This is a genomic window from Fusibacter ferrireducens (assembly GCF_015352425.1).
Taxonomy (GTDB): Bacteria; Bacillota; Clostridia; order Peptostreptococcales; family Acidaminobacteraceae; genus Fusibacter_A; species Fusibacter_A ferrireducens.
Genome location: NZ_JADKNH010000010.1, coordinates 57,672 through 220,130, shown reverse-complemented (window position 1 = coordinate 220,130; position 162,459 = coordinate 57,672). Strand labels below are relative to the sequence as shown.

The 162,459-nt window shown below is 38.2% G+C and carries 130 protein-coding genes (1 of these 130 cut by a window edge); 97 read left to right on the top strand and 33 right to left on the bottom strand.

Features of this window, described 5'->3' with window-relative positions:
* Positions 1 to 653 precede the first annotated feature (653 nt).
* The 13 genes from ltrA to ISU02_RS16705 all read left to right on the top strand — a co-directional run bounded on the left by ltrA (position 654) and on the right by ISU02_RS16705 (position 16,950).
* Positions 654 to 2,072, top strand: coding sequence for a group II intron reverse transcriptase/maturase (gene ltrA, locus ISU02_RS16765; RefSeq protein WP_194703003.1), 1,419 nt, complete (start codon positions 654 to 656; stop codon positions 2,070 to 2,072).
* A 203-nt stretch (positions 2,073 to 2,275) separates the two neighbouring features.
* Positions 2,276 to 2,821, top strand: a complete 546-nt coding sequence (locus ISU02_RS16760) for a hypothetical protein (protein ID WP_207736365.1) — start codon at positions 2,276 to 2,278, stop codon at positions 2,819 to 2,821.
* A gap of 612 nt (positions 2,822 to 3,433) precedes the next feature.
* Positions 3,434 to 3,868 (top strand): sigma-70 family RNA polymerase sigma factor, encoded by a 435-nt coding sequence (locus ISU02_RS16755; RefSeq protein ID WP_194703001.1) that lies wholly within the window; start codon positions 3,434 to 3,436, stop codon positions 3,866 to 3,868.
* A gap of 507 nt (positions 3,869 to 4,375) precedes the next feature.
* Complete coding sequence (locus ISU02_RS16750; protein WP_194703000.1) at positions 4,376 to 6,622, top strand: ATP-dependent DNA helicase; 2,247 nt, start codon at positions 4,376 to 4,378, stop codon at positions 6,620 to 6,622.
* Between the two features lie 183 nt (positions 6,623 to 6,805).
* Positions 6,806 to 6,994, top strand: coding sequence for an ICEBs1 excisionase (locus ISU02_RS16745; RefSeq protein WP_194702999.1), 189 nt, complete (start codon positions 6,806 to 6,808; stop codon positions 6,992 to 6,994).
* Positions 6,995 to 7,007: 13 nt separating this feature from the next.
* The gene (locus ISU02_RS16740) at positions 7,008 to 8,075 is read left to right on the top strand and encodes a site-specific integrase (RefSeq protein WP_194702998.1); all 1,068 of its coding nucleotides are present in this window, start codon (positions 7,008 to 7,010) and stop codon (positions 8,073 to 8,075) included.
* A gap of 1 nt (position 8,076) precedes the next feature.
* Positions 8,077 to 8,421 carry a plasmid mobilization protein gene (locus tag ISU02_RS16735; RefSeq protein WP_194702997.1) on the top strand — a complete coding sequence of 115 codons (345 nt, stop codon included), beginning with the start codon at positions 8,077 to 8,079 and terminating at the stop codon, positions 8,419 to 8,421.
* A gap of 193 nt (positions 8,422 to 8,614) precedes the next feature.
* Positions 8,615 to 10,849 (top strand): hypothetical protein, encoded by a 2,235-nt coding sequence (locus tag ISU02_RS16730; protein WP_194702996.1) that lies wholly within the window; start codon positions 8,615 to 8,617, stop codon positions 10,847 to 10,849.
* Position 10,850: 1 nt separating this feature from the next.
* Positions 10,851 to 12,524 carry a LeoA/HP0731 family dynamin-like GTPase gene (locus ISU02_RS16725; protein ID WP_194702995.1) on the top strand — a complete coding sequence of 558 codons (1,674 nt, stop codon included), beginning with the start codon at positions 10,851 to 10,853 and terminating at the stop codon, positions 12,522 to 12,524.
* A 458-nt stretch (positions 12,525 to 12,982) separates the two neighbouring features.
* Positions 12,983 to 13,171, top strand: coding sequence for a hypothetical protein (locus ISU02_RS16720; protein WP_194702994.1), 189 nt, complete (start codon positions 12,983 to 12,985; stop codon positions 13,169 to 13,171).
* Positions 13,172 to 13,379: 208 nt separating this feature from the next.
* Entirely contained in the window at positions 13,380 to 14,348 is a 969-nt protein-coding gene (locus ISU02_RS16715; protein ID WP_207736364.1) for a helix-turn-helix domain-containing protein, read from the top strand.
* Positions 14,336 to 15,088, top strand: coding sequence for a hypothetical protein (locus tag ISU02_RS16710; RefSeq protein WP_194702992.1), 753 nt, complete (start codon positions 14,336 to 14,338; stop codon positions 15,086 to 15,088). The genes ISU02_RS16715 and ISU02_RS16710 overlap by 13 nt, the downstream gene beginning before the upstream one ends.
* A gap of 482 nt (positions 15,089 to 15,570) precedes the next feature.
* Positions 15,571 to 16,950: an ATP-binding protein gene (locus ISU02_RS16705; protein WP_194702991.1), complete on the top strand. Its 1,380-nt coding sequence runs from the start codon at positions 15,571 to 15,573 to the stop codon at positions 16,948 to 16,950.
* Between the two features lie 774 nt (positions 16,951 to 17,724).
* On the opposite strand, the gene ISU02_RS16700 is transcribed toward ISU02_RS16705, so the two are convergent.
* The 3 genes from ISU02_RS16700 to ISU02_RS16690 form a co-directional block, all read right to left on the bottom strand.
* Positions 17,725 to 18,360, bottom strand: a complete 636-nt coding sequence (locus tag ISU02_RS16700) for a biliverdin-producing heme oxygenase (protein ID WP_194702990.1) — start codon at positions 18,358 to 18,360, stop codon at positions 17,725 to 17,727.
* Positions 18,361 to 18,715: 355 nt separating this feature from the next.
* Positions 18,716 to 19,576: a beta-keto acid cleavage family enzyme gene (locus ISU02_RS16695; RefSeq protein ID WP_194702989.1), complete on the bottom strand. Its 861-nt coding sequence runs from the start codon at positions 19,574 to 19,576 to the stop codon at positions 18,716 to 18,718.
* A gap of 19 nt (positions 19,577 to 19,595) precedes the next feature.
* The gene (locus ISU02_RS16690) at positions 19,596 to 21,053 is read right to left on the bottom strand and encodes a sodium:solute symporter family protein (RefSeq protein WP_194702988.1); all 1,458 of its coding nucleotides are present in this window, start codon (positions 21,051 to 21,053) and stop codon (positions 19,596 to 19,598) included.
* Between the two features lie 449 nt (positions 21,054 to 21,502).
* Here ISU02_RS16690 and buk point away from each other — a divergent pair, with 449 nt between their 5' ends.
* The 4 genes from buk (at position 21,503) to ISU02_RS16670 (ending at position 26,454) form a co-directional block, all read left to right on the top strand.
* Positions 21,503 to 22,570 carry a butyrate kinase gene (gene buk / locus ISU02_RS16685; protein ID WP_194702987.1) on the top strand — a complete coding sequence of 356 codons (1,068 nt, stop codon included), beginning with the start codon at positions 21,503 to 21,505 and terminating at the stop codon, positions 22,568 to 22,570.
* Between the two features lie 36 nt (positions 22,571 to 22,606).
* Positions 22,607 to 23,503: a bifunctional enoyl-CoA hydratase/phosphate acetyltransferase gene (locus tag ISU02_RS16680; protein ID WP_194702986.1), complete on the top strand. Its 897-nt coding sequence runs from the start codon at positions 22,607 to 22,609 to the stop codon at positions 23,501 to 23,503.
* Positions 23,504 to 23,637: 134 nt separating this feature from the next.
* Positions 23,638 to 24,987 carry an SLC13 family permease gene (locus ISU02_RS16675; RefSeq protein ID WP_194702985.1) on the top strand — a complete coding sequence of 450 codons (1,350 nt, stop codon included), beginning with the start codon at positions 23,638 to 23,640 and terminating at the stop codon, positions 24,985 to 24,987.
* 33 nt (positions 24,988 to 25,020) lie between these two features.
* Complete coding sequence (locus ISU02_RS16670; protein WP_194702984.1) at positions 25,021 to 26,454, top strand: sigma-54 interaction domain-containing protein; 1,434 nt, start codon at positions 25,021 to 25,023, stop codon at positions 26,452 to 26,454.
* 233 nt (positions 26,455 to 26,687) lie between these two features.
* Here ISU02_RS16670 and ISU02_RS16665 read toward each other — a convergent pair whose 3' ends face one another.
* Together ISU02_RS16665 and ISU02_RS16660 are read right to left on the bottom strand one after the other, a co-directional pair.
* The gene (locus tag ISU02_RS16665; RefSeq protein ID WP_194702983.1) at positions 26,688 to 27,497 is read right to left on the bottom strand and encodes an HpcH/HpaI aldolase family protein; all 810 of its coding nucleotides are present in this window, start codon (positions 27,495 to 27,497) and stop codon (positions 26,688 to 26,690) included.
* A gap of 32 nt (positions 27,498 to 27,529) precedes the next feature.
* Positions 27,530 to 28,669, bottom strand: coding sequence for a hypothetical protein (locus ISU02_RS16660; RefSeq protein WP_194702982.1), 1,140 nt, complete (start codon positions 28,667 to 28,669; stop codon positions 27,530 to 27,532).
* 223 nt (positions 28,670 to 28,892) lie between these two features.
* On the opposite strand from ISU02_RS16660, the gene ISU02_RS16655 reads away from it, so the two are divergent.
* From ISU02_RS16655 to ISU02_RS16635, 5 genes are all read left to right on the top strand, one after another.
* On the top strand, positions 28,893 to 29,606 hold the full coding sequence (locus tag ISU02_RS16655) for a FadR/GntR family transcriptional regulator (RefSeq protein ID WP_194702981.1): 714 nt from the start codon (positions 28,893 to 28,895) through the stop codon (positions 29,604 to 29,606).
* 301 nt (positions 29,607 to 29,907) lie between these two features.
* Complete coding sequence (locus tag ISU02_RS16650) at positions 29,908 to 38,103, top strand: Ig-like domain-containing protein (RefSeq protein ID WP_194702980.1); 8,196 nt, start codon at positions 29,908 to 29,910, stop codon at positions 38,101 to 38,103.
* A gap of 307 nt (positions 38,104 to 38,410) precedes the next feature.
* Positions 38,411 to 43,027, top strand: a complete 4,617-nt coding sequence (locus tag ISU02_RS16645; RefSeq protein WP_194702979.1) for a cadherin-like beta sandwich domain-containing protein — start codon at positions 38,411 to 38,413, stop codon at positions 43,025 to 43,027.
* 205 nt (positions 43,028 to 43,232) lie between these two features.
* Positions 43,233 to 43,724, top strand: a complete 492-nt coding sequence (locus tag ISU02_RS16640) for an RNA polymerase sigma factor (protein ID WP_194702978.1) — start codon at positions 43,233 to 43,235, stop codon at positions 43,722 to 43,724.
* Positions 43,714 to 44,847 (top strand): anti sigma factor C-terminal domain-containing protein, encoded by a 1,134-nt coding sequence (locus ISU02_RS16635; protein WP_194702977.1) that lies wholly within the window; start codon positions 43,714 to 43,716, stop codon positions 44,845 to 44,847. Before ISU02_RS16640 ends, ISU02_RS16635 begins: the two co-directional genes overlap by 11 nt.
* A gap of 158 nt (positions 44,848 to 45,005) precedes the next feature.
* Here ISU02_RS16635 and ISU02_RS16630 read toward each other — a convergent pair whose 3' ends face one another.
* Together ISU02_RS16630 and ISU02_RS16625 are read right to left on the bottom strand one after the other, a co-directional pair.
* Complete coding sequence (locus ISU02_RS16630) at positions 45,006 to 45,557, bottom strand: helix-turn-helix domain-containing protein (protein WP_194702976.1); 552 nt, start codon at positions 45,555 to 45,557, stop codon at positions 45,006 to 45,008.
* A gap of 109 nt (positions 45,558 to 45,666) precedes the next feature.
* Positions 45,667 to 46,629 carry a PLP-dependent cysteine synthase family protein gene (locus tag ISU02_RS16625; protein ID WP_194702975.1) on the bottom strand — a complete coding sequence of 321 codons (963 nt, stop codon included), beginning with the start codon at positions 46,627 to 46,629 and terminating at the stop codon, positions 45,667 to 45,669.
* 348 nt (positions 46,630 to 46,977) lie between these two features.
* On the opposite strand from ISU02_RS16625, the gene ISU02_RS16620 reads away from it, so the two are divergent.
* The 12 genes from ISU02_RS16620 to ISU02_RS24490 all read left to right on the top strand — a co-directional run bounded on the left by ISU02_RS16620 (position 46,978) and on the right by ISU02_RS24490 (position 56,829).
* The gene (locus ISU02_RS16620; protein WP_194702974.1) at positions 46,978 to 47,244 is read left to right on the top strand and encodes an HPr family phosphocarrier protein; all 267 of its coding nucleotides are present in this window, start codon (positions 46,978 to 46,980) and stop codon (positions 47,242 to 47,244) included.
* 173 nt (positions 47,245 to 47,417) lie between these two features.
* Positions 47,418 to 49,277 (top strand): BglG family transcription antiterminator, encoded by a 1,860-nt coding sequence (locus ISU02_RS16615; protein ID WP_194702973.1) that lies wholly within the window; start codon positions 47,418 to 47,420, stop codon positions 49,275 to 49,277.
* 16 nt (positions 49,278 to 49,293) lie between these two features.
* A complete protein-coding gene (locus tag ISU02_RS16610) occupies positions 49,294 to 50,424 on the top strand; it encodes an amidohydrolase/deacetylase family metallohydrolase (RefSeq protein WP_194702972.1) in 1,131 nt (376 codons plus the stop codon).
* The gene (locus ISU02_RS16605) at positions 50,424 to 50,783 is read left to right on the top strand and encodes a PRD domain-containing protein (protein ID WP_194702971.1); all 360 of its coding nucleotides are present in this window, start codon (positions 50,424 to 50,426) and stop codon (positions 50,781 to 50,783) included. Before ISU02_RS16610 ends, ISU02_RS16605 begins: the two co-directional genes overlap by 1 nt.
* Before the next feature lie 4 nt (positions 50,784 to 50,787).
* Entirely contained in the window at positions 50,788 to 51,153 is a 366-nt protein-coding gene (locus ISU02_RS16600; protein WP_194702970.1) for an SFCGS family glycine-rich protein, read from the top strand.
* Positions 51,154 to 51,158: 5 nt separating this feature from the next.
* Complete coding sequence (locus ISU02_RS16595; RefSeq protein ID WP_194702969.1) at positions 51,159 to 51,452, top strand: DUF4312 family protein; 294 nt, start codon at positions 51,159 to 51,161, stop codon at positions 51,450 to 51,452.
* A gap of 18 nt (positions 51,453 to 51,470) precedes the next feature.
* On the top strand, positions 51,471 to 52,184 hold the full coding sequence (locus ISU02_RS16590) for a DUF4311 domain-containing protein (protein WP_194702968.1): 714 nt from the start codon (positions 51,471 to 51,473) through the stop codon (positions 52,182 to 52,184).
* Between the two features lie 19 nt (positions 52,185 to 52,203).
* Positions 52,204 to 52,866, top strand: a complete 663-nt coding sequence (locus ISU02_RS16585; protein WP_228727857.1) for a DUF4310 family protein — start codon at positions 52,204 to 52,206, stop codon at positions 52,864 to 52,866.
* Between the two features lie 156 nt (positions 52,867 to 53,022).
* Complete coding sequence (locus tag ISU02_RS16580) at positions 53,023 to 54,126, top strand: DgaE family pyridoxal phosphate-dependent ammonia lyase (protein WP_194702967.1); 1,104 nt, start codon at positions 53,023 to 53,025, stop codon at positions 54,124 to 54,126.
* Positions 54,127 to 54,151: 25 nt separating this feature from the next.
* Positions 54,152 to 54,898, top strand: a complete 747-nt coding sequence (gene dagF / locus ISU02_RS16575) for a 2-dehydro-3-deoxy-phosphogluconate aldolase (RefSeq protein ID WP_194702966.1) — start codon at positions 54,152 to 54,154, stop codon at positions 54,896 to 54,898.
* Positions 54,899 to 55,205: 307 nt separating this feature from the next.
* Complete coding sequence (locus tag ISU02_RS16570; RefSeq protein ID WP_194702965.1) at positions 55,206 to 56,450, top strand: type I glyceraldehyde-3-phosphate dehydrogenase; 1,245 nt, start codon at positions 55,206 to 55,208, stop codon at positions 56,448 to 56,450.
* A 49-nt stretch (positions 56,451 to 56,499) separates the two neighbouring features.
* On the top strand, positions 56,500 to 56,829 hold the full coding sequence (locus tag ISU02_RS24490) for a transposase (protein WP_407646448.1): 330 nt from the start codon (positions 56,500 to 56,502) through the stop codon (positions 56,827 to 56,829).
* 265 nt (positions 56,830 to 57,094) lie between these two features.
* Here ISU02_RS24490 and ISU02_RS16560 read toward each other — a convergent pair whose 3' ends face one another.
* The 3 genes from ISU02_RS16560 to ISU02_RS16550 form a co-directional block, all read right to left on the bottom strand.
* Entirely contained in the window at positions 57,095 to 58,273 is a 1,179-nt protein-coding gene (locus ISU02_RS16560; RefSeq protein WP_194702963.1) for a thiolase family protein, read from the bottom strand.
* Between the two features lie 69 nt (positions 58,274 to 58,342).
* Entirely contained in the window at positions 58,343 to 59,671 is a 1,329-nt protein-coding gene (locus tag ISU02_RS16555; protein ID WP_194702962.1) for an MFS transporter, read from the bottom strand.
* A gap of 234 nt (positions 59,672 to 59,905) precedes the next feature.
* Positions 59,906 to 61,171, bottom strand: coding sequence for a DUF362 domain-containing protein (locus tag ISU02_RS16550; RefSeq protein ID WP_194702961.1), 1,266 nt, complete (start codon positions 61,169 to 61,171; stop codon positions 59,906 to 59,908).
* Positions 61,172 to 61,469: 298 nt separating this feature from the next.
* On the opposite strand from ISU02_RS16550, the gene ISU02_RS16545 reads away from it, so the two are divergent.
* The 3 genes from ISU02_RS16545 to ISU02_RS16535 all read left to right on the top strand — a co-directional run bounded on the left by ISU02_RS16545 (position 61,470) and on the right by ISU02_RS16535 (position 63,910).
* On the top strand, positions 61,470 to 62,318 hold the full coding sequence (locus ISU02_RS16545; RefSeq protein ID WP_194702960.1) for a beta-keto acid cleavage family enzyme: 849 nt from the start codon (positions 61,470 to 61,472) through the stop codon (positions 62,316 to 62,318).
* Between the two features lie 44 nt (positions 62,319 to 62,362).
* Positions 62,363 to 63,523, top strand: coding sequence for an iron-containing alcohol dehydrogenase (locus tag ISU02_RS16540; protein ID WP_194702959.1), 1,161 nt, complete (start codon positions 62,363 to 62,365; stop codon positions 63,521 to 63,523).
* A gap of 138 nt (positions 63,524 to 63,661) precedes the next feature.
* Positions 63,662 to 63,910, top strand: coding sequence for a hypothetical protein (locus tag ISU02_RS16535; protein WP_194702958.1), 249 nt, complete (start codon positions 63,662 to 63,664; stop codon positions 63,908 to 63,910).
* On the opposite strand, the gene ISU02_RS16530 is transcribed toward ISU02_RS16535, so the two are convergent.
* A complete protein-coding gene (locus ISU02_RS16530) occupies positions 63,907 to 65,433 on the bottom strand; it encodes a sigma-54 interaction domain-containing protein (protein WP_194702957.1) in 1,527 nt (508 codons plus the stop codon). The two genes, ISU02_RS16535 and ISU02_RS16530, sit on opposite strands and share 4 nt — an antisense overlap.
* 291 nt (positions 65,434 to 65,724) lie before the next feature.
* Between ISU02_RS16530 and ISU02_RS16525 the strand changes: the two genes are divergently transcribed.
* The 6 genes from ISU02_RS16525 (at position 65,725) to ISU02_RS16495 (ending at position 70,301) form a co-directional block, all read left to right on the top strand.
* The gene (locus ISU02_RS16525; protein ID WP_194702956.1) at positions 65,725 to 66,534 is read left to right on the top strand and encodes a cyclase family protein; all 810 of its coding nucleotides are present in this window, start codon (positions 65,725 to 65,727) and stop codon (positions 66,532 to 66,534) included.
* Positions 66,535 to 66,555: 21 nt separating this feature from the next.
* Entirely contained in the window at positions 66,556 to 67,503 is a 948-nt protein-coding gene (locus ISU02_RS16520; RefSeq protein WP_194702955.1) for a 3-hydroxyacyl-CoA dehydrogenase family protein, read from the top strand.
* Between the two features lie 115 nt (positions 67,504 to 67,618).
* Positions 67,619 to 67,891 (top strand): hypothetical protein, encoded by a 273-nt coding sequence (locus ISU02_RS16515; protein WP_194702954.1) that lies wholly within the window; start codon positions 67,619 to 67,621, stop codon positions 67,889 to 67,891.
* A gap of 14 nt (positions 67,892 to 67,905) precedes the next feature.
* A complete protein-coding gene (gene larC / locus ISU02_RS16510) occupies positions 67,906 to 68,673 on the top strand; it encodes a nickel pincer cofactor biosynthesis protein LarC (protein WP_194702953.1) in 768 nt (255 codons plus the stop codon).
* Between the two features lie 51 nt (positions 68,674 to 68,724).
* Positions 68,725 to 69,471 (top strand): nickel pincer cofactor biosynthesis protein LarB, encoded by a 747-nt coding sequence (larB, locus tag ISU02_RS16505; protein ID WP_194702952.1) that lies wholly within the window; start codon positions 68,725 to 68,727, stop codon positions 69,469 to 69,471.
* 380 nt (positions 69,472 to 69,851) lie between these two features.
* The gene (locus tag ISU02_RS16495; RefSeq protein ID WP_194702950.1) at positions 69,852 to 70,301 is read left to right on the top strand and encodes a MarR family winged helix-turn-helix transcriptional regulator; all 450 of its coding nucleotides are present in this window, start codon (positions 69,852 to 69,854) and stop codon (positions 70,299 to 70,301) included.
* 351 nt (positions 70,302 to 70,652) lie between these two features.
* On the opposite strand, the gene ISU02_RS16490 is transcribed toward ISU02_RS16495, so the two are convergent.
* The 3 genes from ISU02_RS16490 to ISU02_RS16480 all read right to left on the bottom strand — a co-directional run bounded on the left by ISU02_RS16490 (position 70,653) and on the right by ISU02_RS16480 (position 73,999).
* Complete coding sequence (locus ISU02_RS16490; protein ID WP_194702949.1) at positions 70,653 to 71,945, bottom strand: acetyl-CoA hydrolase/transferase family protein; 1,293 nt, start codon at positions 71,943 to 71,945, stop codon at positions 70,653 to 70,655.
* A gap of 284 nt (positions 71,946 to 72,229) precedes the next feature.
* On the bottom strand, positions 72,230 to 72,523 hold the full coding sequence (locus ISU02_RS16485) for a NifU family protein (RefSeq protein ID WP_194702948.1): 294 nt from the start codon (positions 72,521 to 72,523) through the stop codon (positions 72,230 to 72,232).
* 21 nt (positions 72,524 to 72,544) lie between these two features.
* Complete coding sequence (locus tag ISU02_RS16480) at positions 72,545 to 73,999, bottom strand: 4-hydroxyphenylacetate 3-hydroxylase family protein (RefSeq protein ID WP_194702947.1); 1,455 nt, start codon at positions 73,997 to 73,999, stop codon at positions 72,545 to 72,547.
* Between the two features lie 734 nt (positions 74,000 to 74,733).
* Here ISU02_RS16480 and ISU02_RS16475 point away from each other — a divergent pair.
* From ISU02_RS16475 to ISU02_RS16450, 6 genes are all read left to right on the top strand, one after another.
* The gene (locus tag ISU02_RS16475; RefSeq protein WP_194702946.1) at positions 74,734 to 76,494 is read left to right on the top strand and encodes a sigma-54 interaction domain-containing protein; all 1,761 of its coding nucleotides are present in this window, start codon (positions 74,734 to 74,736) and stop codon (positions 76,492 to 76,494) included.
* A 263-nt stretch (positions 76,495 to 76,757) separates the two neighbouring features.
* Positions 76,758 to 78,224 carry an APC family permease gene (locus ISU02_RS16470; protein WP_194702945.1) on the top strand — a complete coding sequence of 489 codons (1,467 nt, stop codon included), beginning with the start codon at positions 76,758 to 76,760 and terminating at the stop codon, positions 78,222 to 78,224.
* 152 nt (positions 78,225 to 78,376) lie between these two features.
* Positions 78,377 to 79,759, top strand: coding sequence for a 4-aminobutyrate--2-oxoglutarate transaminase (gene gabT, locus ISU02_RS16465; protein ID WP_194702944.1), 1,383 nt, complete (start codon positions 78,377 to 78,379; stop codon positions 79,757 to 79,759).
* 150 nt (positions 79,760 to 79,909) lie between these two features.
* Positions 79,910 to 81,265, top strand: a complete 1,356-nt coding sequence (gene gdhA, locus ISU02_RS16460; RefSeq protein WP_194702943.1) for an NADP-specific glutamate dehydrogenase — start codon at positions 79,910 to 79,912, stop codon at positions 81,263 to 81,265.
* A 45-nt stretch (positions 81,266 to 81,310) separates the two neighbouring features.
* Positions 81,311 to 82,426, top strand: a complete 1,116-nt coding sequence (locus tag ISU02_RS16455) for a 4-hydroxybutyrate dehydrogenase (protein WP_194702942.1) — start codon at positions 81,311 to 81,313, stop codon at positions 82,424 to 82,426.
* A 36-nt stretch (positions 82,427 to 82,462) separates the two neighbouring features.
* Positions 82,463 to 83,086, top strand: coding sequence for an enoyl-CoA hydratase-related protein (locus ISU02_RS16450; protein WP_194702941.1), 624 nt, complete (start codon positions 82,463 to 82,465; stop codon positions 83,084 to 83,086).
* A gap of 130 nt (positions 83,087 to 83,216) precedes the next feature.
* Here the strand turns inward: ISU02_RS16450 and ISU02_RS16445 are convergent, their stop codons facing one another.
* On the bottom strand, positions 83,217 to 84,950 hold the full coding sequence (locus ISU02_RS16445; protein ID WP_194702940.1) for a sigma-54-dependent Fis family transcriptional regulator: 1,734 nt from the start codon (positions 84,948 to 84,950) through the stop codon (positions 83,217 to 83,219).
* A gap of 276 nt (positions 84,951 to 85,226) precedes the next feature.
* Between ISU02_RS16445 and ISU02_RS16440 the strand changes: the two genes are divergently transcribed.
* The 3 genes from ISU02_RS16440 to ISU02_RS16430 all read left to right on the top strand — a co-directional run bounded on the left by ISU02_RS16440 (position 85,227) and on the right by ISU02_RS16430 (position 88,106).
* On the top strand, positions 85,227 to 85,781 hold the full coding sequence (locus ISU02_RS16440) for a helix-turn-helix domain-containing protein (RefSeq protein WP_194702939.1): 555 nt from the start codon (positions 85,227 to 85,229) through the stop codon (positions 85,779 to 85,781).
* 84 nt (positions 85,782 to 85,865) lie between these two features.
* The gene (tdh, locus tag ISU02_RS16435; protein WP_228727856.1) at positions 85,866 to 86,903 is read left to right on the top strand and encodes an L-threonine 3-dehydrogenase; all 1,038 of its coding nucleotides are present in this window, start codon (positions 85,866 to 85,868) and stop codon (positions 86,901 to 86,903) included.
* A 15-nt stretch (positions 86,904 to 86,918) separates the two neighbouring features.
* Positions 86,919 to 88,106: a glycine C-acetyltransferase gene (locus tag ISU02_RS16430; protein WP_194702938.1), complete on the top strand. Its 1,188-nt coding sequence runs from the start codon at positions 86,919 to 86,921 to the stop codon at positions 88,104 to 88,106.
* Between the two features lie 122 nt (positions 88,107 to 88,228).
* Here ISU02_RS16430 and ISU02_RS16425 read toward each other — a convergent pair whose 3' ends face one another.
* A complete protein-coding gene (locus tag ISU02_RS16425) occupies positions 88,229 to 89,920 on the bottom strand; it encodes a LytS/YhcK type 5TM receptor domain-containing protein (protein ID WP_194702937.1) in 1,692 nt (563 codons plus the stop codon).
* A gap of 179 nt (positions 89,921 to 90,099) precedes the next feature.
* Here ISU02_RS16425 and ISU02_RS16420 point away from each other — a divergent pair, with 179 nt between their 5' ends.
* The 3 genes from ISU02_RS16420 to ISU02_RS16410 all read left to right on the top strand — a co-directional run bounded on the left by ISU02_RS16420 (position 90,100) and on the right by ISU02_RS16410 (position 94,225).
* Positions 90,100 to 91,113 (top strand): tripartite tricarboxylate transporter substrate binding protein, encoded by a 1,014-nt coding sequence (locus ISU02_RS16420; protein ID WP_194702936.1) that lies wholly within the window; start codon positions 90,100 to 90,102, stop codon positions 91,111 to 91,113.
* Positions 91,114 to 91,143: 30 nt separating this feature from the next.
* Entirely contained in the window at positions 91,144 to 92,364 is a 1,221-nt protein-coding gene (locus ISU02_RS16415) for a response regulator (RefSeq protein WP_194702935.1), read from the top strand.
* A gap of 193 nt (positions 92,365 to 92,557) precedes the next feature.
* Positions 92,558 to 94,225 (top strand): aminotransferase class V-fold PLP-dependent enzyme, encoded by a 1,668-nt coding sequence (locus ISU02_RS16410; RefSeq protein ID WP_194702934.1) that lies wholly within the window; start codon positions 92,558 to 92,560, stop codon positions 94,223 to 94,225.
* 52 nt (positions 94,226 to 94,277) lie between these two features.
* Here the strand turns inward: ISU02_RS16410 and ISU02_RS16405 are convergent, their stop codons facing one another.
* On the bottom strand, positions 94,278 to 95,906 hold the full coding sequence (locus ISU02_RS16405) for a sigma-54 interaction domain-containing protein (protein WP_194702933.1): 1,629 nt from the start codon (positions 95,904 to 95,906) through the stop codon (positions 94,278 to 94,280).
* A gap of 354 nt (positions 95,907 to 96,260) precedes the next feature.
* Here ISU02_RS16405 and ISU02_RS16400 point away from each other — a divergent pair, with 354 nt between their 5' ends.
* The 11 genes from ISU02_RS16400 to ISU02_RS16350 all read left to right on the top strand — a co-directional run bounded on the left by ISU02_RS16400 (position 96,261) and on the right by ISU02_RS16350 (position 108,708).
* A complete protein-coding gene (locus tag ISU02_RS16400) occupies positions 96,261 to 97,283 on the top strand; it encodes a uroporphyrinogen decarboxylase family protein (RefSeq protein ID WP_194702932.1) in 1,023 nt (340 codons plus the stop codon).
* 29 nt (positions 97,284 to 97,312) lie between these two features.
* Positions 97,313 to 98,335, top strand: a complete 1,023-nt coding sequence (locus tag ISU02_RS16395; RefSeq protein WP_194702931.1) for a tripartite tricarboxylate transporter substrate binding protein — start codon at positions 97,313 to 97,315, stop codon at positions 98,333 to 98,335.
* A gap of 27 nt (positions 98,336 to 98,362) precedes the next feature.
* Positions 98,363 to 98,800, top strand: coding sequence for a tripartite tricarboxylate transporter TctB family protein (locus tag ISU02_RS16390; RefSeq protein ID WP_194702930.1), 438 nt, complete (start codon positions 98,363 to 98,365; stop codon positions 98,798 to 98,800).
* Positions 98,801 to 98,811: 11 nt separating this feature from the next.
* Positions 98,812 to 100,332, top strand: a complete 1,521-nt coding sequence (locus tag ISU02_RS16385) for a tripartite tricarboxylate transporter permease (RefSeq protein WP_207736361.1) — start codon at positions 98,812 to 98,814, stop codon at positions 100,330 to 100,332.
* Positions 100,333 to 100,524: 192 nt separating this feature from the next.
* Positions 100,525 to 101,607: a hypothetical protein gene (locus ISU02_RS16380; RefSeq protein WP_194702929.1), complete on the top strand. Its 1,083-nt coding sequence runs from the start codon at positions 100,525 to 100,527 to the stop codon at positions 101,605 to 101,607.
* The gene (locus ISU02_RS16375; RefSeq protein ID WP_194702928.1) at positions 101,600 to 102,538 is read left to right on the top strand and encodes a hypothetical protein; all 939 of its coding nucleotides are present in this window, start codon (positions 101,600 to 101,602) and stop codon (positions 102,536 to 102,538) included. The genes ISU02_RS16380 and ISU02_RS16375 overlap by 8 nt, the downstream gene beginning before the upstream one ends.
* Positions 102,535 to 103,914, top strand: a complete 1,380-nt coding sequence (locus ISU02_RS16370; RefSeq protein WP_194702927.1) for a B12-binding domain-containing radical SAM protein — start codon at positions 102,535 to 102,537, stop codon at positions 103,912 to 103,914. The genes ISU02_RS16375 and ISU02_RS16370 overlap by 4 nt, the downstream gene beginning before the upstream one ends.
* A gap of 96 nt (positions 103,915 to 104,010) precedes the next feature.
* Positions 104,011 to 104,634 (top strand): class I SAM-dependent methyltransferase, encoded by a 624-nt coding sequence (locus tag ISU02_RS16365; RefSeq protein ID WP_194702926.1) that lies wholly within the window; start codon positions 104,011 to 104,013, stop codon positions 104,632 to 104,634.
* On the top strand, positions 104,627 to 105,988 hold the full coding sequence (locus tag ISU02_RS16360; protein ID WP_194702925.1) for a B12-binding domain-containing radical SAM protein: 1,362 nt from the start codon (positions 104,627 to 104,629) through the stop codon (positions 105,986 to 105,988). Before ISU02_RS16365 ends, ISU02_RS16360 begins: the two co-directional genes overlap by 8 nt.
* A 1-nt stretch (position 105,989) precedes the next feature.
* Complete coding sequence (locus tag ISU02_RS16355; RefSeq protein ID WP_228727855.1) at positions 105,990 to 107,318, top strand: B12-binding domain-containing radical SAM protein; 1,329 nt, start codon at positions 105,990 to 105,992, stop codon at positions 107,316 to 107,318.
* 19 nt (positions 107,319 to 107,337) lie between these two features.
* Entirely contained in the window at positions 107,338 to 108,708 is a 1,371-nt protein-coding gene (locus tag ISU02_RS16350) for a B12-binding domain-containing radical SAM protein (RefSeq protein ID WP_194702924.1), read from the top strand.
* Between the two features lie 164 nt (positions 108,709 to 108,872).
* Here ISU02_RS16350 and ISU02_RS16345 read toward each other — a convergent pair whose 3' ends face one another.
* Entirely contained in the window at positions 108,873 to 109,700 is an 828-nt protein-coding gene (locus ISU02_RS16345) for an alpha/beta fold hydrolase (RefSeq protein ID WP_194702923.1), read from the bottom strand.
* Between the two features lie 227 nt (positions 109,701 to 109,927).
* Here ISU02_RS16345 and ISU02_RS16340 point away from each other — a divergent pair, with 227 nt between their 5' ends.
* Entirely contained in the window at positions 109,928 to 110,848 is a 921-nt protein-coding gene (locus tag ISU02_RS16340; RefSeq protein ID WP_194702922.1) for a LysR family transcriptional regulator, read from the top strand.
* A gap of 79 nt (positions 110,849 to 110,927) precedes the next feature.
* On the opposite strand, the gene ISU02_RS16335 is transcribed toward ISU02_RS16340, so the two are convergent.
* Positions 110,928 to 112,163: an MFS transporter gene (locus ISU02_RS16335; RefSeq protein WP_194702921.1), complete on the bottom strand. Its 1,236-nt coding sequence runs from the start codon at positions 112,161 to 112,163 to the stop codon at positions 110,928 to 110,930.
* 146 nt (positions 112,164 to 112,309) lie between these two features.
* Positions 112,310 to 112,984 carry a helix-turn-helix transcriptional regulator gene (locus ISU02_RS16330; RefSeq protein ID WP_194702920.1) on the bottom strand — a complete coding sequence of 225 codons (675 nt, stop codon included), beginning with the start codon at positions 112,982 to 112,984 and terminating at the stop codon, positions 112,310 to 112,312.
* A 164-nt stretch (positions 112,985 to 113,148) separates the two neighbouring features.
* Between ISU02_RS16330 and ISU02_RS16325 the strand changes: the two genes are divergently transcribed.
* From ISU02_RS16325 to ISU02_RS16300, 6 genes are all read left to right on the top strand, one after another.
* The gene (locus tag ISU02_RS16325; protein ID WP_194702919.1) at positions 113,149 to 113,808 is read left to right on the top strand and encodes a hypothetical protein; all 660 of its coding nucleotides are present in this window, start codon (positions 113,149 to 113,151) and stop codon (positions 113,806 to 113,808) included.
* A 2-nt stretch (positions 113,809 to 113,810) separates the two neighbouring features.
* On the top strand, positions 113,811 to 114,509 hold the full coding sequence (locus ISU02_RS16320; protein ID WP_194702918.1) for a P-loop NTPase family protein: 699 nt from the start codon (positions 113,811 to 113,813) through the stop codon (positions 114,507 to 114,509).
* A 125-nt stretch (positions 114,510 to 114,634) separates the two neighbouring features.
* The gene (locus ISU02_RS16315) at positions 114,635 to 114,838 is read left to right on the top strand and encodes a 4Fe-4S dicluster domain-containing protein (RefSeq protein WP_194702917.1); all 204 of its coding nucleotides are present in this window, start codon (positions 114,635 to 114,637) and stop codon (positions 114,836 to 114,838) included.
* Between the two features lie 10 nt (positions 114,839 to 114,848).
* The gene (vorB, locus tag ISU02_RS16310) at positions 114,849 to 115,925 is read left to right on the top strand and encodes a 3-methyl-2-oxobutanoate dehydrogenase subunit VorB (protein WP_194702916.1); all 1,077 of its coding nucleotides are present in this window, start codon (positions 114,849 to 114,851) and stop codon (positions 115,923 to 115,925) included.
* Positions 115,926 to 115,930: 5 nt separating this feature from the next.
* Positions 115,931 to 116,668, top strand: coding sequence for a thiamine pyrophosphate-dependent enzyme (locus ISU02_RS16305; RefSeq protein WP_194702915.1), 738 nt, complete (start codon positions 115,931 to 115,933; stop codon positions 116,666 to 116,668).
* A 10-nt stretch (positions 116,669 to 116,678) separates the two neighbouring features.
* Positions 116,679 to 117,233 carry a 2-oxoacid:acceptor oxidoreductase family protein gene (locus ISU02_RS16300; RefSeq protein WP_194702914.1) on the top strand — a complete coding sequence of 185 codons (555 nt, stop codon included), beginning with the start codon at positions 116,679 to 116,681 and terminating at the stop codon, positions 117,231 to 117,233.
* A gap of 174 nt (positions 117,234 to 117,407) precedes the next feature.
* On the opposite strand, the gene ISU02_RS16295 is transcribed toward ISU02_RS16300, so the two are convergent.
* The 5 genes from ISU02_RS16295 to ISU02_RS16275 all read right to left on the bottom strand — a co-directional run bounded on the left by ISU02_RS16295 (position 117,408) and on the right by ISU02_RS16275 (position 123,616).
* The gene (locus ISU02_RS16295) at positions 117,408 to 118,979 is read right to left on the bottom strand and encodes a serine hydrolase domain-containing protein (RefSeq protein ID WP_194702913.1); all 1,572 of its coding nucleotides are present in this window, start codon (positions 118,977 to 118,979) and stop codon (positions 117,408 to 117,410) included.
* 343 nt (positions 118,980 to 119,322) lie between these two features.
* Positions 119,323 to 120,303, bottom strand: coding sequence for a DUF5692 family protein (locus tag ISU02_RS16290; RefSeq protein ID WP_194702912.1), 981 nt, complete (start codon positions 120,301 to 120,303; stop codon positions 119,323 to 119,325).
* A 234-nt stretch (positions 120,304 to 120,537) separates the two neighbouring features.
* The gene (locus ISU02_RS16285; protein WP_194702911.1) at positions 120,538 to 121,140 is read right to left on the bottom strand and encodes a TetR/AcrR family transcriptional regulator; all 603 of its coding nucleotides are present in this window, start codon (positions 121,138 to 121,140) and stop codon (positions 120,538 to 120,540) included.
* A gap of 96 nt (positions 121,141 to 121,236) precedes the next feature.
* Entirely contained in the window at positions 121,237 to 122,967 is a 1,731-nt protein-coding gene (locus ISU02_RS16280) for a HAMP domain-containing sensor histidine kinase (RefSeq protein ID WP_194702910.1), read from the bottom strand.
* Positions 122,957 to 123,616 (bottom strand): response regulator transcription factor, encoded by a 660-nt coding sequence (locus ISU02_RS16275; RefSeq protein WP_194702909.1) that lies wholly within the window; start codon positions 123,614 to 123,616, stop codon positions 122,957 to 122,959. The genes ISU02_RS16280 and ISU02_RS16275 overlap by 11 nt, the downstream gene beginning before the upstream one ends.
* A 148-nt stretch (positions 123,617 to 123,764) precedes the next feature.
* Between ISU02_RS16275 and ISU02_RS16270 the strand changes: the two genes are divergently transcribed.
* From ISU02_RS16270 to ISU02_RS16260, 3 genes are read left to right on the top strand one after another with little or no spacing between them, the layout of a single operon-like run.
* The gene (locus tag ISU02_RS16270; protein ID WP_194702908.1) at positions 123,765 to 124,991 is read left to right on the top strand and encodes an efflux RND transporter periplasmic adaptor subunit; all 1,227 of its coding nucleotides are present in this window, start codon (positions 123,765 to 123,767) and stop codon (positions 124,989 to 124,991) included.
* Between the two features lie 8 nt (positions 124,992 to 124,999).
* Positions 125,000 to 125,683, top strand: coding sequence for an ABC transporter ATP-binding protein (locus tag ISU02_RS16265; RefSeq protein ID WP_194702907.1), 684 nt, complete (start codon positions 125,000 to 125,002; stop codon positions 125,681 to 125,683).
* Positions 125,680 to 126,906, top strand: coding sequence for an ABC transporter permease (locus ISU02_RS16260; protein ID WP_194702906.1), 1,227 nt, complete (start codon positions 125,680 to 125,682; stop codon positions 126,904 to 126,906). Before ISU02_RS16265 ends, ISU02_RS16260 begins: the two co-directional genes overlap by 4 nt.
* A gap of 197 nt (positions 126,907 to 127,103) precedes the next feature.
* Here ISU02_RS16260 and ISU02_RS16255 read toward each other — a convergent pair whose 3' ends face one another.
* Positions 127,104 to 128,435 carry a uracil-xanthine permease family protein gene (locus tag ISU02_RS16255; protein WP_194702905.1) on the bottom strand — a complete coding sequence of 444 codons (1,332 nt, stop codon included), beginning with the start codon at positions 128,433 to 128,435 and terminating at the stop codon, positions 127,104 to 127,106.
* A 736-nt stretch (positions 128,436 to 129,171) separates the two neighbouring features.
* On the opposite strand from ISU02_RS16255, the gene rsgA reads away from it, so the two are divergent.
* The 3 genes from rsgA to ISU02_RS16240 all read left to right on the top strand — a co-directional run bounded on the left by rsgA (position 129,172) and on the right by ISU02_RS16240 (position 132,182).
* The gene (rsgA, locus tag ISU02_RS16250) at positions 129,172 to 130,296 is read left to right on the top strand and encodes a ribosome small subunit-dependent GTPase A (RefSeq protein ID WP_228727854.1); all 1,125 of its coding nucleotides are present in this window, start codon (positions 129,172 to 129,174) and stop codon (positions 130,294 to 130,296) included.
* 1 nt (position 130,297) lies between these two features.
* Positions 130,298 to 131,101 carry an N-acetyltransferase gene (locus tag ISU02_RS16245; RefSeq protein ID WP_194702904.1) on the top strand — a complete coding sequence of 268 codons (804 nt, stop codon included), beginning with the start codon at positions 130,298 to 130,300 and terminating at the stop codon, positions 131,099 to 131,101.
* A 211-nt stretch (positions 131,102 to 131,312) separates the two neighbouring features.
* A complete protein-coding gene (locus ISU02_RS16240; protein ID WP_194702903.1) occupies positions 131,313 to 132,182 on the top strand; it encodes a DMT family transporter in 870 nt (289 codons plus the stop codon).
* 83 nt (positions 132,183 to 132,265) lie between these two features.
* On the opposite strand, the gene ISU02_RS16235 is transcribed toward ISU02_RS16240, so the two are convergent.
* Together ISU02_RS16235 and ISU02_RS16230 are read right to left on the bottom strand one after the other, a co-directional pair.
* Positions 132,266 to 132,811, bottom strand: coding sequence for a cysteine hydrolase family protein (locus tag ISU02_RS16235; RefSeq protein ID WP_194702902.1), 546 nt, complete (start codon positions 132,809 to 132,811; stop codon positions 132,266 to 132,268).
* Positions 132,812 to 132,853: 42 nt separating this feature from the next.
* Complete coding sequence (locus ISU02_RS16230) at positions 132,854 to 134,023, bottom strand: threonine synthase (protein WP_194702901.1); 1,170 nt, start codon at positions 134,021 to 134,023, stop codon at positions 132,854 to 132,856.
* A gap of 472 nt (positions 134,024 to 134,495) precedes the next feature.
* Here ISU02_RS16230 and ISU02_RS16225 point away from each other — a divergent pair, with 472 nt between their 5' ends.
* The 10 genes from ISU02_RS16225 (at position 134,496) to ISU02_RS16180 (ending at position 146,068) form a co-directional block, all read left to right on the top strand.
* Entirely contained in the window at positions 134,496 to 135,359 is an 864-nt protein-coding gene (locus ISU02_RS16225) for a LysR family transcriptional regulator (protein WP_194702900.1), read from the top strand.
* Positions 135,360 to 135,591: 232 nt separating this feature from the next.
* Positions 135,592 to 138,243, top strand: a complete 2,652-nt coding sequence (locus ISU02_RS16220) for a DEAD/DEAH box helicase (protein WP_194702899.1) — start codon at positions 135,592 to 135,594, stop codon at positions 138,241 to 138,243.
* Complete coding sequence (locus ISU02_RS16215) at positions 138,243 to 138,959, top strand: SWIM zinc finger family protein (RefSeq protein WP_194702898.1); 717 nt, start codon at positions 138,243 to 138,245, stop codon at positions 138,957 to 138,959. The genes ISU02_RS16220 and ISU02_RS16215 overlap by 1 nt, the downstream gene beginning before the upstream one ends.
* 136 nt (positions 138,960 to 139,095) lie before the next feature.
* On the top strand, positions 139,096 to 140,625 hold the full coding sequence (locus ISU02_RS16210) for a DUF7309 domain-containing protein (protein ID WP_194702897.1): 1,530 nt from the start codon (positions 139,096 to 139,098) through the stop codon (positions 140,623 to 140,625).
* A gap of 44 nt (positions 140,626 to 140,669) precedes the next feature.
* Complete coding sequence (locus ISU02_RS16205; protein ID WP_194702896.1) at positions 140,670 to 141,785, top strand: YARHG domain-containing protein; 1,116 nt, start codon at positions 140,670 to 140,672, stop codon at positions 141,783 to 141,785.
* A gap of 183 nt (positions 141,786 to 141,968) precedes the next feature.
* Positions 141,969 to 142,553, top strand: coding sequence for a LysE family translocator (locus ISU02_RS16200; RefSeq protein WP_194702895.1), 585 nt, complete (start codon positions 141,969 to 141,971; stop codon positions 142,551 to 142,553).
* Between the two features lie 14 nt (positions 142,554 to 142,567).
* Positions 142,568 to 143,344, top strand: a complete 777-nt coding sequence (locus ISU02_RS16195; protein WP_194702894.1) for an AraC family transcriptional regulator — start codon at positions 142,568 to 142,570, stop codon at positions 143,342 to 143,344.
* A gap of 505 nt (positions 143,345 to 143,849) precedes the next feature.
* Entirely contained in the window at positions 143,850 to 144,257 is a 408-nt protein-coding gene (locus ISU02_RS16190; protein WP_194702893.1) for a DUF2000 domain-containing protein, read from the top strand.
* 170 nt (positions 144,258 to 144,427) lie between these two features.
* The gene (locus ISU02_RS16185; protein WP_194702892.1) at positions 144,428 to 145,315 is read left to right on the top strand and encodes an EFR1 family ferrodoxin; all 888 of its coding nucleotides are present in this window, start codon (positions 144,428 to 144,430) and stop codon (positions 145,313 to 145,315) included.
* 72 nt (positions 145,316 to 145,387) lie between these two features.
* Entirely contained in the window at positions 145,388 to 146,068 is a 681-nt protein-coding gene (locus ISU02_RS16180) for a TetR family transcriptional regulator (protein WP_194702891.1), read from the top strand.
* A gap of 223 nt (positions 146,069 to 146,291) precedes the next feature.
* Here ISU02_RS16180 and ISU02_RS16175 read toward each other — a convergent pair whose 3' ends face one another.
* Positions 146,292 to 146,687, bottom strand: coding sequence for a pyridoxamine 5'-phosphate oxidase family protein (locus ISU02_RS16175; RefSeq protein WP_194702890.1), 396 nt, complete (start codon positions 146,685 to 146,687; stop codon positions 146,292 to 146,294).
* Between the two features lie 257 nt (positions 146,688 to 146,944).
* Here ISU02_RS16175 and ISU02_RS16170 point away from each other — a divergent pair, with 257 nt between their 5' ends.
* From ISU02_RS16170 to ISU02_RS16155, 4 genes are all read left to right on the top strand, one after another.
* Complete coding sequence (locus tag ISU02_RS16170; RefSeq protein ID WP_194702889.1) at positions 146,945 to 148,342, top strand: sigma-54 interaction domain-containing protein; 1,398 nt, start codon at positions 146,945 to 146,947, stop codon at positions 148,340 to 148,342.
* A gap of 215 nt (positions 148,343 to 148,557) precedes the next feature.
* A complete protein-coding gene (locus ISU02_RS16165; RefSeq protein WP_194702888.1) occupies positions 148,558 to 149,850 on the top strand; it encodes a CitMHS family transporter in 1,293 nt (430 codons plus the stop codon).
* A gap of 65 nt (positions 149,851 to 149,915) precedes the next feature.
* The gene (locus ISU02_RS16160) at positions 149,916 to 151,262 is read left to right on the top strand and encodes an acyclic terpene utilization AtuA family protein (RefSeq protein ID WP_194702887.1); all 1,347 of its coding nucleotides are present in this window, start codon (positions 149,916 to 149,918) and stop codon (positions 151,260 to 151,262) included.
* A complete protein-coding gene (locus ISU02_RS16155) occupies positions 151,262 to 151,561 on the top strand; it encodes an AtuA-related protein (protein WP_194702886.1) in 300 nt (99 codons plus the stop codon). The genes ISU02_RS16160 and ISU02_RS16155 overlap by 1 nt, the downstream gene beginning before the upstream one ends.
* A gap of 322 nt (positions 151,562 to 151,883) precedes the next feature.
* On the opposite strand, the gene ISU02_RS24380 is transcribed toward ISU02_RS16155, so the two are convergent.
* Genes ISU02_RS24380 through ISU02_RS16140 form a run of 3 tightly spaced genes read right to left on the bottom strand, consistent with a single transcriptional unit; the run spans position 151,884 to position 156,106 of the window.
* A complete protein-coding gene (locus ISU02_RS24380) occupies positions 151,884 to 152,732 on the bottom strand; it encodes a PRD domain-containing protein (RefSeq protein WP_194702885.1) in 849 nt (282 codons plus the stop codon).
* Positions 152,733 to 152,764: 32 nt separating this feature from the next.
* The gene (locus ISU02_RS16145; RefSeq protein WP_194702884.1) at positions 152,765 to 154,225 is read right to left on the bottom strand and encodes a glycoside hydrolase family 1 protein; all 1,461 of its coding nucleotides are present in this window, start codon (positions 154,223 to 154,225) and stop codon (positions 152,765 to 152,767) included.
* 39 nt (positions 154,226 to 154,264) lie between these two features.
* Complete coding sequence (locus ISU02_RS16140; protein WP_194702883.1) at positions 154,265 to 156,106, bottom strand: beta-glucoside-specific PTS transporter subunit IIABC; 1,842 nt, start codon at positions 156,104 to 156,106, stop codon at positions 154,265 to 154,267.
* A gap of 424 nt (positions 156,107 to 156,530) precedes the next feature.
* Here ISU02_RS16140 and ISU02_RS16135 point away from each other — a divergent pair, with 424 nt between their 5' ends.
* The 3 genes from ISU02_RS16135 (at position 156,531) to ISU02_RS16125 (ending at position 159,098) form a co-directional block, all read left to right on the top strand.
* Positions 156,531 to 157,838, top strand: coding sequence for an HD domain-containing phosphohydrolase (locus ISU02_RS16135; protein WP_194702882.1), 1,308 nt, complete (start codon positions 156,531 to 156,533; stop codon positions 157,836 to 157,838).
* Positions 157,828 to 158,685: a substrate-binding periplasmic protein gene (locus ISU02_RS16130; RefSeq protein WP_194702881.1), complete on the top strand. Its 858-nt coding sequence runs from the start codon at positions 157,828 to 157,830 to the stop codon at positions 158,683 to 158,685. Before ISU02_RS16135 ends, ISU02_RS16130 begins: the two co-directional genes overlap by 11 nt.
* A gap of 101 nt (positions 158,686 to 158,786) precedes the next feature.
* The gene (locus ISU02_RS16125; protein ID WP_194702880.1) at positions 158,787 to 159,098 is read left to right on the top strand and encodes a Fe-S cluster assembly protein HesB; all 312 of its coding nucleotides are present in this window, start codon (positions 158,787 to 158,789) and stop codon (positions 159,096 to 159,098) included.
* Positions 159,099 to 159,837: 739 nt separating this feature from the next.
* Here the strand turns inward: ISU02_RS16125 and ISU02_RS16115 are convergent.
* Positions 159,838 to 161,841 (bottom strand): methyl-accepting chemotaxis protein, encoded by a 2,004-nt coding sequence (locus ISU02_RS16115; RefSeq protein WP_194702878.1) that lies wholly within the window; start codon positions 161,839 to 161,841, stop codon positions 159,838 to 159,840.
* Between the two features lie 213 nt (positions 161,842 to 162,054).
* Between ISU02_RS16115 and ISU02_RS16110 the strand changes: the two genes are divergently transcribed.
* Positions 162,055 to 162,459, top strand: partial view of a helix-turn-helix transcriptional regulator gene (locus ISU02_RS16110; protein WP_194702877.1) — the 5' portion only. The gene runs 393 nt beyond the window's last position; 405 of the gene's 798 nt are visible here — the first part of the coding sequence; its start codon is at positions 162,055 to 162,057; the stop codon falls past the right edge of the window.

Genomic DNA, 162,459 nt, shown 5'->3' with positions numbered 1-162,459 from the left:
AAAAAGCGATAAGAGAATATGTAAAAAATCAATTACAAGAAGATATCGCAAATGATCAAATAAGTATTCAAGAATACATTGACCCGTTTACGGGTAAGCAAGTCGAAGAGGGCAAAAAAAATAAGAAGCTGCTTTAGCAGCAGCCAGTAAGCGTAAGCAGTTGGCGAACTGATTCAATGAGCCTTAAGGCTCAAGCGAGTAACATGCCCTTATAGGGCTGAGCAAACTACCCGCTAAGCGGGTAGTTTTGATGTGCGCCCGGCATGGGCGCAATCTAACGGGTGCAAGTCCCGAACACGCCCTAGTAGTGGGAAGTGTATAGCTTAAGGCAAGGGTGTCCTTGGCGACGAGGAATCTGAAGGAAGCCGGCGGCAAATCTCTGGTCTGACGAATAGAAATCACATCAGGCGCAAGTTGATGGATAAAGTTGCATCACAAACTGAAGTCCAATAACTACTCGGAATCAACAGCGTAAATGTGGCAGATGGATGGAGAGAAAGATTGCGTTCTTACCCGGGGAGATCTCATGGACAAGTGGAACATCTTTGTGAAACTTGGTTGAAATAAGATTTATCATGAGAAGTCAGCTGATACCATAGTAGCGACCCATTCGACGGGGTCGTAAAGGGTTGAACCTAAGGAGGTGTTAGTCAATGAATGTTACTGAAAACGGGAAAAAGAAAAGCAGAAAACACTGTAGTGACAGTGGCTGCTGTCAGAGAGATAGTGCGGAACACGAAGGGCATGACAGAGCGCTCACCGACAAGATGATAACTGAAAACAACAACACCGATGCCGACAGTGGAGTAGATGGACTTCTGGAGCAAATCCTAGAACCTGAAAATCTTAACAGAGCCTATAAACAGGTGAAAAAGAAAAAAGGTTCACACGGAGTCGATGGAATGGAAGTAGAGCATCTTCTACAGTATTTTAAAGACAATGGTAAGGCGTTAAGGAATTCCATATTGGAAGGTAAATACCGACCAAAACCAGTCCGACGTGTAGAAATACCGAAGGACAATGGAAAGAAAAGACAACTGGGAATACCAACAGTAGTAGACAGGGTGGTTCAACAAGCTATACAGCAAGTGTTGTCGCCAATCTATGAACCAAAATTCAGTGACACGAGTTATGGGTTCAGACCAAAACGAAGTGCCCATGATGCTTTAAGGAAATGCAAGGAATATGCTGATGAAGGATACACTTATGTGGTGGATATGGATTTGGAGAAATTCTTTGATACAGTGAGTCAATCGAAGATGATAGAAATTCTGTCGAGAACCGTTAAAGACGGAAGGGTCATATCCTTGATTCATAAATACTTAAGAGCAGGAGCTATCGTTGACTGGAAATTCGAAGAAACATCCGAAGGACTAACTCAAGGAGGAAACTTGAGTCCTCTATGCAGCAACATCATGCTGAACGAGTTGGATAAGGAACTGGAGAAACGAGGGATTCGTTTTGTCAGATACGCAGATGATATGCAGTTGTTTGCCAAAACAAAACGGAGTGCAGAGAGGATTATGGATCATATTCTACCGTTTATTGAGTGGAAACTTAAACTTCGAGTGAATAGGGAGAAGACATCCGTTGCCTATATTGGTCACATCAAATTTCTCGGGTACGGATTTTATCCATCCAAAGGGGAATTAAAGCTACGAGTGCATGGTAAAAGTGTAACCAAAATGAAGAACAAAATAAGAGAAATCACATCAAGAAATAACGGCATTAGTTATGATGAGCTTAAGCTAAAGCTAAAACAGTATGTGATTGGTTGGGTGAATTATTTTAAAATGGCTAACATGAAATATCTCTTACAATGTACGGATGAATGGTTACGTAGAAGGCTTCGAACATTCATATGGAAAAGATGGAAGAAAACGAAGACAAGGTATAAAAGATTAATACAATTAGGCTTCAATCACCCCAATGCATTCAAATATGCTAATACAAGAAAAGGCTACTGGCATGTAGCCGGTAGCCAAATACTAAACTGCTCTATTACAAATAATCGGCTTAGAGAGTCGGGATACCTGTTCTTTTCTGATAGATACAAAACTGTAAATGTATAAACTTAGGAAGCGCCGTATACGGATCCGTATGTACGGTGCTGTGGGAGGTCGGGAAAGCTATTCAACTTTCCCTCCTACCCGATTACATTGACACTGAACATGCGTTCGATATAAAATGTAGATAAGCCCTTTCCCTGGCCCTAAAATCTACGAATTAGAAAGTTGGAAGTGTATGAATTAAATATGAGAGTGTGAAGGTGATAATGTTGGAGAAAGCGAAGGAAAAAGATGAAAAACAGAAATCTATCGAAGACTTAGGTAAGATTTATGATTTTGAAGCATTGTTTAGTGACAAAATGTATCATAATACAAAGCTCCTATTGAAGCTGTACTCAAAAGTCATGTGGCGAATGAGCAACTCAATTATGGAAATGGAGGCAGAGTGCTATCTGTCCAGCGGAAGCAGACTTTTCGATGTTGTTGATACATTAATTGATGTTGATCCAAGAGTGGATAAAGCAAGAATAGAAAGTAGACTACAAAGTATTGAGGACAGCAAGAGTATTTTAGAACTAATCGATAGAGCATTGGTCCTCTTGAAGAATTATCCCAATGACGGCGAGAAGTATTATGAGATATTGAGTAAATCTTACTTGGTGTTTGTGAAATATAGCGAAAGCGAAATACTTGAAAGCATGAATATATCAAGATCGACATTCTTTCGAGACAAGAAAAAAGCAATTACACTTTTAGGTGTAATCCTATGGGGATTTGTGATTCCTGATATCAAAAAATCACAAGTACAATGATGAAACTTTTTTGAGACTAATTTGGCACCTTTGTGATACATAAATGGAACTCAATTAGGACCAAATAGGCACTTGTCTGGTACTGACACGGTATTTAGTGACTGATATGCTAACCATACTGGGAATAGAATAACTTTTTGAATTACGTGGGAGTAAATTAGAAAAGATAGTAAATGGTATTGAATAATTAAGTGGCGATTGATATCCTTTAATTAATCCTTGTTATTATTTTTTCTAATGTGAAAGTCCACCGTTGGAGTGGCAGAGATATAAGAGATGATTGCTCATATTAATATTGAGCAAGATTCTAGGATTTTGCTGCTCTTGTGATGATTTTAGAAAAACTAAAAATAAAGTGTAGCCCTTGAAGATGAAATCCATCCTCAGGGGCTTTCTTTATGCCCAGAATTATGGTGATAAAAATTAAATAGTGACTCCGAACACTTTTGAGTTGGAGGCATTTAGTGAGCTGCACAGTTATGTGTGGCTTTTTTTATTGCCTTCAACAAGGAGGTGTAGGATATGGTCACAAAATATGTTTGGCCTATTCGTGGACCGTAACTTTTGAATTTGAACTTAACAATACATTAATTCAAATTTGGAGGTTACGACATGAATAAGAAAAATGAAAATAAAAAAGAAAGAAAAGCATTTTATATACCAATTGACGGGATACTGTATGAAACTTCTGAAGAAGTTTATACTGCCTATTATCGTATGGATCGCAGAGAACGCTATTTAGATGAACGAAGCAGAAAGCATGAGTTGTCTCTAGAAACTTTGTCTGGTTCAGAATATCCAGTAGAAAACAAGATGGTAGAACAACCTGTAAGTTTAGAAGATGAAGTTATTACAGGAGTAATGATTGAGAGTTTGCTAAAGGCATTGACAACTTTATCTGAAGAAGAAAAATGGCTTATCAATGAGCTGTTTTTTTGTGGGAAGAGTGAAAGGGAGTTGTCTGCTGAAACAGGTGTTCCTAGAAAGACAATTTCTTATAGAAAAGAGAAGGTACTCAATCGATTAAAAAAAGTGATCAAAAACTAAAAATATTTTCGCCCACCCCCCTGACTTTTTCGGCTTAAGAAGTGAGGGGGATTTATTTCCCCATGAACATTGAAAAATAGTAGACAGTCTATCTACTCATCACAAGTGTTTTAGATACGTTACCTTGTGTCCGAAAGGAAAGCGACGGAGCAGATGCGCGGTGAAGATCTGATTGATCTGAGCGATAACATCGGGCTGAAATTATCAAGTGGCTTTGATAACTCGCCATGACACATAAGGGAAAATTTAAAGATACTTCTGCCAAGTCCTAACTCATCGTATGGATGGCAGCTTCTGTAGAACCAGGAGAGAATGCAGCTTTAGTCTGGAAGCCAATGGCTTTAGCTGTTTCTATGTGGTCAGTGCCAGTGACCGTCTAAACATACTTAATTAAAATTATTTGAATGAATAAATGAAAGGCTTAACAGCAGAATTCTGAAGCAAAAGATATTGCTTTGGAATTGTGCTGTTAAGTAAAACGATACTAAAAGAAAGTTGAGGATATCAATGGACAGCATACCAATTAACACAAATACGATGAGTATTTTGAATATATTGAAGCAGAAAAAAATCATTACTGAAGAATCAAAAGGATTATTTATTTTAAAGGACTGCCTACTGTATGAGCAGTTTACAGGAAAGACCTATACTTACCGTCTGGTGAACTATATGAATGGAAAGCAAGAGTATTTATTTCATAGAAAGAAGCAAATAGATCGAAGCTCCTATCGAGAGATTGCGCTTAAAATAGCAGTTTCGGATTTATTTGGATCTGATTACTCAAGAACTGGACTGGCGATGATTGAGTATATTTTCAATAAAGTTTTTACAAATTTCGGTTATGTATTAAGACAGGAGCAAGTGAACCTATCAAAACATATGTACCAAGTAATGACTAATGGAAAAATCTCTATGAGCGATATACCAGTGGGACTCGGAAAGACACATGCCTATCTTGTTGCTGCTATTGTATTTAAGATGTTTCATGCCAAAAGTAAAATGAAGCCGATCATCATTTCAACATCGAGCATTGAGCTTCAAAAAGCGATAATAAAGGATTATATACCTGATATTTCAAAGATGTTATTGGCTTATGGGATCATTGAAAGGCCAGTTACATGTATTATGAGAAAAGGAAAAGACAATTACCTCTGTGAAAGACGTCTCAAGGACTATGTTGAATCTCTTGATCCAGACAAGAAAATAATGAGTGAATATGTTGCTCTTACTAAATTAATGAATAGCGATGGAATTGATCTTGATGAAATCGAGGGTATTTCTGGTTACGATAGAAGGAAAATCTGTGTGAACTTGAATAACTGCTTGACTTGTAGCATTCAAAGCAACTGCAGATACCAAAAACATATGAAGAAAGCCAAAAAGTCGGGGCATGACCTCCAAATTTGTAATCACAATTATTTCTTGGCGGATGTCATCAGAAAAAGACGAGGACTTTCAGGTTTGTTTCCGGACTATGATAAAGTCGTTATCGATGAAGCGCATAAACTTAGGGATGCAGCTAATCAAATGTATGGCACTTCAATCTCTCAAAGTGAAATCATTAAAATCTTAAAAAAGGCTATGCCAAAGAATGATGATTCGACAATGAAAAAAATACTGATGAACCTTTGCAACGAGGGAATTATCTACAGTAATAAGTTCTTTGATGAGTTGATTTGTCAAATTCCAAAAGAGCTCCAAGAAGAAGAAACTGAAAAGTATAAGACCTTCATCACTCAGAGAGCCAGGGTTCTCTTGAGTCAAGTCACGACTAATCTAGAAGAGATTCATCGTGCTATAAATGACAGAGATAGAAAGCTTGCATCAGATGTAAGAAGACTTCTAAGAAACATGAAGGTATTCAATAGATGTCATATCATCTATTGGCTGGAGATGCCATATTCAAAAGGTCAGACAATACTTGCATCAGTTCCGATAACCTTAAGTCAGGAACTTGGAGAAGATTTGTGGCTGAATGATAAGTCATATATTTTGACATCGGGAACAATCGCTGTAGAAGGCGATTTTAAGTACATTAAAAATGAACTTGGAATGAATAGAATTCCTATGACAAAACTTCAAGAAATCAGTAAAGACAGTCCTTTCAACTTCAAGGAGAACTGTCTTCTATATATCTCAGAAAACACAATCTATCCTGATTATGATAATCAGCAGTATATTGATGGTTTGATAGATGAAATTGAAAATTTGATTAGGATGTCAAATGGTCATGCATTAGTACTATTTACATCATATAAACCATTAAGACTTGTTTATCAGGGCCTAGCTAATAGAATTTCAGAAATTCCGCTATATCAGATGACCAGAGGGCGATCAGATATACTTGATGAATTCAAAGCTAGTGGCAACGGGGTGCTGTTTGCTACCGGAAGCATGTGGGAAGGTGTTAATATTCCAGGTGATATTCTCTCACACTTGATTATAGTAAAATTACCCTTTCCAATACCAGATCCTTTTAATGATTATGAAAGGACCTGTTATAAAACGGCTGATGATTATGTTAAAGAAGTTTTAGTTCCTCAAATGCTTATTAAGCTTAGGCAAGGTGCAGGTCGACTCATAAGAAATGAAACAGACTCAGGTGTTATTTCAATATTGGATTCAAGGGCAAGCACAAAAGGTAAATATCATAACGACGTTATAAAAGCTTTACCTAAATGCAGGCTTGGGAAAGAACATTGTGAAATCAATGCTTTCTTAAAACAAAAGAAACCTCATTCATTTTTCGAATGAGGTTAAAGCCTTTAACGGTATTAGTAATTTCGAATATCGGATTAAGGCTATTTTTATGGAAAAGGAAAAATAAACGAAACATTGCCTGGAATTATCAGAAGAGATAGTATGAGTTCAGAAGATAGCGCTATTACTCTGATATATGGGTGATTTTTATAACTGATATATAAGAGGTGAAATCATATGGTTGAAGTAAAGAAAATCTATTATTCAGCTGAAGACATTTCAGCGATGCTTGATATAAGCGTAAGCCATAGCTACAGGATTATTAGAAGATTAAATAAGGAACTTGAAGAAAAGGGTTTCTTAGTGATTTCTGGCAAGTTACCAATTAGGTATTTTGAGGAAAAATATTATGGCTTAAACTCATAAAGGAGACCGGATTATGAAAGCAACAAAAGATGCAAAAACAGGTAAATGGAAAATTCAATATTACTATAAAGACTGGCAGGGTAATGTAAAAAACTCAACAAAGCGAGGATTCCGAACGAAGAAGGAAGCGGAGGAATGGGTAAGAAGCTATTTGTCACAACATCAAGCCGATTTTACAATGAACTTTGCTGATTTTATCGAAGTATACTACGATGATATTGAGCCAAGGATAAAAGAGCATACAATGCGGACGAAGAAATATATCATTGACTTAAAGGTATTGCCATATTTCAAGAATATGCGCGTAAGTGACGTTAAAGCGGCAACAATTAGGAAATGGCAAAATGAACTGATGAGACAAGGCTATTCAGAGACTTATCTTAAGACAATCAATAACCAATTAAGTGCAATACTTAATCATGCAGTGAGATTTTATGATCTTAAGAGTAATCCCTGTAAAAAGGCTGGCAGCATGGGTAAAAGTAATGCAGAAGATATGCAGTTCTGGACAAAGGAAGAGTTTGATACCTTCATGGAAGCTGTTATGGATAAACAAGAATCATATGTAGCATTCACTACTTTGTATTGGACAGGAATGAGGATTGGTGAACTATTGGCGTTAACAAGAGCAGATATCAATACTGAGAAAAAGACGATTTCAATAAGTAAATCCTATCAGCGATTTGACAAGCGTGATGTCATTACAGAACCGAAAACTGCAAAGAGTAAGAGAATCGTTAGTATACCAGAGTTTCTAGCTGCAGACTTTGAAGATTACTTTTCAAAACTATATAAGTTGAAAAAAGGAGATAGGATTTTTAGATTTACTAAGGGTTATCTCACATGTGAAATGAAACGCGGTGTAAAAGAGAGCGGTGTTAAGAAAATCAGGCTACATGATCTTCGTCATAGCCACAGTAGCCATTTGATAGAATTAGGATTTACACCAGTAGCAATTGCTGAAAGGCTTGGACATGAGAAAGTAGAAACCACATTGAATACTTATGTACACCTATATCCCAATAAACAAGTTGAGATTGCTAATAAACTAGATGAAGAATACAGAAAGGAACTGAGATGATATGGCTTGTCCAAATAGAAATCGACATAGACCTAGAACCTTGGCTTTTAGATGTACCGATGAAGAGTTTGAAACAATTGACAAGAGAATAAAAGTAACGGGTGAGATTAAAGGTGATTACTTAAGAGATGCTGTTTTGAATGCCGAGGTTCATATCAGTGTAGGTAAGTTTAAAAGTGATAAGTTGGCATTGGAGATAAGGAATATCACAAGAGAACTGCAGAATGCTTTACAATCAAACATCACTGAAGAAATTGCTGTTGTAATCGATAAAAATCAGATTATGTTTAAAGAGTTGTATGAATTAGTTACCAAAGAAACTGGAAGAATCAATCATTTTGATTAGATAAGTTTTGAATGTATTTTAAGAAAAGAGTCAAATTGAGAGTACGCATTAAAGTACTTTTGATTTGGCTCTTTTTTTAGTGTATATTTGAAGTATCATATGTAAATAAATACCTTTATTTAATGAACAATAATAAACCGACATATAGTAGATTATTCAATTACACTGATGAAGATGATATGGAGATGATAATTTGAAAATTGGGACTCCTAGCGAAATATATAAGAAAGTTACACATGAAATAGAAAGTATTATTGATGCATTTAAATCAAAAAAATATGCTGATGTTGATCATAATGCGCTAGAACAGGCAATAACTCGGTTAGAAGAAATGAAATCAAAGTTAAGTTTAGAACTAGAATCATTAAATGAAAATGCTGAGTGGGATGTTTTCAATATAGCTTTCTATGGAGAAACAAATGCAGGTAAATCAACTTTGATTGAAACTTTGAGAATTCTCTTGGATGAACCCACTAAAGTAAGTGAAAGAGAAGCTTTTGACTTAAAAAAACATGAAATAATTGATATTGAAGAGAACTTTGCCACGCATTGTAAGTTGATGGAAGGAATTAATGAGGGGTACAGTCTTGAGGTTAAGAACTTAAATGAAAAAGTTGATTTACTTAAGATAGACATTTGTGAAATTGAAAAGAATATTCAGTGTTTTGAAGAAGAAATGACAGAAGTAGAAAATCTCATAAATGAAAAGAAAAAATCATCAGTGTTAAACTTCTTTCGTTATATTATTGGAATTCTTAAAGAACAACAAATGTTATGGGATTTAAAGAACAGTATCCAAAATAGTTCGTTCACTTTAAATAATTTAATTTCACAATGTGATGAACTTGAAATAGAGATTGATTTAAGAAGTAAAGAAATGAATTTAGAACTTGAGAAAATGGAAAAAATTAGTCTTAAGTTTAAAGAAACACTAGATCAACTAAATGAAGAAATATTACTCCTCTCTGATGGTGCGATTATTGGAGATGGACAATCGGATTATACTAGAGATGTGATATCATATAATTTTTCGCGAAAAAATCAAAGTTTTGCATTATTAGATTTACCAGGAATTGAAGGTAAAGAAGATTTGGTTATGCATGAGATTAATTCGGCTGTTCAAAAGGCTCATATTGTGTTCTACATTACTAATAAGGCAGCACCTCCCCAAAATGGAAACGATAATAATGGCACCCTCCAGAAAATTAAGAAACATTTAGGGCAACATACAGAGGTTTATTCCATATACAATAAGAGAGTGAAGAATCATCAGCAACTTAGACCTAGATTAATCAATGAAGATGAGGAAAACAGTCTGGTAGAATTAGAAACGATAATGAAGGAAAATTTAGGCAATCATTATTCCAAAAATAAGGTGCTCACTGCTTATCCAGCTTTTCTATCGGTTGGGAAAAACACTCAGGAGGCTTTTCTAAAGGCACAAGAAAAATTTCTTGAAAAGTATCATCGTCACGATGAACTACTTTCAGTAACTCAAGTAGAGCAATTTGCTAACTGGCTTGTAGATGATATTATTTCTGAATGTAAATCTAAAATCATTAAGTCAAACTATAATAAGGTAAGTGTACGATTAAGCGATACTATAACATCAATAACTGCTGTGTATGGTGAACTGAGGGATTTGAAGAAACTACTAGATAAAACTAGACGAGGTACAGTAAATCAATTAGATGAAGCTATTATAGGATTAAAAACAAATTTGCAAAATGCAATTAATAAAGAAATAGATAATTTCAAGAGACAACTTAGAGAAAAAATATATTTGGAAATTGAAAAAGAAATCAGTGGAAAGGTTTTTAAAGAAATATATGAAGAGATATTAGAACACTCTCTAGTTGAGTTAGATGGGAAAATGAATAAATCCATAGATAATGTTTTAAATGATTACAAAGAAAATATAAAGTCTGTTATTGAAAAGCATAATCGGTATGAGAATGAATTGCTAGACGTTTATAGTAAACGTACTTCTCTCAATCGTGAAAGCTTTGCTGACCTTAAGTTGAAAGGTGTTGATAATTGGCAAGGCGTTATAGAAGTAGTTGTAGCAATAGGTGGAGTTATCGCAGCTATTTTGGCGGGTGGACCTTTAGTAATTGGACTAGCTGTGCTTGCAGCATTTATAAATGTTTCAAAAAACCTTATTAATTTATTTGATAAGAAAAAGAGGATTGCACATCAAAAAAGTGTGGCGAATAAAAGTATTGATAAAACTAGTTCAGACATATTAAAATCCAAATTAAAATCTGTTGAAAATTCAATAGATGAACTAAGTAAAAGTATGGAAAAATTCAAACATGATATTAGAAAACCTACAAAGAATCTAGATTCAATGATCTATATTTTAAAAGAAGCTGAAGATAAAATGGCAATAATCCAATCAACAATTATTAGAGAAGGGGTTAGATGAAATGGATACGATAAAAGTATTTAAAGCTGGACAGAAGAAGGTAGTAGATTTACTAGAGAAAACATTAGAATTTTTAGAAGAAGGAAAAAAATTTGGTGTCAAAATTGAAGAAGAGCTAGTTGAAAAAGTAAGAAGAGGCATTTCTGATACTGAGAATGAGAATTTGAAAGTTGCATTAATTGGAGGATTTTCTGAGGGGAAAACATCAATTGCTGCAGCTTGGGCTGAAGACTATGATAAATCCATAATGAAAATAAGTCACTCAGAGTCATCGGACGAAATTGTGTGTTTTACAGTTGGTGATATCTTACTCATTGATACTCCAGGACTTTTTGGTTCAAAAGAAAATGAGAATAATGAGAAGTACAAAGATATTACAAAAAAATATGTAAGTGAAGCACATTTAGTACTTTATGTAATGAATCCAAATAATCCCATTAAAGATAGTCATAAAAAAGATTTACAATGGCTGTTCAAAGACTTGAACATATTGGACCGTACAATTTTTGTGATAGGGCGTTTTGACGAAGAAGTGGATATAGAAGACGAGGATGATTACCTTCAAGGTCTTGCAATAAAAAGAAAAAATATAATCGAGCGATTACGTGATTTTGAGATTCTTGATCAAAATCAAGAAGTTGTCATAGTTGGTGTTTCTTCAAACCCATTTGATAAAGGTTTAGAATATTGGCTTGATAATTTAGAAGAGTTTAAGAAATTATCACATATAGAACTTTTACAAGAAGCAACAGCAAACAAGATTTCTTCTTCAGGTAGCAAAAGTGATTTGATTATAGCAACACAAAAGAGTATTGTATCTGATGTTTTGATTAGAGAACTTCCAGTTGCACATGAGCGAGTTGAAAAAGCATATTTGGAGTGTATTCAATTAGGTGAATTAAGTGAGGATATGCAGATTGAACTAGAAAAAACAAACAATCGGATGAAAACTGCACGTATCAATTTAAGAGAGTATGTATCAGATACGTTTACTGATTTGATTCTTCAAGCTAAAGGAACAAGTATAGAGACGTTTGACGAGTTCTTTCAACGTAATATTGGTAGTGAAGGAATAGTGTTAGAAACGAAAATAAAAAATGAGTTCGAAAGACAATTAGGTGGTGCTTTACAAGAAATCAATCAATTGCAAGTAAGTTATAATGCTGGCGTAGATCATTATCAAAGTGTTTTAGGTGATATGGCATTTAAGGGCATTAAGGCAGGAGGAGCATTTCTTAAGAAAGGCTCTATCAAAGTTACAAATAAAGCAATACTTGCGTCTAGAGATTTCTTAAAACTGCCAATCAAGTTTAAGCCATGGGGCGCTGTTAAATTAGCAAAGGGGATTAACAATGCTTTACCTATAATTGGTGATGTAGTAGGAATTGGTGTTGATGTTTGGGAAATGTACTCTGAAAAAGAAAAGGAAAAGGAATTTAGAAAAGGCATTGATGATGTTGTTGAAAAATTTGAGAAGCAGAGAAAAGAACTACTTGATCTCTTGGATAACTATGATGGTTTTATCGAAATGTTCTTCGAGAGCTATTTGGACTTAAGAGACCGAGTTGATATGTTGAATAGTGAGTTGGAACTTAAGAAGAAGCAAAAAGAAGAATTTGCAATATGGAGACAATCAGGAGAAGCGATTGAAGTTGAGTTTGAGGAATTATATTAATTTATAATTAAAGTCAAATATGACTGCCTTTTGACTGCTTCTTGACTAAGAGGGAAAATAAAAGGTGATAATAGGGATAATGTGAGCATGAAAAGCCTTGAAAATGCTCAATGCTACGCATTGCTGAGGCATGACTGGAAGTCGTTTTATATGCTCCATGATTTTTCTCATTTGTACGAAAAAATCATTTTGTTTACGTTGGGAATTGTGGAAAGGTTGAAATAAGCATAAGGGCAAACTGAGATTGCTTAGATGATTACTCTGAAGGTATGAAAGATTTTTTGATAAAATTATAAAGAGTTCTATAATAGAAAATATAGTTGAAGTAGGAATTTTGACAAAGCTGTATTTGTTAATCTAAAAGTGGTCCATTTTCAATAAAATAATCAGTTGAAAAACGGTCCAATAATTCAAATTTGATCCCCAAAGGTTTAAACTATCTTTGGAGGAAATAGGAGATGATCACTTTAATGGACAAGTACGCAATTATTGGAAAGAATATCAGAATGAAAATAACAAGCTTACAACAAACGCAAATGATAAAGAAATCCAAGAAAAAATTGTGTCTAAACCCAAGTATGATGCTTCAAGCAGAAAAACCTAAAAGTACTCAGAAGAAATCGCTTCAGCTTTGGATCAAATCTTAGAGTCTGAAAAAGAAAAACTGCGTTTACTTGGGATCAATAAACAACCAAGAGATAACTCTATAATTTGTATTAGATGAATATTAATCGATTCTAAAGGATGATTGTTTTATGATCATCCCTTTTTTGTTGTTTATAACATTTTGGTTTGAGTTATAACATTTTAAATGTTATAATGATTTTAAAAATGTTATTAAGTGAGGTGAAACAATTGGATATGATAGATTATTTAAAGGAACAACTAGATGAGACTGTAGAAATAAAGCCCTTTAAAGGGGTAAAGAAATTACCATTATTCCTAACCAACGAATACAAGTTTTCTGAATGTAAAATTCATGATTTAGACTGTATACTGATGGAAAAAGAAGATATAAAATTCAGCATAGATAAAATAATCAAGCATTTAAAAAAAGTTAAGGAATTCGGTGTTGAAAGACCTGTGTTGATATTTAATGATTTAGATTCTGGAAAAAGAAGAAAGCTTGTCATAAGAAGAGTGCCGTTTATAGTACCTGGTAAACATTTGTATTTACCATTTATTTTTATTAACTTCACAGAAAAGGTTACGAATGTTTCCAATAAATTCGATAAATTTACCGCTGCAACACAAATGATTTATATTAGAATCCTACTTAGTAAAGAGAATGAGATTGTAACGAGAGAAATTGGAGAAGAGCTCGGATTAAGCATGATGACTATCAATCGGGGGATAAGGCAATTAGTAAGCTTGGGAATCGTTGAAGAGATTGGCTTGGGAACTAAGAAGAAATACTACAGAATGAATAAGAAATTTTGTTGGGAAGCTGGAAAGAAATATATGATTCCCCCGATTAGTAAAGTGAAATATCTAAAGCATTCCAATAATGTGAATCACCAAATTAGCTCAAGTGATTTAGCTTTATCTGCTCTTACAATGATGAGTAGTGAAAAAGTTATCAGCTATGCTCTAGATAAATATAGTTTTGATCAGATTGAGCCCACCTTAATAATTAAAGAATCAGATGTTGAAGATGATATGGAAGCTGTTCGGGTAGAACGCTGGAAGTACAATCCAAACTTATTTTCAAAAGATGGCATTATAGATGTTTTTTCATTATACGCTATTTATCAAGAAGATAACGATCCTAGAGTTGAGATTGAGTTGGAGCAACTTATTGAGGAGGCTTTATGCGAGGACTAGAGGCGTTTAAAACATATTTCAGCGAGTTTGATAATTACTATGTACTGATTGGTGGAACAGCTTGCACGATAATATTTGAAGAAGTAGGTCTTGATTTTAGAGCGACTAAGGATATCGATATGGTTTTAATTGTTGAAATGATTGATTCAGCTTTTGGAGAAGTATTTTGGGAATTTATCAAAGCAGGAGGCTATAGAAATATTTATATGAGCAGCGAGAATCAAAATTTTTATCGGTTTGATAAGCCTAAGAATATTGACTTCCCTCAAATGGTGGAGTTATTTGCGAGAGAACCAAACGAGTTTAAATTGGCTGAAGGATATCATTTAATACCACTTCATATTGCAGATGATATTGCGAGCCTTTCAGCTATTTTGCTTAATAGCGACTATTATATTTTTTTACTTCAAGGTAAGAAAAAAATTGAAGGGTTATCTGTATTAGATGAACTTCGATTGATTCCCTTTAAAGCGAAGGCATGGTGTGAATTAACTGATCGACATAATGCTGGTGAAGAAGGATTATCAAAGCATATTAAAAAACATCGAAATGATGTGGCTAAATTACTAACGCTAATTTCTGCGGATGTCCAAATTGAATTACATGGAATGGTAGAAGCGGATATGAAAAGGTTTGTTAAAGCTATGAGCGTTGACATCTTAGATGAGAATGTTACTGGCATCAAAGGCATGACAACGGACTTGTTTTGTACAAGATTACATGAGATCTATAGAATATAACAAATAGTGGAGAACATTTAATTTTCTAAAAGTAACTCTACGAAGGTCTTATGTTTTTATGTATGGTATAATATGTTCACAAAGTTGAGCACCATGTCCCGAGGCAAACCAAATTTCCCTCCCATCTAAAATTTAAAATCAAAATCGACCTTGAAACAAACTATCTCAGTTTGTTTTAAGGTCTTTTTTTATTCATCCTTAAACTCTAGATCCATGTAATTACTACTATTGCGGCCGCTTATTAAATGACTCTCCATTAATAGCTAATGATGATTACTCTGAAGGTATGGAAGATTTTTTGATAAAATTAAAAAGAGTTCTATAATAGAGAATATAATTGAATTAGGAATTCTGACAAAGCATAAAATTTCTAAAATACGAATAAATTTAGGAAAATGAACATAAAATGTACCGATATTTATTAATGATTTTATAAATCAAGAGATTTGTGATAATATTTTTTGTAGCAGGAGGTGTACATAATGAAAGATTCTATGATTCGTATAAAAGAAGCTGAATTGTATAATATAAAAAATGTTGAATACGGGAAACTTGATTTTCCAAATGATAATTCATCATCAAATAAATTAATGTGTTCTGAAATCCTTGGCATATATGGCCAAAATGGTTCAGGTAAAACAGCCTTCGTAGATGCCATGTGGATTGTGAAACATCTCATAAGTGGTCAAGAATTGCCTAAAGATGCAGGTGATTATATCTTTGAAAAAGAAGAAACAGCAACTATAAAATTAGATTTTGATTTGAACCAAGAAGATCATATATATCAGGTTTTCTACGAAGTGGAAATTGAAAGAACGGATGAAAACAAAGCAAGAGTCATTAGGGAATATTTAGCTTACAAAGAATTCATTGAAGGAGACTGGACGAGCAAGGCAGGCATAATAGATTATCAACTTGCAAACAAAGAATATACGTTTAAGCCAGTAAAAAGCTATCGTTTACTCACTTCAAAAAATTCAGATGTTCAAATTGATTTGGGTGTGGCGAAGAAGATGTCAGAGAAAAATTGTACTTCCTTTGTTTTTGGTATGGAGTTAGAAGACATCATAAAAAAAAGCGAAGCCTTCAAAAGCTATAATGATATTATTTTGGCGTTGAAGCATTATGCTAAAGTTAATCTCTTCATCATCAAGAACCATCATTCAGGGATGATTAGCATGAGCTTGTTGATTCCCTTTAGTTTCAGGTTGTTGGATGAGAAAAAGGTGACACAGGGCGACTTGGCAATTGGTCTGTTAAAGCCATCGGTGGTTCCAGAGGAAGTGTATAATGTTGTCGTCAAAATTATCGATCAAATGAATATCGTACTGGAAACGATTGTTCCGGGACTGAACATTGGACTCAAAAACCACAGCAAGCAACTGACAAATGATGGCAATGAAGGTGTTCGTATAGAACTTATATCAATAAGAGAAGAAATAAAAGTGCCTCTAAAGTATGAGTCGGACGGTATCAAAAAGATTATCTCAATATTGAGCACGTTGATTACAATGTTCAATAATCCAACCGTATGCATGGTTGTTGATGAACTGGACGCAGGCATCTCCGAATATTTACTTGGTGAACTTCTTCAGATCATCAGTGAAAACGGAAAAGGACAGTTGATCTTCACGTCGCATAACTTAAGACCACTTGAGATGCTAAGTACAAATTCAATTATCTTTACAACAACGAATCCCAAAAACCGGTATATGCGATTTACAAATGTGAAAAGCAATAATAACCTCAGAAACCTCTATTATAGAAGCATCAATCTTGGGGGCCAAAAAGAAGAAATCTATAAAGAGACCAATGGCTTTGATATCAGTCGTGCCTTCAAGATTGCTGGGAGGGTTGATTGATGAAAACAGTGAATATTAAAATAGAGCTACTTTTTAACTGTGATTACTTTCATAGGGGAGATGATTGTCATATCGATTATTAGGCATTACTGATAATGAAAAGAGAATATGAAAAAAAGAGATTGATGGATTAAGTTTTTAGGATCCTACTTAATTACATAAGTAGTTGTTTTTAATATTCTATGATCGTATCGAAATGTAAATTATCGCGATCAGAAATCCATCCAATATGACCTTATCAGACAAAAAAATGAAAGCCCCGTTATTATTCTCCCAACAAAGTAATTGTATCGACAGTTAAATTTGATATATATAATGTATGTAACAAATGTGGGTAACATATGTTGTGCAAAATAGTTAAATCAATGGGAAAAAGAGGCGGAAATTTTAAATTTGAGAAATGATGATCGTGATTTATTGTGAATTGAAAATTTTATAAATCTCCCTACAAACCCTATAATTACAAGGTGTGTAGGGAGATTTTCTGTAATACTATTCTGCTGTGATACTGATTTAAGCTGTGATACGGTCTTAATACAATATTTTATTTAAGATTCCAGATCACAATTCTGTTAGATGTCAGCATTAAATTTATCAAATAGTATATCATGCGTATGCTTCAAGCTTTCGTTAAGTGAAATCGTATCGATGGTCGCTGTGACGATTTGACAACCGTGTGCCAGCCATGTGCCAACTTCAGTTTTAGACCTTCATCTGTAGGTGAAAGAGGTACGCACATAACATACCTGTAAATTTCCACCAATAAATTCTCGGTTACTTACCAGGGTATAGTTTTGCATCTAGCTCATTTGAAATAGCTATATTATAAATATAAACATTACTTATTTCTATAGTAAATAAGTTTTGCATGTATTCAGATAGATTTAATTTGTCGAATTTTTTGTGATATGCCATTACATAATCTCTTGTATTTCCAATGTCAGGCTGGATATAGTAATTTAATGCATGTGTAGGAACATCATAATATTTCGTTAATTTTTCCGGGAATGTTCTGCCGCCAAATAAATCTGCAATAAATCTAACATAAGCATAGGTTACGATTAACTCCGGATGTTCCTTACTTACTTCATATATTCTAGCTAGGCATGCTTCTGTAGAAGGCAATAATTTCATCTCAGAGAGTCTATCTCCAGCTAAGATTTCTAAGTCTTTTTTTATATAATCAGATCTATAAAGTTCTGGCGTAAGAAAATTCTTGATACTTTCATGTTCTGAATTATTATCAAGAGAGTCTTCTATAGCTTTATACATAGCATGTAAATTAAATATATATTCAATATATGCTTCTTTACTTGCTCTACCTTCAATCAATCTCTTAATGAAGCCACTGTTTTCAGATGCTAAATGCAATGCTTTAGTGTTATTTCTTATAGCTACCATAAAATTCATAAGTAATCATCTCCTTAAATAAATTATTACTTATTCTAAAGTGTTTGTCAATAATTGTCATAAAACCACATATTTGTGTTAAATTATCTTGTTTGGTTGATGATGTAATATATTTTATGTAAAGTGAAAAATCGGTTATACTCAACGCGATCTAATAGCAACCATTTAAAATATCTATGAATTACTATCTAGGCGGTATTAATTGGTTTATGAAAATAACCTTGAACTCTCCAATAGTTATATTACAATAATCATATTAAGCTATAAACGGGAGCCATGTAATAATAATCAAAAAAGAACTGATACTCAACTAATTTCTTAGTTTTGTAGCAGTTCCTTTATGCGATACCATCACCTATAACTGTGGAATACCCAATATTTCACGCGCTTCTTCTGGCGTAGCAACTTCAAGACCAAGTTCTACCGCTAGATTGGCAACGCGCTCAACCAGCTGTGCATTGCTTGTTGCCAGTTCACCTTTTCTAAAATAGACATTGTCTTCAAAACCGACACGCACATTGCCTCCCATGAGCATAGTCATGACACTACCAGGCAATTGGTGTTTTCCGATCGCCAGTGCTGAAAAATGACTTCCGGCAGGGACCTTGTTAATCAAATGAATTAAGGTTTCGTTTGAATAGGCCATTGCTTGTTGGCTATTTCTGTCCATGCCCATGACGAAACTAAATGAAAGCGGATCATCTAAGACGCCTTTAGGATACACATAATGGACAACATCCTCTATTGAAGTCGGATTAAACACCTCTAATTCAGGTTTGATATTTAATGCTTTCATTCGTCTAGCGGCATCGATCAAGAAATCTCTTGTCCATTCATAGATGAAGGTTCTATCTGACCAACTCGTTGCAATGAGTGAACAATCAAGAGAGCACATTTCCGGTAAGTACTCTGCTTCTAAAACTTTTAATCCGTCCTCAGCAACAGTGCCAGGAACATTTGCAGGCGCTGTGGAGTTTTGAATAATGATGGGACATTTTGCTCTAACCAAACGGTTGATCTCGCTAAAAATTTTCGGATCATTTGTAGATTTACCGTCTTTATCTCGGGCGTGAATGTGTGCAATTGATGCACCCGCTTTATAGGCTTCATACGCTGCCTGTGCAATTTCTTCTGGCTGCTCAGGTAAATTCGGATTTGCTTCTTTGCCGTGAAAGGCCCCTGTTAGAGCCACTGTAATAATAACTTTTCTAGCCATAATGTAACCTCCTATGATTTTAGCTCATTTGATTTTCTGCAGTCAGGGTAGCTTCTTTTCTAAATGGTGCGGGTGTGTTATCAAGGACCGATACCAATGCGAAGGTTAAACTACATATGATAAGCTGCGGATAGATGACATGAGAAAACATGCCTTTAAATGTCGGCACCGTCATCCAAAGTGCAACGACAATAAAGCTTGCAATCAGTGTTAAGATGGCGCTATTGCGCTTACATAGTTTTGGAAAATAGAGTGATGCAATTAGGATGATGAAATATGCCACACAAAGTGATAGTCCCATGGTGATGAACTGTAATAAAAACTTCACAAAGAAAGCACAAAATAGTGTGAGCACTGTAAAAATAACGCCTATAACCTTGGATAGCTTTACTTCGTTGATTTGAGTAGCATCTTTTTTAAGTGGCTTGTATATATCATTGATAAATAGTGCTGAGTTACCGAGAATAAGTGATGTTGCTGTGGAGACATCTGCTGCCCACATTCCTGCAAGTACAATACCTGCTACGGCACCAGGGAATGTCACAATCACTGCTGGAAGTGCCATAGCTGTATTTTCAAGTGCTGGGAACATAACACGACCTGCCATGCCGATGAGTGCCGTTGCAAATCCAAAAGGCAATACCATGAGTCCACCGATTAAATAGCCGCGAAGTGCTGCTTTTTCATCTTTTGCTGCAAAAATCATTTGTACCGTTGACTGAGCTGTAGGCACATGCACAAAGAAGAGAATTAGATATGAAAGAAAAACACCGAATCCTAATCCATCTATTGGATGTAAGAACATCTCTCGATCGGGCAAACCAGCCATGAGCGGGCCGATACCGCCGACACCTTTGATGGTATAGATCACTGCGATGATGACGGAAACATATAAAAGTCCAATGTTTACAATGTTGGTTACGCCCGTTGACATCATGCCTCCGATTGAAGCGATTGCCAAGAAAATGATTGCAGATAATAGCATACCACTTGATAGGGTAAAATACTGCGGTAGCAAACTGCTCAATATAGCACCACCTGCAATATATTGGGCAATCATAATGCAAAAATTCATAAACAACTGACCGATTGAACTTACAAGTCGAGTTTTTTCACCATAATAGTCCCCATATATTTGTGAAATAGTTGATAAATTTAGACTTCTCAACTTCTTTACAAATAGAAAAGCGGTGATAATGATCCCGATAGCAAAAGCGCCATCATACCATCCAGCAGATATACCAAAACCATAACCATTTTGTGCAATTCCCACAGTACCGTTAGCACCAAGGGCGACACCTACAATGGTTACCATAACAAGAACCGTACCGAAGCTGCGGTTTGCCAGTAAAAAGCTTTCCCCAGAGTCGCTGTTTTTCGATTTCTTAGCCTGTGCGTATTTAGCGTAGAAAGAAAAAGAAATCAGTGCGACCATGTAAAACACCACGACTAATAATGCAATTGTATTGCTTGACATATTTTCCACCCTTTCAAAATTTATTGATGCATCGTCCAAAATTAAGAGCAATATCAGTGCCAAACTGTGAGCCAAAATTATTGCATTGGGTTAAACGCATCTAATGCCAACGTTGGAAAAATTTTAACAATATAAATTCTGAGTTATAATTGTTAATCAAATAACGAAGTATATTTAAATATGACTATCCGTATTCAAATGTGACTATATTGAATGTTTATAGCGATTTCAGTCGCTATAGCGAGTTTGGGCCCATTTGAATATGCAATAATGCATATATTGTCTTTCCAATAGTACATTTATATGCAAAATGGATTGTATTTTGTGATGATTTTTATTATCAATGCGGTGATTTGAATGGATTCAGCTATTTGGCATCCGTTTTGCTTTTAATATGTCTGACTTTTAATATGTTTGACATAAAAAATCAAAAATCAAAGAGGTGCAATATGAATAGCAAGATACTGGTAATGAATTTTGGATCTACTTCAACCAAATTGGCGATTTATAAAGAGGGTGTTGAAGTTGTAAAATCGTCTATTCAACACAACCCCGAAGAATTATCTGCATTTGACCATACGATGGATCAAAAGGACTTTAGAAAGAGAGCAGTCATTAAATGGGTGACAGATCAAGGGTATACTTTTGAAATGTTTGATGCAGTCATTTCGCGTGGTGGTAACTGTCGTCCAATCCCTGGCGGCATTTATGAAATATCTAAAGCGATGATTGATGATATCTATACTGGCAACTATGGTGTACATCCCGCTGGATTAGGCTGTGTTTTAGCCAGAGAGTTCGGAATGGCATATCAAATGCCGGCACTTACTGCATATCCGCCAATCACGGATGAGTTCTGTGACTTAGCACGCTATAGTGGCATTAAGGAGCTTAAACGCATCAGTTCTTTTCATGCTCTCAACCACAAAGCCATTGCCAAAAGGCATTGTGAACAGAATGATCTCATCTATGAAAATGAAAATTTTGTCGTCGTTCATCTTGGTGGCGGTATTTCGATCGCTTCACATTTGAATGGCAAAATGATTGATGCCAATAATGCACTTGATGGAGATGGCCCTTTTGCACCTGAACGTTCTGGGAGTCTTCCAGTGGGCGATTTGGTAAAAATGTGTTTCAGCGGAGAGTACACTGAGAAAGAGATTCTCAAAAAGATAACCGGTGGAGGTGGTCTCATGTCATACCTGGGAACGTCAAGTGCCTTAGATATTGAATCGCGTATTGATAAGGGTGATGATTATGCCAAAGACGTCTATGATGCAATGGCATATCAAGTTGCAAAAGCAATTGGTGGTGCTGCCACTGTATTAAAGGGTAAAGTCAATAGTATTTTACTAACGGGAAGTATCGCACATTCTAATTATTTTACGAGCACTTTAAAAGAATATGTCGGCTATATTGCCCCTGTTTATATCTATGCAGGAGAAAATGAAATGCTCTCTTTAGCAGAGAATGCCTTTAGATATCTAAACAAGATCGAAAGTACGCAACCTTATTAGAACATGTGATTATGTTAGTATAGAAAGGAAACTAAGATGAAAATTCAGAACTTAGCACAACTTATGACGGCTGCAAAAGAAAAAGAGAAAAAGAAAATTGCCGTTGTAGCCGCAGAAGATTTAGATACACTTATTGTTGTTGAAAGAGCGTTAGAAGAGCACCTTGCTGAATTCATCCTCATTGGAGATGAACTGGCGATTAAAAGCATCATTGAAGCGCATAAAATGCAAATCAAAGCGGAAATATATCATGAACTAGATCACAAAAAAGCAGCTGATCTTGCTGTAGATCTTGTTGTTAATGGTAAAGCGGGTGCACTTATGAAGGGACTCATTCATTCGAATGTCTTCTTGAAGGCAATTCTCAATAAAGAAAAAAGTCTAAATACCGGTCGTCACATTACACAAATTTCCATCACAGAAAATCTCGAAAACGATGGCTTACTGATGATAACAGATTGCGCAATCAGTGTTGCTCCTGATACAATGGGAAAAAAAGAAATCATTGAAAATGCCGTTGCATTGGCACACCAATTGGGCATTGAAATACCTAAAGTAGGCATATTGGCATCCGTGGAAAATATCAATCTCACAATGCAAGATACAATTGATGCTGCGGTGCTGTCAAAGATGTCGGAAAGAGGTCAGATCAAAGGCTGTATTGTTGATGGCCCATTTGCTTTTGACAATGTCATATCTAAAGAAGCAGCAGCACACAAGGGGATCAATAGTCCTGTTGCAGGGGTGGCAGACATCGTGCTTGTACCCAATTTACTCGTTGGTAATGTACTGACAAAATCCTTGACATACATGGCGAAAAAACAAGTCGTCGCGGCAACTGTCGGCGCTGCAGTTCCTATTGTATTTACTTCAAGAACGGAGTCTATCGATGGGAAGTTGCTTTCAATTGCCTTGGCGACATATACAGCTTAATCAATTATTAAATTAAAGTGAATCAGAGAGGGTCATATCATAGAGAGTTATATCTAAGAAATCAAATAGGATGTCCTGAGCGCCTTTAAAGAAGGGCATCTTTTTTATTCTAACATATGAAGGAGATTTAGCGCATGAAAATAAATGTAAAGAGAATGTTATTCGGGCTTGTCCTGCCGGTGATCATCATTCTCCTTAAACCGGCAATATTGACATTTGAACAAACGATTGTCCTAGCGACATTGGTAATGACCATTACCTTTTGGGTCAACAACGCAATTCATAAATCGATCACTTCCGTTATTGCCTTAGTGCTTTTTTATGCATTTGGACACCCTCCAGTGTTGAAACTGTTGCAATTTCCGCTTTCTGAAAATTTTCTGCTCATCGTATTCTCATTTGTGTTCTCACAAGGCATTGCCAACACGGGACTGGCAGAGGTCATTATTGAACCTTTAATCATCAAATATGCAAAGTCAGGGATCACACTATTAGGTGTGATTATGGGTCTCGCGTTAATCATGATTTTTGTCATACCGCAACCCTTTTCGAGAGTCATTATCCTATCACATATTTTTTATCAATATTATAAAAAAATGTCACTGTCAAAGCAAACACAATCTATTCTAATGTTTGCAGTGTTTCTATTTTCAATGTTTGTCAACATGACCCTGATACGCGGCGATATTATTTTGAACAATGCCCTTATCGGTATGAGTGGCCTTACCGTTTCTGAAGGGACATGGATAAAGTATATGACATTACCCACCTTGCTTTTTTCTATTGTGGGATTATTCACCTTTTGTTTGGTCTTCAAAAATGCCCTTGGTGAATACAAGCAAGCAGTGAATACGATAGTTCATAAAGCGACCATGAAACTGACAAACGGGCAAAAGCGTGAATTAATCATTATTTTGATGATGTTGCTCGCTTGGGCGACAGAGGATTTACATGGGTTCAGCGGGACTTATACTGTCATCCTAAGTACCCTGATTATGTTCTTGTTAAAAATGTTAACATCAAAAGATTTCAAATCCGTTAATATTCATCTACTTATCTTTTTAACGGCCGCATTTTCAATAGGACCGGTTATGACCTATAGTGGACTTGCTTTAGCCATATTTTCAAAATTCATACCGATCTTCCCCAACACGTATTCTACCTACTATGCCCTGATTGTGATCTTGGTGACGGTGTTTTTGCATATGTTATTAGGTAGCAACGTAACGACGATGTCGGTTGTCATTCCCGGACTTATGACAATTTCCGAAGGCATCGTTGATCCGGTAAATATCATGTTCTTGATCTTTATTGCCATTTGTGGACATTTTGTATTACCTTTTCATAACGTCATTTTACTTTTAGGGAATGGAAGTGGCTACTATGATAACTCACCGGTGATAAAATATGGTATTATTTTATTACCGATCATGTTGTTTTTTGGATTGTTTATCTTTTTGCCTTGGTGGCAATGGCTTGTGTGAAAATAAGTAGTTTATACAAATAGGAGGGGCCCTATGAGTTTATCGACGGAAATTATGAGGATGATGCTAGATCATTCGTATGATGGTATAACCTATACAGATGAAAATGGCATCATACAGTATGTTAACAAGTCATATAGTGAGATAACAGGACTTTCTCAAGAATTCATATTTTCTAATACGCTGTACGATTTACTGGCAAAAGATTATCCAATAGCGACCTTGTTTCATAAAATATTTGAAGATAAATCACCTTGTTCTGAAGTCATCAACTACGGTCGTGATCACCAAAATGAGATCTTGGTAACTGGGATTCCTGTATTTGATGAAGCGGGAATCTTTCGCGGAGTATTCGGCAATATCAGAGACATCACAGACCTTAACAACTTAAAAAGTGAAATCCACACAATCCATCATGAATACAAACAAGCACTCGACAATCAAAAGCAAATTACCAGTGCACTGCTGAAAAAACTCAGCGCACTCACAACGAAAGAAACTGATTTTCAGCTTTCGGGAAGTGAGAAGACGATTCAGTGGCTATTTGAGTTGTCTGAACGTATTTCGAGTGTTGATTCAACCATACTCATCACAGGTGAATCCGGTGTGGGGAAAGATGTTTTTGCAAAATTGGTCCATCACATCGGTCGACCGGATAAGCCCTTTGTCAAAATTTCATGTGGTGCAATTCCTGAATCGCTTCTAGAATCTGAGCTCTTCGGATACGAACCGGGATCTTTTACCGGAGCAGGCAAACATGGTAAACCGGGTATTTTTGAACTAGCAGAGGATGGCATTGTCTTTTTAGATGAAATCGGTGAAATGCCCTTGATGTTACAGGTCAAGCTTTTAACGGTATTGCAGGATCGAAAGTTTTTCCGCATTGGTGGCGTTAAAGAAAAAATGATGAGAGCACGAGTCATTGCGGCGACGAATAAAGACCTCATGCATTTAGTGGAACGTCGAGAGTTTCGAAATGATTTGTACTACCGTTTAAATGTGATTCCTGTGCACATACCGCCATTAAGAGAACGAAAAGAAGATATTCTACCGATTGCACTACATTTACTAAATAAGATAAACGCTAAAAACCAAACTGAAAAGCGCTTCTCATGGGATCTAGAAAGGTATTTCATGCAATATCCTTGGCCCGGAAACATTCGTGAACTGAACAATATAATTGAACGTATTTATGTCCTATCTCCGGAGAATAAGCTTTCATCGCGTTATCTACCGTCGGAAATTCTGTCCTATTGCTCCCAACAAGTACAAATCAGTCTTACAGATGACGTGACACTTAAAAAGCGCATCGAAGCTTATGAAAAAGATATTCTTAGCCAAATGATCAAATCCAATTTAACGATTAATGAGATTGCAGAAAAATTGGATGTAAGCAGTTCCACAATTGTCCGAAAGATTCAAAAGTATAATTTACAAAGGAAAGGTGTGAATATTTTAGAGGGATGAATTTGATGTCATGGATTGCATCATTGGCCCGAGTTAAGCACAGGTTTACCTAAATACAACGTTTTATTTTATCAATTTAAATAAATCTCCCTACAAATCCTATAATTACAAGGTATGTAGGGAGATTTTCTGTAATACTATTCTGCTATAATACTATTCTGCTGTGATACTGTCTTAAGTTGTGATACTGTCTTAATACAATATTTTATTTAAGATTCAAGATCACAATTCAGTTAGATGTCAGCATTAAATTTGTCAAATAGTATATCATGCGTATGCTTCAAGCTTTTGTTAAGTGCAATTGTATCAATGGTCGCTGTGACGATTTGACAACCATGTGCCAGCCATGTGCCAACTTCAGTTTTGAGACCTTCATCTGTAGGTGAAAGTGGTACGCACATAACAGGAATATTCCTTTTCCTTGCTGCACTACTGACTGTTTTCAGTGCTTCAATGACTTCTGGATGATCCCACTGCCCAGGATGTCCCAGTGAATGTGATAAGTCAAAAGGGCCGAGGACAACCATGTCTATTCCAGGAACATCTAAGATGCTTTCGATGTTTTCAACACCCTTTTGGCTTTCAATCAAAACGCAGTACATGGTATTGATGTTAGCAGCCTGTGTGAATGCCTCCCATGACATATTACCGCCTAGGACATTAAAAGCTCTTGAACCGGGACATGCGCCGCGTTCACCTTTTGGTGGAAACTTGAGTAGAGAAGCAAAATGCGCAGCTTCTTCTTTGCTCTCAATCTCTTGGATGATGAGACCGCCAACACCAACGTCAAGCATTCGCTGAAGTGCGCCGCGATCATGCTTATCGGCAAGTCTTACCAGTGTAGTTACATTAAAGCTTTCAGCAGCTCTTATGAGCTGAATAGATTGTGTTGTGTCAATGAGGCCGTGCTCACAGTCTATCCACACGAAATCGAAATTGTTACGTGCAATTAATTCGACATTGTCTACACATGCCATTTGAACAGCCGCTCCAATGGATAACTTGCCTTCACGAAGCGTTTTTAAGATCTGATTTTCTTTCATCTGATATTCTCCTTTGATATAACTGAGATGGTTTATTCGTTTGTTTTCAACATTTTGTACTTTTTAATAATTTTTCCGGGTGCAAAAAGACAGATTGGTAAACCTAATGCGAAGATGCAAAAAACATTTGCGATAGGTGCCAGTAATTTCATAGTCCCTGTAAGTCCTAAAGGGGCAAAGAGTGTAAATACAATGGCAAATAAAATATAGATGACACTGTTTCTAACCTTTGGCGATGGGATGCGCTTTTCTAGCAGAGGAGAGATCTGTAAACCTATCGTAATCAAACAAGAGGCCCCTGTGGAAATAAGCGCGAAGATAAGCAGAATCAAGTACAATTGTGTCGCAAATGGAATACCTGCCTGTTCTACGACATAAGCAGAGGGGATACCCGCCTGTGTCGCTTCAGGGGCATAAGCTAATATCGCAATACACGGCAAGTAAACAGCTGATAAATTTAAAACATAACCGATACTTAACGTACTTCTAATGCTTTGCGAACTCTTCAGTGATTTGCCAGCAGAAATAAGAAGCGGCAAAAATCCGATGTACATTGCAGTAAAAGACAGCCCCCACCAAATTGAGCCACCAATACTTGCAGTTTCTGGCATCCAGCGAATGGCTACCTTTTCAAAAACAGATGTCATACCACCTTTAGATAAAGCGGTGACATAGCTTATGGTTAGGATTGCAAACATAATAAGTGAAAACGCAGATTGCAATCTTTTAAAAACATCCATGCCAAAATAGATAACCATTATACAAGCGATGGCGGTAAGGGTTCCTCCCAGTATAGAAGGTGCATTAAAATATTGTTCAAAAATAGAGCCTGCGCCACCAAAAGCCATTGCTGACGACAGCAACATCATATAGAAAACAGTAATATTCGCTAAAATCGTGAAAAACTTGCTAAAAGCACTTTTGCCATACAGTAAATTATAAAGCTGTGTGTGATTTTCTAATCCATATAAACGTGAGGTTTCCATACCCATGTAGTATATGAGGAAAAGCAGACAGAGTGAAATGAGAGGTACAATAATCGCAAAATAGCCATTTTTTTGAACAAAATACAAAGTAACAGCAGCCCCAGACGCTATACCTGCCCCAAGCATACCGCCAAATTGTGTAGAAGCAATCTCAAATTTCCCTTTAAATTGGATTTGTTTTTCCATTGTTCCCTCCTAATCTAGAGATTAACATACGTTAAACATCAAAATACACCTCGGCCGAGAAATTGGTATTTTGATAATACCAAATTGGTATATATAGAATACCAATTCGAATTGACACTGTCAAGTCAATTTGCATCAATATCAATGCGATATTGATGAAGAGCGCTTTTAATTGACGGAGAAATGTAAATTCCGTATAATAACCATAAAGTGAGGGATCAATATGAATCGTGAAATTAAACCAGTGATAAATCAATCCATTCCTGAAATTGTGAGCAAAAACATCATTCACTTCATACAGGATAATGCGCTTAGACCAGGGGATCGCCTGCCAAGCGAACGCCGTATGGCTGAAACATTAAAAGTTAGCAGAACTTCTTTAAAAAAAGCTATTGACATATTGAGTCACTACGGCATTTTGGAAATTCGACCTCAGAGCGGTACTTACGTAAATGATCTTTATGCAATGGAGATGATTAAAAAAAAGGTCGATCATGTTGAGCACTTATCCAGCAGTATTGAGTGGAGAGAATGCAGAGCTTGTGTAGAGCCCTCTATATGCAGACTTTGTGCTGAACGCGTAACTCGTGAAGAGTTGGCTGTAATGAAGGCAAACCTTGATCGAATGCTTGCATGCTATGAAGCGAACGATATGGCGGCAACCGTCATTGAAGACTATAAATTTCATCTTTCTTGTGTGATGGCAACACATAATGAGACACTTATTAATATGTATCAGCATTATTGTGGTGACTTTTATCAGTGGATGGTGTCTGACTATGAGCCGTTTTATTTGGAAATTGCAAAAGAGGCAATGGTGCAGCACAAAAATTTATACAATGCTTTTGTCAGCAGAGATGGTGCGTTAGCAGAGCTTTTGTCGAGACAACATAATGCAATGTCCATTTCAGCATGGCGTTCATATAAAGAGCGGTAAGCAATCACATAACTCTTATATAAATCAGCAACATATAATGGATTCGGATAAATGAAGGGGAACAAGTGTAAAACGCATTCAGCAACTTAGCGTAGTCGAAACAATTTTTGGATAAAAATAGAATATTTTGCTTCTAATTGGGTAAGAATTTGTCAAGGTTATGTTTTACCTATCTTGAATTTAGGTTGAGTAGTAGCAATAGGATTACATGTATAATTCTATTGCTACTAATTTTTAGGGACTGGGAAGTTGTATGATTTATTTTCTAAAATGGATTATATTCTAAATTTATGGAGGTTGTATGAAAAATTTATTTAAAAGGTTAGGGGTTCTTTTACTTGCGGTAGTTTTAGTTATACCGAATTTAAACTTTACGTATGCAGCAACCGCAACACTAGGTCCTGAAGCGGATACGGCATATGATAACTTTTCATTTTATGGACCTGATAAAGATATTTATTTTGGAGATTATATGGATACAGGCATTCGTTTTAACTTATCCAACATAAGTGGAACGGTGTCAGAAGCAAAACTAAAACTTTACATTTCTTATTTTTCCACTGCTATTAACTTTAACCTTTATAAAGGGAGTGATAATTGGCTTGAAGCTAGTGGAATGCCTACAAAGGGTGATTTATTAATTGAAGACATTGCTGTTACAGGAACGGGATGGATTGAATTAGATGTAACCAGCTTTATTAGCGCAGAAGCCAATGGAGATGGAAAAGCGAGCTTTTTTTTGTCAAAAGGAACAACGAATTATGAAGACCTTCTAGGAATATCTTCAAAAGAAGCCGGAAGTAATGCCTCGCAGTTACTTATTACGTATACAACCGACTCAACGCCACCAACACTTACTACAAAGAGCCCAGTGGACGGCGCAACCAATGTTGGCGTGAATGATAACCTAGTGCTTACCTTTAGCGAAGTTGTAAATGTGGGGACAGGCAATATTGTCATCAAGAAATCAAGTGATGATAGTACAGTGGAAAGTATAGATGTAACGAGTGGTCTGGTAACAGGTGACGGTACTGATACCATAACCGTGAATCCCAGTGTGACATTTACAGAAGGAATAGGTTACTATGTACAAATCGATGCGACAGCCTTTGATGACACATCAGGCAACAGCTATGCAGGGATTAATGATAAAACAAGTTGGAACTTTACAACTGAAGATGTAACAGCACCAACTATAAGTACCCTAAGTCCAACAGACGGCGGCACCAATGTGGGCGTGAATGATAATCTCGTGATTACCTTCAGCGAAGTTGTAAATGTTGGCACAGGAAATATCATCATTAAAAAAGCGAGCGATGATAGCACTGTAGAAAGTATAAATGTCACGAGCGGAATGGTAACAGGAGATGGAACAGATACCATAACCGTGAATCCAAGTGCAGACCTAGCGGGATATACGGGCTACTATGTACAGATCGACGGTACTGCCTTTGATGATACATCGGGTAACAGCTACGCAGGCATAAACAATACAAGTGATTGGAACTTTACAACAGAATCACAGGCATCCTCAGTAACGACCCAAGCGGTCAGCAGCATCACTGAAACAAGTGCAACTGGAAATGGTACAATCACTGGTTTGGGTGCGCCTAATCCAACGGCATATGGTGTTTGTTGGAATACAACTGGCACACCGACGACTGCAAACAGTAAGACGGATGAAGGCAGTGTGAGTGCAACCGGTGCATTTACCACAAGCATAACTGGCTTAAGTGCAAATACCACATATTACGCAAGAGCATATGTCATCAATGCCAATGGAACAAGTTATGGCTCACAAGTGAGCTTCTCAACGGATGTAACCGCACCAACACTGAGCACTTCGAGTCCAGCAGATGGTGCAACCAACGTGGGCGTAAGTGATAACCTCGTGCTCACCTTTAGCGAAGCCGTAAACGTTGGCACAGGGAATATCGTCATAAAGAAATCAAGTGACGACAGCACAGTGGAAACCATAGATGTAACAAGTGGAAAGGTAACTGGTGACGGCACCAATACCATAACTGTGAATCCGAGCACAACCTTAGCAGGTGAGACAGGCTACTATGTACAGATCGATGCAACAGCTTTTGATGACGTTGTTGATAATGGTTATGCCGGCATCAACGACACCACGAGCTGGAACTTTACTACAGAAGATATAACTGCTCCTACCCTAAGTACCCTAAGTCCAACAGACGGGGCAAGCAATGTGGGCGTGAATGATAACCTTGTGCTCACCTTTAGTGAAGCCGTAAATGTAGGAACAGGGAACGTAGTCATTAAGAAGGCAAGTGATGACAGTACAGTGGAAAGTATAGATGTAACGAGTGGTCTGGTAACAGGTGACGGCACCAATACCATAACAGTCAATCCAAGTGTGACGTTAGCAGGAGAAACTGGCTACTATGTACAAATCGATGCCACAGCCTTTGATGACACATCAGACAACAGCTATGCAGGGATTAATGATAAAACAAGTTGGAACTTTACAACTGAAGATGTAACAGCACCAACTATAAGTACCCTAAGTCCAACAGACGGCGGCACCAATGTGGGCGTGAATGATAATCTCGTGATTACCTTCAGTGAAGTTGTAAATGTTGGCACAGGAAATATCATCATTAAAAAGGCGAGTGATAACAGCACTGTAGAAAGTATAAATGTCACTAGCGGAATGGTAACCGGAGATGGAACAGATACCATAACCGTGAATCCAAGTGCAGACCTAGCGGGATACACGGGTTACTATGTACAGATCGACGGTACTGCCTTTGATGATACATCGGGTAACAGCTACGCAGGCATAAGCAATACAAGTGATTGGAACTTTACAACAGAAACTCAGGCATCTGCCGTAACAACTCAAGCGGTCAGCAGCATCACTGAAACAAGTGCAACTGGAAATGGGACAATCACTGGTTTGGGCGCGCCCAATCCAACGGCATACGGTGTTTGTTGGAATACAACTGGCACACCGACGACTGCAAACAGTAAGACGGATGAAGGCAGTGTGAGTGCAACAGGTGCATTTACCACAAGCATAACTGGCTTGAGTGCAAATACCACATATTACGCAAGAGCATATGTCATCAATGCCAATGGAACAAGCTATGGCTCACAAGTGAGCTTCTCAACAGATGTAACCGCACCAACACTGAGCACGCTGAGTCCAGCAGATGGTGCAAGCAACGTGGGCGTAAGCGATAACCTCGTGCTCACTTTTAGCGAAGTTGTAAACGTCGGCACAGGGAATATCGTTATAAAGAAATCAAGTGACGACAGCACAGTGGAAACCATAGATGTAACAGGCGTTCAGGTATCCGGTGACGGTACCAATACCATAACTGTAAATCCGAGCACAACCTTAGCAGGTGAGACGGGCTACTATGTACAGATCGATGCAAGTGCCTTTGATGATACTGTGGGTAATAGTTATGTCGGCATCAATGATGCCACAAGCTGGAATTTCACCACAGAAGATATAACAGCGCCAACCCTAAGTAGCCTAAGTCCTGTAGACGGCGCAAGCAATGTGGGCGTGAGCGATAACCTTGTGCTCACCTTTACTGAAGCAGTAAATGTAGGAACAGGTAACGTAGTCATTAAGAAGGCAAGCGATGACAGTACAGTGGAAAGTATAGATGTAACAGGCGTTCAGGTCACTGGTGACGGCACCAATACTATAACGGTTAATCCAAGTGTGACTCTAACTGGTGAGACAGGCTACTATGTACAAATCGATGCAACAGCCTTTGATGACACATCAGGCAACAGCTATGCAGGGATTAATGATACCACAAGCTGGAACTTTATTACAGAAGATATAACAGCGCCAACCCTAAGTACCCTAAGTCCAACAGACGGCGGCACCAATGTGGGCGTGAATGATAACCTCGTGATTACATTTAGCGAAGCTGTAAATGTAGGGACGGGGAATATCGTGATCAAGAAATCAAGCGATGACAGCACAGTGGAAACCATAGATGTAACAGGTGTTCAGGTATCAGGTGACGGCACCAATACCATAACGGTTAATCCAAGTGTGACTCTAACCGGTGAGATCGGTTACTATGTACAAATCGACGGCACTGCTTTTGATGACACATCAGGCAACAGCTACGCTGGCATCAGTGATACCACGAGCTGGAATTTTACCACTGCTGACGTAACCGCACCAACACTCAATACAAAGAGTCCAGCAGACGGCGCAAACAACGTGGGTGTGAACGATAACCTCGTGCTTACCTTTAGTGAACTCGTAAACGTCGGCACAGGCAATATCGTGATCAAGAAATCAAGTGACAACAGCACAGTGGAAACCATAGATGTAACAAGTGGTCAGGTAACAGGTGACGGCACCAATACCATAACTGTGAATCCAAGCATAACTTTAGCAGGTGAGACAGGCTACTATGTGCAAATTGACACAACGGCCTTTGATGACACATCAGGCAACAGTTATGCAGGGATTAATGATACCACGAGTTGGAATTTCGCCACAGAAGATATAACAGCGCCAACCCTAAGTACTCTAAGTCCAACAGACGGTGGCACCAATGTGGGCGTGAATGATAACCTCGTAATTACCTTTAGCGAAGCTGTAAATGTAGGGACGGGGAATATCGTGATCAAGAAATCAAGCGATGACAGCACAGTGGAAACCATAGATGTAACAGGCGTTCAGGTATCTGGTGACGGCACCAATACCATAACTGTGAATCCGAGCACAACCTTAGCAGGTGAGACCGGCTACTATGTACAAATCGATGCAACAGCCTTTGATGACACATCAGGCAACAGCTATGCAGGGATTAACGATACCACGAGTTGGAATTTTACAACTGAAGATATAACAGCACCAACTATAAGTACCTTAAGTCCAACAGATGGCGGCACCAATGTGGGCGTGAATGATAACCTCATGTTCACCTTTAGTGAAGCCGTAAATGTCGGCACAGGGAATATCGTCATAAGGAAATCAAGTGACGACAGCACAGTGGAAACCATAGATGTAACAGGTGTTCAGGTATCAGGTGACAGCACCAATACCATAACGGTTAATCCAAGTGTGACTCTAAGCGGTGAGACAGGTTACTATGTACAAATCGACGCAACAGCCTTTGATGACACATCAGGCAACAGCTATGCAGGGATTAATGATACCACGAGCTGGAATTTTACCACTGCTGACGTAACCGCACCAACACTTAATACAAAGAGTCCAGCAGACGGCGCAAGCAACGTCGGCGTGAATGATAATCTCGTGCTCACCTTTAGTGAAGTCGTAAATGTCGGCACAGGGAATATTGTCATAAAGAAATCAAGTGACGACAGCACAGTGGAAAGTATCGATGTAACAGGCGTTCAGGTATCTGGTGACGGCACCAATACCATAACTGTGAATCCGAGCATAACCTTAGCAGGTGAGACCGGCTACTATGTACAAATCGACGCAACTGCCTTTGATGACACATCAGGCAACAGCTATGCAGGGATTAATGATACCACGAGTTGGAATTTCACCACAGAAGATATAACAGCGCCAACCCTAAGTACCCTAAGTCCAGCAGATGGCGCAAGCAATGTGAGTGTGAACGATAATCTCGTGCTCACCTTTAGCGAAGCCGTAAATGTAGACACAGGGAATATTATCATAAAAAAATCAAGCGACAACACTACAGTGGAAAGTATCGATGTAACAGGCACACTGGTAACAGGTGGCGGCACCAATACCATAACGGTCAATCCAAGTGTGACTCTAATTGGAGAGACAGGTTATTATGTACAAATTGATGGAACCGCCTTTGCAGATGCAGCTGATAATCATTTTGTAGGCATTGGTGATACCACAAGTTGGAATTTTACGACGATCCCATCAGACAATGCATTGTTAGCGGGCATTGACTTAAACACAGGCACTTTGTCACCAGCTTTTGCGTCTGGAACACAAAAATATACTGTGAATGTATCCAACTCAACCACATCCGTGACACTTAAACCAACTATCAGTGAAGCACATGCAACACTTGCGGTGACTAAAGTCGTTGGCACGAGTACAAGCTCTGTATCCGTGACAAGTGCAGGATCAGTTGAGATTACACCATTAACGTATGGTAATAACAGCGTCAATATCGCTGTTACAGCACAAGATGGAACGACATTGAAAAATTATGTGATTGATATTAATCGGGCGCTTTCCGGTGATATGACGTTATCTGACCTTTCAAGTGACGTGGGCGTTTGGTCACCATCCTTTGCGTCAGAGGTTGAATATTACACCGTTGAGGTTCCGAATGCTACAACATCGGTTCATCTGATACCGATTGTCAATGAAAGTCATGCCGTTGTAACTGCAATAAAAGGCGTTGTGACCAGTGGTAGCGCATTAACGGTCACAATGGACAGCTCAATAGCGGTTGATGGCTTAGCTGTTGGTAACAATGCAGTTAATGTCATAGTTACCGCACAGGATGGTGTTTCCACAAAGACCTATTATGTGAATATTAAAAGAGCGGCATCCAGCGAGGTTGCATTATCCAATTTAACTGTAGATCATGGGACGCTTTCACCGGCGTTTGCTCCAGATACTGAGCATTATGCGGTCAATGTTTCCAATACTATAACTGCGGTCACGCTGACCCCAACTGTGAGCGAAAGTCATTCTACGATTAAAGTCAAACGTGTCACCTCGGAAGGGAGTATACCTGTATCCGTTACAAGTGGAAGCTCAGTGATAGTCAACGCTCTGGAAGTGGGAAAAAATTCAGTTATGATCACTGTTACAGCACAAGATGAGCATACGACTAAAACTTACACGATTGATATTAACAGAGCTGGTTCAAGTGATGTCACTTTATCAGATTTGGCTGTAAATGTTGGAACGTTAACACCTGCGTTTACGCCTGAACATGAAAGCTATTCAGTCAAAGTGCCAAATTCAACGACATCAATAACATTGACGCCGATAACAAATGAAAGCCATGCTTCCATATCTATAAATGGCATTAACCGCACAAGTGGCAGTTCTATTGAGATTACGCCACTTATAGAAGGTGAGAACTCAGTGGCAATCGTTGTGACCGCACAGGATGGTCAATCTACTAAAACCTATAACCTGACGGTAATTAGAGAAGCATATGTTGACAACAGTAAAGATGATAAGCCAGATGCAACACCTTCAACAGACCCAGGCACTGTAGTTGGCAATGAGCAGGACACCGTGACCATCGTCATTAATGGCAAAGAGCAGAGTGCAGGGAAGGAAGTTAAAACGGTTACAGATGGCAAAACGACGGTTACGGTGGCCGTTAATAATCAGGTAATCGAAAGTAAAATTGATGAGGCGATTAGAGATAATACAGCCCAAACTGGCAACACAATTCAAGTCCCAATTTCAGACACAGAATCTCAGGTTGCAAAAGTTGAGCTCACAGGTGACATCGTCAAAAAGCTTGAGCAGAATACGTTTGATATTTCCGTCAAGCGAAGCAATATTGAATATGTCATTCCAGCAAGGGAGTTTACAATCAGCAAGGTTGCTGAGAGTATGGGTGTTCAAGAACAAAGTTTAGTTGATATTAAGATTGAAGTGAAAATTGCAAAAGTAGATGAAGCAGTGATTGCCCAATATAACGAAGTTGTTGCCAATAATGGTAGTGAAATGGTTTTCCCACCGACAGAATTCGAAATCGTTGCTAAAACCACAGGAAATGACGGCATAACTAAAGAAGTGACCATTGGCAAGTTCAGCAACTATGTAGAACGTGTGATGGAGATACCAGCAAATGTTGATCCGGCTAAAGTCACAACAGGTATCGTCTTCAACTCTGATGGCACTTATAGCCATGTACCAACGGATGTCTTCCAAAAGGATGGCAAATGGTATACACGTTTGAATTCTCTCACGAATTCGAGATATACGGTGATTTACAATCCGGTCACTGTTAAATCAGTGGCAAACCACTGGTCAAAGGCAGTCGTCAATGATATGGCATCTCGATTAATTGTCATTAATCCAGAGACCTTTGAACCAGAGCAAGCCATTACACGTGCAGATTTTTCTGAATATCTTGTACGTGCGCTAGGTTTATACAGAGAAGGGACAACGAGTACAAGCCGTTATTCGGATGTGACAAATGCCAATGCTAGAGCGCTTGGGATTTATATTGCCAGTGAAAATGGCATCGTATCGGGCTATCCGGATGGGACCTTCAAACCTAATCAACAGATCACAAGAGAAGAAGCAATGGTTATGTATCGCAATGCCATGAAGCTTACAAACCTCACCGGAGATGATTCAGGGAGATACAGCACCTTCAAGGATTTTACAGAGGTTAGCGGTTGGGCATCAGAAAGTGTTAGGGATGTGCTCTCGGCACATATCTTTAACGGCACAGAGCCATTGATGATCTCACCAAAATCCAATCTCAAATACAGTGAAGCAATTCAGGCGATTCGCAACCTTTTGGTTGAATCCAATCTGATTAACAGATAATGCTATTTGCTTAAAAAAGAAAAAATATAAAACAAGATTAAGAGGTTCATTTAGAAAAAATTTTCTAAAGGGCCTCTTTTTGTATATAAAATATGGTTTTTTATATTAATTAAACAAAAAATAGCTTCTTATAGCGATCTTGTAAAGGTTTTGTAAAGGTTCAATATGCTATAATATCATCCGGAGTAATGTGACAATCGACTATTATTACAAGGTAATAAAGTAAATTACAAGGTCCCCATAAATGACAATTTTAATCCTTTAGGGTTATCAGAAAAAGCAAAATTAGAGAAAGGAAAAAAATATTATGAAATGCTTTAGAAAGAAACAGATCCTGACTACAGTGTTGCTCATGGCGATGTGCTTTGCAAGTGTTATCAATCCCATCGCTTATGCATCACACACTACGACATTTGAAACAACTTTGACGACTGAACATACGTTTATTCGTCCCGTACTCCCCTCTGATGATCGCAGCCTTACGTATTTTACGGAAGACATATCTAGTGGGGAGAGAGCTTTTAACTATTTTGTCACAAAGATTACACCATCTGTTACCGATGAGTACGAAATTCTAGTGCAATCTGCATCTTTTAATGTGAATCCTAATGAGTCGGATACAATGATTTTTGTCTATGAAGGTGGTTTTGATCCAGAAAAGCCTTTAGAAAACATATTGGCTGGAAATGATGATGGCGCACCAAATCTTCTTTCTAGAATCTCAGGAGTTAATTTCGAAGCAGGTACGGACTATTATATTGTAATGACAACTTTTGATGAGGGAGAATCTGGAACAGCCGTTTTCACAGTAACTGGAGAGGGAACGGTCTTAGTGGATGATCCCCAAAATCCAGATATAACGGCTCCAACCGTCAGTATGGTGAGTTCTACTACAGCAAATGGAACTAAAAAAGTTGGTGATGTCATCGACATTACGGTTAATTTCAGTGAAGTTGTCATTGTGACAGGAACTCCAACCTTGACTTTGGAAACGGGGACAACGGATCAAATTGTAAGTTATTCCAGTGGAAGCAATACCGACACTTTGATTTTTAAATACACGGTGAAAGCAGGGGATACCAGCGCAGATTTGGACTACAAGGGGACAAATGCGCTTAACTTGAATGGTGGAATAATCACGGATTTAGCAGGAAACAGTGCAACACTCACCTTGGCGGCTCCAGGAGAGGCGGGTTCTTTAGGAAATTCGAAAGCAATTGTCATCGATGCAATTGGACCAACCATCAGCTCTGTTGAGGCATCTCCAACTGAAGCAACAACTGGTGATGTTACAGTGACGGTGACGGCAACGGATGCATCAGGAATCGCAGCAACTGGTGGCTACAGTTTTGACGGCGGCACCACATGGCAGGATGCCAAAAGCAAGGTCTATGCAAGCAATACGACCATTTCAGCAGGTACGATCCAAGTGAAGGATAGTGTGGGCAACATAGCCACTTATGACACAGCAATCATCATCAACAACATTGATAAAACCGCGCCAACCATCAGCTCTGTTGTGGCATCTCCAACTGAAACAACTGGTGGCGATGTGACCGTAACGGTGACGGCAACGGACGCATCAGGAATCGCAGCAACTGGTGGCTACAGCTTTGACGGTGGCACCACATGGCAAGATGCTAAAAGCAAGGTCTATGCAAGCAATACGACCATTTCAGCAGGTACGATTCAAGTGAAGGATAGTGCAGGCAACATAACCACCTATGACACAGCAATCGTCATTAACAACATCGATAAAACTGCGCCAACCATCAGCTCTGTTGTGGCATCTCCAACTGAAACAACCGGTGGCGATGTGACAGTGACGGTGACGGCAACGGACGCATCAGGAATCGCAACAACTGGTGGCTATAGTTTTGACGGCGGCACCACATGGCAGGATGCCAAAAGCAAAGTCTATGCAAGCAATACGACCATTTCAGCAGGCACAATCCAAGTGAAGGATAGTGTAGGCAATATAGCTACCTATGACACAGAAATCGTCATCAACAACATTGATAAAACCGCGCCCGTTTTAAGTGAAGGCAGTGCAAGTGAAACAAGCTATGATAAGACAAAACTGAGCTTTACATCTGATAAAGCAGGAACCTATTATTACGTTGTCTATAATGCAAAAGATGATGCTCCAAGTGCTAATGCAATTATAGCTCAGGGAACAGCAGTGGCAAAGGGCACTAGTACGGCAGCTGTAACTGTGAACACGATTATGGTAAATGGCTTATCTGAGACAACGGATTATAAGGCTTACATCGTTGTAAAAGATGCAGTGGGCAATGTTTCAAATGTGACTAATATTCCTTTTACAACAATTTTAACGCCAAGCAGTGACGCGGATATTGCTTCGGTACTGTCTAAGACAATCATCTCAGGAAAAGAGCCTGGGACAATCACTGAACCTAAGACGGCAAGTATCTATGTAGACAATGCAATAGATGAAGTTAGTTTAAGTGATGTCTTAAAGAGTGATTCCAAGGCAAGTGTTGTCTTTTATGGGACAGATAAAACTTTCACGAATACGGCAATAAACGTCAGTCTGACAGCAAATGAAGCAACTGATGTTTATATTAAAGTAACTGCTGAGTTCGGAAATGCTTTGTACTACAAAATCAGTATCAACCGAGCCGCTTTTATCGACACGACACTTTCAGACATAAAGCTCAGCACAGGTACTTTGTCTCCAGACTTTGCGCCAGAAACAGAGCACTATACGGTGAGTGTAGCTAATGACGTTACGACCGTTCAGTTGAATCCAATTGTCAATGAAAGTCATGCCACGGTCACAGCTGAAAGCGGATCTGTGACGAGCAGTTTCACGGTAAAAGTCACAAGTGGCAGTTCAATAGCTGTCCAAGATTTAGAAGTTGGTGAGAATACAGTCCATATAAAGGTTACTGCACAGGATGGCGTTTCCACTAAGACCTATTATGTGAATATTAGAAGAGCGGCATCCAGCGAGGTTGCATTATCCAATTTAGCTGTAGATCATGGGACGCTATCACCGGCGTTTGCTCCAGATACTGAGCATTATACGGTCAATGTTTCCAATACTATAACTGCGATCACGTTGACCCCGACTGTGAGCGAAAGTCATTCTACGATTAAAGTCAAACGTGTCACCTCAGAAGGGAGTATACCTGTAGCTGTTACAAGTGGAAGCTCAGTGATAGTCAATGCTCTAGAAGTGGGAAAAACCCCAGTTATAATCACTGTTACCGCACAAGATGAGCATACGACTAAAACTTACACGATTGATATTAACAGAGCTGGTTCAAGTGATGTCACTTTATCAGATTTGGCTGTAAATGTTGGAACGTTAACACCTGCGTTTACGCCTGAGCATGAAAGCTATTCAGTCAAAGTGCCAAATTCAACGACATCAATAACATTGACGCCGATAACAAATGAAAGTCATGCTTCCATATCCGTAAATGGCATTAACCGCACAAGTGGTAGTTCTATTGAGATTACGCCACTTACTGAAGGTGAGAACTCAGTGGCAATCGTTGTGACCGCACAGGATGGTCAATCTACTAAAACTTATAACCTGACAGTAATTAGAGAAGCATATGTTGACAACAGTAAAGATGATAAGCCAGTTTCAGCACCTCCAATAGATGAACAGGGCACAGCGACCATCGTTATTAATGGTAAAGAACAGAGTGCAGGGAAGGAAGTTAAAACGGTTTCAGATGGCAAATCGACTGTTACGGTGACTATTAATAATCTGGTAATCGAAAGTAAAATTGATGAGGCAATTAGAGATAAAACAGCCCAAACTGACAACACAATTCAAGTCCCAATTTCAGACACAGAATCTCAGGTTGCAAAAGTTGAGCTCACAGGTGACATCGTCAAAAAGCTTGAGCAAAATACATTTGATATTTCCGTTAAGCGAAGCAATATTGAATACGTCATTCCAGCAAGCGAGTTGTCAATCAGTGAGATTGCTGAGCGTATGGGAGTTCAAGGACAAAGTTTAGTTGACATCAAGGTTGAAGTGAAAATTGCAAAAGTAGACGAAGCAGTGATTGCCCAATATAACGAATTTGTGGCCAATAACGGCAGTGAAATGGTTTTCCCACCGACAGAATTTGAAATCGTTGCTAAAACCACAGGTGATGACGGCATAACTAAAGAAGTGACCATCGGCAAGTTTAGCAACTATGTAGGACGTGTGATGGAAATACCGGCAAATATGGATCCTGAAAAAATCACAACAGGTATCGTCTTCAACTCTGATGGCACTTATAGCCATGTACCAACAGAAGTCTTCCAAAAGGATGGCAAATGGTACACGCGTTTAAGTTCACTCACGAATTCGAGATATACGGTGATTTACAATCCAGTCACTGTTAAATCAGTGGCAAACCACTGGTCAAAGGCAGTCGTCAATGATATGGCATCTCGATTGATCGTCTTTAATCCAGAGACCTTTGAACCAGAGCAAGCCATTACACGTGCAGATTTTTCTGAATATCTTGTGCGTGCGCTAGGCTTATACAGAGAAGGGGCAACACACGCAATTCATTACTCAGATGTGACAAATGCCAATGCTAGAGCGCTTGGGATTTATATTGCCAGTGAAAATGGCATCGTATCGGGCTATCCGGATGGGACCTTCAAACCTAATCAACAGATCACAAGAGAAGAAGCAATGGTTATGTATCGCAATGCCATGAAGCTTACAAACCTCACCGGAGATGATTCAGGGAGATACAGCACCTTCAAGGATTTTACAGAGGTTAGCGGCTGGGCATCAGAAAGTGTTAGGGATGTGCTTTCGGCACATATCTTTAACGGCACAGAGCCATTGATGATCTCACCAAAATCCAATCTCAAATATGGTGAAGCAGTTCAGGCGATTCGCAACCTTTTGGTTGAATCGAATCTGATTAGCCGATAATATCATCCCACTGAAAATTTTTAACTGGGATGATGAACGCTAATTAAGAGATGAAACAAAATTATGGAATAAAATAATAAAAAGAGGCACTTTTAGAAATGTATTTTCTGAAAGACCTCTTTTTTTTAATTAAAAATGCTGCATAGATCAATCCATATGTGACATAATCATATGTGAATCGTTTATTAAGTGGGGAGGTGAAAAATTGAAAAAAGACATCATCGATAGGGTCTATAAAGAGTATTATAGGGATGTTTACTTATACATATACTCACTATGTAAGAATCATCATGAGACAGAAATACTTGTCAGTGATACTTTTTTTAAAGCCATTTTGAGTTTAGATGGGAGTGAAGTACATCTAAAATATTGGTTACTCAGAGTTGGGAAAAACTTATGGCTAGACTCTCTAAAAAAGAAGCCTCAATCGTCGATAGAAGATGACTATATAGATCAAGGCAAAGGCCCATTGGAGCAATTGATCTTAAATGAGACACAAAGAACGGTTTATGAATCCATCGTTAGATTATCCAACTCATACAAAGAAATATTAGTATACTATTATTTTAATGGTTTCTCATTAAAAGAAATTGCCGAAATGAAAAAAATAAGCCCCGGTGCAGCAAGAACATTACTTTATAGAGCTAGAATCAACTTAAAGGCCAAATTAAAGGAGGAAGGCATAGATGAATTTTAATGCATTGTTTATAAAATACAAAAGTGGCACTGCCACAGATGCTGAAATAGAAATCGTTGAAGCTGAAATAGAAAAAAATAAAATCATCAATGATTACCTTGCGGAATCACTGGATGATTTGTTTCTAGAAGAGCATACGGATTCTTTAGAGATCAAAGAGCAGGTTTCAAATAGATTAAGAAAGAATATTTTATACTCTGTAATAAGTATCATTCTGTTATATGTTTTTTTGAACTTTGCGATTTCACCTCTGGTGGATTCAATGTATTATAATCCTAAAAAAGTGACGCAAGGGGAAAACATGAATGATATCACCTTTGATATGGTGGCACTAACTGAATTGACTGTCCCAGGCTACCAATCGACAATGGCACTCGTTAATAAAAAAGGTTATGGCAGCTATGATATTATTTTGAGAAGAACAAATGAATTTGGACGGAATGAAGAGCGAATTCCCATTCAGTTGACTCGCAATAGAAGAGAAGGTTTTTTCGATTATCTATTTTCATATGATCTAGAAACAAAGCTTATTGAAGAAGCGCCTCTTCAATTCGACTATGAAAACCCCTTGAAAGATTTAAAATCAGAGCACAATTATGCTTCGGTATTTATCACTTTTAACAATCCCTTGTCATTATTAGAAGCCACATCTTATGAGCTAACCTACAATCAGCTCATATTTCAATGGATGTCTATAGAGCATGGTACTGAGTATCAAAATGAAAAAATTGGTTTTCAACCGATCAATTCAATCAGGACCAGTTTTGGAGATCGTCCCAATAAAGCATTGTATCCATTGTTTTACTTAGAAGATATGTATTCTAATGGGGAAAAAATGAGCAGTTCCTTTGAAAAAAGCCTAGCGGATAATTATGAAATACATGTCAAAACACTTTTAAATTATATGATTGATAGAAAGGCGTTTGTCACAGTTTTTGATCGAAACCATATGAGAACAAAATTCTATGAAGATACTTTGTCATATATTGATGAAAATGGCATTAAGGTGGAAGGGATGCTGATTTATGGTGAAACAAATGATCTTGTTAAATTCATCGAAAAAGCAGATGTCTATGGCATCCAAATAGTAGATATGAAAGCATCTCAATATAGCAGAAAATAATAGACAACAAGATTTGAGCCGAAAGCAATGATGAGAGGTGTTTAACCTCTAACAGCGTCAGCTAAAATCGGTTTGAGGTATCGTGGGATGGCTCAAACCGATTCAATTGGATCGATACGAGTGCGGTGTGGAATCATACTATATGGAACGATGGGGCACTACACAGGGTAGTAATTGATGACCACGGCCTTTACAGTGTTTTCGCCGTGGTTAATATAGTGGTGTGGAGTTGCAGATGAAAAAGAGATCGAATCCTCCTTTTCTAGAAGATATTCATGGTCATTTGCTTTCAAAAGCAGACTGCCTTCCAAGACGAGAATGTACTCCTGAGATTTTTCTGAATGTCCCACAGATATATGTTCAGTGCCCTGATCGAGTTCAACGATGAAGAGCTCAAAATTTCTGATTGGAGAGTTGCTGTAGTACTTAAAGATTCTATAATGTCCATTCGAGTCGTATTGTTCTGTACGATTTTGACGAGGAACGACTTCAGAAGCATCATCTTGCTCATCGATTAACGCCGTGTAGGGTACTTTTAAACCGTTGGCGATCTTCCAGATCATGTTGATCGTGGGATTAGAGTCTCCCTTTTCTATTTGACTAAGCATTACTTTGCTCACCTCTGACAGTTCTGCGAGCTGCCCTAAGCTTAAGTTTCTCTCTAAACGTAGACGTTTTAGATTCGCAGCAATAATTCCATTCAAATTCATTAATAAACCCCCCATACTTCCATTTGTTTGATGGACTCATCTCTATTTATTATACGCGTCATTTTATATTTCTCCAACCATTTTACATATCCCTAACCGTTGAATTAATCTAAAGTTCTTGAAACAAACCGGTACTTAAGTATTTCAGCCCACTGTCGTTCAGTGTCACAACGATATTCTTCCCCTTTTCGGTGCCAGACAGCAACTTAAGCGCGGCGCAAACATTTGCACCAGAAGAAAAGCCTGCAAAAATACCTTCGAGTTCGGCCAATTTTCTAGCCGTATCTCGAGCGTCATCATTTGTAACTTGCACATAGCCATCGATTAGATTTTTATCCACAAGTGGTAAATCCATGCAGTATCCACCGCCTTGAATACTATGGCCTTTATCAGTGATCCCTTTTCCTGCATATATCGCTGCGGTTAGTGGCTCATTCACATAGCATCGGATTTCAGGATTATGCTTTTTTAAGGTCTTAGCACAACCAGAAAAAGTACTGCCACTCCCTAAAAAATCGACAAAAGCATCAATATTGCCGTTTGTCTGAGTCCACATTTCTTCAGCTGTAAAATATTCATGAGCATGATTACAGGCGATTAAATTAAATTGATCTGCTCGAAAGGCATTCTGTTCATCTACAATTTGCTGGGCCTTTTTTTCAACAAGTGCCAAATCATCTCCAGAAACCTGTCCTACTATAGCGCCAGGCATTTGATCCACGAGGACGACTTCGGCACCCAAAGCTTTCATCATTCTGGCACGCTCCATAGAATTGCCCTTGGACATACAGGCGATGAATCGGTAGCCTTTGCAAGCACATACAATGGCAAGACCTGTGCCTGTGTTGCCACTGGTTAATTCGACAACGGGTTGTCCAGGGGTAAGTAATCCCGCTTCTTCTGCTTCCAAAATCATCTGCAAAGCTACACGGTCTTTCTTGCTGAAGCCTGGATTTAGGTATTCTAATTTTGCGAAAATATGACCTTCTACGCCAAAAGCTTTTGTAATTCTAGATAAGTTCACCATGGGCGTATTGCCAATTGCTTCAGTGACATCATTGAGCAAACTCATAATAAATACCTCCATATTCAAGCATTTAATGTGCGATTTCAATATCCAAAAAAGAATAATCGAAAATCAGCATTTGTTAAGTATAATTATCTTTAGAAAAATATAACGTACGTTAATTATATTATATGAATGTAAAATATAATTGTCAACCGAATTTATTGTCACTGTTTTTTTTAAAAGTTTAAACGGCGCTGTATGGGAGGCGTCAAATTCGGATTTTGATACATTCAATTTTGCCACATTTATATAGAAGGCTTTACAACTTTTCCTGTAATATGGGTATATAGTAGAATTAGATGAAAGGCAATCGTTTAAAATTGCATTATATAGAATAAAGGAGATATAATAATGGAAACTAAAGTGAAGATTATAAATGAGGCAGGATTTCATGCACGTCCTGTGAGCAAATGGCTTCAGATTGTGAAAATGTACGAAGCAGAAGTTGTGGTTGGACTAGGTGATAAAGAGGTCAATGGCGGCAGTATGTTGGCAATGATGACACTTGGTGCAAAACAGGGAGACGAACTTGAAATTAAAGTATCTGGCAAAGATGAAAAGAAAGTGCTTGAGGCCTTAGTAGATTTCGTCAACCAAGGCATGGGCGAAGCCGTGTAAGAAGGATGGTAGATGGCGTTGTAGGTATTGGCACAGCAAAAGTAGATAATCGCGGATGCACAACACATGATGCAAATCCAAGAGGATAGAGCGTAAATTGCCTCATTTACATTGAAAGACGTTCAACTTCTTGACACCCTATTTTTTAAGTATGATTAATTTGAGAGGAAGCCATGTTGACATTACGCCAAAAGAGAATTATTAAATTACTGACAGAGTCCCGAAGAGCTTTAAAAGTTGTGGAGATATCCAAGGCACTTGATGTCAGTTCGAGAACCGTTCGATACGATCTGGATGAGATCGATTACTTTCTGAAAGATATTGGTGAGCGTCTAGACAGAAAACCAAGGGTCGGCATCAGCATTAAGAACCCAGATCGGTTGATGAATGAAATCATACGGTGGGAGAGTCTGGACAGACCTATTCCTTATCTGAACAAAGAAGAGCGTTTACTGCATTTGGGTCTGTGTCTGGCAACTGCAGAAGCACCTCTTGCAAGCGAGTGGATGGCAGATAAACTTGGTATTAGCCGATCAGCAATTTTGACGGATCTTAAAGAATTGAAACACTTGCTGAAAGAAACCTATGAAGTGGAGCTAGTGGCAAGAAAGCGCTATGGCTATCAGTTGGCCTGTGATGAAGCGGCACTGAGAAATATACTTGGTGATTATATTTGCCAAGTTATTGAGCTCAATCGAGATGGCAGGCGACTCTATGAAATAAATGAGGGCATGGAGGATTTGATTCAAGCATTGGACGTTCAGAAAATAAGGCGTGCCATGAAAATTGCCAAAGGCAAACAACCTTTTTGGATTCCATATCAGTCGTATTTGACAGCAGTTGCGATAATCTTTGTACTCAGCTGGCGCATCCAGAATGGACATACGCTGAAGCCAAGGGAGATAGACCAGAAGTCCATACGGCATATGGCAGCATACAAGGTCGCTGTAGAAATATCGGATGCGCTTGAAGAAGATTGGCCGGAATATGAACGTGTCAATCTGGCTTATGCACTGGCTGCATGTAACATTAAATTGAATCAGGAATCAGATCGCCCAACAGATCCAAAGCTTGTGGATACAGTCTATGCGATGATTCGGACCTTACAAACTCATATGAAGTTGTCCATGGAATCCATTCAGTCACTTCAAAAGGACTTGGTATCGCACTTGGATCTTTCACTGGGCAAATTACAACTCAATATCCCAAATGACAATCTTCTTCTTAGGGAAATCAAGAGCACATATCCTCAGGAGTTTGAGATGGCAAAGGAGATGATCCATGTTTTCGATCAAGCTTATGATGTTCAAGCAGGAGAGGATGAAGCTGGATTTGTCACCATGTATATCGTCAAGAATAGAGAAGGCAATCTCAAGAGGGATCAGAGGAGAATATTGATCGTCTGTGGATCAGGGCAAGGGGCATCTAAATTATTAACCACGCGAATTCGCAACAATATCACGAACATTCAAGTGGTAGATATTGTTTCTGCATTTGAAATTGAAGAAAATGATTATGACATAGAGGGCATTGACTTGATTATTTCCACAATTCCAATTCGAAATGTGGGAAAACCTGTCGTCTGTGTGAGTCCTTTGATTACAGATGCGGAACTCGGCAACATCTCCAGAATGCTCTTTGATTACGATCCAGATATTAACCTCTATAACCCTGATTTGAATCTGTCTATGACAACAGAGCACTTAGGCAATGCCGTGGATATCGAATCTGCACTGGCTTATTTAACAGGAATGGTCATGATCGAAATCGGGACAATGCTACAGGGACTCTACAGAGATGGCTTGGTGGAAGAGCGATCACTGAATCAATGGGGATTGACCCTTCATATCATTATGGCAATTCCAAGATGGAAGGTTGGCAAATTCAATACAGAACCGGATTTAATTGCAGCAAAAGCAGAAAATTCGGAAATATATAGGCGGATTTTCAGTACGATAGAGTCCATTAACACCAAGTATGAGCTTCGAATACCGGAAATGGAAACAGTGGCAATTATGCGGTATTTGATTTAGCGATTTGGAGGCAAACATGAAAGAGACAATCTTGATACAACATGCAACAGTTATTTGTGAGGGACATCCGCTAAACGGAAAAGTTGCAGATATTTATATAGAAGCGGGAAAAATCAGAGCAGTGGGCGAAGATTTGACTTATACAGGGCCTCGATATGACGCCACAGGCAAGTATGTTTCTCCGGGTTTTATCGATGCACATGTCCACTGTTATCATGGTAAAACCGCTATCGGGATATCACCGGACGATATAGGTGTCAGATATGGCGTAACCACTCTGATTGATGCAGGGACATCAGGGGCAGATACGCTTCAAGACTTTAAGGAGAACATTATCGATAATGCGGTAACAAGGGTGCTGGTCTTGTTAAATGTGGCAACAAGTGGCCTTTTAACGCTGAACGAACTTGCGGACCCAGAGGCAATTAATGCGATGCGCATCCGTGAAGCCTTGGAGCAATACGGTCCTCTAATTGTCGGTTTAAAGGCAAGAGCAAGCAGTTCTGTGCTTGGAACAATGGGTATCACTCCAATCCAAAGAGCAGCAGAACTTGCACAGTTAAACGATTTACCACTGGTGGTTCACATTGGCAACGCACCACCAGATATTGAGACGGTGGTCGACAGCATTCCTGAAAAGGGTATTATCACGCATATGTATCACAATAAGCCCAATGGTTTATTCACAGAAAGTGGCTCACCAAAATTGCAGACTTCAGATGCCCGTCAAAGGCAAGTAAAGTTTGACGTTGGACACGGGAGTTCAAGTTTCTCATTTGAGATTGCAGAAAAGGCAATCCGTGCAGGCTTTGAACCGGATATGATCAGTTCTGACCTCTATGATAAGAATAGACAGCATCCTGTTCGCAGTCTGGTTCGTGTCATGAACAAACTCTTGGCATCTGGCATGTCCGTTGATGACTGTATTGCCTGTGTGACCACAAATGTTAAAGCAAACCTGAATCTCAAAGACAGAGGGGATCTGAGCCTGGGCGCTCTAGGAGATTTGACGATCTTTGAACTGGAAAAAGGTACCTTTGAATGGGAAGATTCTGTAGGGGATAAGCGCATGGGCACAATAAAAATTAAACCGGTTCTCACAGTATTAGGAGGTACCGAGTATCAAATAGATAATGGAGGACTTTAATGGATATAACGACACTCTTGAAGCAAAAGATGTCCCTTGAAGATGAGAACATTGTGGGTTTCAAAGATGATTTTGAAGAGATTGAAAACTATGTGGCTGAGTGTAATGTTGTTTTTACAGAGCACTATGCTTTGGGATTTTACTCACATATGTACAGTTATCTTAAACGCTTAAAGGATGGAGAACGCGTAGAAGGCGTGGATCTCAGTATTAGGAGCGATATTGAAACAGAGATATACGACATGACAGCAAAGCTTCTAGAAAAACTTGCAAAAAAATACAATCAAGAGGTGGACGTTTCTGAAGTGATATTGGCGGCAATTCACATTCAGACCGCAGTTGCACTGGGAAGGAGTTAGTAGGATGGATGAAAAAATTGTAGTGGTCATAGGTGATCGATTGGGCAAAGGTCAAAAGGTAGGCACTGGTGTTGAAAAAGCAGGTGGAAAGGCGATCGTTATCGAAGGTATGGCGGCAGATATGAAGCTCGGTGATGTCATGCATGAAAACAACGCAACCTTGGGCATCTCGTTCTGTGGCAGTGGTGGTGCAGGCGCGCTAATGGCAGCAAACAAATATGGTTATAAGGTCAAGCATCATTTGAGGTCTATAGAGGCTGGAGAAACGGCCATTCGTGAAGGTTGTGATGTTTTGGGATTTGGGTTTATGGACCTCGAGGACCTCGGTTATCGGATCGTAAAAGCGTATGAAGCCAAAATGAAAGGTTGATCGATATGGATCGAAAGCAATTGATGGAGAAGACAAGGCGTTCTTTGACGGCCAGCGGAATCGGCAAGACGAAGGACGAGGCGTTTGGAAAAGCCTTGGAAGCCATGAGGAAACAAGTCTATAAGGATGTTGAGGGCATGATCTTGAAAATGGAGCCATTAGAGGTCTATCTGGATGAGGTTCATGAAGAAAAGGAAATCGAAAAATTTCTCTTTCTATTTATGCCCCGTGAAAAATGGACTTATAAAATGACTTTTACCTTTGTGGTTGAGATAAGTTATATTGCAAGGATGAATTAAAAAATGGGAGGGGTAGCATTGATTAGTATTATTATTAAGTCATTGATTATTGGCGCGCTTGGCGGCGGCGCTATCGCAGCAGGGGCTGCAAGGATGTTCCATACACCTAAATATCAGTCCATGGGTGCATTTAGAACTCTTGGCGAATTAAATGCCTGTGAAGGCGATCCAATTGCACATTATTCATTTGGTCTAGGTTTCCTCTTTAATGCAGCTGCAGCAGTTGTGGCATCAGGTGCGTTGACACAAGATGTACTCCACCGCGTTGTGCCGAACTTTGCGGCAGGAACATTGTTACTTGGCGGCAAAAAGGCGGAAAATACGATGCACGATCCAGGAAAGATGATGGTTACAGGGGCACTTTCAGGGGCCATCGTAGTCACTTTCTTAAATACGCTTGCATCTGCAATTCCTGAGTCTCTATCTGTGATTGCACAAGAGATTCTTTCACCGGCTTCATCTATGATGATGAAGACTGTTATGCCGATCATTTTCTGGATGGCAGCTCTAGATGCGGGTAAGATCACTGGAATCTGGGGTACGGTCTTAGGTGGCTTGGCTCAAATGATCATGGGAAATGCGGTTCCGGGAATCGTTCTTGGAATTTTAATTGGACAAACTGTGGAAGAAAAAGGCTACAATCAGTCGGTTAAAGTGATGATTACAATTGTTGTGATCATGTTCATCACAATTGCATACTTCCGTGGTTTCTTTGCAAAACTTGGACTTTAAGAATAGGGGGATGACAAAAATGGAAAACAAAGAGGGCACAATGACAGGCAAGAGCGCAGCTTTGCTCTTGACGGATAAGATATTTCCACTATTGGTTGCAGTGGCATGTGCTGCGATCTTTGCAGGAACACATATGTATGTCGTTCACGGTGTAGGCGCTTTCAATGAGATCTTTGTGGTTCAAATGTTGGATGAAGGCTTGAATGGCGGCGATTTCGCGGCAGCAGCAGGTTTTGCAACAGGTTTCTTGATCGCCAGAGTATTGGAAGGGCCGTTGGTAGGTCTTTTGGATATTGGCGGTTCACTGATGACAGGTGTTGGCATCGGTATTCCAGCAATGATGCTTGCGGCGGGATTTACAGGTCCGATTAACAATTTCCCACTGGCACTTTTAACAGGTGGTATCATCGGTTTAATCATTGGAATCGTCATTATCTTGGTTAGAAAGCTCATGCCTGAGGGCATCTCAGCTTCTGGTACTGGGGTTATGATGGGCGCCGGAAATGCAACCGGTCGTTTTCTTGGCCCATTGATTATTTTAAGTGCAATCCAATACGGTATTCCATCTGGATTAGGTGCAATTATTGGTGCGGCGATCTTTTATAAACTCGATCGTCATATTGCCGGAGGCGCAATTTTAGGTGCAATGATTTTAGCGGGATTGGTACAAATGTTTGTATAGACTTAAACGCCGCCTAGTCGGCGTTTTCTTTTTAAAACAACAAGATTTGAGCCGAAAGCTGTGCTGAGGGATGTTCAACCTCAAACAGCGTCAGCGAAAATCGGTTTGAGGCATCAAAGGGTACGACACACAAGAAAGTAGAAAGGCAGAATGTTTATGAATATATATGAAAGAATGGGACTTGATCACGTCATCAATTGTTCTGGCAAGATGACAAAGCTTGGTGTATCGACATTGAGTGATGCGGTTCGAAGCGCAATGAATGAAGCGGGTCAATCCTTTGTGGTCATGGATGATCTCATGGCAGCGGCTGGAAAGAAAATTGCCAATTTAATCGGTGCTGAGGCAGCCTGTGTCACATCAAGTGCGGCTTCTGGAATTGCCGTTTCTGTGGCGACGATTATCGCAGGAAAAGATCTCAATCGAATTGAGCATCCACATGACATAATAATTACACGAAATGAAATTATTCTTCAAAAAGGACATGCTGTGAATTTTGGAGCGCCGATTGCCTCCATGATTGAGCTTGGAGGCGGTACGCCAGTAGAAACGGGATACAGCAATAAGACCGAAGTAGCACATGTGGAAGGTGCCATTACGGAGAGAACAGCAGCACTTTTTCATGTGATTTCACATCATGCAGTCCAAAAAGGTATGTTAACATTGGCTCAAATGATTGAAATCGCTGAAAGACATGATTTGCCTTTAATTGTAGATGCGGCAGCTGAAGAAGATCTGTCCAGATATGTTAAAATGGGCTGTGATATGGTGATTTACAGTGGCGCTAAAGCTTTAGAGGGACCTACGTCTGGCTTTATAGCAGGTAAATCGAAATGGGTAGACCCTTGCGTCAAGCAATACGTCGGTGCTGGTCGTGCCATGAAGATCGGCAAGGAAAATATCGTTGGCCTCGTCACAGCAGTTGAGCAATACATGAATAGAAATTCAGATGCAGAAGTGATTAGACAACATGAGAAAGTAAATCAGCTTGTAAATGCGTTTAATGCGCTGGATGGCATAAGATCAGAAGAAATTCAAGATGAAGCAGGGCGTAAAATTTTCAGAGCAATGGTGGATTTTGGTTCGCCAGAACAGGCCAAAGAGGCGGTAATTAAGCTTCAACAGGGGCCTCTAAGGATATACGTCAGAGATCATCAGCAGAATCTTGGAAAATTGAGCTTTGATGTGAGATGTATCAGTGATTCAGATGTACCGTTGATCGTTGAAAAGATGGCACAAATTTTAGCAAAACACAACTGAACTTCTAGGGAAAGGATGCACAAATATGAATACAAATATTAGATTTTATAAAGATAGAGTGGCAATCAATTGTCTGGCAAAGAATGTGGAAAACGGATCGATGGTCTGGGAAGCATCAGAAGGCTATTCTGCAATAGGAGTGCTTTCAAATCAGTTTGAAACGGTTGAAGAAGGCATTTCATATGTTGAAGCCTTTAGAAAAAAAGTGCCCTGTGTTTCAGTGGGACTGGGCGATGGCGATCCATCACAAGGCTTTAAGGCGGCAATGATTGCAGGGAGTACAAATCCTGGTCACGTAAATCAGGTATTCACCTCGGCAGGCTTTGCGGCAGGATATCTTAAGGCAAAAGGTGCTGAAAATACGGCTATCAATGCATTGATCAGCCCAACGGGTCAGGTGGGCATGGTTAAAATCAACACGGGTCTATTGAGTTCAAAAGAACCTGATGCAGTGGTCACAGTGGAAACTGCCATTGCCATGCTTAAAGATATGGGCGCACATTCGGTGAAATTTTTCCCGATGGGCGGTGAGAAATCTTTGGAAGAACTCAAATATGTTGCGAAGGTCTGTGCAGAGCAAGAGATGCCAATGATCGAGCCAACAGGTGGCATCAACTTGGCAAACTTTGAGACCATACTAAAAGTTTGCCTAGATGCAGGGGTCAAGAAAATCATGCCACATGTCTATGGGGCAATTATTGATAAGGAAACAGGTAACACAGATCCAGAGAAGGTGAAACTGCTTCTAGAGAAGGTGAAAAAGCTCGTTTAACTTAAATTCAAAAATCCATTTTCAACAAAGAAACCAATTGAAAAGATGGTCCATAAATTCAAATATATCTTTTGAAGTTTAAAATATTTATCCAATTGATATCAATAGTGCATATAGATGAGCCTATTCAATACTGTAGAGTCATTAGAAATACAATGAGCGTTTTTTGATATTTTAAATGAGAGGGTAAGAGTCTTAAATATTTTGAAATATTTGCATGATCGGGATTGATTTTATCCCAATTAGTGTTACAATAGAACCTGTGATAAAACAGGGATATATTTTAACCCGTTGAATAGGAGGCAACATGCAAAAGAAATATTTAGGGATTAATGGACTTGGCAGAATCGGAAAGCTTGTACTTTGGCACCAAATGATTGAAAATTATTTTGATGGCTTTGTTATCAGCATCGGTAGACAAGTAGGCACATCCATCCATGATTTAATCGATTTTATCGTCAATGATTCAACCTATGGTGCACTGGAGAGATTCATGTACGGCTATTCAGGCAAGACCATTGAAATCGAAATAGTAGATGAAAAAGCCTATGAAATTAGAATCAATCAATATCCAATTAAGTTTTTGACACAGAGTAGAAACCCTAAAGACATCGGTTGGGATAAATATGGTGTAGAAATTGTGGTGGACTGCACAGGTGTTTTTCTAGATCCTGAAGAGGATGCTGAGACACCTAAAGGCAGTATAAGAGGCCATTTGACTGCAGGCGCTAAAAAAGTCGTTGTCAGTGCGCCGTTTAAAATCAAGGGCAAAGAGTTAGTACTTCCAAATGATGCAACGATGCTCGTCTATGGCATCAATCATGACCAATTTGATCCAGAAAAACATGATGTCGTCTCAGCGGCGAGTTGTACAACCACGGCACTTTCGCATATGATGAAACCTTTGATTGACAAAATAGGGATATCAAGAATCCTAACGGCTTCCATGTCAACGATTCACGCGGCCACCAATAATCAAAACTTGCTGGATGCCATGCCAAGTAATGGTGCCAAGGATCTCAGAAAGAATCGATCGGCACTGAACAATATTATTTTGACCTCCACAGGGGCTGCAAAAGCGCTTGAATTTATTTTACCTGAAATTAAAACCATTGGTTTTATGGCAGATTCCGTGAGAATCCCCACCAGTACAGTGTCCTTAGTCACTTTAAATCTTACTTTCAGGACCAAATTAGAAGATTCAGGTGAACCTACAATCAATGAAGCATATATCAACAATATTTACAAGCAAGCAGCCCAGAATGGACAAAAGGGTTATTTAGTGTTCTCAGATAAGCAAAATGTATCGGCAGACCTTCGAGGCTTTAAAGCTTCGGCGATTATAGAAGGCGTTGAAACGGCCACTGAAACAGGCTATTTGCCTCTCCCAAGTCAGTGGATTCACAACATGGGCGCACAGGGTGAATTGCAGTTGCCAGTTACCCATGCCAAGATATTTGGATGGTATGACAATGAGTTCGGAAGTTACGTCAACTCACTCTCCAATATTTTGATTCACATTGATAAAACAAGTACTCAGTCTTCAAAATAGAAACAGAAAATTTACATTGAAATTTAGCCAATAAATCTGTAACCACACAATGCCACTAAAACTGAAATTTGATGTGGAACCATATATAAATGAGGATAGCAAAGTCCAGTTGGTGTACAATCTAATCGAGGAGATGAATTTAAGTTCAATACTAAGCACCTACTCCAAAATGGGTATAAAGCCATCGGTTGAACCAGTTAACCTATTAAAAATCATACTCTTCTGTTACAGTGAGGGCATTATGACAAGCCGAAAAATAGAAGCATTTTGTAAGTATGACACAAGAGCCTTCTTTACGCTGGAAGGCTCAAAAGTACCAGATTACACGACCATCAATCGTTTCAGAAAAATATGGAGGAGTTCTCGTCCAATTTATTGACACAATTCGTAGAAATACTCCTAAGAGAAGGCCATGTGGATTTAAATCGGAAAATACTTAGAGAATATCGTTGCAGATGCAGGCTATGAGAGTGTAGAAAACTATGCCTATCTCTGTAAAAATGCAAAAAAACGCATCAGAGGAAAAGATTCTATAAAAAATAGAGGTGTTGCTCGTCTAATTCTTAGATTTGCAACACCCCTATTTTTTTTATAAATAAAGTAAATGGTATAGATTGATAAGCCCTCGATTTGAAACTGAAAATTTATAAATTCTCTAATATGATAGCAGTTCCCATACCGCCGCCTGCACATAATGAGGCTAAACCATAACGATTATTTCTTTTTTTCATTTCGTATAGTAGAGTAATAACAATTCTACTGCCTGTTGCACCAACAGGATGCCCGAGGGAGATCCCACCACCATTTACATTGAGCTTGTCACGATCTATGCCAAGTGTTTTTTCACAAGCAATACATTGTGATGCAAAAGCCTCATTTATTTCAAATAGATCAATATCTTCAATTGATAAGTTGGCCTTTTTCAGTGCAAGTTGTGAAGCGCTGATGGGGCCAATTCCCATATATTCAGGCTCTACACCAGTTGTAGCAACAGATACAATTCTTGCCAATATGGGAAGACCAAGTGATTTTGCTAGAGCTTCATCCATCAAGATAATCCCTGAAGCGGCATCATTCATGCCAGAAGCGTTGCCAGCAGTTACAGTGCCTTCTTCCTTAAAAGTTGCTTTTAGTTTCTTTAAACTTTCGAGTGAAGCCTCTCTTTTTGGATATTCATCTTGAGTGACGAGGATATCGCCTTTACGCGATTTGACCGTCACAGGAATAATTTCGGCGTCAAATTTATTTTGATCTATTGCAGCTATAGCGCGCTGTTGACTTAAGAGTGCATATTCATCTTGCTCTGCTCTAGAGACACCATATTTTTCAGCAACGTTCTCAGCGGTTATCCCCATAGAAGGACCAACACCAAGATTGGTGAGTGAATCCCACATGCTATCTCTCATTTCACTGTGACCAAATTTCTTGCCGAAGCGATTATCAAAGACCATATGTGGTGCCGTACTCATACTGTCAGCACCACCAGCCATAATACATTTTGCTTCACCAGATTTAATTTGATAATAGCCCATTTGAATAGAGGACATTGAGGAGGTGCAGTTTCGATGGATTGTAATCCCCGGTACTGTGACTGGTAAGCCCGCCTTAACAGCCGCTACTCTTGCGAGATTATTTTCTTTGTAAGTCCTTTGATAATTGCATCCCCAAATGACATCATCAATGAGTGTTGCATCTAAATTTGCCTTTTCAACTAATGCTTGCATTATTGGAATCGACAAATCAAGCGCAGTGCAATTTTTAAATTGTCCACCAAGTTTTCCAATGGGTGTTCTGCAGGCAGAAACAATTACGACATTATTCATATTTTGTACCTCCCACATTATAATAGAAGGTCTGCACAATGGACAGACCTTCTGCTATAAGTTAGTTTTTTAAATGACTTCATCTTCAACTTTGTAATCTTTATTATATTTTCTAACGTCAATTAAACTCACGAAAAAGATATTGATCAGTAGAAAGCATAAGAATACAACATAAGCACCTCGTAAGCTACCCGTAATTTTAATAGCTTGTGCATTGATAACATAATTTGAAAATAATATTGCGCTCATAATTGGAAAGACAACAGAATTTGCTTTTGCAAAGCCATGTCTTCCAAAAACGGATGCAGGTAAAGAGATAATAAAGTTAGCAGCGCCACCAATTGAGATACCAACCATAAGAACTGAGACATAAACCAATGTAATGTTCTCTGTAATGTTGAGACCAAGTGCTGCAGAATACCACAATAAGAAAATGATAATTGCTTTTTTGACGCCAAACTTTTGATCTAACCATCCGTACATATAGCTACCACCGACACCAATTACAGCACAAACTGTCATTAAGCCGATTGCTTTACTTTGCGTAAATCCAAGACCGATATTTCGGATGACCATTTGACTCATAACACCTGTTGTAACTAGCTGATTTATCCCAATAACGAGAGCAACCATCCACGTTTCTTTTGTCTTTAATAATTTTGGAACTGTCCAGATCGTTTTTTCATCAACGTTTTCTGTGAAATATTCAGTTTCGTAAACTTCTTTTGAGACGTTATCAGGATATTGTCCTCTCTCAGCAGGTGTATCTCGAATCATTAATAAACCAATTACGCCGAGAATCATAGCAACAACTGCTGTGATCGTTGTACCATTTTCTAAGCCGAATTTACCGATTAAAAGCGCAATAAGTGGCACATAAAAAGCAGAACCCATGTTATGGCCCATAGTGGTTAAACCATTTACTAGTCCTTTTTTCTTGGGAAACCATTGTGCCACAAGTGAACCACCGGCAATATAACTTGCACCATTAATAAAACTTACAACTAGAACGAGACCAACAGCATATTGGAATAATGTCTGTGCTCTACCATAGAATATATAGGATAAGCCAGAGCCAATCAAGCAGATACCAGAAGTGATTCTAGGGCCCAAGCTAACGTTGATACGGCCTAAGATATAGTAGCCAAATAAGCCGGCAAAACCAGCGTAAGTTGCCATGCCCAGAACGCTTGAGTATTCAAGATTATGAGCAGCAGCAAAAGCCGGCGCAACAATATTCAATCCATCGATCGAAAATCCAATGAGAAAAAAGAACATTGCCATGCAGTATAAAATAATCCCCCAACCCGCTTTTCCAAATTTTAAATTTGTATTTTCACTTTGCAATTTCACTTTTTCAACTCTAACCTGTGCTATATTTTCATTTTCAAATCCCATAATAAGTACCTCTCCCTATAATCATATATCGCTATATACTATAAAAAATGAATAAACCAAAATTGAATTTCCATAACAGATTAACCTTGTCAAATTTATGACATAAAAAATCAAAATTAGTACACTAGTATTTATCTTTTTAATAGTATTAGTAGACTTATATTTTATTACTTCAGGTCTTAAATTAAAAGTGTCAATTTTTTAAAAAAGGAAATAGAAACAACTCAATTTTAACTATTTGTCCTTAGATGGAGTTGTTTTGCGCTTTTCTTCAACAATTTTATCAATATAGGCATTCCAAATAGGTTCTTCAGCAGCCATACGTTCTCTAAATCCAGGTCCAATTTCTGTTTGATCCATACGATCGATAATAGCCCATGCAATATGAGGCTCAGAGGGTGGACAACCGTGTACAGCAACACCACGATTACGATATTTTGCAGTACAGTTACCGCATAAGATCAATTTTTCTGGTGGTATATCTTCAGGAATTTCTTTCTTAGCGCCTAATACGATAACAGCATCTTGATTTTTATCATATTCACCAAGTGCCTTTAATTTTTCCATAGTAAAAGCAACCAGCGATTGACAAGAAGAACATGAATTTTCATGCATGATGTTGTATTCTGGCCAAGTGTCAAATTTTTCAAGGTATGGTAACCACATTTTTTTATAAACTTCATCTATTGTTTTGCCTTTTATGATGATATTATTTTCATCACTTGTGCCAAGACCACGCTCTCTTGCGGCTTCAAAGTAATCAACCATGGATATATCTAAACCTACCATACGGCATGCTGTGGCATCTAATGCAACAGGGTCTTTGCTGGCAACAACACATCCAAAATCCAAAGGTACTGCTGAATGAGGTCCAAAACCTTCAGCGGGATAAATGAGGTCTGCAATGGTTAAGTCTGCTTTTACAACTGCCCAAATATCCATCATTGCCATTGCTAAGTTCGTTCTATGCATTTCATAATGCACTTTGTCTTGTACAACGCCTTTAATATTTTTAAGTGCACAACTGAAAACCATACTTGCATGGGATTTAAATACAGGTAAGTTTATGATGTGTTCAGCTTCCAATAAAAGTCTTGGGAGCATCACATGTTTAATCTCTGATCTTGCATCTCTGATTTGTACTTTGATTAAATCTGGATCAGATTTGATGTCATATAATTCCACGCCTTCTTCTCTTGCAACTTGTGCATGTCCCGCAGATTCAAAACATTCCATCGTATTACACCCAATTGCAGCTGCCTCTCCAACTACAATGCGTTTTGCACCTGCTGCTTTAACAGCACGAATAACAGCTCGTAAGAAATTGTGATTCGTATTGATGCTTGTACCGGGTGCCCCTAAATGGCCCGCATTGGGTTTTAAGATTACAGTTGAATTTTTTCGGATCAGTGTGTTAGCGCCACCTAGCTCGTTGAGTACTTGATCCACCATAACTTGAATATCTGGATCTTTGGCAATAGCGACTATTGATTTAGTCATGTTATAATCTCCTTTCAAAATGTGTTTTGGAACATGCCATACTATATTGCAATTATCGTGCCGAAATAGAGGTTTGGATATATGTGTTGAAATTAGAACTTTTCTTTGAGGGAGAAAGATTTTTTTGATATCAAAATGATGCATTGACGAAACAATGTTGCGCATACGCAACAAAAATGAAATGATTTCGGTACATGGAACTTGATGAACAAAGCAATATAGTGATATCTAAACGAATAAATTTTGGCATGTATTTTGCGAAATGATATGAGTATACTAAAAGGAGGCAATATAAAATATGTTTGAAACAAGAAGAGCAAATGCAAAAGATAAAGTCATTGTCACTGCGGCTGTATGCGGTGCAGTACCAACAAAGGCTGATAATCCAAATTTACCAACGCAACCCAGAGAACTTGCAGATTCAATCATCGAATGTTACAAAGCAGGGGCGGCTGTAGCGCATATACATGTGAGAGATGATCAGGATAACCCAACCATGAACATAGATAAATTCACAGAGACGGTTAATTTAGTTCGTGAGGCAATGTGCCCTATAATATTGAATCTAACCACATCTGGCGCACCCAATGTTACCGATGAAGAGAGGATGATGCCTTTTGTAAATCTTAGACCAGAATTAGCTTCTTTTGATGCGGGTACAATGAATTGGTTGCATTCAAGTGTCTTTGTAAACGAGCCGCAATTTTTAGAAAAATTAGGCTTGAAGATGCAAGCAGTAGGGGTTAAACCAGAAATTGAGGTTTTTGATATGGGTATGTTAAATACGGCACTATACTATCTCAAAAAAGGCATTTTAAAAGCGCCGTTGCACTTTCAAATTTGTTTGGGTGCACCAGGAGGCCTTGAGGCTAATGTAGAGAGTCTCTTATATGTTGTCAATCACTTGCCTGAAAATTGCACATGGGGTACATTTGGTATTGGGAAAGGGGCTATGGAAATCACACTTGCGGCACTGTCATTAGGTGGTAATATCAGAACAGGGTTTGAAGATAATGTCTACTTTAATAAAGGCGAACTTGCTAAATCCAATGCTCAATTCGTAACGCGTATTGCTGATTTGGCAAAGCTTGCAAATAAACAATTGGCAACACCTGATGAAGCTCGAGAGATATTAGGTCTAAAATAGAGGCAGTCCATATATCTAGATGAAGTAATGAAAGAATGGTGATTATGAAAGCATTTCAATATTCAATGCCCACAAAGATCATATTTGGCAAAGAAAAGCATAAAACAATTGGAAACTATTTGAAGCCCTTTGCAAAGCATGTACTGATACATTATGGAAGCACACGCATCGTGTTAAATGGGTTGTTAGACGAGGTAACCAAATCGTTAGAAAGTGAAGGCATTAGATTTAGTTGCTTAGGTGGAGTTCAATCCAATCCTTCAGTTGAATTGTGCAACACTGGGATTCAAAAGTGCCGAGAGGAGAATATCGATACAATACTTGCCATTGGTGGCGGTAGTGTTATTGATTCTGCAAAGATCATTAGCATCGGCAAAAATATCGAAGGAGATCTATGGGAAAATTTGAACAGACCAGAGTTTATATCCAAGGATGCTCTTAATATTGCAACAATTGTGACATTGCCTGCAGCAGGCAGCGAAGCAAATGGCACAGCTGTAATCTCCAATTATACTCTAAAGAAAAAAGTGGCTATTTCAAATGAATTGCTCATACCAAAACTCTCTATATTAAATCCTGAACTCACCTATTCACTGCCTCGCTATCAAACCGCAATTGCCATTGTCGATATTTTTTCGCATTGTTTTGAACGATATTTTGACTTAACTCGAGATTGTAAACTGTGGGATGCGCTTTGTGAAGCAACTATGATCAATTTGGTAAACATAGGTAATCAGTTTATTGAAAATCCCGAGGATAAAAGTTTTAGAGATGAAATGATGTGGTCTGCCACAGTAGCACATAGCAATATGCTTGGTCCAGGTGGTGATTTTGCCTGTCATCAGCTAGCGCATGCCTTAACTGTGGCTTACAATATTCCACATGGAGGTGCATTAGCGCTAGTAATGCCAGCTTGGTGTCAGCATGTAAGTCATAAGCACGAATTGCGTTTTAAATGTTTCTTTGAGCGCGTTTTTAATACAGATGACATTCAAAGTGGCATCCGAAAAATGCAGATTTTCTTTGAGCAATTGGGTGCACCTATACAATTTAAAAACTACTTTAATGGCAACGTTGATATCGATAAACTAATAGATCTTGTGTATTCTAATGATACTAAATACGTGGGGAATGGGTTGGAGCCCATTTATCCAGAAGATTCAGCAACTATATTCACAGCTATAACTAAGGTTGAAACCCCTTAAAAGAAATAAATAATAAAGGACAGTATTGTAAAATCAATACTGCCCTTTATTAAAACAACAAGATTTGAGCCGAAAGCTGTGCTGAGGGATGTTCAACCTCAAACAGCGTTAGCGAAAATCGGTTTGAGGCATCGAAAGATGGTTCAAATGTTGTTGTATGCAAGATTTGAGCCGAAAGCTGTGCTGAGGGATGTTCAACCTCAAACAGCGTCAGCGAAAATCGGTTTGAGGCATCGAAAGATGGTTCAAATGTTGTTGTATGTAAGCTTTGAGCCGAAAGCTGTGCTGAGGGATGTTCAACCTCAAACAGCGTCAGCGAAAATCGGTTTGAGGCACCAAAGGGTGGCTCAAATGTTGTTGCAATCTGAGGGTTGGCTTAATGTTTAGCGACTTTTAGAATATTCAATGCCATATTGCTTAATTTTTCGACTGATTGTTGAAGCATTAATGTTCAAAAGTTCGCCGGCTTCTCTAAGGTTGCTTGTTATGCTTAATACCTTTTCAATCTGCTGTTTTTCAAATTGTTCTACAGATTTGGTCAAATCAAAGGCCTTTGATGAGACTTCGCTCTTAGAAAGTCCGAGAATGCTTTTGAGCATATCATTGTCAACCTCGGCGTTGCCTGAGCAACAGATCACCAAGTATTCAATAATATTTTCAAGTTCGCGAACATTACCTGGCCAGTTATACATTTTCATAATGTTCAGGTTGCTTTTGCTGAGTTTTAGTGACCGATTGTGCTTTTGACTGAATATATTGATGAAATGTTCGCATAAGAGTTCCAAATCCTCAATGTGTGCACGCAGAGGCTCTAAATAGATTGGAATAACATTTAGGCGATAATATAAATCACTTCTAAACGTTCCCTCGGCGATCTTCTCTTTTAAATTGTTATTTGTAGAAGCAATAATACGAATGTCTAAAGTAATGGGTTTGGTACCGCCTACCCTTGTGATCTCTCTATTTTGAATGACTCTTAGAAGTTTAGCTTGTAAGTCAAGAGGCATATCGCCAATCTCATCCAACAATATAATGCCGTGATTTGCAAGCTCGAAGAGCCCTGTTTTACCATTAGTATTTGCCCCTGAAAATGCGCCCTTTTCATAGCCGAACAATTCAGACTCCAATAAATTTGAGGGAATGGATGCGCAATTAACTTTGACGAAAGGTTTGTCAAAGCGGTCGCTGTTAAAATAGATTTCATCCGCAACAACTTCTTTACCGACGCCTGATTCACCTGTGATGAGAACAGTGGCATCTGTGTTAGCGATTAATCTAATGATTTTCCATATGTTTTCAACAGTTTGACTAGAACCAACCATGCGCTTAGCCAGACGATCCATATCTTGGTTTGAATTTGTGATGATCTTTATAGTGTCGATTTCTTGAATCGATTTTGCCTCTTCTAAAAATCGTGCATAATCATCTTGGAGTGCTTTTAGCGACAAGATCGGTCTGCTGTTGACAATAATCTGTTTGAGCTGATTTTGATCATCAAAAACTGGAACGCCAATTGCATAAGCCACGCGAGGTGGATTATATTTGACAACGGTTGAAAGTCTTAGAACTTTCTTTTTAGATTCAATGACATCAAGTGTAGCACCGCCAGTAAAAAGATTGCCTTCGTCGAGAATGTCCTTAATATATCGATGGAGTACTTCAACTGCCGATATACCAGTATTTTTTTCATAAGAAGGATTAATATACAAAATTTTACCTTTGCTATCAGTTATAAGAATACTATCGTCAAGATTATCTACAACTTCTTTAAAATCGATACCTTTGTCGAGAAAAACTTGTAGGTCATTCAGAATCTCTTCAAGCAAGTGCTTTGCTTTGGGATCATCAATTGAGGGCAGATTTCCGGTTATTTTATTACAGACGCTGTTGATTGCCAATACTTGGTCCATAGAGTACCCTTTCTAAATCAAAAAAATGTTTTTATCTGTTTTTAAGTATATCAAAATTTGATTGTATTATCAAACAACAAGTGCATCTACGCAACATTATTTCCGTAATGCAACAAAATGGACAGATGAGTTAAAATAGAAAATCGGAAAGGAAACAAGAGAATCTGCATTTTGAGCGAGTATAGTCATTTTAGTCAAGGAGGTTCATTTTGGCATGCTAATTGCTTTGTAATAAGGTTGAACAATAAAAATTTATTAAAAATTCTATAGTTATGAAAAAGGAGAACAATTATGGGAAAAACAGTTTTAGTTGATTTATCACATCCATTTGGTCAAGGAGGACCATTGTGGCCTTCTGCAGATAGTGATTTTACAATTGAGAGAGTCAATTATATGCCAAGACATTATAGACTTCTTCAAACTTTTAATAATTTTCATATGCACAATAGCACACATGCGGATTCACCTTCTCATGTTATTCCAGAGTCGGCTTATACACATGAATTACCTCTTGAAAACTATTATGGCGATGCTGTTATTGTGAGCATTCCTAAGAAAAAATGGGAACTCATAACAGTGGAAGATTTAGAAAATGCCACACCAGAAATTAGAGAAGGAGATATTGTTATCATCAACACAGGGACACATAAGCGTTGGGGAGAAAATGACGACTATTTCATGTACAGCCCTGGATTGAGCATTGAGGCAGGTCGTTGGTTAGTGGATAAAAAAGTTAAGGGCATGGGTATTGACTGTCAAGCAATCGATCATCCTTGTTACACTTATATGATTGATCACGGTCCGGGTCCATTTGTGCCAAGATTAATTAAAGAATACACAGAAATGTTTGGTCATCCGCCTATTCAAGATTTCCCAGAATGGGAACCTGTACATGATGTACTGTTGAGAAACAATGTCATGGGATTTGAAAATGTTGGTGGTGATATTGAAATGGTCACAGGAAGAAGATGTGTTATTTCGGCATTCCCACTCAGATGGTGGAAAGGTGATGGATCAATCGTAAGAATGGTTGCATTTATTGATGAAGATGATCTAGTGCCTGGAGTTGAAAAGAGAGAATACAAATGGGGCGTATACTAAAAAGATAAAGAGGACTTTAAGATGAGTAAAAAGTTAAAAAATATTGCAATTCTTGGTGCAGGAACGATGGGAGTAGGGATTGGACTATTATTTGCCATGAAAGATTACCCTGTAAAGTTAATATACTCTTGTGAACAAGATAAGACATCTAATCCACTTGGCAGAATGCATGAGTCCTTGAAAATATTATCAAATAATGGCGTAGTGGACCGATCTAAAATGGATGCAATAATGGCCAATGTATCAACTACTGACAATTTAGAAGAAGGGGCAACCTTTGCAGATATTATTTTTGAATGCATTATTGAAGATTTAAGTATTAAACAGGATTTTTTCAAGAAGCTTGATGAAATGTGCACAGAAGACACGGTTTTAGCTTCTAACACTTCAGCAATAAGCATCACTGAGATTGCGGAAACCTCTGAAAATAAATCGAGAATTATTGGTACACATTTCTGGAATCCTCCTTTTTTGATTCCACTTGTGGAGGTCATAAAGACGGAGTTTGTTTCAGAGGATACTGTGAATCGTGTTCATGAGCTTTTAGAAGAAGCGGGGAAAAAACCTGTGATAGTCAATAAGGATGTGCCTGGATTTTTAGCAAATCGGATGCAACATGCTTTATTCAGAGAAGCGCTTTATATTATTGAACAAGGTATTGCAGAACCAAGTGCTGTAGATGATGCCATAAAATATGGGTTTGGCATGAGACTTGGTATTATGGCACCTGTGGGTGTCATGGACATGGGAGGGCTAGATTTAACTTATGCCATCCATGAGTATCTATTTAAAGACCTATGCAATGACACGAAACCTGCAGCAATACTATCCCAAAAGTTGAGTGAAGGTAAACTTGGCTTCAAATCAGGTGAAGGCCTAATGACATGGACTCAAGAAAAGATTGCCCAAGAGAGAAAACACTTGACAGAAGATCTTATAAAAGTGGCACGTGCATTGGATAGACTGTAGTCAACTTTGGATTCGTTTTCGAGCTTATTGCAAATAGCTCGAAAATGAATTTCACTGATAAAAACATAAGCCATATTAGACAAAGAGATAGATTTAGGAAAGAAGGCGTCTATTTATGAGTAAATTTGATGAGCATGGAACGAGGATGGTTGCACTCTACGAAAGTAGAGAAGAGTTAGAAGCACTGTTCAATGATGCGTTTATGAAAAAATACACGCACTATAACTCTTTTGAAGAATATACATTTTCAACGGCAGTTTTCATCAAATGGGATGTTGATTTTGTAGTGGGTGACCGGTTTGCATTTGATAAATCTGTTCAGGGTAAAACAAAATTTAAAACATGGGATGAAATGTACCAAACTGCATTAAGAGAAAATGGTAATTAGAGTTGGGAGCAGATATGAAAGTATTATATTTTGATTGTACGTCAGGGATTAGTGGTGATATGTCTCTAGGAGCGCTTATTGATTTAGGCGTGGATTCACAATATTTACAAAATGAACTTTTGAAATTAAATATTACGGGTTATGAGTTGATTGTTAAAAAAATAGAAAAAAATAATATCATGATGACCGACGTAGATGTGATTATAGATGAAGCGCTGATATTAGCTGACCCAAATACAGATGATTATTGCAGTGTGGAGAAAAATAGAAATTTGATACACATCAATAGGATTATAGATTCAAGTACCATTAACGATCGTGCAAAAAAAATGAGTAAACATATTTTTTTAGAAATCGCTTTAGCAGAAGCGAAGGCACATGGAAAAGAGTTGGAGAATGTCTATTTTCACGAAATTGGTGCAATAGATTCAATCATAGATATTGTGGGTGTTTCGATTTGCATTGCTGCCCTTTCTCCAGATAAAATACTTGCTTCTGAGTTGCATGATGGAAGTGGTTTTATAAAGTGTCGGAATGGCATGGTTTTGCCAGTGCCAGTACCAGCCGTTAAGAATATGCTTGAAAATGCAAATATTCCTTTGGTTCAAGAAGAGGTCCATACTGAGATGATTACGCCTACAGGGATGGGCATTATCAAATGTTTAGCAGAAAAATATCAAGAAATGCCTCAAATGGTCATTCACAAAATCGGTTATGGCAGAGGAAAACGAAATACTGGGAAACGTGGAGCTGTAAAAGTTGTTATGGGTGATCTCATATAATAATATTGTTTCCAGTAATATATTTCTTAGAACGATGAAAGTAGGCAGATTATGGGTGATCAGTTTATAGAAGATATTTTAAATAAGTTGCAAAATGGAGAGATAACTCGGGAAAAAGCACTCTTAAAACTAAAAAAGCAACCCTTTGAAGACATTGGTTTTGCAAAGATTGATCATCATCGAAAATTGAGGCAAGGTTATCCTGAGGTCATATATGGTGCAGGAAAAACAGTAGAGCAAATTATTGAAATTATCAGTGTGATGATCAATAATCAAGAAAAGGTAATCCTTATAACAAGAATAGGTCAAGAGGTTGCAGATCAAATTAGAGAAAAGTATCAAATTCAATATGATCCAATGAGCAGAATCGGTATTATTGGTGCATTTCAATCAAATCGTGGGCATGGTAGTATTGTTGTTGTATCAGGGGGAACAAGTGATATGCCCGTTGCTGAGGAAGCTGCCATAACCGCAGAAGCTTTTGGAAATCACGTCATAAGATTGTATGATGTGGGTGTAGCCGGATTACATCGTTTGTTAGCTCATCTTGATGAAATTATGAGTGCAAAAGTAATCATTGCAGTGGCAGGTATGGAAGGTGCAATTGCAAGTGTCGTTGGTGGACTTGTGGACTGTCCTGTAATTGCAGTCCCTACGAGTGTCGGTTATGGTGCATCATTTAATGGTCTGGCAGCATTGCTATCCATGTTAAATTCTTGTGCAAGCGGTGTGTGTGTCGTTAATATTGATAATGGTTTTGGTGCAGGATATACTGCAAGTATGATAAATCAGCGATAGCTATAGGGCTAAAAGATGCATATAAATTTAATGCTAAAAAACTAAACTTTCGTTTTTATGCACTAAAATAGTAATTTATGTACGAGAATAATAATTTTAGCAATCCTATTATTCTTCACTTCTATTTCTGCTTAGGCATGTGCCCTATTGGCTTCACAAGCACCCTGCATACATCCTTATCAATGGGATTCAATTGAATATTGGAGACTTCAATTTTAGAAACCAGATTAATTTTTACCCATGAGTACGCTTCCAGTGTGAAGCAGATAGTTCTTGTCATGTAAAAATATTTGATATATATTACAAGTAGTACATTACCTAATATGCGTAATATACTGCTAATTCAATATATGTCATTTTTTTTTTAAAGGAGATATACCATGGACTCACCGATGTTGATCAAACATATTTTTGCGACGGTGATGCTTGTAAGTCGAAAGTGGGAAGTGATCTTGAACCGATCCTATTCGAAAGAGGCATTAACTTTAAAACAATTTATGTTGCTGATTGTGTTGGGCAATGCTTTTCAACATGAGCCAACCATTAAAGAAATTTCCGGTACGCTGGGAACATCGCATCAAAATGTCAAGGCGCTCTTAGTTCAGCTTGAGAGAAAGGGTTTTGTAACGATGTATTGTGATCCTAATGATAGACGTGTTATTCGAGTTAAATCCTCACCGGACAAGCAAGCTTATTGGGAGGAGAGAGATCAAAAGGATAAGCAGATTTTGGATGCTCTCTTCAGAGGGATTCCAAAGGCAGATTTAGAAGCCACTTGTAGGACATTAGCAAAACTAGATGAAATTGCAGCGGATAAAATTGCGTTTTAAATTCAGTATGGATTAGGAGTAGATTTTACTCGAAATCCCATATAATATAATTAAAGCGAAATTTAATGTGGAAACCTATATAAAAAAATATGGAGCAAATCTCTAATTATGAAATTATGATGTTTAATCTCAACCCAAGAAGCATCAATAGATTAAGAAAAAAGGGGTGTTGCTCATCTAATTCTTAGATTTGCAACACCCACTTGTCAATGTATCTTGATGCTGTACTTGTCCTACAGTATATCTATAGATAACAGCCTACACTGTATTTGCAATACATCTCAGCGCATCAAGAGTACGTCTGTAAAACATCTTTATAATCTCTTTAAAACGGACTGAGCACTGTTCTATTTATGAAAAACGTCTATGCCATTCCTCATTAAGTTCTGCTTGGAATTTAGGATGAGCAATAGCGATAAGTGCAGTAGCCCGATCTCGTAACGTCTTGCCTCTCAAATCGGCGATACCATATTCTGTGATGACATAATGTACATCGTTTCTAGAGGTCGTCACAGCAGAACCGTGGTCTATGAAAGGCACAATTCTAGAAATTGTGCCCTTGCTAGCCGTTGAAGGCATTGCAATGATGGATTTGCCATCTTTGGTCATACTTGCACCACGCACGTAGTCCACTTGACCTCCAACACCACTAAATTGAGTTAAACCAATGCTATCGGAGACCACTTGTCCCATTAAGTCCACTTGGATACATGAATTGATAGAGACCATCTTGGCATTTTTCATGATCACACAGGGATCATTTACATAATCCACAGGATACATTTCAACCATGGGGTTGTTATGAACAAAATCATAAAGGCGTTTAGTACCCATCAAGAATGTGGCCACCATTTTACCTTTGTGTAACGTCTTTTGGCTGTTGTTGACAACACCTGCTTCGACTAATTCAACAACGCCATCTGAGAACATTTCCGTGTGAATGCCAAGGTCTTTTTTATCTTTCAAAAAGAGTAAGACGGCATCTGGAATGGAACCGATCCCCAATTGAAGGGTGGAGCCATCTTCTATAAGTGAAGCACAATGCTCGCCTATGGCTCTTTCCACATCGCCAATTCGCGGTGGCGGCAACTCGATAATTGGATAAGAAGCTTCCACAATGTAATCGAGTTCAGAAATGTGTATAAGAGAATCCCCAGCAGTACGAGGCATTTGACCGTTGATTTCTGCAATGACAGTTTTAGCAGCCAGAGCAGCGGGTTTTGTATAATCAACCGACAGACCAAAGCTGCAATAGCCGTGAGCATCTGGAGGACTTAATTGGATTAACGCCACATCAGGCTTTAAATTGCCTTCAGTCAATAGTTTTGGGATTTGATAAAAAAAACATGGCGTATAATCTGCACGATTTTCTTTTATGGGACCACGTGTACTTCCGGAGACGAAGAGCGCGTTATGTCTGAAATGTTTGGCCATTTCTGGGTTGGTATAATCCGTTTTTCCAAGTGCGACCATGTGGACGATTTCAACGTTTTCATACTGTTCCTTATTTTTGACCATTGCATCAATTAATGTTTTAGGTTCACTTGCTGCGTGACCAATAATGACGCGATCACCAGAATGTATCCTTTTAACGGCTTCTTCGGCGGAGGTTCTTTTTTGATTATAGAGTTGATGAACGTTCATGGTTATCTCCTGTTTTTTTTGACTTTTATAGTGGGCAATGTGATTCATGACTTTTTCATAATCTGAGTCATGAGTCACCTGAATAACACCCAGCTTTGCTGAAAAACGAGAAAAATGGGTGCATGCGTTCCTACACCCATTGATAACGAGGAGTGCATCATAGTCTGATGTCTCGGTGGCTTTTTCGAAAACAATACAATGAGATAAAGTGTCTTTAATACGTTCTGCAAACGCAGTGCGGTTATAGCGTGGGTTACATCCGCCGCAATACTGTATGCCAATCTTCAATGGAGATCACTCGATGTTGTCTTGCTCAATAGTTTTTTGGCAAAATCAATCAATTCCTCACTGGTTTCGCTAACGGAAATAACGCGTTCTATTTCAGGAAAACGTTTTGTTAATGTCGCTTCAACCACTTCTAGGAGTGTCAATTTTGCCGAAGGACAATTACTACAAGCGCCTAATAATTTGACTTCTACTGTATTGTTTTCTACTTTTAAGAGTTCAATATCTCCAGAATGGAGCATGAGCTGAGGCCTAACCTCTTCTATTAAGACCTTCTTGATTTGATCAAACATGATTATACACCTCTAATTCATTTACTTGTCGATACCTGCTATTTTTCGAGCAAGTTCTTTTTTGTGTTGCATATTACTTTGTCTTGCAATCATAATGCGTTGTGCCTGTGGAGAACCTGCACCGTGTAAAGATTCGGTACGGTAGCCTACTGCTGCTGTTCCAAGTGTTAAGTTTTCAATTAAACGTAAAATGCGCATACGTTGTTCAGTTGGCACTTTGTTGACGCCTTTGAAGTATTTTTCACAGATTGGCCCGATTTCTGGATGTTTGAAATCTTTTGCAGAAGGCATTGTAACCATTAAACCACCGGCAATATCTTCTGCCAAACGTGCGATTTCATATGGATAACGAGTGACATTTTGTTTACATATATTTGCTAATAAAAGATCGATTTGGTAGTTACCGGCTTCAGTTGGATAACCTTCACTAGAGCATGCAATACCACAGCAATAAAGTGTTTCATTTAAATGTGTCATTTCGATCAATTTATCTTTGATGTGTGAAGCTTTATCTGCACCATTGTATTCCGCAGCAACTGCAGCTGCACCGATAAGCACATCGCCTACACCTACTTTGCAACCACCATAACTTTGACGATGGTATCCAGCAAAGCGTTCTACTAACATGCCAGCAAACTCAGTTTCACCATTTAAGAAGATTCTATCATTTGGAATGAAGACGTCATTGAAAACGACAAGTGCTTCTTGACCACCGAATTGCTTGTTGCCAAGATCTATATCAGCACCTTCTTCAAGGCGTCTTGTATCACAAGATTGTCTGCCGTAGATCATAAAAATGCCTTCAGCATCAGATGGGATCGCGAAAGAAACCGCATAAGCTTTATCATCTTCACGCATTGCAATGGTTGGCATGATCAAATGTTCATGAGAATTTACAGCACCAGTTTGATGGGCTTTAGCACCACGAACAACGATACCATCTTCTCTTTGCTCTACAACATGTAAGAATAAATCTGGATCAGGTTGTTGACTTGGAGATAGCGAGCGATCTCCCTTTGGATCTGTCATAGCACCATCTATGGTTAAATCGTTTTCTTGTACGAAATTCATGTACTTAATAAAATTTTCATGGTATTTAGTGCCGTGTTTTTTGTCGATTTCAAAAGTTGTGCTGAACACTGCATTGAAGGCATCCATGCCCACGCAACGTTGGAAACATGAAGATGTCTTTTGACCAAGCAGTCTTTGCATTTTGACTTTTTTCCTCAAATCATCAGTACTTCTATGAAGATGTGTAAATCGGTTAACTTTTTGCCCTGTTAAGTGTGAAGTAGCTGTCATTAAATCTTCATGTTCTGCTACATGCGCAAGTTCGTAAGTCATAGCTACTGAGTTGATAGATGGGCGAATCATAGGATGATCCACTGGATTTTCAACCAGTTCGCCAAACATGTACACCTTGATATTCATTTTTCGAAGACTCTCAATGTATTGTTCTCCATTCATTAATGCCATGTGTATTTCTCCTTTCAATTCGTAAAAATTTAGGTGATTTAATGTTTCTGTTGTCCATTACTTACGCAATATGCATGCCAATAAAATATGCTGTGGTGACAATCCCGTGTACAAGCGATGCCGTGTGATGTCTGAGCATATTCGAGGCCACAAATGGAGTTAATAGAAAAGGGCACTGTTTCATAAATGAAACAAGTTGATCGTTGCTTTTTAGATTGCTATGTCTGATGGGTGAAGGCCTGAAAAGATCTGTTTCATAAATGAAACATGTTTCGTTTGTGAAACAGATTATATAATACACCTATGGTCTTTAAAAACCCCGTCGAGAGGTGAATCCTAGAGCCTTAGAGGGTTATAGGGCTTAATTTTATCCCTGACAAGTCCGTTTGAGGAGGAATAGAAAAACTGCTATAGAAGTTAAAGAATTGGATGCTGTCACAGCCTTAATGTGAGTGACGTAGACGTTATTAAGAGACAACAGCTCTTATATATATAGGAAGAAAGTTTTGACTTATGGCATAAATTTTGCGGTATGATTAAGTTGAAGAAGATAAATGTGAAATTTATATCAATAATTGTGGCAAGTTGAGTTGAATGACTTGCGTGACTTAAGCTAATGAATTATCATGAAAATGAGAGATAAAGTGCATGGGGAAAGTTTATCTTAACATTAGTTTTAAGTTGTAATTTTGAGTTGTGATTTAGCGCTTTATGTATTTGAGTAGGAGGGTATAATGGTATCATTAGAAGTAAATGAGATTTTGGAATCTATCTTTTGTGAAGGGTCAGTACTTTCTTTTTTCAACACATTGGATAAAGGATTGATGATTATCGATAAAAATGAAAATATCATTTTCGCTAACAATAGGGCGCAAAAACAGTTGAACAGTACTTTGAGCAAAATACAAGAAGCAGAACTATCCAATATCTTATCCTTTGGAAGTATTGTAGAAGTAATGGAAAATGGACGTTGTTTTTGCAACATAAAGGCATCACTTTGTGGGGAAATTCATTTTGTGAACATCAGTCCGATTGACATCAATTTAGAGATTGTCGGTGCAGCGGTTGTATTTGAAAATACCCAGAATGATGAAACTTTTGTGAATACCTTGAAACTTTGCAATTGCATAAGTCGGGAATTAGAATCGGTTTTTAATTCATCTTATGATGAAATTATAGTTACGGATGCTCAGGGTAACATTCTAAAAGTCAATGAAGCTTATAAAAAACTTTATAATGGTGAAATGGAAGATTTTATAGGCAAAAATGTATTTCAATTAGAAAAAAAAGGTATTTTTAATCCATCGGTTACCTTAAAAGTAATTAGAGAGCAGAAGAGAGTCTCTATTACACAAAAAACGAATTCGGGACGGGTATTAATTGTAACGGGTTATCCATTGTATGATGAAAAGGGGACGTTTGTATCTGTCATCAGTACTGCTAAAGATATTACAGAAGTACATATACTTAAGGAACAATTATCTGAGGCCAAAAAAACAGCACAAGATTTCTACTATCAATTAGATATTTTAAGACAAAAGGAAACCCAAAAGGAGAGTATGATCTCCAAAAGTCCTGAAATGAAAAAAGTGATGATAACAGCAAACAGGGTTGCCCGAGTGGACTCAAATGTTTTGATTACAGGAGAGTCAGGCGTAGGCAAGAGTATGCTGGCAAATGAGATTCACAAGCAAAGTGATCGTTCGGAGAATGCGTTTGTGAGCATCAATTGTGGCGCAATTCCAGCGGCCTTATTGGAGTCTGAATTATTTGGATATGAAAGTGGCGCTTTTACAGGCGCAAGAAAAGAAGGCAAGCAAGGGCAGTTGAGCATTGCTAACAATGGCACCTTGTTTTTAGATGAAATCAGTGAGTTGCCGCTTCAGATGCAAGTGAAAATTTTAAAGGCGATTCAAGAAAAAAAATTCACTAGAGTGGGGGGCACTGAAACGCTTACATCCAATTTTAGGCTCATTACAGCAACCAACAAAGATCTTAAGAGTATGGTGAAGGCAGGGACATTTAGAGAAGACTTATTTTACCGCTTGAATGTTATTCCTATTGAGATTCCACCATTGAGAGAGCGAAAGCAAGATATCATTATGCTAACAAATCTCTTTTGGGAAAGATTGAATGCTAAATATGGTACGAATAGAAAAATTGATTTAGATGTTTATGAAGTTTTAGCGGACTACGATTGGCCAGGAAACGTAAGAGATTTGGAAAATTGCATTGAAAGAATAATGGTGACGGTTGACAAAGACATTATCAGAGTGTGTGATCTGCCGGTTCAATTGCTCGTAAAGCCCAAGAAAAAAGTGGAGATCAAAGAAGTCCTGCCGCTGAAAAAAGCCATGGAAGAAACCGAAAAAAGCATGATTTTGAAGGCTTATGAAAAGTTTAAAAACACTTATAAAACGGCTGAAGCACTTGGAGTGAGCCAATCTACGGTGGTTCGAAAGCTTAGGAAATATGGCTGCTGTGATGTGACATAGCATGCTTTTAGGAGTCTACTTAATAAATAATTTTGAAAGAAAAATGGATACAGGAGTCATAAATGAATTAAGGAGTCATTTATGACTCCTCTAAAAGTATTGGAAACACTCAATAATTTTTTTATAATTCAGATATCACTCTTTTTTTGCAAGATTGATATTTTTTTTTTTCAAAAAATGGGCAATTTGCTAGGTTTCTATGTTGGCATAGGATTTGCGTTACTACAGGTCGAACGAAAAAAAAGATATGAGGGGGAATATGAATGGAGTCACGTAAAGAACTGGAAAAAGTCTACTCGAAAGGAGACGTATTGTCTCTTGCTTTCGGGGCTATGATCGGCTGGGGCTGGGTAATGCTTGCGGGTTACTGGGTTAAAGAAGCTGGTTGGTTAGGTGCAATAGTTGCTTTCGCAGTGGGCGCTGTCATGTGTGTATTTGTAGGTATGTGCTATGCAGAACTTACGCCTGCATTGCCATGTGCCGGTGGAGGCTTGGTATTTGCCTACAGAAGTTTAGGATACACTGCATCTTGGATTACGATCTGGGCAACTTGCTTTGCTTATATCGGTGTAGCGGCTTGGGAGGGTATTGCCATATCTACTGCAATCGATTATGTTATACCGATACCCAAACTAGGGTATTTATGGACGATTGCTGGCTATGAAGTATATTTTTCTTGGTGTGCGATAGGCATGACCGTTGGACTTATTCTAATCATTTTGAACTACATGGGTGGTAAAAGTGCAGCACTGTTTCAAACCATTGCGACACTTGGATTAACAGGTGTTGGTGTTCTCTTTATGGTTGGTGGCACAACAATGGGAAATACGGAATTTATGGGTGAGATGTTCACAAGTGGAAAGGGCTTGATCGCGGTGCTACTCATGGCCCCTGCAATGTATGTCGGATTCGATGTCATACCTCAATCCGCTGAGGAAATGAATATTCCACTTAAGCAAGTTGCAAAAATATTGATTTTATCTATTTTTATGGCGGCAGGTTGGTACGTTATGATGGTTATAGGCATCTCAAAAGCATGCCCTCCAGACATCAGAAATAATGGTGCAGTTCCAGTTGCCGATGCAGCGGCTTACTTATTTGGCTCAGCAATGTGGGGCAAAGTCATCATAATAGGGGCGCTTTGTGGTATTCTCACAAGCTGGAATGGCTTTATTGTAGGTGGTGCAAGGGTTATATTTGCAATGGGTAGAGCGAAGATGCTTCCACCAGTTTTCGGTAAACTACATCCTAAAACACAATCACCTTATGCGGCAATTATACTGATTGGTTGTATCTGTTTAATGTCGCCACTACTTGGCAAAAACGCTCTTGTATGGTTTGTAAATGCAAGTTCGTTTGGTGTTGTTATAACATATTTGATGGTTACGATCTCATTCGTTGTCTTGAGAAAGAAAGAACCTAATTTGAATAGACCGTTTGCAATTAAGAGATGGAAGTTTGTTGGATTCACAGCAATTATAATTTCAATTGCATTTATCATGCTTTATTTACCGGGTTCACCAGGTGCACTTGTATGGCCGTATGAGTGGGGTATGATCCTTGGGTGGACGGTACTAGGTGCGGTTTTGGCATTCATGACGAAAAAAGCATATCCTAATGTCAGCAATCGTGAACGTGAACTTTTAATCTTTGGTGAAGAACATGGAAGAGCGGAAATCATTGGAGAGGGCCAAGAAGAAACGGTGGCGAGCACAGGAAAAAGTGCTTAATGAATATTTACTGACGCTGAACCAATATCGAATCCATATTGAACCAACATTTTCATATGTAAGCAATGTGTCGGCGTGGACATAGGGAACACGCTGACACATTAAAAAATAAAAAAGAGATCACATGACAGATGTGAAATAGGGAGGAAAAAATGACAAAACTAGGATTAAGCACACCCAAAATGGTTACTGAATTACCAGGACCAAAATCCAAAGCGTTATTAGCTTTAAGATCTGAGAATGTACCTGTAGGTGTATCTTACGGTATCCCAACATTCATCGAACGTGGTGAAGGCGCAATGTTTCAAGATATTGATGGCAACATCTTCATGGACTTTGCTGGCGGTATTGGTGTTTTAAATGTTGGCTACAGCAATCCAGAAGTTATAGATGCTGTCAAAGGACAAGTTGAGAAATTTTTCCACACAAGTATCAACGTGATCCAATATGAACAATATGTGCGTTTAGCGGCGAAAATTAACGCAATATCACCAGGAGATTTTCCAAAGAAAACAATGTTTGTAAACAGTGGTGCTGAAGCAGTTGAAAATGCAGTTAAGATTGCGCGTAAATATACAAAACGCAGTGAACTCGTTACATTTACTGGTGCATTCCATGGTCGTACAGCTTTGACAATGGCACTCACCAGTAAGGTTAAACCTTACAAATTCGGCTTTGGTCCTTTCCCAACTGGTATTCATCGTGCAGAGTTCCCATATGCTTATAGATGTCCTAAAGGCATTTCAGAAGAAAATGCAATGGATTATTTCATTGAGAAACTCAATAATTTCTTCCTAGAAGAAGTTAATCCAGAAGAAGTGGCAGCAATTATTATTGAGCCTGTTCAAGGTGAAGGTGGGTTCATCCCAGTGCCTATGGCATATGTTAAAGAACTCAGACGTGTCTGTGATGAAAATGGAATGCTTTTAATTTGTGATGAAGTTCAATCAGGATACTGCAGAACTGGAAAGATGTTTGCGAGTGAATATTGGGCTGAACAAGGGATTTATGCAGATATTATGACAAGTGCAAAATCCATCGCCGGTGGTTTACCACTCAGTGCGGTAACAGCAAGAGCTGAAATTATTGATGCTGCACAAGCAGGTGGCATCGGAGGTACTTACTGTGGCAATCCGGTTTCGACAACTGCAGCGCTTAAAGTTATAGAGATTATGGAGCGCGATAACTTTGCTGATAAAGCGGTTAAAATTTCAGAGGTTGTTATGGCAAGACTTAACAACATGAAAGGCGTTTACGAAATCATTGGCGATGTTAGAGGCCTTGGCGCTATGATAGCCCTGGAACTGGTTAAGGACAGACTAACCAAAGAACCTGCTAAAGAAGAGACAAAAGCAATTATCCAAGAATGCAATAAAAATGGACTTGTAGTTTTAGATGCGGGTATCCGTGGCAACAATTTACGTTTCTTAATGCCACTTTGTATTACAGATGAGCAATTGAGTGTGGCACTGGATATTATTGAAAATGCTGTTGAAAAAGTCAATAGCGCCATGATAGAAAGTAGAAAAAAATAGTATTCAAGGGTTGTGGTGATGTATGAAGAATCAGAGTGAGGGCTGATTCTTTATGCAGTCCATAGAATAATAGAAACATAAATAGTATAATGGTAGAATAGAAGTCTATGTATATATAGACTTCTATTGAAGAAAAGAGGATGAATTAAAATGAAAAAAGTAGCAAATTATATCGAAACTGTATTTGAACAAGTTAAGGCTAGAAATGCCAACGAACCAGAATTTTTACAAGCAGTAGAAGAGGTTTTCAAATCTTTAGAACCCGTTTTAGCAAAACATACTGAGTATATTGAAGCGAATCTTTTAGCAAGATTTGCAGAGCCTGAAAGACAAATCACTTTCAGAGTGCCTTGGGTTGACGATGCAGGTAAACTCCATGTGAATAGAGGCTTTAGAGTTCAATTCAACGGCGCAATTGGACCTTACAAAGGTGGTTTGAGATTCCATAAATCGGTATACATCGGGATCATTAAATTCTTAGGTTTTGAGCAAATTTTGAAAAACTCTTTAACGGGTCTGCCAATCGGTGGCGGTAAAGGTGGTTCGGACTTCGATCCAAATGGTAAATCTAATGCTGAAATTATGAGATTTTGCCAAAGCTTCATGACTGAATTATATAGACATATTGGACCAGACGTAGACGTTCCAGCTGGGGATATCGGTGTAGGCGGAAGAGAAATCGGATTCCTATATGGTCAATACAGAAGAATCAAAGGCGTTTTCGAAAATGGCGTTTTAACAGGTAAGGGATTATCTTATGGTGGATCATTGATCAGACCAGAGGCAACTGGTTTCGGTGTCACTTACTTTACAAGAGAAATGTTAAAAGCTAAAGGCGAAACTTTCGAAGGCAAAACAGTTGCATTATCAGGATTTGGTAACGTCACTTGGGGTACAGCGACTAAAGTGACTGAATTAGGTGGCAAAGTTATCACTATTTCAGGTCCAGATGGATACATCTTAGACGAAGCGGGTATCGCTGGTGAAAAAATCGAGTACTTGTTAGAGCTTAGATCAAGCGGAAAAGATATCGTGGCACCGTATGCAGATAAATTCGCAGGTTCTAAATTCTTCCCAGGTGAAAGACCTTGGGGCGTAAAAGCAGACATCGTGATTCCATGTGCAACACAAAATGAAATCAGATTAGAGCATGCAGAGCAAATCGTAGCGAACGGCGTTAAATTCCTTTGCGAAGCATCTAATATGCCATGTACAAACGAAGCGGTTGACTATTTATTAGAAAAAGGCGTAACTGTTGGACCGGCTAAAGCTGCTAATGCAGGTGGCGTAGCGACTTCAGCACTTGAAATGAGTCAAAACTCAATGAGATTATCATGGACAGAAGCAGAAGTTGATGCTAAATTAGATCAAATTATGACAAACATCCACAAAAACTGTGTGGATGCTGCTGAAACTTATGGCTTTGGTTACAACTTAGTGGCTGGTGCGAATATTGCAGGTTTTGCTAAAGTTGCTGAAGCTATGATGGCTCAAGGTAACTATTAATCCATTGTTCTAAAAGGACAGCATTATTTAAGAGAGGAGTTTTTCATGAAATATTTTAATTTGCCAACACAAATTAGCAAATTTGATGATTTTAAGGGCTTTGCAAAAGAATTTTCAATTGGAGAAAACGACTTGGTTTTAACACACCAATTTTTATATGATCCCTTCATGAAAGCATTGAATCTTGAGTCAGATTTTTTGATGCAAGAGCAATTCGGCGCGGGTGAACCATCAGATGAAATGGTGGATAAAATCCACGAAGCCATCAGAGCGAAACACTACAATCGTGTTATTGCAGTTGGTGGGGGGACCGTAATTGACATTGCAAAATTATTGATTTTTAAAGATGTGACGAATACTTTGGACATGTTCGAAGGCAACATTAAGTTAATCAAAGATAAAGAGCTGATTATCGTTCCGACCACGTGTGGAACGGGTAGCGAGGTAACCAATTTATCCATTGTAGAAGTGAAATCTAAGCATACCAAAATGGGTTTAGCGATGAATGAACTCTATGCAAACCATGCTGTATTGATTCCTGAATTGCTTAAAGGACTGCCATACAATTTCTTTATTTTTAGTGCGATTGATGCTTTAATCCACGCTGTAGAATCTTATGTATCTCCTAAAGCAAATGAATTTACTCAAATGATCAGCATGAGAGCAATGGAATCTTTAATGAAAGGCTTTCTAAAAATTGTTGAAAATGGTCCGGATTATCGTCAAGAACTTCTAGAAGACTTTATTCTAGCAAGTAATCTTGCAGGGATTGCATTTGGAAATGCTGGCGTAGGTGCGGTTCATGCGTTATCTTATCCTCTTGGCGCAGCTTACCATGTGCCACATGGCGAAGCGAATTATCAGTTTTTCACAGAAGTTTTCAAAGTTTATAACAGACTGAATCCAAATGGTAAAATTGAACCTCTAAATGCGGCTTTGGCATCTCTAATGGGCGTTGAAAAAGAAGCTGTGTACGATGAAATCGAAAAAGTACTGGGTAACCTTTTAAGCAAAAAACCATTGAAAGAGTACGGTATGAAGGCGTCTGAAATTCAAGAATTTACAACCAGTGTTGTTGAAAAACAACAAAGACTTCTTGCAAATAATTATATGCCGTTATCTGAAGAAGAAATTTTGAATATCTATAAGCGCCTATTTTAAATTTAAGTGTGCGTAGAAAATCAAAAGGAGGCCATTTTGGATTTCAAGAAGATATCCTTGTTTAAGGAAGCTGGAATTGCTGTTGCCAAAATCACCCGTGAAGAGAGTAAGGTTTTCAATAGTCTGTTGTTCAAAGAACTGATGCAATTGGTTGCATGGGTTGAAAAGGATGCTGAAGTTGATGTGCTTATTATAACTGGGGAAGGCAACAGTTTTGCAGATGAAATTGAGATTTCTGAAATGATTGAGATGCATGCCAACCGTTCACTTATTTTTGGAGATGTTCGATCAGCGGCTTTTAGGTCCATTGAAAAAATGCAGAAGCCAACAATTGCAGCAATCGATGGACTTACTTTAGGAAGTGGCTGTGAACTTGCCCTGTGTTGCGATATGCGTATTGCCAATGAGAAAGCTCAGTTTGGTCGGCCAGAATTATGGTCTGATATCATACCTGGGTTTAGAGGCAAGCAGCGGTTCTTGAAGTTTATAAGCACGAATCGTGTGGAAGATCTAGTGCATACCGGGGGACTCTTGGATGCCAAGGAAGCCTTAAGATTAGGACTCGTCAGTTGTGTTGTGGCATGTGATGAACTGATGGAAAAGGCGTTTCACACGGCTAAGGACATACAGACATATGGTGGACTTGAAATAATAAAATGATATTTAATCAAAAAATGAAATACCCATAAGAAAAAGAAGGTGCATGTGTATTGACAAGCACCTTCTTTTTTTAGGTTCAAATATAAGTTTGATTTTAGGTTCAATCTTAAGTTCAAAAGGTGAAAATTAATTAATCATTGATCCGCTGGCGTTTGCGCACAAAGGTTGCAGGCGCAATTTCAAGTGCCTTTGCGGCATCCCTTACGTTGCCATATTTATTATAGGCTTGCGTTAGAAGTTGTTTTTCCACAATGAGGATGGCCTTGTTGAGTGGCATAATATCGGCGTCAAACTGTAAAGTCTTGGGCGCGCTAGCAGAGACGATATTGCCGGATAAATCTTCCGGTCTAATTTGATCGCTGTTGGTCATAACAGCAGCTCGTTCGACAATATTGCCCAGTTCACGGACATTGCCCGGCCAGTCGTAAGCATAGAGTATGTCCAATGTATCACGTGTAAATGTTTTATGCCAATTGTATTTTTTGTTGATATTTTTTAAGAAGTGATTTGCAAGTGGAAAAATATCCAGTTTTCGTTCCTTCAAAGGGGGAATCGAAATCGGGATGACATTTAAACGGTAAAATAGATCCTCGCGAAAGCGTTTGGCTTTGACCATCTCGCTTAAATTCTGATTTGTTGCTGAAATGATGCGGATGTCAATGGGAATGGGATGACTCCCACCAATTCTTGTAATTTCCTGCTCTTGAAGGACTCTGAGCAGTTTTACTTGAATATCGAGGGTGAGTTCACCCACTTCATCCAAGAAGAAGGTGCCGCCATCTGCAATTTCAAAAAGGCCTTTTTTACCATTTACATTTGCACCTGTAAATGCCCCTTTTTCATATCCGAAGAGCTCGGATTCAATTAAATTGGGTGGGATTGCGCCACAATTGATTTTAATAAAAGCTCGGTTGCTTCGAGGACTGTTTTTATGTATCAGTTTAGCAATTTCCTCTTTACCAACACCGCTTTCTCCTAATATCAAAACAGTTGAATCTAGTTTAGCGACTTTCATTGCAAGATTGACGATGTCCAGCATTTTGGGGTCTTCCACTTCTAAATCTGGTGACTGCAAGATTTGTGCTTTGAGCACTTCAATTTCAGAATGATATTTTTCGGTTAAAGTCTTATTTTCTTCCAATTTATTTTTGAGATCAGATAATTCGGTGATATCGCGTACGTTGGTGACAACCATTGTGATATGCCCCTGAGTATTTTTAACAGGTGTACTTGTGATGAGCCCTTTGCGGCCGCTCTTGAAAGTTTGCGACAGAGTGACCGTCTTGCCCGAAGTCAATGAAGAAAGCGAACCAGATTCAGAAATGTAACCTTCGTTTACCAGAGCTTTCATGTTTCTGCCGAGTAAGTTCTCACGTTTAAGTCCCGTAATGCGTTCGTAGGATTTGTTAATTCTAAGGGTGTTGCCCTTGCCATCTGTGATATAAATGCCATCATAGGAGCACTCAAAAAAAGCATCTAAAACACTGAGTTCGTGCATTTTATTCTTCATAAGTGCAATATTGAGAGCATTGACATCCAGAACGCCTTTTACTTGCCCTGCATTATCAACAAAGACATATAAATCCATTATAGAGGCTTGAAGATCTTCAATAAGTGTATTTTCATTGATAGGCGTGATCATTCTTGAAGGCAGAATAGCGAGCGTATCGTTTAATGATTGTCCTTTTGAGAGCGCAACTAATAGACACTTTTCTGTAACCAAATTTACTAAGTGCCCACGGTCATCCACAACGGGAATGCCGAGTATGCAATCCGAGGATTCAAAGACCTTAATGGCCTCCTCAAAAGTGCTTTCAAGTGTTAAAATGACAGGTGTTTCAGTAAGTAATGCCTTGACTTTCAATTCAAGATCCTCCCACAAGGTTATTAATAAAATTATACCATAAATCAAGTGGATGCGCATGGTGGCTTTATCTATAAATGCTGTGAATGAAATGCTGTGAATGCCGTTTATGAATATCATTAAATCAAAGCCTTTTTGAAAGGCTTTTGAAATTTGAAAACTGAAGTGACATTGACATTGTATCTGCATCTGTTTAATATAAAGTGAGATGAACGTGTTGAAATAGATGATACATTAAAAAAACAAGGGTATAGAAATTTAAATAGGAGATTTAAAATGAAGGAAATTAACAGCTTAATTGCAGGCAATTTGAAATTACTGAGAGAGGATCGTCATCTTTCATTAAATGATTTGTCCACGCTTACAGGTGTCAGTAAAAGTATGCTTTCTCAGATCGAGAAGGGTGAGGCGAATCCATCTGTAGGAACGATATGGAAAATTGCAGATGGTTTAAAGATATCATTTACGTCGCTTATCAATGAAGAACGCGACAAAATGAGAGTTGTTAGGAAAAGTGATTCGTATGAAGTGGATCAAGAAGATGGCAAGTATAGGCTGTTTACCTATTTCCCATATGATCCCCTGAGAAAGTTTGAAATATATGTGATCGAATTAGACCGTGACAGCGAACACAAATCCGATGCCCATTTTAAAGGCGTAGAAGAGTACGTCGTCGTCACAAGAGGAAGGCTTGAGGTGCAAATGGGGAACGCTACAAGTGTTCTGGAAACAGATGATGCTGCAATATTTGTACCGGATAAGCCGCACACCTATAGAAACGTGAGCGAAGACCAAACGAAAGCAGTAATTGTACTTTATTATTCAGAATAATCTTGCATATCCATTGGCAATATCGTACAATATAGTGGGCGGACGTCTTAATATATTGCACGATATTTTAATTTGGAGGGTGTTATGAATACGAAAATGAAAGCACTTGTCAAAAAATTTCCTAAAGAGGGTCTTTGGTTAGAAGAAGTTGAAATACCAGTAATCGGCGAAAAAGATGTGCTTGTGAAGATGAAGAAAACTGCAATTTGTGGAACCGATGTACATATTTACAATTGGGACAAGTGGTCACAAGAGACCATTCCAGTGCCGATGACAATCGGTCATGAGTTTGTTGGAGAAGTGGTTGAAGTGGGATCACTTGTAAGAAACTTTAAAGTGGGTGATTTGGTCTCTGGAGAAGGTCATATCGTTTGCGGTGTTTGCAGAAACTGTCTTGCTGGAAAGAGATACTTGTGTAAAGACACCATTGGTATTGGAGTCAACCGAACGGGTATTTTCGCAGAGTATGCTTCTATTCCGGAGACAAATGTTTGGATGTGCGACAAGAGCATTTCAGAAGATGCGCTTTGTATCTTAGATCCACTTGGCAATGCGGTTCACACGGCCTTATCATTTGATTTGGCAGGTGAAGACGTCCTCATCACGGGTGCAGGCCCAATCGGTATAATGGCTGCAGCTGTTGCAAAACATGTAGGTGCACGACACGTTGTGATTACAGATATTAATGATTACAGACTCAAACTTGCCAAGGAACTTGGTCCAATCATAACGGTTAATACGAAAAAGGAAAAATTAGCCGATGTCATGAAAGCGCTTGGCATGACTGAGGGATTTGATGTGGGTCTCGAAATGTCTGGTAACGGAGATGCCTTAAATGAAATGATCAATAATATGGTTCATGGTGGCAAAATAGCAATGCTCGGCATTCAGGCACCTGATACTCAAATTGACTGGAATAAAATAGTTTTTAGCGGCTTGTTTATAAAAGGTATTTATGGTCGTGAAATGTTTGAAACTTGGTATAAAATGACGGCAATGCTTCAATCAGGTTTGGACATATCCAAGGTCATTACACATAAAATGCACTATACAAAGTTTGAAGAAGGTTTTCAGATCATGAAAAGCGGACAATCAGGTAAAGTTATTTTAGAATGGGACTAGTAGGAGGTATTAAAAATGTCGAATGTACATGAACTCAAGTATCTAAAAGAAAAAATTGAAGGCCTCAAAGCAGATGGCGTCTATAGAACACTTCCTGTTTTTGATGGCGCAAATGAAGCGGAAATTAACTTAAACGGCAAACGCGTAATCAATCTTTCTTCTAATAATTACCTAGGACTTGCAAATAATCCAAGAATGAAGGCGGCTGCCATTAAAGCTGTTGAAAAGTATGGCGTTGGTGCCGGTGCAGTCAGAACCATCGTCGGCAACATGGATCTTCATGAAGCACTTGAAACCGTTCTTGCAAAGTTTAAACGCGAAGAAGCTGTCATGGTATTTCAATCAGGCTTTAACTGTAATGCGGGGACGATTCAGGCGATCACTGACAAGGGCGATTTGATTATATCAGATGAGCTCAATCATGCGTCTATCATAGATGGCGTAAAGCTTTCTAAAGCGGATAAAGCGGTTTTCAAGCATAGTGATATGGCGCACTTAGAGGATATATTGAAAGAAAAAAGGGATCAGTATGCCAATGTTTTAATTATCACAGATGGTGTTTTCAGCATGGATGGAGACATCGCCAAATTGCCTGAAATCGTGGCACTTGCAGAAAAATACAGTGCTATGACTTATGTGGATGATGCACATGGTTCTGGCGTCTTGGGTGAGCATGGCAGAGGCACGGTAGACCATTTTGGATTACACGGTAGAGTGGATTTTTCAATTGGAACTTTGTCAAAAGCCTTGGGTGTTATTGGCGGCTATGTTGCTGGTAGTCAAACTATGAAAGAATGGCTGAGTCACCGGGGTCGTCCAATATTATTCAGTACTTCTTTACCGCCAGCAGCTTTGGGTGCATTAATTGAAGGTGTTAACATGCTGATAGATTCGGATGAGTATTCCATAAAGCTATGGGACAATGCAAAATATTTTAAGGAAAACCTTGGCAAATTGGGCTTTAACACTGGCAAGAGTGAAACGCCAATTACACCAGTAATTATAGGGGATGAAGCCAAAGCAATGGCCTTTTCTAAGCAATTACTTGAAAATGGTGTCTTCGTATCGCCAATCGTTTTTCCAACGGTACCAAAGGGCACTGGACGCGTGAGATGTATGGTAACAGCAGGTCATACAAAAGAGCAACTTAAAAAAGCCGTTGAAGTTTTTGAAAAAGTCGGCAAGGAAATGGGCTTAATCTAAAAACGAGATGTTTTTTTAAGCGAAGCAGATCAGAAGTGAAAAGAATTTAAAATTAAATATGATCTAAGATTTAAAACAGCCTGGCAGTTTTGACTTGTCAGGCTGTTTTTTCAAATATTACATCAGTTTAAACTATAATTAGAAATGTCGATTTCGATTTTTGTTCCTGGATGGAGATTTTCTAAACCAAAGGTATAATTTTCTCCGAAAATGTACGAGAGACGCCTGTTGATATTGGTGAGGCCTATGCCCATGTTGTTTAAGATCGTATTTTGTTCAACAGAGTCGATGATCTCTTGAGAGATGCCTTTGCCATTATCTTGAATGGTGATGATGAGGTGATCGTCAACTAAACTGGCAGCAATTTTAAGGATCATCGTTTCACTTGTATCAGTAAACGCATGATTCATTGCATTTTCCACGATGGGTTGAATGATGAATGTTGGAAAAAGCAAATTATTGCATACATCATCAATTTCAAAGTAAACTTCTAAGCGCGATGTGAAACGCGCTTTTTGAATGGAAAGATATATTTCAACGATTTCGATTTCTTTTGAAAGCGGCACAAGGTCTTCGGTCTGATAGAGGGTATTTCTTAAAAGACTTGAAAGTTTTAAGAGAATCTTTTGAGCTTCCAGAGGATCTTTTCTAATTAAGAGTTTGATAATGCTCAGTGTATTGAACAGAAAATGAGGACTGATTTGAGCTTTAAGGTTTTCGTATTCTGATTTTCGCCTGAGTTCGGCCTCTTCTTGTGCAAGGATACTTTGCACTTGAAGGCTCAGGAAATCTGCAATACCAGTGATTATCTTAATGGTAGGCGGGTCAATCACATCATGAATTTTATATGCTTTGATGTAGCCAATTTGTTCATTATTATAAGTAAGGGGTGCGGCTATAACAGAATAGGGAAATGAAGATGCAGTTTCAGAGAAATTATAAGAACCTAGGTTGCTAATGTAAAAATATTTTTTTAAAAAACTAGTTGATTTTAAATGTTTGCCTTTAAGTTCCATGAAATCAACGTTTTGGGCATCAAAAGATTCCTCACAACTTAGAGCTAAAAGGTTTCTAGAATCTGTTATGGCAATAGCATCAAAACTTGTGAGATCAAAAATACATTTTGCAATCTGTTCAGCAACTTTCGGGTTAAAGCCATTTTCAAGAAGCGGTAAAGTTTCGTTGACGATTGCAAGTGATTGCTGAGCATAGTTGTATCCAATGAGATAATTTGTCGTTTGAACGTCTTTTAAAATGCTCACAAAAATGCCAACGCCAATGGGATTGATGCAGAGTGAAATAGGCGATAACATACTAATATAAAGTTCTGAAAAGAGCTTAGAATCGGTTCCAAAATAGATACAGGCGATGTTAACTAATTCAACGGTAATGCCGATCCAAAATGTTCCAAAAAAACTGAGATTATTATGATCGAAATACTTATAAAAACCACCAGCGATAAGGCCAGCCAATATATGTGAAAAGAGTTGCGCATTGGCTGCAAAACCACCGATAAAGAAATAAAGTTGAAGGCCTCCTACCAATCCTGAAACCAATCCCACAATAGGACCGCCGATAATCCCACCGACAACAGGACCTATTAACCCACTGTGTGCAATAGCCCCGTCAAAAATGCGTTCTCCAAAGATATTCCCTAAAATAGCGACAAAGGAAAAGAGAATGCTCAATACAAAGATGTCTACGGATGTTGGTATACGTTGAAGTGCGCGTTTGAAATTGTTGATTTTAGTAATAGGATATGCGGTCATGCATACAATTGAAGCGGTTTTTAAGTAATAGACGATTACACTCACAGTGCTATCCCCTCCCGAAAAGTAATCATTATGATTAAATAATAGCAGAAATGGCTATAGAATACTCGCAGTATTCATAAAAAAAGATGGATTAATAGATATTCTTAAAAATAATCGCTATAATAAGAGCATGTACAGAAAATAATAATTGCATTTATCAAGAAAATTGGGGGCTATTAATGGTTAAAAAGCAAGCATTTAAAATTCTGTGTATACTTGTGTGTATTATCGTGTTGGTGAGTTTTCAAAAGCACTTAGATGCATTGAAAACAAAAGAAGCGTATAATGACAAAACTGGGGAATTGGGTCATTTTCCAAATCAATCGATTCGAGTTATTGTACCTTATAGTGCCGGAGATGCTGCAGATTTAACCACTAAAATCGTCTGTAAGGCCGCAGAAAAATACTTGAAGCAGCAAATTATTATAGAGTATCGACCGGGTAATGAAGGGGAGACAGGACAAGCTTTTGGTGCTAAAGCCCCCGCTGATGGCTACACGCTGACTATTGTAGATCCAAGTACATTAATCAACCCTTTAACAAAAGAAGTGGCATATACTTCAGAATCTTTTGCATATATTGTGAATATGTGTACGGATAATCAAATTTTATTTGTTAAGAAAAATGCCCCTTATGACACACTTGAAGCGTTTATGGATTACGCTAATAAACACCCTGGGGAAGTGCGCATTGGGAATGTGGGTTCTTTAAATATGGATCATTTATCTGTTATGATGATTGAAAGTGAGTTGAATCTCAAATTCGCACATGTTACTTTTGAAGAAAAAGTCATTGCAGAAGAAGCCTTATTGGCAGGACACATAGACGGGTTAATTGCCAATCCAGCGGACCTCTTTGAGCGTTATAAGAGTAAAGATATCAAGGCAATTGCGCTCATGTCAACGGCAAGAGATAAAGATTTCCCAGACGTCCCCACATTTGTTGAATTGGGTTACTATTTTGTAACGGGTCCATTTAGGGCCATTGCTGTACCAAAAGAAACGCCCGATGAAGTGATTCACATTCTCGAAGAGGCTTTTTTGAAAGCACTTGAAAGCGACGAGGTTAAGGAGGCTTTTTCAGATGTTGGCATCGCCAAAGATACGTATCTGAACTCTGAAAAAATAACGCAACATGTTAAAGAGCTTGAAAGTAATTATGTCAAGCTGATTGAAAAGTATCAATCCGAATGAGATAGAGCGATAATATATATGGGGTGAGAGATGAGCATTACAGTGTTGTTGGTAGACGATGAAGAACATATTTTAGAAGAACTTTTATTTATTTTAAATAGAGAAGATGATTATCAAGTTATTGAAGCTTGTAATACAGGGGATCAAGCCTTAAAAGCCGTGCAGAGATATCATCCGGATGTGATTATTTTAGATATTGAAATGGCAGGGATAAACGGAATAGAATTTGCAAAAAGAGTATTAAAAGGGAGCTATTCACCGTATATTATTTATCTGACAGCATACGAAAATTACGCGGTTAAGGCATTTGCTGTTGGCGCCAAAGGATATATTCTAAAACCCTTTTCTGATGAAGAGATTTTATCACATCTTAAAAAAGCAAAAGATGAAATTATGAAAGAGGCCATTGTTGAGGATCGGCGCACTTTCATTCGGCAGATAAAGAATCGATTGATTCACAATTGTCTATTCCCTTCAAAGTCCGAGGAGACAGATGCTTTAAAAACCCAGTGTACGTACATTGGCATTGACTTAGAGAGCATGAATGTCTGTATAGCTGTTGAATTTTCCAGAACAGACACATTTGAATCCCCCAGAGTGGTACACACCTTTTTAAGTGGTGTTGAGCAATTCTTGGATGCGTATTCGAATAAATTGATTGGGTTTATATTGAAGACTCAAATGCTTGTTTTTTTAACTGTAGATCGGCAGATTTCACATGAGGAACAAAATAAAAGACTGCATGATATTTGCACGGAGATTTTCAATAGAATCCAAAGTTTTAAACTTCAAAAGGTATATTTTGGAGTGAGTTCCTTAAAGTTTTCTAACGCAGGTGATGTAAAAAAATTGTATCTTGAAGCCAAACAGGCTTCTGAGGTCAGGCGGCATACTGTAGAAGGGAAAGGCATTCATTTTATTGATGAATCCAATCTTGAATTGATGCTTAACAGTATTCCAAGTGATGTTATGCAAACGATGATTGATAATTTTTTTAAGAATGAGGGCGATTTAGAAAAATTTAAGAATGATAAAGTTTTACTGGAGACTATTGAACAATTCTTGAAAAACAATTTAAATCTGAGCGAGACTGCAAGGGTGCTTTACATCCACAGAAACACACTTAATTATAGGTTAGAGAATATTCTAAAAATCACAGGGCGAGACCCTAGAATTCTGGATGATGCCATGGAGTTACGTGTGTTAATTTGGTATATAAGGCGAGATGATAAAAATCTCTTTAATCTATAGAGTATATGCAAAGCAGCTGTCTTAAAATGAGTCGTAGAATCATTTTGAGACAGCTGTTTTTGAATTTTAGAAAGCAATAGGCTAATTTATAGTGAAAAAGCATTGAAAATGCACTGAAAAGCTCATTTGAGATGTAAATATGAAATGGCATAGAACTTGCAATATTAAGTGTTAAAATAACTAGGAGGCGACTATGACACTTAATATTAACAATGTGAGATCAGAAATCATTGGCAATGAAGTCTTTTTTAAAACACCCTATGGAGACCGACTTATGACCTATGCTGACTATACAGCGTCGGGAAAAACGTTAAAGTTTATCGAAAAGTATTTGGTAAAATTGGAGAGCATGTACGCAAATTCGCATACGGATGATAGCATAACAGGGAAACATATGACTTCCATGGTGCATATGGCTGAACAGAAGATTAAAGAGCTTTTAAATGCGAAAAAGCATTACGTTTTTACTGTGGGGACGGGTGCCACGGGTGCTATTCATAAGTTGAACAGTATTTTAGGATTTTACTATGCGCCAAATCTCAAAAAATATATGGAATTAGATGCAGTGCATGTGGCACAAAGACCTGTTGTATTCATCAGTTCTTACGAGCATCATTCCAATGAGCTGATGTGGAGAGAAAGTATTGCAGAAGTGGTTGTAATAGGATTAGATAAAAACGGGTGTTTCAATTTAGAAGAGCTTAAATCTAAAACCGCTTCTCCCAAATATAAGGGAAGATTAAAAATTGGTTCTTTCTCTGCGGCATCAAACGTTACGGGCATGGTGACACCCACTTTTGAAATTGCAAAGATCATGCATAAAAATGATGGCTATGCATTCTTTGACTTTGCAGCGAGTGGCCCCTATGTAGATATTGATATGTGTAGAGATGAAGTCTCTTATTTCGATGGTATTTATTTATCGACACATAAGTTTTTAGGAGGACCGGGAGGTAGTGGTATCCTCGTTATGAATAAAGCCTTATATGATCTCTTTGATGCGCCAACCATTGCAGGTGGTGGAACTGTAGATTATGTGAGTTCGGAATCCTATGACTACACGAAAAATGTTCTTGAAAGAGAACGCGCAGGAACTCCTGGCATAATGCAAATTTTTAGAGCCGCATTAGCGCTTGAACTCAAAAGTGAACTGGGGATTGAAACCATTGAAAAGATTGAACAAGATTATATCAGTTATTCGATGAAAAGGCTGTTGAAAAATAAGAATATTGAAATATTAGGTCATACAGATCCTTCGAAACGCATTGCGATCTTGTCATTTAATATTAAGTATAAAGAAGGCTACTTGCATCACAAATTCGTTGCTAAGCTCTTAAACGACCTCTTTGGGATACAGTCACGAGCGGGCTGTGCTTGTGCAGGACCTTATGGGCATACACTGCTGGGCATCGACAATAGGGTATCAAGTGAGTACAGGGAAATGATTCGAGAGGGGGTTAATTCTTTAAAGCCAGGTTGGGTGAGACTCAACTTTCATTATACGTTTACAGCAACTGAGGTTGCTTTTATATGTGATGCCATAGAGTTTATTGCTGAAAAGGGATACGCTTTCTTAAATGAATATGAAATGGATAAATCAAGCGGCTTGTGGTCACATAGAAAATTTGAGGATTCAACAGAACTTATAGATCAATTTGGGATCTTGTCAGGCTGGGCAGTTAAAGATTTAGACGTATTTAAGAGCAATACCATTAAAAAAGAGCAATTAATGAAACAATATCTAGAGGATGCGCTTAAAATTTATCATCAGATCGTGGCAACGACGAAACAAGAATTTAAACATTTTGATTTAGAAAAGATGGACCGTCTAAAATGGTACTATGTTTCTCATCTGATATAGCAGCTTTCCCGTTAAAAAAAGACGCCTAGGCGTCTTTTTTTATGGGCAGTTGTCACAGTTGAATGTCATAATCACGAAGTCTACGATAAAAAGTTGCCTTGCTGATGCCAAGATCAGCGATCATTTGGGGGATTTTTTCTTTACTAAAATTATAATATTGAATGGCCTTTATGATTTCGGCACGTTCAAGATCGGCAAGTTTTTGAATGTGCTGTTCTGAGACGAAATTGCCAAACAATTCGCGTTGGCGATGACTTTTATTAGAAAATCGCTCTGGCAAATATTGAGTGGTAATACAGGGATCGGGACACATTACAGCCGCGTATTCAACGACATTTTTGATTTCACGGATATTTCCGGGCCAGAAATAATTTAAGAATAGATCTTTAACAGCATCGTCAAAGTACTTGGGGACATCGGAGAATTCAGCGCAGTATTCTAATAAATAGTAGTTGGCAATGTGAATAATGTCCACTTTTCGGTCTCTTAATGCGGGGAGTTTCAAGGGGATTACGCTGAGTCTATAGAATAAATCTTCTCTAAAATTACCTAAATCCACACGTTGATGCAATTCTTTGTTAGTGGCGGAGATGACTCTTACATCTATTGGAATGGGATTGGTGGCTCCAATTTTCTCGATACAGCGATCTTGTAAAACTCTCAGGAGTTTACTTTGTAAATGTAAGGGCATATCTCCAATTTCATCGAGGAAAATCGATCCGCCATGGGCAAGTTCAAATTTCCCAATCTTTCCCGTTTTAAGAGCACCGGTAAAAGAGCCTGCTTCATAACCGAAGAGTTCACTTTCTAAAAGCGTATCAGGGATGGCTGCACAATTAACGGGAATAAAAGGGGCCTTTGCACGTTTGCTCTCATAGTGAATTGCCCTTGCAAAGAGTTCTTTGCCTGTACCGCTTTCACCTGTAATCAGAACTGTGGAGTTGCTTCTAGCAATTTTTTTTGCTTTTTCAATGGTATGATGAATGCTGATGCTCTTTCCAAGAATGCCTTCAAAAGTGAAGCAGTTAGAGAGATTATCATAGATTTCAAATATTTTTAATAAGTCAAAAAGGGGTGCTGTCAGCACAATTGTAATTTTAACATTTTCAGATTTAAATATAAATTCAGAGATATTCTTGAAGGCCTTTTTGTTATGGGGATCTATGCTTTCATTTTGGCCTAATTCATCGTGAGCTGTTTTTAGATGTAAGGTGAGTTTTTCCTGAAGGTGTTTTGTCAAACTCGTGTAAGTATCCAGAAGTTGCTTAGAGTTGTGGTTGTAATAAAAGATATCGGTTTCAGTTTCATAGCACAGCAGTTCATATTTATTTGAGATAAAAAAAAGAGAATTACTTTGCCGTTTTAAACTATTTTGAATGTATGCGAGCAAGGATAATACAAATTCAGAAATCATATTTTCTTCCAGATCATCGGCCCTAATAAGTTGACAAGTATAGAGATATCCCACTATTTTATCTGAAAAAAACAATTGGTACTGCGTGATAGAACGATCAATAAATTTAAAGTGATAGATACGATGTCCTTTTACGGGAAGTGCTAAATCATCTGGCAAAATATTAGAACCATAGATGCAATTAAAGTCAACGTCGAAAACCATTGTGGTTTGATTCGTCATGTTGCTGATAACAAATCCAATTGCTTTTAGTATTTCAGTGTTCATATAATGCCCCCTATAGATTACTAATACACATCTGATTTAATCTTTTCAAATTTAAAGTAGTGTGTCAAGTGATGAAACGTACGAAGAATTATCAGAATATTTGTGCAATCTGTCATAGTAAATCTAAGTTATAATCTCAATGTGAGAAAGAAATTCAATCTGACATTGTACAATGTATACAAATCCAATAAAGACAAGCGTATTCGAAAAAGTTTAAGCATTATTTAAGGATTAAAAGGTGTTAGCAGTCAATAAGAGCCTTATTCGTAAAATTATTAATTGGCACAGTAATTGCGTTATAGAATTTGTGAGTACTCAAATCAATTGACAATAGATATAACGTTAGGAGTTGCTATGAATAAGACAGAAAGAATTAAAGCGGCAATAAATGGTGAGCAATGTGATCAAATTCCTTATGCCATTTGGACACACTTACCAGAAATTGATTTAGATCCTGTGAGATTGGCAGATGAAACTTACCGGTTTTTTAAAAAATATGATGTTGACATCATTAAGACCATGAATAATGGGATGTATCCTATTGAAGACTTTGGTTGCAAAGTGGATTATTCTGAAATTGTAAAGGGTGGTGTAGCCAAAATAGTGGAATCACCGATTCAAACGCCTGAAGATTGGAATCGCATTCAACCAGTGGATATTGAGGCTAATGCATATGGTAGAGAATTAAAGTCTTTAGAGCTTTTATTAAAGCAAGTAAATGGTGAAGCACCAGTACTTTTCACTGTGTTTAGTCCCATAACAACTGCTTCAAAGCTCTCTGATGGCAAGATTTTGGAGCATATTAAAAATGGACATGGAGAAGTGGTGCACAGAGCACTTGAAGTCATTGCTGAAGTGACGAAAAAACTTTGTCAAAAGGCAATTGAAATGGGTGCATCTGGCGTCTTTTTCGCAACGCAATTGAGTTCATATAACGAAACGACAGAAACTTTTTATAAAGAATTCGGCGAACCATATGATTTAAAAGTTTTAGAAGGTGCGCGTGAGGGTTGGGCAAATGTATTGCATGCACATGGCGATAATATCATGTTCAATATTCTCAAAAAATATCCCGTGCAAATTTTCAACTGGCATGTTTGGGAAACACTTCCTGACATTGACGAGGCAGCGATGCAACTTGATAAATGCCTAATGGGAGGACTCGGTCGAATGGAAATTACAAAGGGGAATCTCAATGAAATAAACAATCAAATTTATAAATCTATCAAATTTTTAAATGGGAGAAAATTGATTTTGACGCCTGGATGCGTCCTGAGATATCCGCTCAATGAGCAAATTTTGGGTTATGTGAGAGAGGCGAAGGTGATTGTGGAAAGGGCGTATTACGATACTACTAATAATGCAGTTGCATTATAAATAAACAACAAAATGGGAGGAAAATATTTATGAGAGTTAGAAATTTAATGTTGTATGTTGTTATTTTGACCATGATGGTATTCTTTGTAGGTTGCTCAACAGCGTCAAAAGAAGTATCCAAAGAAAGCGCTTCTTCTAACACGGCGAGTAATGAGCCAAGCGAGGCAGTTTCAGCGTATCCAGAAAAACCAGTCACAGTGATTGTTGGTTTTTCAGCAGGTGGGGGAACGGATACTGCTGCGAGAATGTTATTTCAATATGCTGAAAAATATTTCGGTCAAAAATTTGCAATTGTAAATAAACCAGGGGCATCGGGAGAAATTGCATGGACTGAACTTGCAATGTCAGATCCAGATGGTTATACCATTGGATTTATCAATCCACCTACTTTTTTATCTCACCCTATCCAAAGATCAGGCTGTCAATACGAGCTAGAAGATTTTAGTATTATTGCAAACATCGTATCTGATCCTGCAATCATTGCAGTAAATGCTCAGAGCGATATGAATTCATTAGACGATTACTTCGCAGCGGCAGCAAATGGTGATATTACAGTTGGCTACTCTGGGCCTGGATCTTCAGAATCATTAATGCTGAGACAGTTAGAAGATTTTACAGGAAAATCTGTGAATAAAATTCCTTTTGACGGTTCTGCACCATCAGTTGTTGCATTATTAGGTGGACATGTGGATTCTGTTTGTATGAACGTATCAGAAGCCATTAATTATGTTGAAGAAGGCAATATAAAAATTATTGGGGTGGCTTCTAAAAAACGCGTTTCAGATTTCCCTGATGTGGCTACATTTGATGAGCAAAAATATCCTATTTTCAACATTGCATTGAGAGGTGTTGCAGGACCAAAAGGCATGGATAGCGATATGCTTGCCAAAATTGAAGACTCTATCTACAAAGCTTCTCAAGACCCAGAATTTTTAAAGAAAGCTGAAGAAATCAGCTTGCCAATCGACTACTTAGATGCATCTGATTATAAAGACTTATTAGTTGAAATGACAGAAACATTGAAGGTAGAATTTGAAAAAGGTGAATGGTAAATCGTCAAATGAGAAAGGAGAGAAATCATGGCTCAAATCATAGCGTCTATAGTCCTTTTCATTGTATCAGGATACTTTTTTATAGCATCTAATAGTCTTCCAGAAGCATCCGCAGTTTTTCCTAAATTTGTATCCGGAACACTTATCATACTCACAGCAATTTATTTATTTCAAAGTATCATGCAAATGAAAAAAGACAGAGAAAAGCCAAAGCAAGAAGTTTCTAAACTTGTGCTTAAAAAATGGCTGTATACTTTCATAGCGTCGATCAGTTATATTGCATTGCTCAATATTTTAGGTTTTTATTTGATGACACCCATTTATCTACTGTCATTGATGTTTCTCTTAGGTGTGAAAGATAAAAAGCTGGCTTTTGGGGTTGCACTTGGAAGCACGCTTATAATTTATATTGGCTTTAGCTTGTTGCTCAGTGTCCCAGTACCAATGGGCATATTATTTAAATAGGAGGTGATAACGTGGCGTTAGATATCGGTGTTGTCTTAGGGAATGTTTTTAGCATTCAAACAATTTTATTAATGATTTTTGGCGTTATCATAGGCATCATTATTGGTGCTTTGCCAGGATTATCATCAACAATGGGGGTCGCACTCTTTATTCCAGTGACTTATGCAATGGACCCGGGAACAGGATTGGCCTTTTTGTCAGCCATTTACATGGCGTCAACATATGGTGGGTCAATTTCAGCTATTTTGATTTGTACGCCTGGGACGCCAGCTGCAATTATTACGGCAATGGATGGTTATGAACTGACCAAGCAAGGACGTAGCGGTGAAGCCCTATCCATGGCGACAATAGCCTCCTTTTTCGGAGGGATCATTTCAGTCGTTGCCTTGATGTTGATCGCACCGCCCTTGTCCAAACTGGTTATCGAATTTGGATCAGCTGAAATGTTTTTACTTGCGGTATTGGGTCTGACCATCATCGTGAGTTTGTCACAAGGTTCAATGGTTAAAGGGCTGATTGTAGGCCTTACAGGTGTTCTTCTGGCAACAGTCGGCACAGATACTTTAACCGGTGCCTATAGGTTTACATTTGACAAAATGGAGTTGTTTGGTGGCATGCCTGTCGTGCCAACGGTAATTGGTGCATACTCAGCATCCCAAGTCTTTGCACTTGCTGTACAAAAGCGCAGTACAATTCAATACGACAGTGAGGATAATGTCAAAAAAACTTATAACATTGTCAGTGTAAAAGAAATTATTAAAAACGGATTCAATATTGTCAGATCCGGTATCATTGGCACAATAGTGGGTATTGTGCCAGGAGCGGGTATGAGTATTGCTTCCGCATTAGCATATAACACAACCAAAAATACTTCTAAAAAACCAGGCTTGTTTGGAAAGGGTTCATTAGAAGGCCTTGCGGCTTCTGAAGCGGCAAACAATGGTGTTGTAGGAGGCTCTTTAGTACCGCTTCTAACTTTAGGGATTCCTGGAAATTCCGTTTCAGCTGTTTTTTTAGGAGGACTAATCATTCATGGGCTTAGACCAGGACCATCACTGTTTACGAAATACGCCAATATTTCTTATACGCTGTTTATTGGCCTTTTGGTTTCCACAGTGCTCATGATGATTGCAGGACTGGTTGGTGCAAAGTACTTTGGTAAGATTGCAACAGTCCCTACAAATGTGATTGCACCAGTAATCATGTCGCTTTGTGTTATTGGGTCTTATGCAATCAGAAATAATATTTTCGATGTGCAAGTGATGTTTGCATTTGGACTGATAGGATATGCAATGTCTCGGCTTAAATTTTTTTCTGCGCCGCTCGTCCTTGGATTAATTTTAGGGCCCATTGCAGAATCAGAGTTTAGAAGGGCAATGATGATTTCCAATGGTGATGTGAGTGCCATTTTAGCCAGTGGCATATCCAAATTTTTATTTCTGTTGATTATCGGATTCTTAGTTTATCCATTCATACAGGAAAAAGTGAAGGAATTTAGGGAAAAGAAAGAAGAACCTGTAGTCGAAAATTAATTTTGACTGTATCTAGAGACAGATAATTTATAGAGAGCAACTTGTACAAAGAACGACTTGTATAAGTTGCTTTTTTTCACTTAACAGATACACCCTATAAAGAAAATATTCAATGTTGCAAGGACCACTCGTATATTCATCCTCTCAAATGTTTCATTCAGATATGCTATAATGGTTTAGATGAGGTGAACCATGCATTTAAAAATTCTAAACCCAAAAGAATACATGATATACTATAAATTCTACAAATCCGTATATAAAAATAGACCTGAAAAAAAAGACGATATGGGGAGTATGCTGTTAGCGATTCTAAAAAATAGAAGTACGATTAACAAGCGCACGAAGTTACAACCACTATTAGTTTACAGTGATGGTGTTCCTGTTATGGGGACGATTTTAGCTCAGGTAGACGATATGAGTACCTATATTCAAATGAGTTTTTTTGAAGCTGTTTCAGAAGATGAAACTGCTTTTTCACTTATACTTGAAGAAACCAAGGCGGTTGGTGACGCTTGGGGTGCAGAGTTTATTTCAGGTGCTCTCAACATCCACGTAAATTATGGATTGGGTTTTTTATGCTCTCACTATGATCAGGCATCCAGTTTTGGCATGAATTATAATCCCGCATATTACAATCAACTCTTCACAAGAGCAGGTTTTGAGACCATCGATTTAGTGACTTATAAACAGGCGATGCAACACTTTGAATTGCCAATGTCCAATCGAGTGCTCAAAAGAGTAAAGTCGAAGTTCACTGTAAGAACGATGGATTATAAGCACTTTAAAAGGGACATTCAAATTTACACGGCACTCAACAACGATGCCTTTAAACATCATCTTTTTTATTTTAAGAGAAGCTTTGAGGAGGATTATGAACTCTTTAGGCCGTTTAGGATTTTGTTAAAAGAAGAAAATCTCTTGATTGTTGAAAGAGATCATCAGCCGGTTGGCTTTATGCTTTGGTATCCTGACTACAATGAATTGATTCCAGAGGGGAAGACGCTATCGATAAATACCGTGTTGGCTCATAAGTTTTTAAATAAGCCGATGAGTACTTTTAAAATAGTGGAGATGGGGGTTATAGAATCAGAGCAAAAGACAGGTGCAATTCTGGCGCTTTTCGACGCACTCAATCAAATCACCAAAAATCAATATGCATATTGTGAATCCTCATGGATCTTAAAGAACAATAGAGATTCCAGCAACTTTGGGCTCAAATGGTCAGAAGGTGAATATAAAAAATACGCGGCATATACGAGGTCGATTCATGGCTAGAATAACCGACATCAGCAAGTGTGCTCTGGAAGATGCCTTAAAGGCAGAACTTTTTTATTTGGAGCAGTTAAATCCTTGTAAACAGCAGTATTATGGCGACAAATCCGCTTTTGTCATACAGTATCATCAGAAAGTGGATGTTTTCAATTTTTTACCGAAATGGACGCTGCGATGGCCGCTTAAAATTATCGGTAAACCTTACTCGGTATCGACGAAAGGCTATTTGGGCGAAAATCATGAAGTTACAGCCCTTATTAAAACCCTGAAGGGTTTAAACATCATCCTTAACGGAGAACAAGGTCTTGACCTGCCTTATGCTTATACATTATCAAGCCATGTGTTTTATAACCACTTCATAAACTTTAGTCATTATTTGGAATCCCTTAGAAGTCACTATAGGTATCGCGTGAAAAAAGCACTTTTGAAAGCCGATGATATTATAATGCTTCCAATAGACCAAAGTGACTTTAGCAAGGCACATCATGAGTTATACCTAGAAGTTTACCAAAACTCAAAGGATAAATTGGAGTGTTTGAGTATGGCTTTTTTTAAAGCCTTTCCATCGGAAATATATGAATTTAGAATAGCATCGACAAATGAACTGGTTGGATTCGTACAGCTGGTAAGTGAAGCGGATAAACTCACGTTTCTCTTTGGTGGGTTTAAACATAAACACAACAAAACATATGATTTATACATGAAGATGCTCATTGAAATCATACGTATTGGCATTGAAAAGGGTGTAGAGCACATTGAATTCGGTCAAACGGCAGAAGAGACCAAACTGAAACTGGGTTGCGTACCTGTGGCAAAATACTTATATGTGCATCATTCCAACCGTGTATTGCAGGCCATTATCAAAAAAGCACTGCCCTTTTTATCGTATAGGCCACATGGGATTACCTACAATGTATTTAAGGAAAGACGATGAAGATTATTTTGAAAAAAGTCAGAAAGCAAACACCTTTCACGTGGATTAATCCAATCAAAGTGGAACCGTTGGCATTGGAATATTTGAAAGCGGTGATAGATGAGCTCGTGGAGGGCATCAATTCTAATATTGAGCTCAATCCTAATTTTGATCTGAATTCAGATATCAATTCAGATTTTAATATAGAGTGTGAGATCATCGATGACTTGTATCATAAAGCAGAGGTCACAGGCGACATCATTCTATTAAATGGCTATAACACGGCGAGAAGTCAAATGATGCTGGAGGCCAGACAGCTCAAATTCAAAATGCCTCAGGCAATCCTCATTGGTTCTGGTGTGGATGTGCAGGTCAATTGGGCGCTTTATGAATCAAGTGATTTGGATTACCTTGTCATCTCCAATAGACTTTGTGACTTTAAAAATCTGATCGAGCACATTGTATTAAAAAAACAAGTTGAGCTTAAAGGCGTTTTGTGTCTAAAAGAGATGAAGGAGATGACAACTCTAAGTGATGAACGTGATCACGATGCACTGACTGTTTTCGAAAACATAAGGCCCTCTAGAACTTATTTTGAACAGATCAAATCTCAAACACGCTATTTATTGTATGAGCAGGTGGCTTTAGTAAAGCGGTCGCACGGTTGCCCTTATGGCTGTGAGTTCTGCTTCTGTAAACAGCTCAATCAAGGGCACTTTGTGAGCAGAAGTTATGAGACCCTGCGGCAGGAAATGGAAGACTTAAAGGCGGATTATTATTGGGTTGTGGATGATGTGTTCATCCATAATGCGGCCGAAGCAGATGCATTTATAGAAGCCTTTAAAAAGTCGTCTTTTAAAATGATCGTGTATTTGAGAGCAGATTTTATTGTGAAGTATGCGGCGTATATGGCAAGCATCAGAAGGGCAGGGATCATAGAAGTGATTGTGGGGTTTGAATCCATTAAGTCAAGTTTCTTAGAAGACTTTAATAAAGGCTATACGTCGGATGTCAATACAGAGGCCATTACGGTCTTAAAGCAAGCGGGTCTGTCCTTTACGGCACTATTCATGGTGGATATAAGTGACGATCACAGTGACTTTAAAGCCTTAAAGCAGTACATAAGAAAGCATCAAATTCAAAATTTCACCTTTTCTATATTTACGCCTTTAAGAGGAACGGATTTATATAAAAGATATGAAAAGGACATTCTCGATTTTAAATGCGAGCATTATGATTTTTTGCATTTGGTGCTAAAACCTTTAAAGATGCATGTTATGGCTTTCAAAATGGATTTTATGGCGTTGTTCGTCTTTCAATTTTGCCATTCTAAGTCGGCAAGACAATTGATTTATAAAGTCCTGAAAGATTCTTTTAAGCACTGTTTTAAAAGATGAAAGACTAGATGTCTGATGATTATAAAGTAGATTAAAGATATAAATTAAAAAAATGGACTCTAATAGGGCGGTTATAGAGAGCAAAGCGAGGTGGCAATGAGTAATCAAAAAGTGTGGAATTTTTGGGCACCCAGATATAAAAAGCTATGGGTGCAAAAAGTATCTTTAAAACCAACGCGCATGAAAGTGTTAGACCTAATGGAAAAATCATTCAACGATAAAGTCATTGGCTCATACATAGACATTGGCTGTGGTGTTGGAGAACTGATCGAGCAAATTGAATCCAATTTTATCACTGAACACAGTTATGGGCTAGATTATTCCAAGACAATGATTGAGGTGGCATCTAAGTTGGATTTAAAGACAAAGTGGTATTGTGAAGATGTTCATGCATTTGAAACTGAAAATAGAGTAGACTTAGTCCTGTGTACACATTCTTTTCCCTATTACAAGGATCAAAAGTATGTTTTGAGTAAATTCCGGACGCTGTTAAAAAGTGATGGTAAGCTGTTGATTGCATTTGCCAGTAAAAATAGTTTCTATGATGCGCTATGCCTTGCTGGGGTGAAGTTCACAACAGGTCAGGCCATATATCCATCTGTTTCAGCGTTTATTGAGCTTGCATCAGAGGCGTTTAATCCTCTATCCACAACGCGTATTAAAGCAAAATGGTATATGCCAAGTATTTATCTTTTTGAAATGGAGCCCAAACATGACTAATGTGTTACTCATACGACCAAAACCGCATAAAGATACCATAGGCCTCAAACATGTTATGATCTGTGAACCTCTAGAACTTGAATACTTGGTGTCCAATTTAGAGCCTGAATTAAAAGACCAATATCATCTGATTCTCATTGATATGTTGTTGGATAACACCAAACTTTCAAAGCATCTGAAACAATACCAGCCGAGTGTGGTGATTTTCACTGGATACAATACCCATGTCAATCTCATCAAGGCGTATTCCAAAGAGATTAAGATGTTTGATTCAACGATTGTCACGGCAGTGGGTGGCGTTCATGTGGAAGTTGTGCCAGACGATTTTAAAGACGTGCATATTGATGTGCTGCTTTGGAGAAATGGGATTGATGCCTTCAATATGCTTTTAAGAGGTCTAAGAGCCAATACCTCTATCCAAGGGATTCAAAATGAGATTGATCAGCAAATGCTCAACACTGAGTTTGCCTATAATCCACCAGATCGTCAGATCAATGCTGCCTACAGAGCACAGTATTACTACATGTTTCACAATCCCTGTGCGCTGATTAAAACGAGTTTTGGCTGTCCGTTTAAATGTGCTTTTTGTTTTTGTCATGAGATTACAGGTGGACAGTATTATGAACGCACTCTTGAAGATGTCATTTCAGAGCTCAAAGAAATCCGTGAAAGAGAAATCTATATTGTGGATGACAATTTTTTAGTCTCAGAAGCTCGCGTTCGGAAATTCATAGAGATTTTGAGGCAAGAAAAAATAGATAAGCACTATTTAATCTATGGGAGAGCAGATTTTATCGCTCAAAATGCTGAACTGATGGCGGATTTCAAAGCGGTGGGACTTCACGGTGTCATTGTGGGCATCGAATCCGTAAGAGAAAAAGATTTAAAATCATATGATAAACTGACCACGGTTAAAATCAATGAAGAAGCAGTGGCTATACTAAACGCACTGGATGTGGAGTGCTACAGTACGCTCATCATGCCACTGGATTTTAGTAAAAAGGACTTTAATGACTTAAAACACTGGCTCAAGAAAACTGGGGTCAATTTTGTCAACCTACAACCTTTAACGCCTTTAAAGGGCACTGCTATTTATGACGATTACGTCAAAGATTTTATAGAAGCACCGAGCGATGTGGAACTGTGGGACATGGCACATATCGTCTTAACGCCCAAGTACATGTCCAAGCGGCAGTTTTACTTTAGAATCTGGAAATTATATTATGAAGTTGTGATGTCGCCTAAACATTTGATCAGATTGGTTAAAAAGTATGGCATAAGGCCTAATCTAAAAATGTTAGTCGGAAGTTCAAGAGTATCCATGCAATACATTCTAAAAATGATTAGAGGGTAGTATGAAAAATAAAATGAAAAAACTGCTTTTAATACAACCAAGTCCATATGATAAAAATCATCACCCCATTAAAAAGAAGAGATTGTACTTCGTCGGGCTTGCCATGCCTTTACTGGCGGCTATGACGCCCAAGGACTGGGAGGTAGAAATATGTCTGGAAACCATTGAAGAAGTCCCCCTTGAAACAGATGCGGGGCTTGTTGCCATAAGTACCATGGGGCATGGTGTATTGAGATCTATTGATCTTGCGAAACACTATCGCTCAAAGGGTAAAAAGGTTATTCTTGGGGGATATATGGCCTCTATTATGGCAGAAGAGGCTGTTCAGTTCTGTGATGCAGTTGTTGTAGGCGATGCAGAAGAGGTGTGGGAAGATCTTTTAAATGATTATGAGAGCGATACCTTAAAAGCCATCTACCATAAACCCATTCGAAAATTGAGTACGCCTCTCCCGCGATTTGATCTGATCTTGAATAAATCTATTGGCGATTTTTTACCGGTACAGGCAGGGAGAGGATGTCCGAATTGTTGTTCATTTTGTTCGGTATCCTGTCTGTATAAAGGCTCTTATATTAAAAAGGATCTGTCAGAGGTGAAAAGAGATATTGAACAAGTTAAGGCATTGGGGTTTAATAAATTCACACTCCTCGATGACAATATCCACGGGGATAGGGCTTATTTGATTCAGCTTCTTCAAATGATTAAGCCCTTTAAAATGAAGTGGATGAGTCAATGTGATATCAAAATTGGCAGAGACAAAGAACTCCTTAAATTGCTAAAAGAGAGTGGTTGCTATGCACTCAGTTTTGGCATAGAGAGCATTTCACAGGAGTCGCTTAATCATATGGATAAAGGTTGGGCCAACCCATTAGAATATACAGAACTGATCGACAATATTGTCTCTGCTGGGATAGATGTGTCCACTGAAATGGTGGTAGGTGGCGAAGGGGATACCCTTGAAAGCATCAAGAGGACTAAAGACTTCATCGAGCAAAATAAAATATGTGTGCCAAGGTTTTATATATTGACGCCTATACCGGGAACGAAATTTTTTGAAGAGATGTTCGCTGATGGTCGCATTTTATCTGATGATATTTATTCATTCGATGGTTGCAAGGCAGAACACATGCCTAAAAACATGTCGCCAGAAGAACTGACCAAAGCTTATTGGGATTTATACAATGCCCTATTTTCATATAAATCCATCATCAAGAGAACCCTTGTGAGAAAAGATTTCTTCAAGAGGCCGATTAATTATTTGTTCTATACTGCTGTAAATTTATTTTATAGAAGCCATATTAAAAGAGGCATAACGCCCAATATATTTTAGAAGACAATTAGGAGATGGTATGAAAATCTTACTTGTGAGACCCCCACGCATTAAGCAAGCTGTCACTTTAAGTGACTTTATGTTTTCAGAACCCATAGGACTTGAAATGCTCTATGCGGTTTTAGAAAGAGATCATCAAGTTGAAATTTTGGATATGATGTGCGATCCGGTGCCCTTAAAAGAAAAGTTATCAGCATGCTCACCAAGAGTCGTTGCCATTACCAGTTTGTGTATTGATGTCAAGGCAGTTATTAAAATTGCCCAAGAGACGCGAGCATATGACGATACGATTCACATAGCCGTGGGAGGGACACAAGCGCTTTTGAATCCAAGCAGTTTTTTTCATGATGCGATTGATTATATCTTTAAGTTTACGACAACACAAAACATCACGGCTTTTTATACCCATTTAGATCAGGGGACTTTAGAATTTGAAATCCCTGGGATCTTAGATCGAACTCAGGATTACAAGGGGGAAGCGCTAAAGGGGATTAATGAATACATTTTGCCCAATAGAAAATCCACCGCCAAGTACCGTCAACATTATTCTTATTTTGGCTACAAACCCGCGGCGATTATGCAGGTCTCTCAGGGGTGTAATAAGGCCTGTATGTTTTGTCTGAGGTGGCGCATTGAAGGGCGGGAGGAAGTGGCCTTTGACAAGGAGCTGATCCAACAAGATCTGCTCAACATTGAAGAAGACACCATTATGTTTTATGACAACGATATTTTAGGGTCTGAGACAAGAATTGTTCAATTGCTGGATTTGATTGAATCTTTAAATCTAAATAAAAATTTCATTGCTTATGCATCGGTGGAAGGGATACTCAGCAACATATCTTCTCTAAAACGGTTCAAGGCCTTGGGACTTAAAGCACTGCTTGTGGGTTATGAGACCTTTAATGATCAGGAATTAAATTATTACACTAAAAAGAGTAGTACCTCAGACAGTGAAGCAGTCGCTAAGTTGCTTAAGACAATCGGGATAGATGTATGGGCTTCGTTCATGGCACATCCAGATTGGACAAAGACAGACTTCAAGGCCTTTAGAAAATATGTTAAAAAGCTATCTCCACAGATTTCAAGTGTGAGTCCCTTGACGCCATTTCCCAATTTACCGCTTTATAAGGCATATAAAGAACGACTGCTCTTTGGCATTGACGATTATGAGAAGTGGAGTTTTGGTCAAGTGAGTATTCAGCCGAGCAATATGAGTTTAAGACAGTATTATTATCAAATGCTGGTGACGAACCTGTACATCAATCTGAGTCTGAACCAATCCACGGAAATGTTAAATAGATTTGGATTTAAAAGTGTATATCGATTGAGCATGGGATCTTTGAAGGCTTTTGGGAAGTATATAGAGTTGATGATGAGAGCGAATGACTGAGAAGCAGTTAAAAGAAGGGCTACATCCAATGCGAGCGAGAAGATTGATTTTGTGAATATAAACCCCACTCTAGATTTGGTCGGTAGAATCTGGAGTGGGGTTATATATCCTTAATGACAACCAATTAGGTATGCGATAGAGAATAGGTTTTCTGTATATTTTAATTATAAATATGCCTTGATAAAATGATCAATTTCGTCTATTGTCTTCTGACTCTGATCGTCCATGATCATATGGGTACAATTTTCAAAAGCAACGATGTCAACAGTAGAGCTAGAGTTATTTTTAATAAATTCTGCTGTTTCTCTTGAATAAAGAGGATGATCAGGCAGAAAATATAGGGCAGGCACTGTTATTTTCTTGATAGAATCTCTATAATCTAAATGAAGCATAGAATGCCACAAGCAGGCTAAAGCATGAGGATTGTTAACACCGACAAGTCCAGGTGCAACTAGATCTTTAAGGGTCTCTGGTAGCGCTTCAAATTCAGGAAGTGCCATTCTCCAGAACTTCCACATAAATTCAGAAAGAGATTGTCCGATTATTTCCATATCCTCCATATAGTCATTCATCTTATATTGACCACTTAATAAACCTGCGTTCCAGTTTTCGTCATTTAATAGCTTAGGACTCATGTCAAGTAGAACAATCTTAGATATTCGATCACAATCAAACTGTGAAATATAACTAAAAATTGTTGCAGCCCCCATGGAGTGTCCAACAAGGACGATATCATTAAGATTTAAATATTCAATTAATTCTCTTAAATCTTTTGCAAGTTGAGTTATTGTAAATCCACCTTGAGGCATTGATGAAGCACCGTGACCTCTGTGATCATAACTGATACATTGATATTTATTTCTAAGATCTTCGACAATAGTAGCAAATGATTCTGTAGAACACGACCAGCCGTGTATAAAAATTAGAGGTTTGCCTTCACCTCTTACTTCATAATATAATTTTGTATTATCAATAGTCACATAATAAGGCATTACAATTCTCCTTTCAAATTATATTTTGGTGGAAAAGACATATTAGAAGAAGTAGATGCTCGAAATCCGGATTATTTAAAAGCAATTAGAATATATTATATTCGATCTTCTTTATATTCATCATAGTGTATTTCGTTTTTGCATACAAATATCCTTTTTTCAAGTTCAATATAACCTTGAGTTATATTTAACTAAAGTGTATATTGGTTATAAGGACGTGATCATTTATGAATCTAAGAGAAATGAGCTATATAAAACAGATAGCGACTACTCAACATTTTTCTCGAGCGGCAGAAAAGCTCTATATATCCCAACCTGCATTAAGTAAAGCTGTAAAAAAAATTGAATCTGATTTAGGTATTAAACTTTTTAAAAAGGTTGGAACAAAAAATATACTTACAGAGCAAGGGCAATATTTAGTAAAAAGTATAGAACCTGTTCTGATTGCATATCAGGCATTTGAAGAGTCCCTTGAAGTACTCAAATCAAATAAAATGGTTGTCAATTTCGGTGTCATACCTTACTATTGCACACCTTTTACGACAATGTTTTTGTATGGCTTTAAAAATAATTTTCCTAAAATAAAAGTAAATGTCATTGAAGCAACCCAGGATATTTTAATAGCCAAACTTTTAAATGGAGAAATTGATATTGCTATGACAGAAGAACCCATTAAATCGAAAAACGTTGAAATTTTTTCCGCATTCAAGGATGACGTTTCTGTAGCTGTGGGGAAAAACAATTGCTTATATAATAGAAGCAGTGTATCGTTTGCAGATTTGAAAGAGCACACTTTTAATATTGTAACAAGTGGAGATGTTTTATATCAGCAGGTCATTGATGGTTGTCATGAAGCCGGGTTCAATCCTAAAATAGGGTACCAGAGCTCTCAAATAGGTCTTTTACTCGAAAAGACTAATTCTGAAGATGGCATATGTATTCTGAATCGACCAATGATCTACGATAATATACTTATTAATGGAACTCTAAGCGATCTTCGTATCATACCAATTGAACCAGCACCACAATGTTATTGCTATGTGACTTATCGAAAAGGCGCAAGTATATCAAAAGAAGTGGACTTGTTTTTAAAAAGGATTACTGAAGAGCTTGTTGAAGATACAAAGGAATGTATTTTACAGACTTGAGCGGAGAGATTTTTTTCCGAGATTTCAATTGAAAAATCATCAGCAAATCAAAACTACCCGCTAAGCGGGTAGTTTTGATTTAAATGTTTGTCTTACTCAAGAATGGATTTAAATCTTGAGGTTCCAATGATTTAGGCAAGATAAAACTCACCAGTGCCATCAATCCCGTTAAGCCGATAACTAAGTTAAATAGCGCAACGTGTCCATAGAGATCAACTAAAACACCATAGCCTAGCATAACAACGGCACTTAATGTGGCGCTAAATCCCATGATGATCCCTGTGCCAAAGTTGATACGATCTGGGATGATCTTATGCATAATGGTGATGTTTGCCGCTGAGGTTGCATTGATGGAAAAACCGAGTATGACTAATCCTATAATCATGAGGACGCCTTCAAAATTCAAAAAGCAGAAAACGGAGATCAGGGAGAGGAGATTAAAAATCTTTAGTGTCTTTTCTTCTCCAATAGAGTCGCTGACGAACCCACCAACGAGTGTTGCAATTGCCCTTGCAAGCATGAAACCCGATAATACAAATCCCGCTTGGACGTGGTCTACACCTTTTAACCCCATAATGATGACGCCAAATACAATCGTAATTCTATATAGGACGCCTTTGACCACTGCAATGGTCACTGGAATGCTCATGAATAACTGTTGTTTGGTTGAAAGCATTTTCTCCTTTTGATTTTTAAGAAGCTCTTTTTTTTCAACTTCTGAATTTGACCTCTCTTGTTTTACTTCTCTTGTCCATTTCACTTGATGTACTTTTGAAAGATATAAGAATAGAGCAGATAACAACCCAGGAATCAAGAGATAAGCAAGCGCATTTAATCCGTAGATGGAAACTAAAGGGATTGCCACTAAAGGTGCTGCTGTATGGGCAAAACTGCCAACGGTCATAAAAATAGAGAGACTCTTACCTTTGGACAGTCCTGTTTTATGAATTGTAATCGTTGACCCCAGCGGATGATAAACTGAAGAGCCAAGGGCTGCCAAACCAACAACAATCGTGAGCAGATAAAAATTGGTTATAATGCCACTTAGACTCATGCCCACTGTGATCCAAATCAGTGCTAAAATCAATAAGACGCTTCTTTGAACTCTATCGATCAAAAGGCCCACAAGGGGTTGAAAAAAAGTACCTGCTGTTGTGATGACAAATAAAATTACAGACATTTGAGTTGCGTTGAGTTTGAGTACCTCTGCAAAGGCGAATAGCGTGATGGGGACAACACTCATGAAAAAATCGTTGACAAAGTGCCCCCAAGATACTGCGATTAATGAGCTGTTAGATTTAATAAATTGATTCATTTGCATCCCCCAACATAATATATTTCTGTACTCTAACTATTTTATGGTTTTTATTATAGATTGTCAATTCAGGCGTCTATAATTTGAACGATAGAAAGGCATATAGTGAATATGCATTCAATATAAAAAAGTTGTCCTCATGGCATTCAGGACAACTCTCTTTCGAAATTGGGATCATCAACCTCTAAGCATTTAGACTGTTTGATCTCTTTAAGATACTTATATAAAGTGGCTTGTGCGATTTGTAAAAATTCACAGACAATAGGGATAGAGCCTTTGACTTCAAAGACGCCTTTGTCTTCCAATCGCTGAATGATCGCAAGCTTTGCTTCCCTCGAATCACTGGAGAAGGGTTTTTCACGTTCAATTTCGCTGAAAATAAGTTGCTTTGTCAGTGTTTCTATGGAGTCGTCTACCTTGGAAGTGGACTCTATGGTCTCTAATGATGTCCCTGTAAAGTGTTCTAGGTATTTTTGCATGGCATCAATATGTGTTAAATCTTGATTAACGCATATTGCGTATTGAGATTTGCCACTGGGATCTTTTAAGAAAAAAGTGGAACTGCGTATATGAGTTGTGCCTTTGGTATAGGAACTGCCACCAATAAGCATATCTCCCAAAGGCGAGTCCATGGCATGTCGTCTGGCAATGTGCATCGTGGTGGGATCGTCAATGTCGTTTTGAGATCGACCGGTGATGTGTCCATTGCTGATCCACTTGATTCGATTATGAATTAAATCGTGTACAACAATTTCGGTTTCATCTCCCATGACCTTAGAAAAAAAATCCAATATTGAAATAACGGTTTCTATTTGTGTCATATTGCCTCCACTAAAACTTTTTTTATCTATTATACTATAAAATAGATAAAACCACATTGTATAATTTTTTATATAGCATATAAAATTTTATTGACAAAAGACACAAAATTGATACAATATAAGTAATTATACGATATATAAAATATTATACAAGGAGATGCATTATGAGAAAAGGTGATTTTATATGGGGGGCAATTATGTTGATCATTGCAGCCATCTTTGTACTTCCAAGTTCACGAGAGGCTTTTATTAGCTTCACCACAACACATCCCCTTGTGGGAGGATTTATTAAGTTTGGCATATTGGCCTCCATGGGTGAATTGCTTGCAGTGCGTGTTGGAACAGGCAAATGGAAATTTGCGAAGTTCTTTTTTGCAAGAGCAATAATTTGGGGATTATTTGGCATATTGATAACCATGATTTTCACGATATATGCAACGGGTATAACGGCTCTGTTATCCAAGGGCATGTTGCCTGGCGGGACATCTAAACTGGCATTTGCATTCTTCACCTCATTTTTGATGAATGCCACATTTGCACCAACTTTTATGTATGTTCATCGAATTTCAGATCAGTATTTGGATTTAAAAGCTGAAGGGGAAAAAGATCTCTCTCTGTCAAATGTTGTCAAGCATATTGACACAGTGGGATTTTGGAGCTTTGTCGTCTTGAAGACAGTGCCGTTTTTCTGGATTCCTGCACATACATTGACTTTTTTATTGCCAAATGAGTATAGAATTTTGGCAGCTGCCTTGTTATCTATGGCATTGGGACTCATCTTGACGATTACTAAAAAATCAAAACTGGAAACAGTGGAGGATTAGAGTTGGAAAACATAAAATTATTGTTAAAACAAGATAAAACAAATTTTGTCTTTTTAGGTGAAGCTGGCAGTGGCAAAAGTGAGATTGCGCTGAATTTTGCAATGTTGCTGAGCCAGGTCACCGACAAAGTAATCCATTTTTTCGATATGGACATGACAAAGCCTTTGTTTAGAGCTAGAGAGGCTATCGTCGAGCTTGAAAGTGAGGGGATTGTATTTCATTTTGAAGAGCAATTCATGGATGCACCTACGCTTGTGGGTGGTGTCAATAAATTGTTAAGAGATGAGCGGTGTCTTGTGGTGATGGATGTTGGCGGAGACCATATTGGTGCCAGAAGTATAGGTGGGTTTTCAATAGAGCTCAACAAGCCGCATACGGCTGTCTATTATGTTCTCAATGCGTTTAGACCGTGGTCAACAGACATTGATCAAATAGATCAGACTCTTGTAGCAGTGCTTCATGCTTCAAGAGTAAATCTAGACAACGTGCGAATGATCAACAACTCTAACTTGGGTGTTGCAACGACAATGGCTGATTTTGTTGAAGGCTGTCAAAAAATAGAAGAGATTGTAGCGCCTTATAGAGCCATTGAATTTAACTGTATCAACGAGACCTTATATGAAGAAGCGCGACAAAAGGTAGATAAAAACTTGATCCCCCTTCACTTGTATTTAACTTATCCGTGGGTGGATGTGGAGTGAAATTAGAGACTTGGATTTAAAATCGAGATGTAAATCAATATTTAAAACCAATGTTTAAAATCAATATTTAAAATCAATATTTAAGATCAAGATCACCCAATTTTTATAATGAAAGGAGTCAAAAAATGGCTGAGATTAAAATCATTTCAGAGCGTTGTAAAAGCTGTGGTTACTGTGTAAAGTTTTGCCCAAAGAACGTTCTCGAAATTGGAACTGAAGTAAATTCGAAAGGTTACGAATATGTGACGCCAGCAAGAATGTCAGATTGCATTGCTTGTTTGATGTGCGGCAGAATCTGTCCAGATGGGGCGATTGAAATCTATAAATAGGAGGAAAATCATGTCAAGAATATTTATGAAAGGCTGCGAAGCCATAGCAGAATCAGCAGTCAGAGCAGGCTGTAGATTTTTTTCGGGTTATCCAATCACACCACAAAATGAGATCCCAGAGTATTTTTCCAGAAGAATGCCAGAAGTGGGTGGTGTATTTATTCAAGCGGAATCAGAAGTTGCCGCTATAAATATGGTATATGGTGCATCAGCAGGTGGTACGAGATCGATGACTTCATCTTCGAGCCCGGGTATTGCACTTAAGAGTGAAGGGATTTCTTATTGTGCAGCTGCTAGAATTCCGATGGTTTATGCAAACATTTCAAGAGGGGGTCCAGGTGTTGGTACGATTCATCCTGCTCAAATGGATTACCTTCAGGCCACAAAGGCATCTGGAAATGGTGGCTTTCAAATGATGGTCTTTGCACCTGCATCTGTCCAGGAAGCAGTGGATTTAACTTATAAAGCGTTTGAACTTGCAGATAGAGATAGAAATCCTGTACTCATATTATCGGATGGCGTCATTGGAGCGATGATGGAACCAGTAGAATTGCCTGAACCGGTATCTGATGAAGAAATTGCTGCCATAAAAGATCAAAAAAGTTCATGGGCTTGTATTGGTCATGCACTTGAAGAAAAGCGCTCTTGGATTCAACCTGGTCAGTGGCAAACCTCAGAGATGGAACGGGCAAATAGGGCTGCGGATGAGCTCTATAAATCGTGGGAGAAGGATGTCATGGTGGAAAAATATCGCGTGGATGATGCTGAGGTCATTTTGACTGCTCATGGCATCTCGGCGCGTATTGCAAAATCGGCTGTGGATCATTTGAGGAAAGATGGCTTTAAAGTGGGGCTTATTAGGCCTATTACAGTAAATCCATTTCCAAATAAGGCCTTTGAAGAGATCGATTATGATAAGGTCAAATACATCCTCGATGTAGAGATGTCAATTCCAGCACAGATGATTCATGATGTGAATGCTGTGGTGAGAGAGCGTATTCCAGTGAGAGATTGTTTGCGTTCTGGTGGCAACATCATGACACGTGATTTGATTATTCAAACAGTCAAAGGATTTGAGGAGGAGTGATAGAGATGGTGCAATTGTATGCGAGAACAAAGACAATTCAGGAGGACAAAGTTTCAGGGTTTTGTCCAGGCTGTTTCCATAGTACAATTATGAAATTGATCGGTGAAGTCCTTGAAGAGATGGAGATCGTTGATAAAGCGGCGTGTGTGTTGGGGATCGGCTGTTGTGGTCTCCATATGAACTATATGGCTTACGACAACATCACAGCACCGCATGGACGTGCAGCAGCGGTTGCCTCTGGCCTTAAGAGAACCAACAAAGATACTTTGGTTTACACATATCAAGGTGATGGTGATTTTGCATCGATTGGTCTTGCTGAGTCTATTTCAGCGGCAAATCGCGGTGAAAACATCACGGTTATCCATGTGAACAATGGGATTTATGGCATGACAGGTGGTCAGATGTCTCCGACAACATTAGTGGGGATGAAAGCTTCAACAGCATTGAAGGGGAGACAGGTTGAAGAACATGGTTATCCAATGGACATGTGTGAAGTCATCAATAAATTGACGACACCTGTGTATATTGAAAGAACCAGCTGCAACACGCCTCAAAACGTGATTAAGACAAAGAAGGCCATTCGAAAGGCATTTCAGAATCAGTTGGACGGAAAGGGGTTCTCTTTAGTGGAAGTCGTTTCAAACTGCCCAACCAATTGGGGCGTAGATCCGATTAAATCACTTGAATTCATAGAAGAAAAGATGATACCGCAATATCCACTTGGCGTGTATAGAGATCAATAGGAGGGCAAATATGGAAACAAATTTATGCGTTGCCGGTTTTGGCGGTCAAGGCGTTATGACAATGGGGAAGTTCTTAGCTCAAGCGACTTGTGATTCAACAGATAAAAATGTGACATTTTTCCCCTCTTATGGTGCAGAACAACGTGGTGGAACGGCGAACTGTTTCGTGGTGATATCGGACGAGTTTATAGGTGCTCCGTTAGTGGATACGATGGATGATCTCATCGTCATGAATGAACCGTCACTCGACAAGTTCATAAATAGACTCAAATCTGGGGGAAGACTATTTATCAACAGTTCTATTGTGAGAGAAGATGTCGAAAGAGATGACGTGACACTTATAAAGGTACCTGCAACTGAAATGGCACTTGAAATGGGTAATGCCAAAGTGCTGAATATCATCATGCTTGGCGTCTATATTGGCTATACAGATGTTGTGACCCCAGAAATTGTATGGGATACGATTGAAAAAAAATTGGCCAGTAAGGCAGCTTTGTTGCCTTTAAATAAGGCAGCTTTTGAAAAGGGACTGAGCATAGGACAATCACAAAAGCAACAGAGTTAAGGCTATGAGATTCAAATCTATGTTTTACAGATAATATATTGAATAAAATCAAAGGTATAATTTAGAAAAAGAGGCATCCAATAGTTGCGTTTACTGAAACGCTATTTATTGAAGCCTCTTTTTTATTTGCACTGTGATCACAATGAGATATTTTTAATGCAAATGCTCTACAGATCAGTTTATAGAAAATTTAGAAGTTAAGTTGCCGTTGCGATAAGTAAGAGTTAGCTGATATACGCTATCATTGTCAAGTGGGCGCATTTCAATTAACAGTGTGTCATCGTCACTCCATGATCCCCTAAAACCGATTGGAGAGTCCAAACCATTCATGTGAAAATTAGGACAAGTAGAGACTCTATAAATACCATCAAGACCAACGGGAACATCATATTGATCGCCATTGGCCAACCAGTGAAGCTTTATTTCAGCATCCACATCAGTTAAATCCAGCGAAATGGTGTAGCCTTCATCCGTCTCAAAAGTTTGAGCATCTATGGCCTTAAAAGTATCTGGAATTGCAGAGTGCTCTGTGGGAGCTGGTTTTTCTTCAAGACGATCAATGGATTCTTGAAGTGCTGCGAACGATGAGGTATTTTCGTCAATAGCTAAAGGCGATTGCACAGAAGGTAAAACAAAGTACTTCATCAATTGCTCTGGGACATAATAATTTGAACCCGAGAGACCACTGTAGAAAACCGCAACGATATTTTCCTCAGGACAAGTAAATAAATATTGGCCTCTATAGCCTCTGGCAGAGTAACCCCCAAAAGAATTCATCCACCATTGATAACCATAGCCATCTCTACCGGCAAGGCCATTAGGGGTGTCCATTTTTTTAGTCGTCGATGCCGTTATCCAATTTTCTGAGATGAGTTGTTCACCATCCCAGTTGCCTTTGTTGAGATACAGATAACCGAACTTAGCAAGATCTTCTGCTTTAAGCATCAGTCCGCTGCCACCTGATGTGATGCCCTGTGGATCATTCCACCAAAAGTAATCCTTTATCCCCAGAGGGGTGAATAATTTTTCCTCAACATAATCGGACTCACTTTTCTTTGTTACTTGCGTGATGATGCCTGAAAGCAGGTAGGATAAACCCGTATTGTAGTAGTATTTCTCTCCTGGTGTTGTGGTAACGGCTTGATTTAGGACATACATCATCGGATTTTCACTTCGTGCCATAAGCGTGTAGGAATCATAAGGCGCACCATAGTTGCCATCCTCTGACCAGTCCAAGCCTGCTGTCATAGTAAGAAGGTGTTCAAGTGTCATTTGAGATTTAAAGTCACTTGGGTTTTCTATGGTTCTATCCTTAAAAAAGGAGAGAACGGGTTGGTCAACACTGGAGATCAATTGTTCATCCACGGCTTTCCCAATTGCAAATGAAGTAAAACTCTTTGTCACAGAGTTAAGTGGATGAAGATTATCAGCGGTATAGGGATAAAAATCACAAGAGGCAACGGCATATCCGTTTCGTATGATGAGCAGATGATGAATATCGTATCCGTAATCTTGAATTTTCTTAAACATTTCATTGAGTTTGGATGAGTCCATACCTTGTGCTTCGGGGGATGAGACAGGGAATGTGCCCAGAGACCATACCGTTTCGGGTTCTAAATCTTCTGATGAAACAAGGGTCTTTTCATTATTTTCTGGTATTTCATGTGGGCTGGAACAGGCTGTCATTAGAACGCATGTTATCAGAATCAGAATGTATATGTAGACATGTATTTTATTTTGTAACATATGTGAGGCCTCCTAAGGTCATATCAAAAAACAGTTATCATAATTCTAACTCAATTATAACTTTTTATAGAACGCATAGCAATTGAGTTGTTAAACTACCTCAAACCGATTTTCGCTGACGCTGTTTGAGGTTGAATATCCCTCATCACAGCTTTTGGCTCAAATCTTGTTGTTCTAACAACATTTGAGTCATCATTTGATACCTCAAACCGATTTTCGCTGACGCTGTTTGAGGTTGAATATCCCTCATCACAGCTTTTGGCTCAAATCTTGTTGTTTTAATAAAAACAACTCAAGAATTTATCTGCAATAAAATTCTTGAGCTGTTTAGATGAGTGCGTGATTACTCGGCCATTGCGGCAACTTCTTTATACTTATCGAGGTCTGTGTACAATTCACCGAGGTACGGGTTACGTTTTGTCTTAGAGACTTTAGTGAACATGTAAATGATTAAGACAACATTTGAAGCAAGTGCTAAAAAGCTGACCACGAACATAATCGTTGGATTGTATGTGGACGACACCAAGAATTTGCCTTGATCAATAAATGACGGGAATGTTTGTGCAAACATACACCAAATGGCTAAAGTCTGAGCTCGATGCTGTAGCCAAGCCCCTTTTCCAACTGTAAACGCACAAAGTGTAGGTGCTAGGAGTAGTGCAAATCCACAATACCAAGAGTGTCCAGGAAGACAATTGTAAGTGTAAGCGAAATTCCAAATATCATATGCAATGATCCAGAACCAGAGCATATCTGGCCAAAGCATATCCATACTGCTGTCTTCTTTTGTCTTTTTTCGGATGACGATGCCGAACCAGCCTGTGATTGCGATAATGTTTAAGATACCTGCAATTGCGTTCATATAATTCCAAGGACCGCCTAAAACATACATGGCTTCATCTGCTAAGATACCGCCACCAACATAGTGCATGCCAACTTCAAAATCTCTGAGAACAGCTTCTAGAATATTGATGGCAAGGATGAGCGGTGGAAAGCAGAGTGCCCATTTTTTATCAGATAGACGCCAAGCTTTACCAGTGCGTTTTGAAGTGAATCTCACGTGACGGATACACCAAAATCCAATGCAACCTGCTGTGGAAGAATAAACTTTAGCTAAGTGAAACCAATCTGTATAAGTGGTATTTTTAAGTGATGTAAACCATAAGACGGATAATGCCGCTGGTAAAATCACAAAACTGAAAAAGCCAATCCATTTGGACCTTCTTGCCACTTCGTTAAATCCAAAGAGTAGAGCGAATACCACGAGCCAAATGCCCCAAACACTTAAAAGCGTCGCGCCTTCTGCATAATTGAAAGTGAACATGTTAAAACCTCCATAATTTATATTAGTTCATACATGTATTGTATATTTTTTATCAAAGTGCCCACAATAGACAAAAAAAAGAAAGTGTCTATATAAGCTGAAATAAATCAAAAACTTTTTAAAAAAAGCTCAGGATTTAAAATAAAGTTTCACCTTATAGAATAAAGACACTTTTAAAGTATTTTATATGATTTTGATGTGATCTAGACGCGACTTTCACAGGATCTTGATATTTTAACTTTTAGATTTTAATGAGCCCCACCAATGTAATTTCTCTTCGTCTGCAAAGGCTTGAACTGACCTTGGAATGCTGCCACCAATCATAAGTTGAAGTTTTCTGAGCATATCTTCTGGCGCTTCTTTCATGCCTTCATTTACCCAGTCTATCATGAGACCGTTAAAAACATGTCTATAGAAATTGACGATAAATCGGCAATCGGGTTCTATGAGATCAACATGCATATTGTTCATACACTCATCCACCACACGATCCAGAAGTTGATAGGATATGTTGATAAAAAATAAATCTGCTTCTGAGCGATAAGAAGACTGGTATACGTTAAGAATCATACGTGAATTGCATTTTAAATAGTTCAGTGTTGCCAAAAAACCGCCACACCATTTTTCAAAAGTTCGATTTTGAGCAATCTCTTCTGACAGTTCTTCCTGAAAAAGATACTTAAAGATGTCAAATAGATCACTAAAATGATTGTAAAAGGTTTGCCGATTGATGGCAGATTTCTCGCAGATTTCTGTAACGGTTATTTTGTCTAAAGATCTATTTTGAATGAGCTGTCTAAAGGTACTGAGGATGGTCACTTTAGCGCTGGGTCTCATAAAGTCCTCCAAATGGTAGTTTTTTCTATTATATCACAAAAGCGTTTTGATCTCAAAAGGCGTTGACCGAGGATTTTAGTGCAGACCGTCTTGTTTTTAAGCGCGCTTTAATGAAAAGTAAAAGGTTACGCTGTCTTCGCCTTTGGTGATACCAAAGTCACTTTCATGAAGCGTCAATATTTCTTTCGCAATAGAAAGACCAATGCCACTGCCGTTTTCGTTTCGGGTATTTGTCTTATGAGTGCGATAGAACTTTTCCCATAGGATAGAGACATCATCCACTTTAATGGATGCAGTGTTGACAAAGTAATAGTAGATTTTATCTTCTGAGATTGTATTGTATATACAATATTCACCATGTACTTCAGTATACTTTGATGCATTCGAAATAAAATTATTGATCACTTGATGCATTTTTTTAAAGTTGGCCTTGACGATTTCTTGAGAGAGTTCGATATTCACCTTAATGTCTTTGTGGGCAAAGGTTTCTTTAAAATGTGATAGGCTTTCATAAATAATGGCGTTTACATCCACATCATCTAGTGTTAGCTGGTATTGGCCGCCTTCGAGAACGGATAATTCAAGCATATCGCCAATTAAAGTACTCATTCTTTCCAGTTCATTTGAGATCGCATCGTGATAATAAGCAGGCGCTTTATCATTGATGCCATCTGCCAGAATTTCATTAAATCCAGATACAATGCCCAGAGGTGTATTGAGTTCATGTGAAAGGTGCAGTATTAGGTCTTTGGCTCTTTGTTCTTCAATGGATTTGAGTCTATAATTGACTTCTAATTCCTTATTTTTGGATTTAAGCGTCAGGACGCTTTCTTCTAGTTGATTGGATAAGGTATTTAAACTCATCCCTAAGGAGCCAATTTCATCATGGGTATTGATCTCTGTCTTTTGAGAAAAATCAAGATTTGCCATTTTTTTTGCATTTTCGGTCAACTGAATTACGGGCTTTGATAATGTGTTAGAGATCACTTTTGAAAGTAAAATTGCCAGTGCCAGTCCTATGAAGAATACAAAAAGATTGAACGAGGCAATGAATTTAAGTTGATCTCGAAGACCAATGATGGTACTGGAGGTCAAAACATAGTAAATTTGATTGTCCTCATAGTAATGAGTCATATTGTAGATTGTAGTTGCATCTACATCTGTATGCTCATAGTAAAAACTCTGAACAGCATGGTTTGATGTAATCTTGTACTGACTTTCAAGAAAAAAGAATTCTTGATATAAATTCAAATAGTAGTTGCTTTTATCAGCTGGTGCGAATTGATAGTCAATAACCTGTGCCTGCTCTAAGAACACTATATTTTCACCAGCATAGGCTTCTGCGTCAAAATCCAAATTGTCGCTAGAAAAATCCAGTACGAGATAGTAATTTTCAGAAATCTGCTCAGCTGCAATCGTAAGCTTATCCCTTGTGAGCTTAGAAAGAAGTTCTTCGTCGAACACGATTTTGTATTCTTGATCATCCGCATTAACGGTGATGATATTGGTGAAGGCCTTAAGAAGTGTCTCATTGTAGATTCTTCCATTGCCTCGCATAACTAAGACTGGATTACCAGAGCTTTTTATGTAGTCTCTTGTTGCGAGATTAATGTATTCTAAATCGTAACGCTTATCCTTAATATCCTCGAGAAATATTTTGAAATCCTTTTCTAAAGTGTTCTTTTTTGTAAGATATTGGGCATTGTCTATAACGAATATATATAGAAGACTCTGAACAAGCAGAATAACAACGACAATGGAAACCGTTGACAAAAATATTTTTGTGGAGATTTTAGAGGTAACCTTATGGACCCATTTACTTAACATAGAATCTATACCCTACCTTTGATACCGTTTGAATTAAAAAAGCGTAATCCCCCAACTTTTGGCGGACTTTTTTAATATGGTTGTCAACAACTCTTGTCTGACCGTAGAAAGTATACCCCCACACGGCATCTAAGAGACTTTCTCTGGAAAGTGCCATGTTTTTATTGACGATCAGATGATGTAAGAGTTCATATTCTTTGGGGGTGAGCTCTATAATTTCGTTGTGAATTTTTAATAGCCTGCTTTTAAAATCCAAAGCCATATTTTCATAGAGAAACACATCTGACTTTAAATATCTTTCCAATAGACGCTTGGATTTTGCCACGAGTGTCTTACCTTTCAGCGGCTTTGTAACGTAGTCATCTGCGCCAAGGTCGTAGCACTTGAGTTCGCTCTCTTCTGTGGTGATCGCAGTCAAAATAATAATAGGAATATCCGATTTGCCTCTGATTTGACGGCAGACTTTGTAGCCATCGATTTTAGGCATCATAATGTCCAAAATGACTAAATCAAAAACATTTTTATTAAAAAGATCTAGAGCCATTTCGCCATCTTCCGCTTCAGTAACTTGATATCCCTCAGCCTTGTAATATAGGCTGATAAATTCTCTCAAACGCGCCTCATCCTCAACAATTAATACCTGATACATAAGCACCTCCTGATTGTATTATAGCAATTCATAAGCAAGACTTCATCTCTTATATGTGGAGATTACAACATCTGTACATCAAGGATACATTTTCGATACAAAATAGGTCTAGAATTAAGGTACAGATAAATTGTATTAGGAGGAAAACATGAAAAAGATAGTGTTATTATTAATACCCATTATTGTGGTGGGTAGTTTTTTACTTTTTAAGAATTCCAGCAGTGGCAGCAATGAAGCGCATTCAGAAATACAGACTACTTCAGTAAAAGAACAGGATATACAGGATATCATTTATGTCAGTGGAAAAATTACCACAGAGGCCATCAGAAATGTAAAGCCTCTGGGTGAAGAAATCTTAGAACGCGTCCTTGTAAAAGTTGGTGATCAAGTGCATGAAGGGGATGTGATTGCAGAAATGAAGACGGAAGTGTTGGAAGACCAATTAAAATCCAAAACAATTCAATTGGAAATTGAGCAAGTGAAATTAAAGCAAATAGAAAACAGCAGTGATCTCGCATTGGTCAATACAGCAAAAACTGCAAAGCAGGCAATGGAGGCTGCAAATAGAAAATTGGATGAAGACAAGACGTTATTAGATTCTGGTATCATCAGTAAAAAACAATTCGAAGAAAGCCAAACGGCTTACGATAATGCCAAGCTAGCTTATGAAAATGCACTTTATTCAGTGAATAATTCCAGTAGAAAAGAGACCCTATTAATTCAGCAGAAGACAGTAGAATCTTTGCTTAATGAGCTAGCAACAATTCGGAGACGGATAGAGGATAGCAAAATAAAAGCTCCAATTGATGGTGTGATTACTGAAATCATTGCAACAGAAGGTGAAGCTGTTAAAACGAACATCATGGTAATTTCTGATTTTGAAAAGAATCTCATCTCGGCAAATATTTCAGAAGCCGATTTTCAAAAAGTTAAATTGGGTCAAAAAGCGACTATTACAGCAAATTCGGCAAAAGGTAAGCAGTATAGGGGGACAGTATCATTCATTTCTCCCGGTTCTAAGACCATTGAAGGCAAGAAGCAGGCTTATGTGGAGATTAAAATAAAATTAGACCAACCAGCACCTGAATTGAGAACGAATTTCTCTGTAAATGTTCAGGTGGTCACTGCAGAAAAAAAAGCAATAAAAGCAGTGGGCATTGAGGCCGTTAACCAAAGACTGAATGGCGAAGAGTACGTGTACGTAAAACAATCAGATGGCACTACAAAAGAAGTCACTGTAAGTACTGGAATCAGTAATGATGTCCTAATAGAGATTATCAGTGATGAAGTCAATGTGGGGGATGAGATAGAAATTAAATTATCCAATTCTGTCTCTGAAGACAATGGAGATACAAGTATCACAGGAATGTATTAGGAGATTATATGATTAAGATTAGTAACTTGAGAAAAGTATATCAGACAGGTGATGTCGTATTTGAAGCTTTAAAGGGCGTTGACTTGCATATTGAGAAAGGCGAATTTGTTTCGATTATTGGGCCCTCAGGATCAGGTAAATCTACGTTGATGAACATTTTAGGCTGTTTGGATAACGCCTCAGACGGTTTCTATGAACTTGATGGTGAAGTGACAAAAGATCTTTCAGATGATGCTTTATCTGAACTCAGAAACGAAAAGATTGGCTTCATTTATCAATCTTTTAATTTATTACCGAAGTTAACAGTTATAGAAAATGTGGAATTGCCTTTGATATACAGCAAATATACCCTAGAGAAGAAAAGGGAAAAAGCACTGGAAATGCTGAGCATGGTAGGACTGTCAAATAGAGTAGATCATAGACCTAATGAAATATCAGGTGGGCAACGGCAGAGGGTTGCCATTGCCAGAGCCCTAGTTTGTGAACCCTCTATTATTTTAGCAGATGAACCGACGGGTAATTTGGATTCTAAGACGACGGATGAAGTGATGATGATTTTAAAGGACTTAAATCGGATGGGAAATACTATTATCGTCGTCACGCATGAACATGAGATTGCAGCGCAAACAGACAGAGTGATCACAATAAAAGATGGACTCATTATTAAAGATGAGAAGACGGTGAAAATATGAATATAAAGGCAAGTATGAAAATGGCTTTTGCAGCAATTAAAGCAAATAAAATGCGGACTTTATTGACGATGTTGGGCATTATAATTGGCATTTCATCTGTCATTGCATTGGTTACTTTAGGCAATGGCAATAAAGCGATGATGACCAAAGAATTTTCAAATTACGGTGCCAATCGTGCGATGATTTATGTTGGAAGTATGTATGAAGATGAAGACAGCAATGTGGACTACAGTGCATATAATATCACGGCAGAGGATATTAAAATGGTCAGACGCATATACGGCGATAAGCTGGAAGGCATATCGCCTGTAGAAAGTTTTAACGGTTCTCTCGTAAAAGGCAAAATGACTTACAAGATTAACTTTTCCGCTGTGAATGAAACGTATCAAAATATTGAAAATATGAGTATTGTCCAAGGTCGATTTTTTAATCAAAGAGATATTGCAAATGAGAGCCAGCAAGTTGTCATTGATCAGAAAATGGCTCAAAACTATTTTGGCAACGAAAATCCATTAGGACAAATGATTTTAGTAGACGTAAATGGTCAAACAGAACCTTTCAGAGTTATTGGCGTCTTTTCAAAAGCGGCTGCAGCCATGGAAAGAACAACTGGAAATACATTTAGTGTATATACGGTGTTGCCAATTGGAACGAGAATTAATGAGATGGATAGTTTCGGCAATATTGAACTCAATATCAAAAAAGATGAAAATGTTAAGAGCACCGTTGAAAGCATTGCCAGTATTTTAGAGAAAAAGCATGATGTCGTTGGCAAAAAATATTACCAAGTTCAAACAATGAAAAGTCAAATGAAGATGATGAACAAGTTTACAGGGACGATCACAACATTTGTAGCAGCAATTGCCGGGATATCTCTAATCGTTGGAGGGATTGGCATCATGAACATCATGCTCGTTTCAGTGACAGAAAGAACAAGAGAAATTGGTATAAGAAAAGCAATAGGGGCTAAAAAGAGAGATATTCTGTCGCAATTTATGATTGAATCCGTCATTGTGTCTGGGATAGGCGGAATAATTGGCATTGTGTTGGGTATTGGATTTGCATTAGTTGGCACTCAATTTATGAATGTGCCTCTAGCGATAGATGTAAAGATTGTATTCGTGGCATTTTTCTTCTCTGCGCTCATTGGTATCTTCTTTGGTATTTATCCAGCAAACAAAGCTGCAAACCTAAATACAATCGATGCCTTGAGATATGAGTAAAACAAGCCCTCGTGGAAAATATATTAATGGCGCTCAATCAAGTATAACCTGAGAATCAAAGCGAATTTTGAATTAGACTAAAATATAAACGAAAGCAAAATATAAACGAAAGTAATTAGAAAAGCCTCAAACTCTCAGTTCCATTTTTTTATGGCACAAAGATTTTGAGGCTTTTAATGAATGCATTAACTCAGAATTTAAGCTGCATTTTCTTGTAGGGTTTCGCTTTTTACGCCATCATCTTCAGGCAAGATGATGTTTAGGAAAATGGCGATGAGACCTGTCACAACGATTCCAGAACCCCCAAAGATTAGTTTTAAAGTTTCTGGCAGATTAACCAATGCCTCTGGAACCGAGCCAAGGCCAAATCCAAGGCCCAATGCAACTGCAACCACGATGCTGTTTTTACCCTTAAGAGCATCTTTCGTAATCAAGTTGATGCCACTGATGGCGATCATGGAGAACATCACAATGGCAGCCCCACCTAAAACGCTTGAAGGCATAACAGCAACAATAGCTCCGACTTTTGGGAACAAGCCTGCTAGGATTAAGAAAAGTGCACCCATGGCAACCACGAAACGGCTCATAATACCTGTTAAAGTGACAATGCCGACATTTTGACTATAAGAAGTATTTGGAAGTACATTGAAGACAGCAGCGATAGAACTTGCGAGACCATCTGCCATGACACCGCCAGAGAGCTCTCTATCAGTGGCTTCACGATTGTCGCCGCCCATAGTGATGCCTGAGATGTCGCCTACAGTTTCAACAGCTGTGACAATATACATTAAGAGCATGGCAATGATCGCATCAAGATGAAATGTCATCCCGAATTTAAGAGGTGTAGGGAATGCGAACCAAGCCGCTGAACCCACAGCTGAAAAGTCTATTTTGCCCATTGGTATTGCCACGAGATAACCTACGAATAAACCGATGAGTATGGAAGACATACTCGTAATGCCTTTAGTGAATTGCTTAAAAAATAAAATGGTAACGAGAACGATGGTTCCAAGTAATAGGTTTGAAAGCGATCCAAAATCTGCGGCACCAACACCACCAGCGAAATATTTGATGCCAGTTGGCAGTAGGGACAGACCGATAGATAATAAAACAGTTCCAGTGACAACGGGTGGAAAATATTTTCTGAGTGGTTTTAAAAATACGCCAAGTCCCATTTCGAAGAAGCCACCTATAAAAGTAGCACCTAAAATACCAGCAAGACCGTACTTAGCGGAAATTGCAATACAAGTTGGCAAGAAACCAAAACTTGTCCCTTGAACGATCGGCAAGCGCGCACCGATGGGACCAATTGGATAGAGTTGGATCAAAGTGGTTAATCCTGCCACGAACATAGCTGCTTGAATCAGAAAAGATCTCTCTGCCACAGGCAAGCCAAGCACGTTAGCAAGGATAATAAGGGGAGCCACATTGCCAGTGAACATAGCTAGAACGTGTTGTAATCCCAAAGGAATTGCCGTTTTCAACGGGGGTACACCGTCAATATTGTAGATATCATTACTTTTTTCCATTTGTCCTCCTAAACATGAGTTAAGTCATTTTAATTTGCCGTATTCATTTCATTAACATCCATAACGCTAGAAAAGAATTTTTATAATATCTCTATAATACCTTACATTAAATTATTTTAATGATTAAATATCCGTTAGTCAATAGAACAATGAAAAAAATATAAGAAAATTGTTCGCGTTATTGAAAGTTTTACTGAATGCTAGAGTAAAATTAAAATAATGCAATTGCTTGACAAACAGCAACATGTGTTTTAAGATAAAAGCGTACTATTGCTTTTAATGTATGCTTTTAAAGCAAAGGAAGGAGATTTATTATGAAAAAATTGTTAAGTGTGGTCCTAAGACAATAACTGAATAATCGGTACTGTGACTTGAAATAGGGCACAGCGCCAAAATCTGAGCAATCTATAACGTGGAGAATGTGCGCGCGAAGAAGGCGTGTTTTTTTATGCCCTTTTTTAGCAGCTAAAGCAATTAATCATTGTTTGCCGAACCAGTTTTTTGCAGAGTAATACATCTGTATCCAGTTTGAAATCAATGATAATACGAATAATAAACCCCGCAGAAGATCGTTCTGCGGGTTTTTTAGGTGTTTTAAATTCCATATTATGTCAAATTATAATATAATCTCAAGGAGGTGGTTGCTATTAACTTAAAAAATGGTGAAGAACAATTTGAAGATAGAAAACAATATAGAATAGACGCAAATATTTTTTATAGTGCCAAGGAGGCCAATTTGAAAAAACAAAATAAAAAGCAAAATGAGAATATAAAAGCATTGGATTTAACCCTTTATGGGTGGCATGAACAACTTGAATCACAGTGGATAGAAATTTTAAATCATCGGGAAACCATAGAGAAAGAATTGCTTCGAGGCCGGATTCTGTTGGATTATGGTCAAAGGTTTAAAGTGGTTACAGAAAATGGTGAGAAGTGGTTGGAAAGACCGACGCAAAGTGCGTTACAACTTGTAGTTGGCGATTGGGTGATCATGACAGCAGATGAATATCAAGAGGATGAAGCCCACTTTGAAGGCCTTATGGATCGAAAAACGAAATTTTCGAGAATGGCTTCGGGCACTGAAATCAAGGAACAGATCGTGGCAACGAATGTGGATATCGTATTTTTAGTACAATCGCTGAACAAAGATTTCAATCCTAGAAGACTTGAACGTTATTTGATCGCCACATGGGAAAGTGGCGCAACGCCTGTGGTGGTGCTCACAAAGAGTGATCTTTGCGATGATTTTTTAAAGCACATTCAAACGGTTCATGAAATTGCTGTGGGCGTGGATGTACACGCGATTAGTTCACTTACAGGGGCGGGCATAGAGGCCATTAAACCCTATTTCAAAAAAGGGATAACCGTGGCTCTTTTAGGGTCATCGGGTGTGGGCAAGTCCACACTCGTGAATACCTTAATCGGTTCGGATATTTTGGAGACACAAGATATTCGTGAAGATGATAGCAAAGGGCGTCATACGACAACGCATAGAGAATTAGTACTCTTACCAGAAGGTGGCATGATACTGGATACTCCTGGCATGAGATCTCTTGCACTCTGGGATGCAGAAGAGGGCATGTCACATCACTTTGGAGACATAGAACAGTTAATCGCATCATGCAAATTCAATAACTGCGGTCATAAGCATGAACCGGGATGTGCTGTTCAAAAGGCTTTAAAGTCTGGACAGCTTAAACATGAACACTGGGAAAGTTGGCGGAAGCTCCAGAGAGAACAAAAGCATTTAGAACAGAAAATGAAACAAAAGGAACGTGCGTTGGATAAGGCACAAAGCCATTATCATGTGAAAAGGGAAAATAAAAATAGGATCATCAGACATGAAAGTGAGGACTATTAGAATGATTGAGTGTAAAAGGTGTGAATGGAATGAAATCGAACTTGAAGTGAGAACTTATTTTGAGCAAAACAAGATCACTGTGGATTCTTATTGGGAAGATCATGTGTTGGCAAGTCATTTTTATCAGTTTATACTTGACGATGAGCCCATTGGATTTTTTGCCATTTATGAGCAATCCATGATAACGCTTTTTTACGTGAGGACAGCATATGCTCATCACGGACAATCCTTATTCGCACGCATCAAACAGTTTGAACAAGTGACGAATGCCTTTGTGGCAACTGGAGATGAATTCTTTTTAAGCCATTGCATGGACAATTTTTTAAGAATTGAAAAACAAGCTTATTTTTCTATCTATACCGATAGACCCCTTAAAAGTCAATACCAACATGATCTTACCTTCAGAGAGGCTAAGACTATTGAAGATACACAGTTATTTACACTTTCAGAGGATTTCTTTGAGGCAGAATCTGCCGAGAGAGTGTTGAATGGGAGCAATTATTATAAAGTTTACTTGGTGGAAAAAAAGGAGACGCTTATTGGCTTCGGTGTCATTGAATACGGGAGAGTGGTTTCTACTATTGGCAGTGTTGGGATGTATGTGCTTGAAGAAAAGAGACAACAAGGTTATGCAGCATGTATTTTAAAGCACTTGCAGGGTGTGGTTGAATCAAAAGGGCTAGAGGCACACTCCGGGTGTTGGTATTACAACCATAACTCTAAAAAGAGCATGGAAAGTGCGGGGCTTATTCCAAGACGAGATTGCTTCGATTTTATTTTTAAGTATCAAGAATTATCAATTTGAATAATAGGTTTAAATAATAGGTTTAAATAAGCAGCAGGCTAGCCTTCAATTTAGAATTCAAAGTCTAGGCTAGCCTGTTGCTTTAAATTGACAGTTAAAATGCGAGTGGTCAGATGATATAATGAAAAAGAATTCCACAAAAGATATACAAAGAACTATAAAGAATTATAACTTGAGGATCGGAAATGATCTTAGCGAAGGAAGTCTATATATGAACCGGAATAAAGCGCTGTTATCCGTAAATTTTTCTGTTTTCCTATTTGGTATGGCAGGGTTATTTGCTAAATTCATCATGTTGCCTGCAATTGCAATTACATTTGGAAGAGTTTTATTTTCCTCTTTGGCATTGCTTATATTTTGTGTGGTGAGACATCAAGAGCTTAGACTTAAGGACAGACGGCATTTTATTATTTTGCTGTTGGCAGGTGTGGTCCTGGCGCTACATTGGTGGTCTTTTTTAAAGTCGATTCAAATGTCATCAGTGGCCATCGGCACGATTACGTTTGCAACATTTCCACTATTCGCAACATTTTTTGAGCCCATTGTTTTTAAAGAAAAGCTCAAAATGAGTAATGTGATAATGGCTTTTCTCATCTTAGTGGGCATAGGCATTACTTTTCCGGATTTTAACTTCAATAATCAAATGACACTGAGTATTGTGATCGGGTTATTCTCAGCTTTTTCGTATGCGGTTTTGACACTGTTTAATCGATATCTCTCAACCGTTTATGAAAGTACAGTTGTCGCTATGTATGAACAGATTACAGCAGTTTTTTTCTTGCTGCCATTTGCAGTCTCAATTCACGCAATGCCCACGGTCATAGATTTGTGTCTGCTGATTTTTTTAGGTGTTTTTACCACGGCTCTAGCACATTCCTTATTCATCGGCAGTTTGAAAACGATTTCAGCACAATTAGCAGGGATTATTTCGTCGCTAGAGGCTGTATACGGGATCGTGTTGGCCTTTATAGTACTTGGAGAAATCCCGGCGATTCGAGAGATTGTGGGTGGGATTGTGATAGTAAGTGTTGCAATTGCGGGGCAAGTTAAGGGCAAGAAGGACCGTATAAACAATTCGTAAAACAGTAAACGAGCATTTTCATATAAACTGAGAATGCTCATTTTGTGTTTTCATAATTCAATAGGGCATGATATAGCAACATATTATATTTGTCGTACTTTTGTCAACTTCTCCTTAACCACTTCAACTTCTAAAACTTCCCCAAAGCGTCCAGCCCAAATGTTTTTATTATAAAATTCATAAAGTTTTTCTCCAGATAAATAGTCGTTATCAAAAGTCGTATTTGTATCCTTTGGAATTAAAACCTCGTAATCCAAAGAAAAGGCTTGTTTCAAAGTGGCATCTATACAGTATTCTGTTTGAAGCCCCATTATGACAAGTGTATCGATGTCCTTAGATTTTAAATAGGCATCGAGATCAGTCTTGTGAAAAGCACTGTTGTATTGTTTTTCAAAGATCTTATCAGCAGGTAATACATGGAGGTCCTTATAGATTTCCCATCCAGGGGCTCCAAGTGCAAGCTCAGAACCTTCACCATCATCATGTCTTACAAAGATGACTTCTTTATTGTTTTTTCTCGCCTCAGAAATCAAATCATTGATGTTTTTTATGAACTGATCTTGGTTGTAGGGATGTTCATCAATTAAAGCCGTTTGAACATCCACGATGAGTAGCGCAATATTTTTCATAATCATTATCCTCTCTTATAGTAATTTATTTCATTGCATAATTTATCTCATTATACTTGGATCATTCTTAAAACCATTTGAAGTTGCGATCATGAGAACTCGACTATTTTTATCCAATTTATGGGTTGAAATGGCAAGCTTCAAGGCATTGATCGTAACGGCTGAAGATGTTTCAAGATATACACCCGCTTCTGAAAACGCTTTGACACTTGCAATAACATCATCTTGCGAAGTGGCAATTGCATCACCACCTGATTCTTGGACAGCCTTTAAGGCTTGATAAGTGACCGTATTGCCACCAATAGAACCAGTTAAAGCATAGTTACCCTGAAATCGACTCCTATAATCTGCACCCTTAAGCACCTGAGTAACACGTTCGAAGGGTTCTACGCAAATCAATTTTGGCAATACTTTGATATAGCCTAATTGGTGTATTTCTTTGAAACCTTCAAAAATACCCCAGAGGAGATCGCCTCTGGATACGGGTACGAATATAAACTCTGGAATAGAATCGCCAAAGTCTTCAAAAATTTCATAGGCAATGGTTTTATACCCTTGCACGCCGAAACAATTACTGCCAACAGGCGGCAATATATAATTCGTAGCGGGATATAAATCTTGTGTTTCAACTAAATTTTGCATGTAGGCCCATCTCCCCTGCGTTGTGTCTTGTTCAGCATCAAGTATGACGAGGTTGGCACCAGTAGATTCAATAGCAGTACGATAAATATTGCTGATTGTTCGAGGTGATATGACTGTACATTGAAGACCAGAGTTTGCAGCATACGCCGCTATTGAGAAGCCAGCATTACCACTTGAAGCAACCACAACCCCTTTTTTGCCCAGTTCTAGAGCTCGAGCGATGACTAAAGGACTCATTCGATCCTTGTGTGAACCTGTAGGATTTTGAAATTCATTTTTTAAGTAAACCGCTTTTAGGCCTAATTGAGTAGCTAAAGCTTCATGTTTTACAACAGGCGTATTGCCTTCCCCAAGTGTTGGCAAACTTGTATAAGGTAATGTTTCACTGTATTTTTGGATACCTTTAGATGTTGAGGGATTGTGTTCAAGCGAATTATAGTTAAAAGATAAAGCCGCATTTTCACCTTTATGGAAACATTGTGGACAGCCTAAATAATAATCAGCCAAGGGATATGTCTTGCCACATTTGATACAATAAAGAGATTCAATATTTGGATTTATAGTGTACATATTTAAAAACCTCCATTTATGAATTTGTCACTGTTATTTATATTTTTCATTATAAAAGAGGATATTTCAGTTGTCTAACGAATAATACACATAACAACGATCGAAAATAATGATTATAACCCTTGAGGAAGATGCTCCCCATTTCTCAAAATGGGGGGCATCTTCCTAATTCAGTGGGCGTCCAAACGCCCACTGAATGCAATCCTAACGGATTGCGCAAGGGTTACGAAGGTAGCGAAGCGGACTGAGTATGTAACCTTAACAGGTTGCTGATATGCAGTTTTGGGTTACGAAGGTAGCGAAGCGGACTGAGTATGTAACCTTAACAGGTTGCTGATATGCAGTTTTGGGTTACGAAGGTAGCGAAGCGGACTGAGTATGTAACCTTAACAGGTTGCCGTTATGCAGTTTTGGGTTACGAAGGTAGCGAAGCGGACTGAGTATACACTTTGATAGTAAGGAGTACGAGCATATGGACTATAATTTATTAATCACTTTCATTTATCTGGCACAATTTAAGAATTTCACAAAAACAGCAGAGCAGCTTCATGTCGTTCAATCCACAGTGACCAGTCGAATTAAGCAACTTGAATACAATCTAGGCGAGACACTTTTCACGCGGACGAATAAAACAGTAGAGCTCACTCAAAAAGGTGAGGCATTTTTGCCTTATGCAAAAGAACTGTTATCCTTACAAGATACCGCATTATCTCAATTAAAACAGTTGGAAATTTACCAAGATACGCTGACAATTGGTGTGGTACATTCTATCTATGAGTGCCATGTGGCGCATTTGATTTTAAAGTTTATCCAAAACAATCCTAAAATTTCCGTCAAGGTCATGATTGGACACAGTGAAGAATTGATACAGGGACTTCATGAAAATCAACTGGATATTGCCTTTACTTATTGGGATGTTAAATCATCACAGTTCACTTGTGAGCCTTTTCATAATGATGAAATCATCTTGGTGACGGGTGCCCAAAACAAATGTAACTCTGAAGGCGTTTCAAATGAAACCTTAAAATCTCTTCAACTATGGAAATCGGCGATTTATACAGAGTCATTTAAAGAGTGGTTTTACACCATTTTTCCTAAAAACTATCTTTATGCAATGGATATTAACGTCAGTGGCAACACCATCGCTTATTTGGAAGCGGGTATTGGCTATGGCTTTATGTTGAAATCAATGGTCACAAAAAACTTAGAGGCAGGGTCACTTATTGAAGTGAAATTACTTGAGAGCAGTCCACCATGCATAGAGAGTTACATTTTGATCAATAAGCGAAGATTGACATCAGAAGCTGTAAAACAGTGGCTATTGGAATGTGAATAGCCAGTTAAAGTGTTGAAAATCAAAAAAATGAGCCACCAGCTACCATATGATGCAATTAAAACAAGTACGCGATATAGCGTATTTCCCATACTACTCATTATAAAAGGATGCTATAATGGTGAAGAAAATAGGAACATAAATAGGAACATAAATGACAAGAAACGCATCTAAATATGATAATTACTTTGTACAACTTAAAGAGTAAGATTAAAAAAATAGGAGCCAAATATAAATGACACGTCTAAAAGCATCAAAAATACATTTACTAAATGCGTACTTTTTATCAGAAGCTTTTGTAATGGATGAAATTGAAAATCAATCAGATGAAAACATCAAAAAATGGACTGAGGCATTTGACGCGGATAAGTATGGTGCTCTATTTCATTTGGGATTTCTAGAAAAAGAGAGTTGGTTTTCACCTTCAATCGAGTATCTTTACCATATCGCAACACTTTTGATCAAAAAACTCAGCCAACAATCGGCAATTGAGTTTAATAGAGAGACGGTTCAAGTTGAACTCGGGGCAGATGAGCTACAGAAGTTAAAAGAGGAAATTCCCTTTGTAATCGGTATGGAATACGTGGATGATCAATGGATTCAAGGTTTATGGGCATCCTTGCTTGATGTTTTTAAAACGGAAATAAAAGTGTATGAGGGCACTGTTGCTCGGTATTTTGCTGAACACAATGCGCATATCAACATTGTGGGGAGAGTCTTTTTTCATTTGGTTGAAAACAAAGACGGTGAGTATCCATTTGCTTTTATGGCAACGTATTCGACAAAACCCGTTAAAAGTAAGCGTGCAGTCCATACGCCCCTTAAAAATGCATTAAAAGAATTTGATGGGGACGAAAAAAAGTTGTTTTCACTTATTTCAACCGTGATTAAGGCGGCTGAAAAGAGTGCCTTTATCTCGGACTTACTCGAAAGTGGCGAATTGTTTTCACCTTTAAAGATCACTGGAGATGAAGCTTATACCTTTTTAAAAGAGATTGAAATCTATGAAGAAGCGGGCATTATGTGCAGAGTGCCGGACTGGTGGAAGAAGAAATACAATTCTGTCAGTGTATCAGTTGCAGTGGGGGCAAAAGAACCTTCAAAGGTTGGACTTGATGCCATTATGGATTTTGAACCTTCACTGCTTATTGGTGATGAGCAGATAACACCGCAAGAATTAAGTGCCTTTTTAGAGATGGGTGAAGGCCTCGTCCAATATAAAGGCAAATGGGTTGAAATCAACAAAAATAAGCTGGAAGCGGTACTCGATGCTTTTAACAAAGTAAAGAGGCTTAAAACGGATAAGCTTTTGTCTCTCAGTGATGCCATGAGGATGGAACTCAATGTGCATGAGCTCTTAGAGATTCAAGAAGATGATTTAGAAATTACCATTTCGAATGGCCAATGGCTTAGAACCGTGAAAGAAAATCTAAAAAACCCAGATAAGATTGAAAAAGTCGATACAGAACCTTCATTCCATGCAAATTTAAGAGCCTATCAGGAAACGGGCTATCACTGGCTTAACCAGATGTCAAGGCTCGGATTTGGAGCTTGTTTAGCAGATGATATGGGGCTTGGCAAAACCGTTCAGATGATCGCCTTTTTAGAACATCAAAGAGTTCACAACGCTGGATCAGCACTTCTTGTGTTACCAGCTTCTTTAATAGGCAACTGGAAAAAAGAAATCGAAAAATTTGCACCAGATATGCCGTATCAGATCCTTCATAAAAGTGATTTGAAAAACTCGGAAAACCTTCAAATAAGAGAAGACAAGTTCTTACACATCACCACTTATGGGATGGCAGTTCGGCTTGAAGCACTTAAAGATAAGCAATGGACTTATTTGATCTTGGACGAAGCTCAGGCCATAAAGAATCCTGGAACCAAACAGACCAAAGCGATTAAAGCGATTCCCGCAAAAATGAAAATTGCCATGACGGGAACGCCTATTGAAAATAAATTAGGGGATCTTTGGTCTCTATTTGATTTCTTAAATCAAGGGCTGCTCGGAACGCCAAAAGAATTCACAAACTTTACGAAAGGCCTTGCGGAGGACATGACCGGATATGCCAAGCTTCGAAAGATGATTCAGCCCTTTATACTCAGGCGGTTAAAAACAGATAAGAGCATCATCGCTGATTTACCGGATAAACTGGAAATGAATGCTTATACGACCTTATCTAAAAAGCAGATTGCACTTTACAAGCAGTTACTAGAACAAATTTCAAAGAAATTGGACGTGACCGAAGGGATTGAACGCAAAGGCCTTGTTCTGTCCAGTATTATGAAGTTCAAACAAATCTGTAATCATCCCGATCAGTATCTTGGTCTAGAGGCATATAAAGAGGCACATAGTGGTAAATTTGAGCAATTGAGAGCTATATGTGAAACCATACATGAGAAGAGAGAGCGCGTTCTCATTTTCACACAATTTAGAGAAATGACGGCGCCTATTTCTGAATTCTTGAGCGAAATCTTTTTAAAAGAAGGTTTTGTACTTCACGGGGGAACGCCTGTGAAAAAAAGAAATGAGATAGTGGAACAGTTCAATGGTGAGCATTATGTCCCTTACATGGTCCTTTCACTGAAAGCAGGTGGGGTTGGACTCAATTTGACAGCGGCAAATCATGTGATTCACTTTGACAGGTGGTGGAATCCAGCCGTTGAAAACCAAGCAACAGACAGAACTTTTCGTATTGGACAGACTAAAAACGTCATGGTTCATAAATTTGTCACCAAGGGCACCATTGAAGAAAAGATTGATGCCATTATTGAAGAAAAACAAAAATTATCTGGAGATATTTTAAGTTCAACAGGCGAACAGTGGCTTACAGAGTATAATAATGAAGAACTGATGCAGCTGTTTGCGCTGGGTGGTGATTTATAATGGGCTATCGTGGATTTCCGAAATATGTATCTGTGGCAGAAAAGAAAGCCAATGCAAGTCATGCACTTGAAAAACTTAAAAAGAAAAATCCTGATATTGAACCTATCCTCATTGAGGGAAAAACCATCGCAAAGAATTGGTGGGGCAAATCATGGAATTTGAATCTTGAAAGCTATGCAGATTATAGCAATCGAATCGCAAGGGGCAAAAGTTATTTGCGCAATGGGAGTGTTTTGGACTTAAAGATCTCCAAAGGGATTGTAAATGCAAAGGTTCAAGGCAGTACTTCCAAACCCTACGAAGTCAAGATCACTATAAATGCATTGAGTAGCCAAAACTGGGCACAAGTGATAGAGCTTTGCAATCACAGAATAGATTCGCTAGAACAACTTTTGGAGGGGCAATTTCCAAAAGCGTTGGCAGTATTGTTTACTGAAAAAAAATATGGTTTATTTCCATCGACAGACGAAATTCACTTTGACTGTAGTTGCCCTGACTGGGCTTACATGTGCAAGCATGTGGCAGCTGTTTTATATGGCATCGGCGCAAAATTGGATCAGGACCCCATGCTGTTTTTTGAGCTGAGAGACTTAGATGGCCAAGCCCTTATCAGAAAGTCTGTGGAGAGTAAACTTGAAAATATGCTTAAAAATGCAGGCAAGAAAAGTGAACGCGAAATTGCAGACGAGGATGTATCCGATTTGTTTGGGCTTTAGTAGATCATATAAGCAATGTCGTGTCCATAGAACAATGATTTAAAGCGATAAAACTAATAACAGAATTAGAAACAGAAACAGAAATAGAAATGAATATGAATAGATTCAAGAATAAAAAGACAGGAGAGGGCATATCATGGTTAAAAAATTGAACGGGATACTGAAAGAGAATGAAAAGTATCTGATTGAATTTGAAAAAGCGTTAATAGCGAGTCAATTATCTGAAAAAACAGTAGAGAAACATGTTGGCAATGCAGCATTTTACATTAATGAGTTTTTGAATTATGAGAAACCGACGCCTACATCTCAAGGGATGTCAAAGATCGATGAATTTTTTTCGGAGTGGTTTGTAGAGAAATTTATTTGGGTTTCGAAAACAGCTTATAACGATTCCATGACCTCTCTTAAGAAGTTTTATAAATTTTTACTGGATTCACAGGTGGTGGATAAAACGGCTTATGATCAATTTGTTTCGGAGATTAAGAATAACAAATCTAAATGGATCAAGATTGTTGAAAATATAAACTACGCCGATGACTTTATAGATTATTTTAATTCTGATAGGCTTGGAGACCTTGACGATCCCTTGGGAATCGTAGATGATCATGATTATTTTTTCAACGCTGGGATGTTGGATGAAGATGAATGCGATGCACTTTTGAATGAATTTTACACAAAAGCTGCTGTTGTTTATAAGGAGAAACCATGGTTATATCTCGCAGAGACCGATATCATTGAACTTTCATTGCCAATCACGGATGAGATTTATTATGCAAGTGTTATTGGCAGTGGCAATATGAGTCGAGGCATTATATTTTATCAAGGTGCCCGTGGACTTCAAAACGCTTTTAAGATGTTGGGTGAATCCAATGAAGATATTCATCAGATTGCAGCAAGCCAATCTTACATTGCGCTTCATTTTGATCAGGATGACCAATTAGATGAAATAGATCGGGCGTTTATCACAAGGTCAGGGGTTTCTTTTAAATCGTCAAAAGAACTGCCTTACTTAAGAGTTCAAGATCCAGGTATGTTGGCTTGCCCTCTTGAAGTCATTGAACTCATTGACCTTACAGAACTCCTAAATGCAGCGCTTTCTACCTTTAGGTATTTAAAGAAAAATAAGCAACTCAGAGATTGGTTTGATAAAGATCAAATCTTCGCGATGACAATTTCAGAAAAGGGCAAAGTGAATTACGAATTCAAGCAGATTGAAGCTATTTTAAACCATTCAATAGATATTGCAAGTTATTATGATGAGCTTTCTCTGAGAAAACTCAAGAAAAAGGCCAAATTGAGTAAAGCGCATTGGGAAGTTGAACAATTTTATTTACCAAGTCCGATTTTTGAAGAAGACAGTGCGTACTTAGCACATTTTCCTTCTGTTTTGGTCATTGTTGACCGTGAAAGTGAGCAAGTTGTTGGACACTATATCTCAGAGCCAATGGCATCTGAAATGGAATTTCAAACTTACTTTTATGAACTTCTAATGACTCAAGGCAAGAAACCCCAAAAAGTATTATTCAGAAATCAAGAAGTCATTCAATCTATTTTTCCGATTCTTCTAGAACTTGAAATTGAGATTGAATATGATGAGCAACTCTTATTGGCATCAGAATTTGTAGACGGCATGGTCAATCAAATTTTAGGCAGTGGACCAAACTAAACCAAACTAAACCAGAAAAAATCCTTAAAACAGGGGAAGGTCATATGAAAGAAAATAAAAAATTAATCTACATCCCACTCTTGATTTGCCTACTGACATTTACAGCATGCAGTAAGTTTATACCAGTGGATAAGACAAAATCAGAAGGGACATCGTCAAATGTGTCTAATCCAGTAGAGGCATCTGTCCCGAAAGAAACAGAAACGCCAAGTGCCACAGAAATATCAAAGTCAGAGCGCTCACCATCAGAGGCCTCACCTGAAGTCTGTTTATTTGAAAACAGTGATCAAATAAAATTAGAATTAGAAGACATTGCAGGCTATGATGCACTTATGTTGAGAGTAGGGCTCAATGAAATCTACGCGCGAAAAGGCTATGCGTTTAAAGATGCGTATTGGAAACAATATTTTGAGAGCCAATCGTGGTATAAAGTTAATGAAAACTTTAGTGAAGCCGATTTTTCTGAAGTAGAAAGGGCAAATATAGCATTTTTAAAGGAGCAAAAAGCAGAACTTTCATCCAATATTTTAGAGGTTGATTTTGATGGAGATGGCATAAAAGAGCATGTCACCGTGGATGCATCAATAATAACAAAATTGATTGATGCTGAAGAAAAATGGTATCCTTGGGATGACTCCTATATGGGCGCTCTTGTGACGGATATAGACATTACAGATGGTGAAAGAGAATTATTACTTTATGATGCTGGACCAAGTGCGGACTACACCAGTGCACTCTGCCGTTATAATCCTGAAACACAAGATTGGACAATTGTAAGCGCTCAATCAACATCATATTTTGATCATGAGGCAGATGGCAAAGGGCATATAAAGTTAGAGACTTTCCAATATGATATTTATGAGATGGGTTTATTTGAATACAATCAAGGCAAATTAAATCTTATAGAGATCACTTATCCAGAATTTACGTTGTCCAAGACGGTGGGCGCTTTATCGAAAGGGACAAAGGTTACAATAGAGCCCATTGAATCAAAGCCTGAAAAAGGGGAAAAAGCGGCTCTAAAAATCATTGAGGTTGCACATCCTGAAAATTCAGAAATCCTATATGTAGAAGAAGAGAGCCCATATGAATTTGGCAGATACTTTGGCCTTATGCAAGCCTATTTCGACGAAGTCACAGAAATGTATTATGGGGATTAACATACCTCGTTAAACGCTATCAAAGCGGACAATCCACAGTGTTTTGAAAAAAAGCGGGGATTCTTGTCCGAAGTGTTGGCACTTAACAAGGTGTTTCTATACACAAATTCCCTGCAATAATGTACTATGCAACAAACCCGCTTTTAAAGTATAATTCATAAAACGCACTGGGAGGTGTATCTTTTGAATTTTCTTTCTTTCATGGTATATTGCATTATTGTGACTTTTACGCCTGGACCATCCAATATAATGATTTTGTCTACGGTCCATAATTATGGAAAAAATAGAGCAATTGAATTTGTCATTGGAGCATCAATTGGCTTTAGCATTATGATTGGCATATCCGCTGTACTCAATACATTTTTGGTAGCTGTTGTCCCTAAAATCATTGGGATTATGCAAATTATTGGAAGCTTATATATGCTTTATCTTGCTTATAAAATTTATCATATGGATGTAAAAAGCGCAGAAAACTCAAAAGTGGTTTCTGTCAAATTCGGATTTATTATGCAGCTGATCAATCCCAAAGTGATTTTGTTTACCATGACGGTGATTCCAAGTTTTGTTTTACCCTATTATAACGCTTGGCCCCAAATCCTTGGATTTGCACTGTTGATCAGTGCCATAGGATGTGCCGCTTTTCTAAGTTGGGTTGCCTTTGGGATGCTCATTCAAAAGCATCTAGAAAAGCATAGGAAACTGGCCAATACGTTGATGTCCCTTTTTTTAGTCTATTCTGCTATAATGGTATCAGGCATATTAAGTTAAAGGAGGAGATTTAAGTGGACCAGTTTATCTATAAAAAACAATCTGAGATTATGGCTTTGTCTGCTCATCTCTCAGATTTTAGCTATAAGAGGCATTCTCATGAAGAATATGCTATTGGTGTAACTCTAAGTGGGATTCAGCAGTATCATCTCAAGGGCGCGTTGCTTTCTTCTCACCGCAATGGGATCATGCTCTTTAATCCAGAACAACCTCATGATGGCAGCGCCTACGATAAAACGGGCATTGATTATGTAATGCTCTATATTCATCCGCAATTGATGATGGAAATATTGGGGAAAAAAGAACCGATTCTGTTCAATGAACCCATTGTTTATAACTCAAAATTAGAAAGTAAAATTCTTAATCTTACAAAGGCCGTTCTCAATCATGAAGAAGACGCACTGTGCAGTGACTTACTCATGCAAGTTGCAGAGGGTGTTTCTCAGATGGAAATTAACTATAATTATAAAAAAGAGCCTTCATTGATAAAGAAGTCTAAGAAAATCATCACTTCAAATTACAGTGGCGTATTGAAATTGGAAGACTTAAGCAATGAATTTGGCATGTCCAAGTTTCAGTTTATTAGAGCGTTCAAAGAAGCAACTGGCATCTCACCCTATCAATATTTTTTAAACAGCAAGATAGAATATGCACGTCGCTTAATAGAAGAGAAAAAAGACGTCTACACAGCAATTGAAGCCTGTGGCTTTACCGATATCAGCCATCTTAACAAACATTTCAAGAATGTGTATGGCATAACTGCATTTGAATACATGACTCATATGAGTTGATCGCATAAGCAAATCTGAGTATGTAAATCCTCATCATATCCATCCTGCAAGGCAATCCTCAGCGGTTTATAAAACCGAGAGGACGCTAGCCTGAAAGAATGGATATGATGAGGAATTTTTATTTTGTGATAAAGGTTTATTTATACAATGACTTTGTATCCACCTATATGCGTGTGGAAAGATTTAATTGAAAATTATATAATGAAAGTGTTAGTACAGATCATTAGACGGAACAGATTGAGTTGGTGCAGGACAAAAATATGATGATTCTCAATGTCATCAATATTGTGGAACTGTGCAAGTTATTTATCGCAGATATGTATTTGGCAGGTAGAGGTAAGATACTAAACATTGCCTCCACAGGTGCGTTCCAACCAGGCTCCTATACAAGTACCTACAATAATATTTGCTGCAATTATATACTATACACGAATAGGGACACTGCTGTAAAATTCATGTAGATTAGTTTTTAGAGGATATACTCGAATTTGAAATGAGGTTTGTGATGAATTTAGAGAAAAAAATAGCGATCATTGTTAAAGAAGATCTTATGTCTTGGCAAAAATTAAATGTGACGGCTTTCTTAGCAGGTGGCATAGGTGGAAGTCAAGAGGTTATAGGTGAACCTTATTGGGATGCCAGTGACGTTCAGTATTTACCGATGATTGACCAGCCCATTATAATATATGCCGCCACTCAAGCGGTACTAAAAGAAATTCTTAAAAAAGGGCTTTCGAAAGAAGTTGAATTTGCAGTTTATACAGAAGAACTGTTCAATACGGGTAATGACATAGCCAATAGAGAACAAGTTAGAGCCTATAAAACGGAAGCGTTGAACATCGTTGGGCTAGGTATTTATGGTAAGAAAAATCATGTGAATAAACTGGTTAAGGGTTTGAAGTTACATGATTAGTGGGCGTGTTAAAAGTTAAAAGTGAAATTGAATATGGAATGACTTGAATAAGCACGGAGCAAAAAAAGGCAATTCTTCTAGAAGAGTTGCCTTTTTTGCCTTGAATTTAATGAAGTATAGGATTAGAATTTAATTATACTGACCGGTCAAAATAAAAAAGGGGGTACTTAATGAAAACTCAAAAGACAGCCATATGTTATTTTTCTGGAACAGGCAATACAAAAGTTGTGTCAGAGCTACTGGCAAAAGAAATCGCTAAAATTCAAGGGAATATGACGATACTCAGAAATATTGAAGATATGCTTAGGGATATGAATGGCCTTATACATATGGCTGTGGACCTCATCGGAATAGCATACCCCATATATGGATTTGGAACCCCAGAAATCATCAAACATTTTGTGGATCAATTTGAGCCTGTGCAAGATCGAAAAGTCTTCATACTTTTGACAGGGGCAGATTATATCCGCATAAATCACAATGCAACAGCTTCAATCAAAAGAAAATTACAGAAAAAAGGGTATGAGGTCATCTATGAGCGCATCATTGCCATGGGATCGAATTGGCTTATGGCATATGATGATCACATGGTAAGATTACTGTATCAAGCAGCTCAGCGCAAAGTGGTGCACATGAGTATAGAACTTCAAAATGAAGTCAGAAGAATCTATCAGCCCAATATTGCGATCAGATCAACAGCCCCTATGATCAACTTTTGTGAGGAAAAAATGGGGGCTAAAATATTTGGCAGATTTCTATATGCTAATCCGCAATGCAATCATTGTGGCCGTTGCGTGAAGCATTGTCCCTCACAAAATATAAGGCTTGAAGAAGGGCAAATAAAATTTGGAAATAAGTGTTATATGTGTATGAGGTGCATCTACACTTGTTCCCAAAAGGCAATAGAAGCTGGAACCATGCAATTTGTCGTTTTAAAAAATGGGTATGATATTGAAAATTTGATTAACAATAGTCCCGAGGAAGAGCCCTTTATAGAATCAAATTTAGTGGGTTATTTTAAACATTTTATAGCGTATCTCAAGGACGATACAATGTGAGTAGATGAGATCAATAATACTGAAATTAAATTGAAATAAAGTTTTCAAAAAGTCATCGTAAAGGAGTAATGAATGCCAAAGATTGGAATGGAACCAATAAGGAGAAAAGAGCTGATCAATGCAGTGCTTTGGATTATAGCAAATAAGGGATTTGAAGACGTGACACTGGACAAAGTGGCTTCACGTGCAGGGGTTTCAAAAGGGGTTGTGGTCTACTATTTTAAAAATAAAGAAATGCTAATAAATGAATCTTGCAAGGCTTTTCTAGTGCAATTCTCATCAGGGATGGAAGCACTGATTAAAACCAATATGGATGCACACACAATTCTTAAGGTAATTGGGCTGACCACCATTGGCAATTTAGAAGAGGCCTATGAATTATGTGCTGAATGCCCCTCAAATGAGGGCGATTTAGACTATTTGGATTCATTTTCTCTTGAAGAGCGTCAAAGCATTATCATGCAAATGTTCGGCAGAATGGTGATCTATCATCATTTTAGAAACATACTAAGTGAGGTCTACCAAAATTATCTATCTGTCATGGCTTCAGTTTTTAAGGCAGGGTTATCAGATGCAAATTCCGATTTATGTCAAGGCTTTGCACTTCAATACATGGCTTTGCTTGATGGCTTGCTTTTATATGGCATTATGGAATTACCGGTTAATCGAGCAAATGAGATCAATAGATATCTCGATCTTGTATTTCAAAGGGCAGTTGATGAATCAGGGCATTTAAACACAGCACGCTCTTAGAGTGGACTACTATTTCAACGCCTTCAGACATTGCCCTTGCGAGAGGGCTAGTCGTTTCGTCAGGGCACAGTTGATCCTAAAACAGGCGTCTTAAATAAATACTGGACAGAGGAAATACCATACGGATTATAAAAGGCTGAAGATCTTTCCGAAGGGTTTGAATTTATAACCGATCTGAAAAGTCATCAGCCTTTTAATGTATTAAGTTAAATAATCGTGTTTTCTAGAAAGAAAAAGTTTCAGGGTTTCCAGTAAAAGAGGCAATTGTAGCAGTGGCTTCTTTAAAGTACATCACTGTAAATATGCCGTCATCGGCTTGATACATTGTCTTTAAAACAGGGACAGCTTCAAGTGCAAAGGCTTTTGCTTCTCTTCTATCATCGCAAGCAATATCACCAGCGATTCGAATCCATTCTCCCTTCGCATTCATACCGGAAATTTCGACTTTAGGATTTGCCATCATTTGCTTAAAACATGCTTTTGTGTTGTTAGTGGCTGTGTAGAGTTTACCTTCAAATTCAAAAATAGCACCAAAGGGTCTCACTCTAGGCTGATCACCCTCGGTTGTTGCTAAGTAAAATGTGCCACAATCTTGTAAAAATTCTAATGCTCTTTTCATAGTCATTACTCCTTACGAACGTATTTTTATTTAAATTACTCATATTATAATAATAGCAGGTATAAAATAAAATATAAGTACCATCTTTAGATTGCGTTAGTATTCAAAAAGATACTGTCATAGATCAATCAACTTATAATAGAGGCAAGCTTTTTTATGTTATAATGGTGCTAATAAAGAGTAAACCACGGATATAGAAGATGAATTACACATATACAGAAGATGGATTACACAGATGGAGAGGGAGGATTGCAAAGATGGAGACAGTTAATTTAAATGAAGACTGTGGACATATACTTGGACATGGAGATATCAGCCGTGTGATTTTGGATGCCATATATGATGGCGTTTTAATCATAGATAAAAATGCAGTCGTCCAATATATTAATCCTGCTTACACGCGCATCACCGGCGTTAAATATGATGAAATCGTTGGCAATGATATCCTATCTGTAAGGCCAGGTGCAAGATTGCCCAACGTCATTGCCAGCGGTGAGAAAGTCCTTAGAGCCTTGAGAATGGAAGATGGTGTCGAGTACATGGTGAATATGTCACCGATTTTGTCCAAAGGTGAAGTCATCGGAGGCATCTCTTTAGTAAAGGCCATTGGAGATGTCTATGAACTCTCTAATGAGATCAGTCATTATAAAAAAGAAATCAATATCCTCAGAAAACAGATGAATGCGATTCAAAAAGCTAAGTACACTTATGATGACATCGTTGCGGAGGACCCGAGTTCACTTAGGACAAAAGCATTGGCAAAAAAAATAGCTCAAAAAGACACGACTGTTCTGATCAGTGGCGAGAGTGGCACTGGTAAAGAACTCTATGCTCAGGCGATTCACAATGATTCGCCTAGAAGAGAAGGTCCGTTTATCGTCATTAACTGTGCAACTATGAGCCATAATTTATTGGAAAGCGAGCTGTTTGGCTATTCAGAAGGTTCATTTACAGGCGCCACAAAAGAGGGGAAAATCGGTCTCTTTGAAGCTGCCAATACGGGGACGATCTTTTTAGATGAGATTTCAGAGATGGATATCAGCTTGCAATCGAAACTCCTAAGGACTATTCAGGAAAGTACCGTAAGACGCATTGGAAGCGTCAAAGAAATTCCAATTGATGTCAGAGTGATTGTTGCAACCAATAAGGATTTGGAAACGCTTGTACAAGAAGGCTTGTTTAAAGAAGACCTCTACTATAGGATAGCCGTATTTCCGATAGAATTAACGCCTCTAAGAGCGCGTAAGGGCGATATTTATCCTCTGATTAAAATGGCATTAAAGCGCAAGGCAAATGAGGCGAAAAGAAGAATTGATTTGACTGATGAGGCTTTGAAAATGTTGTGTAATTACAACTGGCCTGGCAACATACGAGAACTTGTCAATGCGATTGAATTCGCCTACAACATGATGACTGATTTTGAGATTGACTATACTCATCTCCCTAGTCGAATACAAAAATATTATTTAGAACATCATGCTGAAAATTTGAAATTTGAGAAACTTGCGGTGACATTAAAGAACGCCGAAATTAAAAGCATTCAAAATGCGCTGGACCTATTTGGACATGATATGGAAGGAAAAAGGCTTGCAGCAGAAGCTTTGGGGATATCTCTAGCAACTTTGTATAATAAGTTGAAAAATATTTCTAAATAATTAGAAATACGTCGCTCTAGCTTCTAAATATTTAGAAATAGGAAGACAAACCTAATATGAGAAGGCGCAAGTATTCTGATGAGCCTGAGTTGAATAAAATTCTAAAATCTTAGAATGCATCTTGAGGAATCCCTGTAATTAAGGGATTTTTTCTTTGGCACGCAAATTGCGTTATTAGAATTGTGTCTAGATAAATAAATACTTGGGAGGTTTTTATGTTAGCATTTTTAGGTTTTTTAACAATCGCCGTTTTACTTACTCTGGTTATGACGAAAAAGGCATCACCAGTAGTGGCTCTGATTGTTGTACCTGTTTTGGCAGCCATTATTGGAGGTTTTTCTGCCGATTTAGGTAAATTTATGACAGATGGCATCAAGTCAATCGCGCCAACAGGTGTCATGTTTATTTTTGCAATTCTATTTTTTGGCATTTTAACGGATGCAGGAACTTTTAAACCCATCATTAACACCATTTTGAAACTCGTTGGGAAAGATCCTGTGAAAATTGCAATTGGGACGGCTGTTTTGGCGATGTTGGTCCATTTAGATGGATCAGGTGCTGTGACGTTCTTAGTGACAGTGCCTGCAATGTTACCGCTTTATGATGCTCTTGGCATGAGACGCACAACGCTTGCGACCATAGTGGCATTATCGGCAGGGACCATGAACATTTTACCTTGGGGTGGTCCAACTTTGAGAGCGGCATCTGCGCTCAATATTGATGTCATGTTACTCTTTAAACCATTGCTGATTCCTGTGGCATGCGGGCTGGCTTTTGTCATTTTCGTAGCTTATCTTTTGGGCAAACAAGAAAGAAAGCACATGAAAGAAATTGAAGGTGAAATTGAAGTTGGCTTTGAAGTGGATGAGAAAAAATTGTCACTTGAGAGACCCAAATTATTTATATTCAATATTCTTTCCATTGTGGTGGCTATAACTGTTTTGATCTTAGGTAAATTGCCGCCTCACATTGTGTTCATGCTTGCTTTCACAGTGGCGCTTATTGTGAACTACCCTGATGTCAAAGAACAAAGAGAGCGTGTCGATGCCCATGCAAAGGCGGCATTGATGATGGCTTCAATCCTATTTGCAGCAGGGACATTTACAGGTATATTAAAGGGAACAGGCATGATTACAGCTATGGCTAATGTTGCAGTGGCAGCGATTCCAGCAGCACTAGGTGCTAGAATTCCATTGCTCACAGGTATAATCGCAATGCCGGCAAGTTTATTATTTGATCCAGATTCGTTCTATTTTGGCGTTATGCCCGTACTTTCATCTACTGCGGCTCAATTTGGTGCAGATCCAATCAGCGTTGGTAGAGCGGCTATTTTAGGACAAATGACAACGGGATTCCCGGTGAGTCCACTGACAGGATCAACGTTCCTTTTAATTGGATTAACGGGAATAGACTTAGGGGATCATCAAAAGAAAACGATTCCGTATGCATTTTTAACGACTATGGTTATGCTCTTAATCGCAGTTATAACAGGTATTATATCCATCTGATAATGGAATGAAAGGATTAAAGCAGATAGAGTATTCAATTTAGCATAACAAAGGAGGCATATAGAGTGAAAAAAATTAGAATCGGAGGCGGCGCTGGTTACTCAGGTGATCGAGTGGAACCCTCCATTGAGCTCATTGAAAAAGGCAATTTAGATTATATTGCATATGAATGTTTGGCCGAGAGAACGATTGCAATTGCTCAACAGATTAAGATGTCTGATCCTTCGAAAGGGTATGATGGGCTCTTAGAGTATAGGATGGAAAGAGCACTTTCAGCTGCTTATAAGAACAAAGTAAAGATTATTACGAATATGGGTGCAGCTAATCCGCTTGGGGCTTTGGAAGTGGTCAAAAAAATCGCAGAAACTCAAAATCTTAAGGGCTTAAAAATAGCTGCGGTTATAGGCGATGACGTCCTAAGTCATTTGGATGAATATCAAGAAATCACCGTATGGGAAACTGGAGAGCCGCTTAAGTCCTTGGAAGGAACTGTGGTTTCAGCGAATGCATACTTGGGGATTTCGGGTATATTAAAGGCTTTGGAACAAGGTGCAGATGTGGTGATCACAGGAAGAGTATCAGATCCTGCGCTCTATCTGGCGCCATTAGTACATGAATTTGGCTGGAAGATGGATGATTTTGAGAAAATGGGTAAAGGGACACTTGTGGGCCATTTATTAGAATGCGGTGGTCAAGTCACTGGCGGTTACTACGCAGATCCGGGTAAAAAAGATGTCTTTGAACCTTGGAATATTGGATTTCCAATTGCCGAGGTCGATGAGTATGGTGATGCGACGATCTCCAAAGTAGAGGGTACTGGTGGCATGGTCACAGAGGATACGTGTAAAGAGCAGATGATTTATGAAATTCATGATCCTGAGCATTATTTTACACCAGATTGTGTTGCCGATTTTTCAGGCGTCACCATAAAAGCCATAGGCAAGGATTTGGTTTCAATCAAAGGTGGCAGTGGAAAACCTAAAACGGATACCTATAAAGTGAGCATAGGCTATAAAGACTGTTTTATTGGCGAAGGTGAAATGAGTTATGGTGGACCGAACTGTGTGGCGCGTGCTCAACTGGCGCTTGAAATCGTTCAAAAGAGACTTGAAATGACTGCGGTTGAATATGATGAGATCCGTTTTGATATCATTGGTGTCAACGCTTTATTTGCAGGGCCTGTTGCAGCAGATATGGCAGATCCCAATGAAGTCAGAATAAGAGTGACCGCACGTACAAAGACTAAAGATCAAGCTGTGAAAGTTGCCAATGAAGTTGAGACGCTTTATACCAATGGCCCGGCTGGTGGCGGCGGTGCGACTAAAAAGGTTTCTGAGGTTGTTTCGGTGGCTTCTATACTGGTTCCAAAAAAAGAGATCAAGGTAGATGTCGTTCTCAAGGAGGTGATGTAATGAAGCTTTGGGAGATTGCGCATTCAAGAACGGGCGATAAAGGCAACATTTCCAATATATCTTTAATTGCATACGATGAAAAAGATTATGCATTAATTAAAGAGAAGGTCACTGCGGAGATCGTAAAAGAACATTTTAAAAATGTGGTCAAAGGGCAAGTGATTCGTTATGAACTTCCGAATATAGGGGCGCTTAACTTTGTAATGTACGAAGCACTTGGTGGTGGCGTTACCAGATCACTTGCCATAGATAAGCATGGCAAATGTTTGAGCTCTTCACTATTGGAAATAGAGATTTAAACTGGAAATAGATAATTAAATTAGGCATAGAGAGATGAACTCGAAATAGAGAGATGAAATAGAGATCGAGTTTTTAGCATCAAGGAATGATTGGTTAGAGTGTCAAAATCCAATAGTTGAGCACCCCTCTACCCTATGATGTCGTTTACGGCAAGTACGCGATACAGCATATGGTAGAGGGGGCATGCGAAACTGGGTTTTGACACTCTAATTATGATTAAAACCAGTATTGTTAAAGCATAAAACAGCAGAAAAAAAGCACCCTTCATTGCAACATAATGGAGAGTGCTTTTTTAAGTGTGTATTTTTAAATTGAAGTGTACTATTCAAGCTGATTATAACTGATCAATCGATGAATATGAACCGCTAAATAAGTGAGTTCCTCATTTGGAATGTGCTTGCCATAAACCTGCTGAATATACTCTTTGATCTTAAAAGCGCCGTTCATGGCTTGAGGATACAGATTTGCAATTTGCTCAAAGAGCGCATCATCCTTATCGTCAATCATTTTGTCATCAAAATAACGCTCTACAAAGAACTTAACGTGGGTAATAAACCTTGTGTAGTGCACATTTTCTGTGTCCAAATTGATATTGAGCGTGTATCGCACTAAATTCACTATGCTCCCAATCATCTTAGCATATTTCATCCCATCTCGCGATGCGCTATTTTCAGTTTGAGAGTTGACAATGTGAAAGGCAATGTTTGCCGCTTCCTCTTTAGGCAAGTGGATATCAAAGGCCTTGTTCATTAGCTCAATGGCATAAAGACCAATCTCAAACTCCTCTGTATAGTAATTTTTAATTTCCCAATAGACCCGATTGGTGATATTGATATTTTTTCTGTAACGTTCAACTGCAAAATTCATGTGATCCATAAGTGTGAAGTAGATACCTGAAATGAGTTTTGTATGGAGCTTCTTTTCTGCGTGACTGACTATTTTCTGAGTTAAATCTATAAATTCAGGTGGCATGGCATCTAATAAATCCAGCAGTTCTTTTGCTTTAAAATTATCCACAGGCATAAAAATTTGATCGGCTTGATGATTGGCGATGAGTGCACCATTTTTTTGCCCGTATCCGATCCCTTTTCCAAAGAGAATAAATTCTTTACCTTGGTCATCTATAACTAAGACAACACTTGAATTCAAAACTTTCTTAATCTTAATCACTACATACACCTTTCTGCTTGAAAGAAGAAGCGTTAATCCAAATCAGCCCCATTGCTTTCAATAATTTTTTTGTACCAGTAGAAAGAATCTTTTCGGCTTCTCCGTAGCGTACCATTGCCCTCATCATCTTGATCTACGTAGATAAAGCCGTATCTTTTAGACATTTGGGAAGTACCTGCACTAATGATATCAATAGGTCCCCAGCTCGTATAGCCAAAGAGGTCAACCCCTTCATCAATAGCCGCTTTCATTTGCTTAAAATGTTCACTAAAATACCGGATTCGATATGGATCGTGAATAGAGCCATCGGCTTCAACGACATCCTTAGCACCGACGCCATTTTCCACGATAATCATGGGCTTTTTATAGCGATCATAGAGTTCAATAAGTGAAATTTTAAGCCCTAGCGGATCAATTTGCCAACCCCATTCTGAGGAAGGTAGGTATGGATTTTTGACGCCCATAATGGTATTGCCAGATGCTTTTTCGAGTTCTGGATCGACTGACTCTGTAAGGGACATATAATAACTAAAAGAAAGATAATCCACTGTATTTTCTTTTAGAATGGCTTTGTCTTCAGGTGCCATAACGATTTGAATCCCTTTTCGTTCGAACCATTTCTCGATCATAACGGGATACTCACCAAAAATCTGAACATCTGCATAAAAATAGTTGTGAAGATTCTTCTTGAGTGTTGCTTCTACATCAAGTGGATTACAGGTGTTTGGATAGGTGGTCAATTTGGTTAACATACAGCCTACTTGACTGCTTGGAATAATTTCATGACAAGCCTTTGTCACAAGCGAAGAGGCTACAAATTGATGATGTAAGGCCTGATAGATGGCCTCTTCTTCTTTGCCCGTTTCACATAATTCAGGTATAATCCCCGCAGTGATAAAGGGGTGCCGATCGATACTGTCAATTTCATTGAAAGTGAGCCAATATTTGACCAAATCTTTATAGGCGTTAAAGCAAACATTACAGAATCTAACGAAGTAATCGATGACCTTACGCTCAACCCAGCCATTGTATTTTAAGCTGAGCGCCAGAGGCATTTCATAATGCGAAAGCGTAACAATGGGCTCTATGTGAAGACGTCTCATTTCCGTGAGCAGTTCTCTGTAATATTTTACCCCAGCAGGATTGGGTTCTGTTTCTTCTCCTGTTGGAAAGAGTCGCGTCCATGCGATGGAAACTCGAAGCACTTTAAAACCCATTTCGGCAAAGAGTGCCAAATCTTCTTTGTAATATTCATAGAAATTGATGCCTCTACGCTTTGGATACTTCTTTATATCATTATCTTGCATGGCTTTTTCAATTAAATCTTTTGAGATCTCTAAATGCCCTTTGTAGTCATCCACACTTATCTTGGAACGATACATAGCCACATCGGCGACAGACATACCTTTGCCATCGGCATCCCATGCACCTTCCACTTGGTTGGCAGCAAGTGCACCACCCCAAAGAAAATTTTCTGGAAATTTATATTTCATTTGTCATACTCCTTTTTTTAGCTTATAGGCTTTATATTATCACACAGTAGCAATGGTCATTATATGGTCGGTTTGATTGACCTGATCTTTTGATTTGATATCTAGCTTGTAAGCCTCTTGATTCGTGACAACGGCAATTGTTACCGGGTCAAAACCGGCTGCTTTGATTTTCTCAAGATCAAAATTTAACAGAAGATCTCCCTTTTTAACGCTGTCGCCAACTTTTACTTTAGATTCAAAATATTGTCCTTTGAGTCTTACCGTATCTATACCCACATGGAATAAAATTTCAGCACCATTATCAGCTTTTAAACCAATTGCATGTTGTGTATCCAGAACCGTTTCAATCTTGCCATCGAGAGGCGCATATAATTCACCTCTATGAGGCAGTACTGCGATGCCATCGCCAACAACTTTGGAAGAAAAGATATCATCGTTGACCTTTGAAAGTGAAATCATTTGACCAATAATGGGACTGTTAAAGAGGATTTCTTCTTTGCTAAAAGGTTTTTCGCTACTAGGTTTATTTTCTGATTCCGTTTCCTTACTTAAAATAAATGAGACAATAAATGCAACTGCAAAAGAGATCACTAATCCCATAAAGGCATTGAATAAGTTTTTAGGAGCGAGTTCTGAAATAAACATAGACATGCTTGCAAGACCAGGGCCGACTAAAGCATAAGATTTTACACCCGTAATACCAATATAAGCACCGCCAATAAATGAGCCAGCAAGAACACTGCTTAAAACTTTTTTGTTCTGAAGTGTCACCCCATATAAAGCAGGTTCTGTTATGCCAAATAGTGCAGAAATACCAGCTGATATGGCGATCGATTCTTTGGTAGTGTCTTTCGTTCTAATGGCAACAGCAAAACAAGCGCCACTTTCTGCAATGTTATGTGCAAGAGAAGCAGGTAAATATAAAGGATCCATACCAAGTTCAGTCATAGCTGTCACAGCATATGGAATCATGGCTTTATGCATACCCGTGGCAACCATAAAAGGTAAAACCGAGGCTAAAAATGCGATTGCGATCCAACCAATCTTATTAAATAAGAATAAGATGACCGTTGAGAGTCCCAAACCTAAATTGAAACCCAATGGGCCCAAAAATAAAAGTGTTGTAGGTACGGTGATGATGAGTGACATCATAGGGACAAAGAATATGCGAATAGGTTTTGGCGAGATTTTGGTGAAAAATTTCTCAGCAAATGAATAGAGAATAACTGCTAAAATTGCAGGAAACACTTGAGAGGGATAGGAAATGTTCTGAAGTTGTATCCCAAATAATTGAGTCCCTTCACCTAGGGCTGCAATTGTTTTTGGCAGTAGTAATGTACTGGCAGCTGACATCGCCACAATATAGTTGACTTTAAGTTTATTTGCAGTTGAAGCTGCAATTAAAACAGGTAAAAAATAGAGCGGTGCATCAGAAATTAGCGATAAAATCTTATAGTTTTGACCTGCTGAATCCATTACACCAATCAATGCTAGAAGCAATAAAAGTGATTTTAGTATTCCGGCACCTGCCACTGCTGGTGCCAGTGGCTGAAAGATGCTAATAAGAAAATCTAATATGAAAGCACCTAATTTCTGTTTTTCATTTGTCTTTTGAGAATCATCAGTTGAAGAAAACGAATGACCTACCAAATTCATAACTTCATCATAGACTTCTACTACTTCATTGCCAACCACGACTTGACATTGACCAGTCATTTTTACAGCCATGACACCATCAATTTTTTCGAGCATTTCCACATTGGCTTTTGCCATATCCATCAATGAAAATCTCAGTCTTGTGGAGCAATGCTCTAAATGGGAAATATTATCTTTTCCACCTACATGTTTTAAGATTTCTTTTGCAGTAATTTTGTAATCCATTTTACTTGGCCCCCTTTAAAATTTTTAAACAAAAAAAGGACCTAAATCGATAAATGATATTAATCATCATTTATGGATTAGATCCTGCCTGCTCAACCAGTCACATGTCTAATGGTACTCTTCATGTTTAATTTACGTCCATTATATAATCGAAGTTTATATGTGTCAAGATCAAAATGTTTTTAAATGCAAACAAAATGATGAGAAAGATGGGCATATACCTATAATTTCATCAAAAGTAATTCATGAAAGGGCCTATAATTGCAGAGCAATAGAAGGCGTTTGGAAATCTATAGGACATTGAATTGACGAGAGAGACATTTGATTGTTATAATTAGAGATGTGTAAGACATACACAGTTATTTGTACACATTTTATGCGATGACATCAATATATTTTGGGATGTTTATAATTGAGGGGAAATATGAAATTTAGAAGTATTAGGGGGAGATTGTCCTTTTATATTATTATCGTTATTTTACTTGTAACTTCTTTGAGAATTGGAGTGGTCTATTTTGTAAAAAGTCAAAATATGATGACTGAAATGACGGATAATATAAACGCTTTGGTAGATATAGGTTCAAATGCACTTAAACGGCCTTTGTGGGATTTTGATCTTGGCAATGTTGAAGATGTTGCCAAGACGCTTATTTTGGATGTAAATGTGTCTGAAGTCGTCATTACCGATCAAAAAGGCAACATCATCATTAAAAAAATAAAACTTTATGAGGAACAGACAGACCCCTTTCTGAGTCGGAGGAGACAAATTTTTTTCAATGATCAGTATATTGGCAACATCATGATTAACTTTACAGATCAGTTTTATGAACAAAAAAAATACAGCGATATATTTTATGAAATATTTCTGGGACTTTTAGAAATATCGTTTTTGGGGTGGATTGTCCTGTGGATTTCTTCAATGATCACCAAGCCATTATTGAATTTAACACAAATTGCAGACAATATTGCAAAAGGAAACTTGGATAATAAATTGATGAGCAATACAGCTGATGAAATTGGAACGCTTGAGAATACAATTTTGAGCATGCAGAATCAACTTAAAGCACATATAGACGAAATCGAACTCAATCATGATGAAATTCAGGCACTTTATGAAGAAACTTCTGCGATGAATGAGGAACTTGAAACCTTAGTAAGCACATTGGATAAAAATTATCAAGAGACGATTACGGCGCTTGCCAATGCCATTGAAGCAAGCGATTCTTATACGAGAGGACACTGTGACCGCGTTCAAAAATATGCCATGCTCATTGCAGATAAAATTGGTATGAATGCACGTGATAAGAGAAATCTGCACATGGCAGCGATTCTTCACGATATTGGCAAGATCGGTGTTCCAATGGAAATTCTCAATAAAGAGACGCCATTGACGGTAGAGGAAATGGATCATATTAAGCGACATAGCGAAATAGGCTATCAGATCATGAGAGATATTGAATTTCTATCGGAAAGTGCACAGATTGTCCTTCAACACCATGAACGCTATGATGGCAAAGGCTATAATAATGGTCTATCTGGAGAATCCATTTTATTATCTGCTCGTATTATTGGCATTGCAGATGCCTATGATGCCATGACGAGTTCAAGGGCCTATCGGAAAACACCTTTAACGCATGAAAAGGCCGTGGATGAAATCGTGATGGGAAGTGGCACACAGTTTGATGGCATGCTTGTGGATGCATTTTTGGAGGTGCTTACATTTGAAGCATAAAAAGCAACTTGTCCAATGGCCTAATATGCTTATCATCATAAGTTTGATGGCGGTCTTCATGGGGTTATGGATGAACCGACCGGAAGCAGTTTTAAACACTGTAGTGCCAGTAAAGACGACGAAATACAACGCGGATAAAACTTACTTTGAACCTAATTTGGACCGTTATATCATTGCAACTGGTGAGTATGAACCTTACATTTACACAGAAAATGGCGTGAATAAAGGCTTTGAATATGAAATGTTAATTGAGATTTTTAAAGAGATGGAGATTGACTATGAAATAAGAACTATGTCATGGGTCAGAGGACTGTATAATTTGAATACAGGAGATGCCTTTGCTGTGTTTCCATACGCTAAAACATCTGAAAGAGAGCAATCGTGCATTTTTACAGATAGTCTCATAGATGTTGAGGATAGGAAAGTGTATTTCTATTATTACCAAAAGGAAGAGCGCCCTTTTGTACTTCAGAGTATTGAGGATTTAAAACGACATCGATTAGGTGGCATATCAGGTTATTACTACACTGAGATATATGATGAATTAGGTTTAGAATATGATCAGTCTAATGACAAAATTGAGTGCTTTACGAAATTGAAAGAGGGTAGAATTGACACGGTGGCATTAAATCCCGTTGTGGCCGAAGCACTTATAAACAGATATTTTCCAGAAGATAAGGCTGCTTTTAAGAAAAGTGACTTTTCATTTACTGTGCCGCCATCTGGAGATCGCTTGATGATCAATAGAGAAGATCCAAGGGCTGAGGCTTTTGTAGAGCAGTTTAATCAAGCCTTTCACAAATTGAAGGACTCAGGCATGTGGGACTCACATGATGAGGAAAAGTGACCTTAAAATCTAACAATTTGTAAATAATGTTTTAAATTTAAATTTAACTATACTAATTTACTCGGATTTATAATATAATGTCATTAATGGAGGTGAGTATTATGTATATCGCTACAAATGATGAGACTTGCGTAAAAATTCAAGAAGTTTTAGCAGCTCAATCTGACAAACCACAAAACATCAGAATCTTTATTGCAGGAATGGGATGCAGTGGTCCAAGTTTTGGTCTTGGTTTAGATAATCAAAATGAAGGTGATCTAGTTGAAGAAATCAGCGGTGTTAACTTCGTTCTTGAGAAATCAGTATATGATTCAGTTGGAGAAATCAAAGTAGAATGGGTAGGAAATGGTTATTCAGTTCAACCAGTTAACGTTCAACCTTCTGCTTGTGGTTCATGTTCAAGCTGTGGTTAACTCATAGTAAGTAGTAACTCATAAACGACTCTGTGGAGTCGTTTTTTGTCTTTTGAGGATTTGTTTTGTGAGCGATGACCAAAGGATGTTAGATGGCTTACATCTACGCGTCTGTTTACAAAAAGTTAACCCCCTGTCAGGGGGTTTTTTCTTTTTATATGTCATGTCTTGGGGTATAATAGTAATGAAAGAATAAAACAGAGAAAGAACAATATATTCTATGGAGGTGTATTATGATTTTTAAAGTGAATCAAGACACCTGTGAAAGGATTCAAGAGGTTTTAGACAAACAACCCTCTAAACCTCAAGAGGTAAGAATCTATATAGCAGGTATGGGATGAGGTGGACCGTCATTTGGTCTAGGTTTAGATCAATCTACAGATGAAGATTTAAAAGAGACAATTCATGGTGTTACTTTTATTATAGAGAAGTACCTTTATGAATCTATGGGAGAAATTTCTGTAAGTTGGAATGGATACAGCTATTCTGTCTATGCAACAGGCGTAGGTGCTTCAAATTGCGGATAAAATGATAAAAAACAGGTTCAGTGATCCGATGACGGATGCTTTGAACCTGTTTTTTTTAAAGAACAAATTTCTGCTGGACAATGAGTTTAACAGTAAAATTAAAACCGAAAAAGGATTTGAACCGAAAAAGGTTGTCCAAGGTTTTAATCGAGAAATCATCAGCGAAAATTGGGTTGAGGGATCGTGAGATCCCTCAAAATGTCGATTTAATGCTAAAATGAAAACTTCGAAATACTCAATTGTAAGTCCTCTGCTAAATGTGCCAAGGCATCGCATGCATCAGCGATTTCTGCAAGGGATGCGGTCTGTTGTTCCACAGAAGCTGAAGCCTGTTCAGTGCTGGCAGCATTTTCTTCTGAAATAGCAGACAAGTTATCAATTATACCGATAATTTCATCTTTTTTTACAGAAATATTTTTGGAAGAATTATCTAGATTGACAATGACTTCGCGCATTTTCTCAATGGCTGTGGAGATGCCTTCAAACTTCGATTTCGTGGCATTGACGTTATTATTTTGTGCTTCAACACTATCCTTAACGGTTTGAACAGTGTCGACAGCTTGTGTGATCATTTCAGTCAATTGACCTATAATGACGGAAATATCTTTAGTAAACGCGTTGGACTGTTCTGCAAGATGCCTGATTTCGTCTGCAACAACAGCAAAACCACGACCGCTTTCGCCTGCTCGAGCTGCCTCAATGGCGGCATTGAGTGCCAATAGGTTAGTTTGCTCAGCGATATTGGCAATCATGCTACTTGCCTGATTTATCTTAGCGGCACTCTCATATGTTAAACGAATAATGTTTTCAATAGATAATGTGGCTTCTCTTGTCTCCTCGGCTTTTAACAAGAGTATGTTCACAGCTGTAGTGCCCTCTTCTTTTAACTGACTGACTAATTTTGCGGCTTCATTGAGTTCATGCATATGTGCAAAGTCTTTTTCAAGAAGTATGCCCATATCATTGATGTTCATGGCGCCTTTTTCAGTTTCCGTAGCTTGGTCTGTTGCCCCGAGAGCAATTTCTTCTATGGTTTTAGAGACTTCATTGGCAGTATCAGAAGATAATTGACTTGTGGATGACAGTTCTTCAGAGGAAGAGGCGACATGTTGTGCGGAAGCTGAAACTTCTCCTATTAAGTGTACAAGATTGTTTTGCATTTCAATCAGTGCTGTGGCAATTTGACCGATCTCATCGGTTCTCTTCTTAAGATGATGTACTCTGTGGTTTTCATCAATTCTCAGACGGTATTGTGAAAATTCTGTAATGAGAACGGAAAGTGTCACAATAGGTGTGGCGATACTTCGTCCAAGTCTATAGGACGCAAAAATACCTATGATAATAAAGAGCAATCCAACAAGCACAAGAGATTTTGTGAGCATATCAACACCGAGTAAAACTGTGTCTCTTTGTGTGCCTATGCCCAAACTCCAATCTGTTCCTGGAATTTTGGCCATAGCAGTAAGTCGTTTGCTGCCTTCAAGTTCGTAGTTAGCCATGCCATATTGGGCTTCACCTAGTTTTTTTAATGCTTCGCCAAAGGGTTTCAATGCACCGTTTGAGTCGATTTCTGCAAAGGCATTGCGTTGGCTTGTTACGTACTCTATATTGGGATGAGCGTAAAAAGTTGAATCTGATCCCACAATAAAAGCATAGCCGCTTTCTCCAAATTTGATTTCATCTGTAAACTCTGAAAGCGTATTGCCATCTCTACCTCCAATGAGCACGCCAACAGTCTTTCCACCCGATATGATGGGGGCTGCTTCCACTACGACGAGGGAACCATCGGTTTTACTGACGAGAACTTTTGAAACAGTAGGTGTACCCGCAAATGCGGTCTTTATATAATCGCGTTCTGAAAGATCTGCAACATCATTGCTTAGAATATAATGTGCCTCTCCATTCAAAGAGACAATGGCCATATCCGAGTATCCCAAACGTTCAATGTCGTCTTTAAGTTCGTTTTTTTGAACAGTGAAGTTCATGGAAGTGACATCATCACGTCTTGCAATTTCAGAGAGAGATGCCAATCTAAGATCCATATCTGTCCTAAGGTGTGCAGCGCCTTCTCTTGCGTATTCGAGCATGGCTTTTTCAACTTCTGCAATAACTTCATTTTTGCTCTTGGTAATGGCAATACCACCGATGCCTAGGACAATCACCAAGACCAGAAGCATTGCACTGAATATAATTTTTTTGGATAAATTTAGTTTCATTGATTTTCTCCTTTGTGCCCCAATTTGCATATGATCATTATAACGTGAAACAGGATTTGATATGGATAAAAATATGTGTTTTTAGATAAAAATATGAACTAATTTGATATATAATGAAATTATGATAGAATTGCAATGAGCTAGAATACAAGTATTAGAATATGCAAATATTGAATCCTGTAATTATTGAAAAAACAAAGTGGAGAGAAGCCAATGCATCAGATTAAAAATATAAAGAATTATCCAGCCAATCTTGAGCAGAACCCTGAATACATTGTAGAGATGTTAAAAAAGAAATACAACAAACTTACCGTACATAATCGTAAAACCCATACTAACTACATTAGATTTCCCTATGAATATTTCTCGGATTTGAAATTTTTTTTAGAACGTGAAAATCCTCTAGCTGTACAGACTTTGTTGAACATAGCAGGTGAGGTTACTGTAGAAAAAATAGTTGGCAAATCTGAACTCAGAGAATTTAAAAATGCACTTATCGTCTTTATGACGCTCTTTGTCAATGTCATGATTGAAGTGTATGGAGACAGAGACAATCAAACGATAGCCTTTAGCAGGCTGATTTCAAAATTAGAGGATATTGATGACTATGAAAAAATG

Excerpts from the sequence above, each read along its gene's own strand:
- ISU02_RS24490 (WP_407646448.1), top strand. The coding sequence starts at position 56,500 with ATGCCACTAAAACTGAAATTTGATGTGGAACCATATATAAATGAGGAT.
- ISU02_RS16345 (WP_194702923.1), bottom strand. The coding sequence starts at position 109,700 with ATGCCTTATTATGTGACTATTGATAATACAAAATTATATTATGAAGTA.
- ISU02_RS16340 (WP_194702922.1), top strand. The coding sequence starts at position 109,928 with ATGAATCTAAGAGAAATGAGCTATATAAAACAGATAGCGACTACTCAA.
- ISU02_RS16490 (WP_194702949.1), bottom strand. The coding sequence starts at position 71,945 with ATGAACGTTCATCAACTCTATAATCAAAAAAGAACCTCCGCCGAAGAA.
- ISU02_RS16485 (WP_194702948.1), bottom strand. The coding sequence starts at position 72,523 with ATGTTTGATCAAATCAAGAAGGTCTTAATAGAAGAGGTTAGGCCTCAG.
- ISU02_RS16270 (WP_194702908.1), top strand. The coding sequence starts at position 123,765 with ATGAAAAAGATAGTGTTATTATTAATACCCATTATTGTGGTGGGTAGT.
- ISU02_RS16740 (WP_194702998.1), top strand. The coding sequence starts at position 7,008 with ATGAAAGCAACAAAAGATGCAAAAACAGGTAAATGGAAAATTCAATAT.
- ISU02_RS16350 (WP_194702924.1), top strand. The coding sequence starts at position 107,338 with ATGAAAATCTTACTTGTGAGACCCCCACGCATTAAGCAAGCTGTCACT.
- ISU02_RS16235 (WP_194702902.1), bottom strand. The coding sequence starts at position 132,811 with ATGAAAAATATTGCGCTACTCATCGTGGATGTTCAAACGGCTTTAATT.
- ISU02_RS16665 (WP_194702983.1), bottom strand. The coding sequence starts at position 27,497 with ATGAAAGAAAATCAGATCTTAAAAACGCTTCGTGAAGGCAAGTTATCC.
- ISU02_RS16455 (WP_194702942.1), top strand. The coding sequence starts at position 81,311 with ATGAAATATTTTAATTTGCCAACACAAATTAGCAAATTTGATGATTTT.
- ISU02_RS16190 (WP_194702893.1), top strand. The coding sequence starts at position 143,850 with ATGAATTTAGAGAAAAAAATAGCGATCATTGTTAAAGAAGATCTTATG.
- ISU02_RS16295 (WP_194702913.1), bottom strand. The coding sequence starts at position 118,979 with ATGTTACAAAATAAAATACATGTCTACATATACATTCTGATTCTGATA.
- ISU02_RS16410 (WP_194702934.1), top strand. The coding sequence starts at position 92,558 with ATGACACTTAATATTAACAATGTGAGATCAGAAATCATTGGCAATGAA.
- ISU02_RS16620 (WP_194702974.1), top strand. The coding sequence starts at position 46,978 with ATGGAAACTAAAGTGAAGATTATAAATGAGGCAGGATTTCATGCACGT.
- ltrA (WP_194703003.1), top strand. The coding sequence starts at position 654 with ATGAATGTTACTGAAAACGGGAAAAAGAAAAGCAGAAAACACTGTAGT.
- ISU02_RS16725 (WP_194702995.1), top strand. The coding sequence starts at position 10,851 with ATGGATACGATAAAAGTATTTAAAGCTGGACAGAAGAAGGTAGTAGAT.
- ISU02_RS16480 (WP_194702947.1), bottom strand. The coding sequence starts at position 73,999 with ATGGCATTAATGAATGGAGAACAATACATTGAGAGTCTTCGAAAAATG.
- ISU02_RS16555 (WP_194702962.1), bottom strand. The coding sequence starts at position 59,671 with ATGGGATTTGAAAATGAAAATATAGCACAGGTTAGAGTTGAAAAAGTG.
- ISU02_RS16330 (WP_194702920.1), bottom strand. The coding sequence starts at position 112,984 with ATGACACAAATAGAAACCGTTATTTCAATATTGGATTTTTTTTCTAAG.
- ISU02_RS16325 (WP_194702919.1), top strand. The coding sequence starts at position 113,149 with ATGAGAAAAGGTGATTTTATATGGGGGGCAATTATGTTGATCATTGCA.
- ISU02_RS16300 (WP_194702914.1), top strand. The coding sequence starts at position 116,679 with ATGGAAACAAATTTATGCGTTGCCGGTTTTGGCGGTCAAGGCGTTATG.
- ISU02_RS16255 (WP_194702905.1), bottom strand. The coding sequence starts at position 128,435 with ATGGAAAAAAGTAATGATATCTACAATATTGACGGTGTACCCCCGTTG.
- ISU02_RS16370 (WP_194702927.1), top strand. The coding sequence starts at position 102,535 with ATGAAGATTATTTTGAAAAAAGTCAGAAAGCAAACACCTTTCACGTGG.
- ISU02_RS16520 (WP_194702955.1), top strand. The coding sequence starts at position 66,556 with ATGAGTAAAAAGTTAAAAAATATTGCAATTCTTGGTGCAGGAACGATG.
- ISU02_RS16755 (WP_194703001.1), top strand. The coding sequence starts at position 3,434 with ATGAATAAGAAAAATGAAAATAAAAAAGAAAGAAAAGCATTTTATATA.
- ISU02_RS16570 (WP_194702965.1), top strand. The coding sequence starts at position 55,206 with ATGCAAAAGAAATATTTAGGGATTAATGGACTTGGCAGAATCGGAAAG.
- ISU02_RS16440 (WP_194702939.1), top strand. The coding sequence starts at position 85,227 with ATGAAGGAAATTAACAGCTTAATTGCAGGCAATTTGAAATTACTGAGA.
- ISU02_RS16205 (WP_194702896.1), top strand. The coding sequence starts at position 140,670 with ATGAAAGAAAATAAAAAATTAATCTACATCCCACTCTTGATTTGCCTA.
- ISU02_RS16260 (WP_194702906.1), top strand. The coding sequence starts at position 125,680 with ATGAATATAAAGGCAAGTATGAAAATGGCTTTTGCAGCAATTAAAGCA.
- ISU02_RS16760 (WP_207736365.1), top strand. The coding sequence starts at position 2,276 with ATGTTGGAGAAAGCGAAGGAAAAAGATGAAAAACAGAAATCTATCGAA.
- ISU02_RS16625 (WP_194702975.1), bottom strand. The coding sequence starts at position 46,629 with ATGAGTTTGCTCAATGATGTCACTGAAGCAATTGGCAATACGCCCATG.
- ISU02_RS16360 (WP_194702925.1), top strand. The coding sequence starts at position 104,627 with ATGACTAATGTGTTACTCATACGACCAAAACCGCATAAAGATACCATA.
- ISU02_RS16115 (WP_194702878.1), bottom strand. The coding sequence starts at position 161,841 with ATGAAACTAAATTTATCCAAAAAAATTATATTCAGTGCAATGCTTCTG.
- ISU02_RS16475 (WP_194702946.1), top strand. The coding sequence starts at position 74,734 with ATGGTATCATTAGAAGTAAATGAGATTTTGGAATCTATCTTTTGTGAA.
- ISU02_RS16525 (WP_194702956.1), top strand. The coding sequence starts at position 65,725 with ATGGGAAAAACAGTTTTAGTTGATTTATCACATCCATTTGGTCAAGGA.
- ISU02_RS16550 (WP_194702961.1), bottom strand. The coding sequence starts at position 61,171 with ATGACTAAATCAATAGTCGCTATTGCCAAAGATCCAGATATTCAAGTT.
- gdhA (WP_194702943.1), top strand. The coding sequence starts at position 79,910 with ATGAAAAAAGTAGCAAATTATATCGAAACTGTATTTGAACAAGTTAAG.
- ISU02_RS16230 (WP_194702901.1), bottom strand. The coding sequence starts at position 134,023 with ATGTACACTATAAATCCAAATATTGAATCTCTTTATTGTATCAAATGT.
- ISU02_RS16690 (WP_194702988.1), bottom strand. The coding sequence starts at position 21,053 with ATGTCAAGCAATACAATTGCATTATTAGTCGTGGTGTTTTACATGGTC.
- tdh (WP_228727856.1), top strand. The coding sequence starts at position 85,866 with ATGAATACGAAAATGAAAGCACTTGTCAAAAAATTTCCTAAAGAGGGT.
- ISU02_RS16720 (WP_194702994.1), top strand. The coding sequence starts at position 12,983 with ATGATCACTTTAATGGACAAGTACGCAATTATTGGAAAGAATATCAGA.
- ISU02_RS16275 (WP_194702909.1), bottom strand. The coding sequence starts at position 123,616 with ATGTATCAGGTATTAATTGTTGAGGATGAGGCGCGTTTGAGAGAATTT.
- ISU02_RS16650 (WP_194702980.1), top strand. The coding sequence starts at position 29,908 with ATGAAAAATTTATTTAAAAGGTTAGGGGTTCTTTTACTTGCGGTAGTT.
- ISU02_RS16335 (WP_194702921.1), bottom strand. The coding sequence starts at position 112,163 with ATGAATCAATTTATTAAATCTAACAGCTCATTAATCGCAGTATCTTGG.
- ISU02_RS16610 (WP_194702972.1), top strand. The coding sequence starts at position 49,294 with ATGAAAGAGACAATCTTGATACAACATGCAACAGTTATTTGTGAGGGA.
- ISU02_RS16265 (WP_194702907.1), top strand. The coding sequence starts at position 125,000 with ATGATTAAGATTAGTAACTTGAGAAAAGTATATCAGACAGGTGATGTC.
- ISU02_RS16305 (WP_194702915.1), top strand. The coding sequence starts at position 115,931 with ATGGTGCAATTGTATGCGAGAACAAAGACAATTCAGGAGGACAAAGTT.
- ISU02_RS16290 (WP_194702912.1), bottom strand. The coding sequence starts at position 120,303 with ATGTTCACTTTCAATTATGCAGAAGGCGCGACGCTTTTAAGTGTTTGG.
- ISU02_RS16400 (WP_194702932.1), top strand. The coding sequence starts at position 96,261 with ATGAATAAGACAGAAAGAATTAAAGCGGCAATAAATGGTGAGCAATGT.
- gabT (WP_194702944.1), top strand. The coding sequence starts at position 78,377 with ATGACAAAACTAGGATTAAGCACACCCAAAATGGTTACTGAATTACCA.
- larB (WP_194702952.1), top strand. The coding sequence starts at position 68,725 with ATGGGTGATCAGTTTATAGAAGATATTTTAAATAAGTTGCAAAATGGA.
- ISU02_RS16705 (WP_194702991.1), top strand. The coding sequence starts at position 15,571 with ATGAAAGATTCTATGATTCGTATAAAAGAAGCTGAATTGTATAATATA.
- ISU02_RS16170 (WP_194702889.1), top strand. The coding sequence starts at position 146,945 with ATGGAGACAGTTAATTTAAATGAAGACTGTGGACATATACTTGGACAT.
- ISU02_RS16470 (WP_194702945.1), top strand. The coding sequence starts at position 76,758 with ATGGAGTCACGTAAAGAACTGGAAAAAGTCTACTCGAAAGGAGACGTA.
- vorB (WP_194702916.1), top strand. The coding sequence starts at position 114,849 with ATGTCAAGAATATTTATGAAAGGCTGCGAAGCCATAGCAGAATCAGCA.
- ISU02_RS16695 (WP_194702989.1), bottom strand. The coding sequence starts at position 19,576 with ATGGCTAGAAAAGTTATTATTACAGTGGCTCTAACAGGGGCCTTTCAC.
- ISU02_RS16405 (WP_194702933.1), bottom strand. The coding sequence starts at position 95,906 with ATGAACACTGAAATACTAAAAGCAATTGGATTTGTTATCAGCAACATG.
- ISU02_RS16415 (WP_194702935.1), top strand. The coding sequence starts at position 91,144 with ATGAGCATTACAGTGTTGTTGGTAGACGATGAAGAACATATTTTAGAA.
- ISU02_RS16215 (WP_194702898.1), top strand. The coding sequence starts at position 138,243 with ATGGGCTATCGTGGATTTCCGAAATATGTATCTGTGGCAGAAAAGAAA.
- ISU02_RS16670 (WP_194702984.1), top strand. The coding sequence starts at position 25,021 with ATGAGTTTATCGACGGAAATTATGAGGATGATGCTAGATCATTCGTAT.
- ISU02_RS16605 (WP_194702971.1), top strand. The coding sequence starts at position 50,424 with ATGGATATAACGACACTCTTGAAGCAAAAGATGTCCCTTGAAGATGAG.
- ISU02_RS16180 (WP_194702891.1), top strand. The coding sequence starts at position 145,388 with ATGCCAAAGATTGGAATGGAACCAATAAGGAGAAAAGAGCTGATCAAT.
- ISU02_RS16420 (WP_194702936.1), top strand. The coding sequence starts at position 90,100 with ATGGTTAAAAAGCAAGCATTTAAAATTCTGTGTATACTTGTGTGTATT.
- ISU02_RS16395 (WP_194702931.1), top strand. The coding sequence starts at position 97,313 with ATGAGAGTTAGAAATTTAATGTTGTATGTTGTTATTTTGACCATGATG.
- ISU02_RS16675 (WP_194702985.1), top strand. The coding sequence starts at position 23,638 with ATGAAAATAAATGTAAAGAGAATGTTATTCGGGCTTGTCCTGCCGGTG.
- ISU02_RS16185 (WP_194702892.1), top strand. The coding sequence starts at position 144,428 with ATGAAAACTCAAAAGACAGCCATATGTTATTTTTCTGGAACAGGCAAT.
- ISU02_RS16225 (WP_194702900.1), top strand. The coding sequence starts at position 134,496 with ATGGACTATAATTTATTAATCACTTTCATTTATCTGGCACAATTTAAG.
- ISU02_RS16530 (WP_194702957.1), bottom strand. The coding sequence starts at position 65,433 with ATGGACCAAGTATTGGCAATCAACAGCGTCTGTAATAAAATAACCGGA.
- ISU02_RS16375 (WP_194702928.1), top strand. The coding sequence starts at position 101,600 with ATGGCTAGAATAACCGACATCAGCAAGTGTGCTCTGGAAGATGCCTTA.
- ISU02_RS16140 (WP_194702883.1), bottom strand. The coding sequence starts at position 156,106 with ATGGATTACAAAATTACTGCAAAAGAAATCTTAAAACATGTAGGTGGA.
- ISU02_RS16365 (WP_194702926.1), top strand. The coding sequence starts at position 104,011 with ATGAGTAATCAAAAAGTGTGGAATTTTTGGGCACCCAGATATAAAAAG.
- ISU02_RS16430 (WP_194702938.1), top strand. The coding sequence starts at position 86,919 with ATGTCGAATGTACATGAACTCAAGTATCTAAAAGAAAAAATTGAAGGC.
- ISU02_RS16545 (WP_194702960.1), top strand. The coding sequence starts at position 61,470 with ATGTTTGAAACAAGAAGAGCAAATGCAAAAGATAAAGTCATTGTCACT.
- ISU02_RS16155 (WP_194702886.1), top strand. The coding sequence starts at position 151,262 with ATGAAGCTTTGGGAGATTGCGCATTCAAGAACGGGCGATAAAGGCAAC.
- ISU02_RS16355 (WP_228727855.1), top strand. The coding sequence starts at position 105,990 with ATGAAAAATAAAATGAAAAAACTGCTTTTAATACAACCAAGTCCATAT.
- ISU02_RS16535 (WP_194702958.1), top strand. The coding sequence starts at position 63,662 with ATGGTTCAAATGTTGTTGTATGCAAGATTTGAGCCGAAAGCTGTGCTG.
- ISU02_RS16645 (WP_194702979.1), top strand. The coding sequence starts at position 38,411 with ATGAAATGCTTTAGAAAGAAACAGATCCTGACTACAGTGTTGCTCATG.
- ISU02_RS16750 (WP_194703000.1), top strand. The coding sequence starts at position 4,376 with ATGGACAGCATACCAATTAACACAAATACGATGAGTATTTTGAATATA.
- ISU02_RS16515 (WP_194702954.1), top strand. The coding sequence starts at position 67,619 with ATGAGTAAATTTGATGAGCATGGAACGAGGATGGTTGCACTCTACGAA.
- ISU02_RS16630 (WP_194702976.1), bottom strand. The coding sequence starts at position 45,557 with ATGAATTTGAATGGAATTATTGCTGCGAATCTAAAACGTCTACGTTTA.
- ISU02_RS16245 (WP_194702904.1), top strand. The coding sequence starts at position 130,298 with ATGATTGAGTGTAAAAGGTGTGAATGGAATGAAATCGAACTTGAAGTG.
- ISU02_RS16600 (WP_194702970.1), top strand. The coding sequence starts at position 50,788 with ATGGATGAAAAAATTGTAGTGGTCATAGGTGATCGATTGGGCAAAGGT.
- ISU02_RS16680 (WP_194702986.1), top strand. The coding sequence starts at position 22,607 with ATGAAAATTCAGAACTTAGCACAACTTATGACGGCTGCAAAAGAAAAA.
- ISU02_RS16585 (WP_228727857.1), top strand. The coding sequence starts at position 52,204 with ATGGAAAACAAAGAGGGCACAATGACAGGCAAGAGCGCAGCTTTGCTC.
- ISU02_RS16540 (WP_194702959.1), top strand. The coding sequence starts at position 62,363 with ATGAAAGCATTTCAATATTCAATGCCCACAAAGATCATATTTGGCAAA.
- ISU02_RS16700 (WP_194702990.1), bottom strand. The coding sequence starts at position 18,360 with ATGAATTTTATGGTAGCTATAAGAAATAACACTAAAGCATTGCATTTA.
- buk (WP_194702987.1), top strand. The coding sequence starts at position 21,503 with ATGAATAGCAAGATACTGGTAATGAATTTTGGATCTACTTCAACCAAA.
- ISU02_RS16710 (WP_194702992.1), top strand. The coding sequence starts at position 14,336 with ATGCGAGGACTAGAGGCGTTTAAAACATATTTCAGCGAGTTTGATAAT.
- dagF (WP_194702966.1), top strand. The coding sequence starts at position 54,152 with ATGAATACAAATATTAGATTTTATAAAGATAGAGTGGCAATCAATTGT.
- ISU02_RS16285 (WP_194702911.1), bottom strand. The coding sequence starts at position 121,140 with ATGAGACCCAGCGCTAAAGTGACCATCCTCAGTACCTTTAGACAGCTC.
- ISU02_RS16655 (WP_194702981.1), top strand. The coding sequence starts at position 28,893 with ATGAATCGTGAAATTAAACCAGTGATAAATCAATCCATTCCTGAAATT.
- larC (WP_194702953.1), top strand. The coding sequence starts at position 67,906 with ATGAAAGTATTATATTTTGATTGTACGTCAGGGATTAGTGGTGATATG.
- ISU02_RS16210 (WP_194702897.1), top strand. The coding sequence starts at position 139,096 with ATGGTTAAAAAATTGAACGGGATACTGAAAGAGAATGAAAAGTATCTG.
- ISU02_RS16735 (WP_194702997.1), top strand. The coding sequence starts at position 8,077 with ATGGCTTGTCCAAATAGAAATCGACATAGACCTAGAACCTTGGCTTTT.
- ISU02_RS16220 (WP_194702899.1), top strand. The coding sequence starts at position 135,592 with ATGACACGTCTAAAAGCATCAAAAATACATTTACTAAATGCGTACTTT.
- ISU02_RS16175 (WP_194702890.1), bottom strand. The coding sequence starts at position 146,687 with ATGAAAAGAGCATTAGAATTTTTACAAGATTGTGGCACATTTTACTTA.
- ISU02_RS16580 (WP_194702967.1), top strand. The coding sequence starts at position 53,023 with ATGAATATATATGAAAGAATGGGACTTGATCACGTCATCAATTGTTCT.
- ISU02_RS16380 (WP_194702929.1), top strand. The coding sequence starts at position 100,525 with ATGCATTTAAAAATTCTAAACCCAAAAGAATACATGATATACTATAAA.
- ISU02_RS16745 (WP_194702999.1), top strand. The coding sequence starts at position 6,806 with ATGGTTGAAGTAAAGAAAATCTATTATTCAGCTGAAGACATTTCAGCG.
- ISU02_RS16125 (WP_194702880.1), top strand. The coding sequence starts at position 158,787 with ATGTATATCGCTACAAATGATGAGACTTGCGTAAAAATTCAAGAAGTT.
- ISU02_RS16595 (WP_194702969.1), top strand. The coding sequence starts at position 51,159 with ATGGATCGAAAGCAATTGATGGAGAAGACAAGGCGTTCTTTGACGGCC.
- ISU02_RS16635 (WP_194702977.1), top strand. The coding sequence starts at position 43,714 with ATGAATTTTAATGCATTGTTTATAAAATACAAAAGTGGCACTGCCACA.
- ISU02_RS16660 (WP_194702982.1), bottom strand. The coding sequence starts at position 28,669 with ATGGAAAAACAAATCCAATTTAAAGGGAAATTTGAGATTGCTTCTACA.
- ISU02_RS16495 (WP_194702950.1), top strand. The coding sequence starts at position 69,852 with ATGGACTCACCGATGTTGATCAAACATATTTTTGCGACGGTGATGCTT.
- ISU02_RS16560 (WP_194702963.1), bottom strand. The coding sequence starts at position 58,273 with ATGAATAATGTCGTAATTGTTTCTGCCTGCAGAACACCCATTGGAAAA.
- ISU02_RS16315 (WP_194702917.1), top strand. The coding sequence starts at position 114,635 with ATGGCTGAGATTAAAATCATTTCAGAGCGTTGTAAAAGCTGTGGTTAC.
- ISU02_RS16135 (WP_194702882.1), top strand. The coding sequence starts at position 156,531 with ATGAAATTTAGAAGTATTAGGGGGAGATTGTCCTTTTATATTATTATC.
- ISU02_RS16165 (WP_194702888.1), top strand. The coding sequence starts at position 148,558 with ATGTTAGCATTTTTAGGTTTTTTAACAATCGCCGTTTTACTTACTCTG.
- ISU02_RS16145 (WP_194702884.1), bottom strand. The coding sequence starts at position 154,225 with ATGAAATATAAATTTCCAGAAAATTTTCTTTGGGGTGGTGCACTTGCT.
- ISU02_RS16615 (WP_194702973.1), top strand. The coding sequence starts at position 47,418 with ATGTTGACATTACGCCAAAAGAGAATTATTAAATTACTGACAGAGTCC.
- ISU02_RS16240 (WP_194702903.1), top strand. The coding sequence starts at position 131,313 with ATGAACCGGAATAAAGCGCTGTTATCCGTAAATTTTTCTGTTTTCCTA.
- ISU02_RS16280 (WP_194702910.1), bottom strand. The coding sequence starts at position 122,967 with ATGTTAAGTAAATGGGTCCATAAGGTTACCTCTAAAATCTCCACAAAA.
- ISU02_RS16390 (WP_194702930.1), top strand. The coding sequence starts at position 98,363 with ATGGCTCAAATCATAGCGTCTATAGTCCTTTTCATTGTATCAGGATAC.